Below are 224,220 nucleotides of genomic sequence, written 5' to 3' on the forward strand. Positions count from 1 at the left end.
CGACCAGGCCGAACGCGCGCACCTGACGCGTCAGGCGGCGAGGCTCAGGAAGTGATCGGCGGCAGCCGCGGCAGGCCGTCGATCTCCGACAGGTGATCCAGCACGCGCCCGAAAGCCTGCCCCAGCACGCGCTGCTCCTCGGGAGTCAGCAGGTCGATCAGATGTTCCCGGACCCCTTCGACATGCGTCGGCGCCGCGCCCTCCAGCAGCTGTGCGCCGCTCCCGGTCATCTCCGCGACGACACCGCGCTTGTCCGCCGGGTCGCGGGTGCGGCGGATGAGGCCGTCGGCCTCCAGCCGGACCATCTGATGCGAAAGCCTGCTCTTGGTCGAGCCGAGCATGCTCGCCAGCTCCGTCATCCGCATCCGCCTGTCGGGCTGGAGCGAAAGGCAGACCAAGACCTCGTAGTCGGCGAGGGTGACGTCGTGACGCTCGGAGAGTTCGCGATGGAGGCGCTGCCGCAGCCGCATGGTGGCGACGATGTACGAGCGCCAGGCGACCATCTCGGACTCGGACAGCCAGCGCACTTCCTTCTGCTCCACCGCCATCCACGCAGAGTAGAGCGTTGATCGCGCAAGGCGCATACCCACCGGTCACTTTTCGGCCCCTGAAAAATCCGGCGGAACATTCGCCCGAAGGAGGGTTACGAAAAGGTTGAGACTCGGCGCGAAAAGGCGCATTCTGCTTGTCAGCGGATGGTCGGGCAAGTACCGGGCGGACCGTAGGATGGCCGCCGGACCTGCTCCCCAGCCGGGAAGGGTCAGGTGGTGGTATGGCGGGTGATTCTCGCGGTTGACCGCCTGCTGTGTCCCCGCGACCGGAACGGAAAGGACCGGGTCGGTCGCGACTGTGAACAGCGACGAGCGCGGGCATCTCGGATGCGCTCGACAATTCTGGCGCATTCGGCGTCACTCCGGCCTGTTTCGGGTTCGCGGCCTCTTCGACCGCCTCGGCAGCGCAGGACGCCGGCCCGGTGATCGCGGCCAACCGGCGATCGGAACAAGACAACCTCGGTAGTCCTGGGTGCGGCCGCACTGCGCGGCCGCACCCAGGCATATCCGGGGTCTTCCGGCTACGCTTCCCCCGTGCGATTCGACGAAGGCGCGGGCCTGGACACCTCCGAGGTCGAGGACCTGCGAGGCGGCGGTGGCGGTATCGGCGGCCGGGTGGCACTCGGCGGCGGCGGGCTCGGCGTGGTCGGCCTCGTCATCTACTTCCTCTTCTCCCAGTTCGGCGGCGTGAGCCTGAACCCGTCGTCAGGCGGGATCGGCAGCCTCGGCGGCGTGGGCTCCGGGCAGCAGATGGACAACACGTCGCTGTCGCAGGAGTGCAAGACCGGCGCGGACGCGAACCGGAACCACGACTGCGCGATCGTCGCCATCATCAACTCGATCCAGGACTACTGGGGCCAGGAGTTCCAGCGGTCCGGGTCGACCTACCGCAAGGCCGTCACGAACTTCTTCAACGGCGGCGTGAACACGGCCTGCGGCAACGCGACCTCCGACGTCGGGCCGTTCTACTGCCCCGGCGACTCCGAGGTCTACATCGATCTCGGCTTCTTCAACGAACTCCGCACCCGGTTCGGCGCGCAGGGCGGGCCGTTCGCGGAGGCGTACGTGCTGGCCCACGAATACGGCCACCACGTGCAGAACCTCACCGGAGTGTCCAAAAAGGGAACCGGGAGCGGGCCGACGTCGGGTTCGGTGCGGCTCGAACTCCAGGCCGACTGCTACGCCGGTGTCTGGGCGAACCACGCCACGACCACGCCGACCGAGTCCGGGCGGCCGCTGATCAGCGAGATCAGCCAGGAGGACGTCAACTCCGCGTTGGACACCGCTTCGCGGATCGGTGACGACTACATCCAGTCGAAGCTCGGCGGGGGCCGGGTCGACGAGTCGAAGTTCAGCCACGGCACTTCGGCGCAGCGGAAGAAGTGGTTCACCACCGGCTTCCAGACCGGGCAGCCGGCGCGGTGCGACACCTTCGCGACCAACAACCTGGGCTGAAAAACTCGTGAGTGGCAAGGACGGTTAGAACCGTCCTTGCCACTCACGAGGCTTCTTGAGGATCAGGCGGCGACGTGGTGGTCGTCGGCCTGGACGGAAGCCGTCATGCTCCGCTGCTGAGACCGCTCAGTCGCGCGAAGGGCCTTCGCCTTCGCGGCCGAGCTGCCCGAGACACCGTTGATGTTCGCGGTGCTGGTCGCGTACACGCCCAGCGCCCAGGCGACGGCGTCGGAGTTGCGTTCGAGCGCGACGCGGTCGACGTTGCCGAGGTTGTCGCACGCCTGGTGGTAGCACTTGTCGTAAGGAACGTCGGCGCTACCGCCCCACTTGGCCGCCTGCGCCGCGGTCTTCACGCCTTCGGCACCGGTGAACAGGCCACCGGCCGGGATGCCGACCGCGATGAACCGGCCGTAGTCGGAGCGGCCGGTGAAGTCCGTGCCCTCGACCGGGACACCCTTGCCGAGCTGCAGGTAGTCGACCAGGGTCTTCTCCAGCTGGGCCGAACCGTACGGGCCCGCACCCGCGCCGACACCGTCGGAGTTGTCACCGTCGTAGGCGAAGTACGCCGCGTTCGGCGAGCCGATCATGTCGTAGTTGTAGTAGAGCGCGATGTCGAGCTGCTGCTCGAAGCTCAGCGAGTTGACGTAGTGGGTCGAGCCGACGAGACCGAACTCCTCGGCGCTCCACCAGCCGAAGCGGACGGCGTTGTTGGCCTTGGGCTTGCTGCCCAGCTGCAGCGCGGTCTCCAGCAGCGCGGCGGAGCCGGTGCCGTTGTCGTTGATGCCGGGGCCCTCGGTGACGCTGTCGAGGTGGGCGCCGAGCATCACGACGTTGTCCTTGCGACCGGTCTTGGTCTCGGCGAGGACGTTGTAGCTGGTCCGCGCCTCCTGGAAGGCACGCAGGTCGAGGGTGACCGAGGCGCCGGCCTTGGCGGCGAGCGCCTGGCCGTCGGCCTGGGTGATGCCGCCGGTCGGGATCTTGGCCGCGGACGGGTCGCCCAGGGTGCCGTTGACCGGGCCAGGAACGTTGTTGTAGACGATCGCGCCGAGGGCGCCCGCCTCGGCGGCCGTCGCCTGCTTCTGCGCGAAGGAGCAGCCACCGCGCTGGATCAGCGCGATCTTGCCGGCGACCCCGCCGGCGTAGTCGGCCGCTTCACAGCCGCTGGTGTCGTCCACCGGGACCACGGCGAGCGGGGCGGTGATTCCACCGTCCGGCGTCGACGGGCTGTAGGACATGATGATGATCGGGACGTCGGCGCCCGCGACCGTCAGCTTCTCCGCGAGGGTTTCCGCGTAGGTGAAGGGGAACTCCTGCCGCGTGACCGTGAAGCCCGCCTGCTCCAGCTTCGTGGCGACGTACTCCGCGGACCGCTTGTGGCCCTCGGTGCTGGCCGCGCGGCGGCCACCGGTCGCGTCCGAGATCCGCTGGAACGCGATCAGGTGCCGGTTGACGTTGTTCACGTCGACCTTGTTGACGAGCTGCTTGGCCAGCGCGGGGCCGTCGAGCCCGGTCGTCGCCGTCGCAGCGGGAGCCATTCCGACCGTGAGCGCGGCGGTGGCCATCACCACGATCGAGGGAACGATGCTTCTTCGCGAATATGACATGGGCGTCACCTTTGTGTGGTTTACGCCACAGGTCAACCGACGTTCGGCGGACTTTACGACACCGGGATAGGGTCGTTTGTATGTATGCGATCACCATCCGTGAGCCCGGCGAACCCGACGTTCTCGAATGGACCGAGGTCCCCGATCCCGTTGCCGGTGAAGGCGAAGTCGTCATCGAGGTCGCCGCGAGCGCCGTCAACCGCGCTGACCTGCTGCAACGCCAGGGAAACTATCCTCCTCCGCCGGGTGCCAGCGAAATCCTCGGACTCGAATGTTCGGGCACGATCGCCGAAATCGGCGAAGGCGTCGAAGGATGGCGAATCGGTGACGAAGTTTGTGCTTTGCTCGCCGGTGGAGGCTACGGGGAAAAGGTCGCCGTGCCCGCCGGACAACTGCTTCCTCTTCCCGCCGAAGTCGAATTGCTCGCGGCCGCCGGACTGCCCGAAGTCGCGTGCACGGTTTGGGCGAATGTGGTGATGCACGCCGGCCTGTCCGAGGGTGACGTCCTGCTCGTCCACGGCGGCGCGGGCGGGATCGGCACGCACGCGATCCAGGTCGCCAAGGCGCTCGGCGCGACGGTCGCGGTGACCGCGGGTTCGGAAGAACGGCTGGAGAGCTGCCGCCAGCTCGGCGCCGACCTCGCGATCAACTACCGGGAGCAGGATTTCGTCGAGGTACTGCGCGCCGAAACCGGCGGCGCGAACGTCATCCTCGACAACATGGGCGCCAAGTACCTCGGCCGCAACATCGACGCGCTGGCCATGGACGGCAGGCTGGTGATCATCGGCATGCAGGGCGGCGTCAAGGGTGAGCTGAACATCGGCAAGCTGATGGGCAAACGCGCCAGCGTGTTCGGCGCGGGCCTGCGCTCGCGGCCGCTGGAGCAGAAGGCGGCGATCGTCGCCGACGTCCGCGAGCGGCTGTGGCCGTTGGTGGAGCAGGGTTCGGTGCAGCCGATCGTCGGCCAGGTCGTCCCGATGGCCGAAGCCGCTTCGGCGCACCGCGCGCTCGAAGAAGGCACGGTTTTCGGCAAGGTTCTGCTGGCGGCGAAGTCTTAGCGGATCTCTTCCAGCACGCGGACGAGCTGATTGACCTCGAAGACGTTCGAGTAATGCGCGAGGCCGATGCGGACGGCGCCGCCGACTTCGGCGGCGCCGAGCGACCCGAAGACACCGCTCGTGCCGTCGTCGGCGAAGGCGCAGAGCCCCTGGGACGCCAGGTATTCGGCGACCTCGGGCGCCTTCTTGCCCGCGACGGCGAACGCGAGCGCGGGGATCCTGCGCATGGCGTCGCCGATGACCATGACGTGCCGCAGCGAACGCAGCTCCGTGGACAGCTGCGCCAGAAGTCCCGCGTGGTACGACTTCGCCGAGCCCAGCGACGTCACCAGCTTCTCGCGCCGGGAGCCCAGCGCGGCGTCGTCCAGACCGGCCAGATAGTCGATCGACGCGATCAGCCCGGCCAGCAACGGGTACGCGTGCGGCCCCAGCTCCATCCGGGCCGGACCGCGCGCGGCCGGGTCGAGCGAGACCGACGGCAGCCGTTCGAGCAGTTCGGGGTCACGGAAGACCAGCGCCCCCACCGACGGCCCGCCCCAGGCCTGCGCCGAAACGACCATCACGTCGGCGCCGAGCGCGTTGAGGTCCAGCGGCACGAACGGCGCCGCGTACGTCGCGTCGACGACGACCAGCGCGCCGACGCGTTTGGCGAACTCGATCACCGTCGGGACGTCGGGCCGGGTGCCGACCGAACCGGACGCCAGCGTGACCGCGACGGCCTTCGTGCGCGCGGAGACGAGGTTCTCGTACTGCCAGGCGGGCAGCTCACAGGTCTCGATGTCGATCTCGCCCCAGCGCACGACCGCGCCGACGCGTTTCGCCGCGCGGCGCCACGGCGCGAGGTTGGCCTCCTCGTCGAGCCGGGAGACGACGACCTCGTCACCGATCGTCCAGCGATCGGCCATCGCGTCGACGAGACGGCGGATGAGATCGGGCGCGTTGGGTCCGAGCACGACTCCGGCCGGGTCGGCGCCGACCAGGTCGGCGACCGCCCGGCGAGCGGCCGTGACAATGCTTTCCGCGCGCTGGGAGGCCGGAAACGCTCCACCCGGCCCGGACACCGGAGCGCGCATGGCCGTGGATACGGCCGAAGCGACCTGTTCAGGTACGAGCATTCCGGCGGCGCCGTCGAAGTGAATCCAGCCGTCACCCAGCGCGGGAAACAACCCACGGATACGAGCGACGTCGAACGCCATGGGGACACCGTACGGACGTGCGGTTTGGCGCTTTACCCGGGGTTGGCTGCCCGACCACGGGGCGCGACGATTCCCGCTACGCTCGGAGACGGCGCCGAAAACCACACTGCGCTTCGCGCCCGACGTAGGCCAGGATGGAGCACATGACCGACCCAGTTTCCCGCGAATCGACCACCCCCGGTGACGGCGGCGGAGACTCCCCACACCATGTGGTGGTCGTCGGTCCCGACGGCACCCCGGTCGGCACCGCACGCATCGCCGCCCCCGGCTCCGACTCCGGCGAGGAGGGGCAGGAGGAGTCGCTCGGCGACCTCGTCGAGGAACCCGCCAAGGTGATGCGCATCGGCACGATGATCAAACAGCTGCTGGAGGAGGTCCGCGCCGCGCCGCTGGACGACGCCAGCCGCACCCGCGTGCGCGAGATCCACCAGACCTCGATCCGTGAGCTGGAGCAGGCGCTCGCGCCCGAGCTACAGGACGAGCTGGAGCGGCTCGTGCGGCCGTTCACCGAGAACTCGACGCCCTCCGATGCCGAACTGCGGATCGCGCAGGCGCAGCTCGTCGGCTGGCTGGAAGGGCTGTTCAGCGGCATCCAGACCGCGCTGTTCGCGCAGCAGATGGCCGCGCGGGTGCAGCTGGAGCAGATGCGGCGGGGGCTGCCGGCCGGTCCTTCCGCGGGCGGCGCCGCTCTGGGCGGGCACGCGGCCGGTGGCGAGTCGCACGGACCTGGTCAGTACCTCTAGCGCAGCGGACTGAAGAACGTCCGCAGGTCGTCGATGAGCAGATCCGGCACCTCCAGCCCCGGGAAGTGACCGCCTCGGTCCGGAGTGGACCAGTGCACGATGTTGTCAGTGCGCTCGGCGAGGTGCCGGATCGGGAGCCCGGTGTCCTTCGGGAACACGGCCACCCCGGTGGGCACTGTGGACCGCGACGGCTCTTCGCCCCAAGCCGGGCCCAGCGCGGCGTAGATCCGCGAAGACGAGTTCGCCGTGCCGGTGAGCCAGTAGAGCATCACGCTGGTGAGCAGGTCGTCACGATCGATCGCGTCCTCCGGGACGTCACGCGAGTCCGAATAGGACTTGAACTTCTCCACGAGCCAGCCGAGCTGCCCGGCCGGCGAGTCGGTGAGCCCGTAGGCAAGCGTTTGCGGCTTGGTCGCCTGGATCATCGCGTAGCCCAGCTCGCCGGTCTGGAACTCCCGCCCGCGCGCCAGCGCCGCCTCACCCCGCGCGAGCTCCTCACCGGAGAGCCCCTCGAGATCGGCCTCGGATTCCGGGACCGCGTGCGGCAGCATCGTCAGATGCGCGCCGATCACCCGCTCCGGGGACCGGACGCCCACCTCGCGCGACACGATCGCGCCCCAGTCACCGCCGTGCAGCCCGAACCGCTCGTACCCGAGCCGCGACATCAGCACTCCCCAGGCATCGGCGATCCGGCCGGTGCCCCAGTCCGCTTCGGTCGTCGGCCCGGAGAAACCGAACCCCGGCAACGACGGGACGACGACGTGAAACGCGTCCCGCGGGTCTCCGCCGTACGCACGCGGGTCCGAAAGGGGCCCGGCGACGTCGAGGAATTCCACAATGGACCCCGGCCAGCCGTGCGTGAGCACCAACGGGATCGCGTCCGGCTCCGGTGACCGCGCGTGCAGGAAGTGGACGTTCGCGCCGTCGATGTTCGTCAGGAAACCGGGAAAACCGTTGAGGCGTTCCTCGTGGGCGCGCCAGTCGTAGCGGAGCCGCCAGTATTCGGCGAGCTCCTGGAGGTAGCCGAGCGGCGTCCCGAGGCCCCAGCCGACGCCGTCGATCTCGTCCGGCCAACGCGTGTTCGCCAGCCGGGCGGCGAGGTCGTCGAGGTCGCGTTGAGGGACGGCGATCGTGAACGGCGTGATTTCGTCGGTCATGAAGGCGACGGTAGGGAGGATCGAGGACAGTGGCGGTCCTCGACGGGGCTACAAACGATGTTCCCGAGGAACCCAATCCGACATCAGATCCGCGACATCCCCGACGCGATCTTCTTCGGTCTCCCGGCCCTGCTCACGGAGGAACAGGATCGTGTCGAGCAGTTCCTGGTACAGCGCTTCTCGCGAGACACCCCGCTCGAGCTCCGCGGCGAGGAGGGGCCGGATCTCGAAGATGGTCAGACCCGCGGCGACGAGCTCCAGAAGACGGGCCCGGAAATCCGCACTGACCCGCATGCCCTCATCCTCCCGGCAGCTGGGCACGCAGACGGTCGAGCCAGCGGTCGATGGTGTCCTCGTACCGGCCGGGATCGTTCCGGCGCTGTGCCTCGCCGACGGACTCGTCGAGCGCCGAACGGATCCGCGCGGCGTGCTCGGGCAGCGCGAAGACCTCCTGGAAGTAGCCCTCGCGCATCTGGACGTCCGCGACCAGCTGATAGTCGCGCGCCGCGTCGGGAACGACGAGGCCGTACGCCCAGCCGGGAGTGGCGCCGGGCCCGCGTGCGGTGACGACGATGACCGTCGGGCGGACGGCCTTGACGACGTCCGTGGGCGAGGCGCCGTGCGCGATGGCCTCGTCGTTCAGTCCGATGTAGTCGATCGACTTCCAGCCGCTGTAGTACGGGATCGCCCCCGCGTCGGAGACCGCCAGGCTCCGTGCCGCCTCCGGCACCTGGGCGTTCGCGAGACCCTTGCCGATGGCGACGTGGGCGCGCTGCAGGTCGGGCCCGTAGTTGGCGATCACCGGCAGATCCGTCGACTGGGCACCGGTGACGGCGACCCAGCCGACCGCCACCGCGCCGGACACCGCGGCGATCCACCGGCGGCCGAGGTGCGCCATGGCCAGCCCCGCGCCGAGACAGAGCACGGGGAAGGCGTGGAAGGCGAAGCGGTGGATGTAGTCCATGGTCGGCCCGGAAACCGCGTAGGTCATGCCGGTCAGCAGGACGACCGAGGAAAGCACCAGGCCCGCTCCCCTGCTCGCCTTCCGGAACAGCAGGAAGGCGGTCAGCGCCAGCAGCGGGAGAACGAGCCAGGCGGTGGTCTCCAGCCAGACCGATCCGGCGTCGAGGTTGCCGAACTTGACGTAGAAGGTGTTCGGGAACAGATGCCCGAAGTACGTCCACCGCCAGACGAAGTAGCCGCCGCCGAGGACGAGGACCGCGGCGGCGAGCGCCCAGGTCCGCCGTCGCCCGCGCCCGAGCCACAGCCAGATCAGGAAGGCGGGGAAGGTCGCGAGGACACCTTCAGGCCGGATCATCCCGGCGAGCAGCAGCAAGAGCGGCGGCTCCCAGTCACGCACCGTGCGGCCCTGGACGAGGTCCACGCCGACGATGGCGGCGCGCAGCACGACCGCGGCGAACGCGATGGTCTCCAGGCCGGCGGTGACGTGGAAGTAGGTCGGCACGAACAGCAGCAGCGCGCCGCCCGCCACGAGCGCGCCGAGAACGCCCGCCGCGCGATGCCCGGCGCGGACCAGCATCACCAGGATCAAGCCGCCCAGTACGACGGACGTCACCTTGGCGACGGTCTCCAACGGCAGACCGGCGAGGGCGAACGGGACGTGCCAGAGCATCCAGAGGAAGTTCGTGAAGCCCTCGATCGGGTCTTCCCCCACGTTCCACACCGGACCGTGGCCGTCCGCCATGTTCCCCGAGTACCGGAAGGTGATGAAGGCGTCGTCGATGGTGAAGAACCACGCCGCCCAGCACCCGGCGAGGAAGAGCGCGCCGAAACCGAGCAAGACGGCGAGAAGCCCTCGACGCGGTTTCCGTTCGGGGACGGCGTCGGCCTCGCTTCGCTCCGCCGTGGTCGTCATTCCGCCATCCTCGTCTTCTCCAGCCGATCCAGTACCCGGTCGACTCCTCGCCCGTCCACAAGAGCCATCGAAGTCCCGGAAAGACCGTTACGCGTCGCCGGGTCCGACAGCAACCCCCTGAGCGTCTCGACGGCTCGGCCATCGAGTGCGTCCGCGCTCCCCAGCCCGGCCGCCAGCCCGAGATCGAGTGCCGCGCGATATCCCGCGTCCTGGTTCTCCACGAGCCGGACGACGGCGGTGGGCACCCCGAGGCAGCACAGTTCGAGCAGCGTCACCCCCGCCGCGCTGATCGCCACGTCCGTTTCCACCAGCAGATCGAGCAGGCCCGGCCCCGGCGGCGCGATCCGGAACTCCTGACCGGACAGCGGTTCGGGCACGGTCGGCTCACCACGTACGAGCACGTCGGCTTCGAACGGCTCCCGAGTGTCGCGAAGGGCCCGTAAGAGCGCGCTAACCGTTTCGGCCCATTCCGCGCCGCCTCCCAGCACGACGGTGACCCGCGGCCGGTCTCCGCCTGGGCCTTGGGACCGCTTTTCCCGCGCCTGGACGACGGCTTCCCTCAGCGGCGCGTAGCGCGCGCCGCGCAGCAACTCCCCTGAGCCGTCCTCAGGACGCGGCATCGGCTCGAAGGCGCAGTCGACGACGAGGTCCGCCGCGCGCCTGCCGAAGACGTCGTCCTCGATGGACACCAGCAGCGCGCCCGCGGCGTTGACCTCCTCACGCAGTTCGCCGAGGCCGTAGTGATCGACGACCACCGCGTCGAAGCCCTCGAAGAGCGCGGACGGCACCACCGGGACCGAGAGCTCGCCGAACCGGGCGGCCAGCCATTCGGCGTTGTCCACCCGGCCCGCGAACACGACCTCCCAGCCGCGCGCGACGGCGCGTTCGGCATAGGCGACCATGCGCGAGACGTGGCCGGCGCCGATCGACGGCGAGGCATCGGCACGAAGCAGCAGCCGGGTCACCTGGCCACCTTCTTCTGCTCGACGTGCGCGTTGAGCTTCACCAGCTCTGGCCGGGACCGCAGCACCGCGACCACCTCGCGCCAGTCGCCGACACGGTCGCCCAGCTCGGCGACGATCGCTTCGATGACCGACCAGTCCTCGACGGTGTCCAAGGTCACGCGCAGGTCGTCGGCGGGCGGGCTGACGACGATCCCGGCGCACGAGTACCGCTCCGGGTTCGCGTAGACGCCGGAAGTGACGTGCTCGCGATCGGCGCCCCGGGCCGTCTCGATCTGTTCGGCGAGCACTCCGGCGCGCACGAGCTCGGCGTCGAAACCGCGCGGCAGGGTCCGCACGAGCACGGTGCTCAGATAGTCCAGCGACGGCTGCGCACGCCACTGCGCCACGAGCTGACCGATGAGGCGGGGATCCAGCAGCGGACAGTCCGCGGTGAGCCGCACGACGGCGTCGGCCGGGTACGACTCGACAGCGACCGCGAAACGCGCGAGGACGTCGTCGAGCGGCCCTCTGGCGACCAGGGCACCGTGCCGGGCGGCCTCCTCGGCCACCGCGTCGTCGTCGGCCTCCGTCGAGGTCGCGACCACCACGTCGTCGATCCCCGGCGAAGCCGCGGCGGCACGGACCACCCAGCCGAGGACGCTCCGGCCCGCCAACGGGCGGAGCACCTTGCCAGGGAGCCGGGTGGACGACGCGCGTGCCTGGATGACGGCGTTGACCACGTGGGCCCCGGGGTCTGGATCCATGGGTGACATGATGTCCTGCGGCAACAGCACCGAAACGCGGAGGTCGACGATGTCCGAGCTGGATGGCTCCAGCATCCTGCTCACCGGCGGGACCGGTTCGTTCGGCAAGGCGTTCATCACCTACGCCCTGGCCGAGCTGAACCCGCGACGGCTGGTCGTGCTCTCCCGCGACGAGCTCAAGCAGTACGAAGCGCGGCAGCAGTTCGACAACGACCCGCGGCTGCGCTGGTTCATCGGCGACATCCGGGAACGCCGCCGCCTCGAGCGCGCCATGCACGGCGTCGACTATGTCGTGCACGCCGCCGCGCTCAAGCAGGTCGACACGGGTGAGTACAACCCGTTCGAGTTCGTGCAGACCAACGTCGTCGGCTCGCAGCACGTCATCGAGGCCGCCATCGACACCGGTGTGAAGAAGGTCGTCGCGCTGTCGACGGACAAGGCGTCCAGCCCGATCAACCTCTACGGCGCCACGAAACTGTGCGCCGACCGGATGTTCATCAGCGCGAACCACTACGCCGCGACGCATCCGACCAGGTTCTCCGTGGTCCGCTACGGCAACGTGATGGGTTCGCGCGGCAGCGTGATCCCGTTCTTCCGCGCGCTCGCGGCCAAGGGCGAGTCGCTGCCGATCACGCACAAGGAGATGACCCGGTTCTGGATCACGCTCCCGCAGGCCGTGCAGTTCGTGATCGATTCCTTCGACCAGATGAACGGCGGCGAGCTGTACGTGCCGCGGATCCCGAGCATGCGGCTGGTCGATCTCGCGCAGGCGATCGCGCCCGGTTCGCCGATGCACGAGGTCGGCATCCGCCCCGGCGAGAAGCTGCACGAAGAGATGATTGCCCCCGACGACGCCCGCCGGACCGTGCGCCTGAGCGACCGGTACGTCGTCCAGCCGCATATCGCGGGCTGGGGCTACGAACCGCCGACCGGCGGCGAGGCCGTGCCGGAGAACTTCGCCTACCGCTCGGACACCAACGACCTGTGGCTCGACGCGGACGAGCTGCGCGACCTGGTCGAGCAGTATGGCTGACTTCCTGCCCTACGGCCGCCAGTCCGTTTCGGAAGAGGACATCGCCGCCGTCACCGAGGTGCTGCGCGGCGACTGGCTGACCACCGGCCCCGCCGTCACGCGGTTCGAAGAAGACCTCGCCGAGCACACCGGTGGCACGCCCGCGGTGGCCGTGACATCGGGCACGGCCGCGTTGCACGTCGCGTACGCGGCGGCCGGGGTCGGCCCTGGCGACGAGGTCGTCACCTCACCGATGACGTTCGTCGCCACCGCCGCGACGGCCGCGCTGCTCGGCGGCAAGGTCGTGTTCGCCGATGTCGAGGCGGACACCGGCAACCTCGACCCGGCGGCGGCTTCGGCGGCCGTCACCGCGCGCACCAAGGTCGTCGCGGCCGTGGACTACGCCGGCCACCCCGCCGAACTGGACGAGCTCGGCCGGATCGCGCACGACAACGACGCGCTGCTGCTGGAGGACGCCGCGCATTCCGTCGGTGGAAGCTGGCAGGGCAGGCCGGTCGGCTCGCTCGCCGACCTCACGACGTTCTCCTTCTTCCCCACCAAGAACCTCACCACGGCCGAAGGCGGCGCGGTGGTCGCCGGCTCGGACGAGCTGCTGGCGCGTGCGAGGGGTTTCCGCAATCACGGTCTGGTGCGCGACAAGGCGGCCCAGCGGTATCCGGACGAAGGCGCGTGGCACCAGGAGGTGCACGAGTTCGGCCTCAACTACCGGTTGCCGGATGTGTTGTGCGCCTTGGGAAGCAGCCAGCTGCGCAGGCTCGCCGAGTTCAAGAAGCGGCGTGCGGAGATCCACGCGCGCTACACTTCCGCACTGTCCTCTTTGGACGGAGTGCTGACGCCTGCCGTGCGCGAAGGCGCGGATCCGGTGTGGCACCTGTACCCGCTGCGAGTCCTCGAAGGACGCCGCCGCGAGCTGTTCGATCACTTGCGTGCCAAGGGAATCGGCGTACAGGTCAACTACATCCCCGCATACTGGCATCCGGTGTTCGAAGACCTCGGTTACCGGCGCGGGATGTGCCCGAACGCGGAGCTGTACTACAGCCAGGAGCTTTCGCTGCCGCTGTTCCCGGCGCTGACCGACGCCGACGTGGACCGCGTCATCGACGAGGTCCACGGCTTCTTCGGCTAAGGACGGCTAGGCCCGAACGTGTCTTAGCTACGTCCCACCGGTGCACGGGTGGCGGTTTCGCGTGACTGGACGGACGACACACGTGTTGGAATGGACGACACACGTGACCGGGAGGACGACTCGCGCCATAGCCCCGGCCGCGAGCGTGTCGTCCATCCAGTCACGCGTGTCGTCCGTCAGATCACGCGTGGCGTCCATCGGGTCACGTGAAATCGCCGGGCGAGCACGAGTCGCGGTGGGGCTAGATCAGGGCCCAGGTGAGCGCGGTGCCCTTCGGGACATCCGAGGAGAAAGTGCGGCCGAGCACGTTCACGATCTCGGCGGGGGCCAGCCCACCGGCCGGCCTGATCGAGCGGACGTTCTCCCGCGTCACGGTGTCCCCCGCGCGCACGTCTTCGACGACGTAGAGGGAACGCCGTAGCCGCAGGCCTTCCTTCTCGCTCTCGCGAGGCCCGATCACCGCCGCGCCCAGCGCCTCCCAAGCACGATGCGATTCGGTGACCAGCGCCGCCAGTTCGGCGGGCTCCAGGGAGAACTCCGAGTCGACACCGCCATCGCTCCTGGCCAGCGTCACGTGCTTCTCGATGGCGACGGCGCCGAGCGCGACGGCCGCGAGCGGGGCGCCGATGCCGGGCGTGTGGTCGGACAGGCCGACGAGCGTCCCGGTCACGCCCGCCAGGACGGGCAGGCCACGCAGGTTGCTCTCGGCGGGCGATGCCGGGTAGCTGGCGGTGCAGCCGAGCACGATCAGCTGGTCGTTGCCCGCCTCGCGCGCGGTCCGGACGGCCGCGTCGATCTCGGCGACACTGGCCATCCCGGTCGAGATGATCAGCGGCTTGCCGGTCTTCGCGCACAGTTCGATCAGCGGCAGGTCGACGATCTCCGACGACGCGATCTTGTACGCGGGCGCGTCCAGCGACTCCAGCAGCTCGACGGCGGTGGGATCGAACGGGCTGGAGAAGATCTCCAGGCCACGAGCGCGGGCGCGTTCGAACAGCGGCTCGTGCCATTCCCACGGCGTGTGGGCGCGCTCGTAAAGCTTGTAGAGATTCTCGCCGCCCCACAGCGAATGCGAGTCGCTGACCCGGAAAGCGGGGGCGTCCACGTCGATCGTGATCGTGTCCGGCCGGTAGGTCTGCAGTTTGACCGCCTGCGCGCCGGTTTCGGCGATCGCGTCGACGATCTCCAGTGCCCTGGCGAGCTCGCCGTTGTGGTTACCGGACATTTCGGCGATGACGAACGGCGGATGCCCGGCCCCGATGCGGTGCGCGCCGATCCGGACTTCCTGTGCTGACATGGACGAAACGCCTCCCTGACGACGGTCTGGTCAGGACACAGTCTTACGCAGCTTCCGGAAACCGTCGACGGCAGGCGCGGTCTCGGCGTATCCGGCCCTGTCGAAGAGCGCGGCCGACGCCGCGTTGTCCCGGTGCACGGCCGCGACCACCGCCCGCACCCGGTGACCGGCGGTGAAGGCGCGCTCGCCCTCCGCCAGCACCGAAGCGGACAATCCGCGGCCCCGGCTTTCCGGCGCGAGGGTGATGCTGACCTCCCAGACGCCCTCGTCCTCGCGGTCGAACCGGACGGTGCCGACCGGGATCCCGTCGAGTTCGACGACGTACAGCACCCTGTCCGGCGACGCCAGCACTCCACGCAGCCACGCGGAATGCTCGTCGAGCGTGATCACGCCGGTCGAACGGGACGCCTGACGCGTACGAGGATCGTTCCGCCAGGCGAGCAGCAACCCGGCGTCGGCCTCCGTGGCCTCACGAGCCAGCACGGGTCACTGCGTCTGTTCGATGGTGTCGCGCTGGCGGTCCTCGATCCGGCGCAGCCGGTCCTCGTACCGGGCGATCCCGGCGAGCCGGACGCGGATCTGGGCGTGCTGGCGCTGGATCTCCTGGATCAGGCTGCGCGCCTCGGCCAGCTCGGGCTTGTCCGCGTGCACCGGCAGCGACAGCGACTCGCGCAGATCCTCCAGCTGGGCCTCCTGGGCCGCGACGCTCGGGATCAGGCGGTCCAGCTCGGCGCGGGTCCAGCGCAAGTCGCCGCGGGCGTGCTCGAGGCCGCTCTCGGCGCCGTCGAGCCGCCGGCGGTGGTCCGCGGTGGCGTGTTCGAGGTCGTTGACGCGCCCGTTGAGGTCGCGAAGCCGCTCGTCGATCCGGAAGTCGATGAGCCGGGCGATCCGGCCGATCACGCCGCTGCGGAGTTTCTGCACTGCCATGGGGTGGTCCTTCTCGGGATGGGCTGGCTGGGAGTTCAGCGCAGGAGTTCGGTTTCGCCGGTCTTCGTCCACGAGTCCAGCAGCCTGCCCTCGGCGGCGATGCGGTGCTCGGGTCCGACGATGCAGGAGTCGCCCGCGGCGTGCTCCCAGTGGGTCTGGGCCGGGTCGTCGATGAACGAGAACCCGGACAGGACCAGCGTGGCGTGCGGGAACGACGTGCGCGCGATCCAGGCGGCCAGCGTCCCGGTGGTCGACCACAGGCCCTCTTCGCGGCTCGGCAGCCCGAGCGCGTCGGACAGCGGCAGGACGACCTCGCGGTTCGGCACCGGCACGTAGCCGAGGTCGCCGGGCCACCAGCCAGGGATGTCTTCGGGTTCCCAGTGCATCCGGCCCGGCTCGACCAGCAGGTAGAGCCGCTTGCGGTAGTCACGGAAGACGTGCTTGGTGGCGCGGACGGCGCGGTTGAACACCACGACGTGCACCCGGCTGCCGACCGCCTCGGGGCCGCCCGGCTCGTCGACGACGAAGCCGTTGACGCGGATCACGAGGTCACACGCGTCGATGGCCTTCGCCCGCCGAGGGTCCGGCGGAAGCGGCTGATTCCCGACCACGGCCACCGAACGGGGCTCCGGCCGGTCGGCGTATGCGGCGAGCAGATTGACCATCAGGCTCGCGTCGCCGAGTGCAGCAGTCATGAGGGCAGAAAGTACCAGCACACGCACCGCGTTCGGGTTCGAATCCGACGGTAGCGTTCCGTGGTCGGGACGGGGCGCCCCAGGCATCATCGGCCCCATCGGTACCCTCGTTCCCGTGCATGCCACCAGCACGGTTCACGCCGCCGACGGTGCTGCGCCGACCTCGGTTCCGCCGATTTCGGACAGCAAGACCTTTTCGCGCGCGTTCGCCGATATCAAGACCGGTTTCGCCGCCAAAGAGCTGTGGGGACACCTCGGCTGGCAGGACATCAAGCAGCGCTATCGCCGCTCGGTGATCGGCCCGTTCTGGATCACCATCAGCCAGGGTGTCATCGCGCTGGGCCTGGGCCTGCTGTACTCGCAGTTGTTCCACATGCCGACGGCGACCTTCCTGCCCTACATCAGCACCGGGTTCATCATCTGGGGCTTCATCAGCGGCTGCCTGTCCGAGGGCATGGAGACGTTCATCTCCAACGAGGGGCTGATCAAACAGCTCCCGGCGCCGCTGTCGGTCTACGTGCTGCGCACGGTGTGGCGTCAGACCCTGATGCTGATGCACAACCTGATCGTCTACGTGATCGTGGTCGCGATCTTCTTCACCGCGCTCAACCACCCGTACTCACTGAACACCGGCAACTGCGATCCGGGCTTCTCCGGCATCTGCCACCCCGGCATCGGCTGGTACTCGCTCACCGCGATCCCCGGCTTCTTCATGCTCGCGCTGAACGCCGGCTGGGTCACCCTGCTGCTGGGCATCATCTCGACCCGCTACCGCGACATCCCGCAGGTGATCAGCTCGATCATCCAGCTGCTGTTCTACATGACGCCGATCGTGTGGCCGGTCGACCAGCTGATGGCGGGCGGTGCCCGGGTCGACACCTCATGGGCGTTGCCGTTCGTCCACGGCAACCCGTTGTTCCACTTCATCCAGATCGTGCGCGCACCACTGATCGGTCAGGAAGTCAGCATCAACAGCTGGTACGTGGTGCTCGGCTTCACCGTCGTCGGCTGGATCCTCGCGCTGGTCGCGATGCGCAATTACCGTTCCCGCGTCTCTTATTGGGTGTGACAGATGGTCAGCATTGATGTGCACAACGCCTACGTCGACTTCCCCATCTTCGACGCGAAGACCCGCTCCATGAAGAAGAAGGTGCTGGGCAAGGTCGGCGGCAAGATCGGCACCGAGACCAAGGTGCCGATCATCGAAGCCCTCCACGACGTGACGCTCCAGCTGAAGGAAGGCGACCGCGTAGGCCTCGTCGGCCACAACGGCGCCGGGAAGTCGACGCTGCTGCGGCTGCTTTCGGGTATCTACGAGCCCACCCGCGGTTCGGCGAAGATCTCCGGCAAGATCGCGCCGGTCTTCGACCTCGGCATCGGCATGGACCCGGAGATCTCCGGACTGGAGAACATCATCATCCGCGGCCTGTTCCTCGGGATGACCGCGAAGCAGATGGAAGCCCGCGTCGACGACATCGCGGAGTTCACCGAACTCGGCGACTACCTGCAGATGCCGCTGCGGACGTACTCGACCGGTATGCGGGTGCGCCTGGCGCTGGGCGTGGTCACCTCGATCGACCCGGAGATCCTGATCCTCGACGAGGGCATCGGCGCGGTCGACGCGGCGTTCCTCAACAAGGCCAAGGACAGGCTGAAGGCGCTGGTGAAGCGCTCGGGCATCCTGGTGTTCGCCAGCCACTCGGACGAGTTCCTCTTCGAGCTCTGCGACTCCGCCATCTGGATGGACGAGGGGCACGTCAAGCAGCGCGGTTCGCTGCGCGACGTTCTCACCGGCTACAAGGGGCGCGACCCGTTCGAGAACATGAGCAAGGAGACGCTGGAGCGGTTCGGCATCGAGCCGGAGCCGGTGGCGACGACGAACGGCGGCCAAGGATGACCAGCGAGACCCGGCAGTTACCCGAAGGCGCCGTCGTCGGCGTGGTCGTCACGCGCCACCGACGGGAACTGCTCGCGGACTCGCTCAAGGTGATCGCCGCGCAGACCCGGCCGGTCGACCACCTCGTCGTGGTCGACAACGGGCCGGACAAGTCGGCGCGGGACATCGTCGAGAACTACCCGCTTCCCTTCACGTACCTGCCTTCGCACCGCAACCTCGGCGGCGCGGGCGGGTTCGCGCTCGGCATGCTGCACGCGCTTTCCCTTGGCGCGGACTGGATCTGGCTGGCCGACGACGACGGCCGTCCCGCCGACGAGAACGTCCTCGCGATCCTGCTGGACGAGGCCGAGAAGCGGGATCTGGCCGAGATCTCCCCGGTGGTGTCCAACATCGAGGCGCCGGACAAGCTCGCGTTCCCGTTGCGGCGCGGGCTGACCTGGAAGCGTTCGTCGTCGGAGCTGGGCGTCGACTTCCTGCCGGGGATCGCCTCGCTGATGAACGGCGCGTTGTTCCGGGCGTCTACTTTGGACGTCGTCGGCGTGCCGGATCTGCGGCTGTTCTTCCGCGGCGACGAGGTCGAACTGCACCGGCGCCTGGTGCGCTCCGGGCTGCCGTTCGGCACCTCGCTCAAGACCGCGTACCTGCACCCGGACGGTTCGGACGAATTCAAGCCGATGCTGGGCGGCCGGTTCCACGCGCAGGACCCGGAGAACGAGGTCAAGCGCTACTACACCTACCGCAACCGCGGGTATCTGCTGTCCCAGCCGGGCATGCGCAAGATCGGCGCGCTCGAAGTGCTGCGGTTCGGCCTGTACTTCGTCGGTGTGAAGCGGGATCCGAAGGCCTTCCTGCAGTGGCTCAAGCTGGTTCGCCAGGGCCGCAAGGAGAAGTTCTACCGCTACTGAGCTCCACGAAAAGAGGCCCCTCGCTCGCGCGAGGGGCCTCTTTTCTGTCCGTCTCACCAAACCACGTCGGCTCACGAACGTGTCGCGAAAGTGGCTTTCGCGACACACGTCCGTCTACTCGCCGATGACCGGCGGCGCGGTGCGCATGTCGGTCCCGAAGACCTCGTCGGGGTCGCCCTCGACGAGGTACGTCGGACGCTGGTGCTCGGTGTCCTCGTCCCCGTCCGCCTGCTGACCGCGGCCGCCCATACCGCCGGCCATCCCCGGACCGCCGCGGCCGGCGGCGCCACCGCCGAGGCCGCCCATACCGCGGCCGGCGGCCGCTTCGGCGGCGCCGATACCGCCAGGGCGGGCCGCGCCGGACGCGGAACCCGAACCGGGCGTGGAGCCACCGCCGCTACCGGGGCCGAACCCGCTTCCGCCGCCACCGCGACCGGTCCGGCTGTTGTAGTCCGAGTCGCCCATGCCGCCCATCATGGGCGGCGCCATCGGCATCGGGCTGATCGGCATCGCGGTGTTGTTGTTGGGGCCGGGCGTGGTGATCGGCGCCGGGCCGTTCTGGAAGCCGGACGGCGTCGTACCCGACGGGAGGCTCCCGGATCCCGTGGTGCTGCCCGGACCGGGCAGGTTGGAGCCGTAGCCGCCACCGCCGCCTCCGCCACCACCGCTGCCCCCGCCACCACTGCCGGGCGGGATGTAGGTGTTGCCGGGGTTGTTGGAGCCGGGCGTGTTCGAGCCGGGCGGAACCTGGTACGGCTGCGGCTTGCCCGGATCGTCGATACCGCCACCGCCGCCCGCGCCGAACTTCGGCGGCTCGGCGAACACCGGCTGCTTCGACGCGGCCTCGTACAAGGACTTGTCGTAGCTGTTCATGGCGGAGGCCGCCTGAGTGTGGGCCTCCTGGCTGTCCTTCTGCTTCTGGATGGACTTGTCGATGTTGTCGCCGAGGTTGAACGGGTTCGACGTCATCCACCCCCGACCTCTTCCTTCCAGCTGAAGGGGATCGGTTTGGGCATCGTGTTCTTCACGGTGGAAGCCGCGGTGCCCTGGTCGTAGATCGTTTCGGAGGCGAGCTTCGCGTTCTGGGAGTTCGTCTCCGACCACTTGCTGAGGCTCTTGAAATAGCCCTGCGCGTTGCCCGCCGCGTCACCTTCCCAGGTGCCCTGCGAGGCGGTGACGGCCTGGTCCATCGTCCTCGAGAAGGTGTCGAAGGCCTTGTGGATCTCGTGGTACGCGGTCGAGACCTCGGAGACCTGTTCGACGCTCAGGTTGCTGTTGACGAACTGTTCGAGCTTCTCGTGGTCGTAGCCGAGGTAGTCGCCGTTCGGCGGCTCGAGCCCCTCGACGTACTTGACGTCCTTGTTCTTCGTCAGCTCGTCGACGGTCTTGTTGCCGACGTCTTCGGACTGCTGCTGAGCCCTGCCCTGGGCGATCAACCGCTGGAAGATGCCGAACGGCCCGTCGCCGCCCTCGCCGCTCGCCTTGTCCCGGTAGTACTGGTCCCGGGCTTGGGGCGAGAGACCGGCGACGTACTCCTGCTCGGTCATCTGAGCCTTGTTGCTGGTCATCCTGGTCCCCCTAGCCCTTCGGAAGCTTCGGTTCGACGATGTCGGCGATCTTCTCCGCCATCCCGCACGACTTCTCCGGATCCGTGCTGACGACCACGAGGTCGACCCGCGCCGAGGCGCTGATTTCGAGCGCCATCAGACAGCTGCTGGGAGGTTTCGGAACGAGCACGGCCTTGCGTCCGTTGACGTTGCCGGTGGTCTTGCCGTTCCCGCCGTCGACGACACTGTCGACACCCTGCTTGTCACGAACCCCGAGGCTGAGGGTGACGCTGTCGGCCGCCGTCTGGGAGTCCTTGGTGAACTCGCAGACGCGGGCACCGCCGACGTTCTCGGGGACGGGTGGCTCGAAAGTGCCGAACGACGCGAGATCGGCGGCGCCGACGAGCGAACACGGATCGATCGACGCGGGGTCGGCACCACCGGTGGCCGTCGTCGGGGCGCTGGACTCGCCGCCTTGCGCGGGCGACGACGGCGCCGCGGAGGGAGTACCCGGCTTTTCGGTGGAACAGGCCGCGAGCACGAACGCGGCCGCGGTCAGCGGTACGAGGAGCAGCTTCTTCATTCCGCCTCAGTTCTTGAGCCGATCGAGCGCCTCGACCGTTTCGTGTTCTTTCTTCTCGTACTGGCCCGAGGCGCGCAACAGCGCTTCTTCGGTATCCAGGACCACCTGTTTGAACTGACCGAGCACCGCGCTCGCCGAATTGGCCGCCTGAGCGGCACCCTTGTGGTCGTGAGCGGCGACGGCCCTGCCGTACGGGTGGTCGCCGAGTTGCGGTGCTTGAGAAAGATGGACTGTCTTGCCTTCCAGGCTGTTGAGCTCTTTCGTCATGTCGCGCACCGCTTTGAGAAGCGGCTTGACACCTTCGGCGGTGATCTTGAAGCCGCCGCTCTTGGCGGCCGAGACCAGCTTCTGGGTCTCCGCGCTCACCTTGGCGATCGCGGCCGCGTTCAGGCCGCCCATCGCGACGTAGTTGGCCGCCGCGCCCATGGCGGAACCGATCGAGAAGTCCGGTGCCGCCTGTCCGCCGTCCGCTTCGAAAGCCATCGCCCGCCCCACTGCCTCGTCTGCTCGCCCGTGCGTATCGCCCGGCAGTCTACTAGCCGGGCACTCAGCGCGACGGTGATTCACCGATCGCCGAAGATCTCCGAAACTGTGACGAAACGGGCGTCACCCTGGTTCCCCGTGTTTCAGAACTGCCCTTCGAGCTGGGCATACAGCTGCTGCGCGATCCTCGCGTTGTCGGCGGGAGCGTAGGTCAGCCAGCTTTGCCCGTCGGCCGCCTGGCGCGAAGTCATCATGAAGCGGCCGGCTTCGGTGTCGAACCACGCCAGCGGCGGGAAGACCTGGCCGCCGCGGATGTACACGCTGAACTGGCCCACCCGTGTCTTCGGCTTCTCGAAGATCCGCTCCACCTGCCGCTGCTGCGGATTCGACCCGTGCGACCGCGGCCCGCTGACCTTGGCGAAGGGGTCGTACGCGTCGTCGTTCCGAGGACGCTTCGGTGCGCTCGCCGGCTTCGCGATGGTGACCGACTGCCCGGGGCCCGCCGGGGTGAGCGGCAGCAGGTCGACGATCGACGCGACGATCGCGGTCGGCCTGGTCTCCTCGAACACGAGCAGGTTCTCGTCCTGGCGTACGACGACCGCGAATTGCCCGTTCGTCGCCGCCCGCGCGAACAGCTGCTTGTCCTTGTCCATCTGCGCGACCGCCCAGACGGCGAGCTGCGGGTTGGCGAACGTGGCGATCGCGAGTTCGACGTCGGCGTCGAGCCTGCCGCCGCGCATCAGGCCGCGGCCTTCGAGATCGCGGAAGACGGCCTCGCGCACCATCGCGCGCTGATCGGTCGTCGTGCCGATGTGCGGGATCTCGAACGGGACGGGCGCCGGCCCGAACCGGCCGTGTTCGAGCAGGATGTCCACCGCCGCCAGCGACAACGAGAACGAATGCGGCATCGCCATTTCCCCCGCGGGTGTCTTGTCCGTCGGGATGAACGTAGTCCACGCGCCCGATACGCCCGCAGCGAACCCGCTTGCCCGGCCGTGATCAAGGCTGGTGCCATGGATCCATGGCAGACCAGAAACCCGCGCTCGTCCTCCATCTCGCCACCGGCGGGGAGCCGCTGCTCTTCGCGCTCACGGCGGAAGAAACCGAACGGCTGACCAAGGATCTCTCGCATTTCGTCCGCACCGGTTCGGTGCAGACGATCCAGACGAGGGACGACTCCGAGGTGGCGATCAACTTCTCCCACGTCGCCGCCGCCTACATCGACGACCTGAACCGCAAGACGCGGGTGTTCGGCCTCCACTAGTCCCGGGAAAAGAGCTCCAGCAGCCCCGTCTTGATCTCCGGGCGGCTGGCGGCGACCAGCAGGAAGGTGGCTTCCCGGACGAGCCGCTGGGGGTGTCGTCCGGCGAGTACCGACGTGCTGCCGTTGGCCGCGACCAGCGCGCCCGCGGCCCGGAAGGCGAGCTCCGCGCCCGCCGCCCTGGCCGCGGGCAGCGACGGCGGATCGGCGAGCGCCGCGTCGAGCCTGCCGCGGACGGCGTCGATCTCGGCCCGGATCCCGGCGGCGACGCCGTCCTTCCCGAGCTCCTCGATGAGCCGCGCGGCGCGGGCGGCGAGGCCGAGGGGCGCGCAGCCGTTGAGCCGGGAGGCGAAGGTGTTGCCGGCGACGAAGTCCGCGTGCGGGATCTTCCCGTAGACGCGCTCGTCGGGCAGGAAGTAGCGGGTGAAGCCGAGGTGCACGGTGGCCGTGCCCTGCGCCGCGACGAGGTCGAGCGGCCGGACCTCCAGCCGCTCCCCCGCCACCGGGTCGATGATCGCGCTGACGACGGTGTCGCCGTCGCGGGCGCAGAGCTGGAGCAGATCGATGACGCCCCAGCCGCTGACGAACGGGGCCTCGCCGTCGAGCAGGTAGCCGCCCTCGACGCGTTCCGCGCGCAGCCTGGGCGGGGTCGGGATCACCGCGGCGAACGCGGCACCGGCCTTGAGTTCCCCGCTGACCAGCCGCGGGAGGTAGCGGTCACGCAGTTCGGCGTTGTCGGCCGTCGTGAGTGCCGCGACCAGGCCGTGGTGCTGGATCCAGGTGAACATCGTGCTCAGGCAGCCGCCCGCGAGCGTCTCCAGGACCTGGACGATCGTCGGGAGGTCGGCGCCCGGGCCACCGGCTTCCTTGGGCGCCGCGAGGCCGTAGAACCCTTCGGCGGCGAGAGCGTCGAAGTGGCTTGAGGGGACTTCGCCCTTGAGGTCGACATCCGCGGCCGCGGGGAAGAGGAGATCGTCGGCGAGGGCTTTGGCTCGGGTGACCAGATCCGTCATGCAAGTAAGGCTACCCTAACTTTGCTGAAGGACGCTTTCACCGCGTCTAATGCGGCGAAAGGGCCCTTCACCGCGTCTTATGCGGTGAAGGGCCCTTTCAGCCCACGCCAGTGCTTACAGCTCGTAAAGCCGCTTCCAGTTGTCCCGCGAGGTCAGCTCGGGCATGGCGCGCTTGTACTGCTCCTGCACCGCCGCGCCTTCCTTACGGAGCCGCTGGATCACCTTCGCGCCCCGGCGCGCCAGGTCGAACATCTTCGCGCGGTCGTACGAGCGGACCCGCACGCCCTCCTGCGAAGCGTCGGTGACGACGGCGGTGTCGAAGGTCGCGACGTGCCACCAGTGGGCCTCGTCGATCGGGATCGCGCCGAGCGAGTGGCGGCTGCGGCCGAGCACCCGGTCGAGGATCCGCTTGATCAGCACCAGGCGCTGCATGCTGGGCCGCGGCGCGCTGTTGATGATGCCGATGTCGTTCGACGCGATACCCGGGACGTCGGTGGCCTTGTGCCGCTTGGTCTCGGGGTACTCGTCGCGGATCCGGCGGATCTCCTTCATCGCGGCGACGCCGCCGTCACGCAGGACCTCCGGCCCCTCGAGGAAGTCCTCGACGGCCTTGATCAGCGTGGCGGACAGGCCGTACTGCATGCCGAGCAGGTACCGGACCAGCTGCGCGATGAGCACACGCGAGAGCAGGTTCAGGTTGAACGGCGAGTGCAGCGCGGCGGTGATGATCGAGTTCCGCAGGTTGAAGTAGCGGTGCCACTCGTCCCAGTCCTTCCAGTGGAAGTCGGCGTGCCAGACGCCGGCGCCCGGAAGGGTGACCGTGGGGAAGCCGTGCGCGCGGGCGCGGTAGCTGTACTCCGCGTCGTCCCACTGGAAGAAGAACGGCAGCGGGTAACCCGTGGCCTTGACGACCTCGTACGGGATCAGGCAAGACCACCAGCCGTTGTACCCGGCGTCGAGGCGGCGCTCCTGGCGGTTCGGCTTGAGGGTCTCCTCGTCGACGCCGAGCAGGTCGGCGGTCGAGAGCGAGTGCTGCACCGGCTGGCCGGGCTCCAGCGTGTTCAGCCGGGCGTATTCGGCGCCGACGTGCAGCTGGTTCGGGTGCAGCAGGTTCAGCATCTGCCCGCCGACGATGACCGGGTTGACCGTGCGGTTGGAGAACGCGGTCATCCGGATCACCAGATCCGGCTCCAGCAGCACGTCGTCGTCCATGAACAGGACGTTCGCGTGCTCGGTCTCGGTGTGCCCGGCGACCTCGTAGAGGCCGCGGGTGAACCCGCCGGCACCGCCGAGGTTCGGCTGCTTGATGTAGTGCAGCTTGTCGCCGAGGTCCTTGGCGACCTGCTCGAAGCCGTCACGCGACTCGACGAGGTCGGTGCCCTGGTCGGCGACGTAGATCGCGTCGAGCGTCTCCAGCGAGGAGACGTCGGCGGCGAGCGCCTGCAGGTTCGACAGGCAGTCGTCGGCGCGGTTCATCGTGCAGATGGTCACCGCGGTCGGGCGGATCTTCTCCGGCGCTTCGACCGTCCAGCGGACCTTCTCGACACGCAGCGACTGGCCGCCCTCGGTCTCGATGTCGAGCCAGAGCGCGCCGCCGTCGTAGAACTTGTCGAGCTTCGCGGTGAGCGTCACCTTCTGCTGCTTCGCGCCCGCGACGATCTCGGCGGCGACGACACGCGAGTCGCCCTCGATGTCGGAGGCGCCGACGGACAGCTGGCCGTCACCGGTGACGACGGCCTCGACCTGGACCTCGGTCACGTCGGTCCAGCGCTGCCAGTAGCTGGCGGGGAACCGGCCGAAGTACGTGTTGCCGGACACCTTCGACGCGGGCTCGATGGAGATGCCCCCGCGCTCGCGCACGGCGGTACCCCATTCGAGTTCGGCGTAGAGGTCCTTGCTGACGATGGGGGCCGGGCCGGCGTAGAGCCCGCGCTGCGCGGTGAGACGGCCCTGCGGGGTGCGTTCCGCGAAGCGGGTGTCGTCGACAGTGCTCACCATGGCGCTCGGGGCCTCTCCGGTGACGGCGGCTTTACCGGGCATGAATCCTCAGTTCTCCTCTGTGCTGGTGGCGGTGGCGCGGGGCTCACGGAAGACGACCCACTTGAGCATGACGAAGTTGATCACGGTCGCGGTTGCCTGCGAGACGACCCAGCCGAAGGTGGCCTTCCAGGCCGACTCCGGCAGGACGTGCAGCATCGTGCGGTTGACGCCGACGGCCACGAGGAACGTGACGGCGTACAAGAGCACGAAGCTACCGATCTGACGCGCGCCCTCCTGACGTCCACCGGCGAAGGTGAACTTGCGGTTCAGGAAGAAGGCGGTCGTGGTGCCCACGATGAAGCTGAGCGCGCGAGCGATGTCCACCCACGGCGTCGCGTCCATTCCGAGGGCACGAAGCCCCTGGTAGACGCCGAAATCGACCAGGGCGCAGAAGCCGCCGATGAGGCCGAAGCGGATGAGCTGCCCGAGCAGCCCAGGGGAGGACGGCGCTGCTGCCGTCACGCCGGCTTTCGGGTCGGTCGCCACCACTGCTCTACCTCATAAACTGCTGGGGCTGATGCGCAAAGTGTAGAAGCGAGCACTTCAGGGTCACGTTCCGGGCAGTGTTCGGCGTGGTTACCCTGGTCGGCGTGACCCAAGCACCCAAGACACAGCGTCAGTCGCTCATGGGCTGGGCAAGGACGTCGCCGACCATCGCGGACGTCCTGAGCACCCCCGACGTGGAAGCCATCGCCAAGGCGGTGACGCAGGCCGGGGAACGCGGGGTCATCGCGCGTGGTCTCGGCCGCTCGTACGGCGACCCGGCGCAGAACGCGGGCGGGCTGGTCGTGGACATGACCGCGCTGGACCGCATCCACTCGATCGACCCGGATTCCGGCATCGTCGACCTCGACGCCGGGGTCAGCCTCGACAAGCTGATGCGCGAGGGCCTGCCGTACGGCCTGTGGGTCCCGGTGCTGCCGGGTACACGCCAGGTGACCATCGGCGGCGCGATCGCCAACGACATCCACGGCAAGAACCACCACTCGGCGGGCAGCTTCGGCAACCACGTGGTGTCGATGGACCTGGTCACCGCCGACGGGCAGGTGCGCACGATCACGCCGGACGGCCCCGACGCGGAGCTGTTCTGGGCGACCGTGGCCGGCATCGGCCTGACGGGCATCGTCGTCCGCGCCAAGATCCGGATGACCAAGACGGAGACGGCCTACTTCAAGGCCGACATCCAGCGCACCGCGAACCTCGACGAGACGCTGGCGCTGGTCACCGACGGCTCCGAGGACAACTACACGTACTCCTCCGGCTGGTTCGACTCGATCTCCCGTGGCGCGAAGCTCGGCCGCGCGGCCTTCCAGCGCGGCTCGCTCGCGAAGCTGGACGAACTGCCGCCCAAGCTGCGGGCCGACCCGCTCAAGTTCAACCCGGGCACCCTGGCGACCCTGCCGGACGTGTTCCCGAACGGGCTGGCGAACAAGCTGTCGTTCTCCGCGATCGGCGAGCTGTACTACCGCAAGACCGCGAAGAACGCGCGCGACCAGATCCAGAGCCTGACCGCCTTCTATCACCCGCTGGACCTCTTCGGCGAGTGGAACCGGGCGTACGGCTCCAAGGGTTTCCTGCAGTACCAGTTCAGCACGCCGCTGAACGCGCACGAGCCGCTGCGCCGGATCATCCAGAAGGTCGCGGACTCCGGGCACGTGTCGTTCCTCAACGTGTTCAAGCAGATGGGCGAGGGCAACCCGGCACCGCTGTCGTTCCCGCACCCCGGCTGGATGGTCTGCCTCGACTTCCCGATCAAGGACGGGCTGAGCCGGTTCTGCCAGGAACTCGACGAAGACGTGCTCGCGCTCGGCGGCCGTCTGTACACGGCGAAGGACTCGCGCACCTCCGCGGAGAACTTCGCGAAGATGTACCCGCGGCTCGAGGAATGGCGCAAGGTCCGCGCTTCCGTTGACCCCGAAGGCGTTTTCGCCTCTGACATGTCCCGAAGGTTGGAACTGTGATCGACGCTGTGGGCAACCCCCAGTCCCTGCTGCTGCTCGGCGGCACCTCCGACATCGCGCTCGCGATCGCGGAGAAGTACCTGTCCGAGCGGCCCCTCCGGGTCGTGCTGGCCGGGCGCCAGTCGCCGCGGCTCGACGCGGCCGCTCAGCGCCTGAAGGACAAGGGCGCCGAAGTGTCGACGGTCGACTTCGACGCCAAGGCCCTCGACACCCACCCCGCCGTGCTGGACAAGGCCTTCGAAGGTGGCGACATCGACGTCACCGTCGTGGCGTTCGGCCTGCTCGGCGACCAGGAAGAGCTGTGGCAGGACCACGCGAAGGCCGTCGAGGCGGCGACCGTGAACTACACGGCCGCGGTGTCCGTCGGGGTCGCGCTCTCGAACAAGCTCAAGACGCAGGGGCACGGCAAGGTCATCGCGCTGTCCTCGGTCGCCGGTGAGCGGGTCCGCCGGTCGAACTTCGTCTACGGCTCCTCCAAGGCCGGCTTCGACGGCTTCTACCTGGGCCTCGGCGAGGCACTGGCGGAGTTCGGCGTGCAGATCACCGTCGTCCGCTCCGGCCAGGTCCGGACCAAGATGACCGAAGGCATGAAGGACGCCCCGCTGACGGTGGACGTCGAGCAGGTCGCCGAGACCGCGGTCGCCGCCTCGCGCGCCGGCAAAGAACTGGTGTGGTCGCCCGCGCCGTTCCGGCTGGTCATGTCGGCCCTGCGGCATATCCCCCGGCCGATCTTCCGGAAGCTGCCGATCTAGCCTCACAGCGCTGAAGGGCGCTTTCACCGCATGCGACGCGGTGAAAGCGCCCTTCGCCGCGTGAGACGAGGGGAAAGTCCCCTTCAGCCCGTCAGCGGGCCGGGAGCAGGTACAGGCTCTGCGTGCCCATCCACGGCGAGTGGATCGTCCAGGACGCCAGCGCGTTCGCGGGCGGGGCCTTGCTGGTGGTGGCCAGCACCAGATCCGGGGTCGCGGGCGGGACGCTGTGGTCGAAGAACCGGAAGTTCGCCGCCAGCAGCGCCTTCCCCAGATCACTGCTGCGGTTCTTCGTCTCGATGATCGCCGGATCGACGGAGCCGCGGTCGGAGAACTGGTCGACGATGTCGCACTCGCAGGAGTAGGCGAGCGCGCCGACCTCGCCCGCGCTCTCCACCTTGCGTCCCTTCGTCAATTCGCCCAGCTGTGAGCCGATCGCGCGGTATTCGTCCGACGCGGCGTGGTTGCTGGTGATGGGCGCGAACCGGCGCGGCAGTTCGGGAGCCGCGTAGGCGACGGCGCCCGTCAGCAGAAAGGCACCCGCGAGGATCCCCGTTCCGAGCCGGGCCCGGCCGGGCACCGCGCTGGCCGCAGCGGCGAGGAAGACCGTCGCGCCGATGATGCTGGGCGCGTAGTACCAGTGGTACGGCGGAACGTTCAGCCAGCAGTAGGCCAGATAATGCGCCGCGCCGGCGATGGCGAGGGTCGCGAACGGCAGCAGCCGCTTCGCCCGCTCCGAGCCGCGCCGGAAGTGGACTGTCCACAGTAGACCGGCGAGCGCGCCGATCACGAGCGGCAGGAAGGAAAGTGTCGCCGCCACCGGGAAGTTGCGCCAGTACAGCAGCGGGCCGTTGGTGAAACTGAACGGCCCCCACGACCGCTGCATGATCTTGATGACCAGGGTGTCCGGCACCGCCGACCCCAGCACCAGCCAGCTGAACACGAACCACGGCAGCATCACCGCGAGCGCGGCGAACGTCATCCGCCAGATGCCCGCCCAGAATTCGCGGCGGCCGAGGAACAGGACGAACGCGATCAGCAGCAGATCGATCCGGATCAGCGCGATCAGGCCGATCACCGCGCCCGCGGCGGCGGGCCGCCGTTCGTGCAGGAACACCATCGACCAGACGACGGCCGTCGCGCCGAGGGCGACTTCGAGGCCGACCGACGACAGCAGCAGCGGGTTCACCAGCAGCAGGCCCAGCGCCAGCGGGGCGAACCAGCCCGGGAGACCGGTCGCGGCGCCGATCCGGCGGAGACCGAGGATGAGCGCCACCTGGCTCGCGACGAAGACGATCCCGGCGGCGAAGACGGCGTCTCGCACGATGAAGGTGACGAGCGCCAGCACGAGGACGTTCAGCGGCGACGTCGCGGTGTTGGCGGTGCCTTCTTCGATCAGGCCCCAATGGCCGTGGAAGGCGAGGTTCTTCGCGTACGAGAGCGTGATGTACGTGTCGTCGATCAAATGCCCGCTGACCAGCACGAACACCAGGGCCGACGCCACCGCCGCCCCGGCCGGGAGCACCCAGGGACGGGTAAGGACGGCGGCTCCCGGCAGCGCACCGGAAGCCTGGGGCAGATCAGCGGAGGCGCTTCGCATCACGAACACCGTACACGGCGGCGTGATGATTCCGTTATCTACCCGCCGTGGCGCTGGTCACGCCAGCCGGGGCCTTCACGGAAGTCGCGATCCATGCCATGGCCGCCCGGACCACGGTGTTCACGGGAGAAACCGGGCCGGTCGCCGTCGCGGGAGGCCAGGCCGACGGCGGTGCCGATGATCCCGCCGCCGAGGACGAAGCCGAGGACGCCGACCGCGACCAGCTGCGTCGCTCGATGGCCGGCGAAGCGGCGGAAACCGCCCTTCGCGGGCGGAGCCTGCTGCGCCGGAACCCAGCCCGGCGGCGGACCCGCCGGAGCGGCGGCCGGGGTCTCGGCGGGTTTCCCGTCGGCTGGCTGCTCGACCGTCTTGTCCTCGTCTTCGGACGGCCGCTGCTGGTCACTCATCTTTCGCTCCTCAGGCTGATGGGGGCGGGCTGTGTGCCCGCCCCCATCACCGAGGATGCGTGCGCTTCCTATGGATGCGCTGTGCGTGAGCTGTCGAATCAGAGATAGAACGACAGGAACAGCGTGATCACCCAGCTCGCGCCGAGCACCTGGAGCACGCGGTCCTTGAGCGCGATCTCCTCCGGCTCGCCCGCGTTGCCGCCGTCGACGTCGACGGCGTAGCGCAGGACGGCCACCACGAACGGGACCATCGAGACGACCGCCCAGACCGAGTCGTGCTCGACCTGGCGGATCTCGAACGCCCACAGGCAGTACGACATGATCAGGATCGCCGCGGACGTCGCCCAGACGAACCGCAGGTAGCTCGCCGAGTACTTCTTGAGCGAAGACCGGATCTTCGCCCCGGTGCGCTCGAAGAGCATGATCTCGGCGTAGCGCTTGCCCGCCACCATGAACAGCGAGCCGAACGCGGTGACCAGCAGGAACCACTGCGAAAGCGCGATACCCGCGGCCACACCACCGGCGATCGACCGCATCAGGAAGCCCGAGCCGACGATGGCCAGATCGACCACCGGCTGGTGCTTGAGCCCGAAGCAGTAGCCGAGCTGGACGGCCTCGTAGACCGCCAGCACGACCGCGAGCTGCCAGCTGGCGAAGAACGAGATGCCGAGGCCGGCGGCGAAGAACACGCCCGCCGCGACGAACGCCACCGGCACCGGCACGATCCCGGCCGCGATCGGCCGGTTCCGCTTGGTCGGATGCGCCCGGTCGGCCTCGACGTCGATCGCGTCGTTGATGAGATAGACCGAGGAGGCCACCAGCGAGAACGCCGCGAAGGCGATCAGCGCGGCGATCAGCAGGCCGGTCCGGTCCGTCGACTTCGAAAAGGCGAAGAACGGTGCGGCGAACACCAGCACGTTCTTCACCCACTGGCGCGGGCGTGCCGTCTTGATGATGCCGCCGACGAGACCGCCGGCGACCTTCTTCGGTTCGGCGGCCTCGGCCACGGGTTCTACGTCGTCAGGCTTGGAATCGGCCTTCTCGGTCGTTTCACTCATCGTCGCTTCAGCTTCCTACGTATCAAGCCGCCGACTACGCCCCCAAGGGCCGCTCCGGCCAGAACGTCGGTCGGGTAGTGGACGCCGAGCACGAGCCGGGAGGCCAGCATCGGCGGTACCAGGGCCGGGACCAGGTTACGCCCGGTCAATCCGGAGTAGAGCACCGCCGCCGCCGTAGTGGAGGTCGCGTGCGAGGACGGGAAGCTCAGCTTGCTCGGCGTGGAGACCAGGACCTCGACGCTCGGGTGGTCCGGCCGCGGCCGCCTGACCACGCGTTTCACCGCGATGGACGCGGCGTGCGCGCCGACGACGCCCGCCGCCGCGACCAGCCAGTCCTTGCGGCGCTTCTTGTCGACAGCGGCCCCGACGAGCCCCAGCGCGAACCAGCCCGCGCTGTGCTCGCCGAAGTGCGAAAGACCCCGTGCCGCCTTCACCGTGACGTCGCTCTTCAGGACGCCCTGTGCCTTGGCCAGGACGGCGACTTCACCCGTGGGAGTGCCCTTCTCAAGCATCGAGGGACCCGTCGAGAGGCGCGCCATCGGTCAGGTGCGGCGCGATCTTGTTGTCGAACGCGGTCAGCGCCGAGCCGATGGCCATGTGCATGTCGAGGTACTTGTAGGTACCGAGACGGCCACCGAACAGCACGTTCTTGTCCTTGGCCTCGGCCTTCGCCAGCTCGCGGTAGGCCTCGAGCTTCTCGCGGTTCTCCGGGGTGTTGATCGGGTAGTACGGCTCGTCCTCCTCGCCGGCGAACCGGGAGTACTCACGGAAGACGACCGACTTGTCGTTCGGGTAGTGCTTGCGCTCCGGGTGGAAGTGCCGGAACTCGATGATCCGGGTGTAGGGCACTTCTTCGTCGTTGTAGTTGACCACCGAGGTGCCCTGGAAGTCGCCCGTCTCGACGACCTCGGATTCGAAGTCCACGGTGCGCCAGGTGAAGCGGCCCGCGGAGTAGCCGAAGTAGCGGTCCAGCGGCCCGGTGTAGACGGTCGGGGTGCCTGCCGGGATGTGCTCGCGGACGTCGAAGTAGTCGACGTTCAGCCGCACCTCGATGTTCTCGTGCTCCGCCATCTTCTCGAGCCACGCGGTGTAGCCGTTGACCGGCAGACCCTCGTAGGTGTCGTTGAAGTAGCGGTTGTCGAAGGTGTAGCGGACCGGGAGCCGGGTGATGATGTCGGCGCCGAGGTTCTTCGGGTCGTTCTCCCACTGCTTGGCCGTGTAGCCGCGGATGAACGCCTCGTACAGCGGGCGGCCGACCAGCGAGATCGCCTTCTCTTCGAGGTTCTGCGCGTTCGCGGTCTCGAACTCCGACGCCTGCTTGGCGATCAGCTCGCGGGCCTCGTCGGGCGTGTGCGACTTGCCGAAGAACTGGTTGATCAGGCCCAGGTTCATCGGGAAGGAGTAGACCTGGTCCTTGACCTTGGCGAAGACCCGGTGCTGGTAGCCGGTGAACTCGGTGAAGCGGTTGACGTACTCCCACACACGCTTGTTGGAGGTGTGGAACAGGTGCGCACCGTAGCGGTGCACCTCGATCCCGGTTTCGGGCTCGGCCTCGGAGTAGGCGTTGCCACCGATGTGGTGACGCCGCTCCAGCACGAGGACCTTCTTGCCGAGCTCGGCCGCGGCCCGTTCGGCGACGGTCAGCCCGAAGAATCCGGAGCCGACCACGATGAGGTCGTAGCCGGTGAAATCGGCTTCAGTAATCTTGTCGGGGTTCGTGTGCGCGCTCACGGGCGTCGAGGGTACGCACGTCGACTCCGTGCCCTGCACCGAGCACCGGTTTTCACCTTCGACAGACACATTTAGGAAGCAGTGCCTACTCCGGACACCTTCTGGTCGTACTTCGGTGCGACCGTCACCTACCTGGCCGTCCTGGCGGTCCCCGGCGGGATCGTCGGCCGGGCCGCGGGCCTGCGTGGCTGGGCCCTGGCGGGCCTGGCCCCGCTGCTGTCCTACACGGTAACCGGACTGGCCGGTCCGTGGCTGGCACTCGCGGGCGTGTCGTACAACCCCCTGACCGTGGCGGGCGTCACGGCCGTCCTCGCCGGGCTCGGCTTCGGCCTCCGCAAGCTGGGCCGGGCACGCGGCTGGATCAAGCCAGGCGCCGACGAGCCGCCGACGAAGTGGCACCCGCGCGCGCACTACGCCGTCGCGGCCTGCGTCGCGCTGGCCGTCGGCATCTCGATCCTCGTGGTGCTCTCGGCGCGCGGCGGCACGACGGCGGTGTTCCAGCGCTGGGACACCGTGTTCCACGCGAACGGCATCCGCTACATCGCCGAGACCGGCGACGGCTCGCTGACCGGCATGGGCACCATCAACTGGTACCCGGACGGCTCGTTCTACCCGAACGCGTATCACCTGGTCGGCTCGCTCGTGTACTCGATCTCGGGCACGACGATCCCGGTCACGCTGAACGCCATCACCATGCCGGTCGCCGGGATCTTCGCGCTGTCGATGGTCGCCCTGATCCGCCAGCTCGGCGGGCGGGCGGTGTTCGCGGGCTGCACGGCGCTGGTGGCCGCGGCGGCCACCACCGGTGCGTACGAGTCGGTGTCCAGCGGGCTGCTGCCGTTCGCGCTGGGGATCGTGCTGACGCCGCTGGCCGTGGTCGCGCTGGCCCGCTTCCTCGCGCGGCCCGGCCTCGACACCGGCTACGTGCTCGCGCTGACCGCGGTCGGCCTGCTGGCGGCGCATTCGTCGGCCCTGTTCGGGGCGCTGCTGTTCGCGTTCCCGCTGGTGGTGCAGCGCTGGTACCGCGCGCTGCGGCACAAGCCGCTCGACGGGGTGCCCGAGGGCCGCGCCGGCTGGCGGGTCATCGGCGGCGACGTCGTCAAGATGGTGCCGGTGATGGCGGGGAGCGCGCTGCTCGCGGCGCCGCACATCCTCGGCGCCCTGAAATTCACCTCGGGTTCATACCCTTATTACGCGTGGGGCTCGGATCTGCCGGTGCTGAAGTCGCTGGGACTCCTGGTGACCTTCCGGCAGGTGCTGAGCGCCCCGCAGGTGTGGCTGACGGTGCTGCTGGTGATCGGCGTGCTGGGCCTGTTCCGGCTCGGGCGGATGCGCTGGGTGGGCCTTTCGGCGATCGGCTTCTCGGCGCTGTTCGTGCTGGTCGCCTCGTTCGGCGCCGAACCGTGGGTGATCTCGCTGTCGCGGCCCTGGTGGAACGACCGGTACCGCCTGATGGCGCTCGCCGCGATCCCGCTGTGTCTGCTCGCCGGGCACGGGATGGCGGAGCTGCAGCGCTGGTTCGCGAAGTGGGCGAGCGGACGGTCGTGGGTCAAGAGCCGTCCCGCGCTGCCCGCCCGGCTGGGGCTGGCGACCGCCGTGTTCGTCGTGGCCGCGTCGGCTGTGCTGACCAAGGGTTTCTACACCGAGTCGAACGCGCACGCGGTGTCGTTCCTGTACTACAACGGGCCCGAGGGCGAGGTCACGCCGCCGGTCAGCGCCGACGAGCTGGCCGCGATGGACGAGCTGACCAAGATGAACATCGGACCGGACGAGAAGGTGCTCAACGAGCGCTTCGACGGAACGGCCTGGCTGTACGCGATCACCGGCATCCATCCGGTCGCCGGGCACTACGACCCGGGCGTGCCGCCGCCGGACGCGAAGTACCTGGCGCTGCACTTCCGCGACTACGACACCGACCCCGAGGTCCGGGCCGCGGTGCGGCGGCTGAACATCAAGCACGTGCTGATCGGGAGCACGCCGATCAAGATCGGCGAACCGCCTGCGCCGGGGCTGCGGGATCTGGACGGGCTGGACTTCCTGCGGAAGGACTTCTCCAACGCGGGTGCCTCGATCTACACGCTGACGCGCTGACGGCCTCGTGAGTGGCAAGGACGGTTAGAACCGTCCTTGCCACTCACGAGATAAAAGGCTCGCGTGGTCGCGGACTGCCCCTGCCGCGACCACGCGAGCCTTCGTCCCCCATTCACCCCCGGGGTGACCCATGAGGGGTAGCCGTCGTCGGCCACACCCACTCGCTGTACTTGTCTGTCAGACGACTACTGGGCGGAACCGGTTTACCCGGCTCGCCAACGTCACCCGATCGGCCTAAGAACTCCTGCCTTGGAGTACCGGGAGTACGTCACTCACGACCGCTTCGAGGGTCGACTCGCGGCCGACGTAGTAGTCGCCGGACCGCGGCCAATGCGTGACGATGTCGGTGAACCCGAGTTCACCGGCCCGGCCGGCGGCGTCGGTGAACGCGCCCACGCTGTCGAGGGAGAAGACCGGCGCCGAGTCGAGGCTCAGGAACCGCTGCACGCTCGCCTTGTCCCGGCCCACGACGTCGAGCCGCTCGTCGAAGGTCTTCACGAGTTCCGCGACGCCCTTCCACCACTCGTCCTGGGTGTCCGCTTTGACGCCGGTGGTGGCCCAGCCCGCGCCGAACCGCGCGGCGAGCGTCATCGTGCGGGGGCCGTTCGCGGCCACCAGGAACGGCAGCCGCGGCCGCTGCACGCAACCCGGCAGGTTCCGCGCGCCCTTGGCCCGGTAGTACTCGCCCTCGAAGTCGAAGCCGTCGGTCATCAAGAGCCCGTCGAGCGCTTCGACGAACTCGGCGAAGCGGTCCGTGCGCTGCTTGACCGACAGTTCGGGGCCGTCGAGCACGGCGGCGTCGTAGTGGGTGTCCGGGACACCCGCCCCACGCCGAGGATGAAGCGGCCGTCGGAGATGTCGTCGAGGGTGGTCAGCTCGCGGGTGAACGGCACGGGATGCCGCGCGACCGGCGAAGCCACGAAGGTCCCGAGTCTGATCCGCGACGTCACCATCGCGGCCGCCGTCAACGTTGGCATCGCACTGAACCACGGGCCGTCGACGAGAGTCCGCCAGCCGAGGTGGTCGTACGTCCAAGCGTGGTCGAAGCCGTATTCCTCGGCGGCCCGCCATTTCGGCTCGGCCGCCCACCAACGATCTTCCGGAAGGATCACGATGCCTACGCGCACACCGGCAAGGTAGCGGTGCCCGCCGACACTTCGCCCGATGGGCGGATCTTCGGGGACAATGTGCCGGTGGAAAAGCCCCTCTTGATCGCATCCGACGTCGACGGCACCCTGCTCGGCCCGCTGGAGGTCCTGTCCGAACGCACGATCGACGCCGTCCGGCGCGTCGCCGAGGACGGTGTCCCGTTCGTGCTGGCCAGCGGCCGGCCGCCGCGCTGGATCGCCCCGATCGCGAACCCGCTGGGCCTGACCGGATACGCGGTCTGCGCGAACGGCGCGGTGCTGTACGAGATCGGGACGGACCGGATCGTGGCGGTCCACGGCCTGCTGGAACCGACGCTGCTGCACGACACCGTAAGTGCTCTTGATCACGCCCTGCCCGGCTGCCGGTTCGCCGCGGAACGGGTCGGCGAGTCGGCGCTCGACCCGGAGATGCGCAATTTCGTGATCGAGCCGGACTACCACAATCCGTGGGGCAACCACGAGGGCACGGAGGCGCCGCGGGCCGAGGTGCTCGGGCATCCGGCGATCAAACTGCTGATCAGCAGGCGCGGGATGAGCTCGGACGAGATGGCGCGGGCGGCGCGAGAGGTGCTCGACGATTCGGTCGACATCACCTATTCGACCAACACCGGCCTGATCGAGGTCGCCGCGCACGGCATCACGAAGGCGACCGGGCTGGCCGAGGTCGCCGAGCGCCTGGGCGTGCCCGCCGAGCGGGTGATCGCGTTCGGGGACATGCCCAACGACGTCGAGATGCTGGGCTGGGCCGGGCACGGCGTCGCGATGGCCAACGGGCATCGCTACGTCCTCGACGTCGCCGACGAGGTGACGGGGCCGAACTCCGAGGACGGCGTCGCGCAGGTGCTGGAGCGCTGGTTCTAAGGCGACCGGCAAGTCCGTGAAGGCCTCCTTGAGGGACTCTGGGTCCCTCAAGGAGGCCTTCACGGACCAGGGGCTAGCGGCCTTCGCGGTCGAGCTTCGCGGCCTCTTCCGGCGTCGGCGCGGTGCCGCCGAGGTGCGCGGGCAGCCACCAGCGCTCGTCGTCGGAGACCGGCTTCTCCGGATAGTCGGCCTGGACGCGGTCCACGAGCGCGGACATCCGCACGCGAAGGTCCTTCGAAAGGACTTCGGCGTCTTCGTCGGCCTTCGGATGCATCGGCTCGCCGACCAGGATCGAGATCGGGACGTGGCGTTTGGTGAGGTCCTTCGGGCGGCCCTTGGTCCACAACCGCTGCGTGCCCCACAGCGCCATCGGCACGACCGGGACACCCGCCTCGGCGGCCATCCGGACGGCGCCGGACTTGATGTCCTTCACGGTGAACGAACGGCTGATCGTCGCTTCGGGGAACACTCCGACCACTTCCCCGGCCTTCAGGCGCTCGACGGCTTCCCGGTACGACGCGAGACCGGCGCCGCGATCGACGGAGATGTGGTGCATGCCGCGCATGAGCGGCCCGGCGATGCGGTTGCTGAAGATCTCCTTCTTCGCCATGAACCTGACCAGGCGTTTCGCCGGCTGCGCGCCCAGCCCGCAGAAGATGAAGTCGAGATAGCTCACGTGGTTGCAGGCGATGACCGCCCCGCCCGACGACGGGATGTGCTCGGTCCCCTCCACCCGGATGCGGTTGTCCAGCACCCGGAACATCAACTTCGCCGCCATGATGACGGGCGGGTAAACGAGCTCAGCCATTCGTTCAGGTTACGCTACCGTAGGGTAACCAACCTACGGTCGCGTAGGTCACATCACTCCGAGCGCTCCTGACGCGCGAAGGTCACCACCGCCAGGACGACGCCGAGCAGCGTGCAGAACAGCGCGATCACCTGGTGTTTGACGTTCTCCAGCCCGTCGCCCAGCGCCGCCAGCACGAACTGACCGGCGGCGACGGCGAACAGGAAACCCAGCACGACCCCAGCGCGGTGCGCCGGGTCTTCCAGCCACGCCAGGCGATCAGTGCCCATATCGGCAGCAGCGCGAAGAAACCCAGCGGGGCCAGCAGTTTCGTCACGGTCGAAACGATCGGGACGCGGTATTCCTGCGCCTCCGGGGCGAAGCCGGCCGACTGGTCGAAGCTGCCGAGGTAGGGCGGCCGCGCGGTGAGCAGATCGCCGGCCGCGCGGTCCAGGATCTCGACGGTGCGGAAGGGATGCGTCGCGAAGTACTCGACCACGTTGCGCCTGCTGATCTGTTCGCGGTACTTCGGGTACTCGGGGTCCAGTGTCGCGGGTTTCGGATGCCACCAGCCGTTGCCCGCGTACTGGCCGAACGAGGCGGGCAGCCCCAAGGCTTCGAGGTCGGCTCCGGTGTCGTGCCGACCGTCCACAATGGTCAAGAAGATCGTGTTGAACATGTTGATCTCACGCGAATCGTCGCCCGGCCGCGCGGCGAGAGAGCCGTCGGGCAGCTTCGCGGGCTCGACGGTCTGCTGCGCGTAGGCCGTTCCCCCGGCGAGCGCGCCGATGACGAACACCACGGGAAGCCAGCGCTTCAGGCCGTGGACGCCCGCCGGACGGACGAGCAGCGCGGCGAGCGCGAGCAGCGGCAGGATCATCAGCGTCTGGACCTTGGCGTTGACCGCGATCACGCCGCCGAACAGCAGCACGGCCAAGCCCGCGTAGCGCCACCAGCCGGGCCTCGCGGACACCAGGAGGCCGCCGACGGCGAGCAGGAGGCCGAGGAACGCGGCACCTTCGCCCAGCACGGACGCGAAGTAGCCGAAGAACGCGGAGTCCGCGACGACGAGCAGCAGCCCCACGGCCGCGAAGCCGCGGACACGGCGCGAGTACGGCAGCCCGACGACGATCAACGCGACCGCCGCGGCGGCGAGAACGCTGGTCAGCACGCCGAGAACCACCAGGCTGAGCGTCGATTCGAGGCCGAGCGCTCCGCCGATCGACCGCGCGATCCGCGCGAACCAGCTCTGCGTCAGGAGATAGGTGGCGTCGCATTCGCCCGCCGGGGCGGTGTAGGCGAGGTGGACGAAGCCCTCCGGTTTGCCCTTCCACGGGATGCCCGCGCCGCACAGCACGCGGAAACCGTCACCGTTGTCGGCCATCGCGACCGGCCTCGGCACCAGGAAGCGGACCAGGAGCACGGTGAGCGCGGCGGCGAACACACCGACGCCGAACAGGCGCGAGGATGCTTCGAGCGCTGCCGGTCTGCTGGGGGAAACGACACTCACGCAGGGCACGGTACGTGGCGGAAATCGGGTGAGCGGTCGAGGGCCGCCCTGACCACCCGCTCGACGTCCGCCCGCAGGAACACGGCGATCCACGACGAAGTTCCTTCACGCGCGAAGGTCGCGACGCGGTACCTCGCCGCGTACGCCGGGTCGATCACGCAGGATTGCTTCGCCGAATAGCCGCTGTCAGTGATGACGGCGATCGTCGGATGCCGCCGGGAGACGACGGCCTCACCCACTTCCTCCGTCTGGCCCCGGACGCCGACGATGAGCAGCTGCGTCCCGGCGTGATACGACAGCACGCCGGGCGCCGACGTGCTCACGACCGAACCGGGCGGCAGGTAGGCGTCGAGCCAGCGGCCGATCTCCTCCATCTGCGCGCCGTGGTCGTGCCAGGCCCGCACCCGGCCCAGCATGTCCGGGCTGAACACCGACACCAGCACCGCGAGCCCGGACAACGTCACCGCGGCGGCGGGCATCAGCCGTTGGATCGGCGGCCGCGGCCGGGGGCTCGGCTTCGCGGACGCGACGAGCACGCCGTAGACGGACACCGCCGCCACCGACAGCAGCGGCGGGATCGGCGCCAGTAATCGCCAGGCCGGCGCGGCGTCGCCGCCGAAGAAGACCACGAAACCGGTGAGCCCGACGGCGGTGGCGAGCATCAGCCAGGTCAGCGACCTGGCCTCGGCCTCGTGCGGGGTCCGGCCGGTGCGGCGCAGCGACAGCGCCACCACCGAGATCAGGCCGAGCAGCAGGAATCCTTGGTGGACCACCGAGAAACCCGACAGGTACTGCCAGCCGCGGCCGATCGGGGACTGGACGTCGAGGTCGAAGGGGATGACGACCGAGGTCGGCAGGACGTGCTCGTAGTAGGTCACGCGCCAGGCCGTCCACGGCGCGGCGAAGACGAGCCCGCCGAGCAGCCAGCCCACCGGCGACCACCAGGTGTACCGGCCGCGCAGCGCCGCGACGACCAGCCAGCAGCCCACCAGCACCGCGAGCAGGAGCCCCGCCGGGCGCGTCATCGTCGCGAAGGCCACGAGCACGCCCGCCACCACCGGGCGCCGGGCCGCGAGCGCGGCGAAGACGCCGAACACGAGCAGCACGAACAAGGGCGTCTCGGTACCGGAGCCGCCGTACGCGGCGAGGCCCCCGGCTCCGGCGACGAGCACCGCCGCGGCCACCCCGTACGCGGGCCGCGGCTCGCCTACGGCCCGCGCGACCACCCGGTTCACCGTCACGTACGCGAGCAGGACGGCACCGAGCGTGGCGAGAATGCCGAGCACGACCGCGGAGGCCTCGATATCGGCCCCGAAAGCGGCCTTCGGCAAGGCGATCACGATCATCCAGAGGAAATTCGTGTACCCCTCGATCCGCTCACCGGTGTTGAACACCGGCCCATTGCCGTCGGCGATGTTCTGCGCGTAACGGAAGGTGATGTACGCGTCTTCCGCGATGGTCGAAAACACCAGCTGGTGCGCCAGTGAGAAACCGAGGGTCAGCAGCAGCGCAGCGGCGCGCCAGCGCTTGTCGGCGCCGATCTTGGACCAGGCCACCAGCACGAAGAGCGCGACCGCGGACCAGGCGACGACAAGCGCGACCACCACCTGATCCCCACCCTCCCGGGCCGAGCCGCTCCCCTGACCAAAAGACTACGGTCAAGTATCGATCACCGCGGCAAGGTGTTTCTTTCGGCGCAGTCAATTGACACGAATGGGCGAGCGACGTGTGCGCGGAGTAAACGGGATCGCGGAGTTTTCCCCGGCGGGATGTGACTCCTTCGGGTATCGGTCCCCGGTGGTTAATCTGGCTTCCCATTCCGTTCCGCACCTCGGGGTTCTGTGCGGATTCCCCACCCGAGGTAGCCCGTGCCCACCCACACCTCCCTGCTCGCCGACGTCCTGACGGTGGGCGTCGCGTTGCTCGTCATCGGCCTTCCCGGTCTGCTCACCGGCCTCGCCGCCGGCCTGCGCGGCTGGGTGCTCGCGGGGATGACGCCTTTGCTGAGCTACGCCATCGGCGGGCTCGCGGGGCCGTGGGCGGCCGCGCTCGGACTGCCGTTCAATCCCGTGACGTACGCGGTCGCCACGGTGTTGTTCGCCGGTGTCGCGTTCGGCCTGCGGCGGCTCACGCTGCGCCGGTGGCCGCCCGCGCCGGAAGAACCGCTGTGGGGACGGTCCGGGCACCTCGCCGTCGGGGCGTGCCTGCTGCTCGCGGCCGCCGTCGGGATGTACGCGGTGGTGCGCGGGATGGGCCGTCTGGACGCCATCCCGCAGGGGTTCGATGCGGTGTATCACGCGAACGGCGTCCGGCAGATCGCCGAGACCGGGGACGGCAGCCTGTTCGGCACCGGCGAGGTGAACTGGTACGGCGACGCGGCCCCGGTGTTCTACCCCAACGCGTATCACCTGCTCGCGTCCGTGATGTACCTGCTCAGCCCGGCGACCATCCCGCTCGCCCTGGACGTGAACACCGCGCTGCTGCCCGCACTGTTGGCGTTGTCGCTGGTCACGATGGTGCGCGTGTTCCGTGGGCGCGCGGTGTTCGCGGGCGCCGCCGCCCTCGTCTCCATCGCGCCGGTGATGGGCCTGTACGAATCGATGAGCAGGGGACCTTTGCTCCCGTTCCTGCTCGGCCTCGCGCTGACCCCGCTGGCCGCCGTCGCGGTGAAGCGGTACCTCGACCGGCCCGCCCCCGACACCGGCTTCGTGCTGCTGGTGAGCGCCGTCGGACTGCTGTGCGTGCACTCGTCGGCGTTGTTCGGCGCGATCCTGTTCGCGGGCCCGCTCCTGCTGCAGCGTTGGGTCGCGCCCGGGGAACGGTGGCGGCGGATCGGCCGGGACCTGCGTGCGCTGGCGATCGTCGGCGTCGTCGCGATCCTGGTGGCGTGGCTGCAATTGTTCGGCGCGATCGGGCTCGCGAGCGGCGAGGTGCCCTACCGCAGCTGGCCGGTCGAATGGCGGGCGACGACGGCGCTCGGCGCGCTGCTGGGCTTCCAGCACCACGAGCCGTATCCGCAGATCTGGCTTTCCGTGGCGTTGTTGCTGGGCTTCATCTTCTTCTCGCGCGCGGGCGCGCTGCGCTGGATCGGTGTCACGGCGTTGCTCACCGGGCTCGCCTACATCGCGGTGACGTCGTCCGAGCACCCGCTCGTGCTGGCGCTGTCCCGGCCGTGGTGGAACGACCCGTACCGGTTCATGTCGATGGCGGCGATCCCGCTGTCGATCATCGCCGCGCATGGCCTCGCCGAGACGCAGGCGTGGCTCCGGGACAACGTCGCGCACCGGAAGGTGCCCGCGTTTGCCGTCGCGGTGGTGGTGTTCGGCGCGTTCGCCTTCCTCAGCAACGGTTTCTACGCGCCGTCCAATGCGGACAAGGTCGCGCCCGGCTACGCGAACACGCCCGGCGTCGACCAGCACAAGCTGCCGGTGAGCCCGGACGAGGTCGTCGCGATGGAGAAGCTCGCCGAGTTCGCGAAACCCGGCGAGCGCGCGCTGAACGACCGACTGGACGGGACGGTGTGGACGTACGCGCTCTCCGGCGTCCGCACGACTTCCGGGCATTTCGACGAGACGCTGTCGCCTTCGGACGCGCGGTTGCTGGAGTGGCACTTCCGCGAGTATCCGTCGAACCCCCAGGTGCGGGCGGCGGTGGCGCGGCTGAACGTGCGGTGGGTGATCCTCGGGCAGTACGGCTACCCGACCGGTGCCCCGCGTCAGGCAGGCCTACGCGATCTGGACGGGCTGAACTTCGTGACCGAGGTGTACCGGAACTCCGACGCCGTCATCTACCGGCTGAACCGCATTTAGCGGACTAAACGCGGCGTGAGTTCGTGAGTGAGTGGACGGCACACGTGATCCGACGGACGACACGCGTGATTGGACGGACGACACGCTCGCGGCCGGGTCCCCACGCGAGTCGTCCTCCCAATCACGTGTGTCGTCCACTCAGTCACGTGTGTCGTCCGTCCGATCACGCGAACCCGGCGCGAGCCTGAACCGCATTCAGAGGACTAAACGCGGGAGGTGACGAGGCGGGCCGAGAGGGCGGCGCCGCCGGCGGTGATCAGGTCGGCGACGGTGAACATCACCCGCGAGGCGATGGCGAACGCCGTCGCCTGCACGACGGTGAGGCCCGAGGCGGTGAGCACGGCGACCTGCGCGACCTCGCGGACGCCGACCCCGCTGGGCAGGATGAACGCGAACGTCCCGACGGTCATCGCGACCGCCATCGCGCCGACGCACAGCACGAAGCCGCTGAACCCGGGCGTGCCGACGGAGTTCGCCAGCAGCCACAGGTGCACACCCTGCAGCGCCCAGGCGGCCGTCGACGAGCCGAAGACCTTCCCGACGACCGACCAGCTCAGCCGGTGGTCCAGCGGCGGGCGGCGCAGGATCCGCAGCACCAGCGACGTGCCCCAGGTGAGCACGCGCGGGTGCAGCATCGCCAGGCCCACCGGGATGAGCACGAACAGCCACAGCGCCCGCGGGCTGTTGCTGAACACGGCGGGCGCGGCGAGCAGCGAGACGACCAGCGCGGACACCACGCCGACGCCGAGCTGGATCAGCGAGCCGGTGAAGATCCGGGCCCTGGCGAGCCCGGCCTTGCGGCCCAGCTCCATCTGCAGCAGGTACGCCCACACCGAACCCGGCACGTACTTGCCGAGCGAGCCGACGAGGCAGATCTGCGCGCCGCGGGCGTAGCCGATGGGCTTGCCGAGGTCGTCGACCATGACCTGCCAGCCGTAGGTCGACACCATGATCGCGGCGATGAGCGCGAGCAGGCTCAAGGTGGAGGATTCCCACGCGACCTCGGACAAGGTCCGCCAGAATTCACCCCAATTGGTGACGAGTGTCTTCGCCGCGAAACCGACGACCAGCAGGATGGCGACCCAGCGGACGACGTCGAGGATCTTCGCCTTCGTGGATTTCGGCTCTTTTACAGTTACCGAAGTGTCCTCTTCGGGCGTTTCGACCGTCGTCACTGAACCTCCTCTGCTGTTACCTCGTCACCGCAGGTCAGGCCTGTACGGTCACCAAGCGGCTGAACTCGGTCAGCAGATCGTAGCCGTCCCAAATCGCGGAGAACGTCAGGGCCGAGCCGAAGGGAACGACACGGTCGACGCCACGCCCCGCCAATTCCGTCACGAATTCCGTCAATTCTTCTTTGGTGAAGCCGAATTGACCGACGGTTTGATCTTTGCGGAGCACGATCGGGACGAGGTCGGAAAGCGTGTCGACCCGCGCGTTGGCGAAGGTGCCCGCGCCGAGCCACTCGCGCGGCAGGACGGCGGGGTCGGCCAGCTCCAGCGTCGCGATGCCGTTGCCCTGGAACTCGATGCCGTTGACCAGCCCGTCGACTGCCGCGCCGTACGCCGACACCCGCTTCTGCACGGCCATGGCGGGCTCCGTGACGTGCCGTTTCGTCGCCAGGACCTCGGCGAGCAGCTTTCGGAACTCCTGCCCGGCTTCGCGAGCGCCATCTTCTTCGCCGACCCAGAACACCGCGCGTGGCGACGAGCAGGCGGCCTGGTCGAACCAGTACGAGTCGTTGTAGAAGCCCTCGGCGGCACCGCGGCGCTCGGCCTCGGAAGCGTTCTGCCAGCCGCGCACCGACGCGACCGCGAACGACGACCGATCCGGGAAGGTCAGGTCGCGCGCGTGCGGGGCGAGCGGGTACTTGCGCAACGCGGCGACCGAGGCGTCGCCGCCCCAGATCACCCGCAGATCAGCGGCGACCGACAGCGCGCCGCTGATCGCGTCACTGCGGTCGTAGGTGACCATGCGCTGCGTCGCGGTGATCGCGGCGGCAGTGTCGGCGTCCACTTCGGACAGTGCGGCGTTCAGCGCCTCCAGCACGGTCTCGGCGGCACCGGCCGAACGCGAGGAGACGCGGACGACGTTGTGGTTGCCCGCCAGCGCCGAAAGCGCCCACGAGTACACGAAGATCGTGTCGACGTTGGCAGGCGGCACGTGGAAGACCAGCCCGCGCGGAAAGCGCAGCGCGTCGCCGGATATCTCCAAAGTGGACAGTGCCTTGGCGATCTCTCCCTTGCGCAGAAAGAAACCGAGCGACGCCAGCTCCGGGAAACGGCGGGCCGTCGCGGGCGCGAGCAGCTTGCGCGCGAACTTCGTCAGGAACTCGACGACGCGCGGGTCGCCGACGCGAAGCCGCCCACCGACGGGCTCGGCCCGCAACTCCTCGACCAGCGAGGAGACCTCGATCGCGTCGCCGAGCGGAAAACGCTGGTTCAGGCTCATGCCGCCGCTCCCTGGAAGGTGTCCGAGCAACCGCGGGCCTCGGCCTTGGGCAGTCTGCCCATGACCGAGAAGTGCTTGCCCGGCCAGTCGCCGTCGTCGATCCCGTTGTAGACGCCGAGGTCCTCGGTGAGCAGGACGTGGCCGGGATACGACCGCGGCAGCGTGCTGACGACCTCGATCACGCCGGGCTCGCCGACCGGCTGCTCTTCCCAGGTCTCGGGGTTCCGGATCACCACGTCGGCGAAATCGGGGCAGTACAACGAGTTCCCGGACGGTCCTTCGAGGAACACGGTGCCGATCTGCTCGATCATCCCGTAGTAGTTGTGGATCCGGGTGAGCCCGGTGTCCTCTTTGAAGCGACGGCGGAATTCGGTGTTGTCCACCGCCCGGTCGATCAGCTTCTTCCAGCCGCCGGAGTGGATCAGGATCCCGTTCGAGAGATCCAGCTTGTGCTCGCGGGCGACCTCGTACAGGTACTGCCACACCATGAAGGTGAAGCCGAAGATCAGGAACGGCTTGTCGCCGTACGTCGCCAGGAACGTCTTGACCGCCTCGACGTCCGGCTGGTCGTTCTCGTCGAGCACGTAGGTGTGCTTGCGGCCGAAGTTCGCCATGCCCAGCACGCCCGCGCCGCGCGCGGAGAACGAGCGGCGGTTCTTGATGATGCCGATGGTGTCGACCATCAGCATCGGCAGGCGCTCGCCACCGAGGACTTCCTGCAGCGTGGCGCCGAGCTGCTTGGTCTGGGCGCCGGCGGCGTCCTTGTCCAGGTAGATCCGGGACGCGCCCGCGCCGGTGGTGCCCGAGGAGGTCAGCGTCTTGAAGATCTCGGACTCGGGGATGCTGCGCAGGTCGTGCGTCTTGAACATCCGCACTGGCAGCCACGGCAGATCCGCGATGGACGCGAACTCCGCGCCCTGCGCGATGCCGAGCGACGAAAGGATGCGCTCGTAGCCCTCGGAGTTCTCACGGTGGTGCGCGGTCAGTTCGGCGAGCTGCGGAAGCAAGTGCTTCTCGCGCTCGGCCTGGGACAACGTAAAGACGCTCATACCTGGGCCTCCAGCGACCGGTAGTCGATCTTGCCGCTGGCCAGCAGCGGCACGGTGTCGATGGGGCGGACGTCGAACCCGCTCGTGTGCAGGTGCAGCCGCTCGGACAACGCCTTCGCGGCGTCCTTGCAGATGTCCTTGTCGGCGCCCTCGGCGAACAGGACGACCTTGTCCCCGGCCGGGACGGCGGCCACGACGTCGATCCCCACCGATGCCGAACGCACGGCGTGCTCGAGATCATCCAGGCTGACGCGGTTGCCGAAGACCTTGCCGATCCGCTTGAGGCGGCCGGTGATGTAGAGGAAGCCGTCCTCGTCGAGGTACCCGAGGTCGCCGGTGGCCAGCACGCCGCCGTATTCGTCGCCCGCGGCCAGCCCGGCCTCGTCCTCGGCGTAGCCCATCATCACGTTGGGCCCGCGGTAGACGACCTCGCCGACGATCTTCGGATGCGTGGTCTCGGAACCGTCCTCGCGACGGATCGCGAAAGAGCCGCCGGGCAGCGCGGGCCCGGCCGAACCGAGCTTCTCGGCGAGCCGTTCCGCCGGGACGGTGGTCATCCGCGGGGCGGCCTCGGTCTGCCCGTACATGACGAACATCCGCCCGCCGACCTCGCGGATCTTGTCGTTGAACTGGGCGACGAGCTCGTCACGCAGCTTGCCACCCGCCTGGGTGAGCGTGCGCAGCGTCGGGTACTTCGCCGGGTCGAACTTCAGGCGCCGCAGCATCTCGTAGTGGTACGGGACGCCCGCGAGCGAGGTGACCTTGTGCTCGTTGACCGCGTCCCAGAACCCGCGCCCGAGCACGCCGGAGGGCTCGATGACCACGGTCGCGCCGCGGACGAGGTGCGAGTTCAGCACGGACAGGCCGTAGCTGTAGTGCAGCGGGAGGCTGGTCGGCGCGATCTCGTGGCGGTCGATGCCGAGCACTTCGGCGATCGCGTCGGCGTTCGCGTACATCGCGCCGCGGGAGAGGCGGACCAGCTTCGGGTTGCCGGTGGAACCGCTGGTCGGCAGCAGGACCGCGAGATGCGGATGCGGCTCGACACCTTCGGCGGACTCACGGACCCAGTGGCCGTCGGAGACGCCGTACCCCTCGGGGCGGGCGCGTCCGGCGCGGACAGCACGGCGGCCGGGCGGAAACGCTCGATGAGCCCCGCCAGGACGTCGGCGTCCAGCGCCGGGTCGATCAGCGCGATCGCGCGGCCAGCCTCGAACGCGCCGAGGTAGTTCAGGACGCTGGAGAGGTCCACCGACATCCGCGCGAACAGCGCGCCCGGCGGCAGCAGCGACAACGCGGCACCCACGCGGGTGACCTCGGTGTCGAGTTCCTCGCCCTCGAGCGTCCTGCCGCTCGTGACGTCGATCAGTCGCGCACCCACACCCAGAAGGGTCATTAGAGAACCAAGCCTCCGTCGATGCCCAGCACCTGCCCGGTGATGAACGAAGCGTCATCACTGACGAGGAACCGGATCGCGTTCGCCACGTCTTCGGGCGTGCCGAGCCGCCCGAGCGGGGTCTTGCCGATGTTCTCGGCCTTGGCGTCTTCGGTCAGGCCGGAGGTCAGGTCGGTGTCGATGACGCCGGGCGCCACCGCGTTGACCCGGATCCCGGACCGGCCGAGCTCCTTCGCGGCCGAACGCGCGATGTTCGCCACCGCCGCCTTCGAGGCCGCGTACACCGTCTGACCGGCGCTTCCGTGCTCGCCGACGATCGAGGCCAGCACCACGATCGATCCGGTCTTCTTCCGCATCATCGCCCTGGCCGCGGCCTGGACGGTGTGCAGCGTGCCGGCGACGTTCGTGCTCAGCGTGGTGTCGACCAGTTCCTCGCGGATCATGCCGAGGAGCGCGTCCTCCATGATCCCGGCGTTGGCGACCACGATGTCGAGCTTGCCGTGCTCCTTGGCCACGCCGCGGACCAGCGTCGACACGGCCTTGGCGTCGGTGACGTCCAGGGCGAGCCCGCTCGCGGCCCCCGCCGCGGCCGCCGCTTCCTTGGCCTTGGCCTCGTCGCGGCCGGTCAGCACGACGGTGGCGCCCGCCTCGGCGAGCGCCCGCGCGGTGGCCAGCCCGATCCCCCGGGTACCCCCGGTGACCAGGGCGACCCGGCCTTCCAGCATCACTTGTTCTGGAGGTCGGTCACCATGTCGACGGCGACCTTGAAGCTGGACATGTCGATCACCTGGTCGGTGTCGAATTCCACATCGAACTCGTCCTCGATGGCCGCGACGAGCGCCATGTGACCGACCGAGTCCCACGCTTCGATGTCGCGGTACTTCAGGTTTTCGACGTCGACCTCGCCATCGAGGTCCAGCGCCTCGACGAAGACCTCACGCAGCTTGCCGGCGACTTCCGCCATGTCTGACTCCTAGTGCTCGTCGCGTGGACGGGCGTCCCACGCCTTCACCAAGGTAGAGAGGTCGCCGGGCAGCCGGTCGGCCAGCCCGTCCTCAGGGAGACCGGCCTTACCCTTCAGCCACGGTCCCAGCGCCTCGATGGCGGCCTCGTCCAGGCCGCGGCGGGACAACCCCACCGTATTGACGCCGGTCACCCGCGCGGGGTTGCCGACGGCGATGGTGAACGCGCCCACCTCCTTGCGGACCGCCGAGCTCATCCCGACCATCGCGCCGGGGCCGATGACGACCCGCTGGTGCAGGATCGCGCCCATGCCCAGGTTCGCCCCGGACCAGATGTGGCAGTGGCCGCCGGTGATGACGTTCGAGGCGACCGTGACCGCGTCCTCGACCAGGCAGTCGTGCGCGATGTGGGAGCCGCGGAGGAAGTAGCCGCCGTCGCCGATGGTGGTCGTGCGCCAGGTGCCCTGGTGGACGCTGACGTACTCGCGGATCCGGTTCCGGCTGCCGATCACGACGCCGTGGCCGTCGTGATCGGGATCACCGTTCGGCGCGGATTCCCAGGCGGCGGGGTGCTCGCGGCCCCGGTCCTCGCCCGGGGTCCCGATGGTCACGTGCGGGCCGATCCAGTTGCCGTCCCCGATCCGGGCGGGGCCGACGATGACCGTGAACGGTCCGATGACGTTGTCGTCGCCGAGCTCGACACCCTCGCCGATGACTGCTGTCGGGTGGATGCGGTTCACCACGTGAAGATCCGTTCGTTGTGGCTGGAGGCAGCCTGGGGTAATGGGCGCTTCGGCGGTCCCGGTAACGTGTGGCCCGCGCCAGAGGGGGCGGCCGGGCGCAGAACCGGCGGCTCACTGTACCGGACGCACCAGAACGCCCAGTCGAGAGAGACTTGCAGATGATCCCCATTACCGTGGTCGACGTCCGTGACGCGGAGGACCTCGTCGTCGAGGTGCTGCGATCCGGCGCCATCGCACAGGGACCGATGGTCAAGCGCTTCGAGGACGCGTTCGCGAGCGTTTCCGGCACGAAGCACGCGATCGCCGTCAACAACGGCACCACCGCGCTGGTCGCCGCCATCCAGGCGCTCGACCTGAAGCCGGGCGACGAGGTCGTCACCTCGCCGTTCACCTTCGTGGCGACGCTGAACGCGATCCTGGAGGCCGGCGCGACCGTCCGCTTCGCCGACATCCGGCGCGACGACTTCGCGATCGACCCGGACGCCGTCGCCGCCGCGATCACCGACCGCACCAAGGTCCTCATGCCCGTGCACCTCTACGGGCAGACCGCGGACATGGGCAAGCTCGCGCCGCTGGCCGCCGAGCACGGCCTCAAGATCATCGAAGACTCGGCGCAGGCCGTGGGCGCGTCGTTCCAGGGCAAGCCGTCGGGATCCTTCGGGATCGGCTGCTTCTCCTTGTACGCCACCAAGAACGTGACCACCGCCGAGGGCGGCGTGATCACCACGGACGACGACAAGCTGGCCGACAGCCTGCGGGTGCTGCGCAACCAGGGCATGCGCGCCCGGTACCAGTACGAGGTCGCCGGGCACAACTACCGGATGACCGACCTGCACGCCGCCGTCGGCATCCCGCAGCTGGAGAAGCTGGACCAGCTCACCGCCGCCCGCCAGGCCAACGCGAAGCGCCTTTCCGAAGGCCTCGCCGGCACCCCGGGTCTCGACATCCCGCAGGTCCTGCCCGGCCGCGAACACGTGTGGCACCAGTACACCGTGCTGGTCGGCCCGCACGCCTTCCTCTCGCGTGACGAGCTCGCCGCCGCGCTCACCGAGCGAGGCATCGGCAACGGGATCTACTACCCGAAGATCGTCTTCGACTACGACTGCTACCGGAACAACCCGCTGATCCCCGACGCGAAGGTCGAGGACTTCCCGGTGGCCGCTTCCGTCGCCGCGCAGGCGCTGTCCCTGCCGGTGCACCCGCACCTTTCCGAGTCCGACCTGGACACCATCATCGAAACGGTTCGCGAGGTACTCGGCGCATGACCACGCACAAGATCGCCCTCATCGGCACCGGGAACATGGGCTCGCTGCACGCCCGTGTGCTCGCCGCGAACGAGCGCGTGGACCTCGTCCGCGTGATCGACCCGCGCGAAGAGGCGGGCCGCAAGGTCGCCGAACGCTACGAAACCCAGTGGACGCCCGAAATCGGCTCACTGTCCGATGTGGACGCCGTCGTGCTCGCTTCGGCCACCGAGGCGCATTACGAGCTGGCGCAGGAGATCCTGGGCCAGGGCAAGCCGATGCTGGTCGAGAAGCCGGTGTGCAACAGCCTCGAATTCTCCCAGGAGATCGTCGGGCTCTCGGCGAAGAAGGACATCCCGCTGATGTGCGGGCTCCTGGAGCGCTACAACCCGGCCGTGATGACCGCGCGGGCGCTGGTCAACGAGCCGATCCACCTGATGGCCCGCCGCCACGGCCCGTACGCGCCGCGCATCAAGACCGGTGTCGCGTGGGACCTCCTGGTGCACGACGTCGACCTGGCGATCCAGTTCTTCGGCGGCGCGACCCCGCAGCGGGTCGCCTCCGGCGCCGGCTACTTCCACCCGAGCTCGGTCGAAGGCGCCGAGGACACCATCGAGACGGTGCTGTCGTTCGAGTCCGGGCTCGCCACGGTTTCGGCGTCCCGGCTCGGCCAGCGCAAGGTCCGCTCGCTGTGGGTGTCCGAGCTGGACCGCATGATCGAGATCGACCTGCTCCGCCGCGACGTCACCATCTACCGGCACGTCTCGCACGACTCGGTCACCGAGGACGGCCTCGGCTACCGGCAGCAGACCGTCATCGAGATCCCCGAACTGGTCACCGCGCGCGAGCCGCTCGCGACGCAGCTGGACCGGTTCGTCGACCTGCTCGAAGGCAAGGTCGACGCCGACGTCGAGCGGGACCTGATCCTGCCTTCGCACGCCGTCGTCGACCAGGTGCTGACGCAGGCCGCGGCCTGATCACTTGGTGAGGCGCTGACCCTTCGCGTCGTACGCGACGAGAGGGGTCAGCACGTACGGCGACTCCACCTGGGCCCCGTCGAACCAGAAGATGACGACCGACGGGTCCTCGCTCCAGGGGATCACCTTGGCCTCGACCGGTTTCCCGCGGACGGTGCTGGTGACCCGCACCGCCGGACCGGAGAAGTAGCCGAACACCGGCACGAACGTGCCCCGGATCAGATCGCCGCCGTCCACGGCGTGGAAGCCGAACGACCGGTCGGATCCCTTGAACTCGTTGGCGGCCATGAGCGCCTCGTACTCGCCCGCGCTGTTCCGGTACGCGACCTGCAGACCGAACCGGACGTCCGGCATCGACGGCTCGTCGATCTCGGACGCGTAGATCACCAGCTCACGGCCACCTTCGCCCTTCAAGCCGAGCGGGATCACGTCACCGAGCGGCGACACTGAAGGAGCCTCGATGATCGACGGGCTCGCCGGAGCCGGGGCGGGCGCGACAGGCGCGCTCGCGGCGGGCGGAAGCGGCTGACGAGCGGGCTCCCTCAGCGCGACCGCGCCGACGATGACCAGCACCGTCACCACGGTGGCGGCGATCCCGCCCGCGCCGGTCGCGAGACGGCGGCGACGGCGGATACGCCGTCCCTTGGTCATGATCGCGCCGAGGTCGGGCTCGGCGAACCCCTCGGCGGGCGGTTCCCGCAAAGCCGAACGCAGCGTCTCGAGGTCGGTCATCGGCCCAGCCCCCCGATCAGTTCCGTTCCGTCCTCCGCGGTGATCCGCAGCTTGGTCAGGGCACGGGAATTGGTGCTCTTCACGGTGCCGACCGAGACACCCAACTCGCCCGCCACATCGGATTCCTTCAAGTCGAAGAAATGCCTGAGCACCACGACGGCTCTCTCCCGGTCTGTGAGCGTACGCAACGCGTCAAGCAGCCATTTCCGCTGGACGACGGCACCGGCGACGTCCATACCGCTCGGCTGCTCGGGGATGTCCTCCGTGGCGTTTTCGCGGATCGGCCGCCGCCAGCCGTCGATGACGTGGTTGACCAGGACCTGCCGCGCGTAGGCGTACGCGTCCTTGCGGCGTACCCGCGACCAGGCCGCGTACGTCTTGGCGAGCGCCGTCTGGGTGGCGTCCTCGGCCTGATGACGGTCGCTGGTGAGCAGGTAGGCCGCATGCTGAAGACGAGTCGCCGAGTTCCGCACGAACTCGACGAACTCGTCATCGCCGCGAGCCACCCTGGTCCTCATCTCCGTTCGACGGTTGACCACCTGAAAGGTTGCCTCGGCCGTCAACGAAAAGAAGGCTACCTCGGTCCCAGATGCCTCAAGACATCGTCTTTGGGCTCGACCGCGAAGCCGGAGCTGAGCCCGATCGGACCGGTGAGCCCGCCCTCGGCCTTGAACCGGATCTTGCCGTCGTCGCCGCGCGCGAAGCCCGCACCGAGCTTCGCCCCGACTCCGACCGACACCTCGGGTTTGACCTTGGTCAGCAACGGCCCCAGGTCCGCCTCGTGTTCCGGGCCCGAGATCTTCGCTCCCAGCAGCGCGGAGGCCTCGAACTCCGGGATCAGCATCTTCGAGAACTTCAGTTCGAGCTTCCCGTCGACACCGACGCTGTATTCGCCGCCGGCGGTCCCGTCCGGGAGGTACCAGGTGCCCTGCGCATAGAACCGATGGCCTTCGATCGAGAAGATCTTCCCCTTGCCATCGAAACCTTCGACCTTCAGTTCGGTGCTGTCCGGGGTGATCGCGTCGTTGAACGCCTTGACGACGGGTTCGAGGTACTTCATGGCCATCTTGCAGCCGTCGTTGCACCAGGACGGGGCGACGATGTCGTAGCCGCCCCACGGCGGCGGCGCCTGCTTCTTCAGGCTCACCGGTTTGACGGTCGGGACCGAGGTCGCCGTCACCGGGCGGACCGTCGGGGCCACCGTGGCGGCGCGGACGGGCTGGATCGCGGGTTCTGGCTCCGGCTCTGCCGCGGGTTCTGGCTCCGGCTTGGGCTCTGGCTTGGGCTCAGGCTCTGGCTTGGGCTCGCGGCGGTTCGGGTTGTCGTCGGCTCGGTCGTCGTCTTCGGCCTTGTCGCGGTCCTTGCGGTCCTTCTTTTCGTCGCGCTTCTTATGGTCGTCGCGGTCTTTCTTGTCGTCCTTCTTGTCGTCCCGTTTGTCGTCCTTCTTGTCTCGGTCCTTCTTGTCGGGTTTCTTGTCGCGCTTGTCGTCCTTGTCGCGATCCTTTTCGTCGCGCTTGTCGTCCTTCTTGCCGCGGTCCTTCTTGTCGCGCTTGTCGTCGTCCTTGTCACGATCCTTGTGGTCGTCCTTCTTCCTTTCCTCCTTGTCGTCGTCGCGATCCTTCTTCTCGTCCTTCCGGGGCTTCTTGTCGTCCTTGTCCGGCCGGACGTGGGTGACCCGCTTCTTCGCCGGCGCCTTCTTCTCCTGCTTCTGAGGCGCGGGGCGAAACTCCACCCTGCCCTCCGACTTCTTGCCGCCGCCGTCCGGCGTGCAACCGCCACCGGTACTCGCGAGCTTCGTGCATGGATCGGCTGTCGCCGTGCCCGCGGCCACCAGGCCGAAGAAGACCGTGAACGCGGCACCTGTCAGTACCTGTCCCACGACTCGGGGTGCGTTTCCCGTCATGCCAACCGTCCTTTCAGCTGGTTGGAGCACCCCACGCTGACAGGAACCGGTTCATCGCCGGTTCAAGGACGATTCATTCCGGACCGGAGATTCAGTTCTTCCGGCGAGTGAACCGGAGCGCGACGACGATCCCCGCCACGACCACGGCCACCGCGAGGACGATCCACACCCAGGCCGGCACCAGGTCCTCGGGGGTGGTCTCGGCGGCCTGCGGTGCCGGGTCGGCGCTACTCGCCGGGGCCGGGGCCTGGCTGCTCGGCCGGCTCTGGCTGCTCGGGGCCGGTGCCGGGGCGCTGAGGTTGAACTTCACCGAGCCGCTCGCGGCGTGCGTGTCCTCGAAGGTCACCTTGTAGCGGAGGGTGTACTCGCCCGCGGGCCCGACGGCCTGGACCGGCGCCGTGACGACCGATCCGTCGACCTCCGCGCGGCCGACCGTCCACGACGCGTTCTCAGGGCCGGTGATCTGGATCGGGTTGTCGTCGGCGAGGGTGACCGGGCCCGAGAAGGTCAGCTTGATCTGCGTCGGCGGCGTCGCGAGCGAAGCGCCTCTCGCCGGGTCACTGCTCTTCAGCTCCGAGTGGGCCAGCGCCGGGGACGCGGCACCCAGCAGGGCCAACCCGGTGACCAGCAACGACGCGCCGAACCGCTTGAACCTCATCTGACACCCTTCTCACCCGGGGAAGTCCCCGTCCGAGCCTAGTAGTCGGGTCGGGAGAGGGGGTGGTTCCCGGTCGTGAGCGGGGAGGATTTCGGACGTTCAGTGTCCGGAATCCTCCCCACTCGCCGGAATGACCAAGATCAGGGGCGCTGCGCGTGGCGGGTGGTCAGCGCTTCGAGGTCGAGAGTGAGCGGAGCACCGTCGAAGTCGAGGCTGACCTTGCCGGTGTGCTCGCCGAAGTTCTCGTACTCGCCGTCGATCAGGCGGTAGGTGGTCATGCTCGCCGGTTCTTCGAGGTCGACGATCCAGTAGTGCTCGATGCCGACTTCGGCGTACTCGGAGAACTTGGTGACCCGGTCGGTGCGGACGGTTCCCTCTGAGAGCACCTCGACGACCAGCCGCACGTCCTGGGCCGCGTAACGTGCCGGGTTCTCTTCCACGAGTTCGGTCGCCGCGACGAGGACATCCGGGACCCGGACCGTCAACGGCAGCTCCGTGACGACGAATTCGGCTTCCGAGAGAGCCATGAGCGACTCGGGCAGTTGCTCGTTGAGCAGGTATCCCAGGCGGGTGACCGCAAGCTGATGGAACGACATCGGCCTGGGGGTCACGACCAGCACTCCTTCGACGACTTCCGCGCGGTGGTCCGGGTCTTCCGGCAACGCGGTCCAGTCGTCGAGCGTCAGGAGGCGGTGAGGCCAGTGCACGACACTCATCGAACTCCTCCTTCGCCGGTGATCACCAGACCATCTTCCCACGGTTGTCCCGAGAACGTAGCACCACGGAAAGTAGTGAATCATTACGGTGAGGAGTTGCGTTGCGGCAGGCCGTTCACCTTGCTGCCCGATCGCGATCCCACCATTTCCGCTGGTCAGCTAGATTTCGAGGATGAGAAGAACCTGGGGCTTGCCTGTTCATCGCCGTCGGTGAACTCGCGCAGATCATCGGCACGTCGGCCGAGGTCCGGGGAGCAGGACTTCACGAGGGCGATCGTGGTCGTCGGCAAGCGAAGCGATCGCGAAACTGCTCTGACCCAGAAATCGCCTGGCTGATCGCCCACCACCTCGGCTACGTTCCCGACGTGCACAGATCGAGGGGAATCCTCACCACCACATGCCTGTTGTTCGCCGTCGCGGCCTGTTCCGGTGGCGCCGCGACCGAGCCGACGCCGACCTCGACGGCACCACCGTCGTCATCGAGCAAACCGGCCGCCAGCACGGCACCCAGCACCACGCCACCACCGGCGCCCCTCGCCAAGATCACGGCGGCCTGCCCTGTGCTGAGCCCGACCGAGTTCCTTCAAGTGATCGGGAAATCGGACGATCTGGTCGCCAACGAAGGCGAAGCCGAACGGGTCGGCGCCGGCAAGGCCTATCGGTGCGCCTTCGAGGATCCCAAGGGAAAGTACGGGAAATCGGCCGAACTCTTCGTCGCGGCGATCCCCGGAAATCAGCCGCCTCGCACCACGATCGACAAGCTCGCGAAGGAATGCAAGCAACCGGTCACCCAGCTGCCCGGTATCGGCGAGCAGGCCTTGTGGTGCACCATCCCCACCGACGGGCCGGACCTCAACGTCCTGGTGACCGCGGGGAAGCGTAGCCATGGCGAAACACGGGTCGCGACGCTGTACATGTACGAAACCAGAACCGACGTCTACTCGTCGTTGGCGAAGCTGATGGCCGACCGGCTCTGATTACTCCGTGAAATCGCCCGCCGGGGCGCCCCAAGACCCAGGGGTGTCCCCGCGTTCCTCGGCCAGCGCCCGCCGCCGCGCGTTCTCGCCGCGCACCCGCTCCACTTCGGACTGGATGTACTCGTCGTCGTACTTCTGGAACACCCGGGCCGGGTTGCCCGCCACCAGGCTGCGCGGCGGGACGTCCTTGGCGACCACGGAATTCGGCTGCACGGTGGCGAAATCGCCGATCGTGACCCCGGCCATGATCACCACGAGGCCGCCGATGAAGCAGCCTTTGCCGATTTTCACGGGTTTGCGTTCGATGAGGTCGCTGCCGGAGTGGTTCTGCAGCGTCATGTTCGCGAGCCAGCTGGAATGCGTGAAGATCAGCGTATTCAGCCCGATGCTGGTGTGCTCGCCGATCTCCAGCCCGCCGCTCGCGTCGAGCGCCGCGCCTTCGCCGATCCAGCAGTGTTCGCCGATCTTCAGGTTCTCCGGGCTGATGATCTTGACGCGTTCGCGGACCCTGGTCGATTCCGGCAGCCCGTAGAACCGAGCTCGCTCGGCGTCGTTCATGTACTGCGAAACGAGTTCGGTCAGGATCTGCGGGCGCAGCCGGTTGCTGCGCTCGTCATCGAAGAACATCGGCCTCGGTCACCAGTTTCTCGAAGGTACGCAGGTGTTCTTCGGCGACGACGTCGAGGCCGAAGTTGGCCCGCACCATCGCGCTTTCCCGCTGTGCCACCAATGCCCGCTTCTCCGGGTCGTCGAGCAGTTCGATGACGGTGTTCGCCACCGCCTCGCTGTCGTCCGGGCGCACCAGCAGGATGTTCTCGCCGTTGCGCAGCTCGATACCCGGGTAGTTGTCCTCGGTGACCGACGCGATGGTCGCGGTGCCCGAGAGCATCGCCTCCAGCGACGCGGTGCCGCAGCCGCCGTTGAGGTCGTGCGTGACGATGTCGGCCGCCGCGAAATACGAGGGCACATCGGCCTTCGGCACGGCTCCGGTGACGATGATGGCGTCCGCGACCCCGAGTTCTTCCGCCCGCTTAAGGAAGACGTCGTGATACACGCGGCCGACGACGACCACCTTCACGCCGGGGTGCTTGTCCAAAATGGACGGCAGTGCCTCGACGAGCGGGAGCCGGTTGCGCAGCGGGATCACGTGCCCGAGCGAGACGATCACCGGACCGTCGCCCAGGTTGTGCTCCGCCCGGACATCCTTCGTCAGCGGCTTCTCGAAGTTCCCGGTGTCGACGGCGATCGGGAAGTAGTCCGAGTTCGCGTCGCTCGTGCCGTAGCGCTCGACGCAGTAGTCGACGCCGAGCTTGTCGAGGATGACGTACCGCGGCTTGAGATAGCGCAGGATCGGGTTCACCAGCACGGTGTCCAGGAACCGGAAGACGCCGCCGTACAGCTTGTTGTCGCTGATCAGCAGCGTGTGGATGGTCAGCAGCATCGGCAGCTTGTGCCGCCGCGCGTACCGCCCGGCCAGCCACGACAGGTCGAAGAACTGCCCGTGCAAGTGGATCGCGTCGGGCTTGAACTCGTCCAGCAGCTTCCGCAGCCGTCGCCAGTTCCCCGGCCGCAGCGAGGCGAAGCTCATGTCGAAGTCGATCGACAGGCCCAGCTGCGGCATCTTCACTGCGGGCAGGCGGACGACACGGTAGCCGTCCTTCGTCTCGTCCGCCGGGGCGTCGGCGTACGCGGCGGTGATCGCGAGCACCTCGTGCCCGCGCGCCGCGTACTGCTCGGCCAGGGAAGCCGCCATGTGCGCGCTTCCGCCCACCCTCGGCGGGAAGAAGTTGTTCACCACGGCGATACGCATGGGGCGGCTCTCCCCTGGCCCGGCGGTCATCCCTCCGAAGCCTTCACCAGTTCGTACATGCCCTCTTCCACGGAGATCTTCGGCTCCCAGCCGAGGATCTCGCGGGCACGGGTGATGTCGGCGGCACGCCGCGAAACCAGCACGTCGCGCTCGTTGAACAGCGGCTCGACGTTCACGCCGACGGCGTCGATGAGGATCTTCGCCAGTGTCGCGATGGAGGTGTCGATACCGGTGCCGATGTTGATCGGCAGGTTCGCCTTCTCCGATTCCAGCGCCGCGACGACGGCGCGGGCCAGGTCGGTGACGTGCACGAAGTCCATCGACTGGTCGCCGCGGCCGTCGATGATCGGCGGCTGACCGGCGCGCAGGCGCTGGATGAAGTGGTTGATCACCGACGTGTAGTAGGCCTCGATCTTCTGGCCGGGGCCGTACACGTTGAAGAACCGCAGCGCGTTCCAGGACAGGCCCTTGGTGCGCTCGTAGAAGCCGAGCATGTCCTCGCCCGCGCGCTTCGAGATGCAGTACGGCGTGAGCGGCTTGAGCTCGTCGTCCTCGTGCATCGGCAGCCGCTTCGGGTCGCCGTAGACGGACGCGGTCGAGGCGAACACGAGCCGCTCGACGCCCTCGTCCGCCGCGGCGGCGAAGACGTTGTGGTTGCCGACCATGTTGATGTCGATGGACTCGTGCGGGTCCGCGACCGACTTGTTGATCGACACGGTGGCGAAGTGGATGACGTGGGTGCAGCCGCGCATGGCCTCGCGCACGGCGCCGCCGTAGCGCACGTCCTTCTCGACCAGTTCGACCTTGCCGGTGGCGACGAACTCGTTGATCCGGGCGCGGTCACCACGCGTCATGTTGTCGAAGACGCGGACGGTGTAGCCGCCTTCGATCAGCATCGGGATGACGTGCGCGGCGATGAAACCGCCGCCCCCGGTGAAGAGGACCTTCTTGTCGGGCATTTCTCTCCTAGCTCGGCAGTGCGGCGCTGACGGTCCCGATGACCCGGTCGACCTGGGCATCGGTGAGGTTGGCGTGCATCGGGATGGCGAGATGACGGGCGAAGAGGTCCGCCGAAACCGGCAATGTCTGCTTCTTGCCGTAGATGGGCTGGAGATGCGAGGCGTAGGTGCCGAAGTTGCACTGCACACCCTGCTCGCGGATCCGCAGCGCGAGCGCGTCGCGGTCGATCTCCGGGGCCACGGTGAGGATGTAGGCCTGCCACGGGTGCTCGCGGTCCGGAAGTTCGACCGGGACGTCGAGACCGGGCAGGTTTTCGAAGGCCTCGTGGTAGCGCTTGGCCACCGAACGGCGGGCCGAGAGCAGGTCCGGGAGGCGGTCCAACTGGACGTTCATGATCGCGGCCTGCACGTCCGAGAGCCGGAAGTTGTAGCCCAGCTCGTGGAACTCCGGGATCGGCAGCGCGCCGGAACCCTCGCGGGTGATGGCGGGCTCGATGCCGTAGGTGTGCAGCTTGCGCGCGTGCGCGATGAGGTCTTCGCGGTCCGAGACCAGCGCGCCGCCTTCGCCCGCGGTGATGCCCTTGCGGCCGTGGAAGGAGAACGCGGCGAGGTCGGCGAGGCTGCCGGCCGGGCGGTTCTTGTACGTCGCGCCCGCGGCGCAGGCGGCGTCCTCGAACAGCCATAGGCCGTGCTTGTCGGCGATGGCGCGGTACTCGTCGAAGTCACCGGGCTGCCCGGCGACGTCGACGGCGAGGATGCCGACCGTGCGCGGGGTGATCAGCGCTTCGATCGACGCCGGGTCGGCGCTCCAGACGTCCGGGCGGATGTCGGCGAACACCGGTGTCGCGCCCGCCTGGAGCACGGCGTGGCCGGTGGCGGGGAACGTGTAGTCGCCGACGATGACCTCATCGCCGGGCTTCACGCCGAGCACACGCAGCCCGAGGAAGAGTGCCGAGCCACAGTTGCTGGTGGTCAGGGCGTGCGCGGTGCCGACGGTCTTCGCGAAGCGTTCCTCGAAACGGCGGCACGCGGGACCGGCTCCGGCCAGCCAGCCGGACCGGAACACCTCCGCCACCGCGGCGAGCTCTTCGTCGCCGACGGTCGGCTGACCCAGAACGACGGGTTCGTGCTCAGACATACCTCTCCCATTGCGTGGGGACCCGGCGAAGTGTATAGACGCCATTCGGCCGATCTCGGGCGGGCTGGATCCGCCCAGGTAAACGACGTCCTAGTCTTTAGCTCATGCGATTCTGCGTTCTGGGGGCGACGGAGGTGCGCCGTGAGGACGGCACCACCGTTCCGATCGGCGGGCCCAGGGTGCGGACGCTGTTCGCGTTGCTCGCGCTGGAGGCGGGCCGGGTCGTCCCGGCGGAGCGGCTCATCGACGGTCTCTACGGCGAACAACCACCCGATGGTGTGGCGAACGCGCTGCAATCGCAGGTCTCGCGGCTGCGTGGCGCGCTGAAGGAGCTCGCGCCCGTCGAGTTCAGCCCGGCGGGCTACCGCCTCGTCGTCGACCGCGACGACGTCGACGTCCACCGGTTCGAAAGGCTCGCCGCCGAAGGCCGACGCGCTCTCTCGGTGGGAGACGCCACGAAGGCCGCCGAGCTGCTTCGTGACGCTCTCGGCCTCTGGCGTGGTCCGGCGTTCGCGGACATCACCGACGCGCCGTTCCGCGATCCGCAGGTCACGAGGCTGAACGAGCTGAAGACGTCGGCGATCGAAGACCGGGCCGAGGCCGAACTCAAGCTCGGGAGACACGAAGACGTCCTCGCCGAGCTCCGCGAGGTCATCGACGAGCAGCCGCTGCGGGAACGGCCCCGCGCGCTGCTGATCCGCGCCCTGCACGCCGCCGGCCGTCAGGCCGACGCGCTCACCGCGTTCGAGGACGCCCGCCGGGTACTGGCCGACGAGCTCGGCGCCGACCCCGGCCCCGATCTCGCCGCCGCGCATCTGGCCGTGCTGCGGGGTGAGACGCCGCCCGCCAAGACGACCGCGCCGCTTCCCGCGCAGCTCACCAGCTTCATCGGCCGAGAAGGCGACCTCCGGCACGTGCTCGGGCAGCTGGACCGCTCGCGGCTGGTGACGCTGACCGGCCCCGGCGGGACGGGGAAGACCCGGCTGGCCATCGAGGCCGCGGCCGCGATGGACCTTCCGGCGGTCTTCGTCGAGCTCGCGCCGTACACCGAAGACGACGACGTCGCCCACGCCGTGCTGACCGCCCTCGGCCTGCGGACGGTCCCGCTCGGGGCGGTCACCGCGCCGGTGGAGAACGCGCCGCTGGAGCGGCTGATCGACGCGCTGGCCGATCGGGCGGTGCTGCTGGTGCTCGACAACTGCGAGCATCTGGTCGAGGCCGCCGCGAAGCTGACCGCCCGGCTGCTCGGCGCGGCCCCCGCCTTGCGGGTGCTCGCCACCAGCCGCGAACCGCTGGGTATCACCGGCGAGATCGTCTCCCCCGTGCCGCGGCTCGCCGTGCCGCCGCCGGGCACGCCGCCCGCCCGGTCGCTGGACTTCGCCGCCATCCGGCTGTTCGCCGACCGCGCGCGGGCGGGCGATCCGGGTTTCGCCGTGGACGACACCACCGCGGGCGACGTCCAGCGGGTCTGCGCCGCGCTCGACGGGTTGCCGCTGGCCATCGAGCTCGCCGCGGCGCGTGTGCGGACGCTGCCGATCGGCGAGATCGCGGCCAGGCTGGACGACCGGTTCGGCCTGCTCTCGCGGGGCAGCCGGGCCGCCGAGAGCAGGCATCGCACCCTGCGCGGCGTCGTCGAGTGGAGCTGGGATCTGCTCGACGAGGACGAGCGCCTGCTGGGCAGGCGGCTGACGGTCTTCGCGGGCGGCACGACCTTGGCCGACGCCGAGGCGGTGTGCGCCGTGCCGGACACCGCGGAACTGCTTCCGTCCCTTGTGGACAGATCACTCGTCGAACGCGGCGGCGACCGGTACCGGATGCTCGAAACGATCCGGGCCTTCTTCGCCGGGAAGCTCACCGAAGCGGGCGAAACCGAGCAGCTGCGGCGAAGGCACGCCGAGCATTTCGTCGCTCTGGCCGAGGAAGCGGATCCCATGCTGCGCACCGGCGACCAGCTGCGCTGGCTCGACCGCCTCGACGCCGCCTACGACGATCTCCTCGCCGCGTTGCGCTGGGCCGCGGAGTGCGACATGCGGATCGCGCTCCGGCTTTCGGCTTCGCTGGTGATGTACTGGTGGATGCGCGGTCGCCGGTTCGAGGGCTCGACACTGTGCTTGGAAGTGGTCAAACGGCTCGGGGAGCGGGCGCCGGACGGGCTCGAAGAGGAGCACCAGCTCTGCGTGCTCACCGCCGCCGCGGGGCTGCGGGGCCACGAGGCGCTCGACCGGCACCTGCCGCTGGTCGAAGGCCTCATGCTGAGCCTCGTCAAGGCACCCCGGAATCCGGCGCTGCTGCTGTTGATGGGTGTCGTGACCGGCCCTCCCGGTGACGACGACGCGCTGATCGAACGCAGCCGGGCGCTGCTGTCGAACAGCGATGCCTGGGGGCTCGCCCTCGCGCCGACCGGCTACGGCCTCCGCGCGCTGATGCAGGGCGACCTCGACACGGCGGAGGAATTCCTGCGTGAGGGGGCGCAGGAATTCCGCTCCCTCGGGGAGCGCTGGGGCCTTTCCATGGCCCTCGACCATCTGTCACAGATCCTGATCTGGACGAACCGGCAGGCCGAAGCCCTCGAAACGATGAACGAGGCCCTGCGGCTGATGCGGGAGCTCGGCGCGTCCGACGACAACGCGGACCTGCTGTGCCGTCGCGGTGGCAGCAAGCTGCTCCACGGCGACGCGGCGGGCGCGCGGGCGGATTTCGAACTCGCCATCGAGATCGCGCGCCGCGCCGGGATGCCCGAAAGCCGGGCCGCCGGGTATGTCGGGCTGTCGTTCCTCGCCCGGCACGAGGGCGATCTGGCGGCGGCACGCGCGTTGAGCGAACGCGCGCTCGCGGAGTGTTCCGGTGGTTCCTTCGCGGCCGAAGGGGTGCGCGCCGGTGCGCAGATCTCCCTCGGCTGGGTCCTGGCCGCCGAGGGCGACGTCGACGGGGCCGAGGAACTGCACCGCCTGGCGCTGGGGTCGGCGGACAGCTGGCACGACAGCACCACCGTGGCCTGCGCCGTCGAAGGCCTCGCCGGTGTCGCGCTGCTGCGGGGCGACGCCGAGCGGGCGGCGGTTCTGATCGGGGCGGCGGTGACCATCCGGGGCACCTCGTTCGCCGTCGATCTGGACGCCGCCCTGCTCAGGACGACCGTGCGGGAGCGGCTCGGCGACGACTTCGACCGGGCCTATCGCCGTGGGCTCCGCGTGCGCGGGGCCGCTCAGCTTGCCGGGAAGGTCTAAGCGCGGGTCAGTTGCGTTCCCTGCGGCGCGAACCGCCCGACCGCGTCGGCCAGCAGACGCTGGTCGAGCTCGCTGTCCTGGACCGCGACGTACAGCGGTGCCGCGTTGACCGGGACGGCGCCGAGCCGGGTCATCCCGGGGCCGACCGGGTCGATGGTGAGCCGGGTGACGTCACGCCACGGCACGACGGTCCGCTCGATCCGGACGCCCACCGCGTCCAGTTCGAAGAGCACCCACTGCTGGTCGTGCAGCGACTTCACGTAGCCGATGGCCGCGCAGCCGACGGCGATCGCGACGATCCGCAGCGCGCCGGGCCCTTCGATCGCGCCGACCAGGGCGATGAACCCGAGGACGACCACGACCATTCCGGTCAGCTTCGCGGCACCGACGAGGCCCGCGTTCGGTTTGTGCACCCGGAACCGCACGTTGCGCATCAGGTGTTGGGTGAGCATCCCGCCGCCGACCGCGGCGGCCAGCCCGAGCATCGTCACCACCAGCGAAACCGGCGAGAAGTCCGCGAAGACGTTGTAGCCGGCGACCAGCGCGACGAACCCGCCGACGACGGTCAGCATCAGCGCGAGCTTGCCTTTGCGCACGTCCTGCTCGCGGCGCTGGAGGGAGGCCTGGTCGGGTGCGGCGAGGAAGCCGCCGTCGATGTTCCTCATCGGGCGTCACGCTGCGCTTCGGCGGCCGCGCGGCGCTCACGCTGACGGCGGTCGAGGACGTACAGCAGCGCGCCGGCGCCGGCGCTCACGACGGCGTAGAGCAGGTCCTGCAGGCCGTCCTCCGGGTAGCCGGTGGAGAACTCGACCATCGCCAGCGCGACGAAGAGGACGCTGATGACGGCCCCGCCGATGATGTACACCTTGTTGCTGAGCATGGTTTCCCTCGCTTGTCGTTGCCTTGGTGGAACCACTCTCGCGCGGGGCACATGACATTCGGATGACACGGCCGTCAGCCGTCGGTGCGTGGCCGGTCAGCGGTCGCGGAGACCCTCCGGACATGACTTACGCAGCTGGATCTCCCGAAGACTTCCTCGCCGTGCGGCATCTGACGGTGCGCGGCTCGCAGGCCGAGATCGGCCGGGCGCTCGGCGCCGAAGTGAAGGCGCGCTCGGACTGGTCGCCGTCGCCGCTCGACCCGCTCGTGGCCAGGGCTCGGCGCGCCTGGTTCGCGCGGAACTGGCCCCAGTACGCCGGACGCCTGGCCGGGTTCGCCGAAGCCTGCGGGCTCCCGGCCGACGCGGCGGTCTCCTTCGACGACGCGAGCGCGCTGCCCGCCGGATCGGGGTGTTCGGCGTTGTGGACGGGGAGCACGCTCGGCCGGAACTACGACTTCTTCACCATGAGCTGGACCCAGCTGGGCGCGGTGCTGGCCGGGGAGGAGCCCGTGGACGACGGGACCGTGCCGATGGCGTCCCGGCCGTATGTCCTCACGACGATCCCCGACGACGGCATCGCCTCGACGTCCCTCACGATGTCCACAATGGACGGTGGGACGGAGGGGGTCAACGAGGCGGGGCTCGTCGTCGCCCTGCTGATGGCCGAGGTCGAGACGGCCATGCCGCTGGAGCACGGTCCGCAGGCGGGCCTCTCGGTGCTGCAGGTGTGCCGGTATCTGCTCGACACCTGCGAAACCGTCGACGAGGCCAAGGAAGCGCTGATGCTCGCCAAGCAGTACGCGCACGGCGCGCCCTGCCACTACATCGTCGCCGACGCCTCCGGCCGCGGCTTCGTGTACGAACGCGGAGCGCACGACGTCGAGTACTTCGTCGAGGTCGCCGACGGGCCGCTGTGCGTGACGAATCATCTGCTGCACCGGCACTCGGACATCGACGCGCTACCGGAGGACACGCCGGAGACCATGCGCACCTACGAACGGCTTCGCACCGTCACCAAGGAAGCCGGCGCCGGGCCGCGCGCCGCGCTCGACGCGGTGTCCTTCGCCGTCGAGCCCGGCGCACCGTGGCGGACGTTGTGGCGCAGCGTCCTCGACCCGGCGGCCCGCACCCTCAGCACGCGGTTCTACCTGGGTGACGGAGAGAACGGGACCGCGCGGCACTCGGCCGAACTCACCTTCGGGGTATCGCGGTGACCATCGGCAAGGGCCGCAAGATCGGCACCGTCGCGGTCTGCGTACTGGCGCAGCTGCTGATCGCGATCGACCTGACCGTGCTGCATCTGGTGCTGCCGTCGCTTTCGGAGCAGATGCACCCGTCGACGACGGAACTGCTGTGGATCGCCGACGCGTACGGTTTCGCGCTCGCCGGGCTGCTGATCACGATGGGGAACATCGGCGACCGCGTCGGCCGGAAGAAGCTGCTGCTGATCGGGGCGTCGCTGTTCGGGGTCGCCTCGGTGATCACGGCGTACGCGCCGACGGCGGAACTCCTGATCGCCGCCCGCGCGCTGCTCGGGGTCGCCGCCGCGACGCTGATGCCGTCCACCCTGTCGATCGTGCGGAACGTGTTCACCGGCAAGGAACGCGCGGCCGTGATCGGGGTTTCGAGCGGGCTGACGATCCTCGGGTTCGGCATGGGTCCGCTCGTCGGCGGTTTCCTGCTCGACCATTTCTGGTGGGGTTCGGTGTTCCTGGTCAACGTGCCCGTGGTGGTGGTCATGGTGATCGCGGGCGCGCTGATCCTGCCCGAATCGAAGAACCCCGCCCCTGGCCGGATCGACGTCCTCAGCGTGCTGTCGTCGATCGTCGGCATGGTCGGGATCGTCTACACGATCAAGGAAGTCGCGTACAAGGGCTGGGGACACTGGGACATCGCGGTCGCCGCGGTGCTCGGGCTCGGCTGCCTGCTGGCGTTCGTCCTGCGGCAGCCGCGGCTGGCCGAACCGCTGATGGATCTGAAGCTGTTCGCGCGGCGGGCGTTCTCGGCGACCGTCGGCACCACGATCGTGGCGATGTTCGCGCAGCTCGCGGTGTCGCTGATGTTCGCGCAGTACCTGCAGCTGGTGGCGGGCTGGTCGCCGCTGAAGTCGGGGCTCGCCGGGCTGCCCGGGATGGGCGGCGCGGTCCTCGGCGGGGTGCTCGCGCCCGTGGGGATCAAGCTCTTCGGTCGCGCGGTCACCATCGGGCTGGGCTGCGCGCTGTCCGCGGTCGGGTTCGCGTTGTATTCGGGGATCGGCGTGACGATCGTGTACACGGACCTACTCGCGGCGATGATCGTCTTCGGGGTGGGGCTGGCGCTGATCCTGACCGTCGCGACGGACACGGTGCTCGGCGTCGTGCCGAAGGCCAGGGCGGGCGCGGCGTCGGCGATCTCCGAGACGGCGACCGAACTCGGTGGGGCGCTGGGGATCGCCGTCCTCGGCAGCGTGCTCGGCGCGCTGTACCGGAGCGAGCTCGTCATCCCGCCGGGCGTGCCGCCGGAAGCGATCTCGGACACCCTCGGCGGCGCCGTCCAGGTCGCGGCGCAGCTGCCGCCCGAGCAGGGCGCCTTGGTCCTGACCAGCGCCAAACTGGCGTTCGTCGACGGGCTGCAGGTGACGATGCTGTGCTCGGCGGGGTTGATGGCGGTGCTGGCGGTGAGCGTCCTGTTCACCTTGCGCGGGGTGCCGAAGGTCCTCGAAGACCCCGAAGACGAGCCTGCCCCCGTTCCGCTTCCCGTGGGCTGAAAGCGTCCTTCACCGCATGGGACGCAGCGAAGGACGCTTTCGTCGCATGAGATGCGGGGAAAGCGTCCTTCAGCGCCCGCTCGTCAACGGGGCCCGGCGAGCGGGACCGCCCGCCGGTCACCGGACCGCACCATGGCCAGCAAGGGTTTCGCGGCCACCGCGAGCAGCCGGGCCGCGAAGGTGCGGCCGTTGCGGCGTGCGATGTCCGGGCCGAAGGCGTCCATCAGCGCGACGAGCCCGGGCAGCGGCCGCACGAACAGCGTCACTTCGGTGATCAGCCCGTCTTCGCCGAGTTTCAGCACCGCCGCCTCTTCGATCTCTTCGTCGCCGATGCGGGCGGCGTAGACGACGACCCGCGTCGCCCCGTCGCCCGTGTCGGTGTGGAACCGAATGTCGCGCAGATGCGCGTAGGCGACTTCCAGCAGTGGCCTGAGTTCCGCGTGCCCGCTGAACCGGACCCGGCTGGTCAGCGGCGAACGCACCACGGCGTCCGGCGCGAAGACGCTCAGCGCGAGGTCCACGTCCCGGGTCTCGAGGGCGCGGCGGTACCGCTCGGTGGTTTCGATGCTCATCGGTCCTCCTGGATCAGGTTCCCCAGCCCGCGCCACAACAGATCCGTCGTGAGCGCGACGACTTGTTCCCGCGGGATGTCGCGGTTGTCCCACCACCAGGTGGCGATGGCGTTCAGCGCGCTCTTCGCCGCTTCGGCGAGCGCTTCGTTCGCGCGGTCACGCGGCAGGTCCGCGGTCAGCGCCAGGCCGGGGACCTGGGCGAACACCTCGGTCAGCTGCGCGGTCGACCTGGCCTGGCCGCGCCGGTGCACCTCGGCGACGCCTTCGTCGGACGGCGTCTCGGCGAAGATCATCCGCCAGCCGCGTTCGTTCGCCTCCATCCAGGCGAAGATCGCCGCCACCCTGGCGCGCAGCAGCCCCTCGGCGGTGTCCGACGGCGGCAGCTCCGCCCATCCGGCCAGCAGACTGTCCACTTCGGACTCCAGCAGACCGGCGTACAGCGCCGCCTTGGAAGGGAAATGGTCGTAGAGCACCGGCGTGCTGATCCCCGCGGCCGTCGCGACCTCGCGCATCCCCGCCGCGTCGTATCCCGACGCGGCGAACACCCGCGCCGCCGCGGCCAGGATCCGCTCCCGGCGTTCTTCCCTGCTCAACCGCTTACCTGACATCGGTCAGGTACGCTACCACCTAACCTGACAGCTGTCAGGTAGCGCTCCGGGTAACCTGGTCGATCGTGCGCACAGTCGTAGTCATCGGGGGCGGGATCGTCGGGCTCGCCACCGCCTGGGAGCTGACCAAACGAGGCCTGGACGTCACGGTGCTCGAAAAGGAGGAGCGCTGGGCGGCCCACCAGACCGGGCACAACTCGAACGTCGTGCACGCGGGGCTCTACTACAAGCCGGGTTCCTTCAAGGCCAGGATGTCGACCGCCGGTAACCGGTCCATTGTGGACTTCGCCCGGCAGTACGGGGTGCCGGTCGAGGTCTGCGGCAAACTGGTCGTCGCCACCTCCGACGCCGAGCTTCCGGCGCTCAAGGTGCTCGCCGAACGCGCGGAGGCCAACGGGGTCCCGGCCAAGCTGATCACCCCGAGCGAAGCCCGCGAGTACGAGCCCGAGGTCTCCTGCGTCGCGGCGTTGCGCGTGGAGTCCACCGGCATCATCGACTTCCCCGGCGTCTGCGCCGCGCTGGTGCGGCTGCTCGACGAATCCGACGCCGACCTGCGGCTCGGCACGCCCGCGCTGGGGATCCGCCCCGGCCGCACCGGCGGCGTCGAGGTGGCGACCGGCGACGACGTGATCCACGCGGACGCCCTCGTCAACTGCGCCGGCCTGCACGCGGACCGGGTCGCCCGGCTCGCCGGGCTCACCCCGAGCGCGCGGATCGTGCCGTTCCGCGGCGAGTACTACGAGCTGAAACCGGAACGCCGCCATCTGGTGCGGGGCCTGATCTACCCGGTCCCCGACGCGTCGCTGCCGTTCCTCGGCGTGCACCTGACCCGCATGCTCGACGGCAGTGTGCACGCCGGCCCCAACGCCGTGCTCGCCCTGCGGCGCGAGGGCTACACCTGGCGCGACGTCTCCGCGAAAGACCTCGCCGAAGTCGCCCGCTTCCCCGGCGTCTGGCGGCTCGCGCGCAAGTACGCGTTCCCGACCGGGCTCGACGAGGTCCGCCGGTCGTTCTCCCGCCGCCGCTTCGCCGAAAGCCTCGCGCGGCTCGTGCCCGCCGTCACCGAGGACGACATCGTGCGGCACGGCTCCGGCGTCCGGGCACAGGCGCTGCGCCCGGACGGCGCCCTCGTCGACGACTTCCTGATCGAGACGGCGCCGAACCAGGTGCACGTCCTGAACGCGCCCTCACCGGCGGCGACCAGCGCGCTGGAGATCGCGAAGCACATCGCCGACGAGGTGAGCGCTTAGGAGGAAGGCGGCAGGTTCGCGCTCAACAGCGGGACCGCGGCCTTGATCACGTCGCACGCCTTCGCGGGGTCGTCGAGGTTGCCCGCGATGATCGCCACCGTCGACGTCGCGGTGATCGCGACCCCCGCCGCGCACAGCTTGCTGCCCGACTCGGTGTAGATCTTCCACTTGCGGCCGGCGGAGTCGAAGTCCTGTGGTTGCCCCTGCGAGATCAGCGTCGGCGTTTCGTCCATCGCCTTCGTCGTGTAGAACCACAGGTCGAGCGCCTTCTCGCCCTTCTCGCCGTCCGTGTCGGCCCATTCGCAGCCGAACTGGTTCGGGTCGGCGCTGGACTTCATCGGCTCACCCGTGGGTCCGAGCCGCAGCTGGGCGGTCTGCTCGGGCTTGAGCATGGCGCACGGGTCGGTGCTCACCAGCGGCCCGCCCGGCTCGGCGGGCTTCTGCCCGGGCGGGGCGGTGATCTGCGGATTCTGCTCCCCACCCGGCAGCTTCGACGCCACGGCCGGGGCCGCCGCCTTGGCGAGGTCGCACGCGTTGCCCTCGGTGTGGTCGTGGCTCTCGCTGGCGATCTCCACGAACGAGTCCGGCGTGATCTCCGTGCTCAGCGAGCAGTAGGTCGGCCCGAGGATGGTGGCGTACCGAGTCCAGGTGAAGCCGCCGATGCCGAACTTCTCGCCGGGCAGGGCGCCGTTCATGTACTCGTTCAAGGACAGGTCCTTGCTCAGCGAGATCTCGAGGTTCGACGCCTTGCTCGCGTCCTCCAGCTTGCGGAACCGGCAGACCGCGGGGACCTTCTGCTCGGGTTTGGCGGCGCGCTCTTCCCCCGGATACGTGACTCCCAGCGCCTTCGCGTATTCCTCCGAGAGCATGGTGCACGGCTCGGCCTTCGTGACGACCGGTCCCTGTCCGGGCACCGGCGAGGCCGTTCCGGCGATCGTCGACGTGCAGCCGCCGAGCGCCAGCACCGCCAGCCCGATCGCGAGCGAGTTCCGAAACCGCATGCGTCCCCTCCTCATCGGCTCGCACACTACTTGTGCGCGGCCGCCGTTCACGAACCGGCGGGCAGCGCGGCGCTCACCGTCGGCAGCGCGGCCCGCAGCAGGTCACAGGCTTTCGCCCCGTCGTCCCAGTGGCCGCTGGAGACCTTCACGGTGGACGTCGCGCTCATCGGCAGCGCGGCCGTGCAGTACTTCGTGGCGGCGTCGGACCGGACCGTCCACTTGCGACCCCCGAGGTCGGTCTCCTCGGGGGTGCCTTCGAGCCCGGCGACGTCGGCGACGGCCGTCGACACGAAGAGCGTCACGTCCAGCGGACGCTGCCCCTTGTCGCCGTCGGAGTCCTTCCACTGGCAGCCCTTGTCCTCGGGATTGGCCAGATTGGCCGGATCGACCGGGGTGCCAGGGGCGATGGCCAGCTTTGCGGCTTCGTCGGGCTTCAGCAGCGTGCACGGGTCGACCTGCAGCAACGGCCCGGACGGCTCGGGTTTCTTCTGCCCCGGCGGCGCGACGATCTTCGGGTTCGGCTCGCCGCCAGGCAGCCTCGACGCGATCGCGGGGGCCGCGGCGAGCGCGAGATCGCAGGCCGTCGCCTCGGGCGCGCCCGTCTGGGTCTCGCTGCCGAGCTCGACGAACGAGGACGGCCCGAGCTCGGTGCTGAGCGAGCAGGCCGTCGGGCCGAGCGGGGACGCGTAGCGCGTCCAGGTGAAGCCGCCGATGCCGTACTTCTCACCGGGCTGGGCACCGGCGTAGAAGTCGTTCAGCGGGATGTCGACGCTCTGCGTGATCGAAAGGGACACCCCGCGCGGCGAATCGTCGCGTTCGGACAGCAGGCACATCGGCGGGACCAGCTGGGCTTTGTTGCCCTTGGTCTCGACACCCGGCAGCTTGAGCGCCAGCGCGTCGGCGTGTTCCGGGGTGAGCAACGAGCACGGCGCCGCCTTGGTGAGCACCGGCCCCTGGCCGGGCACCGGCGACGCCGTACCCGAGATCGTCTCGGAACACCCGCCGAGCAGGAGGACCACCGCGAAGAGCGCGGTGATCGGCGTGCGACGGCGGTTCATTCGGGTCCCTCCTCGGTGCGGACCCTACTTCGATGCCGGCGTGAGCACCTCGGTTCCACCGAGGAAGGGACGAAGCGCCTCCGGCACCCGGACCGATCCGTCTTCGAGCTGGTGGTTCTCCAGGATCGCGACGATCCACCTGGTGGTGGCGAGCGTGCCGTTCAGCGTGGCGACGGTCTGCGGGCGGCCGTCGTCGTCGCGGTAGCGGATGCCGAGGCGGCGCGCCTGGAACGTCGTGCAGTTCGACGTCGAGGTCAGCTCGCGGTAGGTCTCCTGCGACGGCACCCACGCCTCGCAGTCGAACTTCCGGTACGCGGAGGTGCCGAGGTCGCCGGTGGCGGTGTCGATCACCCGGTACGGGACCTCGATCTTGGCGAGCATCTGCTCTTCCCAGTCCAGCAGGCGAGCGTGCTCGGCCTCGGCGTCCTCGGGACGCGTGTAGACGAACATCTCGACCTTGTCGAACTGGTGCACGCGGATGATGCCGCGGGTGTCCTTGCCGTACGAACCGGCCTCGCGGCGGTAGCAGGAAGACCAGCCCGCGTACCGCTTCGCGCCCTTGCCGAGGTCGAGGATCTCGTCGGCGTGGTAGCCGGCGAGCGGGACCTCGGAGGTGCCGACGAGGTACAGGTCGTCGTCGCGCAGCCGGTAGACCTCCGACGAGTGCGCGCCGAGGAACCCGGTGCCCGCCATGATCTCCGGCCGCACCAGCGTCGGCGTGATCATCGGGGTGAAGCCGTTCGCGGTCGCCTGCGCGATCGCCATGTTCAGCAGGCCGAGCTGAAGCTGGGCACCGACCCCGGTGAGGAAGTAGAACCGCGAACCCGAGACCTTCGCGCCGCGCTCCATGTCGAGCGCGCCGAGACCCTCGCAGAGTTCGAGGTGGTCCTTCGGCTCGAAGTCGAACTTCTTCGGCTCGCCGACGTGCTTGAGCACGACGTAGTCGTCCTCGCCGCCTTCGGGCGCGTCGGGATGGACGAGGTTCGGCACCAGGCGATGCAGCTGCTCGAACTCCTCCGAGGCCTCGGTCTGCTCGACCTCGGCGGTCTTGACCTGGGCGGCGAGCTCCTTCGCCTTGGCGAGGAGCTCGGCCCGCTCGTCGCCCTGCGCCTTCGGGATGAGCTTGCCCAGCGACTTCTGCTCGGCGCGCAGCTTGTCGGCGGCGGCGATGGAGGACCGGCGGCGGGAGTCGAGGGAGAGCAGCTTGTCGACCACTCCTTCGTCCTCGCCACGGGCGCGCTGCGAAGCGCGCACGACGTCCGGTTCATCGCGCAGAGTCCTGGGGTCAATCACGAGTGCTGAGGGTAGTCCGTGCGAGTCGCACAAAATGTGCGGGTCCGCGCGGATAACCCGACAGTCTGATCGTTGCCGCCCGTTTCGGCCGCTCCCCATACTGAGATCTCCCTGCTGCGGACGGAGAAACCCGATGACCGATGCGGACCTGCTGGCGCGGCACAAGGCGGTACTGCCGTCGTGGCTGGCGCTCTACTACGACGAGCCGATCGAGATCGTGCACGCGCAGGACCGCCGGGTCATCGACTCGACCGGGCGCACCTACCTGGACTTCTTCGCGGGCATCCTGACCAACTCGATGGGCTACGACGTCTCGGCGATCAGCGACGCCGTGCGCAAGCAGCTCGACACCGGCATCCTGCACACGTCGACGCTGTACCTGATCCGCTCCCAGGTCGAGCTGGCCGAGCGCATCGCGAAGCTTTCCGGCATCCCCGACGCGAAGGTGTTCTTCACCAACTCCGGGACCGAGGCCAACGACACCGCGCTCATGCTCGCCACCCAGTACCGGCGCAGCAACCAGGTGCTGGCGATGCGGAACTCGTACCACGGACGGTCTTTCGCGACGGTCGGCATCACGGGCAACCGCGGCTGGTCGGCGTCGTCGCTCAGCCCGGTGAAGGTGAGCTACGTGCACGGCGGCTACCGGTACCGCAGCCCGTTCCGGGCGCTTTCGGACACCGAGTACATCGACGCGTGCGTCGCGGACCTCGTCGACGTGCTGGAGACGGGCACTTCGGGCGACGTCGCCTGCATGATCGCCGAGCCGATCCAGGGCGTCGGCGGCTTCAGCTCACCGCCGGACGGCCTGTTCAAGGCGATGAAGGAGGTCCTCGACCAGTACGGGATCCTGTTCATCTCCGACGAGGTCCAGACCGGCTGGGGACGGACCGGGGAACACTACTGGGGGATCCAGGCGCACGACGTCGTCCCCGACGCGATGACCTTCGCGAAGGGCCTCGGCAACGGACTCGCCATCGGCGGGCTCGTGGCGCGCGGCGACCTCGTCGACTGCCTGACCGCGAACTCGATCTCGACCTTCGGCGGCAACCCGGTCGCCATGGCGGGCGCGGCCGCGGTGCTCGACCACATCGCCGAGGGCGACCTGCAGGCCAACGCGCTCGCCCGCGGCAACGAACTGCTCGACGGCCTGCGCGCGGCCGGGAACCCGCTGATCGGGGACGTGCGCGGCAAGGGCCTGATGATCGGCGTCGAGCTGGTCGAACCGGGCGGGATGACGCCGAATCCGGGCGCCGCGGCGCGGATGATGGAGGAGACCAAGGCGCGGGGGCTGCTGATCGGCAAGGGCGGGCTGCACGGCAACGTGCTGCGGATCGCGCCGCCGATGACGCTGACCGCCGAAGAGGCCGCGGAGGGTCTGGGCGTCATCGTGGACGCGTTGGCTGCCATCTCCTGAGCTGGTAACTGGGTCTCGTGAGTGGCAAGGACGGTTCTAACCGTCCTTGCCACTCACGAGGATCATGAGCGGGCGAAGCGCGCGATGACCTCGCCCAGCCGCCCGCCGGCGTCTTCCTGCAGGAAGTGCCCGGCGCCGGTGATCGTCGGATGCTCCAGTTCGCGGGCGCCGCGCATCGAGGCCCGCAGTTCGAGGCCCCACGGCGCGGTGATCGGGTCTCCGTCGGAGAACGAGACCAGGAACGGCTTGTCCAGTTCGGACAGCACCTTCAGCGCGGCCCGGTTGGCGGCCGACGCCGGATCTTCCGGGGTGAGCGGCACCAGCGACGGCATCGCGCGCGGCGCGGCCTTGTACATCTCGTTCGGGAAGGGCGCGTCGTAGGCGGCGCGGACCTCCTCGGGCAGCTTGGTCTGACAGCCCGATTGGACGAACCGCCCGATGTCGATGACCTGGGCGTTCTCCATGGCGTCGCGGAACTTGTGCCACAGCTCGGGCATGTCGGTGTCGCCGGTGGGGAGGCCGGTGTTGGCCGCGACGACCCTGGCGAAACGGTCGGGGTTCTCGGCGACCAGCCGCAGGCCGATCAGGCCGCCCCAGTCCTGGCCGACCAGGGTGACGTCGGTCAGGTCGAGGACGTCGAAGGCGAACGCGCGCATCCACTCGACGTGCCGCTGGTAGGTGTGGTCGACCATGTCGCCGGGTTTGTCGGATCGGCCGAAGCCGACCAGGTCGGGCGCGATGGCGCGCAGCCCGGCGTCGGCGAGCACCGGGATGACCTTGCGGTAGAGGTAGGACCAGGTCGGCTCGCCGTGCAGCAGGAGAACGGGCGGCCCGTCTTCGGGTCCGGCTTCCACGTATCCCACTCTGATCACGCCGCCGTGAAGGTCGACGAGCTCCGCGTAGCGCGGCTCGAAGTCGAAATCGGGCAGGTCCGAGAACCGGTCGTCCGGTGTCCTTAAAAGGCGCACGACTCCCACGTTAGTGGGAATCGTGCGCCTTTGCGGTTTCAGCGGGTCAAGAAGTCACGAGATGGCGACGGCCACGATCAGGCCGAGGGCCAGGTGCGCGGCCGCGACGACGACGCTGGCCGGGGCGAACTTCTCGCTCTCGATGGTCGAGCGGATGTCGATGCGGGTCGCCCACTCCAGCAGCCGGACGGCGAGCACCTGCACGATGACGCCGAGCAGGCCGTAGACCAGCGAGGTGATGAGGCCCTCGGTCAGGTCGCTGGCGGAGTTCGCGATCGCCACGACGATGATGAACGCCATCGACAGCAGGCCCGACGCGGTGACGATGACCGCGTTCGGCAGGCCACGGGTGACCAGCTGGGACAGCTTGCCGGGCGTGGTCCAGTCGATCGCCCAGAACCCGGCGAACATCATCAGCAGGCCGACGACGCCGTACAGCAGGATCGCGCCGATCCCTCGCACGAGGTCGGAGCCGAACGTGTCGGACAGCGCAAGGGTGGTGGTCACAGGGGTTCTCCAGAAGTCAGGAAATGTCAGGTTTGTGCGGTTGCTTCTATCACGACTCGATGATGCGGTGCGGGACGAACGCCGCACCGTCGTCCGTGACGAGTCCCGCGGTCTCGCGGATACCGAGACCGGCGGCCTGGTCCCCGACGATCCACGCGCCGAGCGCGGGCCGGTAACCCTGGAACTCCGGGAGCGGGTCGAACGCCTGGTAGACGTAGCCTTCCGCGCCGTAGACCCCGTCGGTCTGCGTCTCGTAGCCGGTGGCGACGATCTGCACGTTCGCGCCCTCGCGGCCGAGTTTCGGCTTGCGGACGTACTCGGTCAGCAGGCCGGGGTCGTCGGCGAAGGCGGGCAGCAGGTTCGGATGCCCCGGGTAGTTCTCCCACAGGATCGCGAGCAGCGTCTTGTTGGAGAGGATCATCTTCCACAGCGGCTCGACCCACAGCGTGCGCGGCATGGTCTCCACGGCGAAGCGGCCGAACTCCTCGTCGACCACCCATTCCCACGGGTAGAGCTTCACCACGGTCGCCATCTGCGCCTCTTCGAGGTCGACGAACCGTTTCAGCACCGGGTCCCAGCCGATCTCCTCGATCGACAGGCCGACGGTGTCGAGCCCGGCCTCGGCCGCGGTCTCCTGCAGGTACGCCGTCGTCACGTGGTCCTCACCGGACGGGTCGGCCGAAGACCAGGTGAAGTGCAGCTCGTTCGAGGGCAGCTTGTCGGCGAGTTCGCCCCAGCGCTCGACGAGCTTCTCGTGGATCGAGTTCCACTGGTCGTCGTCGGGGAAGACCGCGGTCTTCCAGTGCCACTGCAGCACCGCGGCCTCGAGCAGCGAGGTCGGGGTGTCGGCGTTGTACTCGAGCAGCTTCGCCGGGCTCTTGCCGTCGTAGCGCAGGTCGAACCGGCCGTAGACGTGCGGATCCTGCCGCTTCCACGACTCCGCGATATGCGGCCAGACCCACTCCGGGATGCCGAAGCGGTGGTACTGCTCGGTGGTGATCACGTTGTCGACCGCTTCGAGGCACATCGAGTGCAGCAGTTCGACGTCCGCCTCGACCGACAGGATCTCGTCCATGTCGAAGACGTAGTGGACCGACTCGTCCCAGTACGGCCGGGATTTGCCGGAGCCGTCGCGCGCGGGCGTGCCGAAGACCAGCCCCTGCTCTTCGACGATGTTCTGCCAGTCCCGCCGGGGCGGCTTGGAATCCCGGTACACCTACGAGCCCCCGCTCTTACCGCTGCCGCCGCTCTTGCCGCTGATGCCGAACCCGCCGCGCTGGACGGACTTGCCCGACTTCGTGCTGATGTTCGCGCCCGACGGCGCGGTGTACGAGCCGCCGGACACACGCTGCCCGATCGCCCCGGTGCCGCCGTAGTTGTAGCGGTAGCTGTTGTAGCCGCCGCCACCACCGATCGGGATGAAGAAGAAGCCACCGGAGTGGTAGCCGCCGTGCGACGTCACGTACCGCTCGTCGCAGTTGTCGTCCTGGTCGACGATCCCGTCCTTGGTGGTGCAGACGGCCGTCACGTTCTCCGGCTTCGCGACCGTGTAGAACGTCGCGACCAGCCCGACCAGGCCGACGGTCACCCCGGTACCGATCAGGATCTTCTTCTTGGTCGAAGACTTCTTCTCGGCGGCGCGAGCGGCCTCGGCCGCCATCGCCTCCTGGCGCTGCTGCTCCGCCAGCGCCTGCTGGCGTGCCCGCTGCTCGGCCAGCGACGGCTGCCGCGCCTGCGTGCTGCTGTCCTGGAAGCGCATCGAACCGCGCTTGGGCGGCTCCTGAGGCGCTTGTGCCCCCTGGTTGTCATCCTGCGTCATCGAAGCTCCGTAATCGCCCGCCGGCCCGAACTCGTGTCCAACACTAACCACCCGGTACGCGCACCTTACGTGCGGCGCGGGCATCATGGAGTGGATGTCTCAACAGGCCGAGCGGTTCCGTGATCCGCGAAACGCGCTGAGCACCCTGCGCACCCGGCTTCTCATGGCCGGCGTGTTCGTGGGCGCGATCATCGCGCTTTCGCTGAGTGTGGCGTTTTCGTGGAACGTGGGCCCGGAGGGCGGTGCGGGCGGCGGCGCCCCCAAACTGTCGCCCGCCGCGGCCGAGGCGTTCCAGTCTCCTCCTGGCACCTGTCTGACCTGGAACAATCCGGACGCCACCGACGCGCGGCGGGTGCCGTGCGCGGAGTCGCACCTGTTCGAGGTCACCAGCATCGTCGACATCGGCGCGCAGTACCCGCCGGGCGTGCCGAGCCCGAACCTGGAGCAGTGGCAGGAGATCTCCCGCTCGCGTTGCACGATCGACGTCAAGCCGTACCTCGGGCGCAACCTCGACCCGTACGGCAAGCTGAGCATGAACCTGCTCCGGCCGACGCCCGCGCAGTGGGCCGACGGCGACCGGCAGCTGCGGTGCGGGCTGCAATGGGCGGGCCAGGGCGGCAAGCTGCAGCCGACCAAGGGGCCCGCCAAGGAGCAGAACCAGTCCGCGGTGTGGGAGCCGGGCACCTGCCTCGCGCTGCTCAACAACAGCTTCGGCGACCCGATCGACTGCGCGCAGGCGCATTCGTACGAGATCTTCGCGACGCTCGACCTCAAGACGAAGTTCAAGGACGGCTACCCCTCGCAGGAGCAGCAGAACACCTGGCTGGACACCGAATGCTCGACGGCCTCGCAGGAGTACACCGGCAACGCGGATCTCGCGGCGAAGAAGCTCATCATCAGCTGGGACGTCCGCGAGCAGGAGAGCTGGGACGCCGGGTCGACGCTGGTGAACTGCAAGGTCGCGGCGGTCCTGCCGGATAACAAGGGGCTGGCTCCGGTCACCGGGAGCGTCAAGGTCGGCACCGGCGAGTCCCCGCCGCCGTCGTCTTCCTCGCCCCGAAGACCGGAGGGTGATCGCGTGCCCGTCGAGATGACGCAGCAGCGCTTCGAAGAGCTGGTGTCGGAGGCGCTGGACGAACTCCCGCCCGAATTCGCGGACGCCATGGACAACGTCGTGGTGCTCGTGGAGGAGTTCAACGAGGAGTCGCCCACGATCCTCGGGCTCTATCACGGGGTCGCGCTGACCGAGCGGACCCATGAGTACGGAGGGGTGCTGCCCGACCGGATCTCGATCTACCGGCGCCCGCTGTTGCAGATGTGCGACACCGAGGAGGACGTCGTCGAGGAGGTGCTGATCACGGTGGTCCACGAGGTCGGCCACCATTTCGGCATCGACGACGAGCGCTTGCACGAACTCGGCTGGGGCTGAGCCGCCGGGCGAGTGATAGCAAAGGTCCCTCGCTCCCCCGGCGACGGATTCCGCGTCGGAGGAGGCATGGTCGGTGATTTTTGTGCGTGGAGCACCAAGGGTTCTCCGGATTCTTAACTGGGTGTAACAACCCCGCCACTTTGGGCGACAGCCCCGCTAAACTTTTCGACACGTTGTCGTCGGCCGGCGCCGGCGAATGCCTGGGGAGGCGGTGCATGGCCGAGTCGACGGTGCGCAGGACGAGCGACCGGCGGTTGCGCTGGCTGCTCGCGTCCAGCGCGGCGTCGAACCTCGGCGACGGCATCGGCAAGGTCGCGTTCCCGCTGCTCGCGGTCACCCTGACCAGGGATCCGCTGCTCATCGCCGGTCTTTCGGCGACCCAGTTCCTGCCGTGGCTGCTGTTCGCGCTCCCGGCGGGCGCGCTGCTCGACCGGGTCGACCGGCGGCGGGCGATGATCCTCGCGAACAGCGTCCGCGCGGTGGTCGTCGGAGGGACGGCCGCGCTGGTCGCCGTGGGCGGCGTGACGATCTGGATGGTCTACGCCGCCGCTCTGCTCATCGGGTTCGCGGAGGTGGTCGCCGACAGCGCCGCAAACGTGCTCATCCCGGCGGTCGTCGGCGACGGTTCGCTCGACGGCGCGAACAGCAAGCTCCAGGCCACCGAAATCGTCGGCCAGACCTTCCTCGGCGGGCCGGTCGGCAGCGCCACCTTCGCGCTCTTCGCGACCTTCCCGTTCTTGCTCAACTCGGTGGGCTTCGCGATCGCGGCGGTCGTGTTGATCGGCCTCGCCGGCAGCTACCGGCCGCGAGCCGCCGAGCGCGCCACCACCGACCTCCGCACCGAGCTGGCGGAGGGTTTCCGCTGGCTGAAGCGGAGCCGGCTCGTGCTGCGCCTGGTCATCCTCGCCGGGGCGATCAGCCTGGTCAGCGAACTCGCGCAGGCGCAGCTGGTGCTGTACGCGATCGAACACCTGCGTCTCAGCGAAGCGGCCTTCGGGCTCTTCGCGTTCGTCGGCGGCATCGGCGGCCTACTGGGCGCGGCCGTCGCCCCGCGGCTGGTGAAGGCGTCCAGCCGTCGCGCGGTGCTCCTCGGGGGCACCGCCTGCTGCGGAGCGGCGTTCACCGGCATGGGCCTGACGAGTTCGCCGGTGGCGGGGGCGGCACTGTTCGGCCTGTTCGCGGCGGCCGTCGTCGCGGTGAACATCGTGCTCGGAACGGCACGGCACACCCTCGTCCCCGGCGACCTGCTCGGCCGGGTGCTGGGTGTGTGGCGCACCGTCGTCTGGGGAGCGATCCCGATCGGCGCCCTGCTCGGCGGCGTCCTCACCCACGCCCTCGGTTCCCCGGCCCGGACGTTCCTCACGTCCGGGCTTCTGCTGTTCGGCGTAGCCGGTTTCGCGTTCGTCTCGTCACGGCCCGGCGCCTTCGATGACGAATCGGCCACGGAGGAGCGGGTTCTCCACCAAGACCGGTGAAAACCAAGGTCTTTGGTGCTGAAATATCCCATCACCGCCACGGGTGACGGGGAGGTCCGCGATGCAGCAGACACTGGTGCCGGAGGCCGGCGTGGGGACGACAGAACCTTCCAGACGCCCGCAGGTGCTCACCGCGGTCGCCGGCTTCGTGATCGGCGGCGGCGTGATCGGCATGCTCTGGGCACTCTCGGGCGTCAACGCGGGGGCGCTCGAAGACGCGCAGGCGGCGTGCTCCGCGCTGGCCAGGGTCGGCACGATCCCCGACACCACCGACTCCGCACCCGGCGAGCGGACGGTGGCCGTCCTGGCGCCCGAGGTCCTGCATCGGATGACGGCCGCCCGCGAACTCTCCGCCGCGGCGGCCGCCGCCAACGACACCTACCGGCCGCTGGCCGAACACATCGACGGCGTCAGCCGGATGGTGTTCAGCCTGCACTTCAACCAGATCTCGGGGCAGCGGCACCTCGCGCAGGCCGAACAGCTCTGCACGCAGCTCTAGCCCACCGAACGCCCTCGTGAGTGGCAAGGACGGTTAGAACCGTCCTCGCCACTCACGAGGGACTCGGCTCTAGCCTTTGTGGACGGTCTTCACGGTCAGCTGGTTGCCGGGGATCTTCCCGGCGCACCCGAGACCCTGCACCGGCACGAAATTCGACGCCGTCTCCTGCGGCAGGTACACGCGCAGGCCCCTGGTCTCGGTGGGCTTGCAGACCGCCTCGTCGTAGTTGCGGACGTTCACGAAACCGACGTCGGCGATCGCGCTCTCCCCGTTGGCGAGCTGCACGGGGCCGCCCTTGGCGCCGTCGCGGTACGCGGCCTCGCCGACCTGGTGACCGTCGGCGCCCGTCACGTAGGAGACGCCGGGGAAGCCCTGGACGGTGCACGAGTGCCCGCTCGAGTTGGTGATGACGAGCTTCCGGTACACCGTGCCCGCGGCGGCGTCGCTGTCCTTGATGGACAGTTTGACGTCGCCCGCCTTGCAGAGCCCGTCGTTCTTCGACGCCTGCGCGGGCGGCTGGACGGGCTGCGGAGCCGGCGTCGAAGCCGAAGAAGTCGCGCTGGGCGCCACGGAGGTGTCCGGAGCCGAGCTCGACGGTGACGCGGACGTGTTCTGCGCGACGGGCGCGCTCCCCGCACCGCACGCGCTGAGCAGCAGGAGCCCGGCGGTACCCGCGACGAGACCGCCGATGGAGATCCACTTCGAACGAACCATGGTCATTCGCCTCCCTGTATCCGGGTGACCCACCGTCCAGTAGACGTGTCGTCCGCCGACGAGGTTGCGCTCGACCGGTTAATTCCCCACAAGGTGTTAATCGATCTTGTGTGCTGTGTTCCCCGGCGGGAGCGGAGGCAAACGGGCTGAAAGGAGCCATACCCACATGAGACGCGGTGAAGGGCGCTTTCCCCGCATGACATGCGGCGAAAGCGTCCTTCAGCCCCCGTGGAGCCCGGCCCGGGTCAGGGTTCGACGGGGTGGTCCGCCCAGGTGAGACAGGTCCAGCCGTCGGGGGTCCCGACGAGTTCGACGACGCCGGTGTTGGGGATGAGGCCCTGGTTGGCGATCTCGGCGGTCACGTTCCCGGCGAGCCATTCGCCGCCCAGCCGGATCGCGCCGCCGTGGCTGACCAGCACCACGGTCCCGTCGGGGTCGGCCTGCTCGTGCTTGGCGCGCAGCCGGGCGACCGCGTCGAGCAGCCGGGCGCGGACCTGCGCGCCGGTCTCGCCGCCGGGGATCGGCGGGTCGAGCTCGCCGAGCGTCCATCGGCGCACGACACTCATGTAGGTGGTGACCGAATCCTTGTCCGTCTTGCCTTCGAGGTCGCCCGCGGCGACCTCGTGCACGCCGTCGAGGACCTGGACGTCGAAGCCGAGCTTGGCGGCCAGCGGCGCCGCGGTCTGCTGGGCGCGGACCGCCTGCGACGCGTAGATCGCGACGATCGGCTCGCCGTCCAGCCGCGTCGCGAGGTCCCGTGCCTGCTCTCGGCCCAGCTCGGTGAGCGGCGGACCCGGGAGCGCGGTGTCGAGCGCGCCGCGCACGTTGCCCTCGGTCTGGCCGTGGCGGACGAGGAGAAGTTTCACGCCTGTGCTCCCTTCCGTACCGACTGGACCCAGTCGATCGCGTCGGTGAAATCCTCGTTGGCGGCGCCCGGCTCGATCTCGGTCGTGCCGTTGTCCGCGCGCGGGTGGGAGCCGAGGAACCGCACGTTGCGGCACCGGCGGCGCAACGCGGCCAGCGCGTCGCCGATCCGGGGCTCGGCCACGTGCCCCTCGAAGTCGATGAAGAAGCGGTACTCGCCGAAGTTGTTCCTGGTCGGGCGGGCGTCCAGCTTGGTCAGGTTGATCCCGCGGACCGCCAGTTCGGTGAGCAGCTCCGCCAGGGCACCGGTCCGGTTCGTGGCGGCGGCGACGATCGACGTGCGGTCTGCCCCGGTCGGCTCCGGCAGCTCGCCGGGAGCACGCACCAGGATGAAGCGGGTCTTGGCGTCGCGGACGTCGGCGACCTCGGTCGCCCGCACCTCCAGCGGGTAGTGCTCGACCGCGACCGGCGCGGTGACGGCCGCGTCGAACTCGCCATCGGCCACCGCGACCGCGGCCGCCGCCGTGGACGACGTCGCGACCGGATGCGCCCCGGGAAGGTTCGCCTCGACCCAGTGGCGGACCTGGGCGAGCGCGTGCGGATGGCTCGCGACGGTGCGGATCTCGGTGGTCCCCGGCCGGGTCAGCACGCTGAAGTGGACGGGCAGCAGCACCTCCGCCACCGCGACCAGCGGCTCGGCCTCGCTCAGGCTGTCGAGGGTGGCGGTGACCGCGCCCTCCACCGAGTTCTCGATCGGGACACAGGCCGCGCCGGCCGCGCCCGAGCGCACCGCGGCCAGTGCCGCCGGGATGGTCTCCGCGGGGATCAGCTCCTCGCCGGAGGCGAGCCGGCGCGCGGCCTGTTCGGTGAAGGTTCCCTGGGGGCCGAAGTAGGCGATCCGTGACACCCCGCCAGATTACGCACGGCGCGGGTGGCGACTTTCACTCGGACAGCCGGTACGCGCACCGGTTACGCCGGGTGGCTTTTTTTGCCATGCTTAGGGCGTGACCGCCGAACCGGGCACGCACACCGGCCACGAGGATGTCGGCTCCTCTTTCTCTCCCGTGCCGGACCATCCCACTCCGGAGCTGGTGCTGTGCGCCGTCGATGACCTGCTCGCCCAAGCCTGGACGACCGTCGCGGACACCGTGGACGGCCGGGTCTTCGTGCACCGCGGATCCGTGCTCGACGTCGTCGCGCAGGCCGTCGTCAGCCCCGCGAACTCCTATGGCTGGATGCGGGGCGGTATCGACGCCGTCTATGCCCGCGCGTACCCCGGCGTCGAGCAGAACGTCCGCAGCGCCGTCCTCGCCTACCACGGCGGCGAGCTGCCGATCGGCGAAGCGGTGATCGTGCCGACCGGCGAGGCGGAGCCCGCCTGGCTGATCAGCGCGCCGACGATGCGGGAACCCGGCGAACGCCTCCCGCGCGACACCGTGCACCCGTATCTGGCCGCCCGCGCGGTGTTCCAGCAGTGGCGCGACGGCAGCCTCGACCAGGGCCGCGTCCGTGATCTCGTGCACACGATCGCGATGCCGGGGCTCGGTACCGGCGTCGGCGGCGTCGCCCCCGCGACCTGCGCCCGGCAGGTGGCCGCGGCCTGGGACGAGGTCTTCACGCCCGGCCGTCCCCGTAACGGACGGTAGCGCTCCGAAGCGGGCTACATCACATCGCAGCGCGTTCACGAGCCGTAAGCCCTACCGTTAAAGCGGCTTCATCCGGTTCGAGGCACGTTCACCCGCCGAGAACTCGTCAACACGGTTTTGTACGGCGCCAGCGCAGGCGACGGGCGAGGAGTGTGCGATGCCGCGGGTCCGTGAGCTCAGTCCCTACGTCGAGCTGCACCGTGAGCAGTGGCGAGAGCTGCGCAGGTCGACTCCCCTGCCGCTGACCGCCGCGGAACTGCTGCGGTTGCGCGGTCTCGGTGAACAGGTCGACCTCGCCGAGGTCGCGGAGGTCTACCTCCCGCTCTCCCGGCTGATCAATCTCCAGGTCGCCGCCCGGCAACGGTTGTACGAAGCCACCACCACCTTCCTCGGCGAAGACAGCCGGGGCACCAAGGTGCCGTACATCATCGGGATCGCCGGAAGCGTCGCCGTCGGCAAGTCGACCACCGCGCGCATCCTGCGCACGCTGCTCGCGCGCTGGCCGGATCACCCCCGGGTCGACCTGGTCACCACCGACGGGTTCCTCTACCCGCGGGCGGAGCTCGTCCGGCGCGGCATCATGCACCGCAAGGGTTTCCCGGAAAGCTACGACCGCCGGGCGCTGCTGCGGTTCGTCACCGAGGTGAAGTCCGGGGCCGAGCGGGTCGCCGCGCCGGTGTACTCGCACCTCGCCTACGACATCCTTCCCGACGAGGAACAGGTCGTTCAGCGGCCCGACATCCTGATCCTCGAAGGGCTGAACGTCCTCCAGCCCGGCCCGCGGCTCACCGTCTCCGATCTGTTCGACTTCTCGATCTACGTGGACGCGCCGACGAGCGACATCGAACGCTGGTACATCGAGCGGTTCCTCAAGCTGCGGCACACCGCTTTCGCGGACCCCGCGTCGCACTTCCACCACTTCGCCGGCCTTCCGGACGACGAGGCCCGTGCCGAGGCGCGTCACCTGTGGCGCACGATCAACGAGCCGAACCTGATGGAGAACATCAAGCCGACGCGGCCGCGGGCGACCCTCGTGCTCCGCAAGGACGCCGACCACACGATCAACCGGGTCCGGCTGCGCAAGCTCTGAGCGGGCACACCGCGTGACCGGGCGCCCGCCGATCCTCTACGCACAGCGAGCGTTCAGGACGCCGCCCGAGATCCTTCGATCACGCGGCCGAATTCCGGCCGTTCCCTCACAAGCAGCAGCCTTCGCACCACCGGCGAGCCCGTGAGGCCCGCCGGTCGCGCACCGCTGTCACCGGGCGGCTTTCCTCGGCCGATCGGCCGATCCACGCTCAGTACGTGTAACCGGTTGGCCGATACCGGCTACAGCCCCCCACAGCGACCCTTGTGTCAGGGGAACAAGAGGTCTCGAACAGACCTTGAGCAGGGAGGAGGCTCACGATGTTCTCGATCATCCTGACCTGGGTCGGCTCGATTCTCGGACTCGCACTCCTGGTGGCCATGGCCGCCGGCGCCTTCGTCGTCGACTTCGACGACGCCCGCGGGGACCGTCGCCGAAAGAAGCCGCAAGTCACCGAGACCAAGGGCACTCCCGCGGCCCCGCTGGGCTGAGCCTCCCGCGCTCAGAGCTCGCCGAGCGCCTTCCGATAGTCGTCGACGTCGTAATCCATCTCGTGTTCGCCCGCCTCGGCGAGCTGGGCGGACAGCGCATCGATGAGGCGGTCGAAGATCTCCTCACGTTCCTGCCCGGTCTCGCTCAGCCGCCGCACGGCCTGCCAGACCTCGGCGGGCTCGTCGTCCCAGAGCTGGTCGACGATCGTGGTCTTGAGCGCGAGCCGCATCCTGGGCTCGCCGTCGAAGGTCTCCTCGGCCAGCGCCTCGTGGTACTCGGGGTGCTCGCCGATGACCAGCAGGCGGCGCTGTTCGGGGTCGGCGGGCTCGAGTTCCAGCTCCTCGTCGCCGATCTCCGCGTAGACCGTCGGGACGGCGAACATCCGGCGCGCGAGGGCCTCCGCCAGCTCCGCCGGGTCTTCGATCCCTTCCGAGCCGTCGAAGTACACGTCGAGCGCGGAGTCCTCGTCCTGCGCGAACTCCTCCAGGAACTCCGTCGCGCTCTCCAGCAGCGCCACCCGCGCGGCCTCGGGGAGCCCGGCGCGGTCGGCGGCCCAGGTGACCCAGCCGAGCAGAGCGGGCTCCAGCGCGTCCTCGTAGGCCTCGTCGATCTCGAACTCGCCGTCCAGCAGCGATTCCAGGAACCTGGCGAGCTTCTCGGGCCCGACCCGCAGCGGGCTGCCCGGCTCGGTCTCACAGCCGTAATCGACGAGCAGGCGCGCGTAGAACCGCGTCGCGTCCGTGTCCTCCACGAGTCCGGAGCCGATGAAGTCGGCGACGACCTCTTCGCGGACCTGCTCGGGCCATTCGGAGATCTCGGGCGACGGTTCGGGTGCGGGAAGCGCCCGGATCCAGGCCAGCGCGAGCGCGTGGAACCGTGCGTAGTCCTCGCTGACGTCGGGTTCTTCGACGACGTCCGTCGCGGCGAGGCCGTCCGCGAGCAGCTGGTGGGCGCGCTCGGGCAGGACCCGCTCCAGCGTCACCAGCTCCGGGTCGTCGGCGGCCTGCTGGCGCATCTCGGCCAGCACGTCCTGCGGTTTGTCGACCACGACGACGTCGCGGATCCGGCCGCCCTCGGTGAAGTCGACCAGCGCGAGCAGGCCGTGCTCGGCATCGCCGCGGGAGAACACGCAGAGCAGGGAGGACTCGTCACCGAAGACGTCGCCGGTCCGCCAGCAGTCCCCCACGGTCACCGCGGCGAGGTCCCCTGCCCACTCCGGCTCCGGGATCCCGCGGCCCAGCACGGTGTTCAGCGCCGCGGCGGCCGCCTCGCGCTCCTCCTCGGTCTCGGCGAAGACCCGCAAGCCGGCGAGCAGCGCGGCCGCGGCGGGGGTGATCTTCCGCTCGGCGAACGCGATGAGCTCCAGGCCCAGCGGCGTCTCGTCCTCCTCGACCTCGATCTCCCACCACTGGCCGAGCACCTCGGAGGTCAGCAGCTCGACGTCGAGCACCTCGGGCTCGGCGCCGAGGGTCGAGAAGTCCCGGAGGACGTCCTTGAAGAGGCCCGTCACACTCGGGGTGGAGGGCTGGGCTGCCTTCTTGCGGGCACGGCTCACCGGACTCATGGCGACATGTTTTCACGCGGACCCGATCGGGCTCGTCGCGGTGGTCCCGGGCGCGGAACACAGGTCCCGTCCGCGGGGAGGACGCGGGCGGACACCGGTTCGGAACCACCGCGACTTCGCCTACTTCGCCGGGTTTCCTCGGTTCACTCCGAATAACGACCGGTGGCGGGCGCGGTTACGGTTTTGGGAATGGCGATTCTCGCCGCCTTGACCTCGGCGATCAGCCGCGTCTTGCGTTTGTGTATTTCCACCAATGTGCCGAGGTACGAGCTGAATTCTTCAGCCATACCGGCCTTTTTGTGCACCGTGCGCAGTTTGCGCAGTTGCCGGGCCGCCTCGCGGTATGAGTTCGGATCCTTCCGCGTGATCAATTCTTCGACATGGTCCCGATACACGGGAATGGTTTCGGCCGGGTGGGCGACGGAACGCGCGTCCGCGAGTTCGACCCGCACCGGCAACGAGGCCTCGAACCGCACCGCCGCCCGCCATGCCTCGTCGGCGCGATCCTCGCCGAGCAACGCGCGGACGAGTTCGTCGGCGGCTTGAGTGCTTCCGGCGGCGAGTTCACGCAGCCGGGCCAGCGCGGTTTTCCGCTGCGCGACCCAGCAGCCCGCTTCCAGCGACTCCGCACGCAGGGCGAGATACGTCGCAGCCGTGGGACTCGCGTCGAAGTCCTTACGCGACAAGGGTTCCTTTTCGGGCGGAGGCGCTTCTTCCTTCTTGTCGTGCGTGAGGGCCCGCGCCGCGTGCGCGATGGCCTCGCTGTGGCGTCCCGCCGCGCGCAGGACGCGCACGATCTTGAGACTGACGTCCACCCGCGGCGGTTTGGCGGCGAGGATCGCGACGAGCGCGTCGACGTCGCCGGACACCTCCGCCAGCTCCTCGCGCAGCCGCTCGGCGGTCTCTAGTTTCGCACCGGACGGCTGCTCCGCCAGCACCTTGTCCACAGTGGACTGTATTCGGGCTATTCCCTTTTCTCCCAAGGCGGAAGCGAAATCGGCCAGCTCGATGACCGGCCAGCCGGGGCCGTCGAACTCGACTTCGAGGATCCAGGCGGCCAGGCTTTCGGGATCCGGTGGGCGGGCCACGCAGGCCCGCGCGTACAGCTCGACGGCCCGGTCCAGCCGGTCCGCGACCTCGCCCGAGGTGTCGTCGATCTGCTCCAGCATCTCGCTGATGTCGTCCACGGTCCGGCGGGCGAGCGGCGCGAGATCGGCCCGGCTCCCGGCATCGAGAAGCCGCTGAAGCGTGTCCAGGACGGAACCGACCTTCGCCGCGTACTCGACGTTGCCCGCCAGCACGGCGGTGTCGAGGAGGCGGTGCGCCTCGGCGACGTCACTCCCCTGGGTGACGAAACGGTTCTCCAGCGCCTGTCGTAACACAGGGTCACGCTCGGCCTGGGCGTGCAGCAGGTCCGCCAGCGTTTCCGCGTCCAAAGTACGCAGGTAGGGGCGCAGATCCGTCGGGGAACTCACCCGGACAAGTCTGCCCGACCGCCTCGCCGACTCGTGTGGGCCAACAGCGTGCTCTTTTCGGCGTAATCGCTCACCAGGTGTGACCAGGTCAGCGGCACCGCGTCGAGCCGCGAAGGGCAGCGGATGATCGGGATCGGGAGCCGCCTGGCGAGCTGCATGACGATCGCCATCACCACCACCGCGAGCAGCGAAATCGCCGCGGCGGCGGCGAGGGCTCCGCTCAGCACGCGGCGTCCGCCGTCGATCGCGAGCTGCGCCGAGTGCTCGATCTGGCGCGCGGCGAGATCGCCGAGGGTCCGGCCGACGACGCCGGCCGCGACCCGCCACGCGTCCTGGCCGACGGGCGGCGGGGTGGCCGCGCTCAACGCGGTTTCGACCGCGCCGAACCGGCTCCAGTCCACGCTCTCGACGAGATCGCGATAAGTCCGGCGGCTACTTTCCGTCAGCTTTCCGGCGACGGCGTCGAGCCTGGACCGATAGGCGCCCACGGCCGCGGCATAGTCGCGCCGCCCTTCGTCGTCGATCCCGGCGACCGCGAGGGAATCGCTGCGGTCCATGCCTTCGACGGCGGCGAGCAGCTCGACGGCGATCGTCTGCTGATAGCCGACTTCGGCGTCCGGCGCGGCCCGCGCGACCTCGCGCAGAGAGGAAAGCGAGGTGTCGATGCGGTCGGCGTACGCGGTGTACGTGGCGGAGCGGCTGCCCGGCGCCCGCAGCGCGACCGCCCGCTCCCGCTGCAACGACGCGATCCCCCGGCTCGCCTCGGCCAGGATGATCGCCCCGCTCTCGGCGTCGTCGCGGTCCTGGATGGCCTGCTGGACGAGGAAACCGCCGATGAACAACGCGACGAGCACCAAGGCCGCGCTCGGCACGAACGCGATGGAGAGCATGCGAGAGCGAAGGCTTCGCTGGTACGTCAAGGCTTTCCTTCCGGATCGATTCCCCGACGGCCAGCGACGCTATGCAATTTGCAAATTGCACGTCAACGCTCGTCCGCCATACGGCCGTTAGCGCACCGTGACGATCTGGTAGGCACGGCACGTGACTCTCGACGACCTCAACCAGCGCCTCCGCGACTTCGCCGCGGCACGGGCCTGGGAACCGTTCCACACCCCGAAGAACCTGGTCATGGCGCTGTCCGGCGAAGTCGGTGAGCTGACTTCGCTGTTCCAGTGGCTGACCCCGGAGGAATCGGCGAAGTGGCGCTCAGACCCCGAGCTGGCGCACAACGTCGTCGACGAGATCGCCGACGTCACGCTGTATCTCCTCCAGCTGGCGAACAGCCTCGGGGTGGACCTGATCGAGGCGGCCAACGCCAAGATCGATCGGAACGAGCACCGGTTCCCGGCGCCCGACGTCAAGCCCTGACGGCGATCTGCCAGCCGCCGAGCAGGCCGCCGACGCCCAGCACGCCCACGAAAATGCCCGCGGCGAGCCCCGCGCCGCCGAACAACGCGACCACCGTGATGAACATGAGCAGCAGCCCGAACCCCATGAGGGCCCGGCCGCCCCACAACATCACCGACGGCGTGGACGGCACTGGCGGTCGGTACCCGTGCGGAACAGGTGGCTGCGCGTAAGGCACGAAGGCGGCGGTCCGCTGTTCGGTGGCGTAGACCGGCCGGTGCGCCGGAGCCGCGGGAGCCGGGATCGGCGGCGGCACGGGGATCGGCGCGGGAGCTGGCGCCTGCCGCGGAGCGAGGCCCAGCACTTCACGCGCCTCGGCGACTTCGAGCACCTTCGCGCCGAGTTCGCCCGCCCTGGCGATCCGTGGCTCCGCAGCGGGCACTCCGGAGCCCACGGCCAGATGGGTCACCGACGCGGTGAGCTTCTTCGCGAGCTGAAGGCCCGCGTCGAGCACGGCGGCACGCAGATCGTCCTCCGCCAGCCCGTCGCCGAGAACGAGGACGCGGCGACGGGTGCCGGACGAGGTCCCCGTGGCTCGGAGTCCGTGCAGCGTTTCGGGCACCCGCAAAGCCGCCGCGACGGCCCGCAGATCCCGTTCTTCCTCGGCCGTGATGACGCCGTCGCTTTCGGCGAGCTCACGCATCGCCTTGACGAAGCCGGTGTGCACGCGGTGCAGGTCGGCGTCCGTCATCCCCGCCGCCGAGGCCGCCGCGCCGAGGGCCCTCGCCTCGGCGTCCGAAATATGCCGGTCCGCCAAGGCGTTCCCGAGCAATTCGACGTAGGCGTCCTGCACCGAGCCAGTGGCTCCGAACGCGGCCTCGGGTACCCGGTCGACGAAGTCCGCCATCCAGGTGCCACCGCTCGGCACCATCACCCGACGAGGCGACAGGCGTGCGGCGGGCGCGAACCGCGGCAGTTCCGGGAACACCGGCCGGTCCGCGAACCTGAGACCGTGCGTGTTCACCAGAGTGGTCACGATCCTGGCGCATACGTAGGCGTCGGCGAGCGCCGTGTGCGCCGCGAACTCGCCGACACCGATCGCCTCGGCCACCGTGGCCAGGCGATAGTTCGGCAACCGCAGCGCGCGTCGCGCCGCGGCCAGCGTGCACACGCCCGGCATCGCCGGGATCCGCGCGCCCAGCCTGCCGGACTCCCCGTCGAGGAATCGCGCCTCGAAGGGCAGGTTGTGCCCGACCAGGACACTGCCCTGGCAGACATCGAGGAAGTCGCCCAGCACCTCGCCGAGGTAGGGAGCGCCGTCGAGCTCACGGCGGGTGATCCGGTGCACGTGGGCGGGGCCGGGATCCACGCCGGGGCCCGGATTGACCAGCGTCGAAAACTCGCGCAGGACCGTGCCGTCCGCCCGGACGCGCACGGCCGCGACCTCGACCACGTGCCCTGGGTGCAGGCCGGTGGTCTCGAAGTCGATGGCGGTGAATTCGGTCGTCCCCACGGCGAACCGGCCGTCTGGAATCAACGCGAGATTTTCGACTGTCGCCGCCATTTCGTTTCCTTTTCTCGAAGCGTCTACGGGTGGATCGTGACGTCGCCGTCCGCGTAACAGCCGAATGCCGACGGTGACCCGTTCGTGGCCGCTTCGTGACGGAAAACCGGGGCTTGTAACGACATTCATCGGGTGAACGACAAAAACCGGCGAAGCTCACCCGTAGCGAGAATTCCGAGGACGCCCATGCACACCGGTCCCTCCCGCGACAAGCGGATGCCCCGCTGGATGATGATCGTCCTCGCCGCTTTTTCGGTCCTTTTCGTGCTCGGTGCCGTCTTCGGGAAAACCCCTCAGCCGCAACAGGAACAGCCGGTCGCGGCGAAGAGCGCCGACCGATCCACGTCGAGTACGCCGACGTCCTCGCCCGCCGCTCCGAGCGCGGACCGGGTCACCGAGGTCGTGGACGCCGGCACGATCAAGGTGACCGGTCCCGGTGGCGAAAAAGTCGTTCGGATCCTCGGTTTGACCACCCCGCCGACCACCAACGGATGCTTCGCCACGGAAACCGTGTCGTGGGCAAAGAACACACTGGACGGCCAAGAGGTCGTCATTCGATCCGTTTCCGATGAAGCCGGTGTCGCCTTGGCATCGGTGGGCCTGGTGAACGGTGGCGACTACGCCACCACCGCGCTCAAAGCGGGATACGCGAAATTCGCGAGCAGGGCGGTCGAGAAGTCCGTCGGTACCGCGCTGCAGGCCGCCGAAGACACCGCGCGAGCGGCGGGGAACGGGCTCTGGGGGCCGCCCTGCTTCGGCAAGATCGACACCCCGCCGACCTCCGTCGCGCCACCTCAGCAGCCGGTCGCGCCGCCGGTCACCCGGGCCGAACCCACCACGAAGAAGTCCACCCCTCCGCCCGCGGCGGCCGAGCCGGATCCGCCCAAGACGGTCTCCTATGCGAACTGCGACGCCGTGCGGGCGGCCGGGGCGGCGCCGCTGTACGCGGGCCAGCCCGGCTACAGCCGCAAACTCGACCGGGACGGCGACGGCGTCGCCTGCGAGCCGAAGAGGTAGTCCCGGCGCCCGGTTAGCCGCCTTTCGGGTCTTGTGGGGCGTTCGTTCGGCGGAAACACTGTGCCGACGTCCCTGGAGGTGGCCCTTGTCGCGTTCGGCTCGCACCGTGTTCCTGGCCCTGATGCTGTCACTGAGCGCGGTCGCCGCGCCGGCGTACGCGGCGCCACCGCCGTCGTCGCCGCATCGCGATCCCGGCAACGGGCCGGAGCGCAACGAGGTGGCCGCGACCGACCCGCCGATGAGCGTCGCGCGGGCCGCGGCGGGCGAGAACGCCGCGGGTGACCATTCGGGCTATCCGCGCAAGACGAAGCTGCGGGTGTATCCGGAGAACACGGCCGACAAGTCGATCAAACTCGGGCTCGCGCCGTACCACTCGATCGCGCCGAAGCTGAACGCGCTGCAGGCGCGCAGCGACCGGATCTCGGTCGAGATCGCCGGGCAGTCCGGGCTCGGCCGCGACCTCTACCTGGTGACGCTGACCGCGCCGGAGAGCCGGTCCGAGACGAGGCGGCAGGACGCCTGGCGGTCGCTGATCGAGAACGACCCGGCGCGGGCCGCGCGCGACCCGTTCCTGCGCCACGGCTACAAGGCGCCGGTGTGGATCAACAACAACATCCACGGCAACGAATGGGAAGGCACCGACGGCGCGCTCCGCGTCATCGAGAAGCTGGCGACGTCGAACGATCCCAAGACCGTCGAGCTGCTGAAACGGAACCGCTTCTACTTCAACGTCACGGCCAACCCGGACGGTCGCGTCGCCGGCACGCGGCAGACGTCGCAGGGTTTCGACCCCAACCGCGACTTCGTCACCGCGTCGCAGCCGGAAGTGAAGGCCATGCGCGGGATCGCGATCGACAAGCAGCCGCTGATGATGCTGGACGAACACGGCTACGTGGAGAACACGCTCATCGAGCCGACCACGCCGCCGCACGGCCAGAACTACGACTTCGACCTCTACATCAAGCACGGCTACGCCAACGGGCTCGGCATGGAGCAGGCGGTCAAGGCACTCGGGCGCCCCGAGACGGCGAAGCCGGAAATCCCGTTCCGCGACTACGAACCCGGCAGCTGGGACGGCTGGGCGCCGATCTACACCGCCCAGTACGCGATGTACCACGGCGCGGTGTCCTTCACGATCGAGATCCCGATGCGGGTGAACAACGCGGACTACGAGAACCAGCCGGTGGCCGAACTCCAGCGGCGCGCGGTGATCAACACCGAGGTCGTCGAGGCCACCATCGGCAGCACGCTGAACTACGTCGACCGCAACCGCGGTGAGCTCATCGCGAACCAGATCGAGATGTTCCGCCGAGGCACGGCCGGTGAAGCGCAGCGTGAGATCCCCGACGGGTTCGTGCCCGGCTTCGGGCCGGAAGACCGCTACCGCACGGAGTTCCCGCGCGCGTACGTCATCCCCGCCGGAGCCGACCAGCGTTCGGCCGTCGCCGCGTCCCGTCTCGTCGATCACCTGGTCGCCAACGACGTCCGCGTGCGGCAGGCCGATCGCCCGTTCTCGCTGGCCGGACGCCGCTACCCGGCCGGTTCGTACCTGGTCGACATGCACCAGCCGAAACGCGGCCTGGCGAACGTGATGCTGGAGCAGGGCAGCGACATCTCGGCGAAGGTGCCGGTCATGTACGACATCTCCGGCTGGAGCCACCGCCTGCTGTGGGGCGCGTCGGTCGACATCGTGAAACAGGGCAGGCTCGACGTCCGCGCGCACGACGTCGTCGCGGCGTCACCCACCGGTGGCATCGACGCCGCGCCCGGCCGGGATCTCGCGCTCAAGCTGGTCGACGCCAAGGACGTCGGCGCGGTCAACGACCTGCTGAACCGAGGCCTCGCCCTCGGCCGCACGGACGACGGCACGATCGTCGTTCCGGCGTCGGCCCGCCCGGCCGCCGCCGAGGTGGCGGACCGTTACGGAGTCCGGTTCACCGAGGCGAGTGGGACGGCGGCCCCGTTGAGCCGCAAGACGATCGCGGCCGCCGTCGGGGCGGACGAGCTGAAGGCGCTGCGCGACATGGGCTTCGACGTGCGACCGGTGTCGGCGGCGGTGCTCAACGCGGGCTTCGACTGGTCCCGGGTGGACCTGCTGTTCGTCTCTTCGGGACTGAAGTACACCGATCTCGCCCCGGCCGCGAAGGACGCTTTGCGCGCCTTCCTCGCTCGCGGCGGCGTGGTCACCCGCGGTGCCACGGGCGCGCGGTTCAACACCGACGCGGGACTTCTCGAAGCACGTCCGGTCGCGGGCTGGGAGGACGGGAACGGCGTCGTTTCGGTCGTCAACGGAGCCGGCCCGGTGGGTACCGGCGCGCTGCCGGACTCGTTCGTCTACGGGCCGTTCTGGTTCACCGATCTCGGCTCCTCGGTCAGTGTCGAGCAGCGCTACGCGAGCGGGAATCCCCTGGTCGCGGGGCATTGGCGGACCCGGGACGACGGCACGGGCGGGCCACTGCAGGCGGCGGGCCAGGCCGCCGTCGTGTCCGGGACCACGGGACTCGGCGGGCGGGCGGTGCTGTTCGGCACCGAACCGCTGTTCCGCGATCACCCGAAGGGCTTGTACTCGCAGGTGGCCAAGGCGATTTACTGGGCGGCCGCGAAGTAACGTGGGGGTATGCCGATCCAGGTGCTGCTCATCGACGACCACGAGGTGGTGAGGCGCGGTCTGCGTGACCTCCTCACCGACGAGCCCGACATCGAGGTCGTCGCCGAGGCGAGCGGGGTCGACGAGGCCCTCGCGGTGGCGATGCACGTCGAGCCGGACGTCGCCGTGGTCGACGTGCGGCTCGGCGACGGCGACGGCATCGCGCTCTGCCGCGAGCTGCGTTCGAAGCCGAACCCGCCGCAGTGCCTGATGCTGACCGCGTTCGACGACGAGGAGGCCATGGTCGGCGCGATCATGGCCGGCGCGGCCGGGTACCTGCTGAAACAGGTCCGCGGCCAGGACGTCGTCAACGCGGTCCGCGAGGTCGCGGCGGGCCGGTCGCTGCTCGACCCGTTGTCGACGGCGCGGGTGCTCGACAAGCTGCGGCATCCGCCCGAGGACGAACTCGGGTCCCTCACCGAACGCGAGCGCGAGGTGCTGGACCTGATCGGGCAGGGCATGTCCAACCGCGAGATCGCGGAGCGCCTGTTCCTCGCCGAGAAGACGGTGAAGAACTACGTGACGTCCGTGCTCGCGAAGCTGGGCATGCAGCGCCGCACGCAGGCCGCGGCGTGGATCGCGCGCCGGGACAGGTAGTGCGCGAAAAAGGCACCCCCCCCCGTCGTTTTGGGCGAAGGTCCCGGTCGATCCCGAGTTCGACCAGTGGCTCACGGTCCGGTTCTCCCACCGCGTCCTGGTCGTCGTCCGCACCGTCACCACCCTGACGCGGCTGCTCGACGTCGTGTCGCTGCTGAAGGACGATCCGCGGGTCCAGATCGTGTTCACCCACAACGAGCGCGAACCGGCGATCCTGTCCTCCGGGGTCGGTGAGTTCCTCGCCTCGCTGGACGCGAAGGTCATCTCCTGGGAGCAGGCCGTCGAAACCCGGTTCGACCTGGCGATCGCCGCCAGTGAGAACGACGAACTCCACCGGGTGAAAGCGCCGGTCCTGCTCGTTCCGCACGGCATCGGACATCAGAAGCACTACCCGCACCAGACGGTCATCTCCGGGCTGAACCCGGCACGGCTGGTCCGGGACGGCCAGGTCGTCCCCAGCCGGATCGGCCTTTCGCACAGCAACCAGCTGCGGTATATCCGGCAGCACTCTCCCCAAGCCGAACCGCACGCCGTCGTGGTGGGCGACCCCTGTCACGACCGGATGCTCGCCAGTCTCAATCGCGCGGCCCGCTACCGGCGCCTGCTCGACGTCCGTGACCGCAAGCACGTCGTGCTGGCCTCCACGTGGGGGCCCGATTCCCTGCTGGGTACCGATCCGGGCCTGCCCGCACGGCTGCTCACCGAACTCCCCGTCGACGAGTACAAGTTCAGCCTCATCGTGCATCCGGGCGCTTGGGCCGCGCACAGTCCTTGGCAGATCCGCGCGTGGCTGTCACGGGCGCTGCGAGCGGGGCTCGCCGTGATCCCGCCCCAACGCGGCTGGCAGGCGGCCGTCGTTTCCGCGGATTGCCTGATCTCGGACGGCGGCTCCATCGCGCTGTACGCCGCCGCCGCGAAGATCCCGGTGCTGATCGGCAGCCGGGAACCCGCCACCGTGGTGCCGGATTCCCCGCTCGCGGAGCTACTGGCCCGAGCCCCGCGGCTCGATCAGGAGCGTGATCTGCGCGAGCAGGTCGACCAGGCGTGCACCGCCGGGCCGCTCACCGAAATCGCGGCACGAGCGGTCGAGTTCTCCGGCAAGTGCGCGGAGCTGCTCCGCCCCGTCCTCTACGAACTGATGCGGCTCGCGGAGCCGGACACCCGCGCGGTCTTCCTCCCCGTTCCCGATCCGGTGCCGGACGTCACGGAGCCCGCGACGTTCTCGGTCGAGGTCCGGCGGCACGCGGATCATCTGGTGGTCTCCCGGTTCCCCACCGAACAGGCCGGGCGGTCCGGCTCCCCGACCGCCATGTCGTCGCCCACGAAGAACTGTCCACTTTGGACGAGCTCGAAGGTGCGGCCGTGGTCTACTGCGAGTTCACCGGCGAGGACGCCGATTTCGACGGCTGGGCAAGGGAAATAACCCGTCGCCGTCCCGACGCCGGGCTCATCGCCGGGATCGGCGCGGACCGGTGCCTGCTCTGGAGCGCCGGGGGACCGGTCGTCGAACTCGTCACGCGAGGGGAGCCGCTGCCCGCGATTTCCGCCTATTACTGGCGCCGGAACCGAAATCTCCCGGCGGCCGGGTCGTTCCGCGTGCGAGAGGGCCGGAGCACCCGGAACGTCGTCGCCTCGGTGCTCACCGGATGACCGGCGCCTCGGTATAGATCTTGGCGTGCACCGCGCCGGCACGCGGGTGCTTGACCGCTTGCAGCCGCTGCCAGACGCCGGACCAATAATCGCGAGCCTTGTCGAAGTCTCCGCTGGACCAAGCGGCGTCCCCGAGCGCCTCGGCGATCTCCAGGTCGTACTGATCGCTCCCCGTCGGAGCCACCATGCGCCACACTTCCGGCACCAGGTCGAGCGCCTGCCGCGCGGCTTCCGCCGTACCCGATCGGCTCAGTGCCTTCGCCCGCACCAGCCAAACCTGGGCGAGGTCGCGTTTGTTCGCGGGGTCCGTGTTCGACTCCGCTTCTTCCAGCAGCTGGAACGCGCCGGCGAGGTCGCCGAGCAGCACCTGGACGTTGGCGAGCATCCTCGCGTGCAGCCCTTGCCCTCGGAAGGGAAGCCCGCCGAGTGTCCGGCTGATCTTCAGCGCCTCGAAGAAGCACGCCGACGCCTCGGTGTACTGGCCTCGTTCCCGATGGAAGAGCCCGCGGAACTCCCAGAGCGACGCCCGCAGCTGCCGATTCGTTTCGGTCTCGGGTGACTCGAGCCGTTGCAGCAGCCCACCCAGCTTGCCGAACTCCTTCTCCGCCCGCGGGAACTCCTGAAGCAACGAGTACAGCCGTGCCTGCTGCGCGATGGCCCTCAACTGGAGCGGGACATCGGCGAGGGCTTCCGCGCTCTTGATTCCCTGCTCGTTGATCTCCGCGAGTTCGCGCAGGTGTCCCCGGTGCAAACCGACGATTTCCAGGGCACCGCAGATCTGCGTCAGCTCGCGATGGAGCCCGGCGTCGTGGGCCGGTTTCGCCAGCGCGCGGTAGACCGGGATTTCGGCGACCAGCAGGTCGATGGCGTCCTGTCCGGGAGCCAGCGCCAAGGGCTCGGTGTCCGCGGGAAGTGTCTGGTCGTACAGCCTCAGCCGCCTGTCGCCCATCTTCCAGTGATCCGCCTGCACCGCCCGGGTGCGGTGGAATCGCACGAGCCGCGGGAATCCTTCGCCGTCCGGCCCGAGACCCGCGCGGGTGAGCGCCTGCTTCGCTTGTTTGGTCAGCCGAAGCCGCTTGCCGGGCTCCTCGGTCACGAAGAAGACGGACTGGAGATGCACCAATCCGTCGAGGACTTCGAAGGGTTCACAACCGGCGACGGCGGCAGCCGCCTCGTGGGTGAAGCTCGGCCCCGGAATTCCGCTCAGCGCCCGGCAAAGATCCCGTTCCCGCCGCGGAAGCCCGGCGAGGACCCGGTCGAAGGCGGCGCTCACGGGGCCGAGGGCACGCCCGCTGCTCAGCTCCTTCGCGAGGAGCTTGAGCGGTTGGGCCGCCAAGGCCGCCCGCTGTCTCGCGGCGATGGCGGCGGCGACCACCGTCGCCGGAAAACGGTCACATTCGGCGAGGACGTCGAGCGCACCTTGGGGATCGGCGGCGAGCAGGCCGGTCCCCGCGATCGCTTCGAAGAGCATCCGATCCGCTCCCTCTTCGAGCCTGCTGAGGGGAACGTGCCGGGGATACTGGGTGACGAGCTCGTCGGACGGCCCTTCCGTCAACGCGAGCACCAGGCTCATCGGCGCCGGGGGCACCAGGGCCTGGAGATCGCGGACGTTCTCGACCGAGTCGAAGACCAGAAGCAGGCGCAACGGGCCGAGGATGTCGTTGTACTGGGTCTTCAGCTCGCCGGCACCCGGCGTGATGAGCTTCGGCTCCACGCCCAACGCCTGGAGTACGGCCTCACGGACCTGGCTGATCCTCAAGGGCGCGCCCGGGCCATCGCGATGGTCCGCGAGGTCGATCAGCAGCGCGCCATCGGGATACGCCCCGCCGGAGCGCATCCCGTAGTGCTCGGCGAGCGTCGTCTTGCCGACTCCGGACGGACCCGAGAGCACCACGACGCCCGTGCCGCCCAGCTGTCCCTGAGCGCCGACGCGGTCGAACAGGTTCGGTGACCGGGGCACGATCCGCGGCCGATCGTGACTCATCGCGAGCATGCTTCCGACCAGCTCGCGCAATTCCCCCGCCACGGCGGGATCCTCCGCGGCCAGGCGACGCACGGCGGCCTCCAGCGCGGCCGGGTCGGAACGCAGGCGTTTCTCGTCCTGCCGCCCCGACAGCTTCTTCCAGAGGTACTCGGCGACCTTGCCCCCACTGGTGAACACCAGCGCGACGGTCTGTTTGACGAGCTCCGCCTGAAACGGATCGGTCACCTGTAAACCCCCTCACAGCTGTATCCGACACGCTAGCAGCGCGGATCATGCGCGTCACTCACCGTGAACCCGCTCAGGGGTGCACGGTGTCGCGCTGGTCCGGGATGACCGTGCCGTCGTCGCGCAGCACCGGACCATGCGTGCCGTCGGCGTATTCGTACGCCGTCGTCGAGCAGGGGTAGGTGCGGTTCAAGGCCGGGAAGGGCTCGATGAACATCGGGTTCACCGCCCATTTCCCGTCCGCGTCGTCGTAGGCGCGGCACATGAGCTCGTCCTTGTTGCGGTTGAGCGTGACACGGACTCCGGTGGCGTCGCGCAGCATCGTGACGTCGGTGGTCGCGTCGCCGCCGGCGAGCACCTGCCGCTTGCCCGCCGGTGCCGGTTCCATCGCCTTCGCGCCGCGGATCCCGAGGATGCGTTCGTTGATGTAGCACCGTTTGCCGTCGATGTAGGTCATGATCTCGTCGGCGCCGTCGGCGTGCCCGCCGCAGCCTTCGAGGTGCCCGTTGATCCGGCCGTCCGTGGTCTGCGAGTAGATCCCGAGCGTGCGGCTCGGCGGGATGCCGACGGCGGAACCCCAGACGTCCGCGAATTCCTTGGGCGAGGCGGAAACGACCCAGGTCGAGAAGCCCGCCTTGTCCAGTGTCGCGATCAGGTCCTTGATCTCGGGGTAGTACCGGATCCACGCGACCTGGGTGCTCGAACCGACCTTCTGGGTCGCGCCGATCGGCGCCAGCAGCGCCGCGGCCCTGGCCTGCCGGGCGATCGCGCGGACCTCGTCCGGGCGGTATCCGGCGTTGATCTGCGCGACCCAGGCGTAGGCCGCCTCCATGTAGCGCAGGTTGTACCCCGCGAAGACCTCTTCGCCGGTGGTCGTCTTCGCGCTCTTCCGCACCGAGAGGAGTTCGTCGGCGCAAGCGATGTTCTTGCTGGTCGGCAGCGGTTTCCCGGCCGGGGTGGCGGTGCCGCACGCCTTGCTCAGCGCGTTCGCGCCGGCGTCGGTCATGTAGCGGCTGGTCGTGCGCCAGTCCTTGTCGCGCGGCTGGAGGACCTTGTCGTGCCTGATCATCCAGAAGACGGTCTGATCGGAGATGTCGTTCTTGATGACCGTGTTGTCCCAATCGAACACCGCGATGGGCCGCTCGCCGCGCTTCGTACCGCAGATGACCTGCTGGATCTTCGCCGCGTTGTCGCCGTACCAGTGGTCGGCCAACCGCAGCTGCGGGCACCTCGACCCGGTCGAAGCGGTGGCTGTGCCGGGCAAGGCCACCGGTACGACCGCCACGGCGGCGGCCAGGGCCACGGCTCGCAGGAACCTCGGCATGTCATCTCCCCACATGGTGTTCGGCAGGCCGGGGAGATCCTTTCATTTCCCGGCGAGGGTGACGACCTGCCGGTTGTGGAAGTAGTCGTCCTCACGCAGCACGGTGACGCTGCCGGGTGAACCGCGGAAGTCGACGTACCCGGCCGATGCGAGCGGCATCCGGATCCATGCGGCGATCACGAAGGTGAGCGCGCCACCGTGCGTGACGACGATCTGGTGTTCGCAACGGCTTTCGAGGATCGACTCTATGGCCGAGTAGACCCGCGCCGCCATCGCTCCTTTCGTTTCGGCGCCGGGGATTCCTTCGTCGTGCCCCAGGCGCTCGCCCACGGCGGGAGGCGGGACGAACCGGCTCTCCAGCCACGCCTGCGGTTTGCCGCCCGCTTCCCCGTACGACTTCTCGCGCAGCCGGCGGTCGAGTACCGGGGTCACGCCGAGCCGCTCGCCGATCAGTTCCGCGGTCCGCGCGGTGCGGCGCAGATCCGAGGCGTAGAGCTCCACCTCGTCCGGCACCTTCGCGCGCAGCGAATCGGCGACGGCGGCGGCCGCGCGTTCGCCCTCCGGTGTGAGTTCGGAGTCGTACCACCCGCCCACCAGACGATCGACGTGGTGCGTGGCCTCCGGATGCGTGACGACGTAGACGGTGCGCATCCGGATAATCTATTGAGAGGTAAGGCAAACGTGGCGTGCGGCATGCCGAGGCCCGCCTGCGGGACCTGACATGCCCCTCACAACTGCCCACAAAGGACACCAACTCGCCATTTGCGTCCGATTTGGGCGCTTTGCGCGGGCGTCGTGAGTGGTAATGATCGTTCTAACCCTCTTTGTCACTCACGACCTCCGCGAGAACCGGACATCTTGACATTAACCGGACGTGTAATCGGCGCACGTTGTCTCTTGTGGACACTTTGTGCCGAGTAAGCCCGCAAGTCGGGTCCGGAACCCTGCTGTCTAGGCCGGTAACTCATCCCGAAGTCTGGCGAAGACGGCCTGCGCGACAGGGGTTCGATCACGCCACCTTTGCCTTACCCCTCTCTAAACGCGCGTCAGTTTCGCGAAGGCGACGACGTTGTCGAGGTAGTTGCCGGTCGAGGAGTCGAAGTCCCCGCCACAGGTGATCAGGCGCAGTTCGGGCCCGGCCGTGTCGCCGTAAACCTTCTCCGTGGGGAAGGACGCTTTCGGATGCCGCTCGACGGCGTACACGGTGAACACCGCGGTGATCCCGTCCGCGCGGTGGACGAGGGCTTCGTCGCCGGCCTTCAGTTCCTTGAGCCGGACGAAGACGCCGGGCACCTTCTTGTAGTCGACGTGCCCCGCGAGGACGGCGGGCCCGACCTCGCCCGGTGCCGGGCCGCCGGTGAACCAGCCGGTGGTGATCGCGTCGTGCGGCACCTGCAGGGTGCCGTCACCGGCGAGGCCGAGGTCGACGATCTCGCCGGTGCGGACCCCGATCGCCGGGATCTCGAGCCTCGCCGGTTTCGCGGGCGCGAGCGGGGGCGCTTCCACGACCGAAGACACCGTGGAAGGCGGTGCCGGCGAGGCGACCCGGCCCGGCGGAGGGACGGCGCACGCGGTCAGCGCGGCCGCGAGCACCACCCCGATGAGCGTGCCGACGACCAGCGGGAACGGCCACCGGCGCCAAGAAGGCCGGATCATCGCTCCGCACGCCGCCGGAGGACCAGGGACGCGCCCGCGGCCGACACGGTCAGCAAGGCCGTGCCGGTCAGCGCGACCGCGGCGACCTCCAGGAACCCGCCGTTGGTCTCGACGGCGTCCCCACCGCCGGTCGCGACACCACCGACGGGTTTGACCTTCACCTGGCCGGATTTCGCGGGCTCGCCGAACCGGGTTTCGCAGGCGTACCCGTCGTGGTCACCGTCGAGCTTGTGCGGGTCTCGCGGGTTCTTCTTGAGCTCGGCCTGCGCGGCGGCCTGCGAGGGGAAATCGGCGCAATCCTTGTCGGCGAATCGCGGCGCGGGAGTGGGCGTGATCGTTTTACTCGACGGCGGCGTTCCCCGCTTGGGCAGCTTTTCGCAAGCGATTCCGTCTTTGTCGTCGTCCAGGTGATGCGGGTCGGATCGATCTTTGTCGAGTACGGCCTGAGCGTCTTCCTGATACTGGAAGTCACGACAGTTCAGATCGGCGACCGCGGGCGCTTCGGCCAGCGCGAACGCGACGGAAACGGGGCCGAACAAGGAGAATCCGGCAAGGAGGACAGCCGTGCCGAGGGCGCGACGAACCGAGGACATAGGGAGTCCTTTCGCTGGGAATCCGCGCTCGGGGCGCGTTCGATGCACTTACAGTCGCGCTCCGGCCCCAGCTGTTACGGATTAATCGGAAAACTCGAACCGTTAATTTCACACGGTTCAGTCGAGCGGAACGTCGAAAGCGACCAAAGTCCCCAGGCTCGGGGAAGAATTGATCGAAAAGCGCCCGCCCGACGTCGTCGCGCGTTCGGCGAGATGACGGAGACCGCGTTTCGCGACCCCCTGCGGGACACCGGATCCGTTGTCCCGCACGCGGAGTTTGACGCCTTCCGCGTCGCGGCTGAGCGTCACGCGGGTCTCGCTCGCCCCGGAGTGTCTGACCACATTGGACAGTGCCTCGCGCAGCGCGGCGCGGATGTGATCCGCCTGTTCTGCGGGGATGTCGGCGAGTTCTCCCGACAGTTCGAGGGTCGGCGGGTAGCCGAGCAGCTCGCCGGCGATGCGCACCTCGCCCCGCGCGGATTCGGCGAGGTCGGTGGCGATGGCGGTCTGGTTCGCGGGTTCCGGGCTGCGCAGGGCGCGCACGGTGCCGCGGATCTCTTCGATGGTCTGGTCGAGCTGGTCGATCGCCTCGGACAGCCGCGCGCCGTCGGCCTGGGCGAAGCGTTTCCGCATGTTCTTGCGGACGCGGTCGAGCTGCATCCCGGCGCCGTAGAGGCGCTGCACGATGACGTCGTGCAGTTCGCGCGCGATGCGTTCACGCTCCTGGTAGAGGGTCACGCGGTGCCGGGCGTTGGCGCCCTCCGCCAGCGCGAGCACCACACCCGCCTGCGCGGCGAACGCGGTGAGCACCTCGACCGTGCTGGCGGAGAACGGTTCCCCGCCGTGGCGGCGGTACACGGTGAGCGCGCCGAGGACCCGCCCGCCCGCGCCGAACGCCGAAGCGGCGAACGGCCCGAAGCCCTGGAGTTCCGGCGGTACGAACGGCGCCGTGCGGGGATCGACGGTGAAGTCCTCGCTGACCACCGGCTTCCCGCCGCGGGCGACCTGGCCCGCCGCGGAATCCGCGGAGAAGGCCAGCCCTCGGAGGCCTTGGGTGTTCGCCCCGTGCGCGGCCTCGGCGACCACCTGGCCGTCGTCCGCGCGCACCATGACGAGACCGAGGTCGGCCTCGGCCAGTTCGACGGCGCGGGCGACCACGGTCTCCAGCACATCACCCGGATCGTCACCGGACAGGGCGGTGCCGGTGATCTCGGTGGCGGCGGACAGTGCGCGCGCGGCAAGCGTGGGATCCATGAGCGCTATCGACATTAGTCGGCCCCGGCCAGTGCGCGCGCTGTGACGCGGCCCTCCCGCACCTCCAGGATCACGTCCGCTTCCTCGGCTTCGGCGGCGTGGTGCGTGACGTGGACGACGGTCTTCCCGGCGAGCGCCTCGCCGAGCCGTTCGCGGACGACGCGCGCGGTCGGTTCGTCGAGGTGGGCGGTGGGCTCGTCGAGCAGGACGAGATCGGCCCGCTCGGCGCCGAGCACGGCCCGCGCCAACGCGACCCGCTGCGCCTGCCCGCCCGAAAGGCCGGCGCCGGCGCTGTCGAGCATCGTGGTGAGCTCGACATCCTCGAGAACGGCCTCGTACAACGCTTTTCGCAGGTCGGCCTCCGACGCCGTCGGTTTGGCGAGGCGCAGGTTCTCGGCGACCGTGGTCGAGACGAGCATCGGCTCCTGCGGCGCCCAGGTGACGTTCTCGGGAACGGTGACGTCACCCTTGCTCGGTTTGAGGAAGCCGAGCAGGGCCGCGACGAGCGTCGACTTCCCGGCGCCGCTCGGGCCGACGACGGCGACGTGCGTCCCGGGCGCGATGTCGAGGTCGACGCCGGTGAGGACCGGGTGCTCGGTGCCGGGCCAGCCGAGGTCGGCGTTCCGGATCCGCACCCCGCCGGTGCCAGGAACGACGCTTTCCTGGCGAAGGACGGCCCGTTCATCGCACGCGGCGAGGCGCAGGCGAGCCTGGCGCAGGGTGTCCCAGTGCTGCGCGGCCGGAGGAAGAAGGGAGAGGACCTCCGCCAGCGCGAGCGGCACCAGGGCGGCCACGGGCGCGAGCACCGGGTTCAGCGCGCCGGCGGCGACGGCGCTCACGGCGAACCCGGTGCTCACGACGGTGGCGGCCCCCGTCGCCAGGATGATCAGGGCGTCGGCCGCACCCGCGCCGAAGGCCTGCCGCCGCGCTTCGGCGGTCAGCGCGGCGTCGGTCGTGGCGATTCGGCGACGTCGCTCTTTGTCGACCCCGTACGCGATCAGTTCGGCGGCGGCTTCGAACAGGCTCAGCACCTGCGCCGAAACCGAACGACGTCCGGCGGCCAGCGCACTGGTCGCACGGCGTTCCGCCCGGAGCGCGAGCAGCGGCGCGAACGCGCTCACCAGCACGGCCGCCGCCAGCGCGACCCCGGCTGCGGGCAGCACCGCGGCCTGGACCGCGACCGCGCCGATGGCCACCAACGCGACCACCACCAGCGGAGTGATCACTCGCGGGAGCAGGTCACGCACGGTGTCGGTGTCGCCGACAAGCCGCCGCTGCTCTTCACCCGCCCGAAGCGCCCGCGCCGGCCCGAGCCGCACCAGCGACTCCCACAGCCGGACGCGCAGCCTTCCGGCGATCCGGAACGCGGCGTCGTGCGTGACCAGCCGTTCGAGGTAACGCAGCCCCGCCCGGCCGAGGCCGAACGTCCGCACTCCGACGATCATCACGGTCAACGTCAGGATCGGCGGCTGTTGCGACGCCTTGGCGATCAGCCAGCCCGAAAGCGCGGTCAGCGCGACCCCGCCGAGCAACGCGGCGGCGCCCAGCAACGCGCCGCCGAAGAATCTGGCGGGCAGCAGTTCGCGCCAAGGCAACGGCCGGACTTCCCGGGTTTCCTCGGTGGTCCCGGCTTCAGCCCCATTCGCGGTCGATATATCGACACCGGAACCGCGTTCGTGGGCGGCGATGATCGCGGCGGCACCGTTGTCGACGGCTCCGCGGACAGCGGCCATGACGCGCGCGGCGTTGACCTCGTCGAGGTGGGCGGTGGGTTCGTCGAGCAGCAGCAGCCACGCGCCCGACCGGACCCGCACCAGGGCCCGCGCCACCGCGACGCGCTGCCGTTGTCCCTGCGACAGCTTCGCAACCGGCCGATCGGCCAGTCCGGTCAGCCCGAGTTCGCCGAGGATGTCCTCCGCAGCGACCTCGTCGCGGACCGTGCCTCCGCCGAACACCGGCGACTGCGGCACCCAGGCGACGTTCTCGCGCCACCTCGCCGGATCGGCGCCGGCGAGGTCGGTGCCGCCGACGGTGATCGTCCCGTCGTGGGCTTGCACAAAACCGAGCAGGGCGGCGAGCGTCGTCGACTTGCCGCCGCCGCTGGGCGCGCGCAACCAGGTGATCTCGCCGGGCCGGACGCTGAACGTCTCGCCGTCGGGCGCGAATCCGCCGCGCCTGGCGACGCGGAGGCCCCCGACGTGCACCTCGCCCTTGGCCGGTGTCTCGGAACCGTTGGGCGGCAAGGGTTCCGCGAGCACGTCCGCGACCCGGCGCACGGCCTCGACGCCGTCTTCGCTGGCGTGGAACGCGGCGCCGACCGCGCGCAGTGGCTGGTAGCACTCCGGGACGAGGATCAGCACGCCGAGCCCGATGGCCAGCGACAGTTCGCCGGAGACGAGCCGGACGCCGATGACGACCGCGACCAGCGCGACCGAGAGCGTCGCGATCAGTTCGAGCGCGAACGCCGACGCGAAGGCGACCTTCAACGTCTTGAGCGTGGTGCGGCGATGGCGTTCGGAGATCTTCCGGACCGTCTCGGCCTGTGCCCCGGCGCGGCGGAACGCGCTGAGGATCGGCAGCGCGCGAACGAGTTCGAGCAGATGTCCCGACAGCCGTTGTTCGGCGTCGGCGGCTTCGGCGACCCGTTCGGCGGTGTGCTTGCCGATCAGGATGGCGAACAGCGGCACCAGCGGCACGGTGATCGCGACGAGCACGGCCGAGGGCCAGTCGGCGAACAGGATCGCGACCCCGGCGGCGAGCGGCACGATCGCGGCGGTCACCAGGGCCGGGAGGTACTGGGTGAAATAGGCGTCGAGCGCGTCGAGTCCCTTGGTGGTCAACGACGTCAGCTCGCCGTGGCCGCGGCGCGCGATCCATTCCGGGCCGAGTTTCAAGGCGTGGTCGAGGGCTTTGGCGCGCAGCTCCTCCTTCGCGCGGGCCGCGGCGCGGACGGAGACGATCCGCACCGCCCAGCCGGTCAACGCGCGCCCTGCGACGAGCGCGAGCAGCACGGCCAGCTGGGCGGTGCGGTCCCCCGGTGTTCCGCGGACGACCGCGGAGAGGACGTCGGCCAGCAGGAACGCCTGTCCCACCAGCAGGATCGCGTTGACGAAGGAGAGGATTCCGCTGAGGATCAACGCCCGGCGCGCCGCACTCGAAAGTGGAGCCAGCGCGCCGAGCGGACCCTTTCCCGGTCGCGCTGGGTCCATTGTGGACTCCGTGGCGGAAAGGGTGTCGCGGCCGGGAAGTTCGGTCATGGTGCGTGCACCGGTGGGATGTGCCGGGTGCCGATGCGCTTGCGGAACACCCAGTACGTCCAGCCCTGGTAGATCAGGACGGCCGGGGCGCCGAACAGCGCGACCCAGGTCATCACGGTCAGGGTGTACGGGCTCGATGCCTCACCGGCGATCGTCAGCGTGTTGGCGGCGTCCAAAGTGGACGGAAGGACGTTCGGGTACAACGCGACGAAGATCGCGACGGCGGACGCCGCGATGACCCCGCCGAGCGCGGCGAACGCCTGGCCTTCGCGGCCCATGCGGATCCGGAACCACGCGACGACGGCCGCGACGACCGCGAGGCCGATGAGGAGCAGTGTCCACAGGTCGCCTGAGCGCAACTGCACGACGATGAGGAACGCGAGCAGCGGCAGGAGCGCGACCGGGAGCAGGCGGGTGGCGAGGTTCCGTGCGCGATGCCGGAGGTCGCCTTCGGTCTTGAGGGCGAGGAACGCGGCACCGTGGACCAGCGAGAACCCGACGACGGCGATCGCGCCGAGCAGCGTTTCGAGGCTGAGGGCGGCGAACGGGCCGCCCACCCGGTTGCCGTCGGCGTCGAGCGGGAGACCGAGGACGGTGGTGGCGAGGAGCAGGCCGACGCCGAACGGCGGGATCCACGAACCGATGCCGATGACGCGGTCCCAGTTGCGGCGCCAGCGATCGGAGTCGACCTTGCCGCGATACTCGAACGCGACGCCGCGGCCGATGAGCGCGAGCAGGATCACCAGGAGCGGGAGGTACGCGGCCGAGAACAGCGACGCGTACCAGCCGGGGAACGCGGCGAACATCGCGCCGCCGGCGACGATCAGCCAGACCTCGTTGCCGTCCCAGACCGGGCCGATCGTGTTGACCATGACGCGGCGCTCGGTGTTGTCCTTCGCGAGGACCGGCATGAGCATGCCGACGCCGAAGTCGAACCCTTCGAGGAAGAGGTAGCCGAGCCAGAACAGGGCGATGACGCAGAACCAGATCGTTTCGAGGGTCATCGGATGCTCACTTTCCTGGACCTGGGCCTGGGCTCGGGCGTGGGCCTGGGCTCTGGCCTGGGCTCTGGCTCTGGCGCGGGCCTGGGCTCGGACGTGGGCCGAAGGACGCTTTCACCGCATGCGACGCGGCGAAGGGAGCCTTCGGTGCGTGCGATGCGGCGAAGGGCCCCTTCAGCCCGCCGTCCGGTCGCCTGTCCCGACGCTTGCCCGGCCCCCACCGCGCGACATGTCGCGAAAGCCACTTTCGGGACATCCAGCGTCGCGAAAGTGGCTTTCGCGACGCTCCCCGTCCCCCGCGAGCCGCCCCTCGAACCCCGGTCGCCCTGAGTTATCCACAACCGCTCAAGTTGTCCACAGATCGGCTGTGGGTAACCCGCCTGAGCGATACCCCCGATACGCTGGGTGCGGGGCCGTCCCCCGGGAAGGGCGGGGGCTGGGTACGTGAGGTCAAGAGGCGATCAGTAGGCGAAGGCCAGCGCGTCGTCATCGCCGTCACCGCCTTCCGAGTCGCTGTTCTTGCTGGTCGATGCCGGTTTCTTGGGTGGCATGACGGCGTCGACGCCGCCGCGGACGTACTTGCGCATCAGGTAGACCTCGACGACGCCGAGCACCGCGTAGACGGTCGTCAGGGCGATCAGCGACGTCCACACCTCGCCTGTGGACAACTTCGAGACGGCCTGTGCCGTGAACATCCACACCCCGTCGACACCGGTCGGGTTCGGCACCACCACGAACGGCTGACGGCCCATCTCGGTGAAGATCCAGCCGGCGCTGTTGCCGATGAACGGCGTCGCGATCCCGCCGAGCACGAGCCACGGGAACCAGCGTTGCCCGGGGATCCGTCCGCGCCGCGTCAGCCACAGCGCGAGCAGCCCGATCCCGGCCGAGATCGCGCCGAAGCCGATCATCGCGCGGAAGCCCCAGTAGGTCACCGGCAGGCTGGGCACGTAGTCGATCGGCTTGCCCGCGAGCGAGCCGAGCTGCGGGTCGTCCGGGTAGTTCGTGCCGTATTTCGCCTGGTACTCGGTCACCAGATTCTCGACACCCTTGACCTCGGTCGAGAAGTCGTTGTGCGCCAAGAAGGACAGCAGCGCAGGCACACTGAACGTCTTGACGTCCTCGCAGTTCGCGTTCCGGACGTCCCCGATCGCGAGGATCGAGAAGCTCGCCGGTTTCTCCGTGTGGCACAACGCTTCCGCCGACGCCATCTTCATGGGCTGCTGCTCGAACATCAGCTTGCCCTGGAAGTCGCCGGTGATCGCCAGCACCGCGAACGCCACCACACCGGTCCAGCCGCCGAGACGCAACGACGAACGCCACACCGCGCGGTGCTCGTCGTCCTCCGAACGTTTGCGCCACAGCTGCCAGCCGGCCACACCGACCAGGAACGCCGCCGCCACCGAGAAGGCACCCGCCAGCGTGTGCGGGATCGCGGCCAGCGCGGTGTTGTTCGTCAGCACCGCCCAGATCGAGTTCATCGTCGGCTTCCCGTCGACGAACTCGACCCCGACCGGATGCTGCATCCACGAGTTCGCAGCCAGGATGAAGTACGCGGACGCCACCGTCGCCAGCGAATACGCCCACGCGCACGCCAGGTGGACCTTCTTCGGCAGCTTGTCCCAGCCGAAGATCCACAGCCCCAGGAAGGTCGACTCGACGAAGAACGCGACGAGCCCTTCCATCGCCAGCGGCGCGCCGAACACGTCACCGACGAACCGCGAGTACGCGCTCCAGTTCATCCCGAACTGGAACTCCTGCACGATGCCGGTGACCACACCCATCGCGAAGTTGACCAGCAGGAGTTTCCCCCAGAACTTGGTCATCTTCAGATAGCGCACATCACCCGTGCGGACCCACGCCGTCTGCATCCCGGCGACCAGGACCGAAAGCCCGATGGTCAGCGGGACCATCAGGAAGTGATAGACGGTGGTTATGCCGAACTGCCACCTAGCGAGATCGAGAACCTCCACGCCTCAAGCCTGCTCAACGCCCGATGAGCCCGCCAGTTCAAGTGGTCCCGATCTCGCCGGGACGTAGGTCCCGCGCCCGGCTCAGCCGAGGGCGGCGAGCGCGAGCCGCGCCTCGTCGGCGACCTGCCGTCGCAGGCCCGTGTCCCCCAGTGTCAGCACGTGGGCCAGCGCCAACGCGTATGCCGTGTCGAAAGCGTCCTCGACCGCGACGGCGATATCGGGCTGGACGCCGACGCCTTCCCAGTTGGTCCCCGTGACCGGATTCACGGCCCGTCCACCCGGGACGGTGACATCCAGATGGGTGTCCACTTTGTACTGCTTCCGCGGATTCGCGCCGCCGCCGGTGACCGCGCCCACCGTCTTCGCCCGCCCCAGTTGCTGCAGCGAGTAGCTCAGGTCCTCGGCACCGGAGAACGTCGTCGGCCCGGTCAGCACCCACACCGGCTTGTCCGCTCCGAACTTGCGGCCCGGTACGTACGGCTGCGTCCAGAACTGGTTGGTCACGTCGCCGTCGCGCAGATAGATGCTGTTGAAGTGCACGGGCTCGTCGACCAGGTAGCTGATCAGCAACGCGACCGCGGACGGGTCGCCGCCCCGGTTCTCCCGCACGTCGACGAGCAGCGCGTCGGTGGTCGCGAGCAGCGTCATCGCCGCGGAGAGCGCCTCGCCGGCGACGTCCGGCCCGTAGAACAGCTTGGTCTCCAGGTAGCCGACGTTCCCGGCCAGCCGCCGCGCCGACGCGATGCCGTGACAGTTCAGCCCCGCCTCACGCCGGTACTCCTCGGGATCGAACGACTCCCCGTCCACCTCGGGCAGCGGGTCGACGTGGTACCGCAACCGCAGATGCTTGTCCCCGTTCACCGACTGCAGGTCTTCGGTGACCGCGACGGCGAACGCCTGATCGTCGAGCCCCGCGTACGCGCCGTCACCCAGCCTCGCCCGTAGGAACACCGTCAGTTTCTCGGCGACGTCGGGGAACACGTAATGCTCCTGCAGGCGCCTGCACACGTCTTCGATCCGCGCTCTCTCGTCCATGCCCGGCGACGCTACCAGCGAAGCCTGAAAAAAGAATTCGGTTTACCGAAAACTCAATTCCGCCGCACCAAGGAATACAATTCGCCCGCACATGCCGACCGATTCGGAAAAGCCATCAGCTTGCCTTTCTCCGAATCGCCCCTTTATCGTTGCAGTGAAAGGGGTGGAGAACCATCATGGCTAGCTCGATGTTGGCGCTGATCAGCGCATTCGGCCTGGTACTCGCCGTGGAACTGCCGGACAAGACCCTCGTCGCCACCTTGGTTCTCACCACTCGTTTCCGCGCATGGCCGGTATTCGTCGGTGTCACCGCCGCATTCGCCGTGCAATCCGCGATCGCCGCCACGTTCGGCAGTGTGCTCACTTTGTTGCCGGAGGCGCTGGTGACCGCGATCGTCGCCGGAATGTTCGGCATCGGCGCGTACATGCTTCTTCGCGAAGGGTTCAGTCCCGCGAAGGACGGCGGAGAGGACGCCTCGCGTTCCGGCCCCGGCCCCGCGACCTTCCTCCGCTCCGCGCTGACGTCGTTCGGTGTGCTGTTCGCCGCAGAGTGGGGCGACGCGTCCCAGCTCGCGACGGCCAGCCTCACGACTCGCTTCGGCAACCCGTTCGCGGTCGGCCTCGGCTCCTTCGTCGCGCTTGTCGCCGTCGCCGGTCTGGCCGTCTTCATCGGCGCGAAGGTGCGCAGCCGGATCCGCCCCAAGCTCATCCAGCGCGTGGCCGGCTTCGTCTTCGCCGGCTTCTCGTTGTTCGCGCTGGCCCAGCTCGCGTTCTGACCGCACGGGGTCTTCACAGGTTCGCCGGGTAACCTTTCGGGAACGAAAAGGTGAACACCCGCCCCGACGTGCCTGGAGAAACCGGTCGTGACCTCGCCGAAGACACTCGCCGTTTCCCCTGTGCACGGCAGGCTCGCGGTATTCGGCATGGCCGTCGCCGTCGCCATCTCGATCGACCTGCACTTGAGGCTGTCCAGCCAGGTCAGCCCTATCTGGCAGACGCTGTCCGAGTACGTCTACGGCTACCTCTCGCCCGGTTCGACGGCGGCCCCGCTGTTCGGCGCGATGTGCCTGGCGCTGGGGTTCGGTTCGCTCGCCCTGCTCGGCGGGATCGCGAAGGCGCACCGCAAGGGCTACGAGTCCGTTCTCGTCCTGCTCGGCGTGTGGTGTGCCGGCCTGTTCGTCCTCGCGCTCGTCCCCGTCGACCCCGAGGGCCAGGCCCGGTCGCTGGCGGGCCAGGTCCACAACTACGCCGCGCTGGCGGCCTTCCTCGCGCTTCCCGCCGCCGCCTGGGTGCTGACCCGGCCCGGCCGCGCACGCTGCCCGTGGGAGCCGCGGCGCACGACGATCCGGCGGCTTTCGGTGGCCAGCTTCGCCGCGGTGGTGATCGTGCTCGGCGGCTTCGTCTGGACGATGCTCACCGGGCCGTCGCACCAGGAGGTCACGCTCGGCCTGTTCGAGCGGCTGCTCTTCGCGGTCGACCTCACGCTGCTGGCGACCATGGTGCGCCCGCTGCTCAGCCACCGCTGAAAGCTGTCGGCGGAGCCGAGATGACCAGGCAGCGCCCTGCCGACGTCGATCGCCGACGCGGGTTACCCCAATGACACTGAAGCGCTACTCGGGCTGTTTCAGCACCTCGGCCAGCCGGACGGCGGCCGCCACCACCGCCGGCCCCACCACGGAGGCGTCCAGCGGTTCGAGGGACACGACGCCGACGCTGGCCTTCAACCCCGGCACACCGCGCACGGGCGCGGCGACCCCGGAGGCGCCCGCCTCCAGCTCACCCGACGAGGTGACCCAGCCTTCGCCGCCGCCGGGGCGCAGCGTCATCGCCTTGCCCGCCGCGCCGGCGGACAGCGGATGCCGGGTGCCAACGCGGTAGGCGACGTGGAAGCTCGTCCACGACGGTTCGACGACCGCGACGGCCTGTGCCTGATCCCCCTGCGCGACCGACAGATGCGCTGTCGCGCCGACCTTCTCCGCCAGCTCGCGCAGCACCGGCCGCGCGGCCTCGCGCAGCTGCGGGAGGACCTGCCCGGCGAGCCGGAGCAGGCCGACCCCCAGCCGCACCTTGTTGCCGTCGCGCCACACCAGGCCGCGTTCGGACAGCGGGACGAGCAGCCGGTAGACGGCGGCCCGGCTCGCGCCGATGGCGACGGCGAGTTCGGAGATCGTCGCCGCCTCGCCACCGGCGTCCGCGACCGCTTGGAGCAGTGCGAGCCCTCTGTCCAGGGTCAGCGACCCTTCACGAGTCACAAGAGCCCGAGTTCCCCGAGGTCGGCGACCGGCTCGTCGAACGAGGCCGCCGCGTAGGACGCGAAGAGCCCGCGGACCGCCTTCGCGGCCGGCTCCGACATCCCCTTGGCCTCGGCGGCCAGCGCGGCGCCGTCGGTCGATTCGAGGGCGGCGCGCACGTCGCCGCCCGAAAGGCAGCGCGCGGACGCCACGATCAGGTTCAGGAACCCGTGGTGGGTGAAACCGCTCGACTCCTCGGTGTGCCGGACGGCGCGGTGCAGGCTGTTCGTCGCCTTGAACGACGCCCCGGTCGAGCCGCTGACCACGGCGAGGAAGTCGGCGACCTCGTCGACGCTGGGGAAGTTCTCGCCCGCCTTGCCGCCGCAGCGGATCTTCGGCCAGCTGCCGTGCTCGATCACCTTCCGCACGCCGTCCAGCCAGCCGACGCCGCGCCGCGGCTCGACCACGCGGATGACGTCCTCGGGCACGAACTCGGAGACCCGCTCCAGCCAGACCTCGTCGACGTCCGACGGCGCCGGCATCTCCACCATGCGCAGGCTGAGGATCTCGCTGCGCGATTCGACGATCGAGATCGCCTTCGGGACCCCGCCGAGACCGGTGTCGATGATCAGCGACAGCGGCAGCGGTTCCTTGGGTTTGATCTTGATGAGTTCGGTGATGAGCTCGGGCAGCCGCGACGCCTGGCACAGGAACACACCGAGGACGCCGGAGTGTTCACCGGCCCTCGACGCGAAGTGCGCACGCAGCGCTTCGGGCATGGACGCCTCGCCGGGCGGGAACAACGCCGAGTCGTCGACGAGCCGCGCGAACAGGGGAGGGATTCCTCGGGGGCCGGGTGGCGTGAGTTCCACAGCGCTTGACACGACTGACACGCTAGTAGCGTACGACATCAGGACAAAATCGTTCGCACAACGGACACGTTCCGGGGAGATTCCGATGCCTTACTACCGGCAGGTAGGCGAGATCCCGCACAAGCGCCACACGGCGTTCCGCAAGCCCGACGGGGGCCTGTACGCCGAGGAACTGATGGGTGTCGAGGGCTTCTCGGCGGACTCGGCGCTGCTCTATCACCGCGGCCTGCCCACCGCGATCGTCGACGCCGTCGCGATCGAGGACGAGCGCGGCCCCATCACCCCGAACCACCCGCTCAAACCCCGCGCCTTCAAGACCCACGACCTCAAGTTCGGCGACGCCGACGCGGTCACCGACCGGCGACGGCTGTTCGGCAACGCCGACGTCACCATCGGCTTCGTCCACGCGACCAAGCCTTCTCCGCTGTACCGCAACGCGGCGGGCGACGAGCTGTTCTACGTCCAGGGCGGCGGCGCGACCGTCGAGACGATCTACGGCTCGCTGGAGGTCGGCGACGGCGACTACCTCGTCATCCCGACGTCGTGCACCTATCGGGTGCTCCCGCACGGTGACGACGGGGTCAAGCTGCTGACCATCGAGGCGCGCGGCCACATCGGCCCGCCGAAGCGGTACCTGTCGGCGAAGGGTCAGTTCCTGGAGCACTCGCCGTACTGCGAACGCGACATCCGCGGGCCGTCGGAGCCGCTGGTCGTCGACGGCACCGACGTCGAGGTCCTCGTGCGGCACCGCGCGGGGCTGACGCGCTACACCTACGCGACCCACCCGTTCGACGTCGTCGGCTGGGACGGCTGCCTGTACCCGTGGGTGTTCAACATCGACGACTTCGAGCCCATCACCGGCCGCGTGCACCAGCCGCCGCCCGTGCACCAGACGTTCGAGGGGCCGAACTTCGTGGTCTGCTCGTTCTGCCCGCGCAAGGTCGACTACCACCCCGAGTCGATCCCGGTGCCGTACAACCACGCGAACGTCGACTCGGACGAGCTGATGTTCTACGTCCGCGGGAACTACGAGGCGCGCAAGGGCTCCGGCATCGAGGTCGGCTCGCTTTCGCTGCACCCGTCCGGCTTCACGCACGGGCCGCAGCCCGGGGCGGCGGAGGCGTCGATCGGGGCGCAGTTCTTCGACGAGACCGCGGTCATGGTGGACACCTTCGCGCCGCTGGACCTCGGCGAAGCGGCCGACGCTTCGGAAGACCACGGCTACGCGTGGACGTGGTCCGGCCGCGGTCCCGGCGCCTGAATTCCCGCGTCGCGGCCATGGCGGGATAAGTACCGCCATGGCCGCAACGGTTCGGCAACGCCAAGCCTGGCAAGGCGAAACCTCCGGATAATCGGTGTCCCCACCGGCGGAGGTTCTCCATGGTCGTGAATCCTCAGCAGTCCCGCGGCGGCCGCAAGGTCCTGGCGTTCGTGGCCGCGGCGGTGGTCGCCATCGGTCTGATCATCGGTTTGCGCGCGCTCACGAGCGACTCCGGCGAGGAGGCCGTGGAAGCGAAGTGCACGACGGGCGACGCGGTCAAGCTGCAGGTGTCCTCGTCGCCGGAAAAGGCGGGCGTGGTCGCCGAGATCGCCAAGGGGTACAGCGGCCGCACGGTGGCCGGACGCTGCGTCGACGTGCTCGTGCAGTCGAAATCGTCCGGCACCGCGATGCAGGCGCTGTCCCGCGGCTGGAACGAGGCGGTGGACGGCCCGCGGCCGGACGTCTGGACGCCCGCCGCGTCCGGCTGGGTGAACCTGTTGCGCCAGAACCTCACCGGCTCCGATCACCCCGCGCTGGTGCCCGAGGGCGAACCGGAATCGGTCGCGAACGCGCCGCTGGTCGTCGCCATGCCGAAGCCGATGGCCGAGGCGCTCGGCTGGCCCGGCAAGGGCATCGGCTGGAAGGATCTCGCCGCGCTGGCCACCGATCCGCAGGGCTGGGCGAAGTACGGCCATCCGGAATGGGGGAGGTTCCGGCTGGGCAAGACGAATCCGAACATCTCGACCTCCGGTCTGAACGCCACCATCGGCGCCTATTACGCGGCGACGGGCACCTCTTCGGACCTCACCGCGAACGCGCTCGCGAAACCCGAAGCGCGGACGTTCGTGCAGAACGTCGAGCAGGCCATCGTCCACTACGGCGACAACACGCTGACCTTCCTGACGAACCTGCAGAAGGCCGACGACCGCGGCGCCGCGATGTCCTACATCTCGGCGGTGACGGTCGAAGAGAACTCGCTCGTCGGCTACAACCAGGGCAATCCCACGAACGATCCGGCGAAACGCGGTCAGCACGCGCCGCCGAAGGTGCCCCTGGTCGGGATCTACCCGAACGACGGCACGCTCAACTCCGACCACCCGTTCACCGTGCTGAACTGGGCCGACGACGTCCACAAGCAGGTCGCGGCGGACTTCCTCGCGCATCTGCGCGGCGCCGAGGCGCAGCAGAAGTTCAGCGACATCGGTTTCCGCACGTTCGACGGGAAACCGGGGTCTCAGACCACGAAGGAGAACGGCGCCGAGCCGGATTCGAAGCTCAACCTGATCCGCCCGCCGAGCCCGCCGGTGCTGACCGAGGTGCTGAAGTCGTGGAAGGACCTGCGGAAGAAGGCGAACGTGCTGCTGGTCGTCGACGTCTCCGGTTCGATGGGCGACGGCGTCAGCGGGACCGGGAAGAACAAGATGGATCTCGCGAAACAGGCCGCCGTGGCGTCGCTGCCGCAGTTCGGCGACGCCGACAAGGTCGGGTTGTGGATGTTCTCGACGAAGCTGGACGGCGACAAGGACTACGTCGAGCTCCGGCCGGTGTCGCCGATCGGCGGCGAGCCGGGCAGGCAGGAGCTGGCGTCGCGGCTGAACGGGCTGACCCCGCAGAACGGGACGGGGCTCTATGACTCGTCCCTCGCGGCCTACGAATTCATGAAACAGCGGCTGGATCCGGACGCGATCAACGCGGTCGTCGTGCTCACCGACGGCCGGAACGAGGATCCGGGCGGAATCGATCTGCCGAACCTCGTCGGGCGGTTGCGAGCCGAGGGCGGTGGCGAGGCGGTGCGGCTGTTCACCATCGCGTACGGCTCGGACGCGGATCTGGGCGTGCTCAAGGAGATCGCCGAGACCACCCAGGGCGTCGGGTACGACTCGTCCAAACCGGACTCGATCGACCAGGTCTTCACCGCCGTCATCTCGAATTTCTGAGATCATCGGATATGCGCTTCGTCCGTGAGCTGGCCGAACCGTGGGGACTGCTCCTCGCGGCGACGTCGGCGGGTGCGGCCTGGGCGGTGCAGCTGCCGGTGCTCGCCGCGCTCGGCGTCGGCGTGACCGTGCTCGCCGCCCGCGCCGGGGTCGCCGCCGCCACCCGCCCGAAACCGTTGCCGGAGGCCGAAGAACGGCCGCTTCCCGACGTCGAGCCCGGCTCCCCCGAGGCGGGCTGGGTGCGGCGCGCGGAAGCCGCTGCGGACGGCTTCCGGTCGATCTCCGCGTCGCTCGACGCCGGTCCGCTCGCGGATCGGGTGGCCGCCATGGAACCGGTGGTGCGGGAAACCGTCGACACCCTCCGGCGGCTGGCCGCCCGCACGTCCGCCACCGGGAAGGCGCTGGCGCGCGTGGACCCGGTCGCGGTGTCGGCCGAGAAAGCCCGGCTGCGCAAGGAATTGAAAACCGCCGACGACGACATCCGCGGCGACCTGAACCAGTCGCTCGAATCGGTGCAGGCACAGGAAGACGTACACGCGCGGCTGTCGAGCGCGCAGCGGAAACTGCTGGCACAGCTGCGATCCGGAGCGCTCGGCCTCGACGGACTGGTCGCCAGGGCGGCCGAACTCTCGGCCGCCACCGGCGATTCGCTGCTCGACACCACGACGATCGGCGAGCTGAGCGAGCAGTTGGAAGGGATCCGGCGGGGTGTCGTGGAGACCGAGGAGGCGACGCGGCGCTCGCTCGGCTGACCCGTCACCGCCCGAACTTGACCTGCCCGAACACCGCGTGCCCCGGCACTCCCGCCTTCGCGACCTTCCCCGCCGACGGCACGCCGAGCACCCACAGCCGTCCGGTGGCGGCGATGTTCGCGGCCAGCGACGGATCCGAACCGCCCGCCTGCACGGTGACCTCGCGGCCGTCGGGCAACACGGTCCGGCCTTTCACGGTGACCATGCCGAAGAGGTTGATCGACGCCGGCCCGGACACGACGGCGAGTTCGGTCCAGCGCGGCTCGGGCAGCTTCCTGAGCAGCACCAGCGCGACGACGGCGAGCCCGAGCGCACCCGCCGCGCAGGCGGACCCGAGCAACGGCGTGTACTCCACCACGACACCGTCCCGCCGCGGGTAGTCCGCCGCCGTCCAGAAGGCGAACGCGCTCATGACGAGCAGCATCACGACACTGAGGAAGTAGTACGCCGAAAGCAGTCGCCGCTGCTCCGCGAGCATCCGGGCCGGCGACACCGGCTCCGCGGCGAACGGGGCCGAGCCCTTCACCGGGGCGTCGCGGAGGGCACCACGACGCGGGATGACGACCCCGGGCAGCACGACGAACGGGCCGAGCACCCAGAGCCGCCGTTGGGCGGCGAGTTGCGCCCGGAGCGGGGCGGGAAGCCGCACGACGAGCCATCGTCCGTCCAGCGGCACACTCACCCGTGAACCGGCGACGACGGCGCCGTCCAGCCCGTTCACCAGGCGGAACGGCTTGTCGGTGAGCTTCCGCATCGACGAGGATCCGGCAAGGGCGGAGTAGCCGAAGACGATCGAAGCCGGTGTCATGAAGACGAGGAGGGCCGACGGCGCGGCGATCCCGTGTCCCCCGGTCACCGCGAGCACGGCGCCCAGGACCACGAGCAGCCCGGTCGCGACGACCATCGTCCCGGTGGTCACGGTGTTGCGGTCGAGAAGGGGTGCCAGGACCGGCATGTTCTTCGCCGGAATCCCTTCGGGTGGTTCGAGCACCCGGATTCTGTGGTCTTCCACCAGGTGAACGTATCGGTACGCGGTGAGACGTGATCCAGGCTACTTCCACTCGGCGGCCAGATCAGGTTAGGCTCACCTAACTAGGAGGTGAGCCGTGACCACACCGACGTCCATCCGCCGCCCGCCGGCGCCGAACCCCGCGGAACGTGCGAAGACGATCGCCACCCGCAACGGGCCGGCGACGCTCATGCCGACCGCCGAGCAGCGTGACCTGCCAGGACAGTGCGGCCGTGTCATCCCCGAGCTGCACCACGTGCACACGAGCGGCAGCGTCAGCATCCTGCTGCCGGACGAGCACCACCTGGTGAAACGCGCGCACGAGGCACAGCGCGGCGAGCTCGCGGTGATGGTCGAACTGACCGATCAGGCGCCGGTCGACCTGCGGGAACCCATCCGCGGGCTGCTGTGGATCACGGGCTGGCTCCGCCCGCTTTCCGAGGTTTCGGCACGGGCCCGCGCGGTCTCCATCGCCGAAACCCGGCCGGACGAGCGGCTGCTGGACGTCGGGCACGGCCTGACGCTGCTGAGGCTGACCCCGGCATCGCTGGTGCTCGCCGACGCCGAGGGCACGCACTCGCTCCGGCCGCATATGTTCAGCGCCGCGCCGCCGGACCCCTTCCACGACTACGAGGCCGCGTGGCTGCGGCATCTGGAGACCGACCACGCCGACGTCGTCCAGCAGCTCGCCAAGCACGTCCCCGCCGAACTGCGCGGCGGCTGGATCCGGCCGCTGGGGCTGGACCGCTACGGCCTGCGGCTGCGCGTCGAGGCCGACTCCGGCGATCACGACGTCCGGCTCGCGTTCTCGCGTCCGGTCGAAGGGCCGCAGCAGCTGAGCGGCGAGATCCGCCGTCTCGTCGGCTGCCCGTACTTTCCGCAGGGTTAGGCGAGTTCCGCCGGGAAGCCGCCCTTGGCGATCGGGCCCCACGATTCGATGGTGACGCGGATGATGCTTTTGCCTTGCTTCACCATCGCTTCGCGGTATTCGTCCCAGTCGGGATGCTCGCCGGAGATCGCGCGGAAGTAGTCGACCAGTGGCTCGACCGAGTCGGGGAGATCGAGCACCTCGGCGGTGCCGTTCAGCTGGACCCACCGGTCGTTCCACTCGTCGGAGAGGACACAGGCGGACACCTTCGGCTCTCGCCGGATGTTGACCACCTTCGCGCGCTTCGGATAGGTGGAGATGACCAGCCGGCCTTCGGCGTCGACACCGCAGGTCACCGGGGAGAGCTGAGGTCCGCCGTCGGCCTTGGTGGTCATCAGGATGGCGCGGTGGCGGGTGGACAGAAAGTCGACGAGCGCGGCCCGGTCGACGGTTTCGTTGGTCGCGATGCTCCTTGGCATGACTCGAAGGTAGCTCGCCGACGATCACCGGGCAGGGGCTGAAGGGAACCATGCCCGCATGCGACGCGGTGAAAGCGCCCTTCACCGCGTGACATGAGGTGAAAGCGTCCTTCAGCCCCCGGAAAGCCACAAGGTAGCGTGCGGCCGATGAGCTGGCTGCGTCCCGAACGCCCGGCGCTGCCGGAATTCGTGGAGGATCCGGCGCGCCGCCGCGCGATCGTCATCGAACTGGTCGTCGTCTTCGGCATCACCCTCGGCCTGTCCGGGCTGCGCAGCCTGCTGTCCCTTGTGGACTCGCTGCTGCAGCCGGTGCCGCTGGCGCAGCAACAGGCCCAGCTGAACGTTCCCCAGGCCACCCTGAGCCTGGTCGACCTGCTCAAACAGCTCCTGAGCGCCGGCCAGCTGGTCGGCTGGGGCGCGCTCGGGCTGTACCTGTTGTGGCGCGGCGGGATGAAGCTGGCGGAGATCGGCCTCGACAAGCGGCGCCCCGGCCGCGACGTCGTCCACGGGCTCCTGCTCGCCGCGGTGATCGGGATCCCGGGGCTGGGGCTGTACTTCCTCTCCTACGGCCTCGGGTTCAGCCTGTCGGTGCAACCGTCCACTTTGGGCGAGACGTGGTGGCGTCCGATCACGCTGACGTTGTCGGCCTTCGGGAACGCGTTCGCCGAAGAGGTGCTCGTCGTCGCGTACCTGCTGACCCGGCTGCGGCAGCTCGGCTGGCGCGAGAACACCTCGCTGGTCGCGTCTTCGGTGCTTCGCGGGTCGTATCACCTGTATCAGGGATTCGGCGGTTTCGTCGGCAACGTCGTGATGGGCCTGGTGTTCGGCAGGCTGTGGCAGAAGACGAACCGGCTGTGGCCGCTGATCGCCGCGCACACCGCGCTGGATTTCGTTTCCTTCGTCGGATACGCGCTGCTCAAAGGGCGAGTTTCCTGGCTTCCCTAGTTACTGTGAACCAGTGATTGACGAGACGACTCCACCCCGAGTTGACAGCGAAGTCGGCCCCCTGCGTGCGGTGCTGCTGCACAGGCCCGGCAACGAGCTCAAAAGGCTCACGCCTCGCAACAACGACCAGCTCCTGTTCGATTCCATCCCTTGGGTGGATCGCGCGCAGGAGGAGCACGACGCGTTCGCCGAGGTGCTGCGCGGCCGCGGTGTCGAGGTGCTGCTGCTGGCCGACGCGCTGCGCACGGCGCTCTCGGACACCCGTGCCCACGCGGCAGGCGTGCACGCGGCCGTCGACGAGCGGCGGCTCGGGCCCGACCTGGCCGATTCGCTCCGTTCCCACCTTTCGAGCGTGGCTCCGGCGACGCTGGCCGAGGTCCTGATGGCGGGTATGACCTTCGAGGAGCTGCCCGCCGCCGAGGGCGCCTCATTGGTCCGGCTGATGAACCATCCGAACGACTTCGCCGTCGACCCGCTGCCGAACCTGCTGTTCACGCGTGACTCGTCGGCGTGGATCGGCGACCGGGTGGCGGTCTCCTCGCTCACCATGCCCGCGCGCGTCCGCGAGACCGCGGTGCTGGACCTCATCTACGCCTACCACCCCTGGTTCCGCCACGCCGCCCGCGCGTACGGCGCGCATTCGGCGCCGATCGAGGGCGGCGACGTCATGCTGCTCTCGCCGGGCGTCCTCGCCATCGGCGTCGGCGAGCGGACCACCGCGGCGGGCGCGGAATCCCTCGCCCGGTCGGTGTTCGCCGACGGGATCGCGCACACCGTGCTCGCCGTCCCGATCCAGCAGACCCGCGCGACCATGCATCTCGACACCGTCTGCACGATGGTCGCGGCCGACGCCGTCGTCATGTATCCGCTTTCCCGTGATTCCTTGACCGCTTTCACCATGCGGCCGACCGACGACGGTTCCGTGAAGGTGGAAGGCCCTGCCCCATTCCTCACCGCGGCCGCCGAAGCGATGGGAATCGATCGGCTCCGGGTCATCGACACCGGCCTCGATCCGGTCACCGCCGAACGCGAGCAATGGGACGACGGGAACAACACCCTCGCCCTCGCGCCGGGCGTGGTCGTCGGATACGAGCGTAATGTGGAAACCAACGCGCGCCTGGCGGAAGCCGGTATCGAGGTACTCGCCATCACCGGCTCCGAGCTGGGCTCCGGCCGCGGCGGCCCCCGCTGCATGTCGTGCCCGATCCGCCGCGAAAGCATCTGAAACAGAAATTAAGTAAGCCTTCCCTAATTGATTTCAATTGATTAGGGAAGGCTTACTTAATTGAGGAGAGCCTATTGTCGGTAATGGTAACCTAATAGGGGGTAGATCACCAGGGAAAAGTGGAAATCGAATAGGGACGGGCGTATCGTCGAATACATGGCCCTCACCAAGAAGAAGCAACCGCGCTCGAAGTTCTACGAACTGCTGCAGGCGCAGATCCACAACGAGTTCAACGCCTCCCAGCAGTACATCGCGCTGGCGGTCTGGTTCGACGCCGAGGACCTTCCGCAGCTCGCGAAGCACTTCTACAAGCAGTCCGTCGAGGAGCGGAACCACGCGATGGCGCTCGTCCAGTACATGCTGGACACCGACCACCACGTGGAGATCCCCGGCACCGGCGACGTGCGCAACGACTTCTCCGACGTCCGTGAGCTCATCGAGCTCGCGCTGCAGCAGGAGAAGGACGTGGCGACCGACATCCAGCAGCTGGCCAAGGCCGCCCGCGCCGAAGAGGACTACATCGGCGAGCAGTTCACGCAGTGGTTCCTCAAGGAGCAGGTCGAGGAGATCTCCCAGATGTCCACCCTGCTCAACATCGTCAAACGTGCCGACGGCAACCTGTTCGAGGTGGAGAACCACCTGCACCGCGAGTCCGTCGGTGACGGCGGCGCCGACTCGGGGATGCCCCCGGTCGCGGGCGGCGCGCTCTGAGCCTGTTGGCGGAGCTGAAGATGTACCCGGAAAAGCGACGAAACGCGTGAACCCGCCTCGGCCGAAGGCCCCGCTATCGCGGTGGCAGGACGCCGTATCCACCGTCGTGAGATGAATGACCAGGCAGCGTCCTGCCGACGTCGATCGCGGACGCGGGTTCACCAACAGACACTGACCACCGCTCCCACCACGGGAAAACCCGGGCTCTCCCCCTTGGAGAAGCCCGGGTTTTCTTCGTTCGTCAGCTGAACTGACAGTTCTGGTTGATGCTGGTCAGCAGGATGCCGACGGCCGATCCGTCGTCGGCCACGGAGATCCGGTACGCGCTCACCGCGCTGACCGGCGCGACGTAGGCACCGCCGTCCTTGGTGCTGCCGGGATAGGCGGCGAGGATGTCCGCCTCGGTCGAGCCGACGCCGATCCCCTCCGGGGTGTGCACCGTGCCCGCCGGGTTGATGACGGTGATCCCGTCGCTCTCGGTCAGCGACACCGACGTCGGCCCCGGAACGGCGGCCCCCTCCGCGCGGCCGTACGTGCAGGTGCCCCGGACCTCTTTCGCCCGCAGCGGACCGGCGGTGGCCTCCGCCTCGGATTCGCTCATCCCGAGCCGGAGCTTGCCGAAGCCGGCGGCGGTCAGCAGCGGACCCGACGTCACCTTGCCCTGCGTGGGCGGCTTCGTGGCGGGGGTGCTCTTCGGCGGCTTGACCGGCCCATCGGAGGCGGTCGACTGCGGTGGCACGGTCGTCTGGTGCGGTGGTTCCACCGGCGCGGAGGCGGGCGGCGCCGAACTTCCCGGCCCCGGCTGCGCCAGGCTCGACGACGCCGCGCCCATCGTGAGCTGGTCCCCGCCGGGGAAGGCGGCGCCGTTGTCCTTGTCGTGGATCGTGAAGACGGTGAGCCCGCCGCCCAGCATGACCACCGCGGCGGCCATCCCGCTCGTCGTCTGCATCAGCTGACGGCGGCGACGGCGACGTCGGGCGCCCGCGACGATCGTCTCGGGATTGAGCGTGGATCCCACGGCCAGCCGCTCGTCAGAGAACAGGTCACGCAACCTCTGCTGCACGTCCTCCTCGGACATGTTCATCCCGCTTCCCTCCCTTCGTCCTTGGGCTCGGACAACGCCAGCTTCGTCCGCAGCGACGCGATCGCCTTGCTCGCCTGGCTTTTGACGGTGCCCTGGCTGACACCGAGCGAATCCGCGATCTCCGCTTCGGACAGCCCTTCGTAGTAACGCAGGACCATCACCGCTCGTTGCCTCGGCGGCAACGCGCGTAACGCCTGCCACAGCGGCTCGTGCTCGAACGGATCGGCCGGACTGTACGGCCGGACGTCCGGCAGGTCGGCGACGAGGCTCTCGCGTTTGGTCCGGCGCCAGCGGCTGATATGCGCGTTGGCCATCGAACGGCGGATGTAGGCCATCGGGTCGCCGGTCTTGTGCTGGACGTACGACCAGCGGGAACCGATCTTCTCCAGGACGGTCTGGACCAGGTCGGCGGCGTCGTGCGGATTCCCGGTGAGGGCGTGCCCGTACCTCAGCAACCCCGGCAGGCTGGCCCGCACGAAGTCGCCGAAGTCGATGAGCTCACCAGGCACGTCGCTCCTCCGGCTCTCGCCGGCCCCCCAGACGTCCGTCCCCGGTATGACCGTCGCGGCAGCGGTCACCGTATCGCCTCCTCCCGGGGTCACCCGGCCAGGTCTGCCTGGCTCACCTCTCCCGAAACGCATGACCGCCCCCACAGGTTGTCTCTTGCCGCGAATCAATCCGAGAGACGCTCGCCTCGCCGAGGAGTTGCCTGCCTCAACGTTGCGACACGGACTCGGGAATTCTGAACGAACCGTCCCCCTGAACAGGGAATTCGTGTACGGCCACCACGGCGTTACGGGGTATCGGCCCGTACACGTGGGGGAACTGGATACCGGCCGGATGCGGCGGGTCCCCGTCCTCCCAGACGACGGGCGCGCCGACGAGCGCCGGGTCGATCTCCAGCAGCACCAGATCGGTGCGGCCGGGGAACACGGCGTTGGCCGGGATATGCGCGGTTCCCGGGTCCGAGCAGTGGATGAAGCCGTCGGATTCGAGCGACGCGGCGGTGTAGACGCCGCCGGCGGGCACCGCCGCCCACTCGTCCTTGCCGCAGATATGGAGGATCACGCCGCCCATCCTCGCGCATTTCGTCCTCTGGATGCGGGCTCCGCGTCCAGAGGACGAAACGCGAGGAAAGGGGTCAGCGGATGGTGAGCTGGCGGCCGATGAGGCCGTCGCGCGAGCGGCGCTCGGCGGCGTTGAGCGGCTCGGTGTCGAGGGACTTCAGCGCGGCCTCGAGCCGGGCGCCGAGCTGATCCTTCGCGTCGGCCCACTCGCGGGCGTGGGCCTCAGGGTCGAGGTCCCACACCGGGACGAGCAGCCCGTGCGCGCGGAACGAACCGGCGTAGCGGGAGCCCTCGCCGAGGCCGAGCTCACCGGCCGCGGACAGCCGCGCAAGCGCTTGCAGCAGCAGGTTCTCCGGCTCCGGGCGGACCCAGCGCAGGTGCGCCTTCTCGCCGGCGAGCACCCAGTACGCGCCCGCACCGAGGCGTTCGGTCGGCATGATCGCCGCGTTCGCGCGCTCGAGGGACAGCGCGACGTCTCCGCTCGCGTCGGCGTCCTCGGGCAGCCACCAGGCGAAGTCGTTGTAGAGCGTCACGTCGAGTTCGACGTTCGTGTCGAGCAGGTCCTGCAGGCGGGCCTTCTCGTCGGCGGCGGGCGGCGTCGTGGTGTCCGGCACGGACAGCACGTCACCCTCCTTGGCCTCCAGCACCCACTGGAGCGCGCGCCCGAGGTCGCGGCTGATGTCGGAGGACCGGGTCTGCACCTGCATCCCGATGTAGCGCTCGCCGTCGGACCGGACGAACGCGGCCGCCGCCATCGGCAGCACCGTGCCGAGGGTGACCTTTTCGCCGGAGCCCAGCGTGAGCGCCGCCGTCGCCGACGGGACGAACTCGCGCAGCGCGATCAGCTCGGTCTCCGCCGCGAGCCCCTCGAAGGGCTGGCCGACGAAGACGTCGCGCACCTTCGGCTTGCGGTCCGAGGTCGTCTTGGGACCCTTCTTGCGCGAACCCTTGCCCACGTCAGCCTCCTCAAAGCTCGGTTCGAAACGCTATCGCGGGAAGACACCGGCCTCGTAAGGCCCCCGGGGTTGGTGACCGAGACGGCGCGGACGACACCCGGCGGGCCACCGGATCGACCGGATCGGCGGGTTTCAGCGGCCATCCGGGTACCACGGAAACGCGACTGAAAACGGTTGTCATCATCCGGACGATCTAACCGCGGGTGATCAGCCTGCCGTTTTCCCCACACCGCACCGAATACTCGATCACGGCGCCATCCGGCGCCGTAGTGCGGAGAAGGGATCACAGATGAGCACCTCGAAGCGCCGGGCCGCGCTGGCCGCGTTGCCCGTGGCACTCGGCCTGATGCTGGCCGGGCCCGCGGTGGGCACGGCTTCGGCCGCGCCGCAGTCCGACAGAGCCGACCAGGCGCGACATTGCCTGCTGCTGTGCGTCGGCCATCACCACGGGCACCACCATCACGGGTTGCACCTGCACCTGGGGCTTTGGCTGCATCTGTAGCTCCCTGCCGCGCCGGGGCGGCCACCCCGGCGCGGGTTACAGTCGGCGAGTGTTCGACCTCGCCGACCCGGCCTTCCTCGCGAATCCGTACCCGTCCTTCGCCGACCTCCGCGAACGCGGCGAAGTCCACCGGCACGACGGCCTCGGCATCGCCGTGGCGGTGTCGCACGCGGCGTCGGCCGCCGTCCTGCGGCATCGCGGGCTCGGCCGGATCTGGCAGGACGCGCTGCCGGTGGAGCGGTTCGCGTCGTTCAACCTCCTGCACCGCAACTCGCTGCTGGAGAACGAGCCGCCCGCCCACACGCGGTTGCGGCGGGTGATCGCGGGCGCGTTCGGGCGCGGGCACGTCCAGCGGCTGCGGCCGATGGTCGCCGAACTCGCGGACGGCATGGTCGACGGCCTCGCCGCCGAGATCGCCGAAACCGGCTCGGCCGATCTGCTGGCGCACCTCGCGCAGCCGCTGCCGGTCGCGGTCATCGCGGAACTGCTGGGCGTCCCGGTCGACAAGGGGCCGAGCATGGTCTCGTGGTCGAACCACATCGTGAAGATGTACGAGTACGGGCTCGCCGAGGAGAAGCGCGACGCCGCCGAAGCCGCGGCCGCGGAGTTCGTCGACTACCTGCGTGATGTCGCGAAGCAGCGCGCGAATTCCCCTGGCGAAGACATCATCAGCGACCTTCTGCGCAGTGAGCTCACCGAAGACGAACTGGTCGCGACCGCGGTGCTGCTCCTGATGGCCGGGCACGAGGCGACGGTGAACGTGATCGGGAACGGCGTCAACGCGCTGCTGACCCACCGCGACCAGTGGGAACGGCTGGTGGCCTCCCCGGATCTCCTGGACCCGTGCGTCGAGGAGCTGATCCGCTTCGACGCGCCGCTGCAGCTCTTCGAGCGCACGGCGACCACCGACGTCGAGATCGCCGGTTTCCGCGTCGCCGAGGGCGAGAAGATCGGTGCCCTCCTCGGCGCCGCCGCACGGGACCCGAAGGTGTTCGACCGGCCGGACACCCTCGACATCGGCCGCACGCCGAACGCGCACCTCGGCTTCGGCATGGGCATCCACTACTGCGTCGGCGCCCCGCTCGCGCGGGTGGAGATCGCGGCCGCGCTGAGCTCCCTGGCCTCGAAGCTGCCGGGGCTGGAGCTCGCCGAGACCCCGGAGCGGCGGCCGGAGTTCGTGATCCGGGGCCTGCGCTCACTCCGGGTGACCACGCGCTGAAAAGCCTCGTGAGTGGTAAGGACGGTTAGAACCGTCCTTACCACTCACGAGGTCGGTTGCGTCAGCGCACGGAGGAAGCGGGGCGTTCGCGCCGATCCGGCTCCGGTGCCCCCTCCACCTTCAGCACGCGAAGCAGCCGAAGGCGGTTCTCCGCGACAGGAGCGAGCAGCCCGGACATGCGCTTCACGAGCAGCGCGGTCACCACCGCCAGCCCGGCCGCGGCCAGGTCGGTCAGCGCGACCAGCACGACCCCGTCGGCCAGCGCCTGGACGCCGTCACGGAACCGCCAGACGATGACCAGCGTGAGCAGCAGCCAGTTGAGCACCCAGACGCCCCACCAGACCAGTACGAGCCGCGACGGCTTCGGCCGGGTTTCCCGCGTCCGGCGCAGGACGGCGTGTTCGAGTTCGGCGACGACCGGCAGCGCCATGACCAGGTTCACCACCGGCGCCAGCACGAACGCCAGCACATACCGTTGCCGCCTGGGTGGCGCCTCGCCGGAGACGTCCGCGGCGGCGTGCCTGGCGACGAGCAGCCACCACACGGCGAGCCCCGACGGCAGCAGCGAAAGGATCGTCGTGAGCAGGCCGGCGGTGATCACGAAGGTGTCGGAGACCGAGACGACGGACGTCGACAGCGCGGAGTCGCGGCTCTGCACCAGCAGGACGTAGCGCCAGATCTCCGCGGCCGAGGCGATGACGGCGAGCCCGGCGAAGGTCCACAGCACCGGCAGCAGGCTGCGCGTGATCACCCGCAGCCGCTCCCCCGCGGTGACCTCGCCGGACGCCGTCCCGGGGACGGCGGTCGGACGGCGCCACACCAGATTCGGGAAGCCCCACCTCGGTGGGACCGGGTAGGACGGCGGACCGGAATAGCGCTCGGCCACGGGCTTGCCACGCTGCGGCAACGCGCCTGGAGGCGGCGAAGCGACCCAGCGGACGCGATGGCGTACCGGCTGCCGTATCGGCGCGGGGCGCACCGGCGGCATCGGTGCTCGCGGCGGGTAGTGGCCTGGCTGCACGGTTACAGCACTTCGGGCTCGACGCCGGGATGGTCGCCGACCATCGGGCGCCCCTCCTGCTTCCAGGAACCCATCCCGCCGGCGACGTTCACCGCGTCCCAGCCGCTCGCGTTGAGCCACGCGGCGGCGCGCGCGGACCGGCCGCCGCTGCGGCAGATCACGTAGACCGGCTGGTCGTCGGGCAGGTCGTCGAGTTCGCCGACGCGCGCGGGCAGTTCACCCATCGGGATGTGCTTGGCGCCAGGGGCGTGCCCGGCGGCCCACTCGTCGTCCTCGCGGACGTCGAGCAGCGCGACGCCCTCCTTCGGCAGATCACGGACGGCGACGGTCGGGATGTCAGCAGGGCTCACCACCCTGCCATCCTCGCATCCCGTCCCGTTGCGCGCGCGTGAAGAGGCACTCAGTGCCGGACGGCTTTCTCGGCACCGGCGCCGGTGAGCGAACGGACCTCCATCTCGGCGTACTTCTTTTGGTTGTGTTCCTTGGACAGCACGGTGCCGAGCCAGCCGAGGAAGAACGCGACCGGGATCGAGACGATGCCGGGGTTGTCCAGCGGGAACCAGTGGAAGTCGACGCCCTGGATCATCGAGGCGCTCTTCCCGGTCTTCGGGTCGACGGGCTTGCCCGAGACCGCCGGGGAGAACACGATCAGCACGATGCACACCGCGAGGCCGCCGTAGATGCTCCACAAGGCGCCTTGGGTGTTGAATCGCTTCCAGAACAGCGAGTAGAGGATCGTCGGCAGGTTCGCCGACGCCGCCACCGCGAACGCGAGCGCCACCAGGAACGCCACGTTCTGGTTCTTCGCGAGGATCCCGCCGACGATCGCGACCGCCCCGATCACCAGTGCGGTGATCCGCGCGACGCGGACCTCGCTGTCCGCGTCGGTCTTCCCCTTCTTGAGCACGTTGGCGTAGACGTCGTGCGCGAACGACGCCGACGCGGTGATCGTCAGTCCCGCGACCACGGCGAGGATCGTCGCGAACGCCACCGCCGCGATGAACCCGAGCAGGATCGGGCCGCCGAGTTCGAGTGCCAGCAGCGGGGCCGCCGAGTTGGTCGTGCCCGGCGCCTTCGCGATCACGTCCGGGCCGACGAGCGCGCCCGCGCCGTAGCCGAGCACCAGCGTGAACAGGTAGAAGATGCCGATCAGCGCGATCGCCCACACCACCGAACGGCGCGCGTCCTTCGCGGTCGGCACCGTGTAGAAGCGCATGAGCACGTGCGGCAGGCCCGCGGTGCCGAGCACCAGCGCGATACCCAGCGAGAGGAAGTCGAGCTTCGTCGTGCCGGTCTTTCCGTACTGCTTGCCCGGGCCGAGCAGCGCTTCCCCGGTCTGGCCGCCCTTGTCGACGGCTGCCTGGAACAGGCTGGACAGGTTGAAGCCGTACTTCCCGAGCACCCACAACGTCATCGCGAACGTGCCCGCGATGAGCAGGACGGCCTTGATGATCTGGACCCAGGTGGTGCCCTTCATCCCGCCGATCAGCACGTACAGGATCATGATCACGCCGACGACGGCGATCACCAGGTCCTGGCCGAGGTTCCCCTCGATGCCGAGCAGCAGGTTCACCAGACCGCCCGCACCCGCCATCTGCGCCAGCAGGTAGAAGAACGAGACGGCGAGCGTGGAGATCGCGGCCGCCGCGCGGACCGGGCGCTGTTTCATCCGGAACGCCAGCACGTCGCCCATGGTGAACTTGCCGGTGTTGCGCAGCAGTTCCGCGACCAGCAGCAACGCCACCAGCCACGCGACGAGGAATCCGATCGAGTAGAGGAAACCGTCGTAGCCGTTGATCGCGATCGCGCCGGCGATACCCAGGAACGACGCCGCGGAAAGATAGTCGCCCGAGATCGCGATCCCGTTCTGCGGACCGGTGAACGCGCGGCCTGCGGCGTAGTAGTCGGACGCGGTCTTCGTATTCCGGCTCGCCCGGAAAACGATCACGAGGGTGATCGCGACGAAGATCGCGAAAATGGTGATGTTGAGCGCCGGATTGCTCCCCTGCACGCCCGCGGCCAGCGTAGTCACCGTTCGGTCCCTTCGACCTCGTGCCGGATCTTGTCGGCGAGCGGATCGAGCTTCCGGTTCGCGTACCGGACATAAAGGCCGGTGATCACGAAGGTGGACACGAACTGCAGCAGGCCGAAGACCAGGCCGACGGTGATGTTGCCGAAGAGCTTGGTGCTCATGAACTCGGTCGCGTAGTCGGCGAGGAGCACGTACAGCAGATACCAGAGGAGGAACAGGGCGGACACCGGGAAAACGAATACCCGCAGCCGTCGTCGCAGCTCAGCGAATTCCGGGCTCGCCTGCACCTTTTCCCAGTCGGATTCCGGTTCGGACCCGAGGCCTTGATCGGTATCGCTCACGTCGGACCTCCCACCTGCCGCGACCATTCGATGACTTCGTTGTCACGAAAGATCATGCCCCTCATAGGGCGCCAGAGGAGCAATCCATTTGAGTGAACGGTACGACTCTGCGTAGAGAGGCGCGACTCGAAAGGGTGAATTTACTTCCGGTGACGGCCTTTACCGGTGGTCCGGGTCTTCTCTTCGGCCTGTCCGAAGCGGGCGACCGCACGATCACGCATGAACCCGAGCGGATCGGGCGCGTGCAGCCGCAGCATCACGCCGTGGACGTCGTCCGGCCGCCCGTATCCGGTCGCGCGGCTCACCACGTAGGTGGTCAGGAAGGCGGCCGGGACGGTGATCAGCGCGGGCTGGTTCGAGAACCACGGCGCCCAGCCGCCGGTGTACTTGCTGACGATGTTGACCACCAGCGCGGTCAGCACGAGTCCGCCGCCGACGAGCATCCCGGCCAGCGCGCCGGGCCAGCTGAGCTTGCGCCACCAGACCCCGAGCAGCAGCAGCGGGCTGAACGTCGACGCCGCCAGCGCGAACGACATCCCGACCGAAAGCGACAGATCCTCCGACGGCAGCAGCACCGCCAGCGCGAACGGGATCAGCGCCACGATCGCCGTCGCCACCCGGAAATCGCGGACGCGGCCGGGCAGGACGTCGGTGGACACGACCCCGGCGACACTCACCAGCAGCCCGGACGAGCTCGACAGGAACGCCGCGAAGGCCCCGGCCGCGGTCACCGCGCCCAGGATCTGCCCCCAGAGTCCGGGGAGGACCGCGGAGGGCAACAGCAGCACGGCGGCGTCGGTCTTCCCGGTCACCAGCAGTTCCGGGACGTACATCCGCGACAGCGCGCCCAGCAGCGTCGGGAACAGGTAGAACAGGCCGAGCAGCAACAGGACGTGCACCGTCGTGCGGCGCGCGGCCTTGCCGTCGGGGTTGGTGTAGAAGCGGACCAGGACGTGCGGCAGGCCCATGGTGCCGAGGAAGGTCGCGAGGATCAGCGAATAGACCTGCAGCAGATCGGTGAGACCGCCCGACCCCGGCCGGAGCCAGTCGCTGTTGGAGGCGGGCGCTTCACTGACCACCGGGACCGGCGTTCCCGCGGTGAACTTCAGCGTCGTGCCCTTGGCGACCTTGTGCCCGGCCTCCGGCGCCCACACCGCGAAACCGTTGGCGCGTGCGCCTTCCACCTGACCGTAGGCCTCGAGCACGGTCACCGAGGTGACCTTCAGTGTGACGTCGGCCTGCACCGAAACCGTGGTGTTCTCGGGGAACGTCGGCGGAGCGGGCTGTCCCAGCGGGCGTGCGCTGCCCGGCCCGCCGGAGCCGAGGAACACGATGCACAGGATGAACGCCGGCACCGCGATGGAGAACAGCTTCAGCCAGTACTGGAAGGCCTGGACGACGGTGATGGCGCGCATCCCGCCCGCGATCACGTTGAAGCCGACCACGAAGGTGACCAGGAGCGCTCCGGCCCACACCGGCACCGGCAGGATGGTCGTCAGGGTCAGGCCCGCGCCCTGCAGCTGCGGGACCATGTAGAGGATCCCGATGAACACCACGAACGCCGTCGAGACCCGGCGCAGCATCGTCGAACCCAGCCGCATCTCGACGAAGTCCGGCAGCGTGTACGCGCCGGACCGCCGCAGCGGCGCGGCGACGAACAGCATCAGCGCGAGATAGCCCGCGGTGAAACCGATCGGGAACCACAGCGCGTCGGCGCCGTCCTTGAGCACGATGCCGGCGACGCCCATGAACGACGCGGCGGACAGGTACTCACCGGAGATCGCGGCGGCGTTGCGCCGGGAGCGCACGGTGCGCCGGGCGACGAGGAAGTCGTGCGTGCTGACGGCCGACCTCGAGGAGCGGTGTCCCAGATAGAAGGTCAGGACCGCTACCAGCACGATGCCGGCGATGGCCCAAAAGTTCAGCTGCACTGTGTCATTTAATCGCGCGCTGACGGAAACGCGCTGCCAGGGCGCGGCGAAAGCAGGTCGGGCATGGAGGCATCAAGGCGCCCTGCCACCGCGTTTCCGTGGCCTTCGGCCACAAGAGGGCGCGCGATCATGGGTCCTCCTCTATGTGCAGCTCCGCAATCAGTTCTCGATCATGTCGACGAAGTCGCGTTCATGACGTTCGGCGAGCCGGTTGTACCAGAGGCCGATGCCGAACAGGAACGGAAAAGGCGCCACACCGAGGATCAACCAGGGCAACGGAATGCCCACGACGACCACTCGCCCGAAGGACGGGATCAGATAGAAGAGCACCGGAAGTGAACACAGCGTGACCATCACCAGCAGCGCCAGCCAGGAGGCCGTCCTCAGCTGGATCTTCACCAGATCCTTGACCAGGAGCTTGCCCCAGCTGGTCTGTTCTTCGAGTTCGACCCTGGCCCGCAGGGTGCTGGTGGCCTGCCGCGGATCGGCGAGGATCACCCGCTGCCGCTTGGGTTTCGCGTGATGTTCGGGTTTGGCCTGTTCGTGTTTCGGGCCGGACGGCGCGCCCGGAACGGGCTCGACGGCGGCCCCCTCGGGCGCCGCCGGTTTCCTGCCCTTGCCCAGCGTCGGGTCCGGCTCGCGGACGCCGTTGACGCGGCGGTAGTAGTCGTCGGTCACGTCGACCGGTTGGCGCCGACCAGCCTGTCCTTCAGTGCGCGCGTGTGGCGGCGGCTCACCGGCAGCACCTTCTCCTCGTTACCGATCACGACCTGATAGCCGCCCTGGCCCATGCGCAGTTCGGTGATCAGCGGCAGCGAGACCAGGAACGACCGGTGGATGCGGACGAAACCCGCCTTCTCCCAGCGTTCTTCGAGCTGGGCGAGCGGGATGCGGACCAGGTGGCTGCCGTCGTTGGTGAACAGCCGGGCGTAGTCGCCCTGCGCCTCGACCCAGCGGACCGAAGACCGCGGGATGAGCTTCGTGGTGCCTGCCAGTTCGACCGGGATGACCTCGTCGTCGTTCTTGACCTGCCCCAGGCCGCCTTCCTGGCCGAACTGCGGCGCGGCGTTGGCGGCGAGTTTGTCGATCACGCGGGTGATCGCGCGGTCGAGCCGATCCTGCTGGTACGGCTTGAGCACGTAGTCGAGCGCGCCGAGGTCGAAGGCGTTGACCGCCTCTTCCGCGTGCCCCGTCACGAAGACCAGCGCGGGCGACGGGCGCAGCGCGGCGAACACCCGGGACATCTCCATCCCGGACAGCCCGGGCATGTCGATGTCGGCGAACACCGCGTCCACGATCGGCAGGCCGCGGGCCTTGCGATCGGCCAGCCTCGGATCGTCGGCGGACAGCAGGCGCAGCGCCTCCGAAGCGTCGATCGCCGGGTAGACCAGGGCGACGTGCGGGCTGTTCCGGAGACAATGGACGAGTTCGTCTAGCCCTTTGGGCTCATCGTCCACCGCCAGGACGATGAGCTTCCGGGTGTCATCGTGAGCACTCACAGTGAGACGCATCCTGCCCATTGCCGGGTTCCTTGTCCAGCCCGCTTCACGAAAGTCGAACGAAAGGACGGCACCGGCACCCCCGCGCCTGGGGTGGCCGGTGCCGTCATCTTTTCCGGTGACACGAACCGCCTCGCCGTGCCACATCTATCCCTTCACGGAGTGAAGGTGAACCAGTTGACGCTCACGAAATCGGCGGGCTGGCCGCTGGTGAAGGTCAGGTAGACGTCGTGTTTCCCGGTGACGCCGCTGATGTTCGCGGGGATGGTGCGCCAGCTCTGCCAGCCGCCGGTGTTCGCGACGGCGAAGCTCCCGACGGGCGGGTTGGACCGGCTGTCGAGCCGGACTTCGACGAGACCGCTCACGCCTCCCGCCGCCCCGGACGCGACGCGCGCCTGGAACTGTCTGCCGGTCTGTGTCCCGAAGTCGACGTTCGGATACAACGCCCAGTCACCGTTGCCCGCCGGGCCGATGCTCTGCCCGCCGCCGGTGTCGGACGTGGCCTGTTTGGCGATGCCGGCCGCCTGGCCGTACGACTCCGCCTGGATCGTGCCGTACGCGCTGCCGCCGGGGCTTCCCGTGCCACCACCGCGGGTCAGGACGGTGACGTAGTCGACGAGCATCGGATGCCCCGGCACGATCCCCGGCCCCGGCGTCGTGGTGCCGGAGTTGTTGTTCGGGAACGCGCCGCCGATGGCGACGTTCAGCAGCACGAAGTAGCCCGCGTGGTTCGTCATGTTGGCCCAGGTCGTGGCGTCGACCTGGTTCTGGTTGACCGAGTGGAACTGCTGCCCGTCCACCAGCCAGCGGAACACGTTGGGGCTGACGCTCGTGTCCCATTCGAAGGTGTAGGTGTGGAACGCGCTCTGGCAGCTCGCGCCGGGACACGTGCGGCTGCCGACCAGTCCGGTGGTCTCGTTGCACGGGCCACCAGGGTTGACGCCGCAGTGCAGCACGCCCCAGACCGTGTTGATCCCGTTGACGTTCTCCATGATGTCGAACTCGCCGACGGCGGGCCAGTTCCAGTAGTTGCCGCGATACGGCGAGCCCAGCGCCCAGAACGCGGGCCAGTAGCCGAGTGCCGCGGCGCCGGTGACGTTCGGCATCTGGATCCGGCCTTCGATCCGCAGCGCGCCGCCCGCAGGCGGTTTGAAGTTCGTGCGCTGCGTTTCGATCCGCGCCGAGGTCCAGTTGCCCGCACCGTCGCGCAACGGCGTGATCCGCAGGTTCCCGGAACCGTCCTGGGCGAGGTTGGCGGGGTTCGCCGTGTAGTTCTGGATCTCGCCGGTGCCCCAGTTGGCCGGGCCGCCGGGGTAGGAGTGACCGGTGTCGATGATCCAGTTCGCGCTCGACGGGAGCGAGCCCGCGGCGCCGGTGAAATCGTCGGTGAACACGGTGGTCCAGCCGGCCGGTGGCGGCGGGACGGCGGCGGACACGGGCAGGGCCAGGGGGACGGTGAGCAAGGCCGCGCAGGTCAGCGCGATCTTCCAGCGGGAACGATTAACGGACATCGGACCTCCTCGTCAACACTGTCGAGGTTTGTTGCCGTTCACAACAAAGCGGTATGTCCGATATGAGACCTGGTCTGAACCACTTACGCCTACCACCGTTCGGGTGAACCATCCCGGGCCCGAACGCGAAAACGGCCCGATCCGCGAGGACCGGGCCGTTCCGCTGGGCTCAGAGACCGAAGCGGCTCCAGGCGGCCTTCGACTGCACGGCGTCCAGCAACGCGCTCGCCGCGGCGGGGGCACCGATGCCGAGCCGCGCCAGCAGCGGCTTCTTGGGTTCGGCGATCGAGATCTCGGCGTCCGGGTACCGATCGGTGATCACCTGGCGAAGGCTTCCGACGCCGTCGATCAGGCCGAGCTCGACCGCGCGGGCGCCCAGCCAGACGTCACCGGTGAACAGGTCTTCGGAGCCGGACAGCCGGTCGCCCCGGCGCTCGGTGACCCAGTCGACGAACAGCTCGTGGAGCTGGCCGTGCATCTTCTTCAGCCACTCGACGTCTTCCGGCTTCTCCGGGCTGAACGGGTCGAGCCTCGACTTGTTCGCCCCCGCGGTGTGCAGCCGCCGCTCGATCCCGAACCGCTCCAGCAGGCCGGTGAACCCGAACCCGCCGCTGATCACGCCGATGGAGCCGACCATCGACGTCCGGTGCGCGTAGATCTCGTCGCCCGCGCAGGCCAGCCAGTAGCCACCGGACGCGGCGACGTCCTCGGCGAAGGCCAGGACGGGCACCTTCTTCTCGTCGGCGAGCTGGCGGATCCGCTCGGCGACCAGGCCGGACTGCGTCGGCGCCCCGCCCGGGGAGTTGATCTGCAGCGCGACGGCCTTCAGCCGCTCGTGGCCGAACGCGCGGGTCAGCGCCGATTCGACGGCGGCGAGGTTGATCGACCCCCTGGCCAGCGGTGACGGGGTCGGCGTGATCACCCCGTGCAGCTTCACCACGGCGACGACGTCCTTGCGTTCACCCCGATCGCCGATCATCGGGAGACGGGAGGTCAGCTTGTCCGCAACGCTCATACCGCCAGGTTACCGACGTTCACGACGGCAGCACGCCGCTGCGCGAACCGCTCACCCCGCTGGCCTCGTTCGGTCCGCCCTGGGGCGGGACGGTGGCGCTGTCGGCGGAGAAGTCCGGCAGATTCGGCCGCACGCCGGGCATGAACTTCGGCACCCGCAAGGTCACCTTCATGCCGGCGCCGGGCGCCGTCTCGACCATGAGCGCGTAGTCGCGGCCGAACACCTGCTGCATCCGCTGGTTGATGTTGCCGAGGCCGACGTGCGCGCCCGTGCGGTGCTGGCTGCGGAGGTCCGCGAGCTTGGCGGGCTCCATGCCGATGCCGTCGTCCTCGACGCTGATCAGCGCTTCGGCGCCGTAGTCCTCCGCGATCACCGTGACGCAGCCGCCGGACGGCTTCGACGCGAGGCCGTGTTTGACGGCGTTCTCCACCAGCGGCTGGATGATCAGGAACGGCACGACCACCGAGAGCACCTCGGGCGCGATCTTCATCCGCACTTCGAGCCGTCCGCCGAAGCGGGCGTTCTCGATGGTCAGGTACCGGTCGATGTTGCGCAGCTCCTCGGCGAGCGAGGTGAACATGCCCGACGTCCGGAACGAGTAGCGCGTGAAGTCCGCGAAGTCCTGAAGCAGCTCTCGCGCCTCCTCCGGGTCTGTCCGGATCAGCGACGAAATGGTGTTGAGCGCGTTGTAGACGAAGTGCGGCGAGATCTGCGCGCGCAACGCCTTGATCTCCGCCTGCTGGAGCTGGTTCTTCGATTCGTCCAGGCGCGCCAGCTCGAACTGGGTGCAGACGAACTGCGCGACCGCGTCGGCCATCTGCACCAGCCGCCCGCGGGTGCGCCCGACGACCAGCAGCGCGGCCTCGGTCTCGCCCTCGACGATCAGCGGCACGATCACCGCCGTCCGCATCCGGCAGGTGCCGCGGTGGTTGCACGGCATCTTGTCGTGCGCGACGACCTCGCGGCGGTGCTTGCGGATCGCGTTGCCGATGGCGTCGACGAGGTCGACGTAGTGGTCGTTGGCCTCGCCGTCCCAGGACAGCAGCGTGCCTTCGCTGTCGGTGATGCCGACGGCGACACAGTCGAGCATCTCCAGCAGCTGGCTGGTGATCTTGTCGGCGACCTGCTCGTCGAGACCCTCGCGGAGATCCGGTGTCGCCTTCGACATCCGGTGGACGGCCTGCAGCACCGCGTTCTCCACGATGCTCGCGGGACGCCTCAGCTTGATCAGCAGGACGACGACGAGGATCGCGAGCAACAGCGCGACACCCCAAGGGATGATCTGCGCGATTTCGAGCCCGGACACGGCGTCCATGCTCTGCGCTCGACCAACCGGGTGCAAGGCCTGCTCCCCACTTTCCGTTGAGTTGTGACAACTGAGGGTGGGGCCGACCCTACCCAAGACCCGGGCGTTGCCCCCATGGTCACTCCCCGTCGCACGGGAAAGACTGTGCGCAGGCAATCGTTTCCGGGGGAGGAACACAATGCGCGGATCGGGGAAACTCGCGGCGGGGGTGCTGGCGGGGGTCCTGCTGGGGAGCGGGACGGCGGCCGCGGCCGATGACCCGGTGCGCGCGGCTGTCGGCGAGCTGGTCGGCGAAGGGGGTTTCCCGGGAGCGGTCGTCCAGGTCCGGGACGGTGGGGCGGTCTCGCGCTTCGGCGCCGGATACGCGAACCAGGCCACGCGCGAAACCGCGGGGCCGCACCACCGGTTCCGGATCGCCAGCAACACCAAGGCGTTCGTCGCCACCGTGGTCCTGCAACTGGCGGGCGAAGGCGCGCTGTCGCTCGACGATCCGATCGAGCGGCGGCTGCCCGGTGTCGTACGAGGGCCGGGCTACGCGCCGGAAAAGATCACGGTGCGCATGCTGCTGAACCACACCTCCGGCGTGCACGACCCGCTGGATCCGCATTTCTTCGACCCGTACCTCGTCCAGGGGAACCGGGCGCACGTCATCACGCCGTCGGAGGTGATCCGGCGGTCTCTCGCCGACCGGCCATCGTTCCCGCCAGGCGGCGGCGTGAAGTATTCGAACACCGGATATCTGTTGCTGGGCAAGGTGATCGAGAAGATCACGCACAACGACGTCCGCGAGGAGATCCAGCGGCGGATCCTCGATCCGCTCGACCTCGGCCGGACGTATTTCCCGCTGTGGTCGCCGTTCCTGCGAGGTCCGCATCTGCACGGGTACGACATGCGCGGGCAGGACATGACCGTGTTCAGCCCTTCGTACGACTGGACCGCGGGAGCGATGGTGTCGACCGTCGACGAACTCGCGACGTTCCATCGCGCGTTGCTGGCAGGACGGCTCTTGGAACCCGCGCAACAGGCCGAACTCAAGCGGCTGGTGCCGTATAGCGAACTGGGCGCGTACGGCGCCGGCGTCGAGACGCTCAACCTGCCTTGCTCCGGTGGCCCGAAGACGGTTTGGGGCAACACCGGCGCGGGGCCGGGGTTCTACAGCGTCTCGATGAGCACCGAGGACGGCGCGAAGCAGATCGTGCTGGCGCTCAACGTGTACGACCTCGCCGCGGACGTGCACGGCGGGCAGCGGGTGCCGAAGCCGCCGATGCCCGCGGTGCTGGCCGCCCTCTGCTGACCGGTCACTTGAGCAGGCGCGACATCCGCCGGTCCGCGAGGGGTTTCCCGCCGGTCTGGCAGGTCGGGCAGTACTGGAACGACTTGTCCGCGAACGAGATCTCGCGGATCGTGTCGCCGCAGACCGGACACGGCAGCCCGGTGCGGGCGTGCACCCGCAACCCGGACCGCTTCTCACCCTTGAGCCGGGCCGCGGACTGGCCGACCGAACGCGTCACGGCGCTGGTCAGCACCTCGCGGATCGCCTCGGAGAGCCCGTCGAGCGCCGCCTCGGACAGCTTTCCGGTGGTGGCGTACGGGGAAAGCTTCGCCATGTGCATGATCTCGTCGGAGTAGGCGTTGCCGATCCCGGCGATCAGCGACTGGTCGGTCAGCGCCGTCTTCAACCGTTCGGTGCGCCCGGCGAACAACTTCTCGAGCTGCGTGCGGTCCAGCGAAAGCGCGTCCGGCCCGAGCCGCGCGATACTCGCGACCTCCTTCTCCGGGTCCCGCACGATCCAGACCGCCAAGCCCTTCTTCGTGCCGGCCTCGGTGAGATCGAAGCCCGGCCCGGCGGCCGCGTCGAGATGGACGCGCAGCGAGATGGGCCCCTTGCCGGGTTTGAGCGGCGTCGGCGACAACGCGTCGGACCAGCGCAGCCAGCCCGCCCTCGCCAGGTGGACGACCAGATGGAGATCCCCGGCGACGAGATCCAGATGTTTGCCGAACCGGCCTGCCCCGGTGACCTCGCGGCCGTGCAGCTCGGTCCAGGGCGGGGTCGCCGTCTTCAGCACGCTGAGGGACGACACGTCGACGCGGAAGACCGTCTTGCCCACCGCGTGTTCACGCAGGTGGTGAGCGAGCGCTTCGACCTCGGGTAACTCGGGCATGGCCCCAGTCTCGCGCGTTCAGGCCGCCGCGACTACTCCACCGGGTGCAACGGGCCGTCGAAATCCGGCAGCGAGTGCTTCTGGATGGTCTTGGTGATCTTCGAGACCTCGCCGCGCACGGTGAACATGCCGCGGATGGTGCCCACCCAGCGCTCGGACGGCCGGTCGCCCGCCAGATCGCCCTCGGTCTCGGCGACCACGGTCCACGGACGGCGAAGGATCCACCGCAGCGGGAAGAACAGCGCGATCAGCAAGAGCGCCAGCGGAACCCACGACGGGATCATGACGTCGGCGGGGGTCCACATGATGAGCACGATCGCGAGCAGCGCCGTCACGGCGATCATCGCGATACCCGGGCCGTAGCTGCCGGCCACATCGTGCTCGAAATCGTCCGCTGTCGCGGGAGCACGCCATTCCATCTGGGCTCGGACCACCCAGTCACGGCCGTCCTCGCCGTGCACCAGCCGGTTCATTCAGTCGCCTCCCGCGCGGCCGCTCGCTCGTCGTGAGCGAGCTCCACCGTACCGTGACGGGAGCCGGATTCGCGAGAGTTCGAAGGCGATATGCCCGCTCGGGCGTTATGGGCACGTCGGGTAGTCGACACCCGGTTCCGGATAGTGGGAAGTCGGTTTGACCGGGCTCGGCTCGTCCGCCGAGGTGTCGCCGGACGATGTCCCCGTCGTGCTTTCGGGGGTACCGGTCTCCGTCGAAGAGGACCCTTCCGGGTAAGTCGTCGACTCCGGCGTGGTCGACTGCTCGGTCGAGTCCCGTGAAGTCGTCGTGGTCGGGCTCAGCGACTCCTCGGTGGGCCTGAACGATTCCTCCGGCGGGATGTCGTCCCGCTTCGAAGTGGTCTGGTTGCTGCCGGTGCCGGGATCCGGGACCTCGTTACGCGGCGAGGTCTCCTCCTGCGTCGGATTCTGCTCGTCCGGCGGCGGCGCGACGTCTCCGCCGCCCAGTTCCTTCCGCGGCGTGCCCACCCCGGGCAGGCTCGGCATGTCGGACACCCCGAGCTCGGCGCCGGGGCCTCGTCCGGTGACGGCGGGCTGGGCGGCGCCCTTGCCGTGCAGCTGGTCCTGCGCGATCCGCTGCGGCGGCAGCTCCACCGGCCGGCCCTGGGCGGGCGGCGCGACCTGTGCCGGCAGCAACGCCAGCTCCGGCAGCCCACCCCCGGACAGACCGACCGTGTGGGTGACGTCGGTGCCGAACACGGCCGGACCGGCGACGATCCCGACCGCACCGGCGGCGGCCGTCGACGCCACCGCGAGACCGACCTTCACCTTGGATCCGAGCAGAAGTCCCTTGACCGACGCGGCGAGCCCGGACAACGCCCCGCTCGCGTGGGCGCCGGCGGCCGCGGGCACCAGCAGCGCCACCACACCGGCGTGCGCGCGCAGCGAAGAACAGACGTCACGCAGCTCGTCGTGAGTGGCCCGGCACGACTGGCAGGCGATCAAGTGGGTCTTGATGCGGCGGGCCTCGGCCCCGGTCACGCTGCCCGCGGTGAACCCGCCCAGCTTCTCCACCACCGCACGGCACGAATCAGGCCCGCGGCTCACCGACAGATGCGCCTGCAGATACGCCGCCCGCAGCCCCTGCCGCGCCCGGCGGGCCAGCGCCGCCGTCGCGTTCGCGCTCAACCCGAAATGCGGCGCGACCATCGACGGCTGCTCGCCTTCGACCTCCGTCTGCCACAACACCGAACGCCAGCGCTCCGGCAAACTCGTGAAAGCGGTCGTGATCAGCGAATGTTCGGCCGTCCGGGCATGCGTGTCCGCACCGGCCCCGGCCCGGAAGGTCAGCTCGTCGTCGCTCACCGGCACGTCACGGCGCGCGCCGTGCCACTCCCACGAGACCCGGCGAGCCACCGTCAGCAGATAGGCCCGGACGTAGTCACGCGGCCCGGCGCCCCGGCGCAACGCCTGAAGCACCCGGAAGAAGGTCTCGGCGGTGATGTCCTCCGCCTCCGACCGATCGGCGGCCAGACTGCGGGCCAATCGCCGCACGGCGGCGGCGTGAAGTTCGAAAAGCTCCCCGAAGGCAGCGTCCTCCCCGTCACGGAGACGCTGGAGCAATGCCTGCTCGTCGGATTCCGAGGCCGCCTGAAGCGGCACCGTGCCCTGCTCGGTCATCCGGCCAGGCACCTCCTCCCCGAAGGACTCACCATTCGGTCGAATGGGGACACCATACGGAGGTATGCAGCCGTCGTCACCCCTTGTACGCCAGGTGTGACACCGAAGCACCTGTAGGGGTGGGTCGAAACCGCTACAGACGGTCGGTGTATGGTTGTTCCACTGCTTCAAACGAGTGCCGGAGCAGAGCAAGACATGCGGATGTAGCGCAGCTGGTAGCGCATCACCTTGCCAAGGTGAGGGTCGCGGGTTCGAATCCCGTCATCCGCTCGCAAGTGGGCGCAGTGTGTCCAGGGAACGCCTGGACCATGGCTTGCTCACCATAATTCCCGGGGGCCCGAGCCCCCAGAACCCCGCGTTCCTTGTGACTCCCGTTGGCGAGTCGGTTCTGGGGCGCGTTGGTCTTTTCGGTTACTAAGTGCTACAGGTTCGGTGAGCGGAGTCACACGACCGTAGTAATTCGGATTTGTGCATATGTCGACGCGCTGACAGAGCCCGCCACCTGGGCGTTCGGTACTTTGTGGACCGGATCTTCTAGGTGGGGAAACATTGATGAGCGAGAGCGGCACCGTCGCGACCATGGAAGCCGAGCGGAAGACGCCCGAGCCCGGCACACCCGCGAAACGAACTCTGCGCGAAAAGGTCCCCTTCTGGGCCCTTTGGGCATTGACCGCCGTACCGATCCTGCTCTCGATCAGCGAGGTCGTCCGGGCGCCGAAGATCAACCACGCGGACTTCTGGGTCGTCCTCGGCCTGGTCGCCGACAAGAACGGCGAACTCGACGTCCCCCAGCTGTTCCACCTCTACCACGAGCACCCGATCGTGCTGGTCGGCCTCGTCTTCTGGCTCGACGCGAAACTGTTCGCCGGAACCCAGCCGCCGCTCGGCTTCCTCAGCGTCGTCCTCGCGGCAGGAATGTTCGCCGCCTTGTGGAGCATGCTGCCCCGCACCCTCACCGGCCTGCGCCGCGCCGGCGTCGTCGCCGGACTCTCCGGACTGGTCTTTTCCGCGGGCACGGTCGAATACTTCGGCGACGGCATGATGGGCGTCCAGTGGCTCCTCGGACTCGCCCCCGCCGTCATCGCGATCGCCTTCGCACACCACGGCAAGCTCGTCCCGGCCTTCCTTTTCGCCTTCATGGGCAGCCTCGGCCACGGCGTGGCGTTCCCGGTGTGGATCGTCCTCGCGCTCGTCCTCTGGCTCCGCGGCGAAAGCCGCGTCAAGACCGCGCTGCCGCTCGGACTCGGGCTGGTCGTCTTCATCCTGTGGCGCGTCGCGCCGTGGCCGCCGAGCTACGAGAAGCCGAACGTCGTCGGCGCCGACACCTACCTCGGCGCGATGACCAGCACCATCGGCCAGTCCTGGGCCACCAAATCCCCGGATCTCGCGTTCCTCGCGGGCGCGCTGACCGTCGGCCTCTTCGGTGTCCTCGCCGCGACAGCCGTGAAGCAGCGGCTCGCTGCCAAGACCGAGAACTTCACCGACACGGCCGACGGCCCGGCCCCGGTCGCCGCCGTCGCCGGCTGGTTCGGGCTCGCCGCCCAAGTGACACTGAACGGCGCGATGATCGGCGTCAGCCGAGGCGGCTACAACGCCACCGAGGGCATGTCGTCCCGCTACGTCGGCATCGGACTCCTCGGCGTCTGCGCGGTACTCGTACTGCTCGTGACCCGCGGCCCCCGGGCACTGCGCCTCAAGGCGATCCCGCTGGCGCTGGTGATGGCGCTCTGCGTCTACGCGATCGGGAACACCTCCGCCGGCGCGACCCGCTGGCGGTACGCGTATCAGCCCGTCCTCGCGGTGGCGATGCACGTCGAGGCCAAAACGGTGATGAGCAAGATGTACGCCTACCCCGATCTGCTCGAGCAGGAACGGGCGATGGGCATCTACCCGTTCACTCCCGATTTCACCCTGGGCTGCGGCGCGGGCGGGCCGGAACTCGGAACGACCGTCGACCTCGCCAAGGCCGTCGAACTCAAGGGCCCCGGCTACGGCCCCAAGGACACCGCGGGCGCCGTGGACGCCGTGACCGTCACCGGCGACACGCAGATCGACGGCTGGGCGCTCATCGGCGGACAGCAGGCCCAATGCATCCTGATCACGGACGGCGCGGGCAAGGTCGTGGGCGGCGGCACGGTCGGCCTCCCCCGCGACGACATCTCACAGTTCCTGAAGGGCACCGGCCGCTCCGGCTGGCAGGCCGTCGCGGCCCCCGAGGTCAAGGACGCGGTCGTGCTCGCTTACCGCGACGGCATCTATCACCGCATCACCACGATGAAGGACGCCGGAAAAGGCTAGAGCGCGGGCGTTTTGAAGGGGTCGTGCTCCGACAGGAGCTTGTCGACGCGGGCCTGGTCGACTCTGCTGACGACGGTGTTCTCGTCCTGCCGGTCACGGATGCACTTGGCGAGCGTGAACGCCGAAGTGGTCAGGAAGAGCATGCCGAGGGCGAGGAAGCCGCGGACCCAGCCGTCGACCGGCAGGTACCAAATGCCGATGACGACCGCGAGCAGCGCCAGGCCGAACGAGAGGGCGGCCTGGACGAAGAACGCGACGGTGGTGGGCGGCGCTGCGGAGGTTTTCGTCATGCGTACCACGGTCGCGCCGGCGGCCCCCGGTGTCTTGAGTACTGCTACTCAAGAACGATTGCGATTCAGACGGCGAGGCGGATCCTGGACGTCCAGGCCGATCAAATCCGGCCGCTTCTCAAGAGAGCCCCAGTCCAGAACCTCACGGAGCTTCCGAGTCAGATTTTCCGCATCCACCTGCGCTTCACTCAGGTTCACTTCGACGGGCGCCGAGATCTCAAGAATCTCCGCATCCTCAGCGGAGAATTCCAGCGTGAGCACCATTTCGGAGAGTCGCACACTGCGCAGGCAGCCGTATACGGTCAAACCTCGCTCAGTCGAAACGTTGTAGGAATCCATCCCCGCCCGGATTTCCTGCTCATCCGGTTCATACGTGGATCGCTGAAATGAGAACGATCTCGGGGCACCGGACTCGTCCACCCCGGCAACGCCTACTTCAAGGGTCTCTTCGTCCTCGTAGTCCTCGAAGAACCCGACCTCAGCAGCGGTCAATTTCATTGTCAATGATTCCGTCTTCCTGCCCTGCTTGGCGAACTGCGTCGCAGCGGGCAAACACCACGACGGCCCTCGCTCAGATCTCGTAGCCGTCCATCACGGTCGGCGCGACCGGGGACAGGTGCTCGTCGCCGCGTTCGGTGACCAGGCCGCGGGCCATCCGGTACACCTTGAACTCGTTGTCGTGCTCGGGATCCTGGTCGTCCCAGACGTGCAGGAGGCCGTACGAGCCGGGCGCGAGGTCGCCGACGCGGGTGAAGAGGTCCACCAGCTCGGGCGCGATCGCCGTGCCGTGTTTGTCCATGCCGCCCAGGTGCAGCACCGGCACCCCAGCCGTCCAGCGGAGGTCGAGCAGGTCGCCGTCGCCGAAGTCGCGGACGGCACGGTGCACCCGCTCGACGATGCGCTCCAGCAGCGCGGCGTCGTCGTCACCGGAAGGGCTCGCTTGGATGGTCACCCACCCGTGGTATTCGAACACCCGCCTGAGTTTAGGCAGGTCCGCCCACCATGGCGGCCGGTGCCCCGTTACGCCGCAGCGCGTTCTTGAAAACCTGTTCGCCGTGCTTTTCGAAGGCGGGCACGAGCTTCTCGCCGTAGACGCACAGCGTCCGTTCCCACGGGTGCCCGAGCGTGCCGAAGCGGAAGTCGTTCGCCAGGAACATGTGGTAGTCGGTGCGCGGGAACACCGGGACCGGCCACGGGTCGAGCGCGGCGTGCCGATGCGGGTAGAAGCGGTACGACTGATGCTGCCAGTGCAGCACCCAGACCCACTCGTCCTCGGCGACGCAGTCCTTCAGCGCCGAGAGGGCGACGCGGGCGACGTCGTTCTGCTCGACGGCGTACGGGCCGACGCGGAATTCGGCGGACGCGCGGTCGAGGCCGCCGGGCGCGAGATCCCACGCGACGGACGGGGCGGGCTCGCGGAAACCCGGCCAGGCGTGCGCGTAGGTGCTCGGCCAGAACGCGAGCTTGTCGTAGACCCAGTACCAGGCGGGCTCATCTGCGACCCTGGAGATGGCTTCCCAAGCGTTGTTCACGAGCGACCCTCGGTGGTTCGGCCGATTAAGACTGGGAAAGCTTCGTGTTCAGGGCCCAAGTTGTCCAGCTCGTGGGCATTCTCCGCGAAACTGTCACCTGATCAGGTGTCTTGCGCCGCCGCCCGAACCGTGAGAATGACGGTGCGTGAACGGCGAGCCCACCGAACGCGGGCTCGCCGTCGATCGATCATGCGGCCGCCTCCCAAAGGCTCATGAAGGCCGAAGCCTCACTCCGCACCCACGGCCGCACCTTGTCGCGATCACGCGGCGACAACGCGAACTCCTTCGACCGCCGGACGTCGACGACCAGCGGGCGCCCGCCCGGCCGCAACTCGTCCATGGTCTGCTCGAGCAGCCACAGCACCATCTGCGCCGCGTCCCGGCTCAACGGCTCCTCCTTGAAATAGAGCCAGGTCACGTAGACGGGGCCATCGCCCTTGCGCAGGCCGAGATGCGGATTGATACCCACTTCGAGCGAGCCGAGCCGCCATCGCGACCGGCCGACCTCGGCCAGCCGCAGGTCGCGCCGCCCGACGTAGCGCAGCCAGCCGTTGGCGATCTCGGTGTAGTGCGGCCGCGTGCGCTCGTCCGCGTTCTCGACCAGCGCCCGCAGTACCTCGCGATCCCGCCCGGAGATCCGTCCGGCACGGATCGCGTTCGCGGCGCGGAGGTAGAAGTTGAACCCGCCCCGGGCCGGGTCCTCGTACTGACGGCGCCACCGCCGGACGAACGAGGAACGCGAGGGACCCGAGCTCGTGCTGTACCCCACGAACGTGGGCAGGGTGATGTAGGCCATCCGTGTCTGCCTTTCGCCGCTGTTCCTGCTGTACAACGACCATTTTAGAACACATGTACGACAGAAAACGGGGCTTTACGGGTGACGCGGGGAAGGCGGCCAAGGTCCTTCCAGCAGCTCCGCCGACTCCTCGAGGATCGGCACCTCGCAGACGTCCCTCGGGGTGAGGTCGGTCGGGATCCAGTGCTCGAGCATCGCCGACCAGCGCGCGATCCCGCGCAACGCCTGGGGCGACCCGAGCAGCTCGCCGACCTCGCTGACCAGGGCACCGCCGGCCGCGGGCGAGAGCCTCCCTTGGACCATCGCGGTGAGCCAGCCGTGGATCAGCAGCCAGCGGGCGGCCGTCGGATCGGCGGGCAGTTCGAGCCCGAGCTCGTCGACGACCTGGCCGAAAGCCTTGTCGACGGCTTCTTCGGCTGTGGATTCGAGCCCGGCGAGCAACGGGAGGGACGGCGTGTCCAGCCCCGCGACGATCGCGTCCAGACCGGCCTCGACCAGGTGGGAGGTGCGGACGTCACGTCCGGCGAGCCTGCCGATGGCCAGCTCGCGCAACGCGCCGCGACACGCGTCGATTTCCGTCACCCGGCACTTCCCACGCCCGCCACCGTACCGCTGAAGGGGACTTTCACCTCGTCTCACGCGGTGAAGGGCGCTTTTACCGCGTGACATGCGAGGAAAGGCGCCTTCACCTCGCGCCAGATCAGTGCTGGACCAGGTCGTGAGTGGACGCAAGAATGAGGAAAGACCACATCAACCACCCATAAGGGTGCATGCAACACTGGCTGCCCACACCCGGCGGCAGGGGGCTGAATGAGCTGGCAAGACGAGCTTCGACTGCTGGACGTCGAGCTGGCCGCGGGTCGTATCGGGCACGCCGAGCACCGCCGGAAGCGCGACGAGCTACTGGCGGAGGCCTCCGGCGGGACGATGCCGTCGCCGGTGCCCTCGCCGCTGCGGCGCCCCGGCGGGACGTGGCACAGCACCAATCCCGCCGCGCGCCCCGTCGAGCCGCCCACGGTCACGGTCCCGCAGCCCCAGCCATACCAACAGACCCAGCCGGTGCACACGCCGCCGGTCGAGCAGAAGGCCGCCATCCCGCAGATCGCGGACCACAAGACCACCGCGCCTTCGCCCGCCGACATCAATCCGACGGTCTATCTGCGCGCCGAGCCGCCGCCGGTCAAGAGCAGGCCGCCGGCGCCCGAGCCGAACCGGCCGCTTCCGCCGCTGGCCCCCGAGCCCGGCCCGCGCCACTACGCGCCCGCGGAGGACTACGCGACCGTCGGCAAACGCAAGCCGACCTGGCTGTTCATCGGCGCGGGCGTGCTGGTCGTGCTGGCATTGATCATCGGCGGGACGTTGTGGCTGGGCTCGTCGCAGCCCTCGAATGTCGCCGAGCAGCCGAGCGTGGCCCAGCCGCCGGGCGATCTCACGCCGTCGGGCAAGCCCGACAGTGCCCAGACGCCGTTGGAAGACCGGCTGCCCGCGCTGCCGGGGACACCGTCGAAGGACAACTCGACGATGTCGGTCGCGAAGGGCGTCGAGCTCAACTTCTACTCGAAGGCCGCGGGCGACTACCTCGCGTCGAAGAATGTCGCGTCTGTCACCTACAAGGGTTCGAACGAGGGTACGAACAGTTACCTCGTCCTGGTGATCCCGGCGAACGACGCGAAGGACGCGGCCGCGATCGTCAAGTACTTCCGGGAGAACTCGATCAACGCCGGGCTGCGCGAGCAGCGCGTCGGCGACCGGCTCGCCCTCGTCGGCGCGAACAAGAACGGCCAGCTCAGCGGGATCGGCTACGTCTCCGGGACGATGGCGGTCACGACTTGGGTCTCGCAGCCGCTCGGCGGCGACCCGCAGGCGCTCGACACCCGTCTGGAGCAGACGCTGACCTCGTTGGACACCGTTCTGCCGGCGAGCTGAGAAGCGCAGGTCGCGGGGAGATCACGATTCGACCCGCGAGGGCGCATCGACTCCGGGCAGTGCAGAATGTGCGAGGTCACCGCAGTGGTGGTATCGCGACGGCCGGGAGCATTCCTCCCGCCGGAAATTCGGATAAGGGGGCCGGTGGTGTCCTGGCAGGAAGAGCTGCGCAATCTGGACGAAGAGCTCGCATCTGGACGGCTCTCCGCGGACGATTACCGGCTCCGCCGTGACCAGGTGCTGTCCTCGGCGGTCGCGTATGGCGACCCCGCCCAGCAACCGGTCCAGCAGCCCGGTCAGCAGCCGCAGCAGCCTTTCCAGCAGCAGCAGCCGCCGCCCGCTCCGCAACAGCAGCAGGCGCCGCAGCAGCAGCCCGGCCAGCCCAGCGCCGACTCGACGCAGATCATCGCGCCGGTGAACCAGCCGCAGGGCGGTGAGGGCGAGCGCACGCAGGTCGTCCCGAACTGGCAGCAACAGCAGCAGGCGGATCCGAACCGCACCCAGGTCGTGCCGCCGGTGGCGTCGCCGCCGGGCGGTTTCCCGCAGCAGGGCCAGGCGTCCCCGGCCGGTGGCTTCCCCCAGCAGGGCCAGGCCTCGCCCGCGGGCGGCTTCGCGCAGCAGCACCAGGGCTATCAGCAGCAACAGCCGCAGCAGCAGGGCTGGACCGACAACGACGCCAGCCCGCCGTGGGGTGGCTCGGACTTCCCGCCGATCTCGCCGGTCGGCAGCACGGAATGGGTCAAGCAGGGCCCCGAGCTGTTCGAGGACAAGCCCAAGGGCAAGGGCGGCAAGATCGCGATCATCGCGATCGTCGCCGTCCTGGTGCTCGCCGGTCTGGGCGTCGGTGGCTACTTCGCGTTCAAGGGCGGCGGCGACACCCCGCCGGACCCGACGGCCGCGCCGCAGTCGTCCCAGGCGCAGCCCGCCCCGCCGTCGTCGACCAAGCCGAAGACGCCCGAAGAGCTGCTCTTCGAGAAGATCCCGGAGCAGTCCGGTGAAGAGGACGCGAAGAGCGGCGCGATCCCCGCGGCCCAGCTCGCCGAGATCGCCGGGCTGGAGAAGGGCGAGGCTGATCTGGTCATCGCCGCCGGCGTGAAGCAGGTCGCGTACCGCGGCTCGCAGAAGCAGCCGGACGAGACCGGCCCGCAGCCGGCGAAGATCTCGGTCACCGTCATCCCGCTGACCAGCCCCGGCGCCGCCGGTGACCTGGTCAAGCAGCTGCGCCAGTACCAGACGAGCAACGGGTTCGTGCAGATCACCGAGCCGCTGCCGGGCATGCCGCCGAAGCTGAACTTCCAGAAGAAGATCGACGGCGACAAGGGCACCTACCGGGGCACGTGGATCAGCGGCAACAACATCGTGCGCGTCGACATCCTGCAGAACCCGCTCGGCGGGGAAGAGGGCGAGAAGGCGTTGAGCGGCACGTACCAGCGTGCGGTGAAGAAGACGCTGGAAAACTACTCCGTCACCAGCTGATCCATGCCCGCGGAGACGGCACGGCTGCTCACCACCCTGCTCTCCCTGGCCGAGGACACCGGTTCGCTGTCCGACGAGCTGCACTTCGCCGGCTGGGACGCCGCCGAGCGCGTCCCGCTCGACCACGGCGCCGCGAACGTCCTCCGGGCGCTCGTGCTGCCGAAGGCGGCGAAGGTCCTGGAGGTCGGCGCCGGTTTCGGTGGCCTGACCAGGTATTTGGGCGAGGTCTCGGCGACGGTGCACGCCGTCGAGGCCGACCCGGTCCGTGCCGCCGCGGTGCGGGCCCGCACCCGTGACCTCGGCACGGTCTCGGTGCATGACCGGCCGCCGTCCGACGGCTACGACCTCGTCGTGATCCAGCAGCCGTACGCGACGCGGGGTTCGCTGGAGTCGGTTCGCGAGCGGTTGTCGCCGATGGGCGCCGTCGTGGTTCTGACGTCTTCTCGCGCAGTAACCGGGACGCTCGCGGCGGCCGGCCTCGAAGTCCAGCGTGAGCTGCTCTGTTCTCCTGGGCACGAGGTCGCCCGCGCGGTACGGAGCGAGCGGATCGACAGCGAACTGCCGCGGCTGGCCGCGGCGATCACCGGTGGTCCCGCGAACGGGCTCGCCCTGCTCTGCGGCCCCGGCGCCGCCGCGCTCTGGCCCGCGTTCCGGCTCGCGACCTACTTCAACACCGCCGAGCGCGCCGCGTTCGCGTGTACGCGCGCCGACGTCGTGCGCACCGGGGAGGGTGCCGAAGTCCGCCGCGTGCCGCTGGTGCCGTCGCCGCCGGTGGCCGGGATCTCGGTCGGACCGTGCACGGACAAGGTGTACGACGCCCCGACGATGGTCGAAGTCCTGCTCGACGAGCCGGAGCGGGTCGCGGAGCTGCTCACCGGCTGGCGGGATCTCGTCCGTGCGGAGGCCGCGCGCGGGGTCGAGGCGCTGTGGGATCTGGTGCCGCACAACGTCCTCGTCGACGGTGCGGTGCTGCGCCCGATCGACCTCGAGTGGCGGCACGAGGGTGCCGGGGTGCCCGAAGTGATCGAGCGCGGGGTGCTGGTGCTCGCCGACAAGCTCACCGACGCGGGCTGGTCCGCGGCGGCGGGTGACGGCTCGATGCGCGATCTGGCGGGCTGGCTCGGCGTGCTGATCGGTCTCCATCCCTCCTTTGTGGACGGTGCGCTGGAGCGAGAGGTGGCCTTCTCCACGATCGGCTCGTGCGGCACCGCGCACGGCACGGACGAGGTACGCGCGGCGATCGCCGGGATTTGGCGAAAGCGCCTGGCGCGAACTGTCCACGAGTACCGTTCAACGAAGGTCGGCGCCGGTGTGGCGGCGAACGAAGACGAGGTAGCGAAGCGATGACGAGCCTGCATACCGCCGGCGTTCTCACCCCGGACCGGCCGGTCGGGCACCTGTTCGAGCTCCGGGGCTGGACGACCGGGATCAGCCGGATCGGCGAGATGTCCGTGACCATCGCGGACGTCGAGGCGAACCTGTATCCCGAGCCGTGCCCGGGCGCGCCCGAAGGCACCTTCGGCTGGCGTGCCGTCCCGGCCACCTTCGTGCCCGCGGGCGTTCAGGACGTCGTCGTCACCGGTCCGGACGAGCAGGTGCTGAACCAGGCGACCGTCCACGTCGGAACGCTGCCGGGTGAAGAACCGCTGTGGCTGGGTGAACTCGAAGCACCGAAGCAGGGCAAGGTCACCGAAGGTCACGTCGTCTACGTGACGGGATGGGCGCTGCTGCAGGGGCGGGCACCCAACCTGATCGAGGTCATGGTCGAGGGCGGCGGCACGGTCAGCGCGCGCACCCGGCTGCCGCGCAAGGACGTGCCCAAGGAGTTCCCCGGCTTCGACGACGCCGCCGTGAGCGGCTTCGAGGCCTGGGTGCCCATCGACCTCCCGTACGGCGAAGAGCGGACGCTGTCGCTTCGCGTCCGGTACCGCACCGAAGGCGTCGGCGAGGTCGTGTCGGCGAAGCGCACCTTCACGCTTCGCAACCCCGTCGCGGACCTGGACGACGCCGAACTCGCCGATGAACTGGCGGGCGACACCGCCCGCGCGATGGCACGGGTGAACATCCCGACCGACCCGAAGCACGTGCTGGTGTTCACGCACAGCCTCGGCGTCGGCGGCGGGCAGCTGTGGCTGCAGGAACTGCTGAGCCGGATGGTGACCGACCACGGGTGGCAGGTCAGCCTGGTCAGTGAGACCGACGGCCCGCTGCGCGCGGACTGCCACGAACTCGGCATCCCCGTGCACGTCACCACGCATTACCGGAACCAGACGGTGCCCGCATATGAAGGACATGTCGCCGAGCTGGCGCGCTTCGCGAAGTGCTCCGGAGCGGGCGTCGCACTCGTCAACACTCTCGGCGGCTTCGTCGGCGCCGACGCGGCGAAGCGTGCCGGGATGCCGACGGCGTGGGTCATCCACGAAAGCTTCTCGCTGCCCGCGTTCGCCTACCAGAACTGGGGCCCGGTGAAACCGCCCGCCGCGGTCTGGCAGCGCTGGGAAAGCACCCTCGCCGAGGTCGACAAGCTGCTGTTCGTCGCGGACGCGACACGTGAGATGTTCCTGCCGTACAGCAAGCCGGAACGCTGCCGGACGGTCCGCTACGGCACGCCCATGCACAAGTTCGGCGGCCGGACGCGGTCGGAGACCCGGCACCAGGCGCGCAACATGCTCGGCTACTCGCCGGACGACATCGTGCTGGTCAACATCGGCATCGCGGAATCCCGCAAGGGGCAGGCCCCGCTGATCTCGGCGATGGAGCGGATCCACAAGATCCACCCCGAGGCGAAGCTGTCCATCGTCGGCCTGCACCCGTCGCCGTACGGGCTCGCGATGGAGGAATCGGTCAAGCGCGCGGGGCTGGAGAAGTCGGTCAGCCTGGTGCCGATCCAGCCGGATCCGCTGCGCTGGCTGCAGGCCGCGGACATCTTCGTGAACAGCTCCGACATCGAGTCGCTGCCGCGCTCGATCCTCGAAGCCGTCTGCTGTGGCGTCCCGGTCGCGGCGACCGACGTGTTCGGCGCGCGGGAGATGATCGTCGACGGCGAGACGGGCTGGCTGTTCGAGACCAACGACGTCGACGCGCTGACGGCGGCGCTGCTGCGCGCGCTGGGCACGTCGGCCACGCGCCGCCGCGAGATGGCCAAGGCCGCGTACGAGAAGCTGCTGCCGTGGCTCGACCCGGCGGGCTACGCGCGCGAGTACTCCGAAATCCTGACCGAACTGAGTGGGGGCGTTCATGTCTGACACCGACATTCCCGGCCGTGTCCAGGCCGAGCTGACCCGGCTCCGGGCCGAGCGGCAGGTTTTCACCGCCGAGCAGGACCGGCTGAAGGCGAAGCTGGCCGAAACCGAGCACGAACTGCGCGAGGCCACCGCCGCCGCGCCGGACGAAGGCGAGTCCGCCGCGTTGAACCAGAAGCTGGCCTCGCAGCAGGAAGAGCTCGACGTCGCGAAGGCGCGCCTTCAGGCGCTGGAGGCCGAGGTCCTGCTCGCCCACCAGCAGCGTGACTCGCTGCGCGCGGAGCTGAAGACCTGCCGCGAGGAGCGGGACAAGCTGCGGCTCGCGCTGCTCGACGCCGAGCTCGTGGTGTCGGCGGGTGTCGTCGACGCGGACATCCTGCCCGGCGGCGAACCGTCGGCCGACCGGCAGCGGCTGCTCAACGCCGAACGGCTCGCCGCCGAGATGGCCAGGGAACTCGACGCCACGCGCCGCACCGTCAGCTGGCGGGTCACCGCTCCGCTGCGCGTCGTGCGGAAGAAGATGGACCGGCCGTGACCGAACTCTGCTTCGTCTCCGCCGAGGGCGGTTCCGCCTTCATGGAGGAGCTCCTGGAGGTGGTCGCCGACGCCGTGCGCACCGCCGGTGGCAAGGCCAGGACCGCGATCGGCACGTACCCCGAGGCCGACAGCGACACCGTGTACGTCGTCGTCCCCCACGAGTACTTCGTGACCATCCCGGACGCCGACTTCCCGACCGCCGCGCAGTGCCGCCGCACCATCGGGTTCTGCGTCGAGCACCCCGGAACGGCGACCTTCGAACGCAACGCCGAACTGCTGTCCATCCTGGGCGGCGCCGTCGACATCAACACCGATTCGACCGCCGAGCTGCGGCGGCGCGGGATCGGCGTCGAGCATTTCCAGCTCGGCTACAGCCCGCTGTGGGATCTGTGGGGCGGAGACCTCGACAGCCCGCGCGACCTCGACGTCACCTATCTCGGCACGGCCGAACGGCGTCGTTCGGTGCTGCTCGGCTCGTACGCGCGGGACCTCGCCGGCCTGCGGACGCGGCTGCTGACCCCGCCGCACGAGCCGATGACCGCCGCCCGCGTCGACTTCCTGCCCGGCAAGGCGAAGTTCGAGCACCTCGCGCGGTCGCGGTTCCTGCTGAACCTGCACCGCGAGCGGAAGCAGACCCTGGAGTGGGTGCGCACGCTCGAAGCGATGACCAACGGCTGCGTGGTGGTCAGCGAGACGTCCGTGGACGTCGAACCGCTGGTCCCCGGCGAGCACCTGGTCCTCGCGCGGCCGGAGGCGCTGGGCTCGGTCGTCGCCGCGCTCGCCGACGAGCCGGAACGGGAACGGCATCTGCGTTCGGCCGCCTACGGTTTCGTGAAGTCGCTGGACATGACGGCGTCCGCGCGGCGGCTGATCGAGCTGGCGTCCTCGCTGGGCTCGGCGCCCGCCGCGGACATCGCCCCGGCGCGGGCGCTGGCGACGAGCCTGCGGAACCCGGAGGACGCGCTGGCGATCGACACCCCGTCGTTCGACGCGCGGTTCGCGGGCGACCGGTCCGCCGCCGGACCGGCTTCGGCACGCGGGACGGCGTTGTCGGCACGGATCGCGCAGCGCACGGCGGGGGCCCGGCGGGTCGCCACGCGTAGCTGGGAGCCGGCCGCGGCTTCGACGGCGGGCACCGCCGACGTCGACGTGCTGATCGTGCGCCGGACCGGCGAGGTCGACCCGGACGATCTCGCGAACGACCTGCTCACGGGCAGCGTGACCCCGCGGAAGGTGCTGGTCGGCGAGGACGGCGTGCACCCGTGGCCGCGCCCACGCCCGTACGACGTCCTGCTCCACGACACCCCGCTCGGCCGCGGGCTCACCCGGAACTCGCTGTTGGAGCGTTCGACGGCGTCGTGGCTGCTGGTGCTCGACGGCGGGATGCGGGCTTCGGAATTCCTGCTGGAGCGGCTGCTGGCCGTTTCGGAGGGTGCCGACGTCGTGCACTGCCCGGTCGCGGACCCGGTGGACGGCCTGGTCGGTGCTCTGCCGCCGGAGGAGCGGCGCCTGCGGACGCTGCCGTATCTCGGCAGCGGCTATCTGGTGCGGCGGTCGCTGGTCGACGAGTTCGGCGGGTGGAACACCGAGGTGCTGTTCGAAGGCCTGGAGGATCACCTGTTCTGGCGGCGGGTGGCCGCGGCGGCCCGGCCGACGACGCTGGTGCAGCAGGTGCTGCTGCGGCGGCTGCGTCCGGATCCGGACTCGCGGCCGATGGACCTCGATCCGCATCGGGTGTGGGCGGCCGTCGGCGCTCTGTAGCCAGGTAGTGGGCGTGGCGTTGGTCCGAAAGTGTGAGTTGGGCCGTGTCGGTGAACGTCCTCCCCCGGTGACGCGCCTTATGGGCAGAGCATCTGACGAGTTCGGATGCCGGCCGAGAAGGAGCAGCCATGGCCTGGGAAATAGCCCTGGTCGCCGCGCTGGCCGTCGTGTTCGTCATACGGCTCGCGCTTCAGCTGAGGCGCAGTTGACCCGATCTTGCGCACCCCGCGGCGCATGAAGGAGATGAACGGGGCTTTCCTCGCGGAGCACTCGAGGGAAGCCCCGTTCACCCCATCGCGATCCGCGGTATCCGCAGCTGCGGGATCCGCCGTCGCGCGGACGGGACCGGGGTGAGCGGCGGCCCGTCCTCACGCAAACGCTTCTTCAAGTGGATCGTCTTGTAGCCGGTGCTCAGATACCCCTCGTTCTTCAGTTTCGCCATCTCGGCGTTGACCGACGCGGGCGAGGCACCGATCGCCGAGGCGATGTCCGCGTGGTTCAGCCCCACGTCGATCACGACACCGCCTTCACCGGGAACCCCGTAGAGCGCCTGCATCCTGGTCAGGAACGCGGTCAGCCTGCTCCGGACCTTGGCGGTCGCGAACCCCAGCGCGACGTTCCGCAGGCGCAGCCGGACGGCCAGGTCCGCGGTGATCAGGGCCATCACCTCGTGATCGTCGTCGAGAAGGCCGTGAAAGGCGTTCCGCGGGATCTCCAGCACGCGGACCGGTTTCGTGGCGATGTAGGAGAGATGGCTCGGCCGTCCGGCCAGGCAGTCTTCGACGCCGAGCACGTCACCGGCACCGAGCAGGTCCACGATCATCGGCGGCGAGCCGCCTTGCGCCGCGCGCAGCGCCTTCACGAAGCCGGACCGCGGGATCAGCACCGGGGGCGCCGGGTCGCCCTGGTGGAGCAGTGTCGTGCCCGCCGCGTGATCGACGTGTTTGCCGAGGTCGAGCAGCCGGCGGCGCTGCCGTTCGGTGACCGCGGCCAGGAAGTCCCCGCTCATCAGCCGACCACCGCCGCGACCGGCCCGATGACCTTCTTGGCCGGCAGCGACCGGGTGAGGATCGCGGCGAGAAGGACGCCCGCGGTGACCACCAGAAGCGGGTCAGGTGTCTTTGCCGTCAATAGTGACTCCCAGTGAGAGAAAAAGGTGAATCGATTTCTTGCCCGGCCGGGTGAGAATCACGTCCGGTAGGTGAAATCCGCCTTGCCGTTCAGCCGGAGACTAATGCTCAGAGCCATTGCGACAAAGCAACACCGAGCGAGCAGAACCCGTCCAGGGAGCGATTTCGCGACGGAAAGTGACCGTTGTTCCGTTCGGCGTCCGGCGAAAAGATCACGCACCGTGCACGATCACCGGGGCGAAATCCCGCGCGATACTTCTGGACTCACGAGGAAATCAGGATTAGCCGTACCCCTGTCTGATTTCGAGTAAGCGACCGGAACCCCCGCCGGACTCCTGGTGGACACGGAGAAGAGGCACGAGTGGCGGTTATGCACGTGCAGATGCACGTCCCAACCAAGAGCCTGCGACGAGCCCGCCAGGCAGCGAATTAACGGAGTGTCAGCGATATGTCGCACTTGACGACTCCGCGTCACCGGCGGAGGTTTTTCGGCAATCTCAGCATTTTGGGGGAACTTCACCCCGGCGAGGGCTGACCAGACCCGATTCGTAGGCGAGCACCACCAGCTGTGCCCGGTCGCGCGCCCCGATCTTGGTCATGATGCGGCTGACGTGCGTGCGCGCGGTGGCCGTCGAGATCACCAGATGCGCCGCGATCTCGTCGTTCGACATCCCGCCGGCCACCAGGCCGAGGACCTCGCGTTCGCGATCGGTGATCTCGCGGACGGCACTCACGTCGATGCGGCGGTTCTCCGGGCGGTCGACGAACTCCGCGATCAGCCGCCGGGTCACGGTCGGCGCCAGCAGCGCCTCGCCCGCGGCCACCACCTTCAACGCCCGCAGCAGCTCCACCGGATCGGTGTCCTTCAGCAGGAACCCGCTCGCGCCGGCGCGCAACGCCTCGTAGACGTACTCGTCGACGTCGAAAGTGGTCAGTACCAGGACCTTCACCCCGGCCAGCTCGGGATTCGCGGTGATCCGCCGCGTCGCTTCGAGCCCGTCGACCCCGGGCATCCGGATGTCCATCACGACGATGTCCGGCCGGTGCTCGACGGCGGCCGCGACCGCCTGCTCGCCGTCGCCCGCCTCGGCACAGACCTCGAAGCCGTCTTCGGTCTCCAGCAGCACCCGGAAACCGGCGCGGACCAGCACCTGGTCGTCGGCGAGAACCACCCGGATCGTCATTCTTCCCCCTTGATGGGCAGGTCCACGCGAACCTGGAAGCCGCCGTTCACCACCGACGTCGTGAGCGCGCCGCCCAATGCGGCCGCCCGTTCGGACATCCCGCGCAGCCCGTGCCCTGGCGCGGGTTCGACGGCGCCATGGCCATCGTCGCGGACGAGCAGCGTCAGCGCACCGGTTTTCCGCTCGAACCTGACGTCGACACCCCGCGCCTGGTTCGCGTGGCGGACCACGTTCGTCAGCGACTCCTGCAGGATCCGGTACGCGGCGCCGTCCACCGGGGCGGGCAGCTCCCCCGGCTCGCCGTCGACGCGGACCTCCAGCCCGGCCGCGCGGGCGTGCTCGAACAGCTCGTCGGCCTGGGCGAGGCTCGGCGCGGGCGCCTTGTCCTCCCCGGACCGCAGCACGGCCAACGTCGCGCGAAGGTCCTTCAACGCCGAAGCGCTCGCTTCCTTGATGTTCAGCAACGCCTCTTTCGCCTGCTCAGGACGTCTGTCGGCGACGTGCGCGGCGACGCCCGCCTGGACGTTGATCATCGCGAGGCTGTGCGCCACGACGTCGTGCACCTCGCGGGCGATGGTGAGCCGCTCCTGCTCGGCCATGCGGTGCCGGTGCTCGTCGGCCTGCTCGCGGCGGGCCCGCGCGGCGGCCATCCCGTTGCGCACCGCCGTCCCGATCCCGACGACCGCGATCACCCAGACCAGCCCCAGACCGGCCCGCAGATCGAAACCCGCCAGCCCGTGCCGGGCGAACAACGCGATCCCCGAGGCCGCCAAGAGCGCACCGCCGGCGCCACCGGCGACGATCGGCCCGCGGATCTTGGTGAGCAGGAAGAGCGCGATGGTCGGCAGCACGATCGCCGGACCGCCCGGGTTGCCGGAGGTGTAGTAGCCGAGCGTCAGCGCGGAGGTGAGCAGGAAGATCGTCATCGGGAAGCGGTGGACGATCAGCAGCGGCACCGCGATGGCGACCAGCCACAGCACCCCGGACGAGGTCAGCTGCGGTCCGCCCGGCTGCCAGCGCGAGGCGCCGCTCGTCGCGCCGAGCACGAATCCCAGCGGCAGCACCACGCGCAGCACGCGGCCCACCCAGAGACTCCACGGATAACGTTCCTTCAGCAGCACAGGACGAAAGCTACCCGGGGCGGGGGCGGATCGCGTCCGTTGAAAAGCGGCTTCCCGGCTACGCCGCGTGCGGTAGCCGCCGCAGGACCGAGGTCATCATCAGCACCCCGCCGGCTACCTGCACGGCGAGCACCGCCGCGTGATCGGCGGATCCCATGGTGAGTGCGCTGAACAGACCCCACGCCCCGGTGCCCGCCATCGCCCCGGCACCGGTCCACACCAGCACCAGCCGCGGCCAGAACCGCCCGCGCGAAACGTTCGCCAGCGCGAGTGCGGCGAGGACGGCGAGCGCCGCGATCACGAGGTCCTGGCCACGAGCGGCGATGCCGCCGGGGCCGAACGCCCAGATCGAGTGGCCGGCCGCGCAGACGAGCGCGGCGACGATACCGAGCACTCCCGCCACACCGATGGTCCCCGGCTTCACGGTGCCGGTGACGACGAACCACCAGCGGTCACGGGCGTAGAGCACGAACGCGGTCAGCAGCAGGATGCCCTGCCAGGCGAATCCGCCGTAGACGACGGCCCAGACCCAGTTCTCCAGCGGCAGTTCGGCCAGTCGCGCGGTCGACAGGTCGGCGACGATCACCGGGAGGTCCAGCACGATCGGCGCGAGCAGCCCGGTGCCGATCCAGATCGGGAACAGGACGAGCGGCGCGGGGATCCGGCGGCCCCAGGAGTAGGTGAACGCCAGCGCGAGGATCACCGCGACGACGTCCATCCCGCCGGTGACCAGGTTCGCGAACATCATCAGGTCGGAGTCCACAAAGGACGGATCGCGGAGGCCGAGGCTTCCTCCGGTGACCCAGGACGCCTTCAACGTCAGGTACGGGAGCGTGCCGAGGATCGCCGCGTAGCAGACGATCAGGCGGGCGCTGGAGATCTTGGGTGGAGCCATCGCAACGGTCATGCATCCAGCGTCGGCGTTCCCGCCGCGGAAAGGCTCCCTCGCGAGCCTGGTCCGCCTCCCCCTTCAGAAGGAGCTGGGCAGTTTCGCCGCGGTCTCTTCGTCCGCCGGGGTCAGCGTCGCCAGGGAGATCTCGGAACGCCGCCCGAGGTACAGGTACGAGAATTCGAACCGCAGCAGGCCGGCGTCCGGGTGCAGGTAGCGCTTGAGCACGATCCGTTCGGTGGAGACGTCGTGTTCCTTCCACATCCGCTCGAAGAGGTCGGACTCCTGCCGCAGCCGCTTGACCAGGTTCTTCCACGCCGGTTCGGCGATGTGTTCCGCCATCGCGGCGCGGAAACCGGCGACCACCCGGGGCAGGTTGAGCTCCCAGTCCGGGAGCCTGCGGCGCCACTCGGGATTGGTCAGGCACTGGATCAGCGTGTTGCGCTCCTCGAACGGGATGTCGTCGAGGCCGCCCATCAGCCAGTCGTAAGCGCGGTTGTAGGCGAGGATGTCGCACCGCGCGTTGCGCACGCAGACCGGGAACGGCTCCAGTTTGCCCATCATCCGATGGATGTTCTGGCTGAGGAGCTTGCAGTCCTTCTCCAGCGGCGGTTCGGGCGCGCCGGCGAGGGTGAACAGGTGCGTGTGCTCGTGCGGGTCGAGCCGCAGGGTGCGGGAGATCGCGTCGAGCACCTGCTCGGACGCGTTGATGTCGCGGCCTTGTTCGAGCCACGTGTACCAGGTGACCCCGACCCCGGCCAGCTGCGCGACCTCCTCGCGGCGCAGCCCCGGCGTGCGGCGCCTGCCGCTGATCGGCAGGCCGACCTGGTCGGGGGTGATGCGCTCGCGACGGCTGCGGAGGAAGGCGGCCAGTTCGTGCCGTCGCACCTCGGCCACTCGCGAATCGGCGGTCATGGTCACCTCATCAGGTTCGCAAAGCTCGAAGCCGGTTACCAGGTAGTGGTGGTACCAGGATAAACACACTCCTGGTACCAGGTTCGCGATCGGCTGATCGTGGTACTCATGACTTCGACGCAAGTTCCGGCGACGCCCGCGCGCGTCACCGCCGGACCGGCCCTGACCTCGGCGGGCCTGGTCACCGTGCTGCTGGGGGCGGCACTTCCGCTCATCGACTTCTTCATCGTCAACATCGCCCTGCCCGCGATCGGTTCGGATCTCCGTACCTCTTCGGCCACCTTGGAACTGGTGGTCGCGGCCTACGGGATCGCCTACGCCGTCCTGCTCGTCGTCGGCGGACGGCTCGGCGACGCCTTCGGCCGCCGCAAGCTGTTCCTGATCGGGCTGGCGGCGTTCACGTTCACCTCCCTGCTCTGCGGGATCGCACCGACGGCGTTGACGCTGGTGCTGGCACGGGCCGCGCAGGGGGCGGCCGCCGCGCTGATGCTGCCGCAGGTGCTGTCGATCATCCAGGCGACGACGACCGGCGAACGCCGCTCCAAGGCACTGGGTCTCTACGGCGCGACGGCGGGGCTTTCGATGGTGTTAGGCCAGTTCCTCGGCGGGGCGCTGGTCGCCGCGGATCTGTGGGGTACCGGCTGGCGGCCGATCTTCCTGGTCAACGTGCCCGTCGGCATCGCCGGCCTGGTGGTCGCGCGGCGGCTGATCCCGGAGAGCCGCTCGCGGAACCCGATCGGCATCGACCGCCCCGGCACGGTCTTCCTGGCGATCGCGCTGGTGTCGCTGCTGCTCCCGCTGGCGGAGGGACCGGTGCTGGGCTGGCCACTGTGGACGATCGTGCTGCTCGTGGTGTTCCCGTTCGCCGCGGCCGGATTCGTCCACGTCGAGCGCCGGATGGAACGCCGGGGCGGTGTCCCGCTGCTGCCGCCGTCGGTGATGCGGATGCCGAGTGTGCGCCAAGGCCTGCTGGTCGGGGTGCCGTTCTTCATCGGGTTCAGCGCGTTCATGTTCGTGTTCGCGGTGACGCTGCAGGACGGCCTGCACCTGGGGCCGTTCGGTTCCGGCCTGGTGACGGCGCCGCTTTCGCTCGCGTTCTTCGCGATGTGCCTGGTCAGCAGCCGTCTGGCGACGCGGTTCGGCCAGCGGGTGGTGGCCGCCGGTCTCTCGGTGCAGCTGCTCGGGCTGCTGGTGCTGATCGGCACCGTGCTGCTGGAATGGCCTGATCTCGGAGTGCTCGACTTCGCGCCGGGGATGCTGCTGTGCGGTCTCGGCCAGGGGTTGGCGATGACGACGGTGTTCCGGATCGTCCTGTCGAAGGTGCCGCCGGAGATCGCCGGCGTCGGCAGCGGGATGCTGACGACGTCGCAGCAGGCAGCGATGGCATTGGGCGTGGCGACGCTGGGGACGTTGTTCGCGTCCGCCGGTGCCGGGCCGCTCGGCATGAAGGGCGCGTTCGTGCTGGTCATCGGCATTCAGGCGGTGCTGACGGTCGGCGTGATCACGGTGGCGCGACGGCTGCCGGATCCGCGAACCTGAGAAAGTTCGGTTTCACCCGTCGGAGTTCAGGCTCCCCGAGCGACGATGGGGATGTGACGGAACCACGGGTGCAACGGGACCCGGCCTTCGCGCTGCTTTCGCTGTACGAGGCGGCGTTGCCGGAGGTCTACGGGTACCTGCTGTCCCGGTGCGGTGATCGCACCCTCGCCGAGGAACTGACGTCGGAGACGTTCCTCGGCGCGGTGAGGGCCTGTCGCAAGGAGCTCGCACCGCCGGTGAGCACCGGGTGGCTGATCGGCGTCGCCCGGCACAAGCTCGCCGATCACTGGCGGCGCAAGGAACGTGAGGAACGCGGGCTGCGACTCGTCCACGAGGAGGACTACACCGATCCGTGGGACGAACGGCTGGACGCCCTTCTGGCGCGCGAGGTGCTCGCGTCGCTCGGGGCACATCACCAAGCCGCGTTGACGCTTCGCTACGTCGACGGCCTCCCGGTACCGGAGGTCGCCGATCATCTCGAACGCACGGTGCACGCCACAGAGGCGTTGCTCGTGCGGGCCCGCGCCGCGTTCCGGCGTGCTTACCAGGAGAAGGAGGGTCGCGATGCCTGATCCGTTCGATGCGCTTCGCGCGCCCTCGCAGCCTGTCGAGCCTGACCCGCTCTTCGCCGCCGAACTGCGCGACAACCTTCGTCGCGCCGTCCTGAACGGAGCCGAGATGACCGAAACACTCACCACCGAAGCCGAAGTCCGCTCTTTGACGCCGTACCTCGTGGTGACGGACGCCCGCGCCGCGCTCGACTTCTATGTCGAGGTGTTCGGGGCGCGGCGGCGGTCCGATCCGATCGTGATGGAGGACGGCCGCGTCGGGCACGCCGAACTGGCCATCGGGGACAGCGTGCTGATGTTCGCCGAGGAGTTCCCCGAACTGGGCATCGTCGTTGCGCCCGCCGGTGGCCCGCTGATCCGGGTCGAGGTCGCGGACGCGCACGCTTCGGCCGCACGGGCCGTGGAACGGGGCGCTGAGCTGCGACGTCCCGTCGCGGACGAAGGCCACGGGCTGAGCGGGGAGATCAAGGACCCGTACGGCCAGCGGTGGCTTGTCGCGCAAGCGGCGCCCCGGCCGGCTTCCGGCGCTGCGCCGATCCGGCATGGCGAAGCGGGCTACTTCACCTTCCAGGTCCCGGACGACGAACGCGCGAAGGCGTTCTACGGCGCCGTTCTGGGCTGGCAGTTCTCGCCGGGACGGGTCGAAGGAGGTTGGGGGGTCGAAGGTTCCGGCCTGCAGGGCGGACTCTGGGGTGGCCCGGGACGGCAGGTGGGCTGGAAGGTCATGTACGCCGTCGACGATCTCGCCGCCGCCCTCGACCGCGTCCGGGCACAGGGCGGCCAGGCAGGCGAAACCGAACAGCAGCCCTACGGCCTGAGTGCCGAGTGCGTGGACAACCAGGGCATCGAATTCTGGCTCTGGGAACAGCCGCGCCCTTGACCTCGTGAGTGGCAAGGACGGTTCTAACCGTCCTTGCCACTCACGAGGCTTGGGGAGCGTCAGCGGCCGGCGGCGTAGCCCTGCATGCCGCGCGCGTTGGCCGCGGCGCGGAGCACGCCGCCGGATCGCGACACGGCCGAAAGTCGCCCGAGCGCCCAAGGTCCCGCGTCGACGACGGCGTGTCCGCGCGCGGCAAGGGCGTCCATTGTGGACTGACCGAGCCGTGACTCGACCACCAGTTCCCGCGGCGTCCACGAACGCGGATAGAACGAGCTCGGGAACGCGGTGGTGTGCCACGCCGGCGAGTCGATCGACTCCTGCAGGTTCAGCCCGCCGAGCGTGTGCGCCAGCCAGAAACACAGCTGCCACTGGTCCTGCTGGTCGCCACCCGGGGTCCCGAACGCGAGCACCGGCTCGCCGTCACGCAGGCCCATCGACGGCGAAAGCGTGATCCGCGGCCGCTTGCGCGGCGCCAGCGAGTTCGGCAGTCCCTGCTCCAGCCAGAACATCTGCCCGCGCGAGTCGAGGCAGAAACCGAGTTCCGGGATCGTCGGGCTCGACTGCAACCAGCCACCTGACGGCGTCACCGAGATCATGTTCCCGGCCGCGTCGACGACGTCGATGTGCACGGTGTCGCCGCGGGTCTCGCCCAGCGGCCCGACCGTGGGCTCTCCCGTCGCACCGGAACCGGATTCCAGTCCGCGCAGCCTTTCGAGGATCGCGGGCAGCCGTGGCGACGGGCCGCCGGGCCGCAGTTCGGCGGACGCTTCGTCGGTGATCAAGGCCCGGCGGGCGTCCGCGTACTCGCGGGAGATCAGCAGATCGATCGGCACGTCGGGTGAGTCGCCGTACCACGCCTCACGATCCGCGAACGCCAGCTTCGCCGCCTCGACGGCCAGATGCACCGTCCGTTCCGTCGGGATTCCGTCCACATAGGACAGCTCGTCGCGCAGACCGTCCAGCAACCGCGCCTGCTGCAGCAGCGCCGGACCTTGTGTCCAGGCGCCCATCTTCACCAGGCCCCAGTCGCCGAAGTCGACCTGCAGCGCGTCCTCGTACGTCGCCTCCCAGCCCGCGATGTCCTCGCCGGTGAGGAGACCGGCGTGATCGCGGCCGGAGTCGTCACGGAAAGCCTTGCGGCTGAACGCCTCGATCGCTTCGGCGACGAAGCCTTGCGACCACGCGCGGCGTCCGGCGTCGATCTGCTCCTCGCGGCCGCTGACCGACTCGGCCTCGGCGAGCAGCCGCTCCCACGTGTCCGCGAGCGCCGGATTGCGGTGCAAGCCTTCGACGGGCTTGCCGTTCCGCATCCAGAGCGCCGCCGACGTCGGCCAATGTTCGGTGAACAGGTCCTGGACCGCGCGGATGGTGTCACCGACCCGGCTGACCAGCGGAATCCCGTTACGCGCATAGGAAATCGCGTAGCCGAGGACATCGCGCAGCGACTTGGTGCCGTGATCCCGCAGGAGCAGCAGCCAGCCGTCCCACGCGCCCGGAACGGTCGCGGGGAGCAAACCGCTGCCGGGGATCAGATCGAGCCCCAGATCCGCGAAGTGTTCGGGCGTCGCCGCCGCGGGCGAGACTCCCTGACCCGCGAGGACTCTCGGAGTCCGATCCGCCGCGGTGACGAAGATGCCGGGGACCTGCCCCGCCGGACCGCACAGATGCGGCTCGGCGATCTGCAGGACGAACCCGGCCGCCACCGCCGCGTCGAAGGCGTTGCCGCCGCTTTCGAGCACCGCCATCCCGGTGGCCGAGGCCAGCCAGTGCGTCGATGCCACCATGCCGTGGGTGCCGGCCAGTTCCGGCCTGGTCGTGAACACGACGGTGATACTACGCTTTGCTAACTACTTTTTCAGTCCCAGTAGTTGAAGAGGACTTCGCCGAGATTGTCGGGCCGCCAATACCTGACCTCGCGATCGTTCACCCAGGGCGGCACGGTGAGGTCGATCGGCGCTTCAAGCTCCGCCCGCGTGAACAACCGGTGCCCGGGAAGTAGCTCTCGCAGAACCGCCAGCAAACCCGGCTCGTCGACGAAGGTCATCGATCCCCAGCCGACAGGTGCTTCGGCGATTCCGAAGATCTCGCACCTTCGGCCGTCCCACTCTTGCGACCACAGCACCGCGGCGGTCCGGTGCGGATAGGCGATCTCGGCCTGCACGAAGTTCCCCGACTCCGGGTACGACCGGAACCGGCTGATCCGGCCACGCGTTCGCCGGGCCGCCTCGTAACAGACCTTCCGGAACTCCTTCTCCTCCAACACCCACCGAAACTATCCCCGCGTGGGCACCGGAGCGTCATAGTTTTCCAGCGTCGCCGCGTTCGCCGCCCGTGAGGTGATCCACGTGAACACCTTGGTCATCGGCCGCGAGCCCAGCACGCGGTACAGGAAGTTCCGATAGCCGACCATGAACCGCGTCTTCGGCGCGAGGAACGTGCCGATGCCGGCCGCCTGCTTCTGCGAGATCTTCACCGGACCACGCAGTTTCTCTTCATAGCGCGCGAAAGCGACCTCGTGGTCTCCGTGCGCGGCGGCGAGCTCCCCCGCCAGGATGTACGCGCCCATCATCGCGAGCCCGGTGCCCGAACCGCCGGGGCCGGCGCACCAGGCCGCGTCACCGAGCAGCACGACCCGGCCCCGCGACCACTTGTCGAGGTGGATCTGGCTGAGCGAATCGAAGTACAGCGTGTCGGCGGCGCCAAGGCCCTCCAGCAGCGCCGGGATCTCCCAGCCGAAGTCGGCGTAGCGCTCGGCGAGGACCTTCTTCTGCGCCTCGACGTCGCGCCGCCGCACCTCCAGCGACTCCGACGCGAAGACGAAACTGACATTGAGAGCGGAGCGATCGCGGCCGCTGGCGACCATGACCGTCCGGCCGGGAACGCTGCAGATCTGGCCGAGATGGTCGAGGTCGAGGTGGTTGGGCGCGCTGAACCCCGCGGTGTGGAAGCCGAGGTCGGTGCGGAACAGCTCTTCCTCGCCGAACGTCAGCCGCCGCACACCCGAATGCAGCCCGTCCGCGCCGACGACCAGGTCGAATCTGCGCGGGGCGCCGTGGGCGAAGGTGACGTCGACGCCGTCCGAAAGCTCGTCCAGCCCGGTGATCCAGTCGCCGAAGACGTACTCGGTGCTGTCTTTCGTGTGGTCGTAGAGGATGCGCGTCAGGTCTCCGCGCTCGATCTCGACTTCGCCGCTGAAGAAGACCGACGGCATCTGGGCGACCTTCTTGCCTCGCGGATCGACGATGACCTGCGCGCCCATCGCGGTTTCCTTCGCGCGGATGTCTTCGAGGATTCCCATGCGCTTCAGCAGCGTCATCTGCTCGCCGCGGAAGTCGACCGCGCTGCCGCCTTCGCGCAGGGCCGGGGCGCGTTCGACGACGGTCGGCGCGAAACCGCGCTTCCGCAGCCAGAAGGCGAGGGCCGGACCCGCGATACCGGCGCCGGAGATCAGAACGGTGGTCGTCATGGCTGCTCCCAGGGGTTCGTGGTGATGGGAACGACCGTACGGCAGATTTGAACGCTTGGTCAAGCCGCTTGGTTAAACCAAATGGATAAACCGCGTGGTCTAGGATCTCGGGCATGGGCAATCGCGAGGACCTGATGGCGGGCGCCATCCAGTGTTTGAAGGAAAAAGGCTGGTCACGCACCACGGTGCGGGATATCGCGACGGCGGCGGGGGTCAGCCACGCGGCCATCGGCTACCACTTCGGCTCACGTGAAGCCCTGTTGCTGACGGCGTTCTCGCAGGCGATGGACGACTGGGGCAGGGAGATCCAGGTCGAGATGCGGGGCGCTGTCGACCCCGACGCCTCACCGTCCGAGCAGTACGCGGCGTCCTGGCGCGCGATGATCGACTCGTACGGGCGGAACCGGCAGCTGTGGATCGCCTCGATCGAGGCGTTCGTGCAGTCCGAGCATCACCCTGAGCTGCGGAAACAGCTCGCCGCCGCGCAGCGCGAGGGCCGCCGGGGGATGGCGGCGGGCATCCTCGGGATCGACGAGGACACCCTCACCGAGGCGGACGAACGCCGGATCGGCGCGGTCGCCACGGCTCTGAACTCGGGCGTGATGCTGCAGCACATGCTCGACCCGGAGAACGGTCCGACGGCCGAGGAGGTCGTGGACGGGCTGCTGAAGCTCGTCTCCCTGGTGTCATGAAGGGACCTTTCCTTGCAAATTTCGCAAGGAAAGGTCCCCTTCATCGCACCCGCGGGAGGCAGGTGGGTCAGGAGACGGCGACCTTCCGCCGCAGCGCCGCCCGCGGCCGCCCGACGCCCTGCCACGACAGGCCGGCGTCCAGGATCCGGTGCGGGTCGAGAAGGTTGCGCGTGTCGACGACCGCGTCGCCGTCCATCTGCTCGGCCATGTAGGTCCAGTCGAGCCGTTTGAACTCGTCCCATTCCGTCAGCACGACGACGGCGTCGGCGGCCTTCGCGACCTGGTACGGGTCGTCGACCACGGTCATGCCGTCGATATGCCCGCCGACAGCGGGGTCGTAGGCGGTCAGTTCCGCGCCGAGCGCGCCCAGCACGGACGCGACCGCGAGGGCGGGCGAGTCGCGCAGGTCGTTCGTCCCGGCTTTGAACGCCAGCCCGAGGACCCCGATCCGCGAACCGGCCAGAGTGCCGCCGACCGCGCCGGCGATCTTCGCGACGATCCGGTCCCGCTGCGCGATGTTCTCCTCGATCGCCGAGGTGAGCAGCGTGAAGTCGTACTGCACGGACTCGGCGACCTTCACCAGCGCGCTGGTGTCCTTCGGCAGGCACGAGCCGCCCCAGCCGGGGCCGGGTTTGAGGAACGAGCGGCCGATGCGCCGGTCGTAGCCCATACCTTCGGTGACCAGGTCGATGTCGGCGCCGAGGCGTTCGCACAGTTCGGCGATCGAGTTCACATAGGACAGTTTCATCGCGAGGAAGCAGTTCGCCGCGTACTTCACCAGTTCCGCGCTGGCCGCGTCGGCGACGACGACCGGGGCGGCGAGGTCGGCGTAGAGCTCGCCGACCCAGCGGGCGGCCGCGACGTCGTCCGAACCGACGACGATCCGGTCGGGGCCGAGGAAGTCCTCGACCGCGGTGCCCTCACGCAGGAATTCCGGATTCGACACCACCGGCACGTCGGTGCGGCCGAGCATCGCCTGGATGCGCTTCGACGTCCCCACCGGAACGGTCGATTTGGTGACGAGCGCGCAGCCCGGCGGGATGACGTCGCCGATCTCGGCGGTCACGGCCTCGACGGCCCGCAGGTCCGCCGAGCCGCCCGCACCCATCGGCGTTGGCACACAAAGGAAAACGGCCTCCGCGTCGCGAACGGCGTCGCGCGCGCCGACCACGAACTCGAGTCTTCCGCTGGTCAGCCCCCTCGACACCAGCTCGGACAATCCCGGCTCCAGGATGTCCACCCGTCCGGCGGAAAGCCTTGCGACCTTCGCCTGGTCGACATCGACGCAAGTGACTCGATGCCCCAGGCCGGCCAGGCAGGCCCCCGTGGTCAATCCGACGTAACCGGTCCCCACCACCACGATCCGAGCAGCGCTCATGCTGCTGAAGGTGACAGCCGGAGTTGACCTCCGAGCGAACGGAATGCTTCAGGCCCGAATACTCCTCACGACATGCTTCGCACCGGAGTGAGCCATCCCACCTGGGCCCGATGCGAACGAGCGTTAACCTATGAACGGTTGCCGACGAAAGGGAGAACATGCAGATCACCGACACCGCGGCGCTCGTCACGGGTGGCGCGTCCGGGCTCGGCGGCGCGACCGCGAAGGCGCTCGCCGCGAAGGGTGCGCGGGTCTTCGCGCTGGACCTCGCCGGTGCCATCGCGAACGCCGAGCAGGTCGAGAACGTCACCTACGTCGAGGCCGATGTCACCGACCCGGAGCAGGTACGCGCCGCCGTCGCGACCGCGGCCGAGTCCGGGGTGCCGCTGCGGACCGTGGTGAACTGCGCCGGGATCGGGCCGTCCGCTCGGATCCTTTCGAAGAAGGGCCCGCACGACCTCGCCCTGTACGCGAAGGTCGTCCAGATCAACCTGATCGGCTCCTTCAACGTGCTGACGCTGGCCTCCGAGGCCATCGCCAAGACCGAGCCGCTGGCCGACAACGCGCGCGGCGTCATCATCAACACCGCGTCGGTCGCCGCCTTCGACGGCCAGATCGGGCAGGTCGCGTACTCGTCGTCCAAGGGCGGCATCGTCGGGATGACCCTGCCCGCCGCGCGCGACCTCGCGTCGCACGGGATCCGCGTGCTGACCATCGCGCCGGGCATCGTCGACACCCCGATGCTGGCGACGGTGAGCGAGGAGTTCCGTGCTTCGCTGGCCGAGGGTGTGCCGTTCCCGAAGCGGCTCGCGCGGCCGGACGAATACGCGCAGCTCGCGCTGTCGCTGATCGACCACGACTACCTGAACGGCGAGGTCATCCGGATGGACGGCTCGCTGCGCATGGCCCCTCGTTGATCCGAAGGGGACTTTCCTCGCGTGAGACGCGGGGAAAGTCCCCTTCAGCTCCCCTCAGCCGCGCTTCAGCCGGACGTCCAGGCTGATGCCCGAAGTCGAGATCTCACCCGTCCGGAACGCCGTTTCGGCGACCAGCCCGCCGAAGTCGACCGGCGTGTAAGCCCGCCGCCGCAGCCCGGTGAGCGCCTGCCGCACCCCGAGAGCGGCCAGCTTGCCGAGCTTCATGCTCTCGACCTCGCGCACGATGTCCCCTCGGTCGAGTCCCGGTTCATGTCCTGCACCACGGCCGTGCCGCCCGGGCGCAGCACGCGGTACATCTCGTCGAGTGCCTTCACCGGCCACACGAAGTTCTTGAACGCCGCCTGGCAGACGACGAAGTCGAACGACTCGTCGTCGAACGGCATGGCCGCGACATCGCCCTCACGGAACGAGACCTCGACGCCTTGCGCCCGCGCGTACTCGCTCGCGATCTCCACGAACGTCGGCGCGACGTCGAGGCCGGTGACGGAGAATCCGAGCCGCGCGAGTTCGACGGCGAAGTAGCCGGGGCCGATGGCGACCTCGAGGATCTTCGCGCCTTCCGGCAGGTCCGCGGTGAGTTCGCGCGCCTGCTGCCGCCAGTGTTCGATCTGCGGTCCGGTGCCGCGCTGCCGGGCGTAGTTCCGCGCCAGCGCGCCGCCCATCTCCGGCAAGATCTTGAACCGTTTCCTGTCCTTGATGTTCGACATGTCTCTCCAGGTTGTTCGCCCGGAGCCCGGTTATCCTCGAAGTGCCGTCTCGTGGCCGGGTTCCGGTTGCGGGATCGTCGCCCCGGCGGGGTGCTGCAACACCTCGCCGGGGCTCTTTCAACTGCGGGTACTCCCCCTTTCCGCCACCAGGGCCCGCCACTGCGCGAGCCCCGGCATCGAGCCGGAAGTCAGTTCCCCGAGGATCGAGCGGACCCATTCGGCCTCGGCGACCCGGATCGCCAGGTGGTACTCGGTTTCGAGCAGTACCAAGCGCGGAATCTCCTCGATCAGCCGGGCCAGCTCGGCTCGCGTCGAGGCGATGTCCTCGTCCAGCGCCGCCAGGCGGGTGCGGAACAGGGCGATCACCTCGTCCGGGCCGAGCCACCCCATCACCGACAGCCCGGCGACGAACTTCGGCTCCTCCGGCGCGAGCCCGGCGAGGAGCTCACGCAGCCAGTCGAGCATTTCGTCACGGCCGGCGTCGGTGATCCGGTACACCGTGCGCTCGGGGCGGGCGCCGTCGCGTCCGCTCTCGGCGGCCTCGATGAGGCCGTGTTTTCGCAGGTTGCCGACGACCGTGTAGAAGGAACCCCATTTGATCCCCATGTCGCGGTCCTTGCCGCGGCTCTTCAGCACCGACGCCATTTCGTACGGATGCATCGGGCGCTCGTTCAGCGTGGACAGGATCGCCAGCGCCAGCAGATTCCCGACCTTGCGCCGCTTCACCGCGCCTCCTCGTAGACGAGTACTCGTCAACGAGTATCCACAGGGGCGCGAATGATCGCAAGCCCGGCGAGAGCCGGGATCAGAGGTCGTTCATGTACGGCACGGACGTCTGCGCGTGGTCGGTCATCCAGTTCCGCAGCGCGTGTGTGGCCAGGACGTCGTCCTCGTTGTAGCGCAGCAGGCGCTCCCGCTGGGCGTCGTCGGGGACCCCGCCGTCCATGCCGACGGCGTCGCGGTACCACCTCATCGACGCCTCGCCGCCCGCTTCCGGATCGCGCCACGCGAACCCGGCGACCGGGGCGATGACCTTGAGCCCCTTGCCGTGCGAGCACAGGAACTGGTCGGTGACGCTGCGGAAGAGATCGATCCATTCCTCGGAGTCCACAAAGGACGCGATCTCGGCCTTCTTGGGGACACCGGGATATTCGCCGAACCGGCTGGCGGAGCCGAAGAGCCAGCGGTTCTCGGCGAGCGCGTTGTAGCAATAGGCGCGGAAGGTCAGGCCCGCGGCGAGCGTGCGCTCGCGGACTTCGGTGAACCAGGCCCAGAACTCGGCGAAGGACCGGGCCTCGTCCGCGGTCGGCAGCGGCTCCCAGGTCGCGAACGCCCGGTAGCCCTGCTCCATCCCGATGTCGGCGCCGGTCAGCAGCGAACCCCACAGGTACGCGCCGGAATCACCGAAGCTCTCCATGTCGACGTCGACCTCGACGTCACCGCGCGGGACCTCGACGCGGTCGACCTTGCGCACCATCGTGAGATCGGCGAGCCAGGCACGCGCCAGGATGATCGAATCGGCGAAGGTGCCGCCGGTCCAGTTCATCGGCGGGGGCTCGTCGGCCGGGTCGAGCGCGGCCAGCTTGTCCACTGTGGACACCCCGGCGCGGCGCAGCTCCATCGCGTCTTCGCCGCGGACGACCAGGCTGACGTCGCGGGTTTCGGTGAGCACCACCTCGCACGTCGGCCACCAAGGACAGCGTCGGCATTCGAGGACGCGAGAGGGTTCCGCGAGCGGCTCGTCCCCATGGGCGGCGGCGTTCGCGATGGCGAGCCTGTCGGCGAAGCGGCTCTGGTACTCCGTCAGCGCGCTTCGGCCGCCCGGCCAGGTGGCCGCGGACAGGTCGTGCCAGACGACGACGTCCGCGTCGAGCCCGATGACGCCGCCGATGGCGCGGTGTCCTTCGTGCTTCCCGAGCGCTTCGAGCATCCGGTAGAGGTGCGCGAGCCGCATCTGGTCCCGCGGCTGCGAGCGGACCTTTCGCGCCGGGTCGGGCAGCCGGTTCGCCGGGTCGAGGTCGGTCATCACCGTGGTCGGCGCACCCGCGCCGCGATCGGTGATGCGGTGCCGCACGACCAGCACCGGCACGTAGCCGTCGCCGGTGTGGACCAGGAGCTCGGAGCCGCCACGCCGATGACCGGCGCGATCGACCGGGAGCAGCGCGCCCCAGATGTAGCGCGCTTCGGCGGCGAAGGCCTCTTCGGTGAGCTGCACGCGCTCGGCGGCCGGGAGGTCTCGGGGATCTTGACCCAGGTCGCGTCGGGGCCGGTCGCGTCCATGAGCCGCTGCACGATCGCGTCGCGATGCGCCGACGCGTCGGCGATCCGCTGCTGCGCGGCGGGGTCGGGCGGGGCGAGCGGGACCTCGCGCATCGCCGGATCGTGTTCCAGGTGCACGCGACGCCGGCAGCGGCTCACCGCTCCCGCGTCCAGTAGCACCTCGTTACTCACGGACAACACTCTAGAAGGCCACCGGCAAGCCGACATGCCCGCCACATCGGCGACCAGTAAGTTCGACTGTGACACAGCGTGGGAGGTGCCATGGCGCGCAAGGCCAAAGCCGTCGACGGCGAAGGCAGGTTTACCCCGAAGAAGGCGAAGAACGCCGTCGCGGTGGCCAAAGTGGTCGGACCGGCCGTACTGCCGGTGATCGCGCCGTACGCCGTTCGGGCGGCGGGTGCCGCACGAGAGCTATACGACCGTTATCAAGCGAAGAAGCTCGGCGTCGCCGTCGACCAGCTCGGCGAGTTCAGCGGGCGCGGTGCCGCGCTGCACGCGCGGATCGCGGGGCTGACGCAGGGGCTCGCGGAGCTGAAGAAATCCGCGAAGGCGACAGACTCCGACGTGGCCTTCGCGAAGGACACCCAGGGGACGCTGGAGCAGCTTTCGGCGACCGTTCGCGCTTCGGAGCGGATGCCCGCCGCGCGGCGGAAGGCGGCGCATCGGGCGGTGGCCGGGGAGCTGGACCAGCTGGAGGGGAAGCTGCTGCACCGGCTGGGGATCTGAGCGAGCTGAAGGGAGCTTTCCCCGCATGTCATGCGAGGAAAGCTCCCTTCGCCGCGTGTGATGCGGGGAAAGTCCCCTTCAGCCCCCGCTAGGAGATGAAACCCTTCTTCTTCATCCATTCGTAGGCGACCTCGCCCTGATCACGGCCGTCGACGTCGACCTGCTTGCACAGCTCGATCATCTGCTCGTTGTCCAGCGCCGCGGCGATGGTCTCCAGCGGCCCGCGGATCTCCGGGTGCTGGTTCAGGAACTCGGTCCTCAGCGTCGGCACGGCGTTGTACTGCGGGAACGCCTTCTTGTCGTCTTCGAGCACGCGAAGGTTCAGCCCGGCGATCCGGCCGTCGGTCGTGAAGATCTCGCCGATCGGGCAGGTCCCGCTCGCCACGGCCGAGTAGATCGTCCCGATGCCGAAGTTCTTGATCACCGGGTTCTGGAACCCGTACGCCCGCACGGCGGCGGGGAAACCGTCCTGGCGGCTGGTGAACTCGGTTTCCAGGCAGAACACGTTCTGGTCCGGCTTCCGCTTCAGGAACGCCGCCAGGTCCGACGTCGTCTTGAGGTTGTTCGCCGCGCCGTAGGCCTCGGTGACCGCGAAGGCGTACTGGTCGTTGAGCGGCGAGTAGTTCAGCCAGGTGACGCCGAACTTCGCCTCGTCGGCCGCCTTCGTGGCTTCGTACTGGGCCTGTTCCCCGCCGGGGACGGGAAGTTCGTTGCCCTGGTAGTTGATCCAGCCGGTGCCGGTGTACTCCCAGGTGACGTCGGTCTGGCCGGCGAGCAGCGCCTGCCGTGACGAGTTCGAACCCTTGATGTCGGTCAGGTCGACGACGTCCGCGCCCGCCGCGGAAAGCGCCATCTCGGCCATGTAGCCCAGGATGATGTTCTCGGTGAAGTCCTTCGAGCCCACTGTCACCTTGACGCCCTTGAGCGACTCGATGGGCTTGATGGAACCGGGTTCGATCTTGTACGGCAGCGCGGTGTTGACCTCGAGCCCGCACGCGGAAAGCGTGCCGCACAACAGGATCGCGCCGAGGATCGCTTTGAGTCGCATGTCAGCGCAGTCCCTTCGGTCCGAAGAACTGTTCCGCCACCGCGCCGAGCCAGTCCACCAGCAGTGCCAGCGCGACGGCGAGCACCGAGCCGGTGATCAGCACCTTCGTCAGGTTGAGCTTGTAGCCGGTGTCGATCAGCAGGCCGAAGCCACCGGCGTTGACGAACATGCCGAAGGTCGCCGTGCCGACGGCCAGCACCAGCGAGGTCCGCAGGCCGGCCAGGATCAGCGGGATGGCCAACGGGAACTCGACCCGCCACAGCACCCCGGAGGCCGACATGCCGATCCCGCGGCCCGCGTCGATCAGTGACGGATCGACCTGTTGCAGGCCGACCATCGTGTTCCGCAGCACCGGAAGCAGCGAGTAGAACGCCAGCGGCAGCGCGGCGACCCACAGCCCGCCGGTGGCGCCGGTGACGATGAACCACAGCACCAGCACGCCCAGCGCGGGCGCCGCCTGGCCGATGTTCGCGACCGCCAGGAAGACCGGCGCCGCCCATTTCGCCCACGGCCGCGTCACGAGCACGCCGAGCGGCACCGCGACGGCGACCACGATCGCGGTGACCACGACGGTCATCGCCAGGTGGTCGCGCAGCGCGGCGAACAGCCCGGCGGCGTTGAGGGTCTCCTTCTCCGTCGCGGTCAGGTCACTGCTGAACACCCAGATCAACACCCCGGCGACGATCAGCAGCACCGCGGCGGGCTGGGCGAACAGCCGGACCCGTTCGGCGCTTCTCGACGAGGATTCGGTGGAAAAGCCGGTATCGACGGTGGCCGTCATGCGGTCACACCTTCCGCCGGGCTGTCGTCGGAGTGCTCCTCGCGCAGCTGCTGGATCGTCGAGATGACTGTGTCGAGCTCGATCGTGCCGGCGTATTCGCCGCGCGCGCCGGTCACCGGGACGCTGCCGCCCTCGGCGAGCATGGCTTCGAGCGCGTCCTGCAGGGTCGACTGGAGGCTGACGTAGTCGCGCAGCGGTTTGCCCGCGGTGGACAGCGACGTCGCCTTGGTCAGCTCGCGGACGTGCACCCACCGCATCGGACGGCGCCGCTGATCGAGCACCAGCACGAAATGCTTGCGCTGCTGCGTGAGCTTCTCGCGCACCTCGGACGGCGACTCGCTCACCGTCGCGGTGAGCGCGTCCTGCTTCAGCTCGACGTCGCGGACCCGCAGCAGCGTCAGCTGCTTCAGCGAGGCACCGGCGCCGACGAAACCGGCGACCGTGTCGTCGGCCGGGTTCGCGAGGATCGCGTCCGGGGTGTCGTACTGCAGGATCCGCGACTGGTTGCCCAGCACCGCGATCTTGTCGCCGAGCTTCACGGCCTCGTCGAAGTCGTGGGTGACGAAGACGATCGTCTTCTTCAGCTCGGTCTGGAGCCGCAGCAGTTCGTCCTGCAGGTTGCCGCGGGTGATCGGGTCGACCGCGCCGAACGGCTCGTCCATCAGCAGCACCGGCGGGTCGGCCGCGAGCGCCCGCGCGACGCCGACACGCTGCTGCTGCCCACCGGACAGCTGACGCGGGAACCGGTCGCGGAAATCGGCCGGGTCCAGCCCGACCAGGTCCATCATCTCCTCGACCCGGTCGTTGACCTTCTTCTTGTCCCAGCCGAGCAGCCCCGGCACCACCGCGATGTTCTGCGCGACGGTGAAATGCGGGAAGAGCCCGGCCTGCTGGATCGCGTAGCCGATGCGACGGCGCAGCGTGTCGACATCGAGCTTCAGCGCGTCGTCGCCGCCGATGGTGATACGGCCCGACGTCGGCTCGATCAGCCGGTTGATCATGCGCATGGTCGTGGTCTTGCCACAGCCGGACGGGCCGACGAAGACCACGATCTTGCCCGCGGGCACCACCATCGAGAAGTCGTCGACGGCCGGCTCCCGGGTCCCGGGGTAGCGCTTCGTGACGTTCTCCAGCTCGATCTCGACGCCGGATACGGTTTCGGACTCAGCCACGGACACCCCTAGAGACGGTCAAACGGTTGATCAGTACGTAAACGGCGTCGAGGACCAGCGCCAGGACGACCACGCCGAGCGTCCCGGTCAACGCCTGGTTGAGGGAGTTCGTGCTCCCCGCGTTGGTGAGGCCGGAGAAGACCTCCGAGCCGAGGCCCGGGCCTTTCGCGTAGGCCGCGATGACCGCGATACCCATGAGCATCTGCGTCGCGACCCGCATCCCGGCGAGGATCGCCGGCCAGGCGAGCCGCAGCTCCACCCTGGTCAGCACGCCGAACCGGCTCATGCCGATGCCGCGCGCCGCGTCACTGACCGCCGGATCGACGCCGCTCAGCCCGACGATCGTGTTCCGCACGATCGGCAGCAGCGCGTAGAGCACGAGCGCGATGACGGTGGTGTTCGCGCCGAGGCCGAACACCGGGATGAGCAGCCCGAGGAGGGCGAAGGAGGGGACGGTGAGGATCGTGCTCGCCAGCGCCGTGGCCACGGCCGACCCGATCGGGCTGCGGTAGACGGCGACGCCGATCACCACGCCGAGGACGGCGGCCAGGATCGTGCACTGCACGACCGCGCTGACATGGAGGAGCCCTTGGAGGGCGAGTCTGTCCCACCGATCCGAGATGTACTCGAAGAGGTTCATCGCGTGCTGGTTCTCCCGCCGCCTCTGGGTGAGACTCCTCACCCATTCGGAGTAGCTGTATCGGGAGCCTGACTACCCAAAACGCTCGCGGTCAAACCCCTGTTTACCGCCTTTTATCCCGCCAACCTGCCCGATCCGGCCCGATCGGGCAAACGCACGCGCCGTCTTTCACGCTGCTCAGCAGCCGGGAGGACGTCGACCACTCGGCTGGGCGTCGAATACTCTTCACCCGTGAGTAAAGGCAGCCATCACCGAAGCGCGTTACGCGTTGTGCGTGGTGGCTTGCTCGGCGTGAGTTCCGCGGCGCTGGCCGTGACCGCTCACATGATCGGGGACGGCGACCTCCCCGATACGGCGATGACGTTGTTGCTCACCGTGCTGATCGGCTGGAACGCCGCCGCGCTCGCCGCGAAGGCCCGCGGACCGCTGGCCACCATCGTCGACCTCGGCGCCGGTCAGGTCGTGATGCACCTCGTGCTCAGTTCGCTGAGCAGTCACCAGCCACACACCGAGCCCGCCCCGATCTCGGGCGGCCTCGCGATGACCGTCGCGCACGTCGTCGCCACCCTGATCACCGCGTTGCTGCTGGCCAAGGCCGACGGCCTGCTGCTCGGCGTCCTCTCCTGCCTGCGCGCGCTGGTCCCCTTCATCCTCAACGCGCTCCCGGTGCCCGCCGCGGTGGCGTCGCCGGTGCTCGCCCGTCCGGCGGGCCCCGGCCACCTCGTCCGCGTGGACCTCCGCCGCGTCCACGGCAGGCGCGGCCCGCCGCTGTTCTCCTGAACCCACGACATCCCCCGTAATCCGGCGAGGCCCCCGAGCCCGCCGTCCCAGTCACGTTCAGGAGTTTTCGTGTCCAAGCACGTCTTCAAGCGCGCCGGTTTCCTGGCCGCCGCCGTCGGTATCGCCGGCCTGCTGTCCGCCGGGGTCGCCTCGGCCCACGTCACCGCCAACGTCTACGGCCCCCAGCCCGCGAAGGGCGGCTACGGGTCGATCTTCTTCCGCGTCCCCAACGAGGAGAAGGACGCCGGCACGGTCAAGGTCGAGATCACCGTCAAGCCCGAGTACGCGCTCACCTCCGTGCGCGCCAAACCGCTTCCCGGCTGGAAGGCCGAGGTCGTCAAGGCCAAGCTGCCCGCCCCGGTGACCACCGACTCCGGCACGCAGATCACCGAGGCCGTCACCAAGGTCTCCTGGACCGCCGAGCCCGGTAACAAGATCGCCGCCGGGTCGACCGAGTTCCAGGAGTTCCAGATCAGCGCGGGCAAGTTCCCGGCCAACGTCGACACGATCGAGTTCCCCGCCACCCAGACCTACGAGAACGGCAAGGTCGTCGAGTGGAACCAGCCGACCCCGGCCTCCGGTGAGGAGCCCGAGCACCCCGCGCCGACGGTGAAGCTCGCCGAGAAGAGCGCCGACGGACACGGTGGCGGCCACGGCACGGACACCAAGGCCACGGCCGAGGAGTCGCACGCCGCGTCTTCGTCGTCCGACAACACCGCCCGCTGGCTCGGCGGCGCGGGCCTGGTCGTCGGCGCGCTCGGCCTCGGCGTCGGCGCGGGTGCCACCCTGCGCGCCCGCCGCGCCACCGCCGTCTCCGGCAAGAGCGACACCGAAGGAAAGTAAATGCGTAAAGCGATCGTCGCGCTGGCGATCACCGGGGTGGCGTGGCTCGCCACGGCCACCCCGGCGCTGGCGCACAACGTCCTGATCTCCTCCGACCCGGCGAAGGGCGCGTCGCTCGCCGCCGGGCCCGCGAAGATCACGCTCACGTTCGACCAGTACGTCCAGAACGCGAACGTCAACCAGATCGCGGTCATCGGACCGGGCGGCGGCCAGTGGGCCGAAGGCCAGGTCGAGGTCCGCGACAGCGTCGTGACCGTGCCGCTGCGGCCGCTCGGCCCGGCGGGCGAGTACAAGATCGGCTACCGGATCCTGTCCGCGGACGGGCACGCCGTGACCGGTGAGGTGCCGTTCACCCTCACCGCGGCGGGCACCGGAACCCCGGCGAGCGCCGATGCCGCGCGCAGCAACGCGGGCCAGGCCGAGACCACCCCGGCGACCGGCGGCGAAGGCTCCTCCGGCGTGCCGATCTGGGTGTGGATCGCGGGCGCCGTCGTGCTGCTCGCCGTCGGACTGACCGTCGCGCTGCGCACCGGCGCCGGTGACAAGGAGAAGAGCGGCTCATGACCCAGGCCGAGACCACCTCGCGCGCCCGCGTCGCCGTCCTGTTCTGCGTGGTGACGGCGGGGATCGTCGGCGCCCTGATCGGGGTCGCGCTGACGGCGACCGCCCCCGTGCCCGGGGTCGCGCAGGTCAGCGAGGTGGTCTCGGTCTCGATCCCGATCGTTCGGGTACTGCTGGACATCTCGGCGGTCGCGACGATCGGGCTGGCGCTGCTTTCGGTACTGGTCGGCTACGACCGGCCGAAGCTCTCCGAGCCGATCATGCGGATCGCGCGGCCCGCGAGCGTCGCGGCCGCGCTGATCTGGGCGACCACCGCGCTCGTCGCGCTGATCCTGCAGACCGCCGAATACCGGCCGGGCTCCAGCACGCTGTCGATGTCGGACGTCGGGAGCTACATCGCCGACGTCGGCGCCGGGAAGGCGCTGCTGATCGTCGCGGTCTTGGCCCTGCTGCACGCCGGGCTCGGGATCCTCGCGCTGAAACACGGCGAGAAGGTGCCCGCCGAGGTCCGCGTCGGGCTGGGGCTGTTCGCGCTGCTCCCGCTGCCGGTCACCGGTCACGCGTCGAACTGGAACTACCACGACTACACGATGATCTCGATGGAACTGCACGTCATGAGCGCCGTCGCCTGGACCGGCGGACTCGGCGCGATGGCGGTGCTGCTCGTCGGGAACCGGACACTCCTGGCGCACGCGCTGCCGCGGTTCTCCAAACTGGCGACGCTGTGCCTGATCCTCGGCGCGGCGACCGGGCTGTTCAACGGGCTGATCGAGATCTCGCTCAACCCGTCGCTCGGCTTCTGGGAAGGCGTCTTCACCACGCCGTACGGGCAACTGGTGCTGTTGAAGCTGCTGTGCACCGGCGTGATCGCGGGCCTCGGCGCGTACACGCGCTGGAAGCTGATGCCGCAGATCGTCCGGCACAACCGCACCGCGCTGGCCGCGTGGGCGACGCTGGAGCTGACGGTGATGGGGCTCGCGTTCGGCTTCGCCGTCGTCCTCACGCGAGCCCCGGTCGTCCCGACGTCTTAGGCCTTCTTGTCCAGCGAGACGATCATCAACGTCTCGGTCGACTCGGGTTCGAAGCGCACCTCGGCGATCCCGGACAGCTCTTCGTTGACGCTCACCCGGCCGTCGTGATTCCAGACGACGAGGTCGTCGCCTTCACGGCAGAAGTTCCACTGGTGCAGCCCGAAGTAGTTCTCGCGCTCGCCCTCGTTCACGTTGAGCATCAGCACGACGGCGTGGCCCGGCTTGACGACCTCGAGCATCTGACGGGTGCCGAGCACCGGGTCGTACACGTGGTCCAGCGCGTTCTGGCAGTACACCAGGTCGAAGTGGTTCACCGGGAACACCTCGGAGAGCTTCTCCACCTCGGCGTCCTGGGTGGCCACCAAGGGAGTCAGCTCCAGCTCGGCGAGGAGGTCGTTGTACCGGTCGGCGAGCGGGTCGACCGGGGTGATCTCCACCGTGCGGCCGGGCCACACCTTGCCGACACAGGTCAGCGGCCCGGCGCCGACGTCGAGGATGCGCACCGTCGATCTCTCCGGCGCGAACGATTCGAGGTTGCGCGTCAGATGCGGCTGGTTCCGCAGGTCCGAGTCCGGGCTGGTCCGCCATTCGTAGTCGTTGAACCCTCCACCGGCGAACGCCTCGGGACCACCGGAGAGCCAGATCCTCCAGTGGTCCAGCTCGTTCGACAGTCCTTCTTGCCAGCGGGTCTTGCCTGCTGTGCTCATCGTTCCTTCTTTCACTCGTTAGAAGCCTTGCGCCCCATGTCGGCCACAATCTACCGACCGTCGAGCTGTGACAGTGTTTGCTCCATCCGGCCGCATTTGGGCGATTTCGCTGTCCTCCCCCGAGCTCCACCGGGATGCTCTACGCGTTCGCTGGGGTTAACCCGAAGAGGGGATGGTTGATGGGCGGCCCGTTGCCGGGTGAAAGCGAAGTCAGCACGCCACAGGTACCGCGGCAGCGATCGGCGGTCAGGCTCACCAGGCAGGTGAGTTCGGGCCCGCGCCAGCTCCCGCCCGCGCCCGCGCATTTCACCAACCGCGCCGCCGAACTCGCGCTGCTGGAGAAGCTGCTGGCCCAGCACGACACCGACGGGCCGGCCGTGCAGCTGATCAGCGGCCAGGGCGGGATCGGGAAGACCGCGCTGGCCACCGCGTGGGCCCGGCACCTCGGCGATCGGTTCCCGGACGGGCACCTGTGGGCGGATCTCGGCGGGTTCAGCACCAACGGGCCACTCTCGGCGAACGAAGCGCTCGGCCGGTTCCTCCGCGCGCTGGGCGTTCCACCGGAGGGGCTGCCCTCGGACGTCGAGGAGCTCACGGCCCTTTACCGCACGACGACCGCCGAACGGCCGTTGCTCGTGCTGCTCGACAACGCCGGATCGACCGAACAGGTGCTGCCGCTGCTGCCCGCCGGTGAGGGAAGCCTCGTGATCGTGACTTCGCGACGCCGAATGGGCAGGCTCCAGACCGAACATCGCGCGCGGCTGGTCGAGCTGGCCCCGTTCGGTTCCGCGCACAGCGCCGAACTGCTCGGCCGCGCGGTCGGCGCGGAGCGGGTCGGCGCCGAAGCCGCGCGGGCGCGGGACATCGCCGAGCTGTGCGGCGGCCTGCCGATCGCCCTCACCACGGTCAGCGCCAAGCTGGCCGGACGGCCGAAGATGTCGCTGGAGAAGATCGCCACCGAACTGGGGAAGGAATATCGTCGACTGGCCACGCTGTCGACGAAAGAGGCGCAATCGGTGGAAGCCAGCTTCAACCTCTCCTACGACGAGCTCCCCTCCGACGCGGCCGCGCTGTACGCGGCACTCGGGCTCCACCCCGGCCCTGATTTCGGGGTCGGCGTGGCGGCCGCGTCGATCGCCGTCCGCGAGGAGGTCGCCGAAGACCTGCTGGACCAGCTCGTCGACGTCGGACTGCTGATCGACCGCGGTGACGACCGGTACACCTTCCACGACCTCGCGCGGCTGCACGCCAAGGAGAAGACGGCGGGCAACGAGTACGACCGCGACATCGCGGTGCGCCGCATGCTCGAGTGGTACCTCTTCACCGCCTCGAAGACCACCGTCATGACGGTCCCCGACCAGGACCCGATCCCGTACCGCTACGAGTACCGGCCACCGTCCCCGATGTCGTTCGAGTCTTCCGACGAAGAACTCGCCTGGCTGGAACTCGAACGCGAGAACCTCATCGCCGCCGTCAAGACCGCCGAAACCTGGCAGCTGCCCGAACTGGGCTGGCAGCTCGCCGCCGCGATGTGGCCGCTCTTCCTGCTGCGCAAGCACTATCCGGACTTCCTGGAGGTGAGCCAGGCCGGTGTGCGCTGCGCGCGGGCTTGGGGCAACGCCTCCGCGGAAGCCCTGATGCACAACCGCGCCGGCGCCGCCTGCCGCGGCACCGGCCGGTTCGACGAGGCCGTCTCGCATTACGAGGCGGGACGCGAAACGGCGCGGAAGGCAGGCAACGAGGTCGTCGAGATCCGGTCGGTGGAAGGCCTCGGCCTGGTCGCGCTGGCACAGGGCAGGCTGGACGACGCGGTGCGGTGGTTCACCGAAGATCATCGCCTGAGCGAAGGCCAGGACCGCACGCACGACGTCGGGCTCGCGCTGATCAACCTCGGCTCGACCCAGCTCAAGGCCGGACGGGCCGAACCGGCGATCGAGCATCTCACCCGCGCTCGCGAGGTGCTGGCCGCCGACCCCTACAACGTGGCCCGCGCCCGGACCGATCTCGGCCGCGCCCTCACCGCGACCGGGAATCTCGCGGCCGCGCGGACCGAACTCGAAGCGTCGCTGAGCACCATGGAGGCCAGCGGGTCGAGGTTCGAGGTGGCCAGGGCCCTGTCCGCGTTCGGCGAGGTCGCCGAGGCGGAAGGGAACACCGACGAGGCGAAGCGGTACTACGACCGGGCGTTGCCCATCCTCGTCGGCCTCGGCCGGCCGGAGGCTGACGCTCTGCGCACACGGCTGGAACGGCTGTGACCCCACGGCACCGATCGGTACTCAGCGACCGAGTGAACGCGCCGACCTGAATGACTCAGCGTAGCTGCAAGTTGCACATTTGGGGGAGCATTGGGCCGGGAGAAGTGATTAGCCCGGGCGAATTCGTCACCGTTTGATCGACGAATTCGGACAAGCGACGAACGGTCATTCGCCATCGGCGAATGCACGTGCAGATGCCTTTCCCGGGTGAGTCAGCGATACCGGTTCCAGCGGGCGCCGGTGCGTCCGTTCCGGAGATCGTTCAATCGTTTTCGCAGCTCATCCCGCACGCTGGGATGACTCCGGAGAATGGGGAGAACACTCGTCGTGAGCTTCAGTTCACGGATCGCGCGCAGTACCGAGAACCCGGACCACGTGGTCACGTCGAATCCGTACCGCTGCGCGAACACGCGATAGCGGGCCGGTGGATCACCGAACCGTTCATGGCCGACGGCGAGCGGCGTCAGATCCCATTCCGGCGGCCCGACACAGGACGAATCGAAATCGCACAGCACCGGCCCGTCCGGTCCGGGGATCACGTTCCCGGTGTGCGCGTCGCCGTGGACGAGGCCCCTGGGCAGGGGGAAGTCGAGGTCCGCGAGCGCGGCTTCGACCTCGGCGCAGCGTTCGAGCAGGAACCGCCGGTCGCCCTCGTCCAGCTCCTCCGCGTCCGAAACCCGGGCACGGACCGCGGCGAACGGCGCCCATTCGGCGAGTCCCGCGGGCGGCGGGAGCGCGTGGACCTGGCGCAGCAGCGCGGCGAGGTCGGCCGACTTCGCCTTCCGTCCGGTCTCGGGCACCATCCACCAGACCGTGACGAGATGTTCGCCCACCGGCAACGGCTGGTCGAAGCCCGGAACGAGGCGGATGGCCGGCACCGAGTGCCGTTCGAAATGCCGCGCGACCCGCACGACCGTGCCGACCCGATGCCGCAGGCGGGTGGAGCCGACGATCCGGACGACGAACGGCGCGCTCGCCAGCTCGTAGACGGCGTTGTTGGTGAACCTCAGCAGGCGGGCGCCTTCGGGGTCCACGCCCAGCAGATCGCACGTCCGCCCGAGGGCGTCGCGCAGGATCGCGGGCGTGAACCGGCCGCCCGGACCGGTCGGCTCAGGCGGCGTAGAAGGAGTTGAGGCGATCGGCGAGGTCACGGGCGTCGGCGTTGTTCCGGCGGCGTTCCGCCTCGACCTGCAGTGGCCGCATCCGGTCCTTCACCCGCTCCGACTTGATGCCCTCGGCACAGTCGACGGCCTTCGAGCCCACCTTGGCGCCATGATCGAGATCGCCTTCGAGCAGGTGGTTCGTGGCCAGCGCGCTGAGCATGAACGTCTTGCTGCGGGCCATGTCGTCGGTGTAGGACTCGACGGCCTTGGTCAGCGCCGGGATCGCGTACTTGGTGTGCTCGGCGTTCTTCGCGGCGAGCACGGTGTGCACGGTGCCGATCATGGCGTAGACATCGGTCTCGGTGAAGAACTTGACCCAGGATTCGGCCTCGGCCAGGTTGGCGCGGGCGAACTCGTCCTTGCTCCGGCCGAGCAGCTTCACGGCCTGTTCCTCGTTGCCCATCATCGCGTAGGCCCAGGCCTCGTTGGCGCAGAGCACGGCGACCGCCAGCTCGGAGCCCGATTCCTGGGCGGCGATCTGGCCGAGCTGGAACAGTTTCAGCGCGTCGTTGGGCGCGTCCTGGTGCAGGTAGACGCGGCCCATCCGGTAGAGGACGTTGGCGACCAGCGGGTGGTTGTCGCCCTGTTTGGCCAGGTCCAGCGCGTTCGCGAAATGTCCGCGCGCGGAATCCATGAGGCCGGTGTCGAAGGAGGTCCAGCCCGCCAGGCTGTGCAGGTCGGCGAGGGCGACGTACAGGCGGTTCTTGACCATCTCGGTGCCGTTGGACTCGAGCATCTGCTGCCCCCAGGACAGCTGCGCGACCACGGCGTCGCGGCAGAAACCGCCGCCGTACTGGTAGTCGAGGGACCGGAGCGCTCTGGTCGCGGCTTCCACCTGGCGGACGTCGGTCATCCCGATCCGCCCGGGGGCGGGCGTCTTCGCGGGGCCCGCCGACCACGTACCCGATTCCGGACCGAACACCGCCGCACCCATCGTGACCTGGGCGGCGTGCGCGAGGAACCTCCGTCGCTTCACGGACTCGTCCTCCTCCGCCTGCTGGCCGTCGGCAGCACCGACGACCTTTATCGCTGTCGCCTCGTCATAGGCGAGACCCATGTATCCCCTGGGGACACCAAGGCCGTCAGCGATGCGGGTGAGCACGTCGTACGCCATCACCTGGCGACCCTTGAGGATCTCGGACACCTCGGACTGCGACTGGCCGGTCATCGCGGCGATCTGACGCTGCGAAACACCGTGCTTGCGCAACAGCCGGTACACGGAGGAAATCTCCCGTGTGGCCAGTGCGGCTCGCATCTCCGGCTGCTCCCAGGCATCCGGTGGCACGGGGTGACTCTGGCGACCCGAACCGCTTGCAGCGTCCGAGCCGGCGACAGCGCCGCCACCGATACTGGCGTCCATTGCGCCCCCTCACAGTTCCGTTGGGGTCGAGAAACAGCGTAGGCACACCTATTCAACCGTGCGAAACACCGGATCGCCCGTCGTGATCGGCCCGGCAGAAGTCGTTTGACCGCTTACCGTGAAACCTCGTCCGGTCACCGCTATGACGGCGGTTCGACCTTCTATCGCACTCGGTTTCACATCACTGTAGTTGTCAGATCTCCGTGACCGACCGGCCACCGGCCGCGATCACAGAGAGCTACCAAGTCTCCGAACCCCCTAAAGGTGCGGACACGCGGATACGAAGACGACGTGGAACGAGAGAGCGGAGAAGAGCCAGTGGAGTTCGTGGACTCGATCGCAACAGGCTCCATCACCGCGGGACGGCCCGGTATGGCCACGCGCCACCTGCGTGCGGCCGGCCCCGCCGGTCAGCAGACGGTCGCGGTGGCCCCCGGCGCGAACCGTCCGGTCTCCCCTTCCGCCCCGGTCGACCCCCGTACCGCGAGTGTGCGCCGTTACGAAGGCGGACAGCTGGTCTGGCGGGTGCAGTGCGGCGATCTCATCAGCCGTGAACGCGCCGTCACCGTGTTCGTCGAAGACAACCAGGTGGTTCTCGTCTCGCCGCCAGGAGAGACCGCGCGCCTGACGTCCGGCCAGCTCGGACAGCTCAGGGCAGCGCTCAACGAAGCCGCCAAAATGGCGGAAAGGTAACGGTGAGTTCTCCGTGGATCAGGTCCTAGGGCAAGTTCTCCGCAACGCGGTTTGGGAACGCCTCGACATGCTCTCCGATCTCGCGAACCGGGCCGACGCGCAGTCGCTCGTATCGGTCGCCCGCTCGGAGCTCCCCCGGCTCGCCGAAGGCTGGCGCGCGATGCTTCAGGCGCACGAGCCCGACGAGCGTGGGGACTGCCCCACCTGCTCGACCCGCTGGCACAAGTGCAAGGCCCCCTGTTCGGTATGGCAGGTCGCGCACGAGCACCTGGTCGCCGGCGGCCTCGCCCCCCAGCAGATCGCGGCCACCCAGGACCACCGGCGCGAAAGCCGCCGCCGCGTCCCGGGGCAGAGCCGTGGCGCGAGCCCGGCCGAAACCACCGGCAGGCACGCGCTGGTCAACCCGCGTCGTGCCGCCATCGGTGGCGTGCACGCTTGAGAAGCCGGCGAGTGAACGGCGGTCCGAGCAGCCCCCTCGGCAACCACGCCACGATCTCGCCTTCGCCGGCGGCGGTTCGCGCGTACCCCCGAACGCGACGAGCCGCTCTCGGTAATCACTCCGGTCCCCACCGCGATTAATCGAAAATTATCGGCAGAACACCTAGCGAAGGCAGTAATCGGTCGCTAGGTTGATGATCACAAACGCAGCGCGATACCTGCCCCGGAGCGCGCTGTCATCCCCCGAACCCCGCGGGCCGGTGCCGTTGCACTCCCCTCCCCCGACCGGCACCGGTCCGCGGTCTCCAAACTTCTAACTGACGCCTTTCACCCGCGTGACCAGCACCGCGGCGATGACGGTGGACAGCGCCGAAGCCGCGAAGAGGCTCGGATATCCGCCCAGGTAGGCCAAGATCGGCGCGGTCAGCATCGGCGCCACCACCTGCGGCAGCGAGTTCGCGATGTTGATGACCCCGAGGTCCTTCGCCCGGTCCTGCGCGGTGGGCAGCACCTGCGTGAGCATCGCCAGCGCGACGGCCATGTACGCGCCGAAACCGACTCCCAGCAGCGGTGACGCCGCGAGCGCGGCCGTCCAGTTCTGCCAGACGACCAGCAGCAGGGCGGCGACGGCCATCACCGCCGACGCCGCGAGGACGTACGGCTTCCGGCGTCCCGTCTTGTCGGAGAAGTGCCCGGCGATGAGCGCGCCGACGATGAGCGCCGCGCCGTAGAGACCCATCATGATCAGCAGTCCGGTGTCCGGATCTTCGTAGTGCACCGCGTCCTTGAGGAAGAACAGCAGGTACAGCGTCCCGAAGGCGTTGCCGAGGTTGATCATGAAGTGGCAGCCCCACGCCCAGGCGAAATCCGGATGCCTGCGCGGGGAGATCCACAGATTCGCGAGCACGTCCCGGACGCGCGCGGACGGCCGGAACGCGACCGGCAGCCGCGCGTCCGGCGTGCGCAGGACGAACGCCGCCGCGCCCGCCAGCACGACGGCCGCGCACACCGCGTATCCCAGCGGGAGCCCGGCGAGGTCGAGCATCACCACGACCACCACCGCGCCGAGCACGGTCCCGAGCATCTGGGCGATGCCGACCAGGCCGCCGACCTGAGCGCGCTGGGGTACGGGCACCCGGTCGGCGATGGCCGACACCAGCATCGCGAGCATCCCGTTCAGTCCCGCCTGGACGAGGCACCAGCCGAGCACCATGACCGCGACGTTCGGGGCGAACGCGAGGACGAGCAGTCCGGCGGCGGCGACCGCCGCACCGGCCGTCGTCCACGGATGCCGGCGGCCCCTGGCGGAGCAGGTCCGGTCGGACAGCAGGCCGACGGCCGGGTTGGCGATCAGCGCGACGACCGCGCCGATGCCGGTGACCAGGCTGAACACGGCTTCCTTGTTGGCGGCGTCCAGCAGTTCGGCCTGCTTCGGCAGGAGGACCTGGATGGGCGCGTAGACCCCCAGCCAGAGCGCGATGTTCGCGAAGAACAGCAGGCTCATCCACCCCGCGCGGACCCTGGCGACCGGCTCGGCGAGCGCCTCGGGCAGCTCCCGGACCTCACTCATGGCGGATCAATTTCCGGTACCAGCCGAAGGAGTCCTTCGGTGTGCGCTTCAGGGTTTCGTAGTCGATGTGCACCAGACCGAAGCGCGGCTGGTAGCCCTTCGACCATTCGAAGTTGTCCATCAGCGACCAGACGAAGTACCCGCGGATGTCGACGCCGGCGTCCATCGCTTCGCGCACCGCGACGAGGTGACTGTCGAGGAAGTCGATGCGTTCCTGGTCGTGGACGTGGCCGTCTTCGGCGACGACGTCGTCGAAGCTGCAACCGTTTTCGGTGATGTAGACGGGCGGGAGGTGCTCGCGGTAGCGCTCGTGGAAACCGACGAGCAGCTCGCGCAGCCCGTGCGGGACGATCGGCGAATCGTTGGTGGTCGTGGGATACCCCTCGATCGCGCGAAGCTCGAAGGGAAGCGGATTGCCTTCGCCGGGCGCGGCGACGCCCTGCGGCTCGTAGTAATTCACCCCGTAGAAGTCGAGGGGCTGCGCGATGGTCGGCAGATCGTCGGCGAAACCCGCCGGGAGATGCGGGACGACTTGTTCGGGATAACGGCCGAGCAGCACCGGATCCGCGTAGGTGCGATTGATGAGGGCGTCGATCCATTCGCCCGCGGCCTTGTCTTCCGGCGAATCGGTGGCGGGCCAGATCGGCGAATGGTTGTTGGCCGTGCCGACGCTGCGGGCCCCGGCCGCGCGGAGCGCTTGGACCGCGAGACCGTGCGCGAGATTCTGATAGTGCGCGGTGGGCAGGGCGTCGAGCAGGAGTGTCTTGCCGGGCGCGTACTCGCCGATCGCGTAGCCGAAGATCGACATGACCATGGGCTCGTTGAGCGGGATCCACATTTTCACCCGATCGGAGAACCGCTCGCCCACGATGGCGGCGTACTCGGCGAAGCGTTCGGCGGTATCACGGGAAAGCCAGCCGCCCTTGTCTTCGAGCGCTTGCGGGAGGTCCCAATGGAAGAGCGTCCCGGTCGGCGCGATACCGGCGGCGCAGACCTCGTCGAGCAATTCGTCATAGAAGGCAAGGCCTTCGGCGTTGGGCTTGCCTTCGCCGTCGGGCTGGATCCTGGGCCAGGCGAAGGACATGCGGTAGGCGCCGACACCGAGTTCGGCCATCAGCGCGACGTCCTCGGAGTAGCGGTGGAAGTGATCGGCCGCTACCTTGGCGTGCTCAGCCCGCGCGATCTTTCCCTCCGTTTCGGTGAACGTGTCCCAAATGGACTGTCCTCGGCCGCCTTCCCCGGTCGCCCCCTCGATCTGGAAGGCGGAGGTCGATACACCCCACAGGAATTCGGACGGGAAGGTCGGATTCTCCACCGGCGACGCACCTTTCCTCTTCAGACTCGGCCGAACATGAAAAGTTCTCAGATACTATGCCTTCACTCGACCGGGGGGAACCCTGTCGGCACGATAAAGTCGCAGATCAGCGAAGGAGGAGCCCGAGTGTCCGACATCCAGGCCGCGAAACCGCAAGCGGAGACGACTCCGCTCCGGCGGCAGCCCGTTCAGCAGCGCAGCGCCAAGCGGGTGGAGCAGATGCTCGACGCCAGCGCCCAGCTGATCGACGAACTCGGCTACGACGCGTTGACGACCACGCTGATCGCGAAGCGCGCCGGGGTGGCCGTCGGTTCGCTGTACCAGTTCTTCCCCGACAAGCGGGCCGTGGTGCAGGCGCTGACGCAGCGGAACCTCGAACGGTTCGTCGCCTCGGTGTCGGAAACCCTGAACGAACTCGCGCCCGAGCACTGGTGGGACGTCGTGGACTCGATCCTCGACATCTACCTCGACATGCACCGCGAGGTCCCCGGCTTCTCGAAGGTCCACTTCGGTGACGTCGTGGACCGGCAGCTCCTCGACGAGACGCGCGACAACAACGCGGTCATCGTCGACGCGCTCACCGACGTGCTCGCCGCGCGGATCCAGTCGCCGCCGGACGACATCCGGTTCGCGCTGACGATCGCGAACGAGACCGCCGACGCGCTGCTGAAGCTGGCTTTCCGCCGAGACCCGCGCGGGGACGAGCGGATCGTGGCGGAGGCGAAGTCGGTCGTGAAGGGCTACTTGGCGAGCAAGTTCGGCGAGGCTTGAGTTTCTTGGGGTTCCGGCTTCTCTTGGGGTTCCCAATGTCGCATTCGAGTCGCTGAGCGTCCCTGATGCGACATTGGGGACCCTCAGGCGGGCCCGCCTTGGTGCCGAAGGACGCTTTCCCCGCGTCCGATGCGGGGAAGGACGCCTTCGGCCCACGTTAGTCCACTGTGGACTCCCCGGCGCGCTGTCCGGACGTCCTGAAGGGCACCTTTGAGACGCTCAACGTCCCGAAGGAGGCCTTCGCGTCGCCGGTGGATCCCCTTGCTCCATTCGTGTCCACCGGCGCCCGAACCCAACGCCTCACCAGTCACACGACTCCCAGGAACCCCGCTCACACTGGCCCTGACCTGCCCATACCCACTTGTCCACATAAGTTGTCCACACCCACCCACAGTTGTGGACAACCTCGCCCCTCACTCCTCCGAACCCCGTCCCCCGTCGCCCCCTCCCGATACGCTGGTGCAGGGCGCGCCCCCCAGGGATGGGTGGGGGGTGGGGTTGCGCGGTCAGCCGAAGTTTTGGGATTCGCCGCGGTAGGTGGGGACGGCCCGGTCGACGCGGTCGCCGACGACGACGTGGTAGTGCGTGAAGCGTTCGGCGAGTTCGCCGGCCTTCGCGTGCCGTAGCCAGACGCGGTCGCCGAGCCGCAGGTGGCGGGCCGCTTCGCCGGAGACGGGGGTCTGGACTTCGCCGGCGCCTTCGAATCCGAGCAGCGAGAGACCTTCTGGCAGGTAGGGCGTCGGAAGCCGCGAAGACTCCGCGGGGCCCGAAGCGATGTAGCCGCCGGAGAAGAGCGTCGCGACCTTCGGGGCGGGGCGCCGGACGACGGGTAGCGCGAACATGGCGGCCGGGCGCGGCGAGAAGTGCGCGTAGCCGTCGAAGAGCGTCGGCCCGATCAAGCCCGAGCCCGCCGCGATTTCGGTCACGGCCGCTTCGGCGCCGGTCGATTCGACGCTGCCGCTGCCGCCGCCGTTGACGAACTCCAGATCCGCCAGCGCCCGGACGGCGCGAACCGCGGCCGCGCGGCGCTTCGCGATTTCCACAATGGACTTTCGCTGCATCCAGCCGATGACGGAGTTCTTCGCCCCGCTGCCGGCCGCGTCGCCCAGCCCGGCGATCTGCCCTTCGTACGCCATCATCCCCACGAGCCGGAAACCCTTGCGGGACAGGATGGTCCGCGCCAGATCCGCGGCCTGCCGCGGGCTGAACACCGGTGAGCGCCGGGTGCCGATGTGCACGCCGGGCAGCGGACGCCACGAAGCGTCGAGTTCCAGACAGACCCGGATTTCCGGATGCCCCTGCCCCAGCGCGGCATCGACGAGATCGAGATGTTCGGGCGAGTCGACCATGATCGAGATCGCCGCCCGCGCCCGGTCGTTCGCCGCCAGCCGCCGCAGCGCGCCGTGATCGGCGGTCGGGTACGCCACCACGATGTCCTCGGACGTCCCCTGCTCGACATGCCAGACGGCTTCGGCGAGCGAGTAACACATGAGGCCTTCGAAACCCGGCCTCGCGAGGACCCGTTCGAGCAGATACCGGCAGCGCACGGATTTGCTGACCACGCGGATCGGTTTGCCGTTGGCCCGCCGCAGCAGGTCGGCGCCGTTCGCGTCGAACGCATCCAAGTCGACAATCGCGAACGGAGGATCCAGGTCCTTCGTCGCCAAGTCGTACACCGTCGCACTGGTCACCCGAACTAAGGTACGACAGAAGGGCTTGAAACGCGAATACTATTCACTTACTGTTTCGGCACTCGGGCCTCTCAGAAGCGGACTTCACGAAACGGTGGGCGCATGACTCGGTGGACCAACTGGGCGGGAACCGCGGCGGCTTCACCCCTGCGCGTGCACCGGCCGCGCGGCACGGAGGAGATCGCCGAGGCGATCGGGCGGTCCGCCGCGGACGGACGCCGCCTGCGCCCGCTGGGCAGCGGTCACTCCTTCACCGCGATCGCCGCCGCGAACTCGGACGCCATGGACCTGACCGGCTGGACAGGGATCGCGTCCGCCGACGTCGCGAAAGGCCTGGTCACGGTCCGTTCGGGGACCACGCTCAAACAGCTCAACACCGAACTCGACGCGCTGGGCCTCGCCATGACCAACCTCGGCGACATCGACGCGCAGACCGTCGCGGGCGCGATCTCCACCGGCACCCACGGCACCGGAGCCCGGCTCGGCGGCATCGCCACCCAGATCGCCGCGCTCGAACTCGTGCTCGCCGACGGCACCGTGGTCACCTGTTCGGCGGACGAACGCCCCGACCTCTTCGCCGCCGCGCGAGTCGGGCTCGGCGCGCTCGGCGTCATCAGCACGGTCACCCTGCAGTGTGAACCGTCGTTTCTGCTCTCCGCCCAGGAGCGACCGGAACCACTCGAACAGGTCCTCGAAGGCTTCGACCGGTTCGCCGACGAGAACGACCACTTCGAGTTCTACTGGTTCCCCTACGGCAAGAACGCACTGGTCAAGCGCAACAACCGGCTTCCGGCGGGCAGCGAACACCGGCCGCTGAGCAAGCTGAAGGAGTTCGTCGACTACGAGGTCACGGAGAACCTCGCGTTCGGCGGGCTGTGCCGTCTCGGCCGCGCGGTGCCGAAACTCGTGCAGCCGCTCGGCCGGTTCGCCTCGAACATCCTCTCCGCCCGCGAGTACAGCGACACGTCGCATCGCGTCTTCGTGACCCATCGCGGCGTGCGTTTCGTCGAGTCGGAGTTCGCGATCCCGCGCGAAGCGCTGCACGACGTCTTCTCCGAACTCCGCGCGTTCGTCCCGAAGCTGGAGAACCCGGTCGCGTTCCCGGTCGAGGTACGCGTCGCCGCCGCGGACGACATCTGGCTGTCGACCGCGAACGGCCGCGACTCGGCCTACATCGCGATCCACCAGTTCGTCGGCATGCCCTACCGCGAGTACTTCGCCGGATTCGCGTCGATCGTCGGCGAGGTCGGCGGCCGCCCGCACTGGGGCAAGATGCACGACCTCGACGCCGCGACGCTGCGCTCGCGGTACCCGCGTTTCGACGACTTCCTGCGGGTCCGCAAGGAGGTGGACCCGGCCGGGCTCTTCGCGAACACCTACCTCGACCGGGTCCTCGGCACTGCCTAAGCGGTTTCGAACAAGGCGCTGACCGACTCGCCGTTGTGGATCCGGCGCATCGCCTCCGCCAGCGCGGGCGCGATCGAAAGGACCCGCAGCTTCGGGCTCTGCTCCTCCGGCGGGATGGGCACCGTGTTCGTGCAGACGACCTCCAGCACGTCGGGCTGGCTGCCGATCCGCTCGAGCGCTCCGCTGGAGAAGAGGCCGTGCGTGCAGGCGACGCGGATCGAGCGCGGCTTCAGTTCCCGGAGCTTGCCGAGCAGTTCGATCACCGTGCTGCCCTTGGCGATCTCGTCGTCGAGGACGATCACGTCGCGGCCGGTGATCTCGCCGATCACCGAGCTGATCTCGACCCTGTCGTCGGCGAAGCGCTGCTTCGCGCCCGCCGCGACCTGAACGCCGAGCAGCCGGGCGAAATGCGCGGCCTCCTTGGCGTTGCCGAGATCCGGCGAGACGACGGTGGTCGCGGACAGGTCGTACTGGCGGAAATGCTTCGCCAGTTCCTGCAACGCGTGCAGGTGATCGACCGGGACGCTGAAGAACCCGTGCACCTGCGGCGAATGCAGGGTCATCGCGAGGACGCGATCGGCGCCCGCGGTCGCCATCAGGTCGGCGACGAGACGGCCGCCGATCGAGATCCGCGGCGCGTCCTTCTTGTCCGAGCGGGCGTACGAATAATGCGGCATGACGACGGTGATCCGCTTCGCCGAAGCGCCCCGCGCGGCGTCCAGCATCAGCAGCAGTTCGACGAGATGTTCCTGTACCGGCCGCACCAGCGGCTGGATCAGGAAGACGTCGCGCTCGCGGCAGTTCGCTTCGAGCTGGACTTCGAGACAGTCGTTGGCGAACCGCTGCACCTTCACCGGATGCAGGGGAACACCGAGATGGGCGCAGATCTCTTCGGCGAGCTCGGGATGGGCGCTGCCACTGAAGACCGCGATGTCCTCGCGCAAGGACCTTCTCCGTTCATTCAAAAGACGGATTACGTCCACACACTAAGGTTTCACAGAGCGGAAAAGGCCTGAGAGATAGCAGTATCACCCGAGATGGCTTCGAGGACGCGTCCCGCGGTCGACGGGGTGTCGAGCAGCGCGACGAGGATCGCGGCGACGTCCTGCCGCGGAATGGGCCCGCGGCCGGTGGACTCGGCGATCAGGATCTTGCCGGTGCCCTCGTCGTTGGTGAGCTGTCCCGGCCGCAGGATCGTCCATTCGAGATCGCGGGCACGCAGATCGTCTTCGGCCGCCTTCTTGGCCTTGAGGTAGATCCGGAAATCGTCCGGGACGTCCGCGGTCTCCCATTTGTCCGCCCCATGGAGCCGACCTGGACATGCCGGCGCACACCCGCCTGTTCGGCTGCGGCCGCGAAGAGTTCCGCGGCCGCTCTGTCCACAGTGTCCTTGCGGGCCGTCCCGCTGCCCGGCCCGGCGCCCGCCGCGAAGATGGCGGCGTCGGCGCCGTCGAGCACCTTGGCGACGGCGTCCACATCGGACTTTTCCAGGTCGAGGACGACCGCTTCGGCACCGGCCGCTTCGAGATCGGCGACGTGATCGGGGTTGCGCACGATCCCCACCGCCTGATCACCGCGTGCGGAGAGCAGTTTCTCCAGCTTCAGCGCGATTTGTCCGTGTCCACCCGCAATGACGACTCGCATGGACCCGACGGTAGCGCGTTCAGTCGACTTCGGCAGGAAGCTCGGTCTCGCGCAGAAGCTGGTCGTAGACGATCTCGTTGACCAGGCGCGAGACCGGGTCCTCGTCGAGGATCATGCGCTCGCCGTGGCCCTCGAGGTCGAGGTCGGTCACCGCGTTGGGGTCGGCGGTGACGATGCCGAGCCCGTAGGCGCGGGCACGCGGCAGGCAGTTGCCGACGTAGTCCTCCGTCAGTACGGCAGGCGATGGGAGAACCATCGCGGCCTCGCCGTAACGTGCGAACGGAACCGCGGAGGCCATCGCGGTGCGCCAGTGCCGGGCGACCGCGAGGACGCCGATGATCTCGGCGGCCGGCGCGGGTGCGGTCGCGGCCAGCTCTGGCCATGTCCAGGTGTCGACGGTGGCGCGATCGACGACGGGACCCATGCCCATCGCGATGCGCTCCGCGTGCACGTCGGTACGGAGCCGGGCGACCACGCAGATCTTGCGGCCGAGCACGGTGGTCTCCGGCAAGACGATGCCGTTCCAGCCGAGCAGGGCCGCCGCCTTGCGCGAAAGCTCCCCGACGCTCGCGGGCAGTTCGATCGGCGGCACCACCCGGCTCGGCAGTGACCGGCTGCGCTTCGCGCCACCGGCGACCGTCGAGCTCTCCATATTCGGTGTAGCCGCCACGTTCCGCCTCCTTCGAACCTGGTTTCCCTAGGGCTCGTCATCCCGTGCCACCTCGGTGGAAGCGGCACATGACCTGTCTAACAGGGCGGGGAGGCGGCGGCGCCGGACAACGGGAGTGGCTGCGATCGGCGGCGCCTTGTCATCGGTGACCGGTCGGTAGGCGGTCATTCGACTTCAGTCCGACCGTGCCGCCAACCGAGTGAGAGGGAGGTAAGTGGTGTTACCCGGCGTCTCCGAACGGTCACTGGCCTCAACCGTGGGCGTTAGGCCATTCGGCCCAATGCATACTCATTCCACTTTGGACTTTCGCAGGTCCGGTCACGAAATCGTCGCGGTACGAAGGAGTTCTTCGACGCCCGGCGTCCGCCACTCGTCCAGCACCACGATTTGCCTGTCCGCAAGGAACCAGATCCGCTGAGTCACCTGCGCCTCGCCGCTTCCGCCCGTCTGTCCACGAGGAACACACTGGATCGTCCACTCCTCGTAGGTCGCCGTCGCGCCGCCGACCGGTGCGGTGGCGGAAACCGTCCGCACCGCGTCACCCTCTTGGCGGAGGTCCTTCCGTCCGGCGGCGTTGCAGGCCCGGCCGCCCGCGCTGCGCCGATAGAACTCACCGGGCCGGTACGGCGGCTGTTCGGCGGACTGCTGGGTGTTGTCCGTCAGCAGGACGTATTTGCAGTTGAAGTACTTCTTGGGATCCGGGCAGCCCGGCGCGACGAGCACCTTCTCCAGCCCCTGCGAGACCACGGACCAGTCCTGTGGCAGCTGCAGCGTGAGCGCGCCGGCCGAAACCTCGGTGCCTCCCTGCGCGGGCGGGGCGGACGATGTCCCCTTCAGCGGTTTTCCGCCGGTCACGCCCTCGACGAGCTGGGGGTTCAGGAGACCGGTCAGCTTGTCGTACGGCAGCGTGTAGTCCTGGACTCCGCAGGCGGTGGCGAAGCCGAGGAGGTTGAGGTCGACGGTGACCTCGACGGCCGCCGGGGCGAACGCGAGCCACACTTTCGGCTCTTCGGTGAGGTCGGCCGTCTTGAGCGGCCGGTACGGGAAGGTGCTGCTGAGCGCACCGCACTGCTGCTTGTCGGGCCAGAGCAGTTCGGCGAGGGTCCGCAGCCCGTCGTCGGTGAACTTCCCGGGGGCGAACAGCTCGGCGGGAGTGAGTGCCTTGCCCTCTTTCAGGTCGATGGTCACCGCGGCACGACCGTTTCCCCAGGTCGAATGCGGTTTGTTCTCGAGATCGTGCGTGTAGCGCACGGAGAGGTACCGCTCGTTCTGCGAACGGATGTCGGCCTTCGTGAGGAGCTTGTACGGGCCGCGTTCCGGCTCCAGCTTGGCGGCGCCGGGGCCGGTTTTGCGATTCCAGGCGTCGATCGGCGCCATCAGCGCTTCGTTGACCCGCTTGAGCCAGGCTTGATCGGGCGAACCGGTCACCTCCGGCCGGTCCCCGGTGTAGGCGAGGGTCGTGCCGGGCACCGTCCCGGACTCGGTCTTCATGGCGACTTTGAGCGCGACGGCCTGTTGCGTGGTCGGCGGTGACGGCGGCGGAGTGCTCGCGTCGGAGAAGACGACCACCGAACCGACCACGGCGGCCGTCGCCGCGACGAGCCCGGCGGTGATCTTCAGCCCGGCCGCGATCCCGCCCGCGGAGGCGGCCGTCGCACCCGTTCCGGCGGCGGCGACCCCCGGTGCCGCCGCGGTACCGGCGCTGAGCAGGACCAACGGCGTCGCCGCGACGAGCACACCCGCCGCCTTCGCCAGCCGTGCCCAGCCCTTGCGTTCCCATTCGTCGCCGTACCCCGCGCGGGCGACGCGTTCCAGTTCGCTGACGAACACGAGCGCGTCGACCGGTCGTTTCGACGGGTCCTTCGCCATCCCCAGCGCGACGATCTCGTGCACCGGCTGGGGGACTTCGCCGAACGGGATGGGCGCGTGTTCGTGCAGCGTGCGCAGCACTTCGGTCTGCTCGGCCTCATACGGCCGGTGCCCGGCGACGCACTGGAAGAACACGCAGGTCGCGGCATAGACGTCGGTCGCGGGGGTGGCCTGCCCGCCGGACCACTGCTCGGGCGCCATGTACGCGGGTGTGCCGACGGACGGGCCGCGTTCACCCGCCAGGACGGCCGTGCCGAAGTCGACCAGCTTGCTTTCACCGGTGTCGGCGACGAGGACGTTGGCCGGTTTGTAGTCCCGGTGGACGACGTTGGCGGAGTGCGCCGCGGCCAGCCCGAGCAGCGATCCCTTCAGGACCGCGAGGGCGGCTTCGGGTTCGAGGGCGCCTTCGGCCTGGAGCACGGAACGCAGGGAAACGCCGTTGATCGCCTCCATGACGATCGCCGCGCCCTGCGGCGTCTCGAAGAACTCGTACAGCTTCACGACGTGCGGGCTCGACACCCGGTGCAGCGCCAGCGCCTCCTGGCGGAACGCGTCGAGGTAGGCGGGCTCGGCGGCGAAGCGGGAGAAGAGGTATTTGATCGCGACGACGTGGCCGGTGTTGTCCTGGCGCGCGAGCACCACTCGGCCGAACGTGCCCGTGCCCAGCTGCTCCAGCTCCGTGAAGCCGGGCAGTCTCCACTCGTCGCTTAGTTCCACTTCGCCTCTTCCAAAATCTTGTCGAGGCCTGGAGTGTTCCACTCGTCCACGATCACGAGCTGCGTTTTCGGCAGGAACCAGACCCGCTGGGTGACGCTACCGCCGCCAGAACACGTGAGGCGCCACTCTTCGTAGGCCGCCTTCTTCGGCCCGATCGAACGGAGCTCCTTCAGTTGGAGGACAGGCGACCCCTGGGTCTCCCCTGGTGCGCCGAGGGCGTGACATGGGCGCGGACCGGTGGACCGGTTGTAGGGCTTGCCCGGTTCATACGCCGGCGTGGCCGGATCGACCCGGGAGTTGTCGCTGAAGACGACGCCCGCGCAGTAGAACGGCTGCGTGCACTGGTCGGCGGTCACCAGGTAGCGCTCGATGGGTTCACCGGCGAGCAGCCGCCAGTTTTCCGGCGTCGTGATGGTGAAGGCGCCGATGTTGTCCTCTTTGGTCTTTTTGCCCTGCGTGCCGCCGAGCAGGTGCGCGACCGCGGGACTCAGCAGGCCGCGCAGCCGTTCGTAGGGGACGGTGACGGTCGTCGGATTGCAGACCATCGGGTACCCGAGCGCGAAGGCGGCGACGTGGAACTCCATCCCGTTCGCCGCGGGCGCCGCCTGCACGATCGCCCCGTCCTGGGTGTACCGGTCCGACATCGCCCCGGCGGGAAGGTGCTCCGGTTCCGACGGCGGCGTGGCGAGGCACTCGCCCGGTTTCGCCGAGGCGTACATCCGGTCCTCCACCATCCGCATCCGCTCGGCGTTGCCGTCGACGTTGTCGAACAGGCCCGCGGTCGGGATGACGTCGCCGTCGGACAGGTCGATCACGAGGGTCCGGACGACGTAGGCGCCGCGGTTCCCGAGCTGGACCGTTTCGACCGAACGTTCGTAGACGACCGAGATCAGCTTGTCGTCCTGGCGCAGGACCTCGGCGGTGGTGGACATATGCGGGATGTCGCCGTCGGGTTCCTTCTCCGGCGGGCTGCCCGGCGGCCAGACGCTCGTGAGCCAGCCGTCGATCGGCGCCATCAGCGCCTTGTTGACCCGCTCCTCCACCGCTTTGTCCTTCAGCCCGCTGATCCGGACGTACTTCCCGTTGAAGTCGAAGCCGTCGAGTTTCTCGGTGCGGGTGAGGACGTCGACCTTCATCGCGGCGACGGTGGTCGTCCGTGGCGGCGCTTCGTCGTCGCTGTTCGTGTCGACCACCACGACCGTCCCGACGGCGACCGCGGTGGCGGCGGCCACCGCGGCGGTGATCTTGAGGCCGAGCGCGATCCCGCCGCCGGCGGTGACCGCTCCGCCCGCGACGACCGGTGCGGCGGCGGTCCCGGCGCCGAGCAGGGCCAGCGGGGACAGGGCGACCAGGACGCCGGCGCCCTTGGCGAGCCAGTGCCAGCCGTTGCGCTCCCAATCCTCGCCGTACGCCTTCCTGGCACACGCCTCCAGCTCGGCGACGAACTCGGCCGCGCCCGACGGCCGGTGGGCGACGTCCTTCGCCATCCCGCGCGCGATGAGGTCGCGGACCGGTTCGGGCACCTCGCCGAACGGGATCGGGGCGTATTCGTGCAGCGTGCGGAGCACTTCGGTCTGCTCCGCCTCGTACGGCCGGTGTCCGGCGACGCATTGGAAGAACACGCAGGTCGCGGCGTAGACGTCGGTCGCCGGGGTGGCGATGCCGCCCGCCCACTGCTCGGGCGCCATGTACGCGGGGGTGCCGGCGGCGACCCCGGTCTGCCCGGCGAGCACGGCGATGCCGAAGTCGACGAGTTTGCTCTTCCCCTCGCGGGTGACCAGGACGTTGGCCGGTTTGTAGTCGCGGTGGACGGTGCCCGCGGCATGCGCGCCGGCGAGACCAAGCAAGGAGCCCTTGAGGATGGCCAGCGCGGCTTCGGGTTCGAGCTTCTCCTGGCGGCCGAGGATCTCTTTCAGGGAGATTCCGTGAACGGCTTCCATGATGATCGCGGCCCCTTGCGGGGTCTCCACGAACTGGTGCAGACGGGCGATATGAGGGCCCGAAACGCGGCTCAGGATCTGCGCCTCGTGGCGGAATTCGGCCAGGCGCTGTGGGTCTGCCGCGAACCTCGCGTACAGGTATTTGATGGCCACGACCTGGGCGGATTCATCGTGACGGGCCAGCACGACCCGCCCGAATCCGCCTTCGCCCAGCGACCCCAGCTCGGTGAAACCCGGCAAGGCCCAGTCGTCCACAGATTCCTCCGCGATTCCCGATCGTGTCCCCTTGGAGGTGAGCTGCGCCGCAGCGGTTCCCCGCCTTCCGGGTTTAGGGTTACCCGTCGGTCACTTAGCCCGTAGCGATGGAGGAACGATGCGTTCGCCGAAGGATTTCTTCGCCCCGCTCGCGGTGGGGGCGCCGGAACCGCTCCGCCAGATCCCCGTGCCTCCTTCGCGGATGATCCACTTCTTCGACCCCAGCAACGAGAAGATGGCCGCCAAGGTCCCGGACATCGCCAAGAAGGTCGACGTCCTGCTCGGCAACCTTGAAGACGCCGTGCGCGCCGACCGCAAGGAGGCCGCGCGGAACGGGCTCGTCTCCATCGCGAAGTCGACCGACTTCGGCAAGACGCAGCTGTGGACGCGCGTCAACAGCCTCGACTCGCCGTGGGTGCTCGACGACCTGATCACGCTGGTCACCGAGATCGGCGACAAACTCGACGTGATCATGGTGCCGAAGGTCGAAGGCGCACAGGACATCCACTACGTCGACAGGCTGCTCGCGCAGCTCGAAGCGCGTGCCGGGCTGACGAAGCCGCTGCTGGTGCACGCGATCCTGGAGACCGCCAGCGGCGTCGCGAACGTCGAGGAGATCGCCGGCGCGAGCCCGCGGATGCAGGGCATCTCGCTCGGCCCGGCCGACCTCGCCGCGAGCCGTCGGATGAAGACCACCCGCGTGGGTGGCGGGCACCCCGGTTACCTCGTGCGCACGGACCCGACCGGCGAGGACCTGAACGAGGGACGCACGACCTATCAGCAGGACCTGTGGCACTACACCGTCGCGCGGATGGTCGACGCCTGCGCGGCGAACGGGATCCTGCCGTACTACGGGCCGTTCGGCGACATCCGCGACGTCGTGGCCTGCGAAGACCAGTTCCGCAACGCGTTCCTGCTCGGCTGCGTGGGCGCCTGGAGCCTGCACCCGGTGCAGATCGACATCGCCAAGAAGGTGTTCTCGCCTGCGCCGGAGGACGTCGCCTGGGCACGGCGTGTGATCGCCGAGATGGGTGATGGCACCGGTGCGGTGATGATCGACGGCAAGATGCAGGACGACGCCTCGGTGAAGCAGTGCCGGGTGGTCGCCGAACTCGCGGACGCCCTCGCCGCCGACGATCCTGAACTCGCCGCCGCCTACGACGCGGCCACGAAGGAGGCTTCCGCATGAACCCCCGTCGTTCCGTTCTCTACATGCCCGGCGCGAACGAAAGAGCGCTGGAAAAGGCCAAGACGCTGGACGCGGACGGCCTCATCCTCGACCTCGAAGACGCCGTCGCGCCCGACGCGAAGGAAGCCGCACGTGAACGCGTTTGCGCCGCGGCTTCGTCGAAGGAGTACGGCTCGCGCGAAGTGACCATTCGCGTCAACGGCCTCGACACCGAATGGCACGACGCCGACCTCCGTGCCGCCGCGCAGGCGGGCCCGGCCGCGATCGTGGTGCCGAAGGTGAACTCCGCCGCCGAAGTGCACAACATCGAGCGCGCGCTGGAGCTCGGCGGCGCGCCGGACCACACGAAGATCTGGGCGATGGTCGAAACCCCGGTCGCGATGCTGCACGCCGAGGAGATCGCCGCGGCGTCCGAACGGCTGACCGTGCTGGTCATGGGCACGAACGACCTGGCGAAGGAACTGCACGCCGAGTTCGTCCCTGGCCGCGCTCCGCTGCTGGGCGGGCTTTCCCTCGCGCTGCTGGCCGCGCGCGCGACCGGCAAGGCGATCCTCGACGGCGTCTACAACGACGTGAAGGACCTCGAAGGCTTCGAGGCGGAATGCGTGCAGGGGCGGCAGTTCGGCTTCGACGGCAAGACGCTGATCCACCCGGCGCAGCTGGAGCCGTGCAACCGGATCTTCGCGCCGTCGGAGGAGGAGATCACGCGGTCGCGCAAGATCATCGCGGCGTTCGAGGAGGCGCAGGCGGCCGGGCAGGGCGTCGTGACCGTGGACGGGCGGATGATCGAAAACCTGCACGTGGACAACGCGCGGCGGATCCTGGCGCTGGCCGAGGCGATCGGCGGCTGAAGGGCGCCATACCCGCATGAGATGCGGTGAAGGGCCCTTTGACCGCGTCGTATGCGGGGAAAGCGTCCTTCAGCTCACGCTGAGCTGGTCGACGAGAGCTTGCCGGTCGGCAAAGCAACTCCTGTCGCGACTTGCACGAACCGGCGAATCGTCATCTTTTCCAGACGATTGCCTAAGCTGTGTGCATGACCTACCAGCAGCTGACGTCGATCGAGATCGAGGGGTTCACTTCGATCCGTTCGGCGCGTGTCGAACTGGGTGCGATGAACGTGCTCATAGGCGCGAACGGCGCGGGTAAGAGCAACTTCGTCCAGGCCTTCGAGCTGTTGGGCAGGATCAGCGAAGATCTGCTGAACCTGTTCGTGGGACGCAACGGCGGCGCGTCGGCGCTGATCAACGACGCCGCCGACACTTTGCGGATCAGTCTCAAACTGGAGGCACCGCCAAACAGCTACCAGGCCCACCTGGCGGCGGCCCCCGGCGAAGAACTGATCTTCGATGAAGAAGTGATTTCGTACCACGACCCCGGACATGAACAACCTTGGACGAGATCGATCGGACGCGGGCACCGGGAAAGCCGCCTCAACGACGTCGCCGAGGAACGTGGAAGCAACTCAGTGGCTTCGCACATCACCGAGTTGCTTCAGGGCTGCCGCGTCTACCACTTCCACGACACCAGCGTCGACGCACCGGTGAAACGCCTTTCCCCGACCGCGGACAACTTGGCCCTGCGCGCGGACGCGGGCAACATTGCCGCAGTCCTGCTGCGGCTCCGAGACAGCGAAGACCGGGCGGAGAAGGTCGCTTATCGCCGGATCGTCGGCGCGATCCGGCTGGTTGCCCCGTTCTTTCGTGACTTCGTCCTCCAGCCGGACAGCACCGACCGCATTCTGCTTCGCTGGCATCGACAGGGTTCGGACACGATCTTCTCGGCGAACCAGATGTCCGACGGAACGTTGCGCTTCGTCTGTCTGGCCACGCTGCTGCTCCAGCCGGAACTGCCCGCGCTCGTCGTGCTCGACGAACCCGAACTCGGCCTGCATCCGTTCGCCATCGTTCAGCTCGCGGATATGCTTCGGGTCTCCTCCACACGCAGTCAGGTCTTGATCGCGACCCAGTCGGTGACCTTGATGAACCAATTCTCCGCAGAGGATCTGATCATCGTCGAACAGCGAAACGGCGATTCGATCTTCACCCGGCCGAACCAGCACGCTCTGGCGAACTGGCTCGACGAATACTCACTGGGCGAACTCTGGGAGAAGAACATCATCGGCGGGCAGCCGGGATCGCTGGGCAGCGTCCTCGATGCCTGACCAGAAGCGTCTGCACCTGTTGGTGGAAGGCCAGACCGAGGCGACCGTCGTCCGTGATCTGCTCTCCGGGCATCTTCAGAATCAAGGCTGGTCCGTGACCTATTCAACCGTCCGCACCCAAACGTCGTCCGTGACCCACCGCGGCGGTGTTTCGTCTTGGGCGAAACTGCATCGCGAGATCAAAGAGCTACTCTCCAGCCCGCGTCTCACCGTACTGACGACGTTGTTCGACTACTACGGATTCCCCACTGACGCGCCAGGGATGACGACACGCCCGATGAGGACCGCCACTGACAAGGTCGAGCACGTCGAGCGCGAGCTTCAGGAGGCCGTCGGCGACTACCGATTCGTTCCACATCTCGTTCTCCACGAACTGGAGTCCTGGGTGTTCGCCGCCGGACCGCAGCTCGCGTTACTTCTCGACGATCCGGCCCTGGGCGAGCGGATAGCACAGGACTGCGCCGAGGCCGGTGGGCCGGAGCTCGTCAACGACGACCCGAAGAACGCGCCTTCGAAGCGCCTCGCCCGCTACCACCCCGGCTACAAGAAGACGCTCGAAGGCCCGTTGGCGATCGAAAGTCTGGGCGTCGAAGGTCTGAAAGGCCAGTGCCCGCATTTTGCCGCCTGGCTACACGCGCTCGGGAGCCGAGCAAAGCGGTAGCCAGGCAAAACCGCAAATCTTCTAGCCCCCCCCGCTCTTTTTCGGGGTTGTTCAAGAGCCGGGGGTCCGTAACCAGCGGCGCGGCACCGGCGACCTTGGCGAGGACATTCGCGAGTTGCACCAGTCCGAGCCGGGTTTCTTCGAGCCTTGCTCGAAGCTCACCGATCTGCTCCCAGGCGTTCTCGTGATCCACTTTCGACACGTTGTCCGGCCGTTTGTCCTCCCAGGCCAAGAGGCGCGGGTGCCACGAAGCGAGCAACGGCCGTAGCGAAAGATTGAGTACCGTGAGCGCGAGTGTCCCGAAGGTCAGCTCTCCGGCGCGGTCCGCGGGTGATACGGCCGGGCCGTAACGGCGCAGAATGTCCCTCGTCGTCCCGAACAGGCTGTAAACACTGGTCAGGGCCTCCCGGACCAAACCCTCACCGGGCCGTAGTTCGACGTAGGTGATCCTCGTCGCCAGCTCGACGTAGAGCTCCCAAGCGGCTTCGGCCTCCGCCCGTTGCGGTGCCCATGTCCCGCCGAATTCGCCGACGAACGGCAACTTCAGCTTGACACTCACTTCTCGTGGCCTCGTTGCCCGGCGGAACCTTCGTATCACCGAACACCTCCGGCAGTGGCGAGCAAGGACGTAGCGTTCGCGAGCTCGGCGAGACGACGAGCCACATCGCGCAGAAGAACCTGCAGATCGGCCAGTTCAGCGCGAAAGCGATCCTTGTGTTCCCACGCTTGCTCATGGTCGAACACGGTGACCCCGGCCGGCCGCCGATCCTGGTGCTCGACGTACATCCGATGCCAATAGGCGAGGAACGGCCGGATCCCCTTGTTCAGCAGGTTGATCACCAGATGGTGCACGGAATCCTCCGTCGCCTCCGACGCAGGCCGGTGGTCGGCCAGCGCCCGGCGCGCCGTGGCGAACACGCTGTAGAGACTGTCCAGGACCTCGGAGAGCAGGCCCTCGTCGGGCCTCAGCTCGACAGACGTGATCCGGCTGGCCAGCTCGACATGCAGCTCCCACGCGAGTGCGCGGTCCGTCTCTTCGTGCCTGCTCATGGTGGCATTCTAGGGCGCTACGGTGGCTGAGCCGTCGTCTGCCAGAGGGGGAAGAATGCCGGAGCCGGATTGGGACGTCTTCATCAGCTACGACCGGGACGACGACGGCGTCGTCGGCCGAATCGTCGAAGCCCTGACCTCTGCGGGCCTTCGGGTATTCCGGGACACGACGCTTCGGCCGTTCACACCGATATCACCCGATGTGATGGACGCACTGTTCCGCACACGCGTCGTTCTCGTCTACTACAGCGCCAGCTACCCGACGCGCATGGCCTGTCAGCAGGAGCTCGCGACGGCCTACCTCGCCGCTCAAGCGGAAGGAGATCCCACCGCGAGAATTCTGGTCGTCAATCCCGAAGACACCTACACACACATCGAGCCTGTCCACCTGCGTGACGCACTGGCAGCGGGCAGGCCAGTGACCCGGGCGGCGCTGGAGCAACTCGCAGAGACGGTGAGGATCAGAGCCGAAACCATCACTGTGCCGCTCGGCCGATTCGTCCGCGCTCAACCGCCATGGCTGACTCCCTCCCAGCACTACCCACCAGAGCGCTTCACCGGCCGATGGCACGATCTCCTCCGTCTGCATTCCGCGCTCCATCCGATGGTCGGCAGGCTCACGGGTCCGGTTCGGGCCCCCGTCACGGTCCTTTACGGCATCGCGGGAATCGGAAAGACCGCGCTGGCCGCCGCCTATGTCCGGCATTTCGGTTCGGCGTTTCCCCGAGGAGTCGCCTGGTCGGACGGGAAGAACGCGGTACGCCTCGCTGACGGCGCTGGCTTGTGGGTGATCGACAACGTGGCCGGTGATCCGGACAGGATCCGCGCGCTGCTGCCCAGTGACCCTGACGTTCCCTGTCTGCTTATCACCCGCGATCCGCGGCTTGTCACCTTGGGCACCGGGCTTGAGCTCCTGGACCTGGGCGACCACGACATCCAGGTGCCCGCTGCACTCCGCGTCGCGGCAAGTGGCGCGACCGACCTCCTGCTCTGGCTCGCCGCAAGCATGACGGCCGGATTCGACAGCGCGCGTGGGGCGGTGAACTCACTGCACCGTGGAACGTCGCAGCTCATTCAGCCGACGATCAAACGCCTCCGGCCCGAACTCGAACAGCTGACCGGCGCCGAATGGACGGCGCTTCGGGTCTTCGCCGCGGCCGCGCCGACCTTCGTGTCCCCTTTGCTGGTCGCCGATGTTCTCGCAGCAGACCTCGGAACGACGCGCGAAGACGAGTTCAGGACGGCGCAAGCAGCCGTGACAGGTCTCGTCTCCAAAGGCCTGCTTCGCAACTCCCCGCACGGTGAAAGCTTTGAGCTGCCCCAGGCCTTCGTCCTCACCGTTCGCGCCGTCGACAGCGACCCGACGGAAGCGGAGCGAGTGCGCGCCCAAACTCTCCGTGTCATCAGGAAACACGCTCCGGCCGAGCGGCAGGTGATCTTGACGCGTCCGCTGCGCGATGACCTGAACGTGGCCGAACGAGATGCCGCCCATCGGGTACTGAACGAACTGACCACTCGTGTTCCCTTCCAGCCGCTCGCGGACGACCACGGCCTGCTGCGAGATGCCTTGACCTCATTGCACGAGTTGTTCAAGAGAACCCGCAGTATTCGCGATGCCATGCCGTCACAGGCCTTACGGGACTCCACAACGACAAGACCGGGGCTGCGGACCGTCACCAACCGCCTGCTGGAGGAAATCCTGCGACCACTGCTGTCCAGGTGGCATCCGGCGCTCGACGAGCACTTCGACCTCCGCCCCGGCAACGTGGGCAGAAGGACACACGAACGAGCTTGGGAACACCACGACCAGCTCCGGGCGGAGCTCGAGCACCTCCGCCCGGAGCTTCAGGAAGTCGCCGAGGAACTTGCGTTGATCAGTGGCTCACCAAAGCCACGACCCACCTGACCTGCGCGACACCCAAGCCCACGCATTTCGTCCTCTGAATGCGGTAGTTGCGCGTGCAAGGACCGCATTCAGAGGACGAAACGCGGGTCAGGGCCAGGGGCGCGGAGTGGGGCGAAGGGTTTCGTAGGCGGCAGCGGCGCGAAGGACGTCGAGGTCGGCGAAGCGGCGGCCGCTGATTTGCAGGCCGATGGGCTGGTCGTCGCCGGTGTAGCCGCAGTTGATCGAGACCGCGGGCTGGCCGGACATGTTGTACGGCACGGTGAAGGCGATGTGCTCGAACGGGCGGCGCGGGTCGTTGGTCGGCGAGGGCCAGTCGGCGGGCGGGGCCGAGACCGGGCAGGTCGGTGACAGGACGACGTCGAAACGTTCGGTCGCGCGCAGGGTCGCGACGGCGATGGCGTCGATCTGCGCGAAGCCGCGATAGGCGTCGACACCGCTGACATCGGCGCCGCCGGCGGCCCAGTCGGCGATGTACGGCAGGACCTTCGCGCGGCGCTCCTCGGGCAGGGCCGCCATGTCCGACCAGGCACGGACGCGCCAGAACGTGTCGAGTCCGTCGAGCATTTCGCGGCGCAGGAACGGCGAGACCTCTTCCACCACCGCACCGGCGCTTTCGAACAGCCGCGCGGCCTCGGTGACCGCCGCGAGGATGTCGGACGAGACCGGCAGCCCGACGCCGGGGTCGAGGTGCAGCCCGATCCGCAGGCCCTTGACCTCGCAAGACAGCGACGTCCAGTCCACAGAGGACGCAGGCAGCGAGAGATGATCGCGACCGTCCACACCGGACAGAACGCTCATCAGCAGCGCGGTGTCGGCGACGGTCCGCGTCATCGGCCCGGCGACGCGGCCCAGGAACGGCGGATCCACCGGCACCCGGCCGAAGCTCGGCTTCAGCCCGACGAGGCCGCACCAGCCGGCGGGCAGCCGGATCGAGCCGCCGATGTCGGTGCCGACGTGCAGCGGGCCGTAGCCCGCGGCGGCCGCCGAACCGGCACCGGCGCTGGAGCCGCCGGGTGTGCGGGTGGTGTCCCACGGATTCCGTGACGCGGTGTGGAAACTCGACAGCCCGGACGTCAGCATCCCGTAGTCCGGCATGGTCGTCTTGCCCAGGAGGACCCCACCGGACTCGCGCACGCGAGCGCCCGCCGGGGCGTCTTCGGGCGCGGGAGTCAGCGAGGTGGCGGCCGTGCCGAGCGGGACCGGAGTGCCGCGCGTCGCGATGTTCTCCTTGAGCGTCAACGGAACACCGTCGATCGGGCCGAGCGGTTCGCCCGCGTGCCAGCGGCTTTCGGACGCCTTCGCGTCTTCGCGCGCACCGCTCGGGTCGTACGCGTAGAGCGCGTGCAGCTCAGGCTCGCGTGCTTCGATACGCGCGAGGACCGCTTCGGTGACTTCGACCGGCGACACGGTCCCAGCGCGGTACTGGGCGATCAGTTCGACGGCGGTCAGGTCGGGCAACTCCGGCACGGCAGGAACTCCTTACGTCGCGGGCGGTTCGAAGCGGCCGTCGACCGCGGTCCAGCCGCCGTCCACCGCCAGCACGGAGCCGGTGACGAACGACGACGCGTCCGACGCCAGGTACACGACGGCGCCCGCGAGTTCGTCGGGGCGCGCCCAGCGGCCGAGCGCGCCCTTGGTCGCGTACGCGTCGTACCAGGCCGGATTCGCCTTGATCTGCGCTGTCAGCGGCGTTTCGACGACGCCGGGCGCGATCGCGTTGACCCGCACCCCGGCCGGGCCGAACTCCGCCGCGGCCGTGCGGAACAGCTGCACCAGACCGGCTTTCGTCGCCGCGTACGGCCCTTGGCCCGGCTCGACGGTGGTGCCGCGGATCGACGAGAACCCGACGATGCTCCCCCGCCCGCGTTCGACCATCCCGGCGCCGAACGCGCGCACGACCTCGAAGGTCGCGCCGAGGTTCAGCGCGATCACCCGGTCGAATTCCTCGCGCGTGTACTCCAGCAGCCGTTTGCGCACGTTGGTGGCGGCGGTCAGCACGACGACGTCGATCTCGCCGAGCTCCTCCGCCGCCCGCGCGGCCGCGCCTTCGGAGAGCAGGTCGATCTCGTACGCCTCGCCCACGCCGGTTTCCTTGGCGGCGGCGACATCGCGGTCCGCGACGATCACCTCGGCGCCGTGCGCGGCCAGCGCCTTCGCCGATTCGCGGCCGATCCCGCTGCCACCGCCGAGGACGACGGCTCGCTTCCCGTCGAGCCGGAACAGGTTTTCGTACGTCACGGGCGCAGCACCGCCATCCTCGTCACGGTCAGTTCTTCGACCGCGAACCGCGGCCCTTCCCGCCCGATCCCGGAGTCCTTCACGCCGCCGTACGGCATGGTGTCGGACCGGAAACCGGGCACCTCGTTGACCACCACTCCGCCGACTTCGAGCTCGTCGAGCGCGCGGAACGCCGTCTTCAACGACGTGCTGAACACCGAAGCGTGCAGCCCGTAGCGCGACGCGTTGACCGCGTCGAACGCATCGTCCACAGAGGACACGGTGCGGATACAGACCACGGGGCCGAAGATCTCCTCGTCCCAGCATTCGACGCCGTCGGGCACGTCGAGCAGCACGGCCGGCCGGATCACCGTTCCGTCGACACCGCCCCCGACCAGCCGCGCACCGGCCGAAGTCGCTTTGTCGACCCATTCCTGAACGCGCCGCGTGGATCCCGGGTCGATCAGCGCCGAGACCCGCGTCTTCTCGTCGCGGGGATCACCGGTGACGACCTCGCCGAGCCGCGCGAGCACCCGTTCGGTGAATTCCTCGGCGACGGCGTCGACGACCAGCACCCGTTGCACCGAAATGCACGCCTGCCCGGACGCGTAGAACCCGCCGCGCAGCACGGCGTCCGCGGCCACGTCGAGATCGGCGTCCTCCGCGACCACGAGAGCCGCGTTGGATCCGAGCTCCAGCAACGTCTTCGTGGGCGCGGCGTCACGAGCGATCCGGTGCCCGACCAGCGCGGATCCGGTGAACGACACCGCGCCGACCCGCCGGTCCGTGACCAGCGCCGAGCCGACGGCCGCGTCGCCGGTGACCAGCTGGACCATCGCGGGCAGGTCGGTCAGCGAGCGCACCAGATGCACGAGCCACAACGTCGCCAGCGGCGTCTGCGGCGCGGGTTTCACCACCACCGGGCAGCCCGCGGCGATGGCGGGCGCGATCTTGTGCGACGCCAGGAGCAGCGGATAGTTGAACCCGGCGATACCGACCACCACACCGATCGGCTTGCGCTTCCAGAACCCGACCAGCCCGTCGCCGGACGGCAGCAGATCGAGCGGGACGGTCTCGCCGTGCAGCCGCGAGACCTCTTCGGCGGCGGCCTGCCAGGTGACGATCGTGCGCGCGACTTCGACGCGGCAGTCGACCAGCGGCTTGCCGGTTTCCAGCACGAGAAGCTGCTCGAATTCGGAACGCCGGGCCTCCAGCGCCGCAGCGACGTCGTTCAGGAGCGAACGCCGGGTTCGCGACGGCAAGGCCGCGACCTGCTTGAACACCGCGACGGCCTCGTCGATCGCCCGCGTGGCCAGCTCCGGCGTCCCGACCGCGGCCCGGCCGATCTCGCTCCCGTCGTACGGGAACACGACCGGCACGGAGTCCACAGTGGACACCCAGCCGTCTCCGATCGGCAGTCCCTCTGGATACTCAGCCATCGTCCCCTCCCCGCAACCGCGCCAGCTCGGCCCGCAGATTCGGCGCGGCCGCCAGCAGTTCCCTGGTGTACTCGTGTTCCGGCGCGTCGTAGACCTGGTCGACGGCGCCGATCTCGACGATCTCCCCGCGCCGCATCACCGCGACCCGGTCGCAGACGTGCCGCACCACGCCGAGGTCGTGCGAGACGAAGATCAGCGTCAGCGAGTACAGCTCGACCAGCGACGCGAGCAGGTCGAGGATCTGCTTCCGCACCGAGACGTCGAGTGCGCTCACCGGTTCGTCCGCGATGAGGACGCTCGGATTCGGCGCGAGCGCCCTGGCGATCGAGATGCGTTGCCGTTGCCCGCCGGAGAACTGGTGCGGATACCGTCCTGCGGCATCCGAAGGCAGGCCGACGGCTTTCAGCAGCTCCGAGACCCGCGCGGGATCCCGGCGGCCCAACGGTTCGGAGATGATGTCGCGCACCCGCATCCGCGGGTCGAGCGAACCCATCGGATCCTGGAAGACGATCTGCAGTTCCGACCGCAGAAAACCGAGTTTGCGCTCCGGCAGCGTGTCGATCCGTTTGCCCTGGAACGAGACGCTGCCCGCCGTCGGCTTGTCCAGCGCGGCCAGCAGTCTGACCAAAGTGGACTTTCCCGAGCCCGACTCACCCACGATGCCGAAGCGCTGACCTGCTTCGACGTCGAAAGAGACACCGCGCAAGGCGTGCACATCGCGACGCGTGTAGCGGCGCTCCAGGTCCCGTACGGAGATCATCATCGGCTCGCCTCCAGATCCGAAGCGGCCAGGAGCTTCTTCGTGTACTCGTGCTGTGGCGCGGTGAGCACTTCGCGGGTGGTGCCCGCTTCGACGATCTCGCCGTCCAGCATCACCAGCACCCGCTCGCACACCGATGCCACGACGGCGAGATCGTGCGTGATGAACAGCAGCGCGCTTTCTCGCTGCCGGACGCCGTCGAGGATCAGTTCCAGGATCTGCGCCTGCACGGTGACGTCGAGCGCCGTCGTCGGCTCGTCGCAGATCAGCAGCTTCGGGTCGTTGGCCAGCGCGATCGCGAGGACGACGCGTTGCCGCTGCCCGCCGGACAGTTGATGCGGATACGCGCGAGCGACGCCGGGCAGCCCGACGGAAGCCAGCAAAGCCTCGGGATCCTTCCCGCCGTTGCGATGGATCCGCATCGGCTCGGCCACCTGCGCACCGACCCGCATCGCCGGGTTCAACGCGGTCATCGGCTCCTGGAACACCATCGACATCTCGTTGCCGCGCAACCGCGACAGCTCCTTCTCCGGCGCGCCCAGCAGCTCGCGGCCGTCGAGTTTCACCGATCCGGACGCGGCGAGCTCTTCGGGCAGCAGCCCCATGATCGACAACGCCGTCAACGACTTCCCGGAACCCGACTCGCCGATCAGCCCGACGCGCTCACCGCGCGCGATGCCGAACGAGACGTCGCGGACCAGCCCGGAGATGCCGAGACCATGGACTTCGAGGGTCATAGCCGCGCCGCCAATCGGGGGTCGAGACGATCGCGGAGGCCGTCACCGAGCAGGTTGAAGCCGAGGACGGCGATGGCGATCGCGACGCCGGGCACGAGCGCGAGCCGCGGGTGCAGCGTCAGGAACATCTGGGATTCCTGGAGCATCCGGCCCCACGACGGCGTCGGTGGCCGCGTGCCGAACCCGAGGAACGACAGCGCCGCTTCCGCGAGCACGGCGATCGCGAACGACACCGACGCCTGCACGATCAACAGCCCGGAGATGTTCGGCAGGACGTGCCTCGCCGCGATGTTCAGCCGTGACCGGCCCGCCGACCGCGCGGCCAGCACGAATTCGCTGCTCATCACCTGCAACGTGCCCGAACGCGCGATCCGCGCGAAGGACGGGATGGTCGCGATGCCGATCGCCACCATAGCGGTCAGCGTGTCCGCCCCGAACACCGCGCCGAACATGATCGCCAGCAGCAACGCGGGGAACGCGAGCACGAGATCGTTGACCCGCATGACGAACTCGCCGAGCCACCGCGACGACATCCCGGCGAGGATCCCGAGCGGCGTCCCGATCACCGCGGCGATCCCGACCGCGACCACGCCGACGTACAGCGTGGTCCGCGCGCCGACCATGAGCTGGCTGAGCACGTCGCGGCCGAAGCTGTCGGTGCCGAGCGGGTTCGAGCCGCTGAAGTCGTGCAGGCGGTTGGCCGCGTCGACCTTCACCGGATCGAACGGCGTCCACACGAACGAAAGCAGCGCGGCGACGACGATCAACGCGACCAGGACGCCACCGACGACGAGAGTGCGGCTACGCATCAGGAACCCCGCAATCTCGGGTCGAGCACCGTGTAGAGGACGTCGACCACGAAGTTCACCAGCAGCACGCCGACCACCAGGACCAGCACGATCCCCTGCACGGACAAGAGATCCCGCGACGCCACCGAGTCCAGCAGCATGCTGCCCAAACCGGGCAGGACGAACACGCGCTCGACGACGACCGCGCCGATCAGGAGCGTCGACAGCTGCAGCCCGAGCACCGTCACCACCGGCACGGCGGCGTTGCGCAGACCATGGCGGAACAGCGCTTGGAACGGCCGAAGCCCCTTGGAGCGCGCCGTGCGCAGGTAGTCCTGACCGAGCGTGTCGAGCACGGCGGACCGGACATAGCGCGTGAGCACCGCGCCCTGCACGAGCCCCAGCGACAGCGCGGGCAGCACGAGACCGCGGAGGAATTCGCCGGGATCCTGCACCGGCGGTGTCCAGCCGCCGGAGGGCAGCCAGCGCAGCTGCACCGCGAAGATCTGCACCAGGATGATGCCGGCGAGGAACGCTGGGATCGCCACGCCGATCTGCGACAGCCCGGAAAGCGCGGTGCCGTCGGCCTTCCGGTGCCGCACCGCGGCGAACGTCCCGGCCGGGATCGCGATCAGCAACGCCACCAGCATCCCGGCCCCGACCAGCCACAACGTCACGCCGAGCCGGTCGGTCAGCGCGGGCCCGATCTCCTCGCGAGTGACGTACGAGCGGCCGAAGTCGCCTTGGAGGACGCCGCCCATCCAGTCGAAGTACTGCGTCACGAGCGGCCTGTCGATGCCGAATTCGGCGCGGGTCTTCGCGACCAGCTCCGGTGTCGCGTTGACGCCGAGCGCGACCTGCGCCGGATCACCCGGCAGCACGGCCATGAACAGGAACACCACGATGGACGCGACCAGCACACTGGCCACCAGGATCGCCACGCGGCGCACGATCTTGACCGTCATCGCGGCGCCAATCCCGTGAGATCGAAGGACTCGCTGACCTGGTTGCGGACGAACCCGGTCACCTTGCTCTTCGCCACGATCACGTTGGGGAACAGGAAAAGCCAGTCCGCGGCGGCGTCTTCGGACAGCCGCCGCGCGACCTGGCGCATCGCGTCGATCTGCTCCTGGGGCGTTCCGGAGTCGGCCTTCGCCAGGTTCTGCTGGACGGGCTTGCCGTCGTAACCCCAGTAGTACTTCGGCCTGCCGAACGTCACGATGTCGCGCGCCTCGACGTGCTGGATGATCGACAGGTCGTAGTCGCGGTCGGTGAAGACCTGCTTGAGCCACACCGCCGGGAAGTCCAGCGGCTCGATCGTCACCGTGACCCCGACGTCCGCCAGTTGCGAGGACACCACCTGCGCGGCCGACACCGCGTACGGCAGGTTCGGGATCCGGAGGCGCAGCGTCGGATGGGGCTGTCCCGCTTCGGCGAGCAGCGCTTTCGCCTTCGCGGGATCGAACGGGTACGCGTTCGACAGGTCCTCGTACCAGGGATCCGTCGGCGGGACCATGCTGCCGATGAGCGTGCCGCGGCCGGCCCATGCCGTGTCCAGCAGCGCTTTCCGGTCGATGGCGTACGACAGCGCTTTTCTCACCCGGACGTCGTTCAGCGGCGGGCGCGCGTTGTTGAACGCGAGTGTGACCTCGCTGTTGGTCGTGCCTTCGACGACGGTGAACCGGTCGTCGCTCTGGAACTGCGGGATCGAATCCGGCACGGTGATCGCGGAGATGACGTCGATCCCGTTGCTGAGCAAGGCGTTGTTGAGCGCCGTCGGATCCTTGATGTACTTGAGGACCACGGTCGAATAGGCCGGTTTCCGACCCCAGTACGCGGGATTCTCCTTGAGCACGATGGAGTCGCCACGACGCCGCGAGGACACCGTGTACGGCCCCGTGCCGACCGGTTTGTTCGCCAGATCCGCGACCCCGGTCGGGCTGAACATCGCGCCGAGGCGGCTGGTGAGGCTGAACAGCCAGCCGTTGCTGGGTTTCGTGAGCACGACCCGCGCGTGATCCGGCGCCACCACGTCGACCCGGTCGACGACGTCCATTGTGGACTTGATCGACACGGTCCAGTCCGTCTTCACGCGCATCAGCGAGAACTTGACATCCTCGGCGGTGAACGGCGCCCCGTTGCTGAACTTCGCGTTCTTCCGGAGCTTGAAGTCGTAGGTTTTGCGGTCTTCCGAGATCGTCCACGATTCGGCCAGCAGCGGCACGATCTTCGCGTTCGCGTCGAGCTTCACCAGGCCCTCGTAGACGTTGTAGAGCAAGGCCTGCGGGATGGCGGCGCCGTCCGTGCGGGTGAAGTCGAAGTTCGCGGGTTCGGCGGTGTAGCCGATGGCGAGCGTGCCGGGATCCTTGGCGACCGTGGCACTCGAACCGGCGGAGCAGCCGGACGCCACCAGCAGCAACGCCCACACTGCCGCGTGAATCCGGGCTTTCATCCTGCCCCCTGACCGGTAGACTGGTCTGACCAGTAAACCAGACGAGACGGCAGGGTCAAGATGGAATTCGAGCCGGTCGCCCCTGTCCGCGCGTACCAGCGTGTCGTCGAACAGATCGAGGAAGCCGTGTTCAGCGGCCGGATCAAACCGGGCGACCGGCTGCCGAGCGAACGCGAGCTGATGGTCCAGTTCGACGTCGGCCGCTCGACCGTGCGCGAGGCGCTGCGCGTGCTGCAAGCGGCGGAGATGATCCGCTCACGGCCCGGAGATCCGCGCGGACCCGAGGTGCTGGCCGCCTCCCCCGCCGCGTTGCACCGGTCGATGCACCGGCTCGCGCGGGCCGACCATCTCGGGTTGTCCGAACTCCTGCAGTTCCGCATGGTGCTCGACGGTTCCGCACATCTGCTCGCCGCGCAGCTCAGGACGGACGACCATCTCGCCGAGCTGGACGCCGCGCTGGAGGCGATGCGCGCCGGCGTCTCGAAGGGATTCGCGGAGTTCTCCCACGCGGACGTCGCGTTCCACGAGGCGATCGCCCGTGCGACGGGGAATCCGCTGCTGGTGATCAGCGGCGAGGTCGTCCGCGGCGTCGTACTGGAACTCATCGAGGACAAACTGGAGCACGCCGACGACCGGACGGCGCTGATGCGCAACTGGCTGACGCATCACGAAGAGGTGCTCGGCGCGATCCGGGACTCCGACGGCGAACGCGCTTCGCGGCTGGCGAAGCAGGCGCTCTACGACAACTACGCCGAGTACGTCCCTGAAGAGCAACGACGTCTCTTACTGCCGCTGCTCGCTTGACCCGCCTTTACACTCACTCAGGTGGGGGATATCAACCAACCTTCGACCACCCGGCAAGGCGTCGGTCTCGCGCTGTCCGGCGGCGGCTACCGCGCGATGTTGTTCCACACCGGGGCCCTGTGGCGGCTCAACGAACTCGGCTGGCTGTCGAAGATCTCGACGTTCTCCAGCGTTTCGGGCGGCTCGATCGCGGCCGGCGTGCTCGCGCACGCTTGGGCCGATCTGAGCTTCGAAAACGGTGTCGCGGTCAACTTCTCCGACAAGGTCGTCGCACCGATCCGGAACCTGGCCCGTAAACGGCTCGACATCCCGGTCACCTTGCTCGCCATGGCCGTTCCGTGGCGGAGCGCCGGCGAGGAACTCGCGCGGGTGTACGCGAAACACCTGTTCGGCGACTGCTGCCTGAAGGACATCGACCCCGACGGCCCGCAGTTCGTCTTCACCGCGACGAACCTGCAGGACGGCGCGCTGTGGTGGTTCTTCCGGCAGAACGGCCCGCACGGGAACATCCCGCTCGCGACCGCGGTGGCCGCGTCTTCGGCGTTCCCGCCGATGCTTTCGCCCGTGGTGATCCAGGATCCGCATTCCGACGAGCGGAAACGCAAGATCGTGCTGAGCGACGCCGGCGTCTACGACAACCTCGGCCTGGACCCGGTCGAAGGGCACGCGACGGTGCTGGTGAGCGACGCGGGCAAGCGGATGAAGGTCACGCCGAAGGTCAGCCGCGACTGGGGACGGCAGCTGCTGCGCGTGCTCGACGTGATCGACAACCAGGTGCGCGAACTGCGGCGGGGCGCGCTGCTGAAGTCCTATGTGGAGAAGGATTTCACGGGCGCCTACTGGGGGTCTTACGTCGATCTCGCGAACTTCCAGCTCGAAGATTCGCTGGACGCGCCCGCCGAGCTCACGCACGGGCTGGCGGAAACCCCGACGCGGCTGACGAAACTGCCGGAAGTGCTGCAGGAGCGGTTGATCAACTGGGGTTACGCGGCCTGTGACGCGGGGATGCGGAAGTGGGTCGACACCGAAGCGGCGGCTCCGGGCGGGTTCCCGTTCCCGGGTGCCGGGGTGGGCTGAAAGCGTCCTTCACCGCGTCAGATGCGACGAAAGCGTCCTTCACCGCGTCGGATGCGGTGAAGGACGCTTTCAGCTCACCCGACCAGATTCGCGTAAACGATGATGTTGTCCTTGTAGCTGTGCTCTTCCTGGTCGAAGACACCGCCACAGGTGATCAACCGCAGCTGTGGCTTGTCCGTGTTGCCGTAGACCGCTTCCTCGGGGAACTGGTCCTTGGGCACCTGGTCCTTCTTCTCGACCACGAACTTCAGGTTCTTGCCGTCGCTGCGCTCGACGAGCACCTCGTCGCCCGGGTCGACGTCCTTGAGCTTGTAGAAGATGCCCGGCTGCTTGTTGCCGTCGACGTGGCCGAGCAGGATCGACGGGCCGACGTCGCCCGGCACCGGCGAAAGCCGGTACCACGCGGCCTGCATCGGGTTCTTCGCCGACGGGACGGACATCTTGCCGTCCTTGCCGACCGCGACCGTGACCAGACTCGATTCCGCGCCGATCTTGGGGATCTTCACGTTCGTCGGACGGGTCCCGTTGTACGGCTTCACGACCGGCGGAGCCGATTCCGACGGCGCCGCGGCGGCGGGCGGGGCAGGTTCGTCGGTGCCGCATCCCGTCAGCGCGAGGGAAAGCACAAGGGCGGCCGCGACCACGCGGCCGCCCTGCGTCAGGAGCTTCATCGGATCAGGCCGCGGTGGCGCCGAAACCGGTCTCGATGCCGCCCTTGGGCTTCAGCTTGACCTGCTTCGCCGGCTTGGTGCCCGGCGCGGTCGCGCCGCCGCCGACGGCGCCCTCGATCTCGATGTCACCCTTGCCCGGCTTGCCGTCGCAGGTCCAGGTGAAGGTGCTCGAGGTGCCCTTGAAACCGGGCTTGGCCTCGACGATGTAGATCCACAGGTAGGCGTCGCCACCGTCCTGGAACGAGTCGACGATGGTGAAGTCCGGCGCGGTGACGTCCGCGGGCTCCGAACCGCACAGGATCGCCAGCGCGCCCTCGTTGCCCTCGACGTAGCCGGCGCCGACGTTCAGCTCCGGCTTCGGCGGGGTGGTGGTGGTCGGCTTCTCCGAGGTGGAGGTCGACGGCTTGCCCGAGGTCGGCTTGCCGCTGGTCGAGGTCGGGGTGCTGCTCTCGGACGACGGCGGAACCGACGTCACCTTGCCGCCCGACCACGAGGGCGGGTTGCTGACCTGGCCGCCGGACCACGAAGGCGAGGGCGCCGTGGTGGGCGCCTCGCTCGTCGGTGCGGGAGGCGTGGTCGTCGTTTCGGTCTGCGCCGCCGCGACCGGCGTCACGGCCAGCGAGATGACGGCGCCGGCCAGCACCGCGCCCGCGAGGCGGCCCAACGTCTTCTTCAAAATGATCTCCCAGTGAAAAGCATCGCAACGCACGGTGACAGCCACCCTGCGACCACCCGGGGAAGATTCCCACGTATGGGTGACAGCGCGATCCTGCCGGAAAACCGCGGCCGGACGTAGTGAATAGGCAGTGACAAAAGCCACCGCGAAACCGGGTAACACCGGGATGCGCCTGCCCGATACAAGGGCCTGAAAGTCGCTCCGCCAAGGGGAAAACTCGCGGCGACGAAGGAATGTTAACACCCGCACGGCCCGAATGGTTGCCCTGCGGAAGCATTTTTCCCCGGCTTGCCGAACGCCACGGAAATGCCGGTTTTTCTGGCCGGAGCCACCTCGCACAGTGACTTCGCCACCGGCTCATTCACACGTTCGGATTACAAAACGGTGAAGTATTGACCTTTTATGAGCGGATACCGGTGCCGGGCAACCTGAAGGTCACGATCAGAACACCAGGAACAGTGCCACGGCGAAGGACAGCACGCCGAAGAGGCCGCCGACGAACAGCCAGGGCTTCGGCGACGTCCGCTTCCGCAGCGTCCGGCCGCCGCCCACCCCCGCGATCAGGAGGCCGAGGCCGAACCCGATCCCGGGGATGAAGGTGGCGAGTGTCCGGTTCTCCGCGTCGCAGGCCCAGACCCCGTCACTCGGGCAGGGCGTCGCCGCGAGTTCGGCCAGCA

At 69.0% G+C, this 224,220-nt stretch carries 212 protein-coding genes, 1 tRNA gene and 7 pseudogenes (2 of these 220 cut by a window edge); 79 read left to right on the forward strand and 141 right to left on the reverse strand.

Features of this window, described 5'->3' with window-relative positions; all coding sequences use genetic code 11:
* Window positions 1-55 carry the final stretch of an RNA polymerase sigma factor gene (locus MJQ72_RS40470; protein ID WP_240601547.1) on the forward strand. It extends 1,079 nt beyond the left edge of the window, so only the last 55 of its 1,134 coding nucleotides appear in the window; the start codon falls outside the window, past its left edge; it ends in the stop codon at window positions 53-55.
* Here the strand turns inward: MJQ72_RS40470 and MJQ72_RS40475 are convergent.
* Window positions 45-548 carry a MarR family winged helix-turn-helix transcriptional regulator gene (locus MJQ72_RS40475; RefSeq protein WP_240596158.1) on the reverse strand — a complete coding sequence of 168 codons (504 nt, stop codon included), beginning with the start codon at window positions 546-548 and terminating at the stop codon, window positions 45-47. The two genes, MJQ72_RS40470 and MJQ72_RS40475, sit on opposite strands and share 11 nt — an antisense overlap.
* Window positions 549-1,085: 537 nt before the next feature.
* Between MJQ72_RS40475 and MJQ72_RS40480 the strand changes: the two genes are divergently transcribed.
* Window positions 1,086-2,006, forward strand: coding sequence for a neutral zinc metallopeptidase (locus tag MJQ72_RS40480; protein ID WP_240596159.1), 921 nt, complete (start codon window positions 1,086-1,088; stop codon window positions 2,004-2,006).
* Between the two features lie 62 nt (window positions 2,007-2,068).
* On the opposite strand, the gene MJQ72_RS40485 is transcribed toward MJQ72_RS40480, so the two are convergent.
* A complete protein-coding gene (locus MJQ72_RS40485; protein ID WP_240596160.1) occupies window positions 2,069-3,610 on the reverse strand; it encodes a M28 family peptidase in 1,542 nt (513 codons plus the stop codon).
* An 80-nt stretch (window positions 3,611-3,690) separates the two neighbouring features.
* Between MJQ72_RS40485 and MJQ72_RS40490 the strand changes: the two genes are divergently transcribed.
* The gene (locus tag MJQ72_RS40490; RefSeq protein ID WP_240596161.1) at window positions 3,691-4,668 is read left to right on the forward strand and encodes an NAD(P)H-quinone oxidoreductase; all 978 of its coding nucleotides are present in this window, start codon (window positions 3,691-3,693) and stop codon (window positions 4,666-4,668) included.
* On the opposite strand, the gene MJQ72_RS40495 is transcribed toward MJQ72_RS40490, so the two are convergent.
* Complete coding sequence (locus MJQ72_RS40495; protein ID WP_016330709.1) at window positions 4,665-5,864, reverse strand: cysteine desulfurase-like protein; 1,200 nt, start codon at window positions 5,862-5,864, stop codon at window positions 4,665-4,667. The two genes, MJQ72_RS40490 and MJQ72_RS40495, sit on opposite strands and share 4 nt — an antisense overlap.
* Window positions 5,865-5,998: 134 nt before the next feature.
* On the opposite strand from MJQ72_RS40495, the gene MJQ72_RS40500 reads away from it, so the two are divergent.
* On the forward strand, window positions 5,999-6,607 hold the full coding sequence (locus MJQ72_RS40500; RefSeq protein WP_240596162.1) for a bacterial proteasome activator family protein: 609 nt from the start codon (window positions 5,999-6,001) through the stop codon (window positions 6,605-6,607).
* Here the strand turns inward: MJQ72_RS40500 and MJQ72_RS40505 are convergent.
* Genes MJQ72_RS40505 through MJQ72_RS40525 form a run of 5 tightly spaced genes read right to left on the reverse strand, consistent with a single transcriptional unit; the run spans window position 6,604 to window position 11,348 of the window.
* A complete protein-coding gene (locus MJQ72_RS40505) occupies window positions 6,604-7,764 on the reverse strand; it encodes an epoxide hydrolase family protein (RefSeq protein ID WP_240596163.1) in 1,161 nt (386 codons plus the stop codon). The genes MJQ72_RS40500 and MJQ72_RS40505 overlap by 4 nt on opposite strands.
* A gap of 48 nt (window positions 7,765-7,812) precedes the next feature.
* Entirely contained in the window at window positions 7,813-8,058 is a 246-nt protein-coding gene (locus MJQ72_RS40510; protein ID WP_240596164.1) for a hypothetical protein, read from the reverse strand.
* A gap of 4 nt (window positions 8,059-8,062) precedes the next feature.
* Window positions 8,063-9,640, reverse strand: coding sequence for a hypothetical protein (locus tag MJQ72_RS40515; RefSeq protein ID WP_240596165.1), 1,578 nt, complete (start codon window positions 9,638-9,640; stop codon window positions 8,063-8,065).
* Entirely contained in the window at window positions 9,637-10,605 is a 969-nt protein-coding gene (locus MJQ72_RS40520; protein WP_240596166.1) for a spore coat protein, read from the reverse strand. Before MJQ72_RS40520 ends, MJQ72_RS40515 begins: the two co-directional genes overlap by 4 nt.
* Complete coding sequence (locus MJQ72_RS40525) at window positions 10,602-11,348, reverse strand: cytidylyltransferase domain-containing protein (RefSeq protein ID WP_240601548.1); 747 nt, start codon at window positions 11,346-11,348, stop codon at window positions 10,602-10,604. The genes MJQ72_RS40520 and MJQ72_RS40525 overlap by 4 nt, the downstream gene beginning before the upstream one ends.
* Before the next feature lie 49 nt (window positions 11,349-11,397).
* On the opposite strand from MJQ72_RS40525, the gene pseB reads away from it, so the two are divergent.
* Together pseB and MJQ72_RS40535 are read left to right on the forward strand one after the other, a co-directional pair.
* Window positions 11,398-12,381, forward strand: coding sequence for a UDP-N-acetylglucosamine 4,6-dehydratase (inverting) (gene pseB / locus MJQ72_RS40530; protein WP_240596167.1), 984 nt, complete (start codon window positions 11,398-11,400; stop codon window positions 12,379-12,381).
* Window positions 12,374-13,507, forward strand: coding sequence for a DegT/DnrJ/EryC1/StrS aminotransferase family protein (locus MJQ72_RS40535; RefSeq protein ID WP_240596168.1), 1,134 nt, complete (start codon window positions 12,374-12,376; stop codon window positions 13,505-13,507). Before pseB ends, MJQ72_RS40535 begins: the two co-directional genes overlap by 8 nt.
* Window positions 13,508-13,748: 241 nt before the next feature.
* Here MJQ72_RS40535 and pseI read toward each other — a convergent pair whose 3' ends face one another.
* The 4 genes from pseI to MJQ72_RS40555 are packed head-to-tail and all read right to left on the reverse strand — an operon-like array spanning window position 13,749 to window position 16,396.
* Window positions 13,749-14,804, reverse strand: coding sequence for a pseudaminic acid synthase (gene pseI, locus MJQ72_RS40540; protein WP_240596169.1), 1,056 nt, complete (start codon window positions 14,802-14,804; stop codon window positions 13,749-13,751).
* Between the two features lie 30 nt (window positions 14,805-14,834).
* On the reverse strand, window positions 14,835-15,287 hold the full coding sequence (locus MJQ72_RS40545; protein ID WP_240596170.1) for a GNAT family N-acetyltransferase: 453 nt from the start codon (window positions 15,285-15,287) through the stop codon (window positions 14,835-14,837).
* Between the two features lie 3 nt (window positions 15,288-15,290).
* A complete protein-coding gene (locus MJQ72_RS40550) occupies window positions 15,291-15,731 on the reverse strand; it encodes a hypothetical protein (RefSeq protein WP_191255996.1) in 441 nt (146 codons plus the stop codon).
* A gap of 35 nt (window positions 15,732-15,766) precedes the next feature.
* Window positions 15,767-16,396 carry a hypothetical protein gene (locus MJQ72_RS40555; RefSeq protein ID WP_026467231.1) on the reverse strand — a complete coding sequence of 210 codons (630 nt, stop codon included), beginning with the start codon at window positions 16,394-16,396 and terminating at the stop codon, window positions 15,767-15,769.
* Window positions 16,397-16,541: 145 nt separating this feature from the next.
* Here MJQ72_RS40555 and MJQ72_RS40560 point away from each other — a divergent pair, with 145 nt between their 5' ends.
* From MJQ72_RS40560 to MJQ72_RS40570, 3 genes are read left to right on the forward strand one after another with little or no spacing between them, the layout of a single operon-like run.
* Entirely contained in the window at window positions 16,542-17,495 is a 954-nt protein-coding gene (locus tag MJQ72_RS40560) for an ABC transporter permease (protein ID WP_240596171.1), read from the forward strand.
* A 3-nt stretch (window positions 17,496-17,498) separates the two neighbouring features.
* Window positions 17,499-18,323 carry an ABC transporter ATP-binding protein gene (locus MJQ72_RS40565; RefSeq protein ID WP_007030631.1) on the forward strand — a complete coding sequence of 275 codons (825 nt, stop codon included), beginning with the start codon at window positions 17,499-17,501 and terminating at the stop codon, window positions 18,321-18,323.
* Window positions 18,320-19,228, forward strand: coding sequence for a glycosyltransferase (locus MJQ72_RS40570; RefSeq protein ID WP_240596172.1), 909 nt, complete (start codon window positions 18,320-18,322; stop codon window positions 19,226-19,228). The genes MJQ72_RS40565 and MJQ72_RS40570 overlap by 4 nt, the downstream gene beginning before the upstream one ends.
* A gap of 114 nt (window positions 19,229-19,342) precedes the next feature.
* Here the strand turns inward: MJQ72_RS40570 and MJQ72_RS45250 are convergent, their stop codons facing one another.
* From MJQ72_RS45250 to MJQ72_RS40590, 5 genes are all read right to left on the reverse strand, one after another.
* A complete protein-coding gene (locus MJQ72_RS45250; protein WP_396426911.1) occupies window positions 19,343-20,197 on the reverse strand; it encodes a hypothetical protein in 855 nt (284 codons plus the stop codon).
* Complete coding sequence (locus MJQ72_RS45255) at window positions 20,194-20,796, reverse strand: hypothetical protein (protein ID WP_396426912.1); 603 nt, start codon at window positions 20,794-20,796, stop codon at window positions 20,194-20,196. Before MJQ72_RS45255 ends, MJQ72_RS45250 begins: the two co-directional genes overlap by 4 nt.
* 10 nt (window positions 20,797-20,806) lie before the next feature.
* Complete coding sequence (locus MJQ72_RS40580; RefSeq protein WP_240596173.1) at window positions 20,807-21,358, reverse strand: DUF3558 domain-containing protein; 552 nt, start codon at window positions 21,356-21,358, stop codon at window positions 20,807-20,809.
* 6 nt (window positions 21,359-21,364) lie between these two features.
* Window positions 21,365-21,841, reverse strand: a complete 477-nt coding sequence (locus tag MJQ72_RS40585) for a hypothetical protein (protein WP_240596174.1) — start codon at window positions 21,839-21,841, stop codon at window positions 21,365-21,367.
* A gap of 143 nt (window positions 21,842-21,984) precedes the next feature.
* On the reverse strand, window positions 21,985-22,749 hold the full coding sequence (locus tag MJQ72_RS40590) for an ESX secretion-associated protein EspG (RefSeq protein WP_240596175.1): 765 nt from the start codon (window positions 22,747-22,749) through the stop codon (window positions 21,985-21,987).
* 113 nt (window positions 22,750-22,862) lie between these two features.
* Between MJQ72_RS40590 and MJQ72_RS40595 the strand changes: the two genes are divergently transcribed.
* Window positions 22,863-23,105 (forward strand): hypothetical protein, encoded by a 243-nt coding sequence (locus MJQ72_RS40595; RefSeq protein ID WP_240596176.1) that lies wholly within the window; start codon window positions 22,863-22,865, stop codon window positions 23,103-23,105.
* On the opposite strand, the gene MJQ72_RS40600 is transcribed toward MJQ72_RS40595, so the two are convergent.
* The 3 genes from MJQ72_RS40600 to MJQ72_RS40610 all read right to left on the reverse strand — a co-directional run bounded on the left by MJQ72_RS40600 (window position 23,102) and on the right by MJQ72_RS40610 (window position 26,644).
* Window positions 23,102-24,115 carry an acyl-CoA dehydrogenase family protein gene (locus tag MJQ72_RS40600; protein WP_240596177.1) on the reverse strand — a complete coding sequence of 338 codons (1,014 nt, stop codon included), beginning with the start codon at window positions 24,113-24,115 and terminating at the stop codon, window positions 23,102-23,104. The genes MJQ72_RS40595 and MJQ72_RS40600 overlap by 4 nt on opposite strands.
* 114 nt (window positions 24,116-24,229) lie before the next feature.
* Window positions 24,230-26,155, reverse strand: coding sequence for a glycosyltransferase (locus MJQ72_RS40605; protein ID WP_240596178.1), 1,926 nt, complete (start codon window positions 26,153-26,155; stop codon window positions 24,230-24,232).
* Window positions 26,156-26,161: 6 nt separating this feature from the next.
* Window positions 26,162-26,644 (reverse strand): GtrA family protein, encoded by a 483-nt coding sequence (locus MJQ72_RS40610; RefSeq protein WP_037333430.1) that lies wholly within the window; start codon window positions 26,642-26,644, stop codon window positions 26,162-26,164.
* Between the two features lie 101 nt (window positions 26,645-26,745).
* Between MJQ72_RS40610 and MJQ72_RS40615 the strand changes: the two genes are divergently transcribed.
* Window positions 26,746-28,116, forward strand: a complete 1,371-nt coding sequence (locus MJQ72_RS40615; RefSeq protein ID WP_315860800.1) for an FAD-binding oxidoreductase — start codon at window positions 26,746-26,748, stop codon at window positions 28,114-28,116.
* The gene (locus MJQ72_RS40620; protein ID WP_240596179.1) at window positions 28,113-28,868 is read left to right on the forward strand and encodes a decaprenylphospho-beta-D-erythro-pentofuranosid-2-ulose 2-reductase; all 756 of its coding nucleotides are present in this window, start codon (window positions 28,113-28,115) and stop codon (window positions 28,866-28,868) included. The genes MJQ72_RS40615 and MJQ72_RS40620 overlap by 4 nt, the downstream gene beginning before the upstream one ends.
* Window positions 28,869-28,959: 91 nt before the next feature.
* Here the strand turns inward: MJQ72_RS40620 and MJQ72_RS40625 are convergent, their stop codons facing one another.
* From MJQ72_RS40625 to glf, 5 genes are all read right to left on the reverse strand, one after another.
* The gene (locus MJQ72_RS40625) at window positions 28,960-30,465 is read right to left on the reverse strand and encodes a hypothetical protein (RefSeq protein WP_240596180.1); all 1,506 of its coding nucleotides are present in this window, start codon (window positions 30,463-30,465) and stop codon (window positions 28,960-28,962) included.
* A 38-nt stretch (window positions 30,466-30,503) separates the two neighbouring features.
* On the reverse strand, window positions 30,504-30,872 hold the full coding sequence (locus MJQ72_RS40630) for a hypothetical protein (RefSeq protein ID WP_240596181.1): 369 nt from the start codon (window positions 30,870-30,872) through the stop codon (window positions 30,504-30,506).
* 98 nt (window positions 30,873-30,970) lie between these two features.
* Window positions 30,971-31,930: a decaprenyl-phosphate phosphoribosyltransferase gene (locus tag MJQ72_RS40635; protein ID WP_125686662.1), complete on the reverse strand. Its 960-nt coding sequence runs from the start codon at window positions 31,928-31,930 to the stop codon at window positions 30,971-30,973.
* On the reverse strand, window positions 31,927-32,442 hold the full coding sequence (locus tag MJQ72_RS40640) for a phosphatase PAP2 family protein (RefSeq protein WP_043848508.1): 516 nt from the start codon (window positions 32,440-32,442) through the stop codon (window positions 31,927-31,929). The genes MJQ72_RS40635 and MJQ72_RS40640 overlap by 4 nt, the downstream gene beginning before the upstream one ends.
* Window positions 32,435-33,661 carry a UDP-galactopyranose mutase gene (gene glf, locus MJQ72_RS40645; protein ID WP_240596182.1) on the reverse strand — a complete coding sequence of 409 codons (1,227 nt, stop codon included), beginning with the start codon at window positions 33,659-33,661 and terminating at the stop codon, window positions 32,435-32,437. Before glf ends, MJQ72_RS40640 begins: the two co-directional genes overlap by 8 nt.
* A gap of 81 nt (window positions 33,662-33,742) precedes the next feature.
* Here glf and MJQ72_RS40650 point away from each other — a divergent pair, with 81 nt between their 5' ends.
* Window positions 33,743-35,752, forward strand: coding sequence for a DUF6541 family protein (locus MJQ72_RS40650; RefSeq protein WP_240596183.1), 2,010 nt, complete (start codon window positions 33,743-33,745; stop codon window positions 35,750-35,752).
* Between the two features lie 234 nt (window positions 35,753-35,986).
* Here MJQ72_RS40650 and MJQ72_RS40655 read toward each other — a convergent pair.
* Window positions 35,987-36,879: pseudogene (locus MJQ72_RS40655) on the reverse strand (LLM class flavin-dependent oxidoreductase).
* A gap of 66 nt (window positions 36,880-36,945) precedes the next feature.
* Here MJQ72_RS40655 and MJQ72_RS40660 point away from each other — a divergent pair.
* Window positions 36,946-37,761, forward strand: coding sequence for an HAD family hydrolase (locus MJQ72_RS40660; RefSeq protein WP_240596184.1), 816 nt, complete (start codon window positions 36,946-36,948; stop codon window positions 37,759-37,761).
* Between the two features lie 73 nt (window positions 37,762-37,834).
* On the opposite strand, the gene MJQ72_RS40665 is transcribed toward MJQ72_RS40660, so the two are convergent.
* The 3 genes and pseudogenes from MJQ72_RS40665 to MJQ72_RS40675 form a co-directional block, all read right to left on the reverse strand.
* The gene (locus tag MJQ72_RS40665) at window positions 37,835-38,569 is read right to left on the reverse strand and encodes a 1-acyl-sn-glycerol-3-phosphate acyltransferase (protein ID WP_240596185.1); all 735 of its coding nucleotides are present in this window, start codon (window positions 38,567-38,569) and stop codon (window positions 37,835-37,837) included.
* Window positions 38,570-38,622: 53 nt separating this feature from the next.
* A pseudogene (locus MJQ72_RS40670) lies at window positions 38,623-40,058 on the reverse strand (hypothetical protein).
* On the reverse strand, window positions 40,055-41,665 hold the full coding sequence (locus MJQ72_RS40675) for a hypothetical protein (RefSeq protein WP_240596186.1): 1,611 nt from the start codon (window positions 41,663-41,665) through the stop codon (window positions 40,055-40,057). The pseudogene MJQ72_RS40670 and the gene MJQ72_RS40675 overlap by 4 nt, the downstream one beginning before the upstream one ends.
* A gap of 261 nt (window positions 41,666-41,926) precedes the next feature.
* On the opposite strand from MJQ72_RS40675, the gene MJQ72_RS40680 reads away from it, so the two are divergent.
* Window positions 41,927-43,867, forward strand: a complete 1,941-nt coding sequence (locus MJQ72_RS40680; protein ID WP_240596187.1) for a DUF6541 family protein — start codon at window positions 41,927-41,929, stop codon at window positions 43,865-43,867.
* A 203-nt stretch (window positions 43,868-44,070) separates the two neighbouring features.
* Here MJQ72_RS40680 and MJQ72_RS40685 read toward each other — a convergent pair whose 3' ends face one another.
* The 7 genes and pseudogenes from MJQ72_RS40685 to MJQ72_RS40715 all read right to left on the reverse strand — a co-directional run bounded on the left by MJQ72_RS40685 (window position 44,071) and on the right by MJQ72_RS40715 (window position 50,465).
* Window positions 44,071-45,042 carry a lysylphosphatidylglycerol synthase transmembrane domain-containing protein gene (locus MJQ72_RS40685; protein ID WP_240596188.1) on the reverse strand — a complete coding sequence of 324 codons (972 nt, stop codon included), beginning with the start codon at window positions 45,040-45,042 and terminating at the stop codon, window positions 44,071-44,073.
* Window positions 45,043-45,076: 34 nt separating this feature from the next.
* Window positions 45,077-46,318: an acyl-CoA reductase gene (locus MJQ72_RS40690; protein ID WP_240596189.1), complete on the reverse strand. Its 1,242-nt coding sequence runs from the start codon at window positions 46,316-46,318 to the stop codon at window positions 45,077-45,079.
* Window positions 46,315-47,367, reverse strand: a complete 1,053-nt coding sequence (locus MJQ72_RS40695) for an acyl-protein synthetase (RefSeq protein WP_240596190.1) — start codon at window positions 47,365-47,367, stop codon at window positions 46,315-46,317. Before MJQ72_RS40695 ends, MJQ72_RS40690 begins: the two co-directional genes overlap by 4 nt.
* Window positions 47,364-48,760: pseudogene (locus MJQ72_RS40700) on the reverse strand (AMP-binding protein). Before MJQ72_RS40700 ends, MJQ72_RS40695 begins: the two are co-directional and overlap by 4 nt.
* Window positions 48,760-49,485 carry an SDR family NAD(P)-dependent oxidoreductase gene (locus tag MJQ72_RS40705; RefSeq protein ID WP_240596191.1) on the reverse strand — a complete coding sequence of 242 codons (726 nt, stop codon included), beginning with the start codon at window positions 49,483-49,485 and terminating at the stop codon, window positions 48,760-48,762. The pseudogene MJQ72_RS40700 and the gene MJQ72_RS40705 overlap by 1 nt, the downstream one beginning before the upstream one ends.
* On the reverse strand, window positions 49,485-49,724 hold the full coding sequence (locus MJQ72_RS40710) for an acyl carrier protein (protein WP_037333479.1): 240 nt from the start codon (window positions 49,722-49,724) through the stop codon (window positions 49,485-49,487). The genes MJQ72_RS40705 and MJQ72_RS40710 overlap by 1 nt, the downstream gene beginning before the upstream one ends.
* A gap of 9 nt (window positions 49,725-49,733) precedes the next feature.
* Window positions 49,734-50,465, reverse strand: coding sequence for a UDP-N-acetylglucosamine acyltransferase (locus MJQ72_RS40715; RefSeq protein WP_240596192.1), 732 nt, complete (start codon window positions 50,463-50,465; stop codon window positions 49,734-49,736).
* A 158-nt stretch (window positions 50,466-50,623) separates the two neighbouring features.
* Here MJQ72_RS40715 and MJQ72_RS40720 point away from each other — a divergent pair, with 158 nt between their 5' ends.
* Both MJQ72_RS40720 and MJQ72_RS40725 read left to right on the forward strand, forming a co-directional pair.
* Window positions 50,624-51,730, forward strand: a complete 1,107-nt coding sequence (locus MJQ72_RS40720) for a DegT/DnrJ/EryC1/StrS aminotransferase family protein (protein ID WP_038507491.1) — start codon at window positions 50,624-50,626, stop codon at window positions 51,728-51,730.
* Window positions 51,727-52,686: a Gfo/Idh/MocA family protein gene (locus tag MJQ72_RS40725; protein WP_240596193.1), complete on the forward strand. Its 960-nt coding sequence runs from the start codon at window positions 51,727-51,729 to the stop codon at window positions 52,684-52,686. The genes MJQ72_RS40720 and MJQ72_RS40725 overlap by 4 nt, the downstream gene beginning before the upstream one ends.
* Here MJQ72_RS40725 and MJQ72_RS40730 read toward each other — a convergent pair whose 3' ends face one another.
* From MJQ72_RS40730 to MJQ72_RS40755, 6 genes are all read right to left on the reverse strand, one after another.
* On the reverse strand, window positions 52,687-53,418 hold the full coding sequence (locus tag MJQ72_RS40730; RefSeq protein ID WP_240596194.1) for a hypothetical protein: 732 nt from the start codon (window positions 53,416-53,418) through the stop codon (window positions 52,687-52,689).
* Window positions 53,415-53,924 carry a SigE family RNA polymerase sigma factor gene (locus tag MJQ72_RS40735; RefSeq protein ID WP_240596195.1) on the reverse strand — a complete coding sequence of 170 codons (510 nt, stop codon included), beginning with the start codon at window positions 53,922-53,924 and terminating at the stop codon, window positions 53,415-53,417. The genes MJQ72_RS40730 and MJQ72_RS40735 overlap by 4 nt, the downstream gene beginning before the upstream one ends.
* A 68-nt stretch (window positions 53,925-53,992) precedes the next feature.
* Window positions 53,993-55,321: a hypothetical protein gene (locus MJQ72_RS40740; RefSeq protein WP_240596196.1), complete on the reverse strand. Its 1,329-nt coding sequence runs from the start codon at window positions 55,319-55,321 to the stop codon at window positions 53,993-53,995.
* Window positions 55,322-55,412: 91 nt separating this feature from the next.
* A complete protein-coding gene (locus tag MJQ72_RS40745) occupies window positions 55,413-55,979 on the reverse strand; it encodes a copper resistance CopC family protein (protein WP_240596197.1) in 567 nt (188 codons plus the stop codon).
* 140 nt (window positions 55,980-56,119) lie between these two features.
* Window positions 56,120-56,695, reverse strand: a complete 576-nt coding sequence (locus MJQ72_RS40750) for a Uma2 family endonuclease (protein ID WP_240596198.1) — start codon at window positions 56,693-56,695, stop codon at window positions 56,120-56,122.
* Between the two features lie 352 nt (window positions 56,696-57,047).
* On the reverse strand, window positions 57,048-57,242 hold the full coding sequence (locus MJQ72_RS40755) for a hypothetical protein (RefSeq protein WP_240596199.1): 195 nt from the start codon (window positions 57,240-57,242) through the stop codon (window positions 57,048-57,050).
* Between the two features lie 40 nt (window positions 57,243-57,282).
* Here MJQ72_RS40755 and MJQ72_RS40760 point away from each other — a divergent pair, with 40 nt between their 5' ends.
* The gene (locus MJQ72_RS40760) at window positions 57,283-57,672 is read left to right on the forward strand and encodes a hypothetical protein (protein WP_240596200.1); all 390 of its coding nucleotides are present in this window, start codon (window positions 57,283-57,285) and stop codon (window positions 57,670-57,672) included.
* On the opposite strand, the gene MJQ72_RS40765 is transcribed toward MJQ72_RS40760, so the two are convergent.
* The 4 genes from MJQ72_RS40765 to MJQ72_RS40780 are packed head-to-tail and all read right to left on the reverse strand — an operon-like array spanning window position 57,673 to window position 61,579.
* The gene (locus MJQ72_RS40765) at window positions 57,673-58,299 is read right to left on the reverse strand and encodes a DapH/DapD/GlmU-related protein (protein ID WP_240596201.1); all 627 of its coding nucleotides are present in this window, start codon (window positions 58,297-58,299) and stop codon (window positions 57,673-57,675) included.
* Entirely contained in the window at window positions 58,286-59,482 is a 1,197-nt protein-coding gene (locus tag MJQ72_RS40770) for a glycosyltransferase family 4 protein (RefSeq protein WP_240596202.1), read from the reverse strand. Before MJQ72_RS40770 ends, MJQ72_RS40765 begins: the two co-directional genes overlap by 14 nt.
* Before the next feature lie 26 nt (window positions 59,483-59,508).
* Window positions 59,509-60,441, reverse strand: a complete 933-nt coding sequence (locus MJQ72_RS40775) for an NAD-dependent epimerase/dehydratase family protein (RefSeq protein WP_240596203.1) — start codon at window positions 60,439-60,441, stop codon at window positions 59,509-59,511.
* Window positions 60,442-60,448: 7 nt separating this feature from the next.
* Complete coding sequence (locus MJQ72_RS40780) at window positions 60,449-61,579, reverse strand: DegT/DnrJ/EryC1/StrS aminotransferase family protein (RefSeq protein ID WP_240596204.1); 1,131 nt, start codon at window positions 61,577-61,579, stop codon at window positions 60,449-60,451.
* 104 nt (window positions 61,580-61,683) lie between these two features.
* On the opposite strand from MJQ72_RS40780, the gene MJQ72_RS40785 reads away from it, so the two are divergent.
* Window positions 61,684-64,803, forward strand: a complete 3,120-nt coding sequence (locus MJQ72_RS40785; RefSeq protein WP_240596205.1) for a BTAD domain-containing putative transcriptional regulator — start codon at window positions 61,684-61,686, stop codon at window positions 64,801-64,803.
* Here MJQ72_RS40785 and MJQ72_RS40790 read toward each other — a convergent pair.
* Complete coding sequence (locus MJQ72_RS40790) at window positions 64,800-65,468, reverse strand: hypothetical protein (RefSeq protein ID WP_240596206.1); 669 nt, start codon at window positions 65,466-65,468, stop codon at window positions 64,800-64,802. The two genes, MJQ72_RS40785 and MJQ72_RS40790, sit on opposite strands and share 4 nt — an antisense overlap.
* The gene (locus tag MJQ72_RS40795; protein WP_038507458.1) at window positions 65,465-65,683 is read right to left on the reverse strand and encodes a hypothetical protein; all 219 of its coding nucleotides are present in this window, start codon (window positions 65,681-65,683) and stop codon (window positions 65,465-65,467) included. The genes MJQ72_RS40790 and MJQ72_RS40795 overlap by 4 nt, the downstream gene beginning before the upstream one ends.
* A 122-nt stretch (window positions 65,684-65,805) precedes the next feature.
* Here MJQ72_RS40795 and MJQ72_RS40800 point away from each other — a divergent pair, with 122 nt between their 5' ends.
* A complete protein-coding gene (locus MJQ72_RS40800; protein ID WP_240596207.1) occupies window positions 65,806-66,897 on the forward strand; it encodes a C45 family peptidase in 1,092 nt (363 codons plus the stop codon).
* Window positions 66,894-68,429 (forward strand): MFS transporter, encoded by a 1,536-nt coding sequence (locus tag MJQ72_RS40805; RefSeq protein WP_240596208.1) that lies wholly within the window; start codon window positions 66,894-66,896, stop codon window positions 68,427-68,429. The genes MJQ72_RS40800 and MJQ72_RS40805 overlap by 4 nt, the downstream gene beginning before the upstream one ends.
* 83 nt (window positions 68,430-68,512) lie before the next feature.
* Here MJQ72_RS40805 and MJQ72_RS40810 read toward each other — a convergent pair whose 3' ends face one another.
* Together MJQ72_RS40810 and MJQ72_RS40815 are read right to left on the reverse strand one after the other, a co-directional pair.
* Complete coding sequence (locus MJQ72_RS40810) at window positions 68,513-69,001, reverse strand: nuclear transport factor 2 family protein (RefSeq protein ID WP_240596209.1); 489 nt, start codon at window positions 68,999-69,001, stop codon at window positions 68,513-68,515.
* Entirely contained in the window at window positions 68,998-69,609 is a 612-nt protein-coding gene (locus MJQ72_RS40815) for a TetR/AcrR family transcriptional regulator (protein WP_240596210.1), read from the reverse strand. Before MJQ72_RS40815 ends, MJQ72_RS40810 begins: the two co-directional genes overlap by 4 nt.
* A 65-nt stretch (window positions 69,610-69,674) precedes the next feature.
* On the opposite strand from MJQ72_RS40815, the gene lhgO reads away from it, so the two are divergent.
* Complete coding sequence (lhgO, locus tag MJQ72_RS40820; protein ID WP_240596211.1) at window positions 69,675-70,859, forward strand: L-2-hydroxyglutarate oxidase; 1,185 nt, start codon at window positions 69,675-69,677, stop codon at window positions 70,857-70,859.
* On the opposite strand, the gene MJQ72_RS40825 is transcribed toward lhgO, so the two are convergent.
* From MJQ72_RS40825 to serS, 3 genes are read right to left on the reverse strand one after another with little or no spacing between them, the layout of a single operon-like run.
* Window positions 70,856-71,860, reverse strand: a complete 1,005-nt coding sequence (locus MJQ72_RS40825) for a DUF3558 family protein (protein ID WP_240596212.1) — start codon at window positions 71,858-71,860, stop codon at window positions 70,856-70,858. The genes lhgO and MJQ72_RS40825 overlap by 4 nt on opposite strands.
* Window positions 71,861-71,907: 47 nt before the next feature.
* The gene (locus tag MJQ72_RS40830; protein ID WP_240596213.1) at window positions 71,908-72,918 is read right to left on the reverse strand and encodes a DUF3558 family protein; all 1,011 of its coding nucleotides are present in this window, start codon (window positions 72,916-72,918) and stop codon (window positions 71,908-71,910) included.
* A 24-nt stretch (window positions 72,919-72,942) separates the two neighbouring features.
* Window positions 72,943-74,211, reverse strand: a complete 1,269-nt coding sequence (serS, locus tag MJQ72_RS40835) for a serine--tRNA ligase (RefSeq protein WP_240596214.1) — start codon at window positions 74,209-74,211, stop codon at window positions 72,943-72,945.
* A 133-nt stretch (window positions 74,212-74,344) separates the two neighbouring features.
* On the opposite strand from serS, the gene MJQ72_RS40840 reads away from it, so the two are divergent.
* Window positions 74,345-75,628, forward strand: coding sequence for an aspartate aminotransferase family protein (locus tag MJQ72_RS40840; RefSeq protein WP_240596215.1), 1,284 nt, complete (start codon window positions 74,345-74,347; stop codon window positions 75,626-75,628).
* 62 nt (window positions 75,629-75,690) lie between these two features.
* Here the strand turns inward: MJQ72_RS40840 and MJQ72_RS40845 are convergent, their stop codons facing one another.
* The 4 genes from MJQ72_RS40845 to MJQ72_RS40860 are packed head-to-tail and all read right to left on the reverse strand — an operon-like array spanning window position 75,691 to window position 78,922.
* On the reverse strand, window positions 75,691-76,596 hold the full coding sequence (locus MJQ72_RS40845) for a haloalkane dehalogenase (RefSeq protein ID WP_240596216.1): 906 nt from the start codon (window positions 76,594-76,596) through the stop codon (window positions 75,691-75,693).
* A gap of 54 nt (window positions 76,597-76,650) precedes the next feature.
* The gene (locus MJQ72_RS40850) at window positions 76,651-77,103 is read right to left on the reverse strand and encodes a DUF350 domain-containing protein (RefSeq protein WP_240596217.1); all 453 of its coding nucleotides are present in this window, start codon (window positions 77,101-77,103) and stop codon (window positions 76,651-76,653) included.
* 49 nt (window positions 77,104-77,152) lie between these two features.
* Complete coding sequence (locus tag MJQ72_RS40855) at window positions 77,153-78,319, reverse strand: glutathionylspermidine synthase family protein (RefSeq protein WP_240596218.1); 1,167 nt, start codon at window positions 78,317-78,319, stop codon at window positions 77,153-77,155.
* Window positions 78,320-78,922, reverse strand: a complete 603-nt coding sequence (locus MJQ72_RS40860; protein ID WP_240596219.1) for a hypothetical protein — start codon at window positions 78,920-78,922, stop codon at window positions 78,320-78,322.
* A 163-nt stretch (window positions 78,923-79,085) separates the two neighbouring features.
* Between MJQ72_RS40860 and MJQ72_RS40865 the strand changes: the two are divergent.
* The 4 genes and pseudogenes from MJQ72_RS40865 to MJQ72_RS40880 form a co-directional block, all read left to right on the forward strand.
* Window positions 79,086-79,817: pseudogene (locus MJQ72_RS40865) on the forward strand (septum formation family protein); the annotation flags it as partial.
* A gap of 183 nt (window positions 79,818-80,000) precedes the next feature.
* Window positions 80,001-80,351, forward strand: coding sequence for a metallopeptidase family protein (locus tag MJQ72_RS40870; protein WP_037333558.1), 351 nt, complete (start codon window positions 80,001-80,003; stop codon window positions 80,349-80,351).
* A gap of 215 nt (window positions 80,352-80,566) precedes the next feature.
* Complete coding sequence (locus tag MJQ72_RS40875) at window positions 80,567-81,826, forward strand: MFS transporter (RefSeq protein ID WP_240596220.1); 1,260 nt, start codon at window positions 80,567-80,569, stop codon at window positions 81,824-81,826.
* 61 nt (window positions 81,827-81,887) lie between these two features.
* Window positions 81,888-82,325, forward strand: a complete 438-nt coding sequence (locus MJQ72_RS40880) for a hypothetical protein (RefSeq protein WP_240596221.1) — start codon at window positions 81,888-81,890, stop codon at window positions 82,323-82,325.
* Between the two features lie 69 nt (window positions 82,326-82,394).
* Here the strand turns inward: MJQ72_RS40880 and MJQ72_RS40885 are convergent, their stop codons facing one another.
* From MJQ72_RS40885 to pheA, 3 genes are all read right to left on the reverse strand, one after another.
* Window positions 82,395-83,045: a DUF4232 domain-containing protein gene (locus tag MJQ72_RS40885; protein ID WP_240596222.1), complete on the reverse strand. Its 651-nt coding sequence runs from the start codon at window positions 83,043-83,045 to the stop codon at window positions 82,395-82,397.
* 239 nt (window positions 83,046-83,284) lie between these two features.
* Entirely contained in the window at window positions 83,285-83,905 is a 621-nt protein-coding gene (locus MJQ72_RS40890; protein ID WP_240596223.1) for a histidine phosphatase family protein, read from the reverse strand.
* Complete coding sequence (gene pheA, locus MJQ72_RS40895) at window positions 83,902-84,810, reverse strand: prephenate dehydratase (protein ID WP_240596224.1); 909 nt, start codon at window positions 84,808-84,810, stop codon at window positions 83,902-83,904. Before pheA ends, MJQ72_RS40890 begins: the two co-directional genes overlap by 4 nt.
* 97 nt (window positions 84,811-84,907) lie before the next feature.
* Here pheA and MJQ72_RS40900 point away from each other — a divergent pair, with 97 nt between their 5' ends.
* The 3 genes from MJQ72_RS40900 to MJQ72_RS40910 all read left to right on the forward strand — a co-directional run bounded on the left by MJQ72_RS40900 (window position 84,908) and on the right by MJQ72_RS40910 (window position 87,127).
* Window positions 84,908-85,549 (forward strand): macro domain-containing protein, encoded by a 642-nt coding sequence (locus MJQ72_RS40900; RefSeq protein WP_240596225.1) that lies wholly within the window; start codon window positions 84,908-84,910, stop codon window positions 85,547-85,549.
* Window positions 85,550-85,706: 157 nt separating this feature from the next.
* Window positions 85,707-86,639, forward strand: coding sequence for a type I pantothenate kinase (gene coaA, locus MJQ72_RS40905; protein ID WP_240596226.1), 933 nt, complete (start codon window positions 85,707-85,709; stop codon window positions 86,637-86,639).
* Between the two features lie 317 nt (window positions 86,640-86,956).
* Entirely contained in the window at window positions 86,957-87,127 is a 171-nt protein-coding gene (locus MJQ72_RS40910; RefSeq protein ID WP_240596227.1) for a hypothetical protein, read from the forward strand.
* An 11-nt stretch (window positions 87,128-87,138) separates the two neighbouring features.
* On the opposite strand, the gene MJQ72_RS40915 is transcribed toward MJQ72_RS40910, so the two are convergent.
* The 3 genes from MJQ72_RS40915 to MJQ72_RS40925 all read right to left on the reverse strand — a co-directional run bounded on the left by MJQ72_RS40915 (window position 87,139) and on the right by MJQ72_RS40925 (window position 91,057).
* Window positions 87,139-88,692 (reverse strand): DUF1841 family protein, encoded by a 1,554-nt coding sequence (locus MJQ72_RS40915; RefSeq protein ID WP_240596228.1) that lies wholly within the window; start codon window positions 88,690-88,692, stop codon window positions 87,139-87,141.
* A gap of 143 nt (window positions 88,693-88,835) precedes the next feature.
* Window positions 88,836-90,167 (reverse strand): hypothetical protein, encoded by a 1,332-nt coding sequence (locus MJQ72_RS40920; RefSeq protein ID WP_240596229.1) that lies wholly within the window; start codon window positions 90,165-90,167, stop codon window positions 88,836-88,838.
* Window positions 90,164-91,057 (reverse strand): nitrate- and nitrite sensing domain-containing protein, encoded by an 894-nt coding sequence (locus tag MJQ72_RS40925; protein ID WP_240596230.1) that lies wholly within the window; start codon window positions 91,055-91,057, stop codon window positions 90,164-90,166. Before MJQ72_RS40925 ends, MJQ72_RS40920 begins: the two co-directional genes overlap by 4 nt.
* 151 nt (window positions 91,058-91,208) lie before the next feature.
* On the opposite strand from MJQ72_RS40925, the gene MJQ72_RS40930 reads away from it, so the two are divergent.
* The gene (locus tag MJQ72_RS40930; RefSeq protein WP_037333591.1) at window positions 91,209-91,535 is read left to right on the forward strand and encodes a nucleotide pyrophosphohydrolase; all 327 of its coding nucleotides are present in this window, start codon (window positions 91,209-91,211) and stop codon (window positions 91,533-91,535) included.
* Here MJQ72_RS40930 and MJQ72_RS40935 read toward each other — a convergent pair.
* The gene (locus MJQ72_RS40935) at window positions 91,525-93,078 is read right to left on the reverse strand and encodes a 3'-5' exonuclease (RefSeq protein WP_240596231.1); all 1,554 of its coding nucleotides are present in this window, start codon (window positions 93,076-93,078) and stop codon (window positions 91,525-91,527) included. The genes MJQ72_RS40930 and MJQ72_RS40935 overlap by 11 nt on opposite strands.
* Window positions 93,079-93,264: 186 nt before the next feature.
* Between MJQ72_RS40935 and MJQ72_RS40940 the strand changes: the two genes are divergently transcribed.
* The 5 genes from MJQ72_RS40940 to MJQ72_RS40960 all read left to right on the forward strand — a co-directional run bounded on the left by MJQ72_RS40940 (window position 93,265) and on the right by MJQ72_RS40960 (window position 98,989).
* Window positions 93,265-94,095 carry a thermonuclease family protein gene (locus MJQ72_RS40940; protein WP_240596232.1) on the forward strand — a complete coding sequence of 277 codons (831 nt, stop codon included), beginning with the start codon at window positions 93,265-93,267 and terminating at the stop codon, window positions 94,093-94,095.
* A gap of 85 nt (window positions 94,096-94,180) precedes the next feature.
* Window positions 94,181-96,703 carry a M14 family zinc carboxypeptidase gene (locus MJQ72_RS40945; RefSeq protein ID WP_240596233.1) on the forward strand — a complete coding sequence of 841 codons (2,523 nt, stop codon included), beginning with the start codon at window positions 94,181-94,183 and terminating at the stop codon, window positions 96,701-96,703.
* Between the two features lie 9 nt (window positions 96,704-96,712).
* Entirely contained in the window at window positions 96,713-97,339 is a 627-nt protein-coding gene (locus MJQ72_RS40950; RefSeq protein WP_016330621.1) for a response regulator transcription factor, read from the forward strand.
* A gap of 145 nt (window positions 97,340-97,484) precedes the next feature.
* Window positions 97,485-98,762 carry a hypothetical protein gene (locus MJQ72_RS40955; RefSeq protein WP_240596234.1) on the forward strand — a complete coding sequence of 426 codons (1,278 nt, stop codon included), beginning with the start codon at window positions 97,485-97,487 and terminating at the stop codon, window positions 98,760-98,762.
* Window positions 98,702-98,989: a hypothetical protein gene (locus MJQ72_RS40960; protein ID WP_240596235.1), complete on the forward strand. Its 288-nt coding sequence runs from the start codon at window positions 98,702-98,704 to the stop codon at window positions 98,987-98,989. Before MJQ72_RS40955 ends, MJQ72_RS40960 begins: the two co-directional genes overlap by 61 nt.
* Here MJQ72_RS40960 and MJQ72_RS40965 read toward each other — a convergent pair.
* From MJQ72_RS40965 to MJQ72_RS41010, 10 genes are all read right to left on the reverse strand, one after another.
* Complete coding sequence (locus tag MJQ72_RS40965) at window positions 98,979-101,198, reverse strand: hypothetical protein (RefSeq protein ID WP_240596236.1); 2,220 nt, start codon at window positions 101,196-101,198, stop codon at window positions 98,979-98,981. The genes MJQ72_RS40960 and MJQ72_RS40965 overlap by 11 nt on opposite strands.
* Window positions 101,199-101,271: 73 nt before the next feature.
* Window positions 101,272-102,522 (reverse strand): HAD family hydrolase, encoded by a 1,251-nt coding sequence (locus MJQ72_RS40970; RefSeq protein WP_240596237.1) that lies wholly within the window; start codon window positions 102,520-102,522, stop codon window positions 101,272-101,274.
* Between the two features lie 42 nt (window positions 102,523-102,564).
* Complete coding sequence (locus MJQ72_RS40975; RefSeq protein ID WP_240596238.1) at window positions 102,565-103,173, reverse strand: histidine phosphatase family protein; 609 nt, start codon at window positions 103,171-103,173, stop codon at window positions 102,565-102,567.
* Window positions 103,174-103,557: 384 nt separating this feature from the next.
* Window positions 103,558-104,178 (reverse strand): class F sortase, encoded by a 621-nt coding sequence (locus MJQ72_RS40980; protein WP_240596239.1) that lies wholly within the window; start codon window positions 104,176-104,178, stop codon window positions 103,558-103,560.
* Entirely contained in the window at window positions 104,175-104,771 is a 597-nt protein-coding gene (locus MJQ72_RS40985) for an excalibur calcium-binding domain-containing protein (protein ID WP_240596240.1), read from the reverse strand. The genes MJQ72_RS40980 and MJQ72_RS40985 overlap by 4 nt, the downstream gene beginning before the upstream one ends.
* A 117-nt stretch (window positions 104,772-104,888) precedes the next feature.
* Window positions 104,889-106,025, reverse strand: coding sequence for a GAF domain-containing sensor histidine kinase (locus MJQ72_RS40990; RefSeq protein ID WP_240596241.1), 1,137 nt, complete (start codon window positions 106,023-106,025; stop codon window positions 104,889-104,891).
* A 14-nt stretch (window positions 106,026-106,039) separates the two neighbouring features.
* Window positions 106,040-109,282: a thiol reductant ABC exporter subunit CydC gene (gene cydC / locus MJQ72_RS40995; protein WP_240596242.1), complete on the reverse strand. Its 3,243-nt coding sequence runs from the start codon at window positions 109,280-109,282 to the stop codon at window positions 106,040-106,042.
* On the reverse strand, window positions 109,279-110,286 hold the full coding sequence (cydB, locus tag MJQ72_RS41000; protein ID WP_240596243.1) for a cytochrome d ubiquinol oxidase subunit II: 1,008 nt from the start codon (window positions 110,284-110,286) through the stop codon (window positions 109,279-109,281). Before cydB ends, cydC begins: the two co-directional genes overlap by 4 nt.
* Window positions 110,287-110,744: 458 nt before the next feature.
* The gene (locus tag MJQ72_RS41005; protein ID WP_240596244.1) at window positions 110,745-112,256 is read right to left on the reverse strand and encodes a cytochrome ubiquinol oxidase subunit I; all 1,512 of its coding nucleotides are present in this window, start codon (window positions 112,254-112,256) and stop codon (window positions 110,745-110,747) included.
* 81 nt (window positions 112,257-112,337) lie between these two features.
* The gene (locus MJQ72_RS41010; protein WP_240596245.1) at window positions 112,338-113,291 is read right to left on the reverse strand and encodes a S41 family peptidase; all 954 of its coding nucleotides are present in this window, start codon (window positions 113,289-113,291) and stop codon (window positions 112,338-112,340) included.
* Window positions 113,292-113,479: 188 nt separating this feature from the next.
* On the opposite strand from MJQ72_RS41010, the gene MJQ72_RS41015 reads away from it, so the two are divergent.
* Both MJQ72_RS41015 and MJQ72_RS41020 read left to right on the forward strand, forming a co-directional pair.
* A complete protein-coding gene (locus MJQ72_RS41015; RefSeq protein WP_240601550.1) occupies window positions 113,480-114,067 on the forward strand; it encodes a TMEM165/GDT1 family protein in 588 nt (195 codons plus the stop codon).
* A gap of 87 nt (window positions 114,068-114,154) precedes the next feature.
* The gene (locus MJQ72_RS41020; RefSeq protein ID WP_240596246.1) at window positions 114,155-114,817 is read left to right on the forward strand and encodes a DUF998 domain-containing protein; all 663 of its coding nucleotides are present in this window, start codon (window positions 114,155-114,157) and stop codon (window positions 114,815-114,817) included.
* Window positions 114,818-114,901: 84 nt separating this feature from the next.
* On the opposite strand, the gene MJQ72_RS41025 is transcribed toward MJQ72_RS41020, so the two are convergent.
* The gene (locus MJQ72_RS41025; protein ID WP_016330607.1) at window positions 114,902-115,543 is read right to left on the reverse strand and encodes an IclR family transcriptional regulator; all 642 of its coding nucleotides are present in this window, start codon (window positions 115,541-115,543) and stop codon (window positions 114,902-114,904) included.
* Window positions 115,540-116,394, reverse strand: a complete 855-nt coding sequence (locus MJQ72_RS41030) for a hypothetical protein (RefSeq protein WP_007030543.1) — start codon at window positions 116,392-116,394, stop codon at window positions 115,540-115,542. Before MJQ72_RS41030 ends, MJQ72_RS41025 begins: the two co-directional genes overlap by 4 nt.
* An 85-nt stretch (window positions 116,395-116,479) precedes the next feature.
* On the opposite strand from MJQ72_RS41030, the gene MJQ72_RS41035 reads away from it, so the two are divergent.
* From MJQ72_RS41035 to MJQ72_RS41045, 3 genes are all read left to right on the forward strand, one after another.
* A complete protein-coding gene (locus tag MJQ72_RS41035; protein ID WP_037333634.1) occupies window positions 116,480-117,655 on the forward strand; it encodes a homogentisate 1,2-dioxygenase in 1,176 nt (391 codons plus the stop codon).
* Window positions 117,656-117,774: 119 nt separating this feature from the next.
* Window positions 117,775-119,592: a substrate-binding and VWA domain-containing protein gene (locus tag MJQ72_RS41040; RefSeq protein WP_240596247.1), complete on the forward strand. Its 1,818-nt coding sequence runs from the start codon at window positions 117,775-117,777 to the stop codon at window positions 119,590-119,592.
* A gap of 11 nt (window positions 119,593-119,603) precedes the next feature.
* Window positions 119,604-120,344: a hypothetical protein gene (locus tag MJQ72_RS41045; protein ID WP_240596248.1), complete on the forward strand. Its 741-nt coding sequence runs from the start codon at window positions 119,604-119,606 to the stop codon at window positions 120,342-120,344.
* Window positions 120,345-120,348: 4 nt separating this feature from the next.
* Here MJQ72_RS41045 and MJQ72_RS41050 read toward each other — a convergent pair whose 3' ends face one another.
* Window positions 120,349-121,356 (reverse strand): hypothetical protein, encoded by a 1,008-nt coding sequence (locus MJQ72_RS41050; RefSeq protein WP_240596249.1) that lies wholly within the window; start codon window positions 121,354-121,356, stop codon window positions 120,349-120,351.
* Window positions 121,357-121,450: 94 nt separating this feature from the next.
* Here MJQ72_RS41050 and MJQ72_RS41055 point away from each other — a divergent pair, with 94 nt between their 5' ends.
* Complete coding sequence (locus MJQ72_RS41055; protein ID WP_063275960.1) at window positions 121,451-122,242, forward strand: DUF2470 domain-containing protein; 792 nt, start codon at window positions 121,451-121,453, stop codon at window positions 122,240-122,242.
* On the opposite strand, the gene MJQ72_RS41060 is transcribed toward MJQ72_RS41055, so the two are convergent.
* Entirely contained in the window at window positions 122,239-122,700 is a 462-nt protein-coding gene (locus tag MJQ72_RS41060) for a PPOX class F420-dependent oxidoreductase (RefSeq protein WP_240596250.1), read from the reverse strand. The genes MJQ72_RS41055 and MJQ72_RS41060 overlap by 4 nt on opposite strands.
* Before the next feature lie 147 nt (window positions 122,701-122,847).
* On the opposite strand from MJQ72_RS41060, the gene MJQ72_RS41065 reads away from it, so the two are divergent.
* The 3 genes from MJQ72_RS41065 (at window position 122,848) to MJQ72_RS41075 (ending at window position 125,581) form a co-directional block, all read left to right on the forward strand.
* A complete protein-coding gene (locus MJQ72_RS41065) occupies window positions 122,848-123,645 on the forward strand; it encodes a CPBP family intramembrane glutamic endopeptidase (protein ID WP_240596251.1) in 798 nt (265 codons plus the stop codon).
* Between the two features lie 13 nt (window positions 123,646-123,658).
* A complete protein-coding gene (locus tag MJQ72_RS41070; RefSeq protein ID WP_240596252.1) occupies window positions 123,659-124,870 on the forward strand; it encodes an arginine deiminase in 1,212 nt (403 codons plus the stop codon).
* A gap of 156 nt (window positions 124,871-125,026) precedes the next feature.
* Window positions 125,027-125,581 (forward strand): ferritin, encoded by a 555-nt coding sequence (locus MJQ72_RS41075; protein ID WP_063275956.1) that lies wholly within the window; start codon window positions 125,027-125,029, stop codon window positions 125,579-125,581.
* A 241-nt stretch (window positions 125,582-125,822) separates the two neighbouring features.
* On the opposite strand, the gene MJQ72_RS41080 is transcribed toward MJQ72_RS41075, so the two are convergent.
* The 4 genes from MJQ72_RS41080 to MJQ72_RS41095 all read right to left on the reverse strand — a co-directional run bounded on the left by MJQ72_RS41080 (window position 125,823) and on the right by MJQ72_RS41095 (window position 128,688).
* Window positions 125,823-126,665, reverse strand: a complete 843-nt coding sequence (locus MJQ72_RS41080) for a hypothetical protein (RefSeq protein ID WP_240596253.1) — start codon at window positions 126,663-126,665, stop codon at window positions 125,823-125,825.
* The gene (locus MJQ72_RS41085; RefSeq protein WP_240596254.1) at window positions 126,662-127,174 is read right to left on the reverse strand and encodes a SigE family RNA polymerase sigma factor; all 513 of its coding nucleotides are present in this window, start codon (window positions 127,172-127,174) and stop codon (window positions 126,662-126,664) included. Before MJQ72_RS41085 ends, MJQ72_RS41080 begins: the two co-directional genes overlap by 4 nt.
* A gap of 205 nt (window positions 127,175-127,379) precedes the next feature.
* The gene (locus MJQ72_RS41090) at window positions 127,380-127,733 is read right to left on the reverse strand and encodes a DUF952 domain-containing protein (RefSeq protein WP_240596255.1); all 354 of its coding nucleotides are present in this window, start codon (window positions 127,731-127,733) and stop codon (window positions 127,380-127,382) included.
* 73 nt (window positions 127,734-127,806) lie between these two features.
* Window positions 127,807-128,688 (reverse strand): DUF5926 family protein, encoded by an 882-nt coding sequence (locus MJQ72_RS41095; RefSeq protein WP_240596256.1) that lies wholly within the window; start codon window positions 128,686-128,688, stop codon window positions 127,807-127,809.
* Window positions 128,689-128,977: 289 nt separating this feature from the next.
* Between MJQ72_RS41095 and MJQ72_RS41100 the strand changes: the two genes are divergently transcribed.
* Window positions 128,978-129,190 carry a hypothetical protein gene (locus MJQ72_RS41100; protein WP_240596257.1) on the forward strand — a complete coding sequence of 71 codons (213 nt, stop codon included), beginning with the start codon at window positions 128,978-128,980 and terminating at the stop codon, window positions 129,188-129,190.
* A gap of 49 nt (window positions 129,191-129,239) precedes the next feature.
* Window positions 129,240-130,409, forward strand: a complete 1,170-nt coding sequence (locus tag MJQ72_RS41105) for a cytochrome P450 (RefSeq protein ID WP_240596258.1) — start codon at window positions 129,240-129,242, stop codon at window positions 130,407-130,409.
* Between the two features lie 61 nt (window positions 130,410-130,470).
* Here the strand turns inward: MJQ72_RS41105 and MJQ72_RS41110 are convergent, their stop codons facing one another.
* The 10 genes from MJQ72_RS41110 to MJQ72_RS41155 all read right to left on the reverse strand — a co-directional run bounded on the left by MJQ72_RS41110 (window position 130,471) and on the right by MJQ72_RS41155 (window position 141,074).
* The gene (locus MJQ72_RS41110; protein ID WP_240596259.1) at window positions 130,471-131,397 is read right to left on the reverse strand and encodes a DUF4328 domain-containing protein; all 927 of its coding nucleotides are present in this window, start codon (window positions 131,395-131,397) and stop codon (window positions 130,471-130,473) included.
* Window positions 131,398-131,432: 35 nt separating this feature from the next.
* Window positions 131,433-131,783 carry a rhodanese-like domain-containing protein gene (locus MJQ72_RS41115; protein WP_240596260.1) on the reverse strand — a complete coding sequence of 117 codons (351 nt, stop codon included), beginning with the start codon at window positions 131,781-131,783 and terminating at the stop codon, window positions 131,433-131,435.
* A gap of 47 nt (window positions 131,784-131,830) precedes the next feature.
* Window positions 131,831-133,462 carry a cation acetate symporter gene (locus MJQ72_RS41120; protein ID WP_240596261.1) on the reverse strand — a complete coding sequence of 544 codons (1,632 nt, stop codon included), beginning with the start codon at window positions 133,460-133,462 and terminating at the stop codon, window positions 131,831-131,833.
* Complete coding sequence (locus MJQ72_RS41125; RefSeq protein ID WP_240596262.1) at window positions 133,459-133,803, reverse strand: DUF485 domain-containing protein; 345 nt, start codon at window positions 133,801-133,803, stop codon at window positions 133,459-133,461. Before MJQ72_RS41125 ends, MJQ72_RS41120 begins: the two co-directional genes overlap by 4 nt.
* A 140-nt stretch (window positions 133,804-133,943) precedes the next feature.
* Window positions 133,944-135,734: a cation acetate symporter gene (locus MJQ72_RS41130; RefSeq protein WP_240596263.1), complete on the reverse strand. Its 1,791-nt coding sequence runs from the start codon at window positions 135,732-135,734 to the stop codon at window positions 133,944-133,946.
* Between the two features lie 159 nt (window positions 135,735-135,893).
* Window positions 135,894-136,412: a hypothetical protein gene (locus tag MJQ72_RS41135; RefSeq protein ID WP_240596264.1), complete on the reverse strand. Its 519-nt coding sequence runs from the start codon at window positions 136,410-136,412 to the stop codon at window positions 135,894-135,896.
* Window positions 136,409-137,245, reverse strand: coding sequence for a LytTR family DNA-binding domain-containing protein (locus MJQ72_RS41140; RefSeq protein WP_240601551.1), 837 nt, complete (start codon window positions 137,243-137,245; stop codon window positions 136,409-136,411). The genes MJQ72_RS41135 and MJQ72_RS41140 overlap by 4 nt, the downstream gene beginning before the upstream one ends.
* 143 nt (window positions 137,246-137,388) lie before the next feature.
* Window positions 137,389-138,744, reverse strand: a complete 1,356-nt coding sequence (locus MJQ72_RS41145; protein WP_240596265.1) for a carbohydrate-binding protein — start codon at window positions 138,742-138,744, stop codon at window positions 137,389-137,391.
* Between the two features lie 169 nt (window positions 138,745-138,913).
* Entirely contained in the window at window positions 138,914-139,759 is an 846-nt protein-coding gene (locus tag MJQ72_RS41150; protein WP_240596266.1) for a S49 family peptidase, read from the reverse strand.
* 19 nt (window positions 139,760-139,778) lie between these two features.
* Window positions 139,779-141,074, reverse strand: coding sequence for a histidine kinase (locus tag MJQ72_RS41155; RefSeq protein ID WP_038507282.1), 1,296 nt, complete (start codon window positions 141,072-141,074; stop codon window positions 139,779-139,781).
* A 169-nt stretch (window positions 141,075-141,243) separates the two neighbouring features.
* Between MJQ72_RS41155 and MJQ72_RS41160 the strand changes: the two genes are divergently transcribed.
* A complete protein-coding gene (locus MJQ72_RS41160; protein WP_240596267.1) occupies window positions 141,244-142,359 on the forward strand; it encodes a serine hydrolase in 1,116 nt (371 codons plus the stop codon).
* A 4-nt stretch (window positions 142,360-142,363) separates the two neighbouring features.
* Here the strand turns inward: MJQ72_RS41160 and MJQ72_RS41165 are convergent, their stop codons facing one another.
* From MJQ72_RS41165 to MJQ72_RS41175, 3 genes are all read right to left on the reverse strand, one after another.
* Entirely contained in the window at window positions 142,364-143,227 is an 864-nt protein-coding gene (locus tag MJQ72_RS41165; protein WP_240596268.1) for an Fpg/Nei family DNA glycosylase, read from the reverse strand.
* 32 nt (window positions 143,228-143,259) lie between these two features.
* On the reverse strand, window positions 143,260-143,700 hold the full coding sequence (locus MJQ72_RS41170) for a hypothetical protein (protein ID WP_005161585.1): 441 nt from the start codon (window positions 143,698-143,700) through the stop codon (window positions 143,260-143,262).
* A 105-nt stretch (window positions 143,701-143,805) separates the two neighbouring features.
* On the reverse strand, window positions 143,806-145,359 hold the full coding sequence (locus tag MJQ72_RS41175; RefSeq protein ID WP_240596269.1) for an RNA polymerase sigma factor: 1,554 nt from the start codon (window positions 145,357-145,359) through the stop codon (window positions 143,806-143,808).
* A gap of 197 nt (window positions 145,360-145,556) precedes the next feature.
* Between MJQ72_RS41175 and MJQ72_RS41180 the strand changes: the two genes are divergently transcribed.
* Window positions 145,557-145,629 (forward strand) — tRNA-Gly (locus MJQ72_RS41180).
* Window positions 145,630-145,911: 282 nt separating this feature from the next.
* A complete protein-coding gene (locus MJQ72_RS41185; protein ID WP_240596270.1) occupies window positions 145,912-147,657 on the forward strand; it encodes a hypothetical protein in 1,746 nt (581 codons plus the stop codon).
* Here the strand turns inward: MJQ72_RS41185 and MJQ72_RS41190 are convergent.
* From MJQ72_RS41190 to MJQ72_RS41215, 6 genes are all read right to left on the reverse strand, one after another.
* The gene (locus tag MJQ72_RS41190; RefSeq protein WP_037333714.1) at window positions 147,654-147,947 is read right to left on the reverse strand and encodes a YiaA/YiaB family inner membrane protein; all 294 of its coding nucleotides are present in this window, start codon (window positions 147,945-147,947) and stop codon (window positions 147,654-147,656) included. The genes MJQ72_RS41185 and MJQ72_RS41190 overlap by 4 nt on opposite strands.
* Window positions 147,948-147,995: 48 nt before the next feature.
* The gene (locus MJQ72_RS41195; RefSeq protein WP_240596271.1) at window positions 147,996-148,445 is read right to left on the reverse strand and encodes an Imm10 family immunity protein; all 450 of its coding nucleotides are present in this window, start codon (window positions 148,443-148,445) and stop codon (window positions 147,996-147,998) included.
* 73 nt (window positions 148,446-148,518) lie between these two features.
* Complete coding sequence (locus MJQ72_RS41200) at window positions 148,519-148,920, reverse strand: immunity 7 family protein (protein ID WP_240596272.1); 402 nt, start codon at window positions 148,918-148,920, stop codon at window positions 148,519-148,521.
* 10 nt (window positions 148,921-148,930) lie between these two features.
* Window positions 148,931-149,479: a DUF2716 domain-containing protein gene (locus tag MJQ72_RS41205; RefSeq protein WP_240596273.1), complete on the reverse strand. Its 549-nt coding sequence runs from the start codon at window positions 149,477-149,479 to the stop codon at window positions 148,931-148,933.
* A 187-nt stretch (window positions 149,480-149,666) separates the two neighbouring features.
* Complete coding sequence (locus tag MJQ72_RS41210) at window positions 149,667-150,275, reverse strand: hypothetical protein (protein WP_007030508.1); 609 nt, start codon at window positions 150,273-150,275, stop codon at window positions 149,667-149,669.
* Between the two features lie 75 nt (window positions 150,276-150,350).
* Complete coding sequence (locus MJQ72_RS41215) at window positions 150,351-150,857, reverse strand: hypothetical protein (RefSeq protein ID WP_240596274.1); 507 nt, start codon at window positions 150,855-150,857, stop codon at window positions 150,351-150,353.
* A 228-nt stretch (window positions 150,858-151,085) separates the two neighbouring features.
* On the opposite strand from MJQ72_RS41215, the gene MJQ72_RS41220 reads away from it, so the two are divergent.
* The 6 genes from MJQ72_RS41220 to MJQ72_RS41245 all read left to right on the forward strand — a co-directional run bounded on the left by MJQ72_RS41220 (window position 151,086) and on the right by MJQ72_RS41245 (window position 159,217).
* On the forward strand, window positions 151,086-152,201 hold the full coding sequence (locus MJQ72_RS41220) for a hypothetical protein (RefSeq protein WP_240596275.1): 1,116 nt from the start codon (window positions 151,086-151,088) through the stop codon (window positions 152,199-152,201).
* A gap of 144 nt (window positions 152,202-152,345) precedes the next feature.
* On the forward strand, window positions 152,346-153,677 hold the full coding sequence (gene fliL, locus MJQ72_RS41225) for a flagellar basal body-associated protein FliL (protein ID WP_240596276.1): 1,332 nt from the start codon (window positions 152,346-152,348) through the stop codon (window positions 153,675-153,677).
* A 3-nt stretch (window positions 153,678-153,680) separates the two neighbouring features.
* Window positions 153,681-155,024 (forward strand): methyltransferase, encoded by a 1,344-nt coding sequence (locus MJQ72_RS41230; protein ID WP_240596277.1) that lies wholly within the window; start codon window positions 153,681-153,683, stop codon window positions 155,022-155,024.
* Window positions 155,021-156,922, forward strand: coding sequence for a glycosyltransferase family 4 protein (locus MJQ72_RS41235; protein WP_240596278.1), 1,902 nt, complete (start codon window positions 155,021-155,023; stop codon window positions 156,920-156,922). The genes MJQ72_RS41230 and MJQ72_RS41235 overlap by 4 nt, the downstream gene beginning before the upstream one ends.
* On the forward strand, window positions 156,915-157,454 hold the full coding sequence (locus MJQ72_RS41240) for a hypothetical protein (protein ID WP_240596279.1): 540 nt from the start codon (window positions 156,915-156,917) through the stop codon (window positions 157,452-157,454). Before MJQ72_RS41235 ends, MJQ72_RS41240 begins: the two co-directional genes overlap by 8 nt.
* Window positions 157,451-159,217, forward strand: coding sequence for a glycosyltransferase (locus MJQ72_RS41245; RefSeq protein ID WP_240596280.1), 1,767 nt, complete (start codon window positions 157,451-157,453; stop codon window positions 159,215-159,217). The genes MJQ72_RS41240 and MJQ72_RS41245 overlap by 4 nt, the downstream gene beginning before the upstream one ends.
* Before the next feature lie 286 nt (window positions 159,218-159,503).
* Here MJQ72_RS41245 and MJQ72_RS41250 read toward each other — a convergent pair whose 3' ends face one another.
* From MJQ72_RS41250 to MJQ72_RS41270, 6 genes are all read right to left on the reverse strand, one after another.
* Window positions 159,504-160,226, reverse strand: a complete 723-nt coding sequence (locus tag MJQ72_RS41250) for a Crp/Fnr family transcriptional regulator (protein WP_240596281.1) — start codon at window positions 160,224-160,226, stop codon at window positions 159,504-159,506.
* Complete coding sequence (locus tag MJQ72_RS44730; RefSeq protein WP_256464093.1) at window positions 160,226-160,348, reverse strand: hypothetical protein; 123 nt, start codon at window positions 160,346-160,348, stop codon at window positions 160,226-160,228. The genes MJQ72_RS41250 and MJQ72_RS44730 overlap by 1 nt, the downstream gene beginning before the upstream one ends.
* Before the next feature lie 496 nt (window positions 160,349-160,844).
* Window positions 160,845-161,531 carry a response regulator transcription factor gene (locus MJQ72_RS41255; RefSeq protein WP_240596282.1) on the reverse strand — a complete coding sequence of 229 codons (687 nt, stop codon included), beginning with the start codon at window positions 161,529-161,531 and terminating at the stop codon, window positions 160,845-160,847.
* A complete protein-coding gene (locus tag MJQ72_RS41260) occupies window positions 161,528-162,652 on the reverse strand; it encodes a sensor histidine kinase (RefSeq protein WP_240596283.1) in 1,125 nt (374 codons plus the stop codon). Before MJQ72_RS41260 ends, MJQ72_RS41255 begins: the two co-directional genes overlap by 4 nt.
* A 58-nt stretch (window positions 162,653-162,710) precedes the next feature.
* Window positions 162,711-163,559, reverse strand: a complete 849-nt coding sequence (locus MJQ72_RS41265) for a hypothetical protein (RefSeq protein ID WP_240596284.1) — start codon at window positions 163,557-163,559, stop codon at window positions 162,711-162,713.
* Window positions 163,560-163,622: 63 nt separating this feature from the next.
* A complete protein-coding gene (locus MJQ72_RS41270) occupies window positions 163,623-164,456 on the reverse strand; it encodes a helix-turn-helix transcriptional regulator (protein ID WP_240596285.1) in 834 nt (277 codons plus the stop codon).
* A gap of 108 nt (window positions 164,457-164,564) precedes the next feature.
* Here MJQ72_RS41270 and MJQ72_RS41275 point away from each other — a divergent pair, with 108 nt between their 5' ends.
* From MJQ72_RS41275 to MJQ72_RS41285, 3 genes are read left to right on the forward strand one after another with little or no spacing between them, the layout of a single operon-like run.
* Window positions 164,565-165,995, forward strand: a complete 1,431-nt coding sequence (locus MJQ72_RS41275) for an MFS transporter (protein WP_240596286.1) — start codon at window positions 164,565-164,567, stop codon at window positions 165,993-165,995.
* Between the two features lie 53 nt (window positions 165,996-166,048).
* Window positions 166,049-166,567, forward strand: coding sequence for an RNA polymerase sigma factor (locus MJQ72_RS41280; RefSeq protein WP_240596287.1), 519 nt, complete (start codon window positions 166,049-166,051; stop codon window positions 166,565-166,567).
* Entirely contained in the window at window positions 166,560-167,444 is an 885-nt protein-coding gene (locus tag MJQ72_RS41285; protein WP_240596288.1) for a VOC family protein, read from the forward strand. The genes MJQ72_RS41280 and MJQ72_RS41285 overlap by 8 nt, the downstream gene beginning before the upstream one ends.
* Before the next feature lie 59 nt (window positions 167,445-167,503).
* On the opposite strand, the gene MJQ72_RS41290 is transcribed toward MJQ72_RS41285, so the two are convergent.
* Genes MJQ72_RS41290 through MJQ72_RS41300 form a run of 3 tightly spaced genes read right to left on the reverse strand, consistent with a single transcriptional unit; the run spans window position 167,504 to window position 170,910 of the window.
* Window positions 167,504-169,267 (reverse strand): gamma-glutamyltransferase family protein, encoded by a 1,764-nt coding sequence (locus MJQ72_RS41290; RefSeq protein ID WP_240596289.1) that lies wholly within the window; start codon window positions 169,265-169,267, stop codon window positions 167,504-167,506.
* Between the two features lie 32 nt (window positions 169,268-169,299).
* Entirely contained in the window at window positions 169,300-169,707 is a 408-nt protein-coding gene (locus tag MJQ72_RS41295; RefSeq protein WP_240596290.1) for a hypothetical protein, read from the reverse strand.
* Between the two features lie 9 nt (window positions 169,708-169,716).
* Entirely contained in the window at window positions 169,717-170,910 is a 1,194-nt protein-coding gene (locus MJQ72_RS41300; protein ID WP_240596291.1) for an FAD-dependent monooxygenase, read from the reverse strand.
* A 113-nt stretch (window positions 170,911-171,023) separates the two neighbouring features.
* Here MJQ72_RS41300 and MJQ72_RS41305 point away from each other — a divergent pair, with 113 nt between their 5' ends.
* Complete coding sequence (locus MJQ72_RS41305) at window positions 171,024-171,602, forward strand: TetR/AcrR family transcriptional regulator (protein WP_240596292.1); 579 nt, start codon at window positions 171,024-171,026, stop codon at window positions 171,600-171,602.
* Window positions 171,603-171,669: 67 nt separating this feature from the next.
* On the opposite strand, the gene MJQ72_RS41310 is transcribed toward MJQ72_RS41305, so the two are convergent.
* A complete protein-coding gene (locus tag MJQ72_RS41310) occupies window positions 171,670-172,980 on the reverse strand; it encodes a UDP-glucose/GDP-mannose dehydrogenase family protein (protein WP_240596293.1) in 1,311 nt (436 codons plus the stop codon).
* A gap of 158 nt (window positions 172,981-173,138) precedes the next feature.
* Between MJQ72_RS41310 and MJQ72_RS41315 the strand changes: the two genes are divergently transcribed.
* Window positions 173,139-173,897, forward strand: coding sequence for an SDR family NAD(P)-dependent oxidoreductase (locus tag MJQ72_RS41315; RefSeq protein WP_240596294.1), 759 nt, complete (start codon window positions 173,139-173,141; stop codon window positions 173,895-173,897).
* Window positions 173,898-173,951: 54 nt separating this feature from the next.
* Here the strand turns inward: MJQ72_RS41315 and MJQ72_RS41325 are convergent.
* From MJQ72_RS41325 to MJQ72_RS41335, 3 genes and pseudogenes are all read right to left on the reverse strand, one after another.
* Window positions 173,952-174,625: pseudogene (locus tag MJQ72_RS41325) on the reverse strand (class I SAM-dependent methyltransferase).
* Window positions 174,626-174,742: 117 nt separating this feature from the next.
* On the reverse strand, window positions 174,743-175,351 hold the full coding sequence (locus MJQ72_RS41330; RefSeq protein ID WP_240596297.1) for a PadR family transcriptional regulator: 609 nt from the start codon (window positions 175,349-175,351) through the stop codon (window positions 174,743-174,745).
* Between the two features lie 79 nt (window positions 175,352-175,430).
* Window positions 175,431-176,950, reverse strand: a pseudogene (locus MJQ72_RS41335) (TM0106 family RecB-like putative nuclease).
* Between MJQ72_RS41335 and MJQ72_RS44735 the strand changes: the two are divergent.
* Both MJQ72_RS44735 and MJQ72_RS41340 read left to right on the forward strand, forming a co-directional pair.
* Window positions 176,930-177,061 carry a hypothetical protein gene (locus tag MJQ72_RS44735; protein ID WP_256464216.1) on the forward strand — a complete coding sequence of 44 codons (132 nt, stop codon included), beginning with the start codon at window positions 176,930-176,932 and terminating at the stop codon, window positions 177,059-177,061. The pseudogene MJQ72_RS41335 and the gene MJQ72_RS44735 sit on opposite strands and share 21 nt — an antisense overlap.
* Before the next feature lie 105 nt (window positions 177,062-177,166).
* The gene (locus tag MJQ72_RS41340) at window positions 177,167-177,631 is read left to right on the forward strand and encodes a DUF6474 family protein (RefSeq protein ID WP_240596298.1); all 465 of its coding nucleotides are present in this window, start codon (window positions 177,167-177,169) and stop codon (window positions 177,629-177,631) included.
* Between the two features lie 88 nt (window positions 177,632-177,719).
* On the opposite strand, the gene MJQ72_RS41345 is transcribed toward MJQ72_RS41340, so the two are convergent.
* From MJQ72_RS41345 to MJQ72_RS41360, 4 genes are read right to left on the reverse strand one after another with little or no spacing between them, the layout of a single operon-like run.
* Complete coding sequence (locus MJQ72_RS41345) at window positions 177,720-178,679, reverse strand: glycine betaine ABC transporter substrate-binding protein (RefSeq protein WP_240596299.1); 960 nt, start codon at window positions 178,677-178,679, stop codon at window positions 177,720-177,722.
* A gap of 1 nt (window position 178,680) precedes the next feature.
* Window positions 178,681-179,460, reverse strand: a complete 780-nt coding sequence (locus tag MJQ72_RS41350; RefSeq protein ID WP_240596300.1) for an ABC transporter permease — start codon at window positions 179,458-179,460, stop codon at window positions 178,681-178,683.
* Window positions 179,457-180,632, reverse strand: coding sequence for an ABC transporter ATP-binding protein (locus MJQ72_RS41355; protein WP_240596301.1), 1,176 nt, complete (start codon window positions 180,630-180,632; stop codon window positions 179,457-179,459). The genes MJQ72_RS41350 and MJQ72_RS41355 overlap by 4 nt, the downstream gene beginning before the upstream one ends.
* On the reverse strand, window positions 180,625-181,272 hold the full coding sequence (locus tag MJQ72_RS41360) for an ABC transporter permease (protein WP_007030477.1): 648 nt from the start codon (window positions 181,270-181,272) through the stop codon (window positions 180,625-180,627). The genes MJQ72_RS41355 and MJQ72_RS41360 overlap by 8 nt, the downstream gene beginning before the upstream one ends.
* Window positions 181,273-181,563: 291 nt before the next feature.
* On the opposite strand from MJQ72_RS41360, the gene MJQ72_RS41365 reads away from it, so the two are divergent.
* The 4 genes from MJQ72_RS41365 (at window position 181,564) to MJQ72_RS41380 (ending at window position 184,487) form a co-directional block, all read left to right on the forward strand.
* Entirely contained in the window at window positions 181,564-182,052 is a 489-nt protein-coding gene (locus MJQ72_RS41365) for a hypothetical protein (RefSeq protein ID WP_240596302.1), read from the forward strand.
* A 69-nt stretch (window positions 182,053-182,121) separates the two neighbouring features.
* Entirely contained in the window at window positions 182,122-182,895 is a 774-nt protein-coding gene (locus tag MJQ72_RS41370) for a YcnI family protein (RefSeq protein ID WP_240596303.1), read from the forward strand.
* Window positions 182,896-183,459 carry a copper resistance CopC family protein gene (locus MJQ72_RS41375; RefSeq protein ID WP_240596304.1) on the forward strand — a complete coding sequence of 188 codons (564 nt, stop codon included), beginning with the start codon at window positions 182,896-182,898 and terminating at the stop codon, window positions 183,457-183,459.
* Window positions 183,456-184,487, forward strand: a complete 1,032-nt coding sequence (locus MJQ72_RS41380) for a copper resistance D family protein (RefSeq protein WP_240596305.1) — start codon at window positions 183,456-183,458, stop codon at window positions 184,485-184,487. The genes MJQ72_RS41375 and MJQ72_RS41380 overlap by 4 nt, the downstream gene beginning before the upstream one ends.
* Here MJQ72_RS41380 and MJQ72_RS41385 read toward each other — a convergent pair.
* Window positions 184,484-185,194 carry a bifunctional 2-polyprenyl-6-hydroxyphenol methylase/3-demethylubiquinol 3-O-methyltransferase UbiG gene (locus tag MJQ72_RS41385; RefSeq protein ID WP_240596306.1) on the reverse strand — a complete coding sequence of 237 codons (711 nt, stop codon included), beginning with the start codon at window positions 185,192-185,194 and terminating at the stop codon, window positions 184,484-184,486. The two genes, MJQ72_RS41380 and MJQ72_RS41385, sit on opposite strands and share 4 nt — an antisense overlap.
* 263 nt (window positions 185,195-185,457) lie before the next feature.
* On the opposite strand from MJQ72_RS41385, the gene MJQ72_RS41390 reads away from it, so the two are divergent.
* A complete protein-coding gene (locus tag MJQ72_RS41390; RefSeq protein ID WP_240596307.1) occupies window positions 185,458-187,449 on the forward strand; it encodes a tetratricopeptide repeat protein in 1,992 nt (663 codons plus the stop codon).
* Between the two features lie 212 nt (window positions 187,450-187,661).
* On the opposite strand, the gene MJQ72_RS41395 is transcribed toward MJQ72_RS41390, so the two are convergent.
* Both MJQ72_RS41395 and MJQ72_RS41400 read right to left on the reverse strand, forming a co-directional pair.
* Window positions 187,662-188,600, reverse strand: a complete 939-nt coding sequence (locus MJQ72_RS41395; RefSeq protein WP_396426913.1) for a phosphotransferase family protein — start codon at window positions 188,598-188,600, stop codon at window positions 187,662-187,664.
* Window positions 188,560-189,867 (reverse strand): helix-turn-helix transcriptional regulator, encoded by a 1,308-nt coding sequence (locus tag MJQ72_RS41400; RefSeq protein ID WP_240601554.1) that lies wholly within the window; start codon window positions 189,865-189,867, stop codon window positions 188,560-188,562. The genes MJQ72_RS41395 and MJQ72_RS41400 overlap by 41 nt, the downstream gene beginning before the upstream one ends.
* A 423-nt stretch (window positions 189,868-190,290) precedes the next feature.
* Here MJQ72_RS41400 and MJQ72_RS41405 point away from each other — a divergent pair, with 423 nt between their 5' ends.
* Window positions 190,291-190,665 carry a hypothetical protein gene (locus MJQ72_RS41405; protein ID WP_016330535.1) on the forward strand — a complete coding sequence of 125 codons (375 nt, stop codon included), beginning with the start codon at window positions 190,291-190,293 and terminating at the stop codon, window positions 190,663-190,665.
* 13 nt (window positions 190,666-190,678) lie between these two features.
* A complete protein-coding gene (locus tag MJQ72_RS41410; RefSeq protein WP_240596308.1) occupies window positions 190,679-191,104 on the forward strand; it encodes a hypothetical protein in 426 nt (141 codons plus the stop codon).
* A 312-nt stretch (window positions 191,105-191,416) separates the two neighbouring features.
* Here the strand turns inward: MJQ72_RS41410 and MJQ72_RS41415 are convergent, their stop codons facing one another.
* Both MJQ72_RS41415 and MJQ72_RS41420 read right to left on the reverse strand, forming a co-directional pair.
* Window positions 191,417-192,673 (reverse strand): MFS transporter, encoded by a 1,257-nt coding sequence (locus MJQ72_RS41415; protein ID WP_240596309.1) that lies wholly within the window; start codon window positions 192,671-192,673, stop codon window positions 191,417-191,419.
* Window positions 192,666-193,988: a GH1 family beta-glucosidase gene (locus tag MJQ72_RS41420; protein ID WP_240596310.1), complete on the reverse strand. Its 1,323-nt coding sequence runs from the start codon at window positions 193,986-193,988 to the stop codon at window positions 192,666-192,668. Before MJQ72_RS41420 ends, MJQ72_RS41415 begins: the two co-directional genes overlap by 8 nt.
* Window positions 193,989-194,114: 126 nt before the next feature.
* Between MJQ72_RS41420 and MJQ72_RS41425 the strand changes: the two genes are divergently transcribed.
* Window positions 194,115-194,759 (forward strand): TetR/AcrR family transcriptional regulator, encoded by a 645-nt coding sequence (locus tag MJQ72_RS41425; RefSeq protein WP_240596311.1) that lies wholly within the window; start codon window positions 194,115-194,117, stop codon window positions 194,757-194,759.
* Between the two features lie 506 nt (window positions 194,760-195,265).
* On the opposite strand, the gene MJQ72_RS41430 is transcribed toward MJQ72_RS41425, so the two are convergent.
* Window positions 195,266-196,450 (reverse strand): amino acid deaminase/aldolase, encoded by a 1,185-nt coding sequence (locus tag MJQ72_RS41430; protein ID WP_240596312.1) that lies wholly within the window; start codon window positions 196,448-196,450, stop codon window positions 195,266-195,268.
* 102 nt (window positions 196,451-196,552) lie between these two features.
* Between MJQ72_RS41430 and MJQ72_RS41435 the strand changes: the two genes are divergently transcribed.
* Complete coding sequence (locus MJQ72_RS41435; protein WP_240596313.1) at window positions 196,553-197,857, forward strand: D-arabinono-1,4-lactone oxidase; 1,305 nt, start codon at window positions 196,553-196,555, stop codon at window positions 197,855-197,857.
* On the opposite strand, the gene MJQ72_RS41440 is transcribed toward MJQ72_RS41435, so the two are convergent.
* The 5 genes and pseudogenes from MJQ72_RS41440 to MJQ72_RS41460 form a co-directional block, all read right to left on the reverse strand.
* Window positions 197,854-198,801: a ribose-phosphate pyrophosphokinase gene (locus tag MJQ72_RS41440; protein ID WP_240596314.1), complete on the reverse strand. Its 948-nt coding sequence runs from the start codon at window positions 198,799-198,801 to the stop codon at window positions 197,854-197,856. The two genes, MJQ72_RS41435 and MJQ72_RS41440, sit on opposite strands and share 4 nt — an antisense overlap.
* A 50-nt stretch (window positions 198,802-198,851) precedes the next feature.
* Window positions 198,852-199,501: pseudogene (locus MJQ72_RS41445) on the reverse strand (NAD(P)H-binding protein).
* 19 nt (window positions 199,502-199,520) lie between these two features.
* Complete coding sequence (locus MJQ72_RS41450; RefSeq protein ID WP_240596315.1) at window positions 199,521-200,171, reverse strand: hypothetical protein; 651 nt, start codon at window positions 200,169-200,171, stop codon at window positions 199,521-199,523.
* Window positions 200,172-200,489: 318 nt separating this feature from the next.
* Window positions 200,490-202,757 carry a serine/threonine-protein kinase gene (locus MJQ72_RS41455; protein WP_240596316.1) on the reverse strand — a complete coding sequence of 756 codons (2,268 nt, stop codon included), beginning with the start codon at window positions 202,755-202,757 and terminating at the stop codon, window positions 200,490-200,492.
* A complete protein-coding gene (locus tag MJQ72_RS41460) occupies window positions 202,748-204,952 on the reverse strand; it encodes a serine/threonine-protein kinase (protein ID WP_240596317.1) in 2,205 nt (734 codons plus the stop codon). Before MJQ72_RS41460 ends, MJQ72_RS41455 begins: the two co-directional genes overlap by 10 nt.
* Before the next feature lie 118 nt (window positions 204,953-205,070).
* Here MJQ72_RS41460 and MJQ72_RS41465 point away from each other — a divergent pair, with 118 nt between their 5' ends.
* The 4 genes from MJQ72_RS41465 (at window position 205,071) to MJQ72_RS41480 (ending at window position 208,966) form a co-directional block, all read left to right on the forward strand.
* The gene (locus tag MJQ72_RS41465; RefSeq protein WP_240596318.1) at window positions 205,071-206,141 is read left to right on the forward strand and encodes a CoA ester lyase; all 1,071 of its coding nucleotides are present in this window, start codon (window positions 205,071-205,073) and stop codon (window positions 206,139-206,141) included.
* The gene (locus MJQ72_RS41470) at window positions 206,138-206,992 is read left to right on the forward strand and encodes a CoA ester lyase (protein ID WP_240596319.1); all 855 of its coding nucleotides are present in this window, start codon (window positions 206,138-206,140) and stop codon (window positions 206,990-206,992) included. Before MJQ72_RS41465 ends, MJQ72_RS41470 begins: the two co-directional genes overlap by 4 nt.
* Window positions 206,993-207,177: 185 nt before the next feature.
* Window positions 207,178-208,305 carry an AAA family ATPase gene (locus MJQ72_RS41475; RefSeq protein WP_240596320.1) on the forward strand — a complete coding sequence of 376 codons (1,128 nt, stop codon included), beginning with the start codon at window positions 207,178-207,180 and terminating at the stop codon, window positions 208,303-208,305.
* Window positions 208,298-208,966, forward strand: coding sequence for a DUF4276 family protein (locus tag MJQ72_RS41480; protein WP_240596321.1), 669 nt, complete (start codon window positions 208,298-208,300; stop codon window positions 208,964-208,966). The genes MJQ72_RS41475 and MJQ72_RS41480 overlap by 8 nt, the downstream gene beginning before the upstream one ends.
* Before the next feature lie 594 nt (window positions 208,967-209,560).
* Here MJQ72_RS41480 and MJQ72_RS41485 read toward each other — a convergent pair.
* Entirely contained in the window at window positions 209,561-210,016 is a 456-nt protein-coding gene (locus tag MJQ72_RS41485; protein WP_240596322.1) for a hypothetical protein, read from the reverse strand.
* Between the two features lie 55 nt (window positions 210,017-210,071).
* Between MJQ72_RS41485 and MJQ72_RS41490 the strand changes: the two genes are divergently transcribed.
* The gene (locus MJQ72_RS41490) at window positions 210,072-211,922 is read left to right on the forward strand and encodes a toll/interleukin-1 receptor domain-containing protein (RefSeq protein ID WP_240596323.1); all 1,851 of its coding nucleotides are present in this window, start codon (window positions 210,072-210,074) and stop codon (window positions 211,920-211,922) included.
* Window positions 211,923-212,009: 87 nt separating this feature from the next.
* Here MJQ72_RS41490 and MJQ72_RS41495 read toward each other — a convergent pair whose 3' ends face one another.
* The 8 genes from MJQ72_RS41495 to MJQ72_RS41530 are packed head-to-tail and all read right to left on the reverse strand — an operon-like array spanning window position 212,010 to window position 220,315.
* A complete protein-coding gene (locus tag MJQ72_RS41495; RefSeq protein WP_240596324.1) occupies window positions 212,010-213,389 on the reverse strand; it encodes an amidase in 1,380 nt (459 codons plus the stop codon).
* Between the two features lie 12 nt (window positions 213,390-213,401).
* Window positions 213,402-214,160 carry an SDR family NAD(P)-dependent oxidoreductase gene (locus MJQ72_RS41500; protein ID WP_037333870.1) on the reverse strand — a complete coding sequence of 253 codons (759 nt, stop codon included), beginning with the start codon at window positions 214,158-214,160 and terminating at the stop codon, window positions 213,402-213,404.
* Window positions 214,157-215,578 carry an aldehyde dehydrogenase family protein gene (locus tag MJQ72_RS41505; protein ID WP_240596325.1) on the reverse strand — a complete coding sequence of 474 codons (1,422 nt, stop codon included), beginning with the start codon at window positions 215,576-215,578 and terminating at the stop codon, window positions 214,157-214,159. The genes MJQ72_RS41500 and MJQ72_RS41505 overlap by 4 nt, the downstream gene beginning before the upstream one ends.
* On the reverse strand, window positions 215,571-216,341 hold the full coding sequence (locus MJQ72_RS41510; RefSeq protein ID WP_240596326.1) for an ABC transporter ATP-binding protein: 771 nt from the start codon (window positions 216,339-216,341) through the stop codon (window positions 215,571-215,573). The genes MJQ72_RS41505 and MJQ72_RS41510 overlap by 8 nt, the downstream gene beginning before the upstream one ends.
* Complete coding sequence (locus MJQ72_RS41515; protein WP_240596327.1) at window positions 216,338-217,075, reverse strand: ABC transporter ATP-binding protein; 738 nt, start codon at window positions 217,073-217,075, stop codon at window positions 216,338-216,340. Before MJQ72_RS41515 ends, MJQ72_RS41510 begins: the two co-directional genes overlap by 4 nt.
* Window positions 217,072-217,884, reverse strand: coding sequence for an ABC transporter permease (locus tag MJQ72_RS41520; RefSeq protein WP_240596328.1), 813 nt, complete (start codon window positions 217,882-217,884; stop codon window positions 217,072-217,074). Before MJQ72_RS41520 ends, MJQ72_RS41515 begins: the two co-directional genes overlap by 4 nt.
* Window positions 217,884-218,828 (reverse strand): ABC transporter permease, encoded by a 945-nt coding sequence (locus tag MJQ72_RS41525; protein ID WP_240596329.1) that lies wholly within the window; start codon window positions 218,826-218,828, stop codon window positions 217,884-217,886. Before MJQ72_RS41525 ends, MJQ72_RS41520 begins: the two co-directional genes overlap by 1 nt.
* Window positions 218,825-220,315, reverse strand: a complete 1,491-nt coding sequence (locus MJQ72_RS41530; protein ID WP_240596330.1) for an ABC transporter substrate-binding protein — start codon at window positions 220,313-220,315, stop codon at window positions 218,825-218,827. The genes MJQ72_RS41525 and MJQ72_RS41530 overlap by 4 nt, the downstream gene beginning before the upstream one ends.
* A gap of 60 nt (window positions 220,316-220,375) precedes the next feature.
* Between MJQ72_RS41530 and MJQ72_RS41535 the strand changes: the two genes are divergently transcribed.
* Window positions 220,376-221,119, forward strand: a complete 744-nt coding sequence (locus MJQ72_RS41535) for a FadR/GntR family transcriptional regulator (RefSeq protein WP_240596331.1) — start codon at window positions 220,376-220,378, stop codon at window positions 221,117-221,119.
* Between the two features lie 21 nt (window positions 221,120-221,140).
* On the forward strand, window positions 221,141-222,196 hold the full coding sequence (locus MJQ72_RS41540) for a patatin-like phospholipase family protein (RefSeq protein WP_396426914.1): 1,056 nt from the start codon (window positions 221,141-221,143) through the stop codon (window positions 222,194-222,196).
* Window positions 222,197-222,270: 74 nt separating this feature from the next.
* On the opposite strand, the gene MJQ72_RS41545 is transcribed toward MJQ72_RS41540, so the two are convergent.
* From MJQ72_RS41545 to MJQ72_RS41555, 3 genes are all read right to left on the reverse strand, one after another.
* Window positions 222,271-222,867, reverse strand: coding sequence for a class F sortase (locus tag MJQ72_RS41545; RefSeq protein WP_240596332.1), 597 nt, complete (start codon window positions 222,865-222,867; stop codon window positions 222,271-222,273).
* 4 nt (window positions 222,868-222,871) lie between these two features.
* Window positions 222,872-223,543: a hypothetical protein gene (locus tag MJQ72_RS41550; protein ID WP_240596333.1), complete on the reverse strand. Its 672-nt coding sequence runs from the start codon at window positions 223,541-223,543 to the stop codon at window positions 222,872-222,874.
* A gap of 441 nt (window positions 223,544-223,984) precedes the next feature.
* Window positions 223,985-224,220: the 3' portion of a hypothetical protein gene (locus tag MJQ72_RS41555; RefSeq protein WP_240596334.1), read on the reverse strand. 97 nt of this gene lie beyond the right edge of the window; the window shows 236 of its 333 coding nt (coding positions 98-333); its start codon lies beyond the right edge, outside the window; it ends in the stop codon at window positions 223,985-223,987.

This window comes from Amycolatopsis sp. EV170708-02-1, from assembly GCF_022479115.1.
Lineage (GTDB): Bacteria > Actinomycetota > Actinomycetes > Mycobacteriales > Pseudonocardiaceae > Amycolatopsis.

What these genes read in the sequence shown, in the direction of transcription:
- MJQ72_RS40565 (WP_007030631.1), top strand. Translation starts at nt 17,499, where the DNA reads ATGGTCAGCATTGATGTGCACAACGCCTACGTCGACTTCCCCATCTTC.
- MJQ72_RS41145 (WP_240596265.1), bottom strand. Translation starts at nt 138,744, where the DNA reads ATGTCCGTTAATCGTTCCCGCTGGAAGATCGCGCTGACCTGCGCGGCC.
- MJQ72_RS40750 (WP_240596198.1), bottom strand. Translation starts at nt 56,695, where the DNA reads ATGAGTGTCGTGCACTGGCCTCACCGCCTCCTGACGCTCGACGACTGG.
- MJQ72_RS40985 (WP_240596240.1), bottom strand. Translation starts at nt 104,771, where the DNA reads ATGTCCTCGGTTCGTCGCGCCCTCGGCACGGCTGTCCTCCTTGCCGGA.
- MJQ72_RS41165 (WP_240596268.1), bottom strand. Translation starts at nt 143,227, where the DNA reads ATGCCCGAGTTACCCGAGGTCGAAGCGCTCGCTCACCACCTGCGTGAA.
- MJQ72_RS41520 (WP_240596328.1), bottom strand. Translation starts at nt 217,884, where the DNA reads ATGCGTAGCCGCACTCTCGTCGTCGGTGGCGTCCTGGTCGCGTTGATC.
- MJQ72_RS40800 (WP_240596207.1), top strand. Translation starts at nt 65,806, where the DNA reads ATGACTTACGCAGCTGGATCTCCCGAAGACTTCCTCGCCGTGCGGCAT.
- MJQ72_RS41380 (WP_240596305.1), top strand. Translation starts at nt 183,456, where the DNA reads ATGACCCAGGCCGAGACCACCTCGCGCGCCCGCGTCGCCGTCCTGTTC.
- MJQ72_RS40840 (WP_240596215.1), top strand. Translation starts at nt 74,345, where the DNA reads ATGACCGATGCGGACCTGCTGGCGCGGCACAAGGCGGTACTGCCGTCG.
- MJQ72_RS40510 (WP_240596164.1), bottom strand. Translation starts at nt 8,058, where the DNA reads ATGCGGGTCAGTGCGGATTTCCGGGCCCGTCTTCTGGAGCTCGTCGCC.
- MJQ72_RS41400 (WP_240601554.1), bottom strand. Translation starts at nt 189,867, where the DNA reads ATGCGAGCCGCACTGGCCACACGGGAGATTTCCTCCGTGTACCGGCTG.
- MJQ72_RS41525 (WP_240596329.1), bottom strand. Translation starts at nt 218,828, where the DNA reads ATGACGGTCAAGATCGTGCGCCGCGTGGCGATCCTGGTGGCCAGTGTG.
- MJQ72_RS40910 (WP_240596227.1), top strand. Translation starts at nt 86,957, where the DNA reads ATGTTCTCGATCATCCTGACCTGGGTCGGCTCGATTCTCGGACTCGCA.
- MJQ72_RS40640 (WP_043848508.1), bottom strand. Translation starts at nt 32,442, where the DNA reads ATGCTTGAGAAGGGCACTCCCACGGGTGAAGTCGCCGTCCTGGCCAAG.
- MJQ72_RS40505 (WP_240596163.1), bottom strand. Translation starts at nt 7,764, where the DNA reads ATGACCGACGAAATCACGCCGTTCACGATCGCCGTCCCTCAACGCGAC.
- MJQ72_RS41535 (WP_240596331.1), top strand. Translation starts at nt 220,376, where the DNA reads ATGGAATTCGAGCCGGTCGCCCCTGTCCGCGCGTACCAGCGTGTCGTC.
- MJQ72_RS40690 (WP_240596189.1), bottom strand. Translation starts at nt 46,318, where the DNA reads ATGAGCCTGAACCAGCGTTTTCCGCTCGGCGACGCGATCGAGGTCTCC.
- MJQ72_RS41315 (WP_240596294.1), top strand. Translation starts at nt 173,139, where the DNA reads ATGCAGATCACCGACACCGCGGCGCTCGTCACGGGTGGCGCGTCCGGG.
- MJQ72_RS41170 (WP_005161585.1), bottom strand. Translation starts at nt 143,700, where the DNA reads ATGAACCGGCTGGTGCACGGCGAGGACGGCCGTGACTGGGTGGTCCGA.
- MJQ72_RS41340 (WP_240596298.1), top strand. Translation starts at nt 177,167, where the DNA reads ATGGCGCGCAAGGCCAAAGCCGTCGACGGCGAAGGCAGGTTTACCCCG.
- MJQ72_RS40720 (WP_038507491.1), top strand. Translation starts at nt 50,624, where the DNA reads ATGATCCCCATTACCGTGGTCGACGTCCGTGACGCGGAGGACCTCGTC.
- MJQ72_RS41195 (WP_240596271.1), bottom strand. Translation starts at nt 148,445, where the DNA reads ATGAAATTGACCGCTGCTGAGGTCGGGTTCTTCGAGGACTACGAGGAC.
- MJQ72_RS41465 (WP_240596318.1), top strand. Translation starts at nt 205,071, where the DNA reads ATGCGTTCGCCGAAGGATTTCTTCGCCCCGCTCGCGGTGGGGGCGCCG.
- MJQ72_RS41060 (WP_240596250.1), bottom strand. Translation starts at nt 122,700, where the DNA reads ATGCCAAGGAGCATCGCGACCAACGAAACCGTCGACCGGGCCGCGCTC.
- MJQ72_RS41100 (WP_240596257.1), top strand. Translation starts at nt 128,978, where the DNA reads ATGAGCACCTCGAAGCGCCGGGCCGCGCTGGCCGCGTTGCCCGTGGCA.
- MJQ72_RS41345 (WP_240596299.1), bottom strand. Translation starts at nt 178,679, where the DNA reads ATGCGACTCAAAGCGATCCTCGGCGCGATCCTGTTGTGCGGCACGCTT.
- MJQ72_RS40980 (WP_240596239.1), bottom strand. Translation starts at nt 104,178, where the DNA reads ATGATCCGGCCTTCTTGGCGCCGGTGGCCGTTCCCGCTGGTCGTCGGC.
- MJQ72_RS41530 (WP_240596330.1), bottom strand. Translation starts at nt 220,315, where the DNA reads ATGAAAGCCCGGATTCACGCGGCAGTGTGGGCGTTGCTGCTGGTGGCG.
- MJQ72_RS40740 (WP_240596196.1), bottom strand. Translation starts at nt 55,321, where the DNA reads ATGACGGGAAACGCACCCCGAGTCGTGGGACAGGTACTGACAGGTGCC.
- MJQ72_RS40790 (WP_240596206.1), bottom strand. Translation starts at nt 65,468, where the DNA reads ATGAGGAACATCGACGGCGGCTTCCTCGCCGCACCCGACCAGGCCTCC.
- MJQ72_RS41250 (WP_240596281.1), bottom strand. Translation starts at nt 160,226, where the DNA reads ATGAGCGGGGACTTCCTGGCCGCGGTCACCGAACGGCAGCGCCGCCGG.
- MJQ72_RS40695 (WP_240596190.1), bottom strand. Translation starts at nt 47,367, where the DNA reads ATGAGCGTCTTTACGTTGTCCCAGGCCGAGCGCGAGAAGCACTTGCTT.
- MJQ72_RS41015 (WP_240601550.1), top strand. Translation starts at nt 113,480, where the DNA reads ATGTTGGCGCTGATCAGCGCATTCGGCCTGGTACTCGCCGTGGAACTG.
- MJQ72_RS40595 (WP_240596176.1), top strand. Translation starts at nt 22,863, where the DNA reads ATGGCAGACCAGAAACCCGCGCTCGTCCTCCATCTCGCCACCGGCGGG.
- MJQ72_RS40830 (WP_240596213.1), bottom strand. Translation starts at nt 72,918, where the DNA reads ATGAACCGCCGTCGCACGCCGATCACCGCGCTCTTCGCGGTGGTCCTC.
- MJQ72_RS41010 (WP_240596245.1), bottom strand. Translation starts at nt 113,291, where the DNA reads ATGGACGAGAGAGCGCGGATCGAAGACGTGTGCAGGCGCCTGCAGGAG.
- MJQ72_RS40940 (WP_240596232.1), top strand. Translation starts at nt 93,265, where the DNA reads ATGCACACCGGTCCCTCCCGCGACAAGCGGATGCCCCGCTGGATGATG.
- MJQ72_RS41360 (WP_007030477.1), bottom strand. Translation starts at nt 181,272, where the DNA reads ATGAACCTCTTCGAGTACATCTCGGATCGGTGGGACAGACTCGCCCTC.
- MJQ72_RS41435 (WP_240596313.1), top strand. Translation starts at nt 196,553, where the DNA reads ATGACTCGGTGGACCAACTGGGCGGGAACCGCGGCGGCTTCACCCCTG.
- MJQ72_RS40665 (WP_240596185.1), bottom strand. Translation starts at nt 38,569, where the DNA reads ATGGCTGAGCTCGTTTACCCGCCCGTCATCATGGCGGCGAAGTTGATG.
- MJQ72_RS40825 (WP_240596212.1), bottom strand. Translation starts at nt 71,860, where the DNA reads ATGCGGTTTCGGAACTCGCTCGCGATCGGGCTGGCGGTGCTGGCGCTC.
- MJQ72_RS41150 (WP_240596266.1), bottom strand. Translation starts at nt 139,759, where the DNA reads ATGAGCGTTGCGGACAAGCTGACCTCCCGTCTCCCGATGATCGGCGAT.
- MJQ72_RS40625 (WP_240596180.1), bottom strand. Translation starts at nt 30,465, where the DNA reads ATGCGAAGCGCCTCCGCTGATCTGCCCCAGGCTTCCGGTGCGCTGCCG.
- MJQ72_RS41375 (WP_240596304.1), top strand. Translation starts at nt 182,896, where the DNA reads ATGCGTAAAGCGATCGTCGCGCTGGCGATCACCGGGGTGGCGTGGCTC.
- MJQ72_RS40600 (WP_240596177.1), bottom strand. Translation starts at nt 24,115, where the DNA reads ATGACGGATCTGGTCACCCGAGCCAAAGCCCTCGCCGACGATCTCCTC.
- MJQ72_RS40815 (WP_240596210.1), bottom strand. Translation starts at nt 69,609, where the DNA reads ATGTCAGGTAAGCGGTTGAGCAGGGAAGAACGCCGGGAGCGGATCCTG.
- MJQ72_RS41140 (WP_240601551.1), bottom strand. Translation starts at nt 137,245, where the DNA reads ATGCGTCTCACTGTGAGTGCTCACGATGACACCCGGAAGCTCATCGTC.
- MJQ72_RS41080 (WP_240596253.1), bottom strand. Translation starts at nt 126,665, where the DNA reads ATGAACATGTCCGAGGAGGACGTGCAGCAGAGGTTGCGTGACCTGTTC.
- MJQ72_RS40485 (WP_240596160.1), bottom strand. Translation starts at nt 3,610, where the DNA reads ATGTCATATTCGCGAAGAAGCATCGTTCCCTCGATCGTGGTGATGGCC.
- MJQ72_RS40775 (WP_240596203.1), bottom strand. Translation starts at nt 60,441, where the DNA reads ATGCCCGACAAGAAGGTCCTCTTCACCGGGGGCGGCGGTTTCATCGCC.
- MJQ72_RS40705 (WP_240596191.1), bottom strand. Translation starts at nt 49,485, where the DNA reads ATGCTGGAAGGCCGGGTCGCCCTGGTCACCGGGGGTACCCGGGGGATC.
- MJQ72_RS41110 (WP_240596259.1), bottom strand. Translation starts at nt 131,397, where the DNA reads ATGCCGCCGGTGCGCCCCGCGCCGATACGGCAGCCGGTACGCCATCGC.
- MJQ72_RS40860 (WP_240596219.1), bottom strand. Translation starts at nt 78,922, where the DNA reads ATGACGCAGGATGACAACCAGGGGGCACAAGCGCCTCAGGAGCCGCCC.
- MJQ72_RS40780 (WP_240596204.1), bottom strand. Translation starts at nt 61,579, where the DNA reads ATGTCTGAGCACGAACCCGTCGTTCTGGGTCAGCCGACCGTCGGCGAC.
- MJQ72_RS40525 (WP_240601548.1), bottom strand. Translation starts at nt 11,348, where the DNA reads ATGGATCCAGACCCCGGGGCCCACGTGGTCAACGCCGTCATCCAGGCA.
- MJQ72_RS40810 (WP_240596209.1), bottom strand. Translation starts at nt 69,001, where the DNA reads ATGAGCATCGAAACCACCGAGCGGTACCGCCGCGCCCTCGAGACCCGG.
- MJQ72_RS41270 (WP_240596285.1), bottom strand. Translation starts at nt 164,456, where the DNA reads ATGACCGCCGATTCGCGAGTGGCCGAGGTGCGACGGCACGAACTGGCC.
- MJQ72_RS41490 (WP_240596323.1), top strand. Translation starts at nt 210,072, where the DNA reads ATGCCGGAGCCGGATTGGGACGTCTTCATCAGCTACGACCGGGACGAC.
- MJQ72_RS41040 (WP_240596247.1), top strand. Translation starts at nt 117,775, where the DNA reads ATGGTCGTGAATCCTCAGCAGTCCCGCGGCGGCCGCAAGGTCCTGGCG.
- MJQ72_RS41065 (WP_240596251.1), top strand. Translation starts at nt 122,848, where the DNA reads ATGAGCTGGCTGCGTCCCGAACGCCCGGCGCTGCCGGAATTCGTGGAG.
- MJQ72_RS40950 (WP_016330621.1), top strand. Translation starts at nt 96,713, where the DNA reads ATGCCGATCCAGGTGCTGCTCATCGACGACCACGAGGTGGTGAGGCGC.
- MJQ72_RS40795 (WP_038507458.1), bottom strand. Translation starts at nt 65,683, where the DNA reads ATGCTCAGCAACAAGGTGTACATCATCGGCGGGGCCGTCATCAGCGTC.
- MJQ72_RS41265 (WP_240596284.1), bottom strand. Translation starts at nt 163,559, where the DNA reads ATGACCGTTGCGATGGCTCCACCCAAGATCTCCAGCGCCCGCCTGATC.
- MJQ72_RS40590 (WP_240596175.1), bottom strand. Translation starts at nt 22,749, where the DNA reads ATGCCGCATTCGTTCTCGTTGTCGCTGGCGGCGGTGGACATCCTGCTC.
- cydB (WP_240596243.1), bottom strand. Translation starts at nt 110,286, where the DNA reads ATGACCCTCGAAACGATCTGGTTCTGCGTCATCGCCCTGTTCTGGCTC.
- MJQ72_RS41470 (WP_240596319.1), top strand. Translation starts at nt 206,138, where the DNA reads ATGAACCCCCGTCGTTCCGTTCTCTACATGCCCGGCGCGAACGAAAGA.
- MJQ72_RS45255 (WP_396426912.1), bottom strand. Translation starts at nt 20,796, where the DNA reads ATGACCAGCAACAAGGCTCAGATGACCGAGCAGGAGTACGTCGCCGGT.
- MJQ72_RS41035 (WP_037333634.1), top strand. Translation starts at nt 116,480, where the DNA reads ATGCCTTACTACCGGCAGGTAGGCGAGATCCCGCACAAGCGCCACACG.
- MJQ72_RS40770 (WP_240596202.1), bottom strand. Translation starts at nt 59,482, where the DNA reads ATGCGTATCGCCGTGGTGAACAACTTCTTCCCGCCGAGGGTGGGCGGA.
- MJQ72_RS41160 (WP_240596267.1), top strand. Translation starts at nt 141,244, where the DNA reads ATGCGCGGATCGGGGAAACTCGCGGCGGGGGTGCTGGCGGGGGTCCTG.
- MJQ72_RS41485 (WP_240596322.1), bottom strand. Translation starts at nt 210,016, where the DNA reads ATGAGCAGGCACGAAGAGACGGACCGCGCACTCGCGTGGGAGCTGCAT.
- pseB (WP_240596167.1), top strand. Translation starts at nt 11,398, where the DNA reads ATGTCCGAGCTGGATGGCTCCAGCATCCTGCTCACCGGCGGGACCGGT.
- MJQ72_RS40730 (WP_240596194.1), bottom strand. Translation starts at nt 53,418, where the DNA reads ATGACCGACCTCGAGACGCTGCGTTCGGCTTTGCGGGAACCGCCCGCC.
- MJQ72_RS40605 (WP_240596178.1), bottom strand. Translation starts at nt 26,155, where the DNA reads ATGCCCGGTAAAGCCGCCGTCACCGGAGAGGCCCCGAGCGCCATGGTG.
- MJQ72_RS40585 (WP_240596174.1), bottom strand. Translation starts at nt 21,841, where the DNA reads ATGGCTTTCGAAGCGGACGGCGGACAGGCGGCACCGGACTTCTCGATC.
- MJQ72_RS40785 (WP_240596205.1), top strand. Translation starts at nt 61,684, where the DNA reads ATGCGATTCTGCGTTCTGGGGGCGACGGAGGTGCGCCGTGAGGACGGC.
- MJQ72_RS40915 (WP_240596228.1), bottom strand. Translation starts at nt 88,692, where the DNA reads ATGAGTCCGGTGAGCCGTGCCCGCAAGAAGGCAGCCCAGCCCTCCACC.
- MJQ72_RS41185 (WP_240596270.1), top strand. Translation starts at nt 145,912, where the DNA reads ATGAGCGAGAGCGGCACCGTCGCGACCATGGAAGCCGAGCGGAAGACG.
- MJQ72_RS40710 (WP_037333479.1), bottom strand. Translation starts at nt 49,724, where the DNA reads ATGGCGGAAGTCGCCGGCAAGCTGCGTGAGGTCTTCGTCGAGGCGCTG.
- cydC (WP_240596242.1), bottom strand. Translation starts at nt 109,282, where the DNA reads ATGACCGAACTTCCCGGCCGCGACACCCTTTCCGCCACGGAGTCCACA.
- MJQ72_RS41190 (WP_037333714.1), bottom strand. Translation starts at nt 147,947, where the DNA reads ATGACGAAAACCTCCGCAGCGCCGCCCACCACCGTCGCGTTCTTCGTC.
- pseI (WP_240596169.1), bottom strand. Translation starts at nt 14,804, where the DNA reads ATGTCAGCACAGGAAGTCCGGATCGGCGCGCACCGCATCGGGGCCGGG.
- MJQ72_RS40935 (WP_240596231.1), bottom strand. Translation starts at nt 93,078, where the DNA reads ATGGCGGCGACAGTCGAAAATCTCGCGTTGATTCCAGACGGCCGGTTC.
- MJQ72_RS40500 (WP_240596162.1), top strand. Translation starts at nt 5,999, where the DNA reads ATGGAGCACATGACCGACCCAGTTTCCCGCGAATCGACCACCCCCGGT.
- MJQ72_RS41350 (WP_240596300.1), bottom strand. Translation starts at nt 179,460, where the DNA reads ATGACGGCCACCGTCGATACCGGCTTTTCCACCGAATCCTCGTCGAGA.
- MJQ72_RS40885 (WP_240596222.1), bottom strand. Translation starts at nt 83,045, where the DNA reads ATGACCATGGTTCGTTCGAAGTGGATCTCCATCGGCGGTCTCGTCGCG.
- MJQ72_RS41305 (WP_240596292.1), top strand. Translation starts at nt 171,024, where the DNA reads ATGGGCAATCGCGAGGACCTGATGGCGGGCGCCATCCAGTGTTTGAAG.
- MJQ72_RS40550 (WP_191255996.1), bottom strand. Translation starts at nt 15,731, where the DNA reads ATGGCAGTGCAGAAACTCCGCAGCGGCGTGATCGGCCGGATCGCCCGG.
- MJQ72_RS41240 (WP_240596279.1), top strand. Translation starts at nt 156,915, where the DNA reads ATGTCTGACACCGACATTCCCGGCCGTGTCCAGGCCGAGCTGACCCGG.
- MJQ72_RS44735 (WP_256464216.1), top strand. Translation starts at nt 176,930, where the DNA reads ATGCGCCGACGCGTCGGCGATCCGCTGCTGCGCGGCGGGGTCGGGCGG.
- MJQ72_RS41285 (WP_240596288.1), top strand. Translation starts at nt 166,560, where the DNA reads ATGCCTGATCCGTTCGATGCGCTTCGCGCGCCCTCGCAGCCTGTCGAG.
- MJQ72_RS40580 (WP_240596173.1), bottom strand. Translation starts at nt 21,358, where the DNA reads ATGAAGAAGCTGCTCCTCGTACCGCTGACCGCGGCCGCGTTCGTGCTC.
- MJQ72_RS41235 (WP_240596278.1), top strand. Translation starts at nt 155,021, where the DNA reads ATGACGAGCCTGCATACCGCCGGCGTTCTCACCCCGGACCGGCCGGTC.
- MJQ72_RS41515 (WP_240596327.1), bottom strand. Translation starts at nt 217,075, where the DNA reads ATGACCCTCGAAGTCCATGGTCTCGGCATCTCCGGGCTGGTCCGCGAC.
- MJQ72_RS41545 (WP_240596332.1), bottom strand. Translation starts at nt 222,867, where the DNA reads ATGAAGCTCCTGACGCAGGGCGGCCGCGTGGTCGCGGCCGCCCTTGTG.
- MJQ72_RS41255 (WP_240596282.1), bottom strand. Translation starts at nt 161,531, where the DNA reads ATGACGATCCGGGTGGTTCTCGCCGACGACCAGGTGCTGGTCCGCGCC.
- MJQ72_RS41045 (WP_240596248.1), top strand. Translation starts at nt 119,604, where the DNA reads ATGCGCTTCGTCCGTGAGCTGGCCGAACCGTGGGGACTGCTCCTCGCG.
- MJQ72_RS45250 (WP_396426911.1), bottom strand. Translation starts at nt 20,197, where the DNA reads ATGACGTCGAACCCGTTCAACCTCGGCGACAACATCGACAAGTCCATC.
- MJQ72_RS40475 (WP_240596158.1), bottom strand. Translation starts at nt 548, where the DNA reads ATGGCGGTGGAGCAGAAGGAAGTGCGCTGGCTGTCCGAGTCCGAGATG.
- MJQ72_RS40880 (WP_240596221.1), top strand. Translation starts at nt 81,888, where the DNA reads ATGCAGCAGACACTGGTGCCGGAGGCCGGCGTGGGGACGACAGAACCT.
- MJQ72_RS41210 (WP_007030508.1), bottom strand. Translation starts at nt 150,275, where the DNA reads ATGGCCTACATCACCCTGCCCACGTTCGTGGGGTACAGCACGAGCTCG.
- MJQ72_RS41385 (WP_240596306.1), bottom strand. Translation starts at nt 185,194, where the DNA reads ATGAGCACAGCAGGCAAGACCCGCTGGCAAGAAGGACTGTCGAACGAG.
- MJQ72_RS40495 (WP_016330709.1), bottom strand. Translation starts at nt 5,864, where the DNA reads ATGGCGTTCGACGTCGCTCGTATCCGTGGGTTGTTTCCCGCGCTGGGT.
- MJQ72_RS40490 (WP_240596161.1), top strand. Translation starts at nt 3,691, where the DNA reads ATGTATGCGATCACCATCCGTGAGCCCGGCGAACCCGACGTTCTCGAA.
- MJQ72_RS40975 (WP_240596238.1), bottom strand. Translation starts at nt 103,173, where the DNA reads ATGCGCACCGTCTACGTCGTCACGCATCCGGAGGCCACGCACCACGTC.
- MJQ72_RS41310 (WP_240596293.1), bottom strand. Translation starts at nt 172,980, where the DNA reads ATGAGCGCTGCTCGGATCGTGGTGGTGGGGACCGGTTACGTCGGATTG.
- MJQ72_RS40765 (WP_240596201.1), bottom strand. Translation starts at nt 58,299, where the DNA reads ATGTTCTTCGATGACGAGCGCAGCAACCGGCTGCGCCCGCAGATCCTG.
- MJQ72_RS41475 (WP_240596320.1), top strand. Translation starts at nt 207,178, where the DNA reads ATGACCTACCAGCAGCTGACGTCGATCGAGATCGAGGGGTTCACTTCG.
- MJQ72_RS41220 (WP_240596275.1), top strand. Translation starts at nt 151,086, where the DNA reads ATGAGCTGGCAAGACGAGCTTCGACTGCTGGACGTCGAGCTGGCCGCG.
- MJQ72_RS40875 (WP_240596220.1), top strand. Translation starts at nt 80,567, where the DNA reads ATGGCCGAGTCGACGGTGCGCAGGACGAGCGACCGGCGGTTGCGCTGG.
- MJQ72_RS40635 (WP_125686662.1), bottom strand. Translation starts at nt 31,930, where the DNA reads ATGAGTGAAACGACCGAGAAGGCCGATTCCAAGCCTGACGACGTAGAA.
- MJQ72_RS41510 (WP_240596326.1), bottom strand. Translation starts at nt 216,341, where the DNA reads ATGATGATCTCCGTACGGGACCTGGAGCGCCGCTACACGCGTCGCGAT.
- MJQ72_RS40630 (WP_240596181.1), bottom strand. Translation starts at nt 30,872, where the DNA reads ATGAGTGACCAGCAGCGGCCGTCCGAAGACGAGGACAAGACGGTCGAG.
- MJQ72_RS40990 (WP_240596241.1), bottom strand. Translation starts at nt 106,025, where the DNA reads ATGGATCCCACGCTTGCCGCGCGCGCACTGTCCGCCGCCACCGAGATC.
- MJQ72_RS40535 (WP_240596168.1), top strand. Translation starts at nt 12,374, where the DNA reads ATGGCTGACTTCCTGCCCTACGGCCGCCAGTCCGTTTCGGAAGAGGAC.
- MJQ72_RS40555 (WP_026467231.1), bottom strand. Translation starts at nt 16,396, where the DNA reads ATGGTCAATCTGCTCGCCGCATACGCCGACCGGCCGGAGCCCCGTTCG.
- MJQ72_RS41275 (WP_240596286.1), top strand. Translation starts at nt 164,565, where the DNA reads ATGACTTCGACGCAAGTTCCGGCGACGCCCGCGCGCGTCACCGCCGGA.
- MJQ72_RS41230 (WP_240596277.1), top strand. Translation starts at nt 153,681, where the DNA reads ATGCCCGCGGAGACGGCACGGCTGCTCACCACCCTGCTCTCCCTGGCC.
- MJQ72_RS41415 (WP_240596309.1), bottom strand. Translation starts at nt 192,673, where the DNA reads ATGAGTGAGGTCCGGGAGCTGCCCGAGGCGCTCGCCGAGCCGGTCGCC.
- MJQ72_RS41480 (WP_240596321.1), top strand. Translation starts at nt 208,298, where the DNA reads ATGCCTGACCAGAAGCGTCTGCACCTGTTGGTGGAAGGCCAGACCGAG.
- coaA (WP_240596226.1), top strand. Translation starts at nt 85,707, where the DNA reads ATGCCGCGGGTCCGTGAGCTCAGTCCCTACGTCGAGCTGCACCGTGAG.
- MJQ72_RS40970 (WP_240596237.1), bottom strand. Translation starts at nt 102,522, where the DNA reads ATGCCGAGGTTCCTGCGAGCCGTGGCCCTGGCCGCCGCCGTGGCGGTC.
- MJQ72_RS40515 (WP_240596165.1), bottom strand. Translation starts at nt 9,640, where the DNA reads ATGACGACCACGGCGGAGCGAAGCGAGGCCGACGCCGTCCCCGAACGG.
- MJQ72_RS40570 (WP_240596172.1), top strand. Translation starts at nt 18,320, where the DNA reads ATGACCAGCGAGACCCGGCAGTTACCCGAAGGCGCCGTCGTCGGCGTG.
- MJQ72_RS40925 (WP_240596230.1), bottom strand. Translation starts at nt 91,057, where the DNA reads ATGCTCTCCATCGCGTTCGTGCCGAGCGCGGCCTTGGTGCTCGTCGCG.
- MJQ72_RS41155 (WP_038507282.1), bottom strand. Translation starts at nt 141,074, where the DNA reads ATGGACGCCGTGTCCGGGCTCGAAATCGCGCAGATCATCCCTTGGGGT.
- MJQ72_RS41505 (WP_240596325.1), bottom strand. Translation starts at nt 215,578, where the DNA reads ATGGCTGAGTATCCAGAGGGACTGCCGATCGGAGACGGCTGGGTGTCC.
- MJQ72_RS41175 (WP_240596269.1), bottom strand. Translation starts at nt 145,359, where the DNA reads ATGACCGAGCAGGGCACGGTGCCGCTTCAGGCGGCCTCGGAATCCGAC.
- MJQ72_RS41075 (WP_063275956.1), top strand. Translation starts at nt 125,027, where the DNA reads ATGGCCCTCACCAAGAAGAAGCAACCGCGCTCGAAGTTCTACGAACTG.
- MJQ72_RS41300 (WP_240596291.1), bottom strand. Translation starts at nt 170,910, where the DNA reads ATGACGACCACCGTTCTGATCTCCGGCGCCGGTATCGCGGGTCCGGCC.
- MJQ72_RS40725 (WP_240596193.1), top strand. Translation starts at nt 51,727, where the DNA reads ATGACCACGCACAAGATCGCCCTCATCGGCACCGGGAACATGGGCTCG.
- MJQ72_RS40745 (WP_240596197.1), bottom strand. Translation starts at nt 55,979, where the DNA reads ATGAGGTTCAAGCGGTTCGGCGCGTCGTTGCTGGTCACCGGGTTGGCC.